Annotated in this window: 222 protein-coding genes and 1 riboswitch (2 of these 223 cut by a window edge); of the genes, 130 read left to right on the top strand and 92 right to left on the bottom strand. The window is 71.4% G+C overall.

Annotated elements, in window-relative coordinates:
- Positions 1–58, bottom strand: partial view of an MFS transporter gene (locus FVE25_RS09655; protein WP_157246071.1) — the beginning only. It extends 1,160 nt beyond the left edge of the window; 58 of the gene's 1,218 nt are visible here — the first part of the coding sequence; its start codon is at positions 56–58; its stop codon lies off the left edge, out of view.
- Between the two features lie 351 nt (positions 59–409).
- On the opposite strand from FVE25_RS09655, the gene FVE25_RS09650 reads away from it, so the two are divergent.
- Positions 410–1,810: a sugar porter family MFS transporter gene (locus tag FVE25_RS09650; RefSeq protein WP_157246070.1), complete on the top strand. Its 1,401-nt coding sequence runs from the start codon at positions 410–412 to the stop codon at positions 1,808–1,810.
- Between the two features lie 10 nt (positions 1,811–1,820).
- Positions 1,821–2,345, top strand: coding sequence for a G/U mismatch-specific DNA glycosylase (mug, locus tag FVE25_RS09645; RefSeq protein ID WP_219825408.1), 525 nt, complete (start codon positions 1,821–1,823; stop codon positions 2,343–2,345).
- On the opposite strand, the gene FVE25_RS09640 is transcribed toward mug, so the two are convergent.
- The 3 genes from FVE25_RS09640 to FVE25_RS09630 all read right to left on the bottom strand — a co-directional run bounded on the left by FVE25_RS09640 (position 2,337) and on the right by FVE25_RS09630 (position 4,172).
- A complete protein-coding gene (locus tag FVE25_RS09640) occupies positions 2,337–2,861 on the bottom strand; it encodes a DUF1707 SHOCT-like domain-containing protein (protein ID WP_157246069.1) in 525 nt (174 codons plus the stop codon). The genes mug and FVE25_RS09640 overlap by 9 nt on opposite strands.
- Positions 2,862–2,866: 5 nt before the next feature.
- Positions 2,867–3,592: a PadR family transcriptional regulator gene (locus FVE25_RS09635; protein WP_157246068.1), complete on the bottom strand. Its 726-nt coding sequence runs from the start codon at positions 3,590–3,592 to the stop codon at positions 2,867–2,869.
- Positions 3,593–3,659: 67 nt separating this feature from the next.
- Positions 3,660–4,172, bottom strand: a complete 513-nt coding sequence (locus tag FVE25_RS09630) for a CGNR zinc finger domain-containing protein (protein WP_157246067.1) — start codon at positions 4,170–4,172, stop codon at positions 3,660–3,662.
- Between the two features lie 60 nt (positions 4,173–4,232).
- Here FVE25_RS09630 and FVE25_RS09625 point away from each other — a divergent pair, with 60 nt between their 5' ends.
- Entirely contained in the window at positions 4,233–5,486 is a 1,254-nt protein-coding gene (locus tag FVE25_RS09625) for an MFS transporter (protein ID WP_157246066.1), read from the top strand.
- An 83-nt stretch (positions 5,487–5,569) separates the two neighbouring features.
- Here the strand turns inward: FVE25_RS09625 and FVE25_RS09620 are convergent, their stop codons facing one another.
- Positions 5,570–7,507, bottom strand: coding sequence for a ricin-type beta-trefoil lectin domain protein (locus tag FVE25_RS09620; RefSeq protein ID WP_157246065.1), 1,938 nt, complete (start codon positions 7,505–7,507; stop codon positions 5,570–5,572).
- A 171-nt stretch (positions 7,508–7,678) separates the two neighbouring features.
- Here FVE25_RS09620 and FVE25_RS09615 point away from each other — a divergent pair, with 171 nt between their 5' ends.
- Both FVE25_RS09615 and acnA read left to right on the top strand, forming a co-directional pair.
- Entirely contained in the window at positions 7,679–8,407 is a 729-nt protein-coding gene (locus FVE25_RS09615; RefSeq protein ID WP_157246064.1) for a metal-dependent hydrolase, read from the top strand.
- Positions 8,408–8,566: 159 nt separating this feature from the next.
- Positions 8,567–11,278, top strand: coding sequence for an aconitate hydratase AcnA (acnA, locus tag FVE25_RS09610; protein WP_157246063.1), 2,712 nt, complete (start codon positions 8,567–8,569; stop codon positions 11,276–11,278).
- 91 nt (positions 11,279–11,369) lie between these two features.
- On the opposite strand, the gene FVE25_RS09605 is transcribed toward acnA, so the two are convergent.
- Complete coding sequence (locus FVE25_RS09605) at positions 11,370–12,104, bottom strand: neutral zinc metallopeptidase (RefSeq protein ID WP_246266846.1); 735 nt, start codon at positions 12,102–12,104, stop codon at positions 11,370–11,372.
- Positions 12,105–12,207: 103 nt separating this feature from the next.
- On the opposite strand from FVE25_RS09605, the gene FVE25_RS09600 reads away from it, so the two are divergent.
- Positions 12,208–12,933 (top strand): sulfite exporter TauE/SafE family protein, encoded by a 726-nt coding sequence (locus FVE25_RS09600; RefSeq protein ID WP_157246061.1) that lies wholly within the window; start codon positions 12,208–12,210, stop codon positions 12,931–12,933.
- 137 nt (positions 12,934–13,070) lie between these two features.
- Here the strand turns inward: FVE25_RS09600 and FVE25_RS53755 are convergent, their stop codons facing one another.
- Together FVE25_RS53755 and FVE25_RS09590 are read right to left on the bottom strand one after the other, a co-directional pair.
- The gene (locus FVE25_RS53755) at positions 13,071–14,444 is read right to left on the bottom strand and encodes a DUF5685 family protein (RefSeq protein WP_219825407.1); all 1,374 of its coding nucleotides are present in this window, start codon (positions 14,442–14,444) and stop codon (positions 13,071–13,073) included.
- Between the two features lie 70 nt (positions 14,445–14,514).
- The gene (locus tag FVE25_RS09590) at positions 14,515–14,925 is read right to left on the bottom strand and encodes a nuclear transport factor 2 family protein (RefSeq protein ID WP_219825406.1); all 411 of its coding nucleotides are present in this window, start codon (positions 14,923–14,925) and stop codon (positions 14,515–14,517) included.
- A 208-nt stretch (positions 14,926–15,133) separates the two neighbouring features.
- Between FVE25_RS09590 and FVE25_RS09585 the strand changes: the two genes are divergently transcribed.
- Positions 15,134–15,388 (top strand): hypothetical protein, encoded by a 255-nt coding sequence (locus FVE25_RS09585; protein WP_157246060.1) that lies wholly within the window; start codon positions 15,134–15,136, stop codon positions 15,386–15,388.
- Here the strand turns inward: FVE25_RS09585 and FVE25_RS09580 are convergent.
- Both FVE25_RS09580 and FVE25_RS09575 read right to left on the bottom strand, forming a co-directional pair.
- Positions 15,385–17,091: an ADP-ribosyltransferase gene (locus FVE25_RS09580; RefSeq protein ID WP_157246059.1), complete on the bottom strand. Its 1,707-nt coding sequence runs from the start codon at positions 17,089–17,091 to the stop codon at positions 15,385–15,387. The genes FVE25_RS09585 and FVE25_RS09580 overlap by 4 nt on opposite strands.
- 20 nt (positions 17,092–17,111) lie before the next feature.
- Entirely contained in the window at positions 17,112–17,351 is a 240-nt protein-coding gene (locus FVE25_RS09575) for a hypothetical protein (RefSeq protein WP_157246058.1), read from the bottom strand.
- A gap of 263 nt (positions 17,352–17,614) precedes the next feature.
- Here FVE25_RS09575 and FVE25_RS09570 point away from each other — a divergent pair, with 263 nt between their 5' ends.
- The 4 genes from FVE25_RS09570 to FVE25_RS09555 are packed head-to-tail and all read left to right on the top strand — an operon-like array spanning position 17,615 to position 22,011.
- Positions 17,615–18,733, top strand: a complete 1,119-nt coding sequence (locus FVE25_RS09570; RefSeq protein ID WP_157246057.1) for a sugar ABC transporter substrate-binding protein — start codon at positions 17,615–17,617, stop codon at positions 18,731–18,733.
- Between the two features lie 55 nt (positions 18,734–18,788).
- The gene (locus FVE25_RS09565) at positions 18,789–19,544 is read left to right on the top strand and encodes an ATP-binding cassette domain-containing protein (RefSeq protein ID WP_157246056.1); all 756 of its coding nucleotides are present in this window, start codon (positions 18,789–18,791) and stop codon (positions 19,542–19,544) included.
- Positions 19,541–20,803 (top strand): sugar ABC transporter permease, encoded by a 1,263-nt coding sequence (locus FVE25_RS09560; RefSeq protein ID WP_157246055.1) that lies wholly within the window; start codon positions 19,541–19,543, stop codon positions 20,801–20,803. The genes FVE25_RS09565 and FVE25_RS09560 overlap by 4 nt, the downstream gene beginning before the upstream one ends.
- Complete coding sequence (locus FVE25_RS09555) at positions 20,803–22,011, top strand: ROK family transcriptional regulator (protein ID WP_157246054.1); 1,209 nt, start codon at positions 20,803–20,805, stop codon at positions 22,009–22,011. Before FVE25_RS09560 ends, FVE25_RS09555 begins: the two co-directional genes overlap by 1 nt.
- Here the strand turns inward: FVE25_RS09555 and FVE25_RS09550 are convergent.
- On the bottom strand, positions 22,008–22,358 hold the full coding sequence (locus FVE25_RS09550; protein ID WP_246266842.1) for a MarR family winged helix-turn-helix transcriptional regulator: 351 nt from the start codon (positions 22,356–22,358) through the stop codon (positions 22,008–22,010). The genes FVE25_RS09555 and FVE25_RS09550 overlap by 4 nt on opposite strands.
- 27 nt (positions 22,359–22,385) lie before the next feature.
- Between FVE25_RS09550 and FVE25_RS09545 the strand changes: the two genes are divergently transcribed.
- The gene (locus FVE25_RS09545) at positions 22,386–23,237 is read left to right on the top strand and encodes a haloalkane dehalogenase (RefSeq protein ID WP_157246052.1); all 852 of its coding nucleotides are present in this window, start codon (positions 22,386–22,388) and stop codon (positions 23,235–23,237) included.
- 87 nt (positions 23,238–23,324) lie between these two features.
- Positions 23,325–24,461 (top strand): serine hydrolase domain-containing protein, encoded by a 1,137-nt coding sequence (locus tag FVE25_RS09540; protein WP_157246051.1) that lies wholly within the window; start codon positions 23,325–23,327, stop codon positions 24,459–24,461.
- A gap of 4 nt (positions 24,462–24,465) precedes the next feature.
- Here the strand turns inward: FVE25_RS09540 and FVE25_RS09535 are convergent, their stop codons facing one another.
- From FVE25_RS09535 to FVE25_RS09520, 4 genes are all read right to left on the bottom strand, one after another.
- Positions 24,466–25,248, bottom strand: coding sequence for a neutral zinc metallopeptidase (locus FVE25_RS09535; protein ID WP_157246050.1), 783 nt, complete (start codon positions 25,246–25,248; stop codon positions 24,466–24,468).
- Positions 25,249–25,289: 41 nt separating this feature from the next.
- Complete coding sequence (locus tag FVE25_RS09530; RefSeq protein WP_157246049.1) at positions 25,290–26,030, bottom strand: neutral zinc metallopeptidase; 741 nt, start codon at positions 26,028–26,030, stop codon at positions 25,290–25,292.
- A gap of 68 nt (positions 26,031–26,098) precedes the next feature.
- On the bottom strand, positions 26,099–26,866 hold the full coding sequence (locus tag FVE25_RS09525; RefSeq protein WP_157246048.1) for a neutral zinc metallopeptidase: 768 nt from the start codon (positions 26,864–26,866) through the stop codon (positions 26,099–26,101).
- 104 nt (positions 26,867–26,970) lie between these two features.
- Positions 26,971–27,765 carry a neutral zinc metallopeptidase gene (locus tag FVE25_RS09520; protein ID WP_246266840.1) on the bottom strand — a complete coding sequence of 265 codons (795 nt, stop codon included), beginning with the start codon at positions 27,763–27,765 and terminating at the stop codon, positions 26,971–26,973.
- A 192-nt stretch (positions 27,766–27,957) separates the two neighbouring features.
- Between FVE25_RS09520 and dxs the strand changes: the two genes are divergently transcribed.
- Entirely contained in the window at positions 27,958–29,850 is a 1,893-nt protein-coding gene (gene dxs / locus FVE25_RS09515; RefSeq protein ID WP_246266838.1) for a 1-deoxy-D-xylulose-5-phosphate synthase, read from the top strand.
- Here dxs and FVE25_RS09510 read toward each other — a convergent pair.
- Complete coding sequence (locus FVE25_RS09510; protein ID WP_157246046.1) at positions 29,792–30,448, bottom strand: DedA family protein; 657 nt, start codon at positions 30,446–30,448, stop codon at positions 29,792–29,794. The genes dxs and FVE25_RS09510 overlap by 59 nt on opposite strands.
- 131 nt (positions 30,449–30,579) lie before the next feature.
- Between FVE25_RS09510 and FVE25_RS09505 the strand changes: the two genes are divergently transcribed.
- The 3 genes from FVE25_RS09505 (at position 30,580) to FVE25_RS09500 (ending at position 34,233) form a co-directional block, all read left to right on the top strand.
- The gene (locus FVE25_RS09505; protein WP_281367834.1) at positions 30,580–32,052 is read left to right on the top strand and encodes an amino acid permease; all 1,473 of its coding nucleotides are present in this window, start codon (positions 30,580–30,582) and stop codon (positions 32,050–32,052) included.
- A gap of 94 nt (positions 32,053–32,146) precedes the next feature.
- Positions 32,147–32,623, top strand: a complete 477-nt coding sequence (locus FVE25_RS55030; protein ID WP_246266836.1) for a hypothetical protein — start codon at positions 32,147–32,149, stop codon at positions 32,621–32,623.
- Positions 32,620–34,233: a DUF5110 domain-containing protein gene (locus FVE25_RS09500; protein WP_343046133.1), complete on the top strand. Its 1,614-nt coding sequence runs from the start codon at positions 32,620–32,622 to the stop codon at positions 34,231–34,233. The genes FVE25_RS55030 and FVE25_RS09500 overlap by 4 nt, the downstream gene beginning before the upstream one ends.
- Here FVE25_RS09500 and FVE25_RS09495 read toward each other — a convergent pair.
- On the bottom strand, positions 34,205–35,287 hold the full coding sequence (locus tag FVE25_RS09495) for a retropepsin-like aspartic protease (protein ID WP_157246044.1): 1,083 nt from the start codon (positions 35,285–35,287) through the stop codon (positions 34,205–34,207). The genes FVE25_RS09500 and FVE25_RS09495 overlap by 29 nt on opposite strands.
- 47 nt (positions 35,288–35,334) lie before the next feature.
- On the opposite strand from FVE25_RS09495, the gene FVE25_RS54345 reads away from it, so the two are divergent.
- Complete coding sequence (locus tag FVE25_RS54345) at positions 35,335–35,943, top strand: TetR/AcrR family transcriptional regulator (protein ID WP_219825404.1); 609 nt, start codon at positions 35,335–35,337, stop codon at positions 35,941–35,943.
- Here the strand turns inward: FVE25_RS54345 and FVE25_RS09485 are convergent.
- From FVE25_RS09485 to FVE25_RS09465, 5 genes are read right to left on the bottom strand one after another with little or no spacing between them, the layout of a single operon-like run.
- A complete protein-coding gene (locus FVE25_RS09485) occupies positions 35,931–36,320 on the bottom strand; it encodes an SSI family serine proteinase inhibitor (RefSeq protein ID WP_157246043.1) in 390 nt (129 codons plus the stop codon). The genes FVE25_RS54345 and FVE25_RS09485 overlap by 13 nt on opposite strands.
- 27 nt (positions 36,321–36,347) lie before the next feature.
- Complete coding sequence (locus tag FVE25_RS09480) at positions 36,348–38,417, bottom strand: 3-hydroxyacyl-CoA dehydrogenase NAD-binding domain-containing protein (protein WP_246266834.1); 2,070 nt, start codon at positions 38,415–38,417, stop codon at positions 36,348–36,350.
- Positions 38,414–39,571 carry a thiolase family protein gene (locus FVE25_RS09475; protein WP_425489485.1) on the bottom strand — a complete coding sequence of 386 codons (1,158 nt, stop codon included), beginning with the start codon at positions 39,569–39,571 and terminating at the stop codon, positions 38,414–38,416. Before FVE25_RS09475 ends, FVE25_RS09480 begins: the two co-directional genes overlap by 4 nt.
- 60 nt (positions 39,572–39,631) lie before the next feature.
- Positions 39,632–40,438 (bottom strand): hypothetical protein, encoded by an 807-nt coding sequence (locus FVE25_RS09470; protein WP_157246041.1) that lies wholly within the window; start codon positions 40,436–40,438, stop codon positions 39,632–39,634.
- Between the two features lie 45 nt (positions 40,439–40,483).
- Complete coding sequence (locus FVE25_RS09465) at positions 40,484–40,795, bottom strand: ArsR/SmtB family transcription factor (RefSeq protein WP_343046132.1); 312 nt, start codon at positions 40,793–40,795, stop codon at positions 40,484–40,486.
- Positions 40,796–40,887: 92 nt separating this feature from the next.
- Between FVE25_RS09465 and FVE25_RS09460 the strand changes: the two genes are divergently transcribed.
- From FVE25_RS09460 to FVE25_RS09440, 5 genes are all read left to right on the top strand, one after another.
- Positions 40,888–42,324: an FAD-dependent monooxygenase gene (locus tag FVE25_RS09460; RefSeq protein WP_281367833.1), complete on the top strand. Its 1,437-nt coding sequence runs from the start codon at positions 40,888–40,890 to the stop codon at positions 42,322–42,324.
- Positions 42,325–42,471: 147 nt separating this feature from the next.
- Positions 42,472–43,650, top strand: coding sequence for a hypothetical protein (locus tag FVE25_RS09455; RefSeq protein ID WP_157246038.1), 1,179 nt, complete (start codon positions 42,472–42,474; stop codon positions 43,648–43,650).
- Positions 43,651–44,031: 381 nt separating this feature from the next.
- Complete coding sequence (locus tag FVE25_RS09450; protein WP_157246037.1) at positions 44,032–45,021, top strand: LacI family DNA-binding transcriptional regulator; 990 nt, start codon at positions 44,032–44,034, stop codon at positions 45,019–45,021.
- A gap of 24 nt (positions 45,022–45,045) precedes the next feature.
- Positions 45,046–45,819: a sugar phosphate isomerase/epimerase family protein gene (locus tag FVE25_RS09445; protein ID WP_157246036.1), complete on the top strand. Its 774-nt coding sequence runs from the start codon at positions 45,046–45,048 to the stop codon at positions 45,817–45,819.
- 66 nt (positions 45,820–45,885) lie between these two features.
- Positions 45,886–46,779, top strand: coding sequence for an alkaline phosphatase family protein (locus tag FVE25_RS09440; protein ID WP_219825403.1), 894 nt, complete (start codon positions 45,886–45,888; stop codon positions 46,777–46,779).
- Here FVE25_RS09440 and FVE25_RS09435 read toward each other — a convergent pair.
- Positions 46,730–47,422 (bottom strand): hypothetical protein, encoded by a 693-nt coding sequence (locus FVE25_RS09435; RefSeq protein ID WP_157246034.1) that lies wholly within the window; start codon positions 47,420–47,422, stop codon positions 46,730–46,732. The two genes, FVE25_RS09440 and FVE25_RS09435, sit on opposite strands and share 50 nt — an antisense overlap.
- 108 nt (positions 47,423–47,530) lie before the next feature.
- On the opposite strand from FVE25_RS09435, the gene FVE25_RS09430 reads away from it, so the two are divergent.
- Positions 47,531–50,218 (top strand): PEP/pyruvate-binding domain-containing protein, encoded by a 2,688-nt coding sequence (locus FVE25_RS09430; protein WP_157246033.1) that lies wholly within the window; start codon positions 47,531–47,533, stop codon positions 50,216–50,218.
- On the opposite strand, the gene FVE25_RS09425 is transcribed toward FVE25_RS09430, so the two are convergent.
- The 3 genes from FVE25_RS09425 to FVE25_RS09415 are packed head-to-tail and all read right to left on the bottom strand — an operon-like array spanning position 50,197 to position 53,404.
- Complete coding sequence (locus tag FVE25_RS09425; RefSeq protein ID WP_157246032.1) at positions 50,197–51,087, bottom strand: sugar phosphate isomerase/epimerase family protein; 891 nt, start codon at positions 51,085–51,087, stop codon at positions 50,197–50,199. The genes FVE25_RS09430 and FVE25_RS09425 overlap by 22 nt on opposite strands.
- On the bottom strand, positions 51,084–52,274 hold the full coding sequence (locus tag FVE25_RS09420; protein WP_157246031.1) for a dihydrodipicolinate synthase family protein: 1,191 nt from the start codon (positions 52,272–52,274) through the stop codon (positions 51,084–51,086). The genes FVE25_RS09425 and FVE25_RS09420 overlap by 4 nt, the downstream gene beginning before the upstream one ends.
- A complete protein-coding gene (locus tag FVE25_RS09415; RefSeq protein WP_157246030.1) occupies positions 52,271–53,404 on the bottom strand; it encodes a Gfo/Idh/MocA family protein in 1,134 nt (377 codons plus the stop codon). Before FVE25_RS09415 ends, FVE25_RS09420 begins: the two co-directional genes overlap by 4 nt.
- Positions 53,405–53,496: 92 nt before the next feature.
- Here FVE25_RS09415 and FVE25_RS09410 point away from each other — a divergent pair, with 92 nt between their 5' ends.
- From FVE25_RS09410 to FVE25_RS09395, 4 genes are all read left to right on the top strand, one after another.
- Entirely contained in the window at positions 53,497–53,832 is a 336-nt protein-coding gene (locus FVE25_RS09410; RefSeq protein WP_157246029.1) for a PadR family transcriptional regulator, read from the top strand.
- The gene (locus FVE25_RS09405; RefSeq protein ID WP_157246028.1) at positions 53,829–54,776 is read left to right on the top strand and encodes a hypothetical protein; all 948 of its coding nucleotides are present in this window, start codon (positions 53,829–53,831) and stop codon (positions 54,774–54,776) included. Before FVE25_RS09410 ends, FVE25_RS09405 begins: the two co-directional genes overlap by 4 nt.
- Positions 54,773–55,738, top strand: a complete 966-nt coding sequence (locus tag FVE25_RS09400) for an NAD(P)-dependent alcohol dehydrogenase (RefSeq protein WP_157246027.1) — start codon at positions 54,773–54,775, stop codon at positions 55,736–55,738. The genes FVE25_RS09405 and FVE25_RS09400 overlap by 4 nt, the downstream gene beginning before the upstream one ends.
- Positions 55,739–55,800: 62 nt before the next feature.
- On the top strand, positions 55,801–56,619 hold the full coding sequence (locus FVE25_RS09395) for an alpha/beta fold hydrolase (RefSeq protein ID WP_157246026.1): 819 nt from the start codon (positions 55,801–55,803) through the stop codon (positions 56,617–56,619).
- A gap of 326 nt (positions 56,620–56,945) precedes the next feature.
- On the opposite strand, the gene FVE25_RS09390 is transcribed toward FVE25_RS09395, so the two are convergent.
- From FVE25_RS09390 to FVE25_RS09380, 3 genes are read right to left on the bottom strand one after another with little or no spacing between them, the layout of a single operon-like run.
- Positions 56,946–57,581 carry a LysE family translocator gene (locus tag FVE25_RS09390; protein ID WP_157246025.1) on the bottom strand — a complete coding sequence of 212 codons (636 nt, stop codon included), beginning with the start codon at positions 57,579–57,581 and terminating at the stop codon, positions 56,946–56,948.
- A gap of 37 nt (positions 57,582–57,618) precedes the next feature.
- On the bottom strand, positions 57,619–58,845 hold the full coding sequence (locus tag FVE25_RS09385) for a ribonuclease D (protein WP_157246024.1): 1,227 nt from the start codon (positions 58,843–58,845) through the stop codon (positions 57,619–57,621).
- Entirely contained in the window at positions 58,842–59,435 is a 594-nt protein-coding gene (locus FVE25_RS09380; protein ID WP_157246023.1) for a DUF3000 domain-containing protein, read from the bottom strand. The genes FVE25_RS09385 and FVE25_RS09380 overlap by 4 nt, the downstream gene beginning before the upstream one ends.
- A 457-nt stretch (positions 59,436–59,892) precedes the next feature.
- On the opposite strand from FVE25_RS09380, the gene hemE reads away from it, so the two are divergent.
- Entirely contained in the window at positions 59,893–60,909 is a 1,017-nt protein-coding gene (hemE, locus tag FVE25_RS09375; RefSeq protein WP_157246022.1) for a uroporphyrinogen decarboxylase, read from the top strand.
- Here hemE and FVE25_RS09370 read toward each other — a convergent pair.
- Entirely contained in the window at positions 60,906–61,859 is a 954-nt protein-coding gene (locus FVE25_RS09370) for a DUF4349 domain-containing protein (RefSeq protein ID WP_157246021.1), read from the bottom strand. The genes hemE and FVE25_RS09370 overlap by 4 nt on opposite strands.
- 99 nt (positions 61,860–61,958) lie before the next feature.
- Here FVE25_RS09370 and hemG point away from each other — a divergent pair, with 99 nt between their 5' ends.
- The 3 genes from hemG to FVE25_RS09355 all read left to right on the top strand — a co-directional run bounded on the left by hemG (position 61,959) and on the right by FVE25_RS09355 (position 65,003).
- Entirely contained in the window at positions 61,959–63,359 is a 1,401-nt protein-coding gene (gene hemG, locus FVE25_RS09365) for a protoporphyrinogen oxidase (protein WP_246266832.1), read from the top strand.
- A complete protein-coding gene (hemQ, locus tag FVE25_RS09360) occupies positions 63,352–64,059 on the top strand; it encodes a hydrogen peroxide-dependent heme synthase (protein ID WP_157246020.1) in 708 nt (235 codons plus the stop codon). The genes hemG and hemQ overlap by 8 nt, the downstream gene beginning before the upstream one ends.
- A gap of 575 nt (positions 64,060–64,634) precedes the next feature.
- Entirely contained in the window at positions 64,635–65,003 is a 369-nt protein-coding gene (locus FVE25_RS09355; protein WP_157246019.1) for a hypothetical protein, read from the top strand.
- Between the two features lie 193 nt (positions 65,004–65,196).
- Here FVE25_RS09355 and msrB read toward each other — a convergent pair whose 3' ends face one another.
- Positions 65,197–65,598, bottom strand: a complete 402-nt coding sequence (gene msrB, locus FVE25_RS09350) for a peptide-methionine (R)-S-oxide reductase MsrB (RefSeq protein ID WP_157246018.1) — start codon at positions 65,596–65,598, stop codon at positions 65,197–65,199.
- A 368-nt stretch (positions 65,599–65,966) separates the two neighbouring features.
- On the opposite strand from msrB, the gene ligD reads away from it, so the two are divergent.
- The 3 genes from ligD (at position 65,967) to FVE25_RS09335 (ending at position 68,594) form a co-directional block, all read left to right on the top strand.
- A complete protein-coding gene (gene ligD, locus FVE25_RS09345; RefSeq protein WP_157246017.1) occupies positions 65,967–66,983 on the top strand; it encodes a non-homologous end-joining DNA ligase in 1,017 nt (338 codons plus the stop codon).
- A 399-nt stretch (positions 66,984–67,382) separates the two neighbouring features.
- Entirely contained in the window at positions 67,383–67,922 is a 540-nt protein-coding gene (locus FVE25_RS09340; protein ID WP_157246016.1) for a hypothetical protein, read from the top strand.
- Positions 67,923–68,594, top strand: a complete 672-nt coding sequence (locus tag FVE25_RS09335; protein ID WP_157246015.1) for a class F sortase — start codon at positions 67,923–67,925, stop codon at positions 68,592–68,594.
- Here FVE25_RS09335 and FVE25_RS09330 read toward each other — a convergent pair.
- The 4 genes from FVE25_RS09330 to FVE25_RS09315 are packed head-to-tail and all read right to left on the bottom strand — an operon-like array spanning position 68,573 to position 74,467.
- A complete protein-coding gene (locus tag FVE25_RS09330) occupies positions 68,573–70,381 on the bottom strand; it encodes a polysaccharide lyase family 8 super-sandwich domain-containing protein (RefSeq protein ID WP_157246014.1) in 1,809 nt (602 codons plus the stop codon). The genes FVE25_RS09335 and FVE25_RS09330 overlap by 22 nt on opposite strands.
- A 21-nt stretch (positions 70,382–70,402) precedes the next feature.
- Complete coding sequence (locus FVE25_RS09325) at positions 70,403–72,376, bottom strand: acyl-CoA dehydrogenase family protein (RefSeq protein WP_157246013.1); 1,974 nt, start codon at positions 72,374–72,376, stop codon at positions 70,403–70,405.
- Between the two features lie 10 nt (positions 72,377–72,386).
- Positions 72,387–73,025, bottom strand: coding sequence for a Rossmann-fold NAD(P)-binding domain-containing protein (locus FVE25_RS09320; RefSeq protein ID WP_157246012.1), 639 nt, complete (start codon positions 73,023–73,025; stop codon positions 72,387–72,389).
- Positions 73,022–74,467 (bottom strand): aldehyde dehydrogenase family protein, encoded by a 1,446-nt coding sequence (locus FVE25_RS09315; protein WP_425489481.1) that lies wholly within the window; start codon positions 74,465–74,467, stop codon positions 73,022–73,024. Before FVE25_RS09315 ends, FVE25_RS09320 begins: the two co-directional genes overlap by 4 nt.
- A 37-nt stretch (positions 74,468–74,504) precedes the next feature.
- Between FVE25_RS09315 and pgeF the strand changes: the two genes are divergently transcribed.
- On the top strand, positions 74,505–75,212 hold the full coding sequence (gene pgeF, locus FVE25_RS09310; RefSeq protein ID WP_425489480.1) for a peptidoglycan editing factor PgeF: 708 nt from the start codon (positions 74,505–74,507) through the stop codon (positions 75,210–75,212).
- Between the two features lie 3 nt (positions 75,213–75,215).
- Here pgeF and FVE25_RS09305 read toward each other — a convergent pair whose 3' ends face one another.
- The 3 genes from FVE25_RS09305 to FVE25_RS09295 are packed head-to-tail and all read right to left on the bottom strand — an operon-like array spanning position 75,216 to position 77,421.
- Positions 75,216–75,566 (bottom strand): hypothetical protein, encoded by a 351-nt coding sequence (locus tag FVE25_RS09305; RefSeq protein WP_157246009.1) that lies wholly within the window; start codon positions 75,564–75,566, stop codon positions 75,216–75,218.
- Positions 75,567–75,593: 27 nt separating this feature from the next.
- The gene (locus FVE25_RS09300) at positions 75,594–76,724 is read right to left on the bottom strand and encodes an ATP-dependent DNA ligase (RefSeq protein ID WP_157246008.1); all 1,131 of its coding nucleotides are present in this window, start codon (positions 76,722–76,724) and stop codon (positions 75,594–75,596) included.
- A 4-nt stretch (positions 76,725–76,728) separates the two neighbouring features.
- Entirely contained in the window at positions 76,729–77,421 is a 693-nt protein-coding gene (locus FVE25_RS09295; protein ID WP_157246007.1) for a pyrimidine reductase family protein, read from the bottom strand.
- A 154-nt stretch (positions 77,422–77,575) separates the two neighbouring features.
- Here FVE25_RS09295 and FVE25_RS09290 point away from each other — a divergent pair, with 154 nt between their 5' ends.
- Entirely contained in the window at positions 77,576–77,992 is a 417-nt protein-coding gene (locus tag FVE25_RS09290; RefSeq protein WP_157246006.1) for a hypothetical protein, read from the top strand.
- 135 nt (positions 77,993–78,127) lie between these two features.
- On the opposite strand, the gene glgX is transcribed toward FVE25_RS09290, so the two are convergent.
- Entirely contained in the window at positions 78,128–80,251 is a 2,124-nt protein-coding gene (gene glgX / locus FVE25_RS09285; RefSeq protein ID WP_157246005.1) for a glycogen debranching protein GlgX, read from the bottom strand.
- A gap of 33 nt (positions 80,252–80,284) precedes the next feature.
- Complete coding sequence (locus FVE25_RS09280; RefSeq protein ID WP_157246004.1) at positions 80,285–80,710, bottom strand: OsmC family protein; 426 nt, start codon at positions 80,708–80,710, stop codon at positions 80,285–80,287.
- 123 nt (positions 80,711–80,833) lie between these two features.
- Between FVE25_RS09280 and FVE25_RS09275 the strand changes: the two genes are divergently transcribed.
- The 5 genes from FVE25_RS09275 to FVE25_RS09255 all read left to right on the top strand — a co-directional run bounded on the left by FVE25_RS09275 (position 80,834) and on the right by FVE25_RS09255 (position 84,675).
- Positions 80,834–81,343 carry an RNA polymerase sigma factor gene (locus tag FVE25_RS09275; RefSeq protein ID WP_157246003.1) on the top strand — a complete coding sequence of 170 codons (510 nt, stop codon included), beginning with the start codon at positions 80,834–80,836 and terminating at the stop codon, positions 81,341–81,343.
- On the top strand, positions 81,343–82,311 hold the full coding sequence (locus FVE25_RS09270; RefSeq protein ID WP_157246002.1) for a hypothetical protein: 969 nt from the start codon (positions 81,343–81,345) through the stop codon (positions 82,309–82,311). The genes FVE25_RS09275 and FVE25_RS09270 overlap by 1 nt, the downstream gene beginning before the upstream one ends.
- 91 nt (positions 82,312–82,402) lie before the next feature.
- Positions 82,403–82,996, top strand: a complete 594-nt coding sequence (locus FVE25_RS09265) for a hypothetical protein (protein WP_157246001.1) — start codon at positions 82,403–82,405, stop codon at positions 82,994–82,996.
- Positions 82,997–83,233: 237 nt separating this feature from the next.
- The gene (locus FVE25_RS09260) at positions 83,234–83,785 is read left to right on the top strand and encodes a sigma-70 family RNA polymerase sigma factor (RefSeq protein ID WP_219825402.1); all 552 of its coding nucleotides are present in this window, start codon (positions 83,234–83,236) and stop codon (positions 83,783–83,785) included.
- Positions 83,785–84,675 (top strand): maleylpyruvate isomerase family mycothiol-dependent enzyme, encoded by an 891-nt coding sequence (locus FVE25_RS09255; RefSeq protein WP_157245999.1) that lies wholly within the window; start codon positions 83,785–83,787, stop codon positions 84,673–84,675. The genes FVE25_RS09260 and FVE25_RS09255 overlap by 1 nt, the downstream gene beginning before the upstream one ends.
- Here FVE25_RS09255 and FVE25_RS09250 read toward each other — a convergent pair whose 3' ends face one another.
- On the bottom strand, positions 84,676–86,019 hold the full coding sequence (locus FVE25_RS09250) for an ankyrin repeat domain-containing protein (RefSeq protein WP_246266830.1): 1,344 nt from the start codon (positions 86,017–86,019) through the stop codon (positions 84,676–84,678). It abuts the gene before it with no gap.
- Positions 86,020–86,152: 133 nt separating this feature from the next.
- On the opposite strand from FVE25_RS09250, the gene FVE25_RS09245 reads away from it, so the two are divergent.
- Positions 86,153–86,800: a DUF1707 SHOCT-like domain-containing protein gene (locus tag FVE25_RS09245; protein WP_157245998.1), complete on the top strand. Its 648-nt coding sequence runs from the start codon at positions 86,153–86,155 to the stop codon at positions 86,798–86,800.
- Between the two features lie 143 nt (positions 86,801–86,943).
- Here the strand turns inward: FVE25_RS09245 and FVE25_RS09240 are convergent, their stop codons facing one another.
- The 5 genes from FVE25_RS09240 to FVE25_RS56965 form a co-directional block, all read right to left on the bottom strand.
- Complete coding sequence (locus FVE25_RS09240) at positions 86,944–87,831, bottom strand: sirohydrochlorin chelatase (RefSeq protein WP_157245997.1); 888 nt, start codon at positions 87,829–87,831, stop codon at positions 86,944–86,946.
- On the bottom strand, positions 87,813–88,541 hold the full coding sequence (locus tag FVE25_RS09235; protein WP_157245996.1) for a phosphoadenylyl-sulfate reductase: 729 nt from the start codon (positions 88,539–88,541) through the stop codon (positions 87,813–87,815). Before FVE25_RS09235 ends, FVE25_RS09240 begins: the two co-directional genes overlap by 19 nt.
- On the bottom strand, positions 88,538–88,681 hold the full coding sequence (locus FVE25_RS09230) for an Insertion element protein (protein WP_157245995.1): 144 nt from the start codon (positions 88,679–88,681) through the stop codon (positions 88,538–88,540). Before FVE25_RS09230 ends, FVE25_RS09235 begins: the two co-directional genes overlap by 4 nt.
- The gene (locus FVE25_RS09225) at positions 88,678–90,351 is read right to left on the bottom strand and encodes a nitrite/sulfite reductase (RefSeq protein ID WP_157245994.1); all 1,674 of its coding nucleotides are present in this window, start codon (positions 90,349–90,351) and stop codon (positions 88,678–88,680) included. Before FVE25_RS09225 ends, FVE25_RS09230 begins: the two co-directional genes overlap by 4 nt.
- Positions 90,352–90,467: 116 nt before the next feature.
- Positions 90,468–90,551, bottom strand: coding sequence for a putative leader peptide (locus FVE25_RS56965; protein ID WP_311132608.1), 84 nt, complete (start codon positions 90,549–90,551; stop codon positions 90,468–90,470).
- Between the two features lie 251 nt (positions 90,552–90,802).
- Between FVE25_RS56965 and FVE25_RS09220 the strand changes: the two genes are divergently transcribed.
- The 4 genes from FVE25_RS09220 to FVE25_RS09205 all read left to right on the top strand — a co-directional run bounded on the left by FVE25_RS09220 (position 90,803) and on the right by FVE25_RS09205 (position 94,422).
- A complete protein-coding gene (locus FVE25_RS09220; RefSeq protein ID WP_157245993.1) occupies positions 90,803–91,603 on the top strand; it encodes a TIGR03084 family metal-binding protein in 801 nt (266 codons plus the stop codon).
- A 12-nt stretch (positions 91,604–91,615) separates the two neighbouring features.
- Positions 91,616–91,990, top strand: a complete 375-nt coding sequence (locus FVE25_RS09215; RefSeq protein ID WP_157245992.1) for a YccF domain-containing protein — start codon at positions 91,616–91,618, stop codon at positions 91,988–91,990.
- 58 nt (positions 91,991–92,048) lie between these two features.
- Positions 92,049–93,002 carry a YihY/virulence factor BrkB family protein gene (locus tag FVE25_RS09210; protein ID WP_246266828.1) on the top strand — a complete coding sequence of 318 codons (954 nt, stop codon included), beginning with the start codon at positions 92,049–92,051 and terminating at the stop codon, positions 93,000–93,002.
- Between the two features lie 56 nt (positions 93,003–93,058).
- A riboswitch (ZMP/ZTP riboswitch) is annotated at positions 93,059–93,142 on the top strand.
- A gap of 26 nt (positions 93,143–93,168) precedes the next feature.
- Positions 93,169–94,422 (top strand): serine hydroxymethyltransferase, encoded by a 1,254-nt coding sequence (locus FVE25_RS09205; protein ID WP_157245991.1) that lies wholly within the window; start codon positions 93,169–93,171, stop codon positions 94,420–94,422.
- Between the two features lie 444 nt (positions 94,423–94,866).
- On the opposite strand, the gene FVE25_RS09200 is transcribed toward FVE25_RS09205, so the two are convergent.
- The 3 genes from FVE25_RS09200 to FVE25_RS09190 form a co-directional block, all read right to left on the bottom strand.
- Positions 94,867–96,123, bottom strand: coding sequence for a CHRD domain-containing protein (locus FVE25_RS09200; RefSeq protein ID WP_157245990.1), 1,257 nt, complete (start codon positions 96,121–96,123; stop codon positions 94,867–94,869).
- Positions 96,124–96,259: 136 nt separating this feature from the next.
- Positions 96,260–96,976 (bottom strand): anti-sigma factor family protein, encoded by a 717-nt coding sequence (locus tag FVE25_RS09195; RefSeq protein ID WP_157245989.1) that lies wholly within the window; start codon positions 96,974–96,976, stop codon positions 96,260–96,262.
- Positions 96,973–97,533, bottom strand: a complete 561-nt coding sequence (locus tag FVE25_RS09190; RefSeq protein WP_246266826.1) for a sigma-70 family RNA polymerase sigma factor — start codon at positions 97,531–97,533, stop codon at positions 96,973–96,975. Before FVE25_RS09190 ends, FVE25_RS09195 begins: the two co-directional genes overlap by 4 nt.
- A 388-nt stretch (positions 97,534–97,921) precedes the next feature.
- On the opposite strand from FVE25_RS09190, the gene rsgA reads away from it, so the two are divergent.
- Positions 97,922–98,941, top strand: coding sequence for a ribosome small subunit-dependent GTPase A (gene rsgA, locus FVE25_RS09185; RefSeq protein WP_246266824.1), 1,020 nt, complete (start codon positions 97,922–97,924; stop codon positions 98,939–98,941).
- 48 nt (positions 98,942–98,989) lie between these two features.
- On the opposite strand, the gene FVE25_RS09180 is transcribed toward rsgA, so the two are convergent.
- Genes FVE25_RS09180 through FVE25_RS09170 form a run of 3 tightly spaced genes read right to left on the bottom strand, consistent with a single transcriptional unit; the run spans position 98,990 to position 100,354 of the window.
- Positions 98,990–99,301 carry an antibiotic biosynthesis monooxygenase family protein gene (locus tag FVE25_RS09180; RefSeq protein ID WP_157245987.1) on the bottom strand — a complete coding sequence of 104 codons (312 nt, stop codon included), beginning with the start codon at positions 99,299–99,301 and terminating at the stop codon, positions 98,990–98,992.
- On the bottom strand, positions 99,298–99,624 hold the full coding sequence (locus FVE25_RS09175; RefSeq protein ID WP_157245986.1) for an antibiotic biosynthesis monooxygenase family protein: 327 nt from the start codon (positions 99,622–99,624) through the stop codon (positions 99,298–99,300). Before FVE25_RS09175 ends, FVE25_RS09180 begins: the two co-directional genes overlap by 4 nt.
- A gap of 1 nt (position 99,625) precedes the next feature.
- Positions 99,626–100,354 carry an SDR family NAD(P)-dependent oxidoreductase gene (locus tag FVE25_RS09170; protein WP_157245985.1) on the bottom strand — a complete coding sequence of 243 codons (729 nt, stop codon included), beginning with the start codon at positions 100,352–100,354 and terminating at the stop codon, positions 99,626–99,628.
- 145 nt (positions 100,355–100,499) lie between these two features.
- On the opposite strand from FVE25_RS09170, the gene FVE25_RS09165 reads away from it, so the two are divergent.
- The 22 genes from FVE25_RS09165 (at position 100,500) to FVE25_RS09065 (ending at position 120,888) form a co-directional block, all read left to right on the top strand.
- Positions 100,500–100,868 (top strand): TcmI family type II polyketide cyclase, encoded by a 369-nt coding sequence (locus FVE25_RS09165; protein WP_157245984.1) that lies wholly within the window; start codon positions 100,500–100,502, stop codon positions 100,866–100,868.
- Positions 100,865–101,602 carry an SDR family oxidoreductase gene (locus tag FVE25_RS09160; RefSeq protein ID WP_157245983.1) on the top strand — a complete coding sequence of 246 codons (738 nt, stop codon included), beginning with the start codon at positions 100,865–100,867 and terminating at the stop codon, positions 101,600–101,602. The genes FVE25_RS09165 and FVE25_RS09160 overlap by 4 nt, the downstream gene beginning before the upstream one ends.
- 5 nt (positions 101,603–101,607) lie before the next feature.
- Entirely contained in the window at positions 101,608–102,534 is a 927-nt protein-coding gene (locus tag FVE25_RS09155; RefSeq protein ID WP_219825401.1) for an amidohydrolase family protein, read from the top strand.
- Positions 102,531–102,821, top strand: coding sequence for an antibiotic biosynthesis monooxygenase family protein (locus tag FVE25_RS09150; RefSeq protein WP_157245982.1), 291 nt, complete (start codon positions 102,531–102,533; stop codon positions 102,819–102,821). The genes FVE25_RS09155 and FVE25_RS09150 overlap by 4 nt, the downstream gene beginning before the upstream one ends.
- Before the next feature lie 263 nt (positions 102,822–103,084).
- Positions 103,085–103,846, top strand: coding sequence for a sensor histidine kinase (locus FVE25_RS09145; protein ID WP_181019511.1), 762 nt, complete (start codon positions 103,085–103,087; stop codon positions 103,844–103,846).
- Positions 103,815–104,522 (top strand): response regulator, encoded by a 708-nt coding sequence (locus FVE25_RS09140; RefSeq protein WP_157245980.1) that lies wholly within the window; start codon positions 103,815–103,817, stop codon positions 104,520–104,522. Before FVE25_RS09145 ends, FVE25_RS09140 begins: the two co-directional genes overlap by 32 nt.
- Before the next feature lie 78 nt (positions 104,523–104,600).
- Positions 104,601–106,526: a multicopper oxidase family protein gene (locus tag FVE25_RS09135; RefSeq protein WP_157245979.1), complete on the top strand. Its 1,926-nt coding sequence runs from the start codon at positions 104,601–104,603 to the stop codon at positions 106,524–106,526.
- Entirely contained in the window at positions 106,526–107,206 is a 681-nt protein-coding gene (locus tag FVE25_RS09130; RefSeq protein ID WP_157245978.1) for a sulfotransferase family protein, read from the top strand. Before FVE25_RS09135 ends, FVE25_RS09130 begins: the two co-directional genes overlap by 1 nt.
- A 128-nt stretch (positions 107,207–107,334) precedes the next feature.
- Complete coding sequence (locus FVE25_RS09125; protein ID WP_157245977.1) at positions 107,335–108,069, top strand: response regulator; 735 nt, start codon at positions 107,335–107,337, stop codon at positions 108,067–108,069.
- Between the two features lie 36 nt (positions 108,070–108,105).
- Complete coding sequence (locus tag FVE25_RS09120; RefSeq protein ID WP_157245976.1) at positions 108,106–108,813, top strand: response regulator transcription factor; 708 nt, start codon at positions 108,106–108,108, stop codon at positions 108,811–108,813.
- The gene (locus tag FVE25_RS09115; protein WP_246266822.1) at positions 108,810–110,153 is read left to right on the top strand and encodes a sensor histidine kinase; all 1,344 of its coding nucleotides are present in this window, start codon (positions 108,810–108,812) and stop codon (positions 110,151–110,153) included. Before FVE25_RS09120 ends, FVE25_RS09115 begins: the two co-directional genes overlap by 4 nt.
- 174 nt (positions 110,154–110,327) lie before the next feature.
- Positions 110,328–112,229 (top strand): multicopper oxidase family protein, encoded by a 1,902-nt coding sequence (locus tag FVE25_RS09110; protein WP_219825400.1) that lies wholly within the window; start codon positions 110,328–110,330, stop codon positions 112,227–112,229.
- Positions 112,230–112,314: 85 nt separating this feature from the next.
- Positions 112,315–112,869 carry a hypothetical protein gene (locus tag FVE25_RS09105; protein WP_157245975.1) on the top strand — a complete coding sequence of 185 codons (555 nt, stop codon included), beginning with the start codon at positions 112,315–112,317 and terminating at the stop codon, positions 112,867–112,869.
- The gene (locus FVE25_RS54340) at positions 112,866–113,915 is read left to right on the top strand and encodes a peptidoglycan-binding protein (protein WP_246266820.1); all 1,050 of its coding nucleotides are present in this window, start codon (positions 112,866–112,868) and stop codon (positions 113,913–113,915) included. The genes FVE25_RS09105 and FVE25_RS54340 overlap by 4 nt, the downstream gene beginning before the upstream one ends.
- Positions 113,912–114,595: an ABC transporter ATP-binding protein gene (locus FVE25_RS54335; protein ID WP_246266819.1), complete on the top strand. Its 684-nt coding sequence runs from the start codon at positions 113,912–113,914 to the stop codon at positions 114,593–114,595. The genes FVE25_RS54340 and FVE25_RS54335 overlap by 4 nt, the downstream gene beginning before the upstream one ends.
- Positions 114,592–115,770 carry an ABC transporter permease gene (locus tag FVE25_RS09095; protein ID WP_157245974.1) on the top strand — a complete coding sequence of 393 codons (1,179 nt, stop codon included), beginning with the start codon at positions 114,592–114,594 and terminating at the stop codon, positions 115,768–115,770. The genes FVE25_RS54335 and FVE25_RS09095 overlap by 4 nt, the downstream gene beginning before the upstream one ends.
- Positions 115,771–115,870: 100 nt before the next feature.
- Entirely contained in the window at positions 115,871–116,104 is a 234-nt protein-coding gene (locus FVE25_RS09090) for a phosphopantetheine-binding protein (protein ID WP_157245973.1), read from the top strand.
- The gene (locus tag FVE25_RS56210; RefSeq protein WP_157245972.1) at positions 116,101–116,922 is read left to right on the top strand and encodes a cupin domain-containing protein; all 822 of its coding nucleotides are present in this window, start codon (positions 116,101–116,103) and stop codon (positions 116,920–116,922) included. Before FVE25_RS09090 ends, FVE25_RS56210 begins: the two co-directional genes overlap by 4 nt.
- Positions 116,919–118,184, top strand: coding sequence for a beta-ketoacyl-[acyl-carrier-protein] synthase family protein (locus tag FVE25_RS09080; protein WP_246266817.1), 1,266 nt, complete (start codon positions 116,919–116,921; stop codon positions 118,182–118,184). Before FVE25_RS56210 ends, FVE25_RS09080 begins: the two co-directional genes overlap by 4 nt.
- Positions 118,181–119,413: a beta-ketoacyl synthase N-terminal-like domain-containing protein gene (locus FVE25_RS09075; RefSeq protein ID WP_157245971.1), complete on the top strand. Its 1,233-nt coding sequence runs from the start codon at positions 118,181–118,183 to the stop codon at positions 119,411–119,413. The genes FVE25_RS09080 and FVE25_RS09075 overlap by 4 nt, the downstream gene beginning before the upstream one ends.
- Positions 119,414–119,498: 85 nt before the next feature.
- Positions 119,499–119,990, top strand: a complete 492-nt coding sequence (locus tag FVE25_RS09070) for a trypsin-like peptidase domain-containing protein (RefSeq protein ID WP_157245970.1) — start codon at positions 119,499–119,501, stop codon at positions 119,988–119,990.
- Positions 119,991–120,261: 271 nt separating this feature from the next.
- Positions 120,262–120,888: a phosphoribosyltransferase gene (locus tag FVE25_RS09065; protein ID WP_246266815.1), complete on the top strand. Its 627-nt coding sequence runs from the start codon at positions 120,262–120,264 to the stop codon at positions 120,886–120,888.
- A gap of 32 nt (positions 120,889–120,920) precedes the next feature.
- On the opposite strand, the gene FVE25_RS09060 is transcribed toward FVE25_RS09065, so the two are convergent.
- Positions 120,921–121,427: an ATP-binding protein gene (locus FVE25_RS09060; RefSeq protein ID WP_157245969.1), complete on the bottom strand. Its 507-nt coding sequence runs from the start codon at positions 121,425–121,427 to the stop codon at positions 120,921–120,923.
- A 190-nt stretch (positions 121,428–121,617) separates the two neighbouring features.
- On the opposite strand from FVE25_RS09060, the gene FVE25_RS09055 reads away from it, so the two are divergent.
- From FVE25_RS09055 to cydB (FVE25_RS09040), 4 genes are all read left to right on the top strand, one after another.
- Positions 121,618–122,442: a helix-turn-helix domain-containing protein gene (locus FVE25_RS09055; protein ID WP_181019510.1), complete on the top strand. Its 825-nt coding sequence runs from the start codon at positions 121,618–121,620 to the stop codon at positions 122,440–122,442.
- 110 nt (positions 122,443–122,552) lie between these two features.
- Complete coding sequence (locus FVE25_RS09050) at positions 122,553–122,786, top strand: DUF397 domain-containing protein (RefSeq protein WP_157245967.1); 234 nt, start codon at positions 122,553–122,555, stop codon at positions 122,784–122,786.
- Positions 122,787–122,838: 52 nt separating this feature from the next.
- Positions 122,839–124,218 carry a cytochrome ubiquinol oxidase subunit I gene (locus tag FVE25_RS09045; RefSeq protein WP_157245966.1) on the top strand — a complete coding sequence of 460 codons (1,380 nt, stop codon included), beginning with the start codon at positions 122,839–122,841 and terminating at the stop codon, positions 124,216–124,218.
- Positions 124,219–124,228: 10 nt separating this feature from the next.
- Positions 124,229–125,224, top strand: a complete 996-nt coding sequence (gene cydB, locus FVE25_RS09040) for a cytochrome d ubiquinol oxidase subunit II (RefSeq protein WP_157245965.1) — start codon at positions 124,229–124,231, stop codon at positions 125,222–125,224.
- A gap of 107 nt (positions 125,225–125,331) precedes the next feature.
- Here the strand turns inward: cydB (FVE25_RS09040) and FVE25_RS09035 are convergent, their stop codons facing one another.
- The 4 genes from FVE25_RS09035 to FVE25_RS09020 all read right to left on the bottom strand — a co-directional run bounded on the left by FVE25_RS09035 (position 125,332) and on the right by FVE25_RS09020 (position 128,766).
- On the bottom strand, positions 125,332–125,643 hold the full coding sequence (locus FVE25_RS09035) for a WhiB family transcriptional regulator (protein WP_157245964.1): 312 nt from the start codon (positions 125,641–125,643) through the stop codon (positions 125,332–125,334).
- Positions 125,644–125,744: 101 nt separating this feature from the next.
- Positions 125,745–126,614: a sucrase ferredoxin gene (locus tag FVE25_RS09030; RefSeq protein WP_246266813.1), complete on the bottom strand. Its 870-nt coding sequence runs from the start codon at positions 126,612–126,614 to the stop codon at positions 125,745–125,747.
- A 159-nt stretch (positions 126,615–126,773) separates the two neighbouring features.
- Positions 126,774–128,225 carry a glycerol-3-phosphate dehydrogenase/oxidase gene (locus FVE25_RS09025; protein ID WP_157245962.1) on the bottom strand — a complete coding sequence of 484 codons (1,452 nt, stop codon included), beginning with the start codon at positions 128,223–128,225 and terminating at the stop codon, positions 126,774–126,776.
- A 40-nt stretch (positions 128,226–128,265) separates the two neighbouring features.
- Positions 128,266–128,766 (bottom strand): TetR/AcrR family transcriptional regulator, encoded by a 501-nt coding sequence (locus FVE25_RS09020; protein ID WP_157245961.1) that lies wholly within the window; start codon positions 128,764–128,766, stop codon positions 128,266–128,268.
- A gap of 29 nt (positions 128,767–128,795) precedes the next feature.
- Here FVE25_RS09020 and FVE25_RS09015 point away from each other — a divergent pair, with 29 nt between their 5' ends.
- On the top strand, positions 128,796–130,457 hold the full coding sequence (locus FVE25_RS09015) for an FAD-binding oxidoreductase (protein WP_157246593.1): 1,662 nt from the start codon (positions 128,796–128,798) through the stop codon (positions 130,455–130,457).
- Here FVE25_RS09015 and FVE25_RS09010 read toward each other — a convergent pair.
- The gene (locus FVE25_RS09010; RefSeq protein WP_157245960.1) at positions 130,447–130,713 is read right to left on the bottom strand and encodes a hypothetical protein; all 267 of its coding nucleotides are present in this window, start codon (positions 130,711–130,713) and stop codon (positions 130,447–130,449) included. The two genes, FVE25_RS09015 and FVE25_RS09010, sit on opposite strands and share 11 nt — an antisense overlap.
- A gap of 244 nt (positions 130,714–130,957) precedes the next feature.
- On the opposite strand from FVE25_RS09010, the gene FVE25_RS09005 reads away from it, so the two are divergent.
- Both FVE25_RS09005 and FVE25_RS09000 read left to right on the top strand, forming a co-directional pair.
- Complete coding sequence (locus FVE25_RS09005; RefSeq protein ID WP_157245959.1) at positions 130,958–132,445, top strand: metallophosphoesterase family protein; 1,488 nt, start codon at positions 130,958–130,960, stop codon at positions 132,443–132,445.
- 21 nt (positions 132,446–132,466) lie between these two features.
- A complete protein-coding gene (locus FVE25_RS09000) occupies positions 132,467–134,038 on the top strand; it encodes a bifunctional 3'-5' exonuclease/DNA polymerase (protein ID WP_425489479.1) in 1,572 nt (523 codons plus the stop codon).
- Between the two features lie 67 nt (positions 134,039–134,105).
- On the opposite strand, the gene FVE25_RS08995 is transcribed toward FVE25_RS09000, so the two are convergent.
- Positions 134,106–135,437, bottom strand: coding sequence for an MFS transporter (locus FVE25_RS08995; protein ID WP_246266812.1), 1,332 nt, complete (start codon positions 135,435–135,437; stop codon positions 134,106–134,108).
- A gap of 138 nt (positions 135,438–135,575) precedes the next feature.
- On the opposite strand from FVE25_RS08995, the gene FVE25_RS08990 reads away from it, so the two are divergent.
- Complete coding sequence (locus FVE25_RS08990; protein WP_157245957.1) at positions 135,576–136,559, top strand: hypothetical protein; 984 nt, start codon at positions 135,576–135,578, stop codon at positions 136,557–136,559.
- Positions 136,560–136,595: 36 nt separating this feature from the next.
- Here the strand turns inward: FVE25_RS08990 and FVE25_RS08985 are convergent, their stop codons facing one another.
- Together FVE25_RS08985 and FVE25_RS08980 are read right to left on the bottom strand one after the other, a co-directional pair.
- The gene (locus FVE25_RS08985) at positions 136,596–137,411 is read right to left on the bottom strand and encodes an MOSC domain-containing protein (RefSeq protein WP_157245956.1); all 816 of its coding nucleotides are present in this window, start codon (positions 137,409–137,411) and stop codon (positions 136,596–136,598) included.
- Positions 137,412–137,422: 11 nt separating this feature from the next.
- A complete protein-coding gene (locus FVE25_RS08980) occupies positions 137,423–137,995 on the bottom strand; it encodes a TetR/AcrR family transcriptional regulator (RefSeq protein WP_157245955.1) in 573 nt (190 codons plus the stop codon).
- Between the two features lie 63 nt (positions 137,996–138,058).
- Here FVE25_RS08980 and FVE25_RS08975 point away from each other — a divergent pair, with 63 nt between their 5' ends.
- Positions 138,059–138,829 carry an alpha/beta hydrolase family protein gene (locus FVE25_RS08975; protein WP_157245954.1) on the top strand — a complete coding sequence of 257 codons (771 nt, stop codon included), beginning with the start codon at positions 138,059–138,061 and terminating at the stop codon, positions 138,827–138,829.
- A 3-nt stretch (positions 138,830–138,832) separates the two neighbouring features.
- Here FVE25_RS08975 and FVE25_RS53750 read toward each other — a convergent pair whose 3' ends face one another.
- From FVE25_RS53750 to FVE25_RS08955, 4 genes are all read right to left on the bottom strand, one after another.
- A complete protein-coding gene (locus FVE25_RS53750) occupies positions 138,833–141,106 on the bottom strand; it encodes a serine/threonine protein kinase (protein WP_181019509.1) in 2,274 nt (757 codons plus the stop codon).
- A 167-nt stretch (positions 141,107–141,273) separates the two neighbouring features.
- Positions 141,274–142,662, bottom strand: a complete 1,389-nt coding sequence (locus FVE25_RS08965) for a YlbE family protein (RefSeq protein ID WP_157245953.1) — start codon at positions 142,660–142,662, stop codon at positions 141,274–141,276.
- A complete protein-coding gene (locus tag FVE25_RS08960) occupies positions 142,659–143,972 on the bottom strand; it encodes an AllF/FdrA family protein (protein WP_219825399.1) in 1,314 nt (437 codons plus the stop codon). The genes FVE25_RS08965 and FVE25_RS08960 overlap by 4 nt, the downstream gene beginning before the upstream one ends.
- Entirely contained in the window at positions 143,969–144,892 is a 924-nt protein-coding gene (locus tag FVE25_RS08955; RefSeq protein ID WP_246266811.1) for an oxamate carbamoyltransferase subunit AllH family protein, read from the bottom strand. The genes FVE25_RS08960 and FVE25_RS08955 overlap by 4 nt, the downstream gene beginning before the upstream one ends.
- Positions 144,893–145,022: 130 nt before the next feature.
- Between FVE25_RS08955 and FVE25_RS08950 the strand changes: the two genes are divergently transcribed.
- The 9 genes from FVE25_RS08950 (at position 145,023) to FVE25_RS08910 (ending at position 155,055) form a co-directional block, all read left to right on the top strand.
- Positions 145,023–146,633, top strand: a complete 1,611-nt coding sequence (locus tag FVE25_RS08950; RefSeq protein WP_157245952.1) for a PucR family transcriptional regulator — start codon at positions 145,023–145,025, stop codon at positions 146,631–146,633.
- Between the two features lie 11 nt (positions 146,634–146,644).
- The gene (locus FVE25_RS08945) at positions 146,645–146,854 is read left to right on the top strand and encodes an RNA-binding S4 domain-containing protein (protein ID WP_157245951.1); all 210 of its coding nucleotides are present in this window, start codon (positions 146,645–146,647) and stop codon (positions 146,852–146,854) included.
- An 87-nt stretch (positions 146,855–146,941) separates the two neighbouring features.
- The gene (locus tag FVE25_RS08940) at positions 146,942–148,255 is read left to right on the top strand and encodes a uracil-xanthine permease family protein (protein WP_157245950.1); all 1,314 of its coding nucleotides are present in this window, start codon (positions 146,942–146,944) and stop codon (positions 148,253–148,255) included.
- Between the two features lie 153 nt (positions 148,256–148,408).
- Positions 148,409–149,764 carry a uracil-xanthine permease family protein gene (locus FVE25_RS08935; RefSeq protein WP_157245949.1) on the top strand — a complete coding sequence of 452 codons (1,356 nt, stop codon included), beginning with the start codon at positions 148,409–148,411 and terminating at the stop codon, positions 149,762–149,764.
- Complete coding sequence (locus FVE25_RS08930; RefSeq protein WP_157245948.1) at positions 149,761–150,630, top strand: FAD binding domain-containing protein; 870 nt, start codon at positions 149,761–149,763, stop codon at positions 150,628–150,630. Before FVE25_RS08935 ends, FVE25_RS08930 begins: the two co-directional genes overlap by 4 nt.
- A complete protein-coding gene (locus FVE25_RS08925; protein ID WP_157245947.1) occupies positions 150,627–151,106 on the top strand; it encodes a (2Fe-2S)-binding protein in 480 nt (159 codons plus the stop codon). The genes FVE25_RS08930 and FVE25_RS08925 overlap by 4 nt, the downstream gene beginning before the upstream one ends.
- Positions 151,107–151,207: 101 nt before the next feature.
- On the top strand, positions 151,208–153,559 hold the full coding sequence (cutA, locus tag FVE25_RS08920; RefSeq protein ID WP_157245946.1) for an aerobic carbon-monoxide dehydrogenase large subunit: 2,352 nt from the start codon (positions 151,208–151,210) through the stop codon (positions 153,557–153,559).
- 11 nt (positions 153,560–153,570) lie between these two features.
- Positions 153,571–154,509, top strand: a complete 939-nt coding sequence (locus FVE25_RS08915; protein ID WP_157245945.1) for a leucine-rich repeat domain-containing protein — start codon at positions 153,571–153,573, stop codon at positions 154,507–154,509.
- A 141-nt stretch (positions 154,510–154,650) separates the two neighbouring features.
- A complete protein-coding gene (locus FVE25_RS08910; RefSeq protein ID WP_246266809.1) occupies positions 154,651–155,055 on the top strand; it encodes a hypothetical protein in 405 nt (134 codons plus the stop codon).
- A 41-nt stretch (positions 155,056–155,096) separates the two neighbouring features.
- Here the strand turns inward: FVE25_RS08910 and FVE25_RS08905 are convergent, their stop codons facing one another.
- From FVE25_RS08905 to FVE25_RS08895, 3 genes are all read right to left on the bottom strand, one after another.
- The gene (locus FVE25_RS08905) at positions 155,097–155,930 is read right to left on the bottom strand and encodes a LamG domain-containing protein (protein ID WP_181019508.1); all 834 of its coding nucleotides are present in this window, start codon (positions 155,928–155,930) and stop codon (positions 155,097–155,099) included.
- Between the two features lie 323 nt (positions 155,931–156,253).
- Positions 156,254–157,714 (bottom strand): PQQ-dependent sugar dehydrogenase, encoded by a 1,461-nt coding sequence (locus FVE25_RS08900; protein WP_157245943.1) that lies wholly within the window; start codon positions 157,712–157,714, stop codon positions 156,254–156,256.
- Positions 157,715–157,966: 252 nt separating this feature from the next.
- Positions 157,967–158,743 carry a calcium-binding protein gene (locus FVE25_RS08895; protein ID WP_219825398.1) on the bottom strand — a complete coding sequence of 259 codons (777 nt, stop codon included), beginning with the start codon at positions 158,741–158,743 and terminating at the stop codon, positions 157,967–157,969.
- Between the two features lie 437 nt (positions 158,744–159,180).
- Here FVE25_RS08895 and FVE25_RS08890 point away from each other — a divergent pair, with 437 nt between their 5' ends.
- The gene (locus FVE25_RS08890) at positions 159,181–160,221 is read left to right on the top strand and encodes a PHP domain-containing protein (protein WP_157245941.1); all 1,041 of its coding nucleotides are present in this window, start codon (positions 159,181–159,183) and stop codon (positions 160,219–160,221) included.
- Positions 160,222–160,371: 150 nt separating this feature from the next.
- On the opposite strand, the gene FVE25_RS08885 is transcribed toward FVE25_RS08890, so the two are convergent.
- Positions 160,372–160,821 carry a TetR-like C-terminal domain-containing protein gene (locus FVE25_RS08885; protein ID WP_219825397.1) on the bottom strand — a complete coding sequence of 150 codons (450 nt, stop codon included), beginning with the start codon at positions 160,819–160,821 and terminating at the stop codon, positions 160,372–160,374.
- On the opposite strand from FVE25_RS08885, the gene FVE25_RS08880 reads away from it, so the two are divergent.
- Both FVE25_RS08880 and FVE25_RS08875 read left to right on the top strand, forming a co-directional pair.
- Positions 160,805–161,389, top strand: a complete 585-nt coding sequence (locus tag FVE25_RS08880; RefSeq protein ID WP_181019553.1) for an alpha/beta fold hydrolase — start codon at positions 160,805–160,807, stop codon at positions 161,387–161,389. The genes FVE25_RS08885 and FVE25_RS08880 overlap by 17 nt on opposite strands.
- Positions 161,390–161,689: 300 nt before the next feature.
- Positions 161,690–162,979, top strand: a complete 1,290-nt coding sequence (locus FVE25_RS08875; protein WP_219825396.1) for an FAD-dependent monooxygenase — start codon at positions 161,690–161,692, stop codon at positions 162,977–162,979.
- Positions 162,980–163,386: 407 nt separating this feature from the next.
- Here the strand turns inward: FVE25_RS08875 and FVE25_RS08870 are convergent, their stop codons facing one another.
- Positions 163,387–164,025, bottom strand: coding sequence for a hypothetical protein (locus FVE25_RS08870; RefSeq protein WP_157245938.1), 639 nt, complete (start codon positions 164,023–164,025; stop codon positions 163,387–163,389).
- 482 nt (positions 164,026–164,507) lie between these two features.
- On the bottom strand, positions 164,508–165,539 hold the full coding sequence (locus FVE25_RS08865) for a LacI family DNA-binding transcriptional regulator (RefSeq protein ID WP_157245937.1): 1,032 nt from the start codon (positions 165,537–165,539) through the stop codon (positions 164,508–164,510).
- A gap of 212 nt (positions 165,540–165,751) precedes the next feature.
- Between FVE25_RS08865 and FVE25_RS08860 the strand changes: the two genes are divergently transcribed.
- The 6 genes from FVE25_RS08860 (at position 165,752) to FVE25_RS08835 (ending at position 171,261) form a co-directional block, all read left to right on the top strand.
- Positions 165,752–166,870: an amino acid ABC transporter substrate-binding protein gene (locus tag FVE25_RS08860; RefSeq protein ID WP_219825395.1), complete on the top strand. Its 1,119-nt coding sequence runs from the start codon at positions 165,752–165,754 to the stop codon at positions 166,868–166,870.
- Between the two features lie 484 nt (positions 166,871–167,354).
- Positions 167,355–168,233 carry a branched-chain amino acid ABC transporter permease gene (locus FVE25_RS08855; protein ID WP_181019507.1) on the top strand — a complete coding sequence of 293 codons (879 nt, stop codon included), beginning with the start codon at positions 167,355–167,357 and terminating at the stop codon, positions 168,231–168,233.
- Between the two features lie 28 nt (positions 168,234–168,261).
- Positions 168,262–169,242, top strand: coding sequence for a branched-chain amino acid ABC transporter permease (locus FVE25_RS08850; RefSeq protein WP_219825394.1), 981 nt, complete (start codon positions 168,262–168,264; stop codon positions 169,240–169,242).
- A complete protein-coding gene (locus FVE25_RS08845) occupies positions 169,239–169,967 on the top strand; it encodes an ABC transporter ATP-binding protein (protein ID WP_157245934.1) in 729 nt (242 codons plus the stop codon). The genes FVE25_RS08850 and FVE25_RS08845 overlap by 4 nt, the downstream gene beginning before the upstream one ends.
- Positions 169,960–170,700: an ABC transporter ATP-binding protein gene (locus FVE25_RS08840; RefSeq protein WP_157245933.1), complete on the top strand. Its 741-nt coding sequence runs from the start codon at positions 169,960–169,962 to the stop codon at positions 170,698–170,700. The genes FVE25_RS08845 and FVE25_RS08840 overlap by 8 nt, the downstream gene beginning before the upstream one ends.
- A 12-nt stretch (positions 170,701–170,712) precedes the next feature.
- Positions 170,713–171,261: a hypothetical protein gene (locus FVE25_RS08835; protein ID WP_157245932.1), complete on the top strand. Its 549-nt coding sequence runs from the start codon at positions 170,713–170,715 to the stop codon at positions 171,259–171,261.
- 85 nt (positions 171,262–171,346) lie between these two features.
- Here the strand turns inward: FVE25_RS08835 and cydB (FVE25_RS08830) are convergent, their stop codons facing one another.
- Complete coding sequence (gene cydB, locus FVE25_RS08830; RefSeq protein WP_157245931.1) at positions 171,347–172,231, bottom strand: cytochrome d ubiquinol oxidase subunit II; 885 nt, start codon at positions 172,229–172,231, stop codon at positions 171,347–171,349.
- Positions 172,232–172,241: 10 nt separating this feature from the next.
- Positions 172,242–173,579 (bottom strand): cytochrome ubiquinol oxidase subunit I, encoded by a 1,338-nt coding sequence (locus FVE25_RS08825; RefSeq protein WP_157245930.1) that lies wholly within the window; start codon positions 173,577–173,579, stop codon positions 172,242–172,244.
- Positions 173,580–173,797: 218 nt separating this feature from the next.
- Here FVE25_RS08825 and FVE25_RS08820 point away from each other — a divergent pair, with 218 nt between their 5' ends.
- Positions 173,798–174,043 (top strand): hypothetical protein, encoded by a 246-nt coding sequence (locus tag FVE25_RS08820; protein ID WP_157245929.1) that lies wholly within the window; start codon positions 173,798–173,800, stop codon positions 174,041–174,043.
- On the opposite strand, the gene FVE25_RS08815 is transcribed toward FVE25_RS08820, so the two are convergent.
- Positions 174,025–174,867 (bottom strand): polysaccharide deacetylase family protein, encoded by an 843-nt coding sequence (locus FVE25_RS08815; RefSeq protein WP_157245928.1) that lies wholly within the window; start codon positions 174,865–174,867, stop codon positions 174,025–174,027. The genes FVE25_RS08820 and FVE25_RS08815 overlap by 19 nt on opposite strands.
- A 115-nt stretch (positions 174,868–174,982) precedes the next feature.
- On the opposite strand from FVE25_RS08815, the gene FVE25_RS08810 reads away from it, so the two are divergent.
- From FVE25_RS08810 to FVE25_RS08800, 3 genes are all read left to right on the top strand, one after another.
- Positions 174,983–175,696 carry an SRPBCC family protein gene (locus tag FVE25_RS08810; protein WP_157245927.1) on the top strand — a complete coding sequence of 238 codons (714 nt, stop codon included), beginning with the start codon at positions 174,983–174,985 and terminating at the stop codon, positions 175,694–175,696.
- Between the two features lie 88 nt (positions 175,697–175,784).
- Entirely contained in the window at positions 175,785–176,681 is an 897-nt protein-coding gene (locus tag FVE25_RS08805) for a hypothetical protein (RefSeq protein WP_157245926.1), read from the top strand.
- 40 nt (positions 176,682–176,721) lie between these two features.
- On the top strand, positions 176,722–177,390 hold the full coding sequence (locus tag FVE25_RS08800) for a DsbA family oxidoreductase (RefSeq protein WP_157245925.1): 669 nt from the start codon (positions 176,722–176,724) through the stop codon (positions 177,388–177,390).
- A gap of 6 nt (positions 177,391–177,396) precedes the next feature.
- Here FVE25_RS08800 and FVE25_RS08795 read toward each other — a convergent pair whose 3' ends face one another.
- Positions 177,397–178,041 (bottom strand): thymidine kinase, encoded by a 645-nt coding sequence (locus FVE25_RS08795; protein ID WP_246266808.1) that lies wholly within the window; start codon positions 178,039–178,041, stop codon positions 177,397–177,399.
- Between the two features lie 61 nt (positions 178,042–178,102).
- On the opposite strand from FVE25_RS08795, the gene FVE25_RS08790 reads away from it, so the two are divergent.
- The 7 genes from FVE25_RS08790 (at position 178,103) to FVE25_RS08760 (ending at position 186,263) form a co-directional block, all read left to right on the top strand.
- Entirely contained in the window at positions 178,103–178,486 is a 384-nt protein-coding gene (locus tag FVE25_RS08790; protein WP_157245924.1) for a hypothetical protein, read from the top strand.
- Positions 178,487–178,528: 42 nt separating this feature from the next.
- Positions 178,529–180,559 (top strand): hydantoinase/oxoprolinase family protein, encoded by a 2,031-nt coding sequence (locus FVE25_RS08785; RefSeq protein WP_157245923.1) that lies wholly within the window; start codon positions 178,529–178,531, stop codon positions 180,557–180,559.
- Positions 180,560–180,575: 16 nt separating this feature from the next.
- Entirely contained in the window at positions 180,576–182,387 is a 1,812-nt protein-coding gene (locus FVE25_RS08780; RefSeq protein WP_157245922.1) for a hydantoinase B/oxoprolinase family protein, read from the top strand.
- 45 nt (positions 182,388–182,432) lie between these two features.
- Positions 182,433–183,008, top strand: a complete 576-nt coding sequence (locus FVE25_RS08775; protein ID WP_157245921.1) for a hypothetical protein — start codon at positions 182,433–182,435, stop codon at positions 183,006–183,008.
- Between the two features lie 213 nt (positions 183,009–183,221).
- Complete coding sequence (locus FVE25_RS08770) at positions 183,222–184,115, top strand: Gfo/Idh/MocA family protein (protein ID WP_157245920.1); 894 nt, start codon at positions 183,222–183,224, stop codon at positions 184,113–184,115.
- 52 nt (positions 184,116–184,167) lie between these two features.
- Positions 184,168–185,175, top strand: a complete 1,008-nt coding sequence (locus FVE25_RS08765; protein ID WP_157245919.1) for an NAD-dependent epimerase/dehydratase family protein — start codon at positions 184,168–184,170, stop codon at positions 185,173–185,175.
- 32 nt (positions 185,176–185,207) lie between these two features.
- Complete coding sequence (locus FVE25_RS08760; RefSeq protein WP_219825393.1) at positions 185,208–186,263, top strand: dihydrodipicolinate synthase family protein; 1,056 nt, start codon at positions 185,208–185,210, stop codon at positions 186,261–186,263.
- An 8-nt stretch (positions 186,264–186,271) separates the two neighbouring features.
- Here the strand turns inward: FVE25_RS08760 and FVE25_RS08755 are convergent, their stop codons facing one another.
- On the bottom strand, positions 186,272–187,507 hold the full coding sequence (locus FVE25_RS08755; protein ID WP_246266807.1) for a hypothetical protein: 1,236 nt from the start codon (positions 187,505–187,507) through the stop codon (positions 186,272–186,274).
- A gap of 17 nt (positions 187,508–187,524) precedes the next feature.
- On the opposite strand from FVE25_RS08755, the gene FVE25_RS08750 reads away from it, so the two are divergent.
- From FVE25_RS08750 to FVE25_RS08730, 5 genes are all read left to right on the top strand, one after another.
- Positions 187,525–188,673, top strand: coding sequence for a DegT/DnrJ/EryC1/StrS family aminotransferase (locus FVE25_RS08750; RefSeq protein ID WP_219825392.1), 1,149 nt, complete (start codon positions 187,525–187,527; stop codon positions 188,671–188,673).
- 69 nt (positions 188,674–188,742) lie between these two features.
- A complete protein-coding gene (locus FVE25_RS08745; RefSeq protein WP_157245917.1) occupies positions 188,743–189,993 on the top strand; it encodes an ABC transporter substrate-binding protein in 1,251 nt (416 codons plus the stop codon).
- A 55-nt stretch (positions 189,994–190,048) separates the two neighbouring features.
- Complete coding sequence (locus tag FVE25_RS08740; protein ID WP_157245916.1) at positions 190,049–190,915, top strand: carbohydrate ABC transporter permease; 867 nt, start codon at positions 190,049–190,051, stop codon at positions 190,913–190,915.
- The gene (locus FVE25_RS08735; RefSeq protein WP_157245915.1) at positions 190,912–191,781 is read left to right on the top strand and encodes a carbohydrate ABC transporter permease; all 870 of its coding nucleotides are present in this window, start codon (positions 190,912–190,914) and stop codon (positions 191,779–191,781) included. Before FVE25_RS08740 ends, FVE25_RS08735 begins: the two co-directional genes overlap by 4 nt.
- Before the next feature lie 19 nt (positions 191,782–191,800).
- Positions 191,801–192,682 (top strand): dihydrodipicolinate synthase family protein, encoded by an 882-nt coding sequence (locus FVE25_RS08730; RefSeq protein ID WP_157245914.1) that lies wholly within the window; start codon positions 191,801–191,803, stop codon positions 192,680–192,682.
- On the opposite strand, the gene FVE25_RS08725 is transcribed toward FVE25_RS08730, so the two are convergent.
- The 5 genes from FVE25_RS08725 to FVE25_RS08705 form a co-directional block, all read right to left on the bottom strand.
- Positions 192,672–192,995 (bottom strand): recombinase family protein, encoded by a 324-nt coding sequence (locus FVE25_RS08725; RefSeq protein WP_157245913.1) that lies wholly within the window; start codon positions 192,993–192,995, stop codon positions 192,672–192,674. The genes FVE25_RS08730 and FVE25_RS08725 overlap by 11 nt on opposite strands.
- A 75-nt stretch (positions 192,996–193,070) precedes the next feature.
- Entirely contained in the window at positions 193,071–193,697 is a 627-nt protein-coding gene (locus FVE25_RS08720; protein WP_157245912.1) for a hypothetical protein, read from the bottom strand.
- Between the two features lie 62 nt (positions 193,698–193,759).
- Entirely contained in the window at positions 193,760–194,203 is a 444-nt protein-coding gene (locus tag FVE25_RS08715) for a hypothetical protein (protein WP_157245911.1), read from the bottom strand.
- 208 nt (positions 194,204–194,411) lie between these two features.
- Positions 194,412–195,134 carry an amidohydrolase family protein gene (locus tag FVE25_RS08710; RefSeq protein WP_157245910.1) on the bottom strand — a complete coding sequence of 241 codons (723 nt, stop codon included), beginning with the start codon at positions 195,132–195,134 and terminating at the stop codon, positions 194,412–194,414.
- Positions 195,131–195,952: an amidohydrolase family protein gene (locus FVE25_RS08705; protein WP_181019506.1), complete on the bottom strand. Its 822-nt coding sequence runs from the start codon at positions 195,950–195,952 to the stop codon at positions 195,131–195,133. The genes FVE25_RS08710 and FVE25_RS08705 overlap by 4 nt, the downstream gene beginning before the upstream one ends.
- Positions 195,953–196,046: 94 nt before the next feature.
- On the opposite strand from FVE25_RS08705, the gene FVE25_RS53745 reads away from it, so the two are divergent.
- From FVE25_RS53745 to FVE25_RS08670, 7 genes are all read left to right on the top strand, one after another.
- Entirely contained in the window at positions 196,047–196,736 is a 690-nt protein-coding gene (locus FVE25_RS53745) for a hypothetical protein (protein WP_181019505.1), read from the top strand.
- A gap of 59 nt (positions 196,737–196,795) precedes the next feature.
- On the top strand, positions 196,796–197,464 hold the full coding sequence (locus FVE25_RS08695) for an amidohydrolase family protein (protein WP_157245909.1): 669 nt from the start codon (positions 196,796–196,798) through the stop codon (positions 197,462–197,464).
- Positions 197,461–198,258 carry an amidohydrolase family protein gene (locus FVE25_RS08690; protein WP_246266806.1) on the top strand — a complete coding sequence of 266 codons (798 nt, stop codon included), beginning with the start codon at positions 197,461–197,463 and terminating at the stop codon, positions 198,256–198,258. The genes FVE25_RS08695 and FVE25_RS08690 overlap by 4 nt, the downstream gene beginning before the upstream one ends.
- Positions 198,255–199,418: a DegT/DnrJ/EryC1/StrS family aminotransferase gene (locus tag FVE25_RS08685; RefSeq protein ID WP_157245908.1), complete on the top strand. Its 1,164-nt coding sequence runs from the start codon at positions 198,255–198,257 to the stop codon at positions 199,416–199,418. The genes FVE25_RS08690 and FVE25_RS08685 overlap by 4 nt, the downstream gene beginning before the upstream one ends.
- A 65-nt stretch (positions 199,419–199,483) precedes the next feature.
- On the top strand, positions 199,484–200,161 hold the full coding sequence (locus FVE25_RS08680; RefSeq protein ID WP_157245907.1) for a histidine phosphatase family protein: 678 nt from the start codon (positions 199,484–199,486) through the stop codon (positions 200,159–200,161).
- Positions 200,162–200,244: 83 nt separating this feature from the next.
- Positions 200,245–201,066: a hypothetical protein gene (locus FVE25_RS08675; RefSeq protein WP_157245906.1), complete on the top strand. Its 822-nt coding sequence runs from the start codon at positions 200,245–200,247 to the stop codon at positions 201,064–201,066.
- Positions 201,063–202,664, top strand: coding sequence for a DUF4407 domain-containing protein (locus FVE25_RS08670; RefSeq protein WP_157245905.1), 1,602 nt, complete (start codon positions 201,063–201,065; stop codon positions 202,662–202,664). Before FVE25_RS08675 ends, FVE25_RS08670 begins: the two co-directional genes overlap by 4 nt.
- Before the next feature lie 16 nt (positions 202,665–202,680).
- On the opposite strand, the gene FVE25_RS08665 is transcribed toward FVE25_RS08670, so the two are convergent.
- A complete protein-coding gene (locus FVE25_RS08665) occupies positions 202,681–203,211 on the bottom strand; it encodes a uridine kinase family protein (RefSeq protein WP_157245904.1) in 531 nt (176 codons plus the stop codon).
- 76 nt (positions 203,212–203,287) lie between these two features.
- Between FVE25_RS08665 and FVE25_RS08660 the strand changes: the two genes are divergently transcribed.
- From FVE25_RS08660 to FVE25_RS08640, 5 genes are read left to right on the top strand one after another with little or no spacing between them, the layout of a single operon-like run.
- Complete coding sequence (locus FVE25_RS08660) at positions 203,288–204,445, top strand: CaiB/BaiF CoA transferase family protein (protein ID WP_157245903.1); 1,158 nt, start codon at positions 203,288–203,290, stop codon at positions 204,443–204,445.
- Positions 204,442–205,929, top strand: coding sequence for a carboxyl transferase domain-containing protein (locus tag FVE25_RS08655; protein WP_157245902.1), 1,488 nt, complete (start codon positions 204,442–204,444; stop codon positions 205,927–205,929). Before FVE25_RS08660 ends, FVE25_RS08655 begins: the two co-directional genes overlap by 4 nt.
- Before the next feature lie 53 nt (positions 205,930–205,982).
- A complete protein-coding gene (locus FVE25_RS08650) occupies positions 205,983–206,609 on the top strand; it encodes a TetR/AcrR family transcriptional regulator (protein WP_157245901.1) in 627 nt (208 codons plus the stop codon).
- The gene (locus FVE25_RS08645) at positions 206,606–207,496 is read left to right on the top strand and encodes an ABC transporter ATP-binding protein (RefSeq protein WP_157245900.1); all 891 of its coding nucleotides are present in this window, start codon (positions 206,606–206,608) and stop codon (positions 207,494–207,496) included. Before FVE25_RS08650 ends, FVE25_RS08645 begins: the two co-directional genes overlap by 4 nt.
- Entirely contained in the window at positions 207,493–209,061 is a 1,569-nt protein-coding gene (locus FVE25_RS08640) for an ABC transporter permease (RefSeq protein ID WP_157245899.1), read from the top strand. Before FVE25_RS08645 ends, FVE25_RS08640 begins: the two co-directional genes overlap by 4 nt.
- On the opposite strand, the gene FVE25_RS08635 is transcribed toward FVE25_RS08640, so the two are convergent.
- The 7 genes from FVE25_RS08635 to FVE25_RS08605 all read right to left on the bottom strand — a co-directional run bounded on the left by FVE25_RS08635 (position 209,054) and on the right by FVE25_RS08605 (position 215,911).
- On the bottom strand, positions 209,054–211,024 hold the full coding sequence (locus tag FVE25_RS08635; RefSeq protein WP_157245898.1) for a hypothetical protein: 1,971 nt from the start codon (positions 211,022–211,024) through the stop codon (positions 209,054–209,056). The genes FVE25_RS08640 and FVE25_RS08635 overlap by 8 nt on opposite strands.
- A complete protein-coding gene (locus FVE25_RS08630) occupies positions 211,021–211,533 on the bottom strand; it encodes a sigma-70 family RNA polymerase sigma factor (RefSeq protein ID WP_246266804.1) in 513 nt (170 codons plus the stop codon). Before FVE25_RS08630 ends, FVE25_RS08635 begins: the two co-directional genes overlap by 4 nt.
- 54 nt (positions 211,534–211,587) lie before the next feature.
- A complete protein-coding gene (locus FVE25_RS08625; RefSeq protein ID WP_157245897.1) occupies positions 211,588–211,974 on the bottom strand; it encodes a hypothetical protein in 387 nt (128 codons plus the stop codon).
- A 67-nt stretch (positions 211,975–212,041) separates the two neighbouring features.
- The gene (locus FVE25_RS08620; RefSeq protein WP_246266803.1) at positions 212,042–212,488 is read right to left on the bottom strand and encodes a hypothetical protein; all 447 of its coding nucleotides are present in this window, start codon (positions 212,486–212,488) and stop codon (positions 212,042–212,044) included.
- Positions 212,489–212,497: 9 nt separating this feature from the next.
- Positions 212,498–213,289, bottom strand: a complete 792-nt coding sequence (locus FVE25_RS08615) for a carbon-nitrogen hydrolase family protein (RefSeq protein WP_157245896.1) — start codon at positions 213,287–213,289, stop codon at positions 212,498–212,500.
- A complete protein-coding gene (locus FVE25_RS08610; protein ID WP_157245895.1) occupies positions 213,249–214,169 on the bottom strand; it encodes a DUF418 domain-containing protein in 921 nt (306 codons plus the stop codon). Before FVE25_RS08610 ends, FVE25_RS08615 begins: the two co-directional genes overlap by 41 nt.
- Positions 214,166–215,911 (bottom strand): alpha/beta hydrolase, encoded by a 1,746-nt coding sequence (locus FVE25_RS08605; RefSeq protein WP_157245894.1) that lies wholly within the window; start codon positions 215,909–215,911, stop codon positions 214,166–214,168. Before FVE25_RS08605 ends, FVE25_RS08610 begins: the two co-directional genes overlap by 4 nt.
- Before the next feature lie 25 nt (positions 215,912–215,936).
- Here FVE25_RS08605 and FVE25_RS08600 point away from each other — a divergent pair, with 25 nt between their 5' ends.
- Positions 215,937–217,100, top strand: a complete 1,164-nt coding sequence (locus FVE25_RS08600) for a pyridoxal phosphate-dependent aminotransferase (RefSeq protein WP_157245893.1) — start codon at positions 215,937–215,939, stop codon at positions 217,098–217,100.
- 173 nt (positions 217,101–217,273) lie between these two features.
- Here FVE25_RS08600 and FVE25_RS08595 read toward each other — a convergent pair whose 3' ends face one another.
- Complete coding sequence (locus FVE25_RS08595; protein WP_157245892.1) at positions 217,274–218,218, bottom strand: LysR substrate-binding domain-containing protein; 945 nt, start codon at positions 218,216–218,218, stop codon at positions 217,274–217,276.
- A gap of 91 nt (positions 218,219–218,309) precedes the next feature.
- Here FVE25_RS08595 and FVE25_RS08590 point away from each other — a divergent pair, with 91 nt between their 5' ends.
- Both FVE25_RS08590 and ahpD read left to right on the top strand, forming a co-directional pair.
- Positions 218,310–218,867 carry a peroxiredoxin gene (locus FVE25_RS08590; protein ID WP_181019504.1) on the top strand — a complete coding sequence of 186 codons (558 nt, stop codon included), beginning with the start codon at positions 218,310–218,312 and terminating at the stop codon, positions 218,865–218,867.
- Entirely contained in the window at positions 218,864–219,400 is a 537-nt protein-coding gene (gene ahpD / locus FVE25_RS08585) for an alkylhydroperoxidase, AhpD family (RefSeq protein WP_157245891.1), read from the top strand. The genes FVE25_RS08590 and ahpD overlap by 4 nt, the downstream gene beginning before the upstream one ends.
- A gap of 37 nt (positions 219,401–219,437) precedes the next feature.
- Here the strand turns inward: ahpD and FVE25_RS08580 are convergent, their stop codons facing one another.
- Together FVE25_RS08580 and FVE25_RS08575 are read right to left on the bottom strand one after the other, a co-directional pair.
- Positions 219,438–220,175, bottom strand: a complete 738-nt coding sequence (locus FVE25_RS08580; RefSeq protein WP_157245890.1) for a hypothetical protein — start codon at positions 220,173–220,175, stop codon at positions 219,438–219,440.
- Positions 220,172–220,702, bottom strand: a complete 531-nt coding sequence (locus FVE25_RS08575) for a SigE family RNA polymerase sigma factor (RefSeq protein ID WP_157245889.1) — start codon at positions 220,700–220,702, stop codon at positions 220,172–220,174. The genes FVE25_RS08580 and FVE25_RS08575 overlap by 4 nt, the downstream gene beginning before the upstream one ends.
- A gap of 174 nt (positions 220,703–220,876) precedes the next feature.
- Between FVE25_RS08575 and FVE25_RS08570 the strand changes: the two genes are divergently transcribed.
- Both FVE25_RS08570 and FVE25_RS08565 read left to right on the top strand, forming a co-directional pair.
- Positions 220,877–224,938 carry an outer membrane protein assembly factor BamB family protein gene (locus FVE25_RS08570; RefSeq protein WP_219825391.1) on the top strand — a complete coding sequence of 1,354 codons (4,062 nt, stop codon included), beginning with the start codon at positions 220,877–220,879 and terminating at the stop codon, positions 224,936–224,938.
- Positions 224,935–225,699, top strand: the beginning of a protein-coding gene (locus tag FVE25_RS08565) for a hypothetical protein (RefSeq protein WP_157245888.1). The gene runs 1,257 nt beyond the window's last position; only the first 765 of its 2,022 coding nucleotides appear in the window; its start codon is at positions 224,935–224,937; the stop codon falls past the right edge of the window. The genes FVE25_RS08570 and FVE25_RS08565 overlap by 4 nt, the downstream gene beginning before the upstream one ends.

Raw genomic sequence — 225,699 nt, 5'->3', positions numbered from 1 at the left:
TGAGCTGCGCCAACGCCAGGATGCGGGCAGGCCCGGGAGGTGGGACGATCCGTGACATGTATGCACATTAATGGGCAGACTTAGCCCAGTTGAAGCGCCATTTTCGGGTCAGGTGATTGGGCCAAGTCGGCCCCTGACTGGGTGGGCTCGGACGCGGATCCGCAGTGTGGGGCGAAGGTGTGCGGCCGGCGTGCTGAAGGCGCAGCTTCGTGGTGCGGGCCTCGCGGGGTGACTCGGCGGGTGGGGTTACGGGGTGCGGGCCGTGCGAGGGCGGGTGTGGGCCTTTGAGCGGGGATGCGCGTGGGTATCGCGGGGTGTGGTGGGGGCGGGTGACCTGGGGTTTGAGCGCTGGGATCAAGTTTGCGGAAGGTGAACCGTACAAAGAGTGATCAGTGGGTAGTTCCCGTCCATGGCCACACCGAGTGCGCAGCAGGAGAACCTGGGACACGTCGTCTTCATCACGGCCGCCGCCGCCATCGGCGGTTTCCTGTTCGGTTACGACAGTTCCGTCATCAACGGCGCCGTCACCGGCATCCAGAAGCACTTCGCCGTCGGCTCGGTCGAGACCGGGTTCGTCGTGGCGATCGCGTTGCTCGGCTCGGCCGTGGGGGCGTGGGTCGGTGGCGGGCTGGCCGATCGGTGGGGCAGGACGCGGACGATGCAGGTGGCGGCGGCGTTGTTCGCGATCAGTTCGGTCGGGCAGATGCTGCCGTTCGCGATCTGGGATCTGGCGCTGTGGCGGGTGCTGGCGGGCATGGCGATCGGGATGGCGTCGGTGCTGGGGCCGACGTACATCGCGGAGGTGGCGCCGCCGGCGTACCGGGGGCGGCTGGGGTCGTTCCAGCAGTTGGCGATCGTGCTGGGGATCGCCGTCTCGCAGCTGGTCAACTACGTGGTGGTACGGCTGGCGGGCGGCGATGTGAACAACGCGCTCTGGGGGCTGCAGGCATGGCAGTGGATGCTGGGCGCCTGTTTGGTCCCGGCGTTGCTCTACCTGCTGTTCGCCTCGACGATTCCGGAGTCGCCGCGCTACCTGATCGCCGCGGGCCGGATTCCGGCGGCGCGGAAGGTGCTGGCGGAGGTCGAGGGCGAGGAGCTGGACCTGGACGCCCGGGTGGAGGAGATCCGCCATTCGCTGCGCACCGAGGCCCGGCCGACGATGCGGGATCTGCGCGGCCCGGCGCTGGGGCTGTTGCCGATCGTGTGGATCGGGATTGTCCTGTCGGTGTTCCAGCAGTTCGTCGGCATCAATGTGATCTTCTATTACTCGTCGGTGTTGTGGCAGTCGGTGGGCATCGACCAGAGCAACTCGCTGCTGATCAGCTTCTCCAGCTCGGTGATCAACATCATCGGCACGTTCATCGCGATCGCGCTGGTGGACCGGATCGGGCGGCGTCCGCTGCTGCTGATCGGCTCGGCGGGCATGGCGATCTCGCTGGCGACGGCGTCGTGGGCGTTCAGCGCGGCGGAGAAGGTGAACGGCGTGGTCACGCTGCCGAACCCGCAGGGCACGATCGCGCTCGTCGCGGCGAACGTGTTCGTGTTGTTCTTCGCGCTGTCGTGGGGTGTGGTGGTCTGGGTGCTGCTGGGGGAGATGTTCCCGAACCGGATCCGGGCGGCGGCGCTCGGCGTGGCGGCGGCGGCCCAGTGGATCGCGAACTGGCTGATCACGGTCTCGTTCCCGGCGCTGTCCGAATGGAACCTTCCGGCGACTTACGCGGGTTACGCGATGTTCGCGGTGTTGTCGTTCCTGTTCGTGGCCAGGTGGGTGCGGGAGACCAAGGGGCGCACGCTCGAAGACATGGGCTAGGGTCGCGAGGGTGATCGACGACGTGCTCGGGCCCGGCCTCGAGGTGCTCTTCTGCGGGATCAACCCGGGGCTCATGTCGGAGGCCACCGGCCACCACTTCGCCCGGCCGGGCAACCGGTTCTGGCCCGCGCTGCACCGGTCGGGGTTCACGCCGCGCCTGCTGGCGCCGGCCGAGCAGCATCTGCTGCCGTCCTATGGGCTCGGGATCACCAACATCGTGGCGCGGGCGAGCGCGAAGGCGTCGGAGCTGTCGCGGGCCGAGCTGGTCGAGGGGGGTGTACGGCTGGCCGCGCTGCTGGCCGAGCGGCGGCCCAGGGTGCTGGCGGTGCTCGGGGTGTCGGCGTTCCGGACGGCCTTCGCCGTACCGAAGACCAGGATCGGACCCCAGCCGCAGAAGATCGCGGACACGCGCGTGTGGGTGCTGCCCAACCCGAGCGGGCTGAACGCGCACTTCACCCTCGACGCCATCACCGCGGAGTTCCGCAGGCTGAGGGAGTCACTGGGACCGGGCGGGGAGCCCGGCGCCTCAGCGTAGGGAGCGCCGGATGGCGGCGCGGCGGATGGAGCTGAAGATCATCGCGCCGATCGCGAAGAACAGCACGAACTTCAGTGCGCCGAAGCCGCCCGCGATCATGGCGATGATCGAGATCACGATCAGGAACGGCACGATCGGGCCGGGGCCGTGGTGGTGACGGCGCCGCTCCGGGTGGTGGTGGCGGTTCTTCTGCCACTCGCGGTGCGCCTCGTGCATCTGGCGGTGGGCCGCCCGCAGTTGATGCCGGTGGGCGCGCATCATCTCTTTGTAGGCGTGCCGGTCGTCCCAGACGGGCCCGTCCTTGACCGGGGCCGGCGGTGGCGCGTAGCCGTACCCGTCGGAGGGCAGGTCGGCCGTGATCTCGGTCAGGTCGCGTGCGGTGCGGGCCGCCAGCGTGCGGTCGAGGCGCTCGTCGAGCTCCTCGTGGGTCAGGCGCCCCTGCGCGAAGTGCTCGCGCAGGGATTCCATCGTCCGTTCACGCTCGGCGTCGCCGATCCGGAGGTCATGCGCGTCCACGAACGTTACTCCTCGTCAGGGTCGCCATCAGCCAGGATCTGGTAGAGCTTGCGGCGCGTCTCCGTGAGGACCTTGCGGGCTTCGCGAATCTGCGCCTCACTCCCAGTCTGCAATACCTGCATCATCGCAAACGCTGACTGGCGGGCGATATCCCACAAATCCGCAGTGTTGTCGTCGATGTCTGGCCGCATCTCGTCCCACGGGGCGCGTACCTCGTCGGGGTTCGAGTCGACGTAGGCCCTGCCCTGGTCAGTGAGGCGGAAGGTCTTGCGGCCCTCGCTCTCGTCGGCGACGACCAGGCCCTCGTCGGTGAGCTGCTGGAGCGCCGGGTACACCGCGCCGGGGCTGGGCTTCCAGCCGCCCTCGCTGCGCTCGGCGATCTCCTGGATGATCTGGTAGCCGTTGCGCGGCTCCTCGGCCAGGAGGGCGAGGATGGCGGCGCGCACGTCACCGCGCTTGGCCTTGCGGGGCCGGCCGCCCCAGGCGGCCCAGGCGCCGCGGCCCCCGCTGAAGGGGCCGCCCGGCCCCCACGGGCCGCCGGGACCGAAGCCGAAGGGGCCCGGGCCGCGCCTGCCGCGGCCGCGATGCTCGTGTGGACCGCCGCGCTGGCGGTGGTGGCGCTCGCCGCCGGCCTCGAATGCCTCGGCCAGGTTCCTGACCGCCTCGCGGGCGGCGCGCTTGAACTCGCGCGGGTCGGGCCACGGCCCGCCTGCTGCATGAGTGGAAGACATGTCGAACTCCTATCGTCGAATGCTGTCGATGTTCTAAAGATATATCGACAACATGTCGATAGCAACCCTACGTCATCCGCTGCCGTTCCGCGTGGGCCCGGACTTTGGCCCGGTTGCCGCACACCCGCATCGAGCACCATCGCCGGGTACGGCTGCGCGTGCCGTCCCAGAAAACCCAGGCGCAGGCGTGGTTCGGGCACCTCTTGAGCCGCTGCCACTCGCCGGTCGCGGCCGTGTGCGCCCAGGCCGCGGCGATGACCGCCAGCGGATTCTCGGCCCGCAGCGGCTGCTCGGCGCTGATCCGCACGGTCACCGGCAGGTAGTCGAGCACCTCCTCGGCCTGCGCGATCACCTCCTCGTCCGGCTCCTCGCCGTTGCTGGCCAGAAGGCGCTCCCTGAGCCCGGCGCGCAGCAGCCTGGCCTGGCGCAGGTCGCGCTCGTCCACCTCGGCGGGCAGGCCCGCGCCGGTCAGAAACGCGCGCAGCCCGTCGAGGCCGGCCAGCTGGTCGGTGCCCTCTTCGACGTCGATCGTGTTCGCGAACGCCTCCACGAGGAGGGCCGCGGGAGATGGTTCCGCCATGTCTTCCATCTAAGCACTTAGCTGGTTAAGATCTAACCATCTAAACGGATAGGTGGTTCAATGAGAAACGAAGGAGCCCTGGTCGGGTTCACCGCGATCACCAACCTCGCCGACGGCATCGGCCGGGTCGCGCTGCCGATCGCGGCGATGGGGCTGACCACCTCCCCGGCGCTGATCACCGGGGTGGGCGTCACGCTGACGCTGCCCTGGCTGCTGGTCTCCCTGCACGCCGGCGTCCTGGCCGACCGCGGGGACCGGCGGCGGCTGGCCGTCGTGGCCAACCTCGTCCGCCTCGGCGCGGTCGGCGTCCTTCTGGCCGCCGCGCTGCTCGGCGGGCTCTCCCTCCCCCTGCTGTACGGCGCCGGCCTCACGCTGGGCGTGGCCGAGGTCGTGGCCAGTGCCGCCGTCGGCGCCCTGGTGCCCGCCGCCGTCCCGGCCAGGAGGCTGACCAGGGCCAACTCGTGGATCGCCGGGGCCGAGACGCTCATGAACGAGTTCACCGGGCCCGCACTCGGCGGCCTGCTCGTGGGCATCGGCGTCTCGGTCGCGCTCGGCTCGGCCGCCGCCGGGTTCGCGCTGGGCGCCGTCCTGCTCGCGCTGCTGGCCGGGCGGTTCCGCGCCGAGGGCGCGCCGCGCAAGGGCGAGACCTCGGTCGCCGGGGAGATCCGCGAGGGACTCGCCTTCCTGTGGAACCACCGGCTGCTGCGCACCCTCAACCTGACCATCACCGTGCTCGGCGCGAGCTGGGCCGCCTGGCTGGCGCTGCTGCCGCTCTACGCGATCCGGGAGCTCCGGCTCGACCCGTCGGGGTACGGCCTGCTGATCAGCGCCATCGGCATCGGCGGCCTGACCGGCGCGCTGACCACCGCGCTGATCAACCGGCTGCTCGGGGTGCGCTGGGCGTTGTTCGCCGACCTGATCGGCACGTTCCTCATGGTGTTCGTCCCGGTCGTGCTGCCCAGCGCCTGGGCGGTGGGCGCCGCCGCCTTCCTCGGCGGCATGGGCGGCACGCTGTGGTCGGTCAACTCCCGCACGATCGCGCAGACGATCGTCCCCGACCGCCTGCTCGGCCGTTACACCGCCGCCGGCCGGATGCTCGCCTACGGCGCGATGCCGCTCGCCTCCTTGCTGGCCGGTTTCCTCGCCCAGTTCGCCGGGCTCAAGGTGGCCTTCGCGGTGTTCGCCGCGGCAGCGCTCGTGCTGGTCGTGCCCTTCCTCCGGACCGTCACCCCGGATGCCCTGGCACAGAGTGAGACAGATCACGAAAAACTTGCGGAATCAGGGAACACCGCGGGGATGGCCGCCGTTAACTAGAGCAGACGAGGTCGTTCCGCGTCGGCAGGGCTGGGGGGTGCTGTCGCCGCAGGAAACGACCTCGTCTGCGTTTTCAGAAACTTTCAGTAGATGTCGACGGTCATGAACTTCCACGGATCGGGCCGCCGGCTCTCACCCGGGGACCACGCGCCCGCCCGCTGCAGCGTCACCGGCGTGTTGTCGGCCGTGCCGTTCGCGCCGATCAGCCACGACGGATCCTTGCGCGAGGCGAAGCCGCCGCCCGAGACGTTCCACCGCATCGAGTCGCTGTACTGCCCGATCGCCGCCGAGCAGTTCGCCACCTGGATCGGCTGATCCTGCGCCATCGTCCCGCCCTCGACATCGGCGCACATGCCCGGATCGGCCAGGTTGTGCAGCTGGCCGGAGACGGCGTTGAACGCCCAGAACTGGTCGGCCCGGCCGTCGCAGGAGTACAACAGCAGGTTCGCGCCGCCGCCCGGCGTGCTCCCCGGCACGTCCAGGCACTTTCCGGACAGCTTGAGCTGCTGGTAGACCATCGCGGTCTTCTGCTCCCAGGTGAACACCTGCCGCTGGTCGTTCTGGTCGCAGGCGGCCAGCACCATCCGGTCGCCGAGGGCGCGTGCCGTACCCGGGAAGGTGGCGCACAGCGACGGCGCGTCGGCGGCGTGCAGGCGCGCGCCGTCGAAGGTCCAGCGCTGCGCCGGGCTGCCGTTGCAGTTCCACACCTGTACGGCGGTGCCGGCCACCAGGTTGCCGCCGTTGACGTCGGCGCAGCGGTCCTGGGACAGCTGGGTGTGGAACGCCTTGGTGGCCGGGTCGTACCAGAACGCCTGGTTCCTGGTGGCCTCGCACGGCCAGTTCAGCAGCTTGCGGCCGTTGCGCGAGGAGTTGCCCTCCACGTCCACGCAGGTGCCGGTGGCCGCGTGGCGGAGCTGGCGGAAGTCGGCCAGGCCCGGGTACAGCTTCGGGCTGAGGGAGCCGGCCGGGTTCATGCAGGTGGCCGCGGTGGCGCCGGCGTTGTAGAACTGCCCGAGGCAGGAGCCGAACGCGGCGTGGCCGCGGGTGTTCGGGTGGAAGGACTGCCGGACGGCGTTGGGGTTGAAGAAGTCGCCGTTGACCGCGTGCAGGCCGGTGACCCAGGTGGTGTCCTGGCAGGGTTCGGTGCCGTGGAAGAGCCGGCTGGCGTCCAGGTAGCGGGCGCCGGCCTGCTGGGCGGCGGCGCGGACGCCCTGCTCGAAGATCGGGACGGCCTTGTTGCGGGCGAAGGCGGCGTCGGACAGGTAGGCCAGGCAGCCGCCGTTGTACCAGCCGGGGAAGTTCGGGTTGTCCTCGACGTCCGGGCTGCCGGGGCCCGGGTAGGACATGGCGACGAGCTGGTAGTCGCCGGGCGCGTACCCGGCCTCGGCCATGATCTGCTTGACGTCGGTGAGCGCCTTGGCCACGCGCGGCACGATGAAGTCGACCCGCTGCTGCCAGGTCGGGTCGTGGATGGGCCAGCAGTTGCCCTGGAAGAGCACGCGGCGGGTGACGCACTGGGTCATCGTGGGGCCGAACTGGACGCCGCCCTCGTCGTTGGCCCCGGCCACGACGGTGATCATCTTGATCCGCGTGTTGCGGGCCTTGATGGCCAGGTTGTCGCCCTGGTTGAGCTCCTCGTACTGGTGGGTGCCGCCGATCGTGATGTCGTTGGTCGCCGCGCCGGAACAGGAGAGGTTGTAGGTGACGTCGGCCGGGACGCCGGTCACGTGGATGGCGGCCTTGGTGGAGCGGTGGCACCAGTTGTCCGGGCCGTCGGTGCCGGGTTCGTACAGGGTGCGGTCCACGGCTCCCTCGCCGGAGATCTCGCTGTCGCCGAGCGCGGCAAGGGAGGTCTTGCGCTGGTCGAGGGGGCGGACGGCGTCGTCGCCGTAGAGCTTGACCGCCTCCGCCTTGCGGATGGTCTCCAGGTGCGGGGGGAGGGGCGTGCCGGTTCGTGCCTGGGCTTGGGCCGGTGTGACGAGCACGGTCAGTGCCGCCAGGATGGCCAGGGGTAAGCGCATGGGGGATACCTCCGGCGGTTATGAGTGTTACTCATAAGTAAGCTCAGATTCCGGTAAATGTGAACAGGGCTCATGTGAATCGGGGTGGGCGGACGCCGTAACCCCTCATGACCTCCGGGATACCTCCGTGAGACGGTGGCTTTGCCGTACAGTCTCAAATGTGATCTTCGCATGATGGGGCATTCGCACGCGATGACCGGAGCCATCGCGTGGCTGGGGCTGGCGCCCGCGTTCGCGGCGTTGCCGTTGCTGAACGAGTCGAGCCGGTTCATCGAGACCGGGATCATGGCCAACGCGCTGACGCCGTCCGAGCTCATCGCCGGGGCGATCGTCTGCGCGGGCGCCGCCATGCTGCCCGACCTCGACCACCCGAGCGCCACCATCGCCCAGACCTTCGGCCCCGTGACCTGGGCGCTGTCCAAGTTCGTGGCCTGGATCAGCGGTGGGCACCGGGGGATGACGCACTCGCTGGCGTTCGCGGTGGCGATCGGGTTCGGGGCGCACTGGCTGGCCAGCACCTATCCGATCGGGCGCGACATCATGGTGGTGCTGCTGATCGGGCTGGCGCTGCGGGCCATCGGCATCGGCATTCCGGGGAACAAGGCGGGCTCCGCCATGATCAACATCGGGTTGACGGCGGGGCTCTTCGTCGTGTTCATGTCGCTGGACGTCGGGTACGCGTGGCTGGGGCTGGCCGTGGGGATCGGGAGCTTCACCCACGTGGTGGGCGACTGCATGACGGAGAAGGGCTGCCCGGTGCTGTGGCCGCTGGCGGCGCGGTGGGTGCTGCCGTGGAAGATCGGCATCAAGACGGGCAAGACGTTCGAGCAGAAGATTCTGGCGCCGATTCTGTCGGTGGCGATCATCGGGTTGCTGTTCTGGCGGCTGGCGCCGGTGTGACGCCTGAGCGGTTAACTTGATGTCGAGATACTTTAGGGATATCTTGATGTCGAGATATCCGCCGTCACCAGCGAGTTAGGGTTACCTAACGTCTTGTCCGGTCCCCGGGTGCGGCAGGATTTGAGCTGAGTATTTGGTCCACCGAGGAGGCGATTCACCGTGTCCGCGAACAGCTTCGGCAGCCGTGACACGCTACGCGTCGGCGACGCGTCGTTCGAGATTTTCCGGCTGGACGCCGTCGAGGGCTCGGCACGCCTGCCGTACAGCCTGAAGATCCTGCTGGAGAACCTCCTCCGCACCGAGGACGGCGCCAACATCACCGCCGACCACATCAACGCGCTGGGCGGCTGGGACCCGAAGGCGACGCCGAGTGTGGAGATCCAGTTCACGCCCGCCCGCGTGATCATGCAGGACTTCACCGGCGTCCCCTGTGTCGTCGACCTGGCCACCATGCGCGAGGCCGTACGCGATCTCGGCGGCGACCCCGCGAAGATCAACCCGCTGGCCCCCGCCGAGATGGTCATCGACCACTCCGTGATCGTCGACTACTTCGGGCACCCCGACGCCTTCCAGCGCAACGTCGAGCGCGAGTACGAGCGCAACCGCGAGCGCTACCAGTTCCTGCGCTGGGGTCAGACGGCGTTCGACGAGTTCAAGGTCGTGCCGCCGGGCACCGGCATCGTGCACCAGGTCAACATCGAGCACCTGGCCCGCGTGGTCATGACGCGCGACGGCAAGGCATACCCGGACACCTGCGTCGGCACCGACTCCCACACCACGATGGAGAACGGCATCGGCGTCCTCGGCTGGGGCGTCGGCGGCATCGAGGCCGAGGCGGCCATGCTCGGGCAGCCGATCTCCATGCTCATCCCGCGCGTGGTCGGCTTCAAGCTGAACGGGAAGCTGCCCGCCGGCGCGACCGCCACCGACCTGGTGCTGACGATCACCGAGATCCTGCGCAAGCACGGCGTCGTCGGCAAGTTCGTCGAGTTCTACGGCGAGGGCGTCTCCAGCGTGCCGCTGGCCGACCGGGCCACGATCGGCAACATGAGCCCCGAGTTCGGCTCCACCTGCGCCATCTTCCCGATCGACGGGCAGACCACCGACTACCTGCGCCTGACCGGCCGCTCCGCGGAGCAGATCGCGCTCGTCGAGGCGTACGCCAAGGCCCAGGGCATGTGGCACGACCCGAAGGCCGAGCCGGAGTACTCCGAGTACATCGAGCTCGACCTCGGCACCGTCGTGCCGTCGATCGCCGGGCCGAAGCGGCCGCAGGACCGCATCGCGCTGACCGCCGCCAAGGACACCTGGCGCCACGACGTCTCCAACTTCGTCGCCGACGACGAGGCGGGCAAGGAGAGCTTCCCGGCCTCCGACGCCCCGGCGCAGAACCCCAACGGCCGCCCCCACAAGCCGGTCGCGGTGACGCTCGCCGACGGCACCAGCTTCGAGATCGACCACGGCATCGTCTCCATCGCCGCGATCACGAGCTGCACCAACACCTCCAACCCGTACGTGATGCTGGGCGCCGCGCTGCTGGCCCGCAACGCCGTCGACAAGGGCCTGAACCGCAAGCCGTGGGTCAAGACCTCGCTGGCCCCCGGCTCGCAGGTCGTCACCGGGTACTTCGAGCGGTCGGGGCTGCAGCCGTACCTCGACAAGATCGGCTTCAACCTGGTCGGCTACGGCTGCACCACCTGCATCGGCAACTCCGGCCCGCTCATCCCGGAGATCTCCCAGGCGGTGCAGGACAACGACCTGGCGGTCACCGCGGTGCTGTCCGGCAACCGCAACTTCGAGGGCCGCATCAACCCCGACGTGAAGATGAACTACCTGGCCTCGCCGCCGCTGGTGGTCGCCTACGCGCTCGCGGGCACGATGGACATCGACCTGAACAACGAGCCGCTCGGCGTCGGCGCCGACGGGCAGCCGGTGTTCCTCAAGGACATCTGGCCCTCGCCGGAGGAGGTCGCCGAGGTCGTCAACTCCTCGATCGGCCGCGAGATGTTCGAGCGCGACTACGCCGACGTCTTCAAGGGCGACGACACGTGGCGCTCGCTGCCGATCCCGACGGGCAACACCTTCGAGTGGGACCCGGCCTCGACCTACGTGCGCAAGGCGCCGTACTTCGACGGCATGCCGGTCAAGCCCGAGCCCGTCACGGACATCTCCGGCGCCCGCGTCCTGGTCAAGGTGGGCGACTCCGTCACCACCGACCACATCTCGCCCGCCGGCGCCATCAAGGTCGGCACCCCGGCCGCCCAGTACCTCGACTCGCACGGCGTCGCGGTCAAGGACTTCAACTCGTACGGCTCCCGCCGCGGCAACCACGAGGTCATGATCCGGGGCACGTTCGCCAACATCCGCCTGCGCAACCAGATCGCGCCGGGCACCGAGGGCGGCTACACCCGCGACTTCACCCAGGACGGCGGGCCGGTGTCGTTCATCTACGACGCCTCGGTCAACTACGCCGCCGCCGAGACGCCGCTGGTCGTCCTCGCGGGCAAGGAGTACGGCTCCGGCTCCTCGCGCGACTGGGCGGCCAAGGGCACCGCGCTCCTCGGCGTCCGGGCCGTGATCGCCGAGTCCTACGAGCGCATCCACCGCTCCAACCTCATCGGCATGGGCGTGCTGCCGCTGCAGTACCCCGAGGGCGCCTCGGCCCAGTCCCTGGGGCTCACCGGCGAGGAGACCTTCACGATCACCGGTGTGGAGGCGCTCAACGACGGCGGCATCCCCGAGACGGTCCACGTCAAGGCCGGGGACGTCGAGTTCGACGCGGTCGTCCGCATCGACACGCCGGGTGAGGCCGACTACTACCGGCACGGCGGCATCATGCAGTACGTGCTGCGGTCACTGCTGAACAAGTAGCTCGAGTACGGCGCCGCCGTCCGGTCTGATCCTGATCCGGTACGGCGGCGCCGTCGTGTTGACACGATTTATCGCGATTTTTCGTGCTTTTTCATGACACCCGGGAGGCCGGTGCCGACCAGGTGTCGCACGAGGCGGGCTTGGCGGTGGTGTAGCCGCGGGTCAGCCAGTACACGCGGCTGGCGCCGGTCCCGTGGGTGCGGTAGGTGTCGTCGCCGCTGGCCTTCACCGTTTCCAGGAGCGCGGCCCAATCCTTCGCGGCCCTGGGCAACGACTTCCAGGCGGCGCCCAGGAAGACCCCGGACAGGCAGTCGGCCTGCAGCTCGTAGCGGCGCCCGCGTTCGGCGGTGGCCCGGCCGCGCTCGTAGGCGGCGCGGATCCCGGTCAGCGTCTGCAGGTGGTGCCCGTACTCGTGGGCGGCGACCTTCAGCGGCAACAGGTCGGTGCGGCCTTCGATCCAGTCGCCGGTCAGCGGGAAGACGAGAGTACGGCGGGCGGTGCAGTAGAAGGCGGCGATGCCTTCCGGCCAGGGCAGGCCGCAGATCCGGTCCTGGGGGGCGTCGAAGTAGACGACCTTGGGTTTGCTGAACGGCTTCCGGGCTTTGGCGAAGTGGCCGTTCCACGCCTTGTCCAGACATTTCACCATTGCGCGGAGGTACTCCTGAGGGCGCGCCACCCCACCGGAGATCAGCGCGGGCTCCCGGCAGGACTGGGCGGGCAACGTCCCGGATCCCGCCCACGGATCACGGGGGGCCGGGCTGATCTTCAGTGGCGTGGCGACGACGGCGAGGGCCGAGAGCGCGGCGGCGGTCTTGATGAGGGGCACGCAGACGGATCCTAGGGCCACGGGCATGGTCGGGGGCGTGGTCCTGACGCGCTGTCAGGACCACCGTGTAAGGAGTGAAAGGCCGGATGGTTGACTCTCCGCTATGAACGATCTCCCCCTTGTCCTGATCGTGAGTGGATTGGCGGTCTTCATCGGCGCGATTGTGCAAGGAGGCGTCGGGTTCGGAATGGGGCTGATCGCGGCCCCCGTGGTCACGCTCCTCGACCCGGGCGTCATGCCGGGCGCCATCCAGGTGGTCAACTTCACGCTGCCGCTGTTCACCCTCGCCGCCGAATGGCGCAAAGTGGACTGGCGCGGCCTGGGCTTCGCGATCCTCGGCCGTCTGCCGGGCAGTTTCATCGGCGCGTACGTCGTCGTCTTCGTCTCCGTCCAGACCCTCGGCGTCTTCGTGGGCGTCATGGTGCTGATCGCGGTCGGCCTGACCGCCCGGGCGATCAGCATCCCGCGCAACGGCGCGACCCTCACCGCCGCCGGCTTCATCTCCGGCATCACGGGCACCGCCACCGGCATCGGCGGCCCGCCCATGGGCCTGGTGTACCAGAACGCCAAAGGCCCGCAGATCCGGGCGACACTGGCCATGTTCTTCGTCCTCAGCGCCGGCCAGTCGCTGATTATCCTGGCCTTCGTGGACCGGCTCCCGGCCAGGTCCCTGGGGGTGGGGGCGGCGTTGCTGGTGCCGATGATCGCCGGTTTCGTGGTCTCCGGACCGCTGCGGCGCTACCTGGACGGCGGCAAGGTCCGGGCGGCCATCCTGATCGTGGCGGCAGTCTCGGCACTGGTACTGATCGGCCAGAGCCTCTTGGGCTGACTTCCGGGGGGTACGGCGGGCCGCTGGGGCCACTCTGAAGCCGCAGGGCACTCTGGAGCGGCAGGGCAGTCGGGAGCGGCAGGGCACTCTGGAGCCGCGGGCACTCTGGAGGCTGGGCGGGCACTTCGGAGCCGCGATCACGAGGGGCAGCAGTCGCAGCCCGAGCAGCAGTCGCAGTCGCTGCAGTTCGAGCAGCAGTCACACCCCTGACAGCAGGCGTCGCCGCAGTCCCTGCACCGGCCGCAGCGGGACTCACCGTCCTCGGCCGGTGGCTCGTACAGGCCGCAGGTGCAGCAGGAGAAGGCGGCACAGGCCAGCGAGAACAGCCCGCTGGTTTGATGGGGTTCGTGGTGGGACGGCGAGCCGGGCTCGCCGGGCGACGGCGGGCCGGGCGCCGGAGCCTCAGGGGAGGGCGCACCGGAGGACCGGCCCGCCGTGACGGTGAAGGCCCGGTTGACGGCCCGGGAGGTCTCCTTCACCAGCAGCGCCCCGGCCAGGTCGGGGCGGGAAAGGTCCAGGTCGGCGAAGGCGGCGCGGAGTTCTGACTGCGCCCGGTCGCAGTGCTCGCGGGCGACGGACAGGGATGCGCCGGTGGCCAGCAGCGGGTTGTAGGCGCCGCGCCGCCGGTCGTCGTCGAGGTCCTCGACGGCATCGAGAAGGTGGGCAAGCCGCCCGAACGACCGCCCGGCCCGCTCCAGCGGCTCCCGGTTCCCGGGCCGCCCCGCCAGCACCGCGGTGTGGGCGAACGCCGCGGCCACGGCGTCCTCGGTCGGCGCGGTGAGGAGGGCAAGGCCGGCAGCACCCGAGCTGGCGCTACCGGAGGCCCCGGGACGCACGGCGGCGGAGGAGCGCCCGAGGCGCGCAGCACCGAAGGGAGACTCAGGACGCGCAGTGCCAGTGGGAGACTCAGGACGCGCAGCACCGAAGGGAGACTCAGGGCGGGCAGTGCCAGAGGGAGACTCAAGGCGGGCAGTGCCAGAGGAGGGCTCAAGTCGCGCAGTACCGGAGTGAGACTCGGGGCTCAGAACGGCGGTGGAGCGCTCTAACGCGAGCTGAGCCGCCGCCGCGCCGGTCAGCGGGGCCGGGTCGAAGGCGAGGGCCGAGGCGGAGGCGGTGGCGCGGGCGGACCAGCGGCGAGCCAGCCGCCCGGCGGTCACGGCTACCGGCCGCCGCCGGTAGGGCCCGTCGCCGTCGGCGATGTGGTCGCGGAGTTTCCCGGCGGCCAGGATGAGGGAGACGGTGGCGGCCAGCCGTACCCCTTCCGACTGGACGATGTCGGCGGTCCTGAACCCGCGCAGCGCGCAGGGCGCCGCCGTGCGCCGGCGGGGAGGCGAGGCGGTCTGAGCCTCGGTAAGCACGGATACGAGCAGGGCATCGTAGTTGGTGGCAAGACGGGCGGCCTGCCCATGTTCGTCGCGCAGCGCAACGCAGAGGCCGCAAAGATGCCCCAGCCAGTCCTTGAACATCCCCCCGCACATGCCGTGCCGGCACGGCCGGACAATCCCAAACATCTAACCCCTCATCCGGTACGGCACCGGCCAACCGTAACACTCCGGACCTAGGACAGGGGAGTGGGATATTTCAGTAAATAGCCCGCCAGGTCTGCTCCTCAACCAGCTCCACGCTCCGCCATCCGGCCTCGGTCCGGACCATCTGGTGGTGATACCAGCCACCGCCCTGCAGGACTCCCCGGGCCGCGACAAGCTCCCGGCTGGGCGAGAGCGTGTCGCTGAACGACGCCGACACCTCGGCCAGATCCCCCCGCACGGCAACCCGGCAAGCCCCGATCAGATGCAGCCGCCCGGGCCACTGGGGAAGCACCTCCGCCAGCCATGCCTTGACCTCGGGGAACGTCCCTTTGATCCCGCCGGCCGAGGTGTAGTCGAGCAGGGCCTCAGGCGTGAAAACCTCGTCGAGCAGGTCCCAGGCGCCGCCGTCGATGGCATAGGCGTAGGTGGCGAGGCGGTCGGCGATGGCTAAGCGGTCGTCCATGGGCCACATGGTAGGCGACATGAATCCCGCCCGTTGATCATGGTCTGACAATTCATCCAGAAAGACTCATGCCGTATGCGGAATTGCACGCTCCGCATTTCTATATTTCTGCCATATTCCAGGTGGCCGATATTGCCTCATTGAGCAACTATGCAATACTGATACCGTTAATATCGCCGCCAGCCTCAACGCTCCGCAACCACGCGCGGTGACCAAGGAGCAGCAAGTGCCGGCGACGGAGCGGAACGACGTCTACGAGGAGAACCTCTCCCCACAAGAACGAGACCGATACAACCGGACCCGCTACGGGGAGAGCGCCGCGGAGATGGCCGAATACCAGCGCACCGGGGCCTATCCCAAGGGGCGGGGTCGGAGAACCATTTACACCGTGAGCGGCGCGATACCGGCCAAATTCAAGGGCACGGAAGCGTTCCTAGGACGATTGATCCCCTTGCTGTGCTAGCCGTCGCGGCGCAGCTCGAACTCTGGTGCGTACAGGGCGGGATCCAGTACGTCGCTCGCGGGAACTCCCGCCTTGTAGGCGTCGGCGAGAATGAGGCGTATGCGCACGCCCGCCGGCGCCATGTCCGGCTCGGGATCCTCGATGCGCGTGAAGCCCGCGGCTTTACGGTCGTCGGTCCACACGTGCCCGAGTAGCCGTCCGTCGCGGTCGTGGACGGCGGCCTGCCGTACCGGGCCGGTGGTCTTGAAGCCGTAGGAGTCGCTTCTTGAGACGGAAATAGGGGTGACGTAATCGTAGAAACGGGGATTCGGGGAGTCAGTCATCGTACGAACCCTTCCACCCGGCGTCGGCGTCCATGGACGGTAGGGCGTTCCAGTCGGGCGGCTTGGTCCAGCCCTTCGGCACGACGTCCGCTTCCATGTACCACTGGCCGTCTTTACGGTACACACCGCGCACAAAGTAGGGTGTGCCGCGCGGCAGGAGGATCTCGCGTTCGGCGGGCAGCTTGGTGATGGGTACATGTTCAAGGCGTCGTAGCCCTTGGGGACTCTGAGCAGCACGCGGACATCCCCGTCGAACCCGGCTCTCCGCCCCACGCTGGTGCTCAGGTATCCCGGTTCGGTGATGACGGCGCCTTCCAGCGCTTCCATGTGCGCGGGCGACTCGATGTCGACCCCCACCGCCTCCAGGAACCCTTTGCCCACGCCTCTGTGCAGGACCACGTCGGATGGCAGCTGAGATTTGGCGAGTGCCCGGTCCATCGCGGCGATCTCGGCGGCGACGTCGGGAGACCAGACGACGCCGGGATCGACGGCCTTGGCCCGCAGGCCGGAGTTGATCCGCTGGTAGCCGTTGCCGCCGTAGGACTCCAGTGCGCGCAGTTCCTTCGCGGTGAGGTCCGGAAGGGGCATGTTGTCCCGAGCCCACGCGCGCCCCTCTGCATTGCTGGTGTGCCGTAAGGCGTCGTCCAAATGATGCGGGCTTTTCGACGGGCCGGGGCGGATCACGTTCTTGGCGGCCCTGCCCAGTGCTCCCGCGGCGCGGGTGGTGGCTGAGGCTCCGCTGCTGGTGCCGGCGGTGGTGATAGCTGCCACAAGGTCCGGGATGAGGCGGCCGAACGCCCGCTGGGGATTGGTGGCCCAGGTGTCCCAGTCCAGCGCCGCCTTGGCGAACGCGGCGGGGTTCTGCACGGCGGTGACCAGGGACGTGCCGAGATCGTCCATGCTGCGTTGCCAGCCCATGAAGTCGACGACCGCCCGGGCGGGGGAGAAGTCGACGACCATCTTCCCGAGCCCGGCGACGCTTTCCACGGCGCCCTTGACGTTCTCCGTCACCGGGTCGCCCGAGTTCAGGTTCGGGTCGAAGGTGGCCTGCGCGCGCTGGCCGACGCGGTCCCAGAAGTCGCCGGACGTGGGCAGGACCGCTCCGGGGGCGAGCAGGGATTCATCGACGGAGATGGGCGGCTTGCCCGCGCCGAACAGCTCCGGCCGGGCCAGTTCCATGCGTTCCAGGATGAGCAGGCGCCTGTTGATCTCGGGGCCTTGTGCTCCGGCCCAGGCAGCCGTCCGGCGGATGGCGTCGGCCGAGGCGGTCGGCAACCAGGCGCCGCGCAGGATGTTCCACAGTTCCTCGCCGATGTCCTCCAGCGAGGCTTCGGCCTGGCGAAGTGTGTCCTTCAGGCTGCGGACACCGTCGGGGGCCATGCCCTCCACCTGGCCCACGGTCAGCCTGGGCTGTCCGGCGGCGTGCGGGCCAGGAGCGCCCGGAGTTCCTCCACCGCGGCGGCGCACCCGCCGCTGAGGGCTTGGCGCTGGGCGGCCAGTTCGCCGGCGAAGCGCTGGGCGGCCGGCCCGGTCCAGACGCCTTGAGCCATGAGGCCGGCCGCGCGGTCAAGGGCGGGTCTGGCCTGGTCGGTGAGTTGCTCGACGCGGCGTAAGGCCGTTTCCACTTGCTCCCGGGTCATGGGCGGCTCCTTCGTGCGCGTAGACCAGAGATCTACGCCATTGGACAGCGCGTCCATCGCGACAGCAACCGAATTGCCGGGATTGATGTGAAGTGCCGCGTGAGCTTGCGGGGACATGACCTGGACGAGACGCTGCCTGCCTGCGCCCGCCCACGTGTTTCAGGATTGTTATGTGGAACAACAAACTCCCACCCGCGCGCCCCTTCACAAGAGCTCCCGCGCGGAATACGTTGCCGCAAACAACATTCAGGGAGGTCTGCCAAATGCGCACGTGGATCCTGGGCGCAGCCGCGCTTGTCCTGGGTCTGGCCGCCTGCGGGGGTCAAAGCGGCACGACCACCGGCGCCACGACCGCCACGGACGGCGCCGCCGGCCCCACCGGAGCCGCCGGCAAGCCGGGCAAGGTCGGTGTCATCCTGCCGGACAGCAAGTCGTCGGCCCGCTGGGAGACGGCCGACCGCAAGTACCTGGAGGAGGCGTTCACGGCCGCCGGTGTCCCGTACGACATCCAGAACGCCCAGAACGACAAGAACGCCTTCCAGACCATCGCCGACCAGATGATCACCAACGGCGCCACCGTGCTGATGATCGTCAACCTGGACAGCGGCACCGGCAAGACCGTCATCGACAAGGCCAGGGCGCAGGGTGTGCCCACGATCGACTACGACCGGCTCACGCTCGGCGGCAACGCCGCCTACTACGTCAGCTTCGACAACACCAAGGTCGGCACCCTGCAGGGCGAGGGCCTGACGAAGTGCCTGGCGGAGAAGAAGGCCGGCAAGCCCATCGTCGCCTACCTCAACGGCTCGCCGACCGACAACAACGCGACGTTGTTCAAGGACGGGTACGACGGCGTCCTCAAGCCGAAGTTCGACGGCGGCGAGTTCGTGAAGGGCCCGGAGGAGTCGGTGCCCGAATGGGACAACGCCAAGGCGGCCACGCTGTTCGAGCAGATGCTGACCAGTGAGCCGAAGATCGCGGGCGTGCTGGCCGCCAACGACGGGCTGGGCAACGCCGCGATCACCGTGCTGAAGAAGAACAACCTCAACGGCAAGGTCCCGGTCACCGGCCAGGACGCCACCGTGCAGGGGCTGCAGAACATCCTGGCCGGCGACCAGTGCATGACCGTCTACAAGGCCGTCAAGAAGGAGGCCGACGCCGCCGCCAAGCTCGCGGTCGCGCTGGCCAAGGGGGAGAAGCCCACGGCCGGCGGCTCGGTCAAGGACTCCCAGACAGGTAAGGACGTCCCGGCCGAACTGCTCGACCCGCAGGCCATCACCTTCGACACCGTCAAGGACGTCGTGGCCGACGGGTACGTGAGCAAGGAGGAGCTGTGCACCGGCGAGTACGCCGCCAAGTGCAAGGAAGCCGGAATCAGCTGACCCCTGGGGTACGGCGGGCCACCGCCTGCCGTACCCCGCCCTCAGAGGGAGCCCCATGACGATCCCCCTTCTCGAAGTACGCGGCGTCGACAAGAGTTTCGGCCCCGTCCAAGTCCTGCACGACGTCGCCTTCTCCGCCTACGCGGGTGAGGTCACCGCGCTGGTCGGTGACAACGGCGCCGGCAAGTCCACCCTGGTCAAGTGCGTCGGCGGGATCCATCCCATCGACGCGGGCCAGATCTTCTCCGACGGCCGCGAGGTCCAGATCTCCGGGCCGCGTGACGCCGGCGAGCTGGGCATCGAGATCGTGTACCAGGATCTCGCGCTCTGCGACAACCTCGACATCGTCCAGAACATGTTCCTCGGCCGCGAACGCCGCAGCGGGCTGGTGCTGGACGAGGACACGATGGAGGAGATGGCCGCGCGCACGCTGTCGGGCCTGTCGGTGCGCACGGTCAAGTCCATCCGGCAGCAGGTCTCCAGCCTGTCCGGCGGCCAGCGGCAGACCGTGGCCATCGCCAAGGCGGTGCTGTGGAACTCCCGCGTGGTCATCCTCGACGAGCCCACGGCCGCGCTCGGCGTGGCCCAGACCGCCCAGGTGCTGGAGCTGGTGCGCAGGCTGGCGGACCAGGGCCTGGCGGTGGTGCTCATCTCGCACAACATGAACGACGTGTTCGCCGTCTCCGACCGCATCGCGGCGCTCTATCTCGGCAGGATGGCGGCCCAGGTCCGCACCGCCGACGTGACGCACGCGCAGGTCGTCGAGCTGATCACCGCCGGACGGAGCGGAGAGCTGGGGATCGTGCCATGAGCAAGCTCGTGCAGGACGACGAGGCCGTCGTCGCGGCGGCGCAGGCGCCGTCGATCGGGCACAGCGCCCGCGCCTACGGGGAGCGGGTGCGCGGCGGTGACATGGGCGCGTTGCCGGCGGTCGTCGGGCTGGTCGTGCTGTGCACGGCCTTCGCCGTCGCCCGCCCGACGTCGTTCCTGTCGGCCATCAACTTCGCCAACCTGTTCACGCAGGGCGCCGCGGTCACGCTGATCGCCATGGGCCTGGTCTTCGTGCTGCTGCTCGGCGAGATCGACCTGTCGGCCGGCTTCGCCAGCGGGGTCTGCGCGGCGGTGCTGGCGGTGACGCTCACCGATCTGGGCCAGCCGTGGTACGTGGCGGTGGTGACGGCGATCCTCGCCGGCTCGGTCATCGGGCTGGTCCTCGGCTCGCTGGTGGCCAAGGTGGGCATCCCGTCGTTCGTGGTCACGCTCGCCGCGTTCCTCGCCTTCCAGGGCCTCGTGCTGATCATGCTGGACGAGGGCACGAACATCTCGATCAACGACCCGGTCATCGTCGCCGTCGCCACGAAGAACATGACGCCCGCCCTCGGCTGGGCGCTGTACGCCGGGAGCGTGCTGATCTACGCGGGCGTCCAGCTGATGCGGGCCCGCCGGCGGCGCGGCCGCGGCCTGGTGGCCGATCCGCTGTCGCTGATCGCCGCCCGGGTGGTCACGCTGGCGGTCCTCGCCGGGCTCGCCGTCTACGTGCTCAACCTGGAGCGCAGCCGCAACCCGCTGACGATCTCGCTCACCGGCGTGCCGATCGTGGTGCCGGTCATCCTCGTCCTGCTGGTCGTGTGGACGTTCGTGCTGCGCCGTACCCCCTTCGGGCGGCACGTCTACGCGGTCGGCGGGAACGCGGAGGCGGCCCGCCGGGCCGGCATCGACGTGGACCGGATCAAGATCCTCGCCTTCGTCGTCTGCTCGTCGATGGCGGCGGTCGGCGGCATCGTCGCCGCCTCACGCGCGAACTCCGTCGATCCGAACACCGGCGGCAGCACCGTGCTGCTGTACGCCGTCGGAGCTGCGGTGATCGGCGGGACGAGCCTGTTCGGCGGCAAGGGCCGGGTGCTCGACGCGGTGCTCGGCGGGGCCGTCGTGGCGGTCATCGAAAACGGCATGGGCCTGATGCAGTACGGTGCCAGCGTGAAATACCTGGTCACCGGATCTGTCCTCTTGCTGGCCGCGGGCGTCGACGCGCTGGCGCGCAGGCGGGCGGCCGCAGCGGGTCTGAGGTGATGCGGGCGGGGCCATCCCAGGAGGACATCAGGCGGCACAACCTCGGCACGCTGCTGCGCCATGTCCACCTGGGCGGGCCGCTCTCGCGTGCCGAGCTGACCTCGCGCATGGGCCTGAACCGCAGCACGATCATGGCGCTCACCTCCGACCTGACCGCCGCCGGTCTGGTGCGCGAGGAGCTGCCGCGCGAGACCGGCCGCGCGGGCCGCCCCTCGCTCGTGGTGCGTCCTGAGTCGGCGCGCGTGTACGTCTTCGCCTTCGACGTGGGCCCCGACCGGCTGGCCGTCGCCCGCGTCGGGCTGGGCGGGGTGATTCTCGACAGACGGGAGTCGGTACGGCGGCGCGGCCCGTTCGACCTGCCGGAGCTGACCGGCGAGCTGGCCACCGCGGCCCGCCAGATGCGGCGCAAGGTCCGCCAGGACGCGGTCTGCGTCGGGGCGGGCGCGGCCGTGTCCGGCGGGGTGCGCAAGAGCGACGGCGTGATCAGGTTCGGCCCCAACCTGCACGCCGACGAGGCGCCGTTCGGTGAGGCGCTGGGCAAGCGGCTGGCGTTCGGTTTACCGGTGAGCGTGGGCAACGACGCGAACCTGGCGGCGCTCGCCGAGCACAGCAGGGGCGTCGGCGTCGGCGTGCGTGACCTGGTCTACCTGCACGGCGACGTGGGCGTCGGCGGCGGGATCATCGCCGGCGGGCACCTGCTCGGCGGCCACGACGGGTACGGCGGCGAGGTCGGCCACATGGCGGTCAACCCGCAGGGGCGCGTGTGCGCGTGTGGCGCGCGCGGGTGCCTGGAGGCCGAGGTGGGGGAGCGGGCCCTGCTGGAGGCGGCGGGCCGCCACCCGGAGGAGGGCCACCAGGGGCGTGACGCGGTGCGCGCGGTCGTGGACGCCGCCGACCGGGGGGACATCGTGGCGCAGGAGGCGCTGCGGCAGGTCGGCGACTGGCTGGGGGTGGCCGTGGCCAACCTGGTCAACCTGTTCAACCCGGAGATGGTCGTCTTCGGCGGCATGCTGCGCGAGGTCTATCTGGGCTCGGCGGCGCAGGTCCGCAGCAGGCTGGCGCTCAACGCGCTGGCGCCGCAGCGGGAGAAGCTCAGGCTGCGCACCTCGGCGCTGGCCGACGACGCGACGCTGGTGGGGGCGGCCGAGCTGGCGTTCGCGCACGTGCTGGCCGACCCCCTGGAGACGCTGGCGCGCGCCGGCGGTTAGCGCTCGACCAGGCGGCGCAGCAATCCGGCGAGCTGCTCGCGTTCGGCCGGGGCGAGGGGGGCGAGCGCCTCGTCCTGGAGCTCGGTGACGAGCAGGTCGAGGCGGGCCAGGAAGGCGCGGCCGGACGGGGTGAGCGTGATGACGTTGCGGCGGCGGTCGGCCGGGTCGGCGGCCCGCTCGACGAGCCCGCGCCCGGCCAGCGCGTTGAGGACGGCGACCATGTCGCTGCGGTAGATCCCGGTCCGGCGGCTGAGCTCGGCCTGGCTGGCCGGCCCGCCGTCGTCGAGGGCGACCAGCGTCGCGTAGTGCCATTTGCCGGCCTCGGCCGCGGCCAGCCCCGCGGTCACCACCCGGTCGGCCTGCGCGGACCTCCCATGCCCGTCATCGACGTCCTTGACTCGACCCTGTACTACGAGGACAGCGGCAGCGGCACGCCGTACGTCTTCCTGCACGGCAACCCGGCCTCCTCCCACATGTGGCGCAAGATCCTGCCCGGCGTGGGCGAGGGGCGGCTGCTGGCCCCCGACCTGATCGGCATGGGCCGCTCGGGCAAGCCGGAGATCGGCTACACCTTCGCCGACCACGCCCGCTACCTGGAGGCGTGGTTCGACGCGCTCGGCCTTGACGACGTGGTGCTGGTCGGCCACGACTGGGGCGGCACGCTGGCCTTCGACTGGGCCGCCCGGCACCCGGAGCGGGTGCGCGGCGTGGCGTTCTTCGAGACGATCGTGCGCCCGATGGCGTGGAGCGAACTCGGGCAGGCCCCGCGCGCCCGGGCCGAGACGATGCGCTCGGAGAAGGGCGAGGAACTCGTGCTCGACCGCACGTTCTTCATCGAGACCGCCTACACCGGCGGCGTGCTCAACCCGCTGAGCGCCGGGGAGATGGCGCCGTACCTGGCCCCGTTCCCGACCCGCGAGAGCCGCCGCCCGGTGCTGCAATGGGCCAGGTCGCTGCCGCTGGACGGCGAGCCCGCCGACGTGGCCGAGGCGCTCACCCGCTTCGGCGCCTGGCTCAAGGCCAGCCCGGAGGTGCCCAAGCTGCTGCTGACCTTCGACTCCTCGCCGACGCTGGTCATCACGCCCGCGGTGGCCGAGTGGTGCGCGGACGCCATCGCCGCCCTGGAGATCGTGCACCTCGGCCCGGCCGGCCACCACGCCGCCGAGGACCAGCCGGAGGCCATCGCCGCCGCCATCGCCGCGTGGGCCGCATCCAAAGTTGCCTGAGCGGCGCCGGGGTCATCCGGGGGACGCAGGCGAAGACCGGGCTCAAGACGGATCAGAAGGGCCGATCGCGTCCCTAGCGTGAAGGTCATGCGCAACGCCTATCGAGCAGCCCTCCTCTCCGCGATCATCCTGACCGCCGCCGCCGTTCCCGCGGAGGCGGCGGTCAAGCCCGCATACAGCCAGGCCGACCTGCACAAGGACGTCACCGCCCTCAAGGACCTCGGCGTCGTCGGCGTCCAGGCCCGCGTCGTCACCGGCGGCGGCCGGAACCTCGTCGCGACCGCGGGCACCGCCAAGTACGGGACGAGGAAGCCGGTCCCGGCCAACGGCTACGCCCGCATCGCCAGCACCACCAAGACGTTCGTGGCCACGGTCGTGCTGCAACTGGTGGCCGAAGGCAAGATCTCCCTGGACGACACCGTCGAGGAGATCCTGCCGGGCGTCGTCCAGGGCAACGGCAACGACGGCGGCAAGATCACCGTGCGGATGCTGCTGCAGCACACCAGCGGCCTGTACGACGCCTATCCCGGCTACGGCTCGATCGAGGACATCCTGGCGCACCGCTTCGACCGCTTCACCGAGGCGGAGATCGTCGCCAAGGCGGTCAAGGAGAAGCCGTTGTCCGAGCCGGGCGCCAAGTGGCGTTACAACAACACCGGCTACCTGCTCCTCAGCATGGTCATCGAGAAGGTCACCGGGCGCGCCTGGCACAAGGAGGTCTCCGCGCGCATCAGCCGGCCGCTGGGGCTCGGCCGTACGCTGTGGGCGGGGCGCTCGAACCAGGTGCCCAAGCCGCACGCCCGCGGCTACCTTCTGCTGCCGCCCGCCGCCCCGGTGGACCTCACCGACAAGTTCGACGGCGACGCCGCGGGCGGGCTCATCTCGACCACCGGCGACGTCGGCCGCTTCCTCCGCGCGCTGCTGGGCGGCGAGCTGGTTCCGGCCGCGCAGCTCGCGGAGATGAAGAAGGGCGTGCCCGCCTGGGAGGATACGTGGCCGGGGTCGCGCTACGGGCTCGGCATCAGCTCGCGCCCGCTGTCGTGCGGCGGCGCCTACTGGAACCACGGCGGCGACGACTACGGCTTCAAGACGCGCACCGGCGTGAGCGCCGACGGCAGGCGCAGCGCGGTGGTCGTGATGACCACGCAGATCGGCGACGAGCGGGCGATGAAGCAGGAGAAGCTCGCCGCCGAACTGATCGACCGCGCGCTGTGCGCGAGGTGACGTCCTAGGCGACCAGCGAGACGGGGACGGTCCAGGTGTTGCAGGCCGACGGGTTGCCGGCGGTGAAGCCCTTGCTCAGCCAGTAACGCTGGTTCCGCCCCTTGCCGTGGTCCTTGAGCTTGGTGTTCTCGTCGCCGGAGTCCTGGACGATCTCCATGAGGTAGGCCCAGTCCTCCTCGGTGCGGTCGAGCGACTCCCAGATGCTGCCCATGAAGACGCCCGACAGGCACTCGGCCTGCAGCTCGTACCGGCGCGACTGCTCCAGCTCCTCCTTCTTGTTCCGGTACGGCTCGTAGACGTAGCCGCGCTGGATGCCGGTGATGTTCTGCAGGTGGTGCCCGTACTCGTGGCCGATCGTCTCCATCAGGAACAGGTCACTGGCGTCCTCGATCATCTCCTTGCCGAGGTTGATGGCGTAGCGCTTGGTTTTGTTGCAGTAGGTGCCGGCCTGGTCCTCCCACTTCTCGCCGCAGAAGCGGCTGCCCGTCTTGGTGACGAAGGAGAGGGACGGCCGGCCGAAGCGCAGCCCGGCCTTGGCGAAGTGGTCCGCCCAGGCCCGGTTGAGACAGGCGTGGATCGTGCTCACGTACGCCTTGGCCTCGGCGACGTTCCCCGGGGAGATCGGCTTCTCCGCGCACGCGCTCGGCGCCAGGGGGCCGCTGCGGTACAGCTTGTTCTTGGTCAGGCCGGAGCCCTTGATCGGAAAGGCGGAGGCGGTACCGGTGCCGCCGACGATGACAAGGCCGGCCAGCACCACGGAGATCACTGCATAAAAGGGGAACTTCATGCCGTGAGTGTCTTCTGCGGGGGTTGATAAACGCTAAACATTCACAAAACGCGGGGCTTCGGCGCCGACCACGTGTTGCAGAACCTGGCCGAGGCCCCGCTGTATCCGCGGTTCTGCCAGTAGGCGAGGTTCGCGGGTTTGCCGTGCGTCTTGCTCTCCCCGGCCCTGGTGACCGAATTCAGCCATTCGTCCCAGGTGATGCCCGGGTTGATGGAGTCCAGGGCGGCGCTGTAGAAGGTGCCGGCGAAGCACTCCGCCTGCATCTCCAGGCGGTGGCTGAGGATCGTGCGCCCGGAGCCCGTGGCTCGCCAGTACATGGTGTTCTGGGCGTCCAGGATGCCGGTGAGCTGCTGGACGTGGTGTCCCCACTCGTGCGCCACCGAATGCGCGACGTTCATGCGGAACGGGTCGGTGAGATCCCGCTTCATGATCCGGATCACGACCGTGCGCTGCTGCGGGCAGTACTGCGCGCCGTTGGTGGTGATCCGCCCGCACACCGATCGGCTGCCGGTCGTGATCTGCACCTTCGGCGCCGAGTACGCCAGCCCGGCGGCCTTGAAACGCGTGGCCCAGAACCGGTTGGCACACCGGGCCATGGCCATGTGGAAAGCCTTCAGAGAGGCGGTGTTCCCCCGGTTGATCTCCGGGACCGCGCACGACTGCGGCGACGGGGTGCCGGAGCGGTAGATCTTGTTCTGGGTCAGTACGGCGGGCATCGCGGCGGATGCCGGCCGGGCGGTGGCGGCGCTAGCCGTACCAGAAAGGGCAAGACCCGCGGTCATGCATACAGATGCTGCGATAAGGGGAATACGCACGATCGCGGATCCTAGACCAGTACATGGTGTTCCGGTTAGGCGACGCGGGATTTTGCCGCCGTCCAGGTGTTGCAGGCCGCCGGCGACTCGGCGTCGAAGCCGTGCTTGAGCCACCAGCCGATGTTCTTGGCCTTGCCGTGGGACTTGTAGTCGTAGCCGGCCTCGGCGACCTTCACCACGTACTTGAAGTCGAACTCGCGGCGGCCCAGGGAGTTCCAGACCGAGCCGATGAACGCGCCGGACATGCACTCGGCCTGCAGCTCGACGCGGCGGCTCTCGTCGAAGATGCGGTTCTTGCTCTTGCCCTTGACGGTGTCGACCACCTTGAGCATGCCGGTGAGCTGCTGGATGTGGTGACCGTACTCGTGGGCGAGGACCTGCATCAGGAACAGCTCGAACGACTCCTCCAGGATGCCCTCGTCGAGCAGGAAGGTGATCTTCTTGTTCTTCGTGCAGTAGATGGCCTGCGCGGCCTCGGGGAAGCGGCCGCAGGCGGTGCGCGCGCCCGGTTTGGCGATGACCTCGAAGCCCGGCTTGCTGAAGGGGATGTTCTTCTTGGCCAGCTGCCGGCTCCACGACTCGTTGAGGCAGTCCAGCAGGAACTCGAGGTAAACGCGGGCGTCGTCGAGATTGCCCGTCGTGACCGGCTGCTCGTCGCATTCCTTCAGCTCAAGCGCACCCGTCTTGTAGATCGGGTTGTTGGTCAGCACCGGTGCGTAGGTGGGCGCGGCGGCGTGGGCGGCACCGGTGAACAGCACGCTCGCCAGGGCGCCGGAAATGAGCGCCAAAATGGGGGTACGCATGAGGAGGCACCCTATTTGGAGTTTTGCCGTTGGTAAAGCACATTGCGGCCCGTGCCGCGAAAGGCACGGACCGCAATTGTCGTGATATGTCGGTCAGCTTACGGTCAGGTGACGTAGCGGGGGTGTACCGACCAGGTGTTGCAGGTGCCCACCTGGCCCGAGTTGAAGCCCCTGGTCATCCAGGCGGCCTGCGTGGGGCCCTTGCCGTGGTCGTTCACGCCCCAGGCCTTGTGGCCTTCCTTGCGGAACCAGTCGACCGTGGCGTTCCAGTGGTCGGACGGCACCGGCAGCGTCTCGGCGACGGTGCTCATGAAGATCGCCGAGAAGCACTCGGCCTGCAGCTCGGTCCGCCGCGACAGCAGCAGCCGCGCCGACTGGCCAGCGCGGTTACGCGCCTGCCAGGAGTAGTCGAGGATGCCCGACACCTGCTGGACGTGGTGGCCGTACTCGTGCGCCATCAGCCGGCTGATGCCCACCGGGTACGGGTTCCGCAGGTCCTGCTTGGTGATCAGCATGTACATCGTGCGGTTGACGCCGCAGTAGATGCCCGTGGCGCCCTTGCCCCACGGGCCACAGGGCGTGCGCACCTTCGAGGTGATGATGCGCAGGCGCGGCTTGCTGAACGCCATGCCCGCCTTGCGGAACTGGCTGGCCCAGGAGCGGTTCAGGCAGTTGGTGACATACGCCAGGAAACGCTTGTAGGCGGCCGTGCTGCCGCGCGGCAGGTCGCCCGGGGCGCAGTTCGAGTTCGCCAGCCGCCCGGTCCTGTACAGCGGGCTCGACGTCGCAGCGGCCTTGCCGCGCGGCGCGGCGGCCTGCCGCACCTGCTGCGTGGCACCCTGGGCGGCGACCCCCTGGGCGGCGGCCGCGGGCTTGGCCGCGGCGGTCGCCGTGCCCACGCTCGACAGGGCGAGCACCAGACCGGCGGCAGCGAGTGACGTAAGTGTTCTCTTGGGGAGAGTGTTCATAGTGAGGGAAAGACTAGGTCAAGATCGGACAAAAGTGGGGGGATTTGACGCGATGCAGTCAGCGCCTGGGCCACGAACTAGACTCTTCCGCAGTGGCGAGCACGAGCAGGAGGGGCTGATTCCGTGGGCGGGCTGCTGAGCTCAATCAAGGGACCGGACGACGTCAAGAGGCTCGGAGCGGCGCAGTTGCCGGCGCTCGCGGGGGAGATCCGCGACCTGCTCGTCGACTCGTGCGCCCGCTTCGGCGGGCACCTCGGACCCAACCTCGGTGTGGTGGAGCTCACGATCGCGATCCACCGCGTCTTCGACTCCCCGAGCGACCCGATCATCTGGGACACCGGCCACCAGGCGTACGTGCATAAGCTGCTCACCGGTCGGCTCGCCGGCTTCGACGCGCTCAAGCAGGAAGGCGGCCTGTCCGGCTACCCGAGCCAGGCCGAGTCCGAGCACGACTTCGTGGAGAACTCCCACGCCTCCACCGCGCTGTCCTACGCCGACGGCCTCGGCAAGGCGTTCACGCTCAAGGGCGAACACGAGCGCAGGGTCGTGGCGGTCATCGGCGACGGCGCCCTGACCGGCGGCATGGCCTGGGAGGCGCTCAACAACATCGCCGCGATCAAGGACCTGCCGGTCGTCATCGTGGTCAACGACAACGGCCGCTCCTACTCGCCGACGATCGGCGGGCTGGCCTCCCACCTGTCCTCGCTGCGCGTCAACCGCCGCTACGAGGACATGCTGGAGTTCGTCAAGGACAAGATCGGGAACGTTCCCGTCCTCTACGACGCCCTGCACGGCATCAAGAAGGGCGTCAAGGACGTCCTGGCCCCGCAGGTGATGTTCGAGGACCTCGGCCTGAAGTACGTCGGGCCCATCGACGGCCACGACGAGCAGGCCATGGAGGCCGCGCTGCGCAAGGCCCGCGACTTCGGCGGCCCGGTCATCGTGCACGCCCTCACGCAGAAGGGCCGCGGCTACTCCCCGGCGGAGAACCACGACGAGGACCAGATGCACGGCCCCGGCGCCTTCGACAAGTCGACCGGCCTGGAGAAGCCGAAGCCCCGCATCTGGACCGACGTGTTCAGCGACGAGATGGTCAAGCTCGGCCGCGAGCGCGCCGACGTCGTCGGCATCACCGCCGCCATGCTCCATCCGGTGGGCCTGGCCGCCTTCGCCGAGGCATACCCCGAGCGCATCTACGACGTCGGCATCGCCGAGCAGCACGCCCTGACCAGCGCCGCCGGGCTGGCGCTCGGCGGGATGCACCCGGTCTTCGCCGTCTACGCCACCTTCCTCAACCGCGGCTTCGACCAGCTCCTGATGGACGTCGCCCTGCACAACCTGCCGGTCACCGTGGTGCTCGACCGCGCGGGCGTCACGGGCGACGACGGCGCCAGCCACAACGGCATGTGGGACCTGTCCATCCTGCAGGTCGTCCCCGGCCTGCGGATCGCGGTGCCGCGCGACGGCGAGCGCGTGGTCGAGCTGCTGCGCGAGGCCGTCGCCGTGACCGACGGCCCGACCGTGCTGCGCTACCCCAAGGGCGCGCTGGCCGAGACGATCGAGCCGGTCGGCAGGCTGGGCGAGATGGACCTCCTGCGCATGGCCGACGAGCCCGACGTGCTGCTGGTCGGCGTCGGCCCGATGGCGCACGTGTGCATGGACGCCGCCAAGCTGCTCGACGCCCAGGGCATCACCGCCACGGTCGTCGACCCGCGCTGGGTCAAGCCGCTCGACCCGGCCCTGGTACCCGTCGCGGCCGCGAGCAAGCTGGTGGCCGTCGTCGAGGACAACGGCAAGGTCGGCGGCGTCGGCGACGCGGTCTCCCGGCTGCTGCGCGAGGCCGACGTGGACGTGCCCGTGCGCGGCTACGGCATCCCGCAGCGCTTCCTCGACCACGCCAAGCGCGCCAAGATCCTCGGCCAGATCGGCCTGACCGGCCAGGATCTCGCCCGCGAGATCACCGAGGCGGTCGCGAAGCGCGGCACCCCGATCGAAAGCCCGACCGCCCGCAACTAGCCGCCCCGGAGCCCAGTGCTCTTCGAGCGGCCGCGGTGATCGCCAGCACCACCACGATCACCGCGGCGGCCACGGGCAGCAGCAGCCCGGCGTGCTCGCGCACCGCCCCGCCCGCCAGCGCGCCCAGGCTCACGTAGGTGCTCACCCAGGCGATCGAGCCGAGCACCGCCCACGGCATGAACCTCCGGTACGGCACGCCGACCGCGCCGGCCACCGCCGGGGTCAGCGCGTGCACCACCGGCAGGAAGTAGGCCAGGGCCAGCGCCCACCCGCTGCGCTCGAAGAGCTGTTCCGCCCTGGCCCAGCGTTCCTCGCCGACCCGCCGGCCGAGGCGGCTGTGCCGGAGCCGCCCGCCGTACGCCCGGCCGAGCCAGTGGCCGCCGGAGGCGCCCGCGAAGCACGCCAGCACCCCGGCGGCGATCAGCGCGAGCGCTTCGGGCGGGGAGCCGGCGGTGGTCCCGGCCACCAGCAGCAGGCCGTCGCCGGGGATGACCAGGCCGACGCCGATGGAGGCGTCGAGCGTGAGAAAGGCCAGCATGAGCGGCCAGACCACGCCGAGGTCCTGGCCGGCCAGGCCGTCGAGCAGGTCTGTGAGCATGCCCCCAGCCTGCTCCCGGGGAAGCCGCAGGTCATCGGGGGCGGACCCGGAGCCGACCCTGAGAGGCGGCGGCCACTTGGAGGAGGCCTGACCGCAGGAATGACGTCTGGTTAAACGGGCACTGACTGATCGTGGATATCTTTCGCACCAAGAGTGTCGAGCAGTCGATCCGGGACACCGAGGAGCCTGAGCATCAGCTGAGAAAGCGCCTGACCGCCATCGATCTGACGGTCTTCGGCATCGGCGTGATCGTCGGCACCGGCATCTTCGTGCTGACCGGTCAGGTGGCCAAGCTGACGGCCGGTCCGGCGGTGGCGCTGTCGTTCGTCGTGGCCGCCGTCGTGTGCGGGCTGGCCGCGCTGTGCTACGCCGAGTTCGCCTCGACGATTCCGGTGGCGGGCTCGGCCTACACCTTCTCCTTCGCGACGCTGGGCGAGTTCCCCGCGTGGGTGATCGGCTGGGACCTGATGCTGGAGATGGCGCTGGCCGCGGCGGTGGTGGCGGTCGGCTGGTCGGGGTACTTCGCCTCGCTCATGCAGGCGATCGGCCTGACGCTGCCGGAGTGGATGGCCGGGGAGGCGCCGGTGATCAACGTGCCGGCGATGGTGATCGTGCTCATCCTGACCGCGATCCTGGTGGCCGGGATCAAGCTGTCCTCGCGGGTGAACCTGGTCATCGTGGTGATCAAGGTGGCGGTGATCCTGCTGGTCATCGTGGCGGGGTTGTTCTTCGTCAACGCCGCCAACTACTCGCCGTTCATCCCGGACCCGATCTCCACGCCGGCGGTCGAGGGGCTGAAGGCGCCGCTCATCCAGGTGGTGTTCGGTCTCACTCCGGTGGCCTTCGGCGTGATCGGCGTCTTCTCGGCGGCCGCGATCGTCTTCTTCGCCTTCATCGGCTTCGACATCGTGGCCACGGCCGCGGAGGAGACCGTCGAGCCGCAGCGTGACCTGCCGCGCGGCATCATCGGCTCGCTGGTGATCTGCACCCTGCTGTACGTCGCGGTCTCGCTGGTCGTGGTCGGCATGCAGCCCTACACCCAGCTGAGCACGAAGGCGCCGCTGGCCGACGCCTTCACCGCGGTCGGCCAGAACTGGGCGGCGGTGCTCATCAGCATCGGCGCCATCGCCGGTCTGACCACGGTGGTCATGATCCTCATGCTGGGGCAGAGCCGGGTGTTGTTCGCGATGTGCCGCGACGGGCTGCTGCCGCGCACGCTGTCGAAGGTCCACCCGACGTACGGCACGCCGGCCCGGCTGACGGTCATCATCGGCGTGGTGACGGCGTTGCTGGCCGGGTTCATCTCGCTGGGCGCGCTGGCCGAGCTGGTGAACATCGGCACGCTGTTCGCCTTCGTGGTGGTCTCGATCGGCGTGATCATCCTGCGCAAGACCCGCCCTGACCTGCCGCGTTCCTTCCGGACGCCGCTGGTCCCGCTCGTGCCGATCCTGGCCGCGCTGGCCTGCCTCTACCTGATGCTCAACCTGCCGGTGGAGACGTGGCTGCGTTTCGTGATCTGGATGGTGATCGGCACCGCGCTCTACTTCCTGTACGGCTACCGCCACAGCCGTATGCAACGGCTGGCCCCGAGGGTCAAGCCCTGATAAGTCTTGCCGGAATTTGACGGAGGTGCTTACTGTGTGCGCAGAAATGCGCACACTCTCTCACCCCCGGAGGCAAGCGCATGCGTAGATCCCTGTGCTGGTTAGCCGGCTTGGCCGTGGCCGTGCTGCCCCGGCCGCCAAGGAGCGGTTCTTCGGCGGCGGCATGCAGAACGGGCGCCTCAACCACACCGGCAGGACCGTCTGCTACAACCACTCCAGCCCGACCTACACCGGCGGCAAGAACCCCGACAAATGGGTCACCCCGATGGCCGAGAAGGTCGCCCAGGGCTACGCCGACCACGACATGCCGCGCGGCTGGATGCTGGTCAACGACGGCTACGGCTGCGAGTACACCGACCTGCCGCAGGCCGGGGAGAAGTTGCGCGCCAAGGGCGTCGAGATGGGCCTGTGGACCCAGCGGGCGCTGACCGACCAGGAGTTCGAGGTCAGGACCGCGGGCGCCCGGGTGCGCAAGCTGGACGTGGCCGCACCTACCTCAAGCTGCGCGAGCGGCTGCTGCCCTACCTCTACACCTACGCGGCCGAGGCGCACCGGACCGGGGCGCCGGTGAACCGGGCGCTGGTCGTGGAGTATCCGCAGGACGAGGGCACCTGGCAGGTCAAGGACCAGTTCCTGGCCGGGCGGGACTTCCTGGTGGCGCCGGTGTACACGGCAGGGGAGGTGCGCGACGGCATCTACCTGCCGCCCGGGCGCTGGGTGGACTACTGGAGCGGGCGCGCCTACGACGGGCCGCGCACGCTGAACGGCTACCACGCGCCGCTGGAGCGGCTGCCGCTGTTCGTGCGGGCGGGCGCGATCGTGCCCATGGCCAGGGCGGGGATCAACAACCACCGCGAGATCCGGCCGGAGGACCCGCTGACGCTGGACGTCTACCCGCTGGGCGAGTCCTCCTTCAGCCTGTACGCCGACGACGGGCGCACGCGCGCCTTCGCCGCGGGCGAGTCCGGCCGGCAGGAGTTCACCGTGCGCGCCCCCGGCCGGGGCGTGGGGACCATCGCGGTCACCATCGGGCCCATCACCGGGTCGTACGCGGGCAAGCCGGCGGCCCGGCCGTACGAGCTGGACGTGCACACCGGCAGGGCCCCGGCCCTCGTCCTGTACGGCGGGCGGCCCCTGGCCAAGGTCGGCAAGGCGGAGTATGAGGCGGGGAAGAACGGCTGGTACGCGGACGGGACGCTGGCCCACGTCCGGATCCCGCCGGTCGCGGCCTCGGCCGGGGCGCGGGTCGAACTGGTCGGCGCCGGGGTGGTCGGCGGGCTCTTCCCCCGTGACGGCGACGCGGAGGTCACGGCTCAGGTCCCGCCCCTGCTGTCACCGGGGGGCCGCGTCGAGGTGCCGGTCACGTTCACCAACCGGACCGGGGTGCCGGTCAGGGACGTCTCGCTCGGGGTCGGGGTGCCCGGCGGCTGGCCGGAACCGGCTCCCGCCGCGGCCCGGATCGTCGGGGACGGGGAGAGCGTGACGCGGGCGGTGACGGTCACCGTTCCCCAGGGTGCCACGGCCGGGACGGTCACGCTGATCGCCTCCGCCGCCTACACCGCGCGCGGCGGCGAGCGCACGGTCACCGGGGCGAGGGCGGCCACGGTGCCCCACGGCTCGCCGGCCGCGGCGTTCGGCAACGTGGGCATCAGCGACGACGGCGACACCGCCAAGGGGAACCTCGACGGCGGCGGGTCCAGCTTCTCCCGGCAGCGGCTGGCCGCCGCAGGGCTGACGCCCGGGGCCGCCGTCACCGCCCAGGGCGTCGCCTTCACCTGGCCGGACACCGCCCCCGGGCGGCCGGACAACGTGGCCGCGGCCGGGCAGACCATCGCGGTGCGCGGGCAGGGCGGCGTGCTGGCGTTCCTGGGGACCGGGACCAGCGGATCGGCCGCCGGGCCGCTGACCGTCCACTACGAGGACGGGACCAGCGGGCAGGCGAGCTTGGGCTTCGCCAACTGGTGCTGCCTCGACCCCACCGCGTACGGGTCGAAGGTGGCCTTCTCCCACAAGGGCAAGAACACCGCGAGCGGCCCCAACCAGTTCCCGTCAGTCGATTACCGCGTTTTCTACCAGCAAGCCACGATAAATCCGAATAAAAGGGTGATCGCGGTGACATTGCCAGATAACGCGGCAGTGCATGTGTTCGCGGTCACCGTAGCTCCAGGCGCATCGCGGTGAAGTCGAGCGTCAGCGCGTACGGGCGGAAGAAGGCGTGTGAGACCGCGCCGCCGAGCGGGAAGCGGCGCGAGACCTCGGGAAAGAAGTCCGGCGCGTCCGGGAAGTGAACGCCGGGCAGGTCTTTGCCCGTGGTCCCGTTCACGGTCAGTTCCTCGACCGTGAACGGGACCGCCCGCACCGCGCCGCCGCCGTCCCTGCCGCCCTCGACGAGGTCGTCGCCGAGCCTGATCCCGGCCCGCGCGATGACCTCGGGTGAGGGCACCAGCCCCACGCCGGTGCCGCCGGTGTCGATGAACAGCAGCAGCCGGTGCTCCCGGTTGAGCGTGCCCCAGGTGAGCGCGTAGTGCGTCCCGGCCAGCCAGAAGGGGTACCCGCCGGCGAGGGTCTCGCTTCTGTCCCGCAGGATCAGCCGCCCCGAGGGATAGTCGATCGTGCTCAGGTGACGGTGCAGGATCGCCGACCCCACCGCCCCCTGAACCGGGTGCCCGCCGATCACGGCCCCGGCGAAGTCGAGGGTCCTGATCGGCACGTCGCGCACCTCGAGCTCGCCCATCGCGAACGACTCCAGCCGACCCTGCCCCTCCATCGCCCGCTGCCCGCCCGGATATCCGCGCTCGAGCGCACCGGCGACCTGCGCGCCCGCCCTCTCGGCCAGCGCCCGATCGACGTACACCTCGTGGCCGCCGGTGTCCAGGAAGAACGCCGCGCTCTCGCGGTCGTTCAGCCGCACGGTGATCACCGGGAGCGGGTCCGTGCTCGCGAACGGCACGACGGCCGTGCCCGCCCGTTCCATCCGGTACGGCGGGCGGCCGCGGAACAGGCCGAGCTTGCGTGCGGCGAGGTCGTGCCAGGGAGCCCCGGTGATCTCCGCCAGGCGGCGGTGCCAGTGGGCGGACTCCTCGAAGTCGTCGCGGCGGTAGGCGGCTTCGGCCAGGTCCTCCATCGCCTGCCGATCGCCCGCGCGGGCCGCCGGGGTGAGCAGTTCCACCGCCTCGTCGAGCCGGTTGCGCAGGAGGGCGAGCGTGCCGGGGGAGTGCGTGAGCAGATCGTCCATGAGGTCCCCTCTTTCGGATACCGATCAGTATCCATATACTCATGGGTATGTCAACGGAACGGCTCACCCGGCGGGAACAGCGCGCGCAGAACCGCCTCAACCTGCTCGAAGCCGCAGAAGTGGTGTTCGCCGAACGCGGCATCCAGGGCGCGACCCTGGACGAGGTGGCGGCCGAGGCGGGGCTCACCAAAGGGGCGGTTTATTCGAACTTCGCCGGCAAGGAAGACCTGGTGCTGGCCGTGATGCGGCACCGGATGGGCCAGGAGGCGCAGGCTCAGGCGCAACGGCTCGGCTGCCCGCCCGACCCGGAGCGGCTGGTGGCGGAGTTCGGCGCCCATTGGGCCGAGAGCGTGCGCGAGCAGGAGCGGTACGGCCGAGTGGTGCTGGAGTTCATGGTGCACGCCACCCGGCACCCCTCGGCCCGCGAGGAACTGGTGCGGCTGATGTTCCCGCAGGAGGGGTCGCAGGACCCGCACCCCTTGGCGCCTCCCGGCAGCCTGCTGGCGAGTTTGCCCGCCGACCAGGCGGACGCCGTCCTGAAAGCCCTGGACGTCGGCATGTGGCTGCTGGCCACGCTGGCGCCGGAGCGGTGCCCGCCGGAGCTGTTCGGGACGGCGCTACGCCTGCTGGCTCAGAGGGAGGGTCAGAAGGAGTAGAGGGCGCCGCCCGCCGCCTTCATCAGGCAGGCGTTGTCGAAGGTGCCCATGAAGAAGATCTTCCTGCCCCGCCAGGTGCCCGCGACGCGCACCTTGTGAGGCATGTACTCCTTGGTGCAGATGACGTCGTCCTTGCGCAGCCTGGCGGGCTTGCCCTTCACCTTCCTGAGCAGGTCGCAGGCCACCTTGGGCTTGGGGTGGGTGCCGCCGTCGGGGTCACAGGCCAGGCGGACGGTCTTGGTGCCGCCGTCGGTCTTGATACTGATCTTGAGCGTCCCGCGGGGCCGGAGCTCGGCGGTGGCCGGGAGCGCGGTCCCGGCCACCAGGGCGCCCGACAGTACGGCGAGCGCCATCGTCTTGATAGCTGATCCCTTCACGGGCGTCCACGCTACCGGCCCCGGCGATCATCGCGGGACGGATGCGACTCCCGGCTCCAGGAATCGGGGCGAGGAGATGCCCGCCCTGTCCAGGTACGGCGTGATACCGCCCAGGTGGAACGGCCACCCGGCACCCAGGATCATGCACAGGTCGATGTCCTGGGCGGCCGCCACGACACCCTCGTCCAGCATGATCCGGATCTCCTCGGCGAGGGCCGACAGGACGCGCTGCCGTACCTCCTGCGCGGTGGACGGCGAGGAGCCGCCCGTGAACAGCGCCACGGCCTCGGGGTCGAGGGAGAAGTCCGGCGCGTAGACGCCGGGCTTGCCGGAGGCGACGAGCTTGGCCATGTTCGCGCTGACCCCGAACCGGCCGGGGAAGGCGGCGTGCAGGGTCTCCGACACGTGGTGGCCGACGGCCGGGCCGACGAGCTGCAGCAGGGCGAACGGGCTCATCGGCAGGCCCAGGTCGTCCAGGGAGTGCTCGGCGACCTCCAGCGGGGTGCCCTCGTCCACGGCGGCGATGACCTCGCCCATGAACCGGGTGAGCAGCCGGTTGACCACGAACGCGGGCGCGTCCTTCACCAGCACCGACGACTTCCGCAGCGACCGGCCGACGGCGAAGGCGGTGGCCAGCGTCTCGTCGGAGGTGGCGGCGCCGCGGATGATCTCCAGCAGCGGCATGATCGCGACCGGGTTGAAGAAGTGGAAGCCGACCAGGCGCTCGGGGTGCCTGAGCTCGGCGCCCATCTCGCTCAGCGAGAGCGAGGAGGTGTTGGTGGCCAGCACGCACTCGGCCGAGACGTGCTCCTCGACCTCGGCGAAGACCTTCTTCTTGACCGCCATGTCCTCGAAGACGGCCTCGATGACGAAGTCCGCGTCGGCGAAGGCGTCCTTGGTGAGGGAGCCGGTGACCAGGGCCTTCAGGCGGTTCGCCTGGTCGCCGGAGACGCGGCCCTTCTTCAGCAGCTTGCCGATCTCGGCGTGCACGTAGCCGACGCCCTTGTCGAGGCGCTCCTGGTCGAGGTCGGTCAGCACGACCGGGACCTCCAGGCGGCGGGCGAACAGCAGCGCCATCTGCGAGGCCATGAGCCCGGCGCCGACGACGCCGACCTTGGTGACCTTGCGGGCCAGCGCCTTGTCCGGGGCCCCGGCGGGCTTCTTGGCGCGGCGCTGGACCAGGTCGAAGGAGTACAGCCCGGCGCGCAGCTCGTCGCCCATGAGAAGGTCGGCCAGGGCCTCGTCCTCGGCGGCGAAGCCCTCGTCACGGGTGGCGGTGCGGGCCAGGGAGACGAGGTCGAGGGCGCGGTAGGGGGCGGGGGAGGCGCCGCGCAGCTTCATGTCGAGGAGGAAGCGGGCGTCGTTGACGGCCTTCTCCCAGTCGGCATCCGGATATGTCGCGCGTCCGACCGAAATATCGTCGGAAAGTACCTTCGAGGCCCAGCGGAGTGACTCCTCCAGGAAGTCGGCGGGCTCGAACATCGCGTCGGCCACGCCGTACTCGAACGCCTCGCGGCCCTTGATCATGCGGTTCTGCGACAGCGGGTTCTCGACGATGAGCTTGATCGCCGCCGCCGGGCCGATCAGGCGGGGCAGCAGCTGCGTGCCGCCCCAGCCCGGCACCAGGCCGAGGAAGCACTCGGGCAGCGCCAGCGCGGGCACGCCGGAGGAGATCGTCCGGTACGTACAGTGGAGCGCGATCTCCAGGCCGCCGCCCATGGCCGCGCCGTTCACGAACGCGAACGACGGGACGGGCAGTTCGCCCAGCCTGCGGAAGACGTCGTGGCCGAGCCTGCCGATCTGCAGCGCCTCCTCGCGGGCGCGCACCAGCGCGGCGCCCTTGAGGTCGGCGCCGACGCCGAAGATGAACGGCTTGCCGGTCACGCCCACCGCGGCCAGGTCGGTGCGGGCCTCGATCGCGTCCAGCGCCGCGCCCAGCGCGGTGAGCCCGCCCGGGCCGAACGTGTTGGGCTTGGTGTGGTCGAAGCCGTTGTCCAGCGTGATCAGCGCCATGGTCCCGGCGCCGCCCGGCAGCTCGACGTCACGGACGAGCGCCTTGGTGACGACCTCGTCCTTGAACAGGTCCGTCATGCTCATGCCAGGTTCTCCCAGATCACGGTGCCGCCCATGCCCATGCCGACGCACATGGTGGTGATGCCGTAGCGGACGTCGGGGCGCTCGGCGAACTGCCGGGCGAGCTGCGTCATCAGCCGCACGCCCGAGGAGGCCAGCGGGTGGCCGAAGGCGATGGCCCCGCCGTACGGGTTGACCTTGTCCTCGTCGATGCCGAAGTGGTCGAGGAAGGCCAGCACCTGGACGGCGAACGCCTCGTTGACCTCGAACAGCCCGATGTCGGCGATGTCCAGGCCGGCCAGGCGCAGGGCGCGCTCGGTCGAGGGGATCGGGCCCACGCCCATCACCTCGGGGTCCACGCCGGCGAAGGCGTAGGAGACCAGGCGCATCTTCGCGCTCAGGCCCAGCTCCTCGGCGACGTCGGCCGCGGCCACGATGCAGCCGGTCGCGCCGTCGTTGATGCCCGAGGAGTTGCCCGCGCTGACCCGGCCGTGCGCGCGGAAGGGCGTCTTCAGCGTGGCCAAGGTCTCGACCGTGGTGCCCGGCCGCGGCGCCTCGTCGTGTACGGCCAGGCCCCAGCCCTTGTCCGTGGTCCGGATGGCCGTCTCGACCAGGTCGGGCTGGATCTTGCCGTCGGCGTACGCCTTGGCCGCCTTCTCCTGCGACAGCGCCGCGTAGGCGTCGGCCCGCTCCTTGGTGATCTCCGGGTAGCGGTCGTGGAGGTTCTCCGCGGTCATGCCCATGACCAGGGCGCTGCCGTCCACGAGCTTCTCCGACAGGAAGCGCGGGTTCGGGTCCACGCCCTCACCCATCGGGTGGCGGCCCATGTGCTCGACGCCGCCCGCGATGGCCACGTCGTAGGCGCCGAACGCGATGCCGCCCGCGACCGTGGTGACGGCGGTCATCGCGCCCGCGCACATCCGGTCGATGGCATAGCCCGGCACGCTCTTGGGCAGCCCGGCCAGCACGGCGGCGGAGCGGCCGATGGTCAGGCCCTGGTCGCCGATCTGCGTGGTGGCCGCGATGGCCACCTCGTCGACGCGCTCGGGGGGCAGTTCGGGGTTGCGGCGGATCAGCTCGCGGATGACGCGGACGACCATGTCGTCCGCGCGGGTCTCCGCATACAGTCCCTTCGGCCCTGACCTGCCGAAAGGCGTGCGCACGCCGTCGACGAACACGACGTCACGAGAGGAAGGCACGGATTCGCTCCTCGTTGCTGGACAGCTTCCGCGCCTATGCTACTCGCCGGTAACTAGTCCGCAGACGAGGGCCGTGGCCAGGAGTGCGTAGACCGTCCCGGTATCCGGCTCCCATAGGTGGGCGCGGGCGCCGAGCAGCGCGGTGACCGCCAGCGCGCTGGCTCCCCAGAGCACCGCCGGGCCTCTCGCCGCCCTCGTGGCGCGGAGAAGCGTCCGTCTCATCCGGTACGGCGTGGCGACGGGGAAAGGTTGTGTGGCCTTGCCGGTCCCGGCGGAGCGGCCGGGATCCCAGGGGTCGCCGGGGGAGGGGCCGGCGTGCGCGAGGCGGCCCAGGGCGGACAGGGCGCCTCTGGCCCACCAGGCGGCGAAGAACACCCCGGCGGCGTACCCGGCCAGGGTGAGCGTCTCCACCGCCCCGGTCAGCGTGGCGGCCACGCCGTACAGGCCGGACTCGTGGAACGGTCGCGGCACGGTGTACCCGAGCAGCAGCGTCACCACCCAGCACGCGGCCACGCCGAGGCGGCTCAGCGTTCTCGCCGGCGCTCCGGAGGCGGTGGCGTACAACGCGCGTTCGTGCCGCCGTACCGTGCGCATGCGCGCGCCCCACACCGCCTGCGTGGCCACCAGGGCGGGCAGGGACCCGAGGAAGACCAGCAACGCCAGCACGGCGAGCTGCAGCGTCTCCTCCCGGGTCGCGGCCCGTTCGGCGAGCATCTGAACGGCGGCGGGCAGCGCGATCGAACCGGAGAGCGCGATCAGCGCGACCCGGCGCGCGGCCCGGGCGCGCACGCGCAGCCCGGTCACCACCCGTGCCCCGGGGAAGGGGGAAATCTCGGTCGAAAGCATGCCGTCATGATGCCGTCACCGAACGTGGTCGTGCCGGTGATTGCCCTACGGGGATGGAGCCCTAGATCCTTCGGCGACGACGAGGTCCAGCAGGCCGGGGAAACGTTCGTCGAGGTCCTCGCGGCGCAGGCGGAGGTAGAGCTTGCGGCCCTCGGGGCGCTGGCAGATCACGCCGCTCTCGCGCAGCACCCGCCAGTGGTTGGTGAGGGTGGACTTGGGCACGCCCGGCAGGATCGAGCCGCAGAACTCCTCCTGCCCGGAGGTGGCCAGCCTGCGCACGATCTCGGCGCGCACCGGATGCCCGAGGGCGGCCATCACGTCCACCAGGTCGATCTGGTCGCGCGTCGGATGCAGCATGCGGCTCATTGTACGCAATTTCCGGACAGTGGTTTGACGGTCGAGTTCGTTTGTACGACAATTCGGAACAATTGCACGATGGGATGGCGGACATGTACGACGTGGTGATCGTGGGCGGCGGGCCGGTGGGGATGCTGCTGGCCGGGGAACTCGGTTTGCAGGGAGTCCGGCCGCTGGTGCTGGAACGGCTGGCCGTACCGGCGGCTGAGTCCAAGGCGGGCACCCTGCACGCCCGGACGGCGCAGAGCCTGGATCGGCGCGGGCTGCTGGAGGCCGTGGGGCGCTCCACCTATGGAAGCGTGCGCTTCCACTTCTCGGGGATGTTCGGGCTGGATCTGGGCGCCGTGACGGGGGACGGGCCGAGCATCGTCGGCAGCCCGCAGGCGTGGGCGGAGCAGGTGTTCGCGCGGCGGGCGGCGGCGCTCGGCGCGGAGATCCGGCGGGGGCAGGAGGTCACCGGGATCGAGCAGCGGGACGGCTCCGTGACGGTGATCGCCAACGGCCGGCGCATCGCGGCGAAGTACGTCGTCGGGACGGACGGGGCGCGCAGCGTGGTGCGCAGGTCCGCGGGGATCGGCTTCGCGGGCAGCGGGGCCCGGGTCGCCGCGCTGATGGGCGACGTACGGCTGGCCGACCCGTTCGGGCTGCCCGGCGGCTACCACCGCACGCCACGGGGATGGCTGATCGCCTGGGTCAACCCCGCGGGACACAGCCGGATCACCACCTATGACTTCCGCGCGCCGCACGCCGACCGGGAGGCGCCGGTCACGCCGGCGGAACTGCAGGCGGCGGCCGAGCACATCGCGGGCGTCCCGGTGCCCATGCGGGACGCGCGGAACCTGTCGCGGTACGGCGACGCCGCGCTGCAGGCCGAGACCTACCGGGCGGGGCGCGTGCTGCTGGCCGGGGACGCGGCGCACGTGCACTTCCCGTGGGGCGGCCAAGGGCTGAACACCGGTCTGGAGGACGCGGTCAACCTGGGGTGGAAGCTGGCCGCCGAGGTCAAGGGGGAGGCGTCCGCCGGACTGCTGGACAGCTATCACGCCGAGCGGCATCCAGTGGGGGCGCGGGTGCTGTGGAACGTCCGGGCGCAGACGGCGCTGGCCAACCCGGATCCGTCGGTGGACCCGCTGCGGGAGCTGTTCGCGGAGCTGATGGGGCTGGAGGAGGTCAACGCCTATCTCAGCGGGATGATCAGCGGCGTGGACACGGCCTACGACGTCGGGGTCGCCGGGGCGGGGCGGATGGCGCCCGATCTGCTGCTGAAGACCGCCGGCGGGGAGGTACGGCTGGCGGAGCTGGCACGGGACGGGCGCGGGTTGTTCCTGGATCTCGCCGGCCGGGACGATCTGGTGGCCCGGGTCGAGGGCTGGCCGGTCGAGGTGGTCAGGGCGCGGGCCGATCATGAGGCGGAGGCGCTGCTGGTGCGGCCTGACGGGTATGTGGCGTGGACGTCGCAGGCGGGGGTGAACACGCTGGGTGAAGCGCTGGGACGCTGGTTTAAACATGGGGTAGCCAACGATTTGTGATGATCGTGTGAAATTTCCGGACAAGGGTGGGTGGAGTCTGTTAGGAAGGTCGCGATCCACACCCGGTAGCTAGAGAGGTACACCGTGTCGCGCGACGATAACGACAGGCCATATGAAGATGAGCAGGGGAGGTCGTTAAATCCGGACATGACGGGGGACGTGCTCTCGGACCGATGGGAGACGGACGCCGCGGACACCGACGAGCAGCCGGCCGTCGTCCTCAACGAGACCTACCATCTGCCATCCGACCCGAGCGTGCCGGCCGAGCGCTCGGAGACCTACCACCTGCCTCCCGACCAGGAGGCCGTGGCCGGGGGCGTCTACCTTGACCAGAGCGCCCTCCAGGCCCACGCCGACCAGGCCCGCGCCGGCCTGGACCACGGAGGCGACGCCCTGGAACCGCTGGGCGGCACCCCTGGCGACCAGTTGGTCGCCTCGGCCGCCGACCACGGTCCGGATTTCGGTGTTGACGGCGCTGAGCGTGATGAAGCCTTCGGTGTTGACCGTGACGATGCGTTCGGCGCCGACCGGGACGCGGAGTTCGGCGCTGACCGGAGCGCGGAGTTCGGCGCTGACCGGAGCGCGGAGTTCGGCGTTGGCCGGGACGCGGAGTTCGGCGGTGAGCCGAGCGCCGAGCACGGGACCGAGCGCGGGTTTGACGGCGACGACGACGATCGGGGCTATCTCCCGCTGGACAAGTCCTACGAACGCCTCGGCGACGGCGACGAACCGCGCCGCGGCTTCCTGGGCTCCGGCTGGAGCGGCACGGCGGACCCGGACGCCGGCCAGAAGGAGACGCGCCGCCGTACCAAGGTGCTGGTGCTGGCCGCGGCGGTCGTGGTCGTGGTCGGCGCGGCGGCGGGCTGGATGTTCACCGGCTCCGGCTCGGGCGGCTGCTCGGGTGCCCAGTGCGCCAGCGCGGGCCAGGTGACCACGCCGAGCGACCCGGCGGCCGGCGAAACCGAGGGCCCCTCCGATCAGCCGATCGAGGAAACACCGGAACCCGACGTCTCCGAGACTGTCACCCCGACCCCCACGGTCACCCGCGCCCGCACCGTCCGCACCCCCGCCCCCCGCGTCTCCACGACCCCGACGCGCCTCGGCGAACCCACGACCAAGCCCTCCACCAAGGGCACCCGCGCCCCGCAGAGCGCTCAGCCGGTCACCGAGGACGACGCCGAGCCGCAGCAGTCCCGGCCCAGCGACCAGCCCTCGTCAACGCAGACCAGCCAGGCTCCGGCCCCCCCGCCCACGACCTCCGCCCCGGCCCCGGCGCCGGCGGAGTCCAAGAAGCCGGGCGGCCTCCTCGACTGGCTGTTCGGCTGACACCCACCCCCGGGTTCGTCAACCGGCCCCGGGGTGGGTCACCTCCGGCGAGCAGGACGAAACAGCCGATCGTTTCGTCCCTCGACCCGGTGACCCGGGGAGATCCGGCAGGTTGTCCCACTTAGCCGGTGAGCTGGGCCGTTGCGGTGGGGACCACGTCCGACGTGAGAAGCGACCCCCACGATCGGCGTGAGCCCACGTCGGCGGGTGGGGGCAAGGGGGCTCCGCCGTAAAGGAGGGCCGGAAGGGTGGCTCCGCCGTAAAGGGAGGCCGAAAAGGGTGGCTCCGCCGTAGAAGGAGGCCGGACGCGACGGCGCGGATGTGACGAGCGAGGGGAGGCTGGGGTCTGGCAGACTGGGAAATCGCTTTCCAGGAGGTGTCGTGGTCACCCTCGAAGATGTGGCGAGGCAGGCGGGGGTTTCCCTGGCGACCGCCTCGCGGGTGTTGAACGGGAGCACCCGTCAGGTCGGCGCCGGGCTGCGCGCCCGGGTGGAGCAGGCGGCCGACGAGCTCGGGTACCGGGCCAACATCGCCGCCCAGACGCTGGCCCGGGGCGCCAGCAACGTCATCGGCATCGTCGTGCACGATCTCACGGACCCCTACTTCGCCGCGCTGGCCGACGGCGCCATGCGGGCCGCGGCCGGGGAGCGGCTGCTGGTCATGGTCGGCACCACCCATCGCGATCCCGAGCAGGAGATCGCCTACGTCGCCACGCTCCACGCCCAGCGGGTGCGCGCGGTCCTGCTCGTCGGCTCCCGCACGGACGACGCCGCCACGACCGCCCGCCTGCGCGGGGAACTCGACCGCTATGTCGCCGCCGGCGGCCGCGTGGCCTGCGTCGGCCAGGACCTTCTGGGCATGGCCACCGTCGCCCCCGCCAACCGGGACGGCGCCGCGGCCCTGGCCCGTTCGCTGGCCGCGCTGGGACACACGCGGTTCGCCGTGCTCGCCGGCCCGCCCCAGCTCCTGACCGCCGCGGACCGCTGCGCCGGCTTCGTCGCCGCCTGCGCCGAGCTGGGCCTGCCCGCGCCGCGGGTCGTCCACGGCCCCTTCGACCGCGACGGCGGCTACCGGGCCGCCCAGGACACCGGCGAGGCCACCTGCGTCTTCGCCGTGAACGACGTCATGGCCGTCGGCGCCCTGGCCGCCTACCGCGAGCGGGGGGTGCGGGTGCCGGAGGACGTCTCCGTGGCCGGGTTCGACGACATCGCGACCCTGCGCGACCACGTGCCGGCGCTGACGACGGTCCGCCTGCCCCTGGCCGACATGGGCGCCCGGGCCCTGGAGCTCGCGCTGGCCGCCGGCGACCGGCCGGTCGTCGAACGGGTCCAGGGCGAGGTGGTGCTCCGCGAGAGCGTCCGCCGCCTGTGACACCCATTCCTTCAGGAGGGCACTGTGAACCTGTCCGTCAGCACGCTCGGCATGCCCGGCTACACCCTGGACCGGGCGATCGAGACCGCCGTGCGCCACGACTGCCGGGGGCTGGAGCTGCGCCTGCATCCGGACACCGGGGTGCACGCCGGTCTGTCCGCCGCGGAACGTGTGGCGGTGCGCAAGGCGGTGGAGCAGGCGGGCCGGCAGCTGTCCGCCCTGGCGGGGTATGTGCGTATCTGCGAGCCGGGGCCGGACGAGCCGGTGGTCGAGGCGCTTCTGGCCGACCTCCGGCTGGCCGCCGACCTGGGTGCGCCGGGCGTGCGGGTGTTCCCGCGCGGCGCCGACCCCGCCGTCGGGGCGCGCCGCCTGCAAGCGGTCGCCGGTACGGCGGGCGAACTGGGCCGGCGGGTTCTCGTGGAGACGCATGACCTCATGGCCACCGGCGCCAAGGTCGCCGAACTCCTCGACGCCGCCGCCTGCCCGGACACCACCGGCGCCCTCTGGGACCTCCTCCACCCGTGGCGCCACGGCGAAGCCCCGGCCGACACCCTCTCCGCCCTCGGCTCCCGCCTGGCGTATGTGCAGGTGAAGGATGCGGTGTCGGCCAACGACAGCACGCCGGTGCCCATGGGGTCCGGCTCGGTGCCGCTGGAGGAGTGCGGCGAGCTGCTCCGGGCGGCCGGGTATGACGGGTGGGTCTCGCTGGAGTGGGAGCGCACCTGGTATCCGCAGGTCGCGCCGGTGGAGGAGATCCTGCCGGGCGCCGCCGCGTGGGTGCGGCGGTATTCGGCCTGACGGGCGCGGACGGACGGGGCGTAGGGTGTGCGCGGTGACGGTCGGTTCCGGGCAATGGGGAGTGGCGTGAAGGACAAGGTGCTTGTCGTCGGGATGGACGGCCTGCGGTTCGATCGGTTGCTGGCCATCCGTCCTCCGATGCTGGGGGAACTCCTGGACACCGGGGTGCACGGGACCGGCCTGCTTCCGTACGGCGAGGCGGATGCGGCGGCCACCGGGTTCAAGGGGCAGGTGGTGCCGCTGGGGGAGCGGAGCATCGCTTCCAGGACGGACTCCGGGCCGGGGTGGTCGTCGATCGCGACCGGGGTGTGGCCGGACAAGCATGGCGTCGTGGACAACAGCTTCACCGGCGCAGAGTTCGGGAAATTTCCGGACTTCTTGAGCCGGGCCAAGCGGCTCGACCCGCAGCTCACCACCACCGCCATGTTCTCGTGGGCGGCGCTGGCCGAGCACGGCGCGTTCGGGGCGGACATCGACACCAGGGTCGTGCTGGACGGGTACGCCGTCACCTTCGCCATGGGCGACAAGCAGATCGCCGACGCCGCCGAGCTCCACCTGGCCGAACAGGATCCCGACCTGGCCTTCGTGTACTTCGGCGACACCGACGAGGTGGCCCACCGGCTGGGCCCGCACTGCCCCGAGTACACCGATGCGCTGCTGACCCAGGACGCCTATCTGGCCCGGCTGCTCGCCGCGATCCGCTCGCGGCCCGCGTTCGGGCGGGAGCGGTGGACGGTGCTGGTCACGACCGACCACGGGCACCTGGACCAGGGCGGGCACGGCGGCACCTCGGCCGCGGAACGCACCACGTTCGTCCTGGCCGCCCGCCCGGGCGAGAACCTCGGCGGCCGCGCCCTGCCGGAGGCTGCCCTGGTGGACGTGGCCCCCACGGCACTGGCCCAGCTCGGCCTCACTCCGTCCCCGTCCTGGGGCCTGGACGGCTCGCCTCTGGCCCTGTGACCAGCACGCCCGCCGCCCGGAGCCGGGCGGCGGCGAGCAGGTTGAGTCCCACCACCCAGATCAGCGTCACGACGGCCCACTGCCCCCACTCCAGGCCGCCCATCTGCCCCGAGAGCTGATTGCGGGCCGCGGCGTACAACGTCACCCACCCCTGAACCGGGCGCAACGCCTCGATCCCGCCCAGGAGCCCGTACACGCCAAGCGGCACCACGACGCTGGCGGCGCACGCCACCCACGCGGGCCGCAGCAGCATCCCGAGCCCGGTTCCCAGCAGCCCGGCCCCCACCTGCACCAGCACGCTCCCGAGCACGACCGCCGGTGCCGCCGCCTGCGCGGGATCGGCCCGTACGGCGAGCGCGACCACGCAGAGCACCACCCCGAGCACCCCGGCCACGGCCGACACCACTGCGGCGCCCAGCAGTACGGCCGGCACCCGGGCCCCCACGGCCGTCCGGACCTGCCCGGCCAGCCGGATGGTCAGGAACGGCACCCCCACCGAGATCACCGACTGCGTGAGCAGGACCACCTCCGAAGCGGGCACCACGGCGGCCACCAGCGCCCCGGCCAGGAACGTCAAGACGGCCGCCCACTGCCACCCCCGGGACCCCAAGGCCCGCTTGATCACATCCCATGCCCCGATCATGCGCTCACCTTCCCCGAAATCTCGGGGGAAGACAATTTTCATCATGTGTTGAATTCTGGCGTCCCAAGGGTGAGACTGTGAACGACGGGCGTCTCCCAGGAGGACGGCATGAAAACAGCGCTGGAGTTCCCCGAGATCCACGCCGGCATGCTCGCCGAGGTCGGTGGCAAGGCCGCCAATCTCGGCGAGCTGACCAGGGCCGGGCTGCCGGTGCCGCCCGGCTGGGCGCTGACCACCGAGGCGTATCACCAGGCCGCCGAGCAGGCCGGCCTGCCCGAGGTCATCGAACGCGCGGGCAAGGACCTGGCGAGCCAGGCGCGAGACCGCCTGCTCGGCGCCTCCATCCCGCCCGACGTGGCGGAGCGGATCCGCAAGGCTTATGCGGCTCTGGGGGAGGACGTCCCAGTGGCGGTACGCTCGTCGGCCACGGCAGAGGATCTGCCGTTCGCCAGCTTCGCCGGGCAGCAGGACACGTTCCTCAATGTGGTGGGGCCGGAGGAGGTGCTGCTGGCCGTACGCCGATGCTGGGCCTCGCTCTGGACCGACCGCGCGGTCGCCTACCGCGAGTCCAACGGCATCGACCACGCGGCGGTGCGGATCGCCGTGGTCGTGCAGACGATGGTGGACGCCGAGGTGGCGGGCGTCATGTTCACCGCGAACCCGATCACCGGCCGCCGCCGCGAGGCCGTCATCGACGCCGGCCCCGGCCTGGGCGAGGCGGTCGTGTCCGGCGCGGTGAACCCGGACCGCTTCGTCGCGGACCTCGACTCGGGGGCGATCCGGGAGCGCGCCGCCGGCGACAAGAAGATCGCCATCAGGTCCGTCCCCGGCGGCGGCACCGAGCGCGTCGAGACGACGGCCGGCGGCTTCAGCCTCTCCGACGCCCAGGTGCGCGACCTGGCCAGGCTGGGCGCCCGGGTGGAGGCGCACTACGGCGCCCCTCAGGACACCGAGTGGGCCATCGACGCGCACGGGAAGATCTGGCTCACCCAGGCGCGGCCGATCACCACGCTCTATCCGCTGCCGCCGGCCACCAAGCCGGGGCTGAGGGTGTATTTCTCGGTCAACGTGGCCCAGGGCGTCATGGGCCCGTTCACGCCGATGGGCGCGGCGGGTCTGCGGCTCGTGAGCTCGGGCGCGGCCCGGATGGCCGGCTACCCGCCGGCCGATCCCCTGGACGGCGCCGGTCCGCTCACCGAGGCCGGGCAGCGGCTGTGGATCGACCTGACCACGGCGGCCCGCAGCCGCGTCGGGCGGGCGCTGGTGCCGCGGATCTTCTCGGTGGCCGAGGCACGGTCCGCGGGGCTGTTCACGGCGCTGGCCGACGACCCGCGGCTGTCGGTGATCCATCGCTCGCCCCGGCCGTTCCTGCGCGCGGTACGGCGGGCCGCCCGCCAGATCGGCGCCCCGAGGCGTGTCTGGTGGGCCCTGACCAGGCCGGACCGCGCCCTCGCCTACACGCGGGAGCTCGGTGACCGGCTGAGCAGGGCGGTGGACCCGGCCCCGTCGGCCACGCCGTACGAACGGCTGGAGCACGCCGAGCGCCTGCTGAGCCGGAGCTTCCCGATGATCCTGTCGATCATGCCGATCGTGATGACGGGCTACGGGTTGTTCGCCCTGGCCTCCAGGCTGTCGGGGATCCCGATCTCCGGCATGCAGGACGTGCTGCGCAGCGTCCCGCACAACCCGACCACCGAGATGGACATGGAGCTGTGGCGGCTGGCCACCCGCATCGAGCCGTTCGGCGAGCGCTCGGCGGCCGAGGTGACCGCCCTCTACCAGGCGGGCAAGCTGCCGAAGGCCACGCAGGACGCCATCGCCGCCTTCCTGGCGACGTATGGGCACCGGGGCGTCGCGGAGATCGACCTCGGGGTCAAGCGCTGGTCCGACGACCCCTCCCACATCATCGGCGTGCTGGCCAACTACCTGCGCATGGACGACCGCATGGCCCCGGACGCGCTGTTCGAGCGGGGCGCGGCGGACGCGCGGGCGGCCGTGGAACGGGTGGTGGCCGCCGCGGCGCACAGGGGCCGCCTGCGGGGGACGCTCGCCCGCCGCGCGCTGGACCGCACCCGCCGGTTCGCGGGCCTGCGCGAGCTGCCGAAGTACTACGCGGTGCTGATGCTGGCCGGGGTCCGGCGCAGCATGCTCGTCGTGGGCGAGCACCTGGTGGCCGAGGGCGTGCTCGACGACCCTCAGGACGTCTTCTTCCTCGACTTCCGCGAGGTCGGAAAGGCGCTGGAGACCGGTGAGGGCGGCGAGGTCGTGGCCGGTCGCAAGGCCGTCCACGAGCACGAGTCACGCCGCAGGCACGTGCCCCGGATGCTGCTCTCGGACGGCACCGAGCCCGAGGCGCTATCCACGCCCGCCGCCGACGGGGCCATCACCGGCACCCCGGCCTCGGCGGGCGTGGTGACCGGCCCGGCCCGGGTCGTCATGGACCCGACCGGCGCCCACCTGGAGCCCGGCGAGATCCTGGTCTGCCCGTCCACGGATCCCGGCTGGACGCCGTTGTTCCTGACGGCGGGCGGCCTGGTGATGGAGATGGGCGGCGCCATGTCACACGGCGCGGTCGTGGCCAGGGAGTACGGCATCCCGGCGGTGGTCGGCGTGGCCCACGCCACCGAGCGCATCGCCACCGGCCAGACCGTCACCGTGGACGGCGCCGCCGGGACCGTCACGGTGGACGGGACGGTCACGGTGGACGGGACGGGCATGGTGGACGGGGGGACGGTCGCGGTGGACGGGACGGTCGCCCCGGAGACGGCGGCGGCTCAGGAGACCACGTCGGCGTAGCGGCGCTTCATGGTGGCCACCACGTCGTCGGGGTCGGCGGCCCAGACCTCGGCGTTGAAGATCTCGACCTCGACGTCACCGGTGTACCCGGCGGCCAGGACGGCACGGGTGATCGGCGGGAAGTCGATCACCCCGTCGCCCATCATGCCCCGCCCGAGCAGCACGTCGGCCGGGAGCGGGTGAAGGTAGTCGCAGACCTGGTAGGAGGCGATGCGCTCCCCGGCCCGCGCGATCTGCTCGAACACCTGCGGGTCCCACCACACGTGGAAGGTGTCCACCACCACCCCGACCTGCTCCACCGGGTACGGCAGGGCGAGGTCGATCGCCTGGCCCAGGGTGGAGACGACGGCCCGGTCCGGGCAGTAGAGCGGGTGCAGGGGCTCCAGGGCCAGCCGGACGTTCCGCTCCCCGGCATACGGGGCGAGTACGGCCAGCGCCTCGGCCACCCGCTCGCGGGCCCCGGCCAAATCCCGCGAGAACCCGGCCAGGGGTTCACCCGGCACCACGCCGGGCAGCCCGCCGACCACCAGCACGAGACAGGCGGCGCCCAGCTCGGCGGCCTCGTCGATGGCCCGCCGGTTGTCGTCGAGCGCGGCCCGCGAGGGGCCTCCGGAGGTGGCGCGGGAAGGGGCGCGCGAGGCGGTGCTGGAGGCGGTGCGTGAGGGGGCGCCGGTCAGGAAGCCGCCCCGGCACAGTGAGGACACGCGCAACCCGGCCGCCCGCACGAGCCGGGCGCTGGCGGCCAGCCCCTGCTCGGCGACCTCCTCCCGCCACAACCCGATGGCCTCCAGCCCGTGGCGCACGCATCCGTCCACGGCCTGGGCCACGCTCCAGCGTCGCGTGGTGCGCTGGTTCAGGGACAGGCTCACAGCCCGTTCACCGCCAGCAGGGCGCTCATCCGCCGGACGGCCAGTTCGGGGTCGGACAGCAGCCCGGCCCGGTCGGCCAGCCGGAACACCTCGGCCAGGTGGCTGATCGACCGTGCCGACTGGGCACCGTTGACCATGGTGAAGGCGTCCTGGTGCCCGTTGAGCCAGGCCAGGAAGACGATCCCGGTCTTGTAGTGGTAGGTCGGAGCCTCGAAGATCTTCCGGGAGAGCGGCACCGTCGGCCCGAAGATCTCCTCATAAAGTGCGAAATTTCGGGCCCGAGCCTCCGCGTCCACCGCCGACTCCGCAGCCGACAACGCCCCCAGCGCCGCCGCGGCGGCCGGGGCGATGGCGTCGAAGATGCCCAGCAGCGCATGGCTGCCCGACCTGATCAGCGACGGATAGTTGAAGTCGTCCCCGGTGTAGAGCCGCACCCCCGGGGGCAGGGCGGCGCGCAGCCGTACCTCGTGCTCCTCGTCCAGCAGCGAGACCTTGACGCCCTCGACCATGGCGGCGTTGGCCCGGACGAGCTCCAGGAACGCCTCGGTGGCCAGGCCGACGTCCCGCGAGCCCCAGTATCCGGCCAGCTTCGGGTCGAACATCTCGCCCAGCCAGTGCAGGATCACCGGCCGCCCGGCCACGCCGAACAGCTTGCCGTACACCCGGTGGTAGTCCTCGGGCCCGCGGGCGATCGCGGCGAGCTGGCGCGAGGCCATGACGATCACCCCCGCCCCGGAGGACCGGACGGTCTCGATCTGCTCGGCGTAGGCGTCCGTGACGGCCTGGAGGGTGTCCGCGCCGGGCGCGTGGTCGGTGCCGGCGCCGCAGGCCACCAACTCCTCCGGATCGCCGAAGGCGCGCGCCTCGGCGGCGCTGCGGGCGATCAGCTCGCGCGTGGCCGCCCAGTCCAGCCCCATGTTGCGCTGCGCGGTGTCCATGGCGTCGGCCACGCGCAGCCCGTACGACCACAGATGACGGCGGAACCGCAGCGTGGCGTCCCAGTCCACGGCGGCGGGGGAGCCGGGGGTGTTGTCGCCGAGCGGATCGGCCACGACGTGCGCCGCGGCATAGACCACGCGCGCGCCGGGAGCGGCAGGTGTGTCGGGTTTTCCGGGGGTGGCGGGCCGGTGTGGCCAGGTGACGGGCGGGCGCAGCGTGTACGGCCCGCCCGGCAGGTTGATCTTCACAGGCTCTCCACCGCCATCCTGCGCCCCTCGGCCGAGGAGCGCAGCCCCAGCTCGGCGAGCTGCACCCCGCGGGCCCCGGCCGCGAAGTCGTAGGGGAACGGGGCGTCCTCCAGCACGTGCCGCAGGAACAGCTCCCACTGGATCTTGAACCCGTTGTCGAACTCCGCGTTGTCCGGCACCTCCTGCCAGCCGTCGCGGAAGCGGGCCGTGGCCGGCAGGTCCGGGTTCCACACGGGCTTGGGCGTGGTGGCCCGGTGCTGGATCCGGCAGGTGCGCAGCCCGGCGACGGCGCTGCCGTGCGTGCCGTCCACCTGGAACTCCACGAGCTCGTCACGGTTGACGCGGACCGCCCAGGAGGAGTTGATCTGCGCGATGACGCCGCCTTCGAGCTCGAAGATGCCGTAGGCGGCGTCGTCGGCGGTGGCCGGGTAGGCGTTGCCCTGCTCGTCGTGGCGGGTGGGGATGTGGGTGACGCCCTTGGCGTAGACGGACTTGATCCGGCCGAAGAGGTTCTCCAGCACGTAGTGCCAGTGCGGGAACATGTCGAGGATGATGCCGCCGCCGTCCTCGGCCCGGTAGTTCCAGGAGGGGCGCTGGGCCTCCTGCCAGTCGCCTTCGAAGACCCAGTAGCCGAACTCGCCGCGCACCGACAGGATGCGGCCGAAGAAGCCGCCGTCGATGAGCCGCTTCAGCTTGAGCAGCCCCGGCAGGAAGAGCTTGTCCTGGACGACGCCGTTCTTGACGCCGCGGGCCGTGGCCGCCCGGGCGAGGGCGACCGCTTCCTCCACCGACTCCGCGGTGGGTTTCTCGGCGTAGACGTGCTTGCCGGCGTCGATCGCCGTGAGCACGGCCTTGACCCGGGCCTGGGTGACCTGGGCGTCGAAGTAGACGTCGGCGCGTTCCAGGGCGGCCTCGAGGTCGGTGGTGTAGTCGGTCAGGCCGTGCCGGGCGGCGACGCCGGCGAGTTTGGCCTCGTTGCGGCCGACGAGGATGGGCTCGAGCCTGACCCGGGTGCCGTCGGACAGGGCCAGTCCGCCCTGCTCGTTGATGGCCAGGACGGACCGGACCAGGTGCTGGCGGTAGCCCATCCTGCCGGTGACGCCGTTCATCGCCACGCCGATCGTGCGCATCGAGACCCCTTCTTCGGAAAGCGCTTTCCAGCGAAACTACGGCCGAGGGGTGGGCTCTTGCAATACTGTGTGGCACACAATATCGTGTGGGCATGCCGGACGATGAGCTGCTCGCGACACACCTGCAGGAACTCCGGCGGGGCACGGTCGTGCTCGCCTGCCTGCTCGTCCTGGAGCGGCCGAACTACGGCTACGCCCTGCTCGACCTGCTCGGGCGCAGCGGCTTCGCCGTTGACGCCAACACGCTCTACCCCCTGCTGCGCCGCCTGGAGAAGCAGGGGCTGCTGGTCAGCGACTGGAACACCGACGAGTCCAGGCCGCGCAAGTTCTACCGGACGAGCGAGGAGGGCGTCGCGCTCGCCGAGACGCTCAGCCGCGACTGGTCCGAACTCGACACCGCATTCCGCACCCTGAAAGGCGAGTCATGAGCACCCTCACCGACCGCTACGTGGACGCGGTGCTGCGCCGCGTGCCCTCACACCAGCGGCCCGAGATCGAGCGCGAACTGCGCGCCTCCATCGCCGACGCCCTTGAGGAACACGAGCACAGGGGCGAGCACGAAGGTGGAAGCGAGGGTGAGGGCACCCCCAGGCCCGAGGAGGCTGCCCGAGCCGAGGAGGCCGTCCGGGCTGAGGTCGCCGTGCTCACCGAGCTGGGTGACCCGGCCAAGCTCGCCGCCGGGTACTCCGACGAACCGCTGTGGCTCATCGGGCCGGAGCGCTTCCTCGACTACACCCGGCTGCTGACCGCGCTGCTGGTGAGCGTGGTCCCGGTCGTCGCGCTGGCGGCCGGGCTGCCGGTCGGCCTCCAGGGCGACTGGTGGGGCGCGGTGTGGGACGGCCTGGGCGCCGGGCTGACCGCGTTCGCGCACCTGGTCTGCTGGACCACCCTCGGCTTCGCGATCTTCGAGCGGTTGCCGTTGCCGGGCCGTACCGGATCGAAGGCGTGGACACCCGACGCGCTGCCGAAACGCCCCAGCAGGCGCCTGCGCTTCACCGAACTGGTCCTGGAGACGGTGGCCACGGTGCTGTTCGGGGCGCTGATCCTGATCTCCCCGAGGTTCGGCGTGCTCTCGCCGCAGCTGTGGGAGACGGGCCAGGTCTACGTCTTCCTCGGGCTGGTGGTGGCGGCGCTGGCCTCGTCGTTCGCCAAGTATTACGCGCGCTGGACCGTTCCCGTGGCCGTCGCGGGATCGCTGGCCGGCGTCGCCTCCGCGGTCATGCTCATCTGGCTGGCCGCCAACGACAGGGTGCTGAATCCGGCCGCCGGCCTGCCGGGCTGGATCAACACCGTTCTCATCGTGATCTCCGCGTTCACCATCCTCAACACCGTGATCGACGGGGTCGCCCGCGCAAGAGAGGAACTGCCGTGAAAGCGATCGTCTACAAGGAGTACGGCCCGGCGGACGTCCTGCGCTGCACCGACGTCCCGCGGCCGGAACCGGCCGCCGGCGAGGTGCTGGTGCGCGTCCGCGCGAGCTCGGTCAACTACGGCGACTGGGCGGCCATGCGCGGCTCGCCCGCGCTGATCCGCACCGCGATGGGCCTGCGCCGGCCCAAGGCGGAGATCCTCGGCCGCGATGTGGCCGGCGTCGTCGAGGCCGTCGGCCCCGGCACGAGCCGCCTGAAGCCCGGCGACCGGGTCTGCGGCGAATCCAGCCAGCGAGCCTACGCCGAGTACGTGGCGATGCCCGAGGCGCACCTGGGCGTCATCCCCGACGGCGTCACCTTCGAGCAGGCTGGCACGCTGCCCGTCGCCGGAACCACGGCCATTCAGGCGCTGACGATGGGCGAGGTAGGCGCCGGGACGAAGGTCCTGGTCAACGGGGCCTCTGGCGGCGTGGGCACCTACACCGTGCAACTGGCCAAGGCGTTCGGCGCGCACGTCAGCGCCGTCTGCAGCACCAGGAACGTGGAGCTGGTGCGCTCCCTCGGCGCCGACGAGGTGATCGACTACACCGAGCAGGACTTCGCCGCCACCCGGGAGCGCTACGACGCCGTCCTCGACTACGCCGGCAGCCGCCCGCTGAAGGCCATGCGCCGCATTCTCACCCCTAAGGGGGTGTACGTGGCCTCCACGAGTGCCGGCGGCCCCGTCCTCGGGCCCATACCGAGGCTGCTGGCCACCGTCCTCGGCAACCCCTTCGTGAGCCAGCGGCTGCGGGTGCTGACCACCAGGCGCAGCCCGGCCGACCTGGAAAAACTCACCGCGCTGATCGCCGACGGCAGCATCGCCCCGGTCATCGAACGCGAGCTCCCCCTGAGCGAGGCCGCCACCGCCCTGCGCGCCTTCGAGACCGAGCACGCACAGGGGAAGTTCGTCCTCAAGGTCTAAGGGACGACTCAGACCTGAGTGTGACGCGCGCGATGCCCGCGCTCGCATAAAGTTCCTGAACCATGCGCCGCATCCTGCTGGGCCTCGTGCTCGCCCTGACCGTCGCGGGGGCCGCCCGGCAGCCGGGCCCGCCGCCGCTCGACCTTCCCCCGATCACCGCCGCCGCCCTGGCCGAGCGGTATGCCGTCAACGGCCCCGGGCGTCAGTTCCTCGCCATCGACCGCTCCGGCGACGGGCGGGCGATCGAGGTCGTGGGCGACCTGGCCGCCGCAGCCACGGTGATCGTCTTCGTGCCCGGCACCGGGTACGGCTTGCGCGAGTTCGACGACGGCAGTGCCGCGCCAGGCGGCGCCGCCCGGGCCCTGTACGAACGCGCCCGCGCGCTGGCTCCTGGCACGAGCGTCGCCGTCATCGGCTGGCTCGGATACGACGCGCCCGAGATGACCAACCCGAGCGTCGCCACCACCGTGCCCGCCGACGAGGGCGCCGAGGCGCTCCGCACCCTGGTCGGCGCCCTGCGGGGCAAGGAGCGCATCGCCCTGGTCTGCCACAGCTACGGCTCGGTCGTCTGCGGGCGGGCCGCGCCGGGCCTGCCCGTGGCCGACATCGTCGCCCTGGGCAGCCCCGGCATGGGCGTGCCCGCCCTCGCCGAGCTGCGCACCCCCGCCCGCGTCTGGGCCACGCTGGCCGCCCGCGACGACGTCTTCCGCCCCGGGCTGCTACTCGGCCCGATTGGCTTCGGCGCCGACCCCAACCTTCCCGGTTTCGGCGCCCGCCGGTTCGACGGAGGCTCGGGCGGGCACACGGGCTACCTGCGGCCGGGGCCGGTTCTCGACCGCATCACCACCATCGCGCTGACCGGGGCCATCAGCAGTCCGTGACGGCCTGCCGTACAGGTGTCGTCTGTGGTGGTCTGTCGTGCGTGCGTGGTTGGGGGTTGTTCGTGCGCATGAGGGTGGCGGGTGTGTGTGGTGGTCTGTCGTGCATGCGTGGTTGGGGTTGGTCGTGCACGTGAGGGTGTCGGGTGTGTGTGGTGGCCTGTGGTGCATGCGTAGTGCGTGAGGGCTGGTCGTGCGTGGGGGTGTCGGCGGTGGCCGGCCGTACACCGGTGTGGGGGGCCTGGTCGTGCGTGTGAGGGTTGTCGGGTGTGTGCGGTGGCCGGCCGTGCGCCCGTCGTGTGTGACGGCCGGCCGTACGCTCGAAGGCGTCAGCGGTCCGTGACGGCCAGCCGGACGCCCAGGCCGATGAACAGGCCGCCGGTTGCGATGTCGATGCGGCGGCGGGCGGCGGCGCGGCGGCGGAGCCAGGCGCCGATGCGGCCGGCCAGCACGCCCACGGTCCCGTCCACGACGAACTCCAGCGCGATCATGATGGCGCCCAGGATGGCGAACTGCAGCCACACCTGCCCGAGCGACGGGTCGACGAACTGCGGCAGGAACGCGATCGTGAACGTCACCATCTTGGGGTTGAGGAGGTTGGTGAGAAGGCCGTTGAGGAAGGCACGGCGGCCGGACATCCCGGCGCCCACGGGCGGCAGGTCGTCCTGGCCGCGCCGGGCGTTGCGGATCATCTGGACGCCCAGGTAGATGAGGTAGGCGGCGCCTGCGACGCGGACCACCGTGAACGCGACCGGCACCGCCGCGAACAACGCGGCCAGCCCGGCCGCCGCCACGGCCACGTGGACGGCTTCGCTGACGGCCACGCCCGCGGTGGCCAGCAGCCCGGCCCGCGGGCCGCCGCGCATGCCGCAGCCGAGGACGAACAACATGTCGGGACCCGGCGTGATCATGGCGATCGCGGTGGTCACGGTGAACAGGGCAAGGAGCTGGGCGTCGATAGGCATGCCCGCATCATGACATTTCGCGAAATGCGCGCGTCGGCTAGATCTCGCCCTTGGTCTCCAGCCGATCGAGCGCCTTGGCCAGCGGGTGCGCCGTGAGCGTGATCTGCCACTCCCGCGCCCCCAGCTCGCGCAGCCGCCCGGCCACGGTCACGTCGTCCAGGTCGGCGGGTGGTTCCCAGGTCAGGCGGCGTACCGCGTCCGGCTGCAGGAGGTTCTCGGTCGGCATCCGGTGCTCGTCGGCCAGGGCCGCCACCACCGCCCGCGCCGCCGCCAGCCGCTTGGCCGCGGCCGGATCGCGATCGGCCCAGCGGTTGGCCGGAGGCGGCCCGTCGCCGGGGGAGCTCGGATGGGGCAGGTCGCCGTCGGGCAGCGCCCGCGCCCGGCTCACCGCCGCGAGCCAGTCGGACATGTAGCGCCGGGCGCTGCGGCCGGTGAACGCGGTGATCTCCGTCAGCGCCTTCTTGGTCCGCGGCACCTCCAGCGCGGCCGTCACGATGGCGGCGTCCGGCAGCACCCGGCCCGGGGCCAGGTCCTTCTCGCGGGCGATCGTGTCGCGCATGGTCCACAACTCGCGCACGATGGCCAGCGCCCGCACGTTGCGCACCTTGTGGATGCCGGAGGTGCGCCGCCACGGGTCGGAGCGCGGCGTCGGCGGCGGCGTGGCCAGGATCGCCGCGAACTCCTCCTCCGCCCAGCGCAGCTTGCCGCTCTCCTCGAGCTGCGCGCGCAGCGCGTCCCGCAGCTCGACCAGCACCTCGACGTCGAGCGCCGCGTACCGCAGCCAGTCCTCGGGCAGCGGGCGCGTCGACCAGTCGGCCGCCGAGTGCCCCTTCTCCAGCCGCAACCCGAGCACCGTCTCGACCATCGTGCCCAGGCCGACCCGCTCGTAGCCGAGCAGCCGCCCGGCCAGCTCCGTGTCGAACATCCGGCGCGGCCGGAAGCCGACCTCCGCCAGGCACGCCAGGTCCTGCGAGGCGGCGTGCAGCACGATCTCCTCCTCGGCCACGGCCGCGTCGAGCGCGCTCAGATCGGGGCAGCCCATCGGGTCGATGAGCGCGGTGCCCGCGCCGGACCGGCGCAGCTGGACGAGATAGGCGCGGTTGCCGTAGCGGTAACCGGAGGCGCGCTCGGCGTCGACCGCGACGGGTCCGCTGCCGGCGGCGAACGCCTCGATCGTGCGGGCCAGCCCCGCGGCGTCGGCGATCACCGATGGGATGCCCTCGCGCGGTTCCAGCAGCGGGACGACGGTCTGTTCTTCTGTCACTTCCGAAAGGACTCCGGATCTTCACGGTGACGCGGCAGCGTGGCCACGTCGGGCGGGAGGGGCGGTATCCCCGCCGCCAGGCACATGAGGTCGCACCAGGCGGCGACGTGACCCGAGAGATCTTCCTCCGTCGGGGACCAGGACGCCCTCAGCTCCAGCTCTGTGGTGACCGGGTCTTCCGCTTTGTTGCCGAACCCCTCGGACACGGCCCTTGTCACAGTACCGCCAGCGGCGGAGTAGGCGGCGTGCTGGGCCTCCAACGCTTCGGTCAGCCAGCTCCATGCGACCGGGCCGAGGAGCGGATCGGAGGTGATCTCCGGCTCCATGTCCGCCCGCACGTACGCGACGAGGCGGAAAGGGCCGTCCCAGCCACGCTGGCCGTCCGGGTCGAACAGCAGGATGAGCCGTCCGACCGCGAGTTCGTCGTCGTCGCGGTAGACCGAGGCGCCGATGGCCGCGGAGTAAGGGGCCAGCCGCTGGGGGGCGGGCAGGTCCTCGAGCTCGATCTCGGGCCGCACGTCGGTCAGGCGCAGGCTCTCCGCGGCGCGCACGAACGCGGGCGGAGGCGGCGGCCGGTCACCTGCGGTCATAGCCGAAGCGTAGGTCGAGAGCGGGCGGAAGGGGACCACGGGGGTGCTCATACGTCGTGCTCAAGCCGCTGCCGTCACCAGAGCCCGGGCCGGAGCCGGCAGCTGCGACCCCCCGATGATCACGGCGAGCCCGCAGACGGTGCACGCCCATTCGGGGCACGTGCCCGGCTCATGCCCGTCAAGGCACGGCGGCTGCTCGAACAACCGCTCCGCGGCGCAGTCGGAGCAATGTTCACTGCGGAGGGAACTCCACAACGCGGTCATCGCACGAGGCCTTTCTTGTGATCGTGGCTCTGACGGTGACACGCCTCGCTGACAATTCCCCGCAACGCGCTCGGCGTGTCCCGAAAGTGGTTGCCGAATCGATGCCGCGCGGTGGCTTGGCAGAGTCTTGATCCAGAATTTCCCGCCTCGCTCCGGTGCGCGGACCACCCCGCGGCCGTGGCAGGCTTGGGGGGTGAACCTCGACGACTCAGCCTTCCTGCGCGCGTGCCGCCGGCAGCCGGTGCCGCACACCCCCGTGTGGTACATGCGTCAAGCCGGTAGATCGCTGCCTGAGTATCTCAAGGTGCGCGAAGGCATCCCCATGCTGACCTCGTGCGCGACGCCCGACCTCATCGTCGAGATCACGCTCCAGCCGATCCGCCGCTACGGCGTCGACGCGGCCATCTTCTTCAGCGACATCGTGGTGCCCGTCAAGGCCGTCGGCGTCGACCTCGACATCAAGCCCGGCGTGGGCCCGGTCATCGCCGACCCGATCCGCGACCGCAAGGGCCTGGAGGTCCTGCGCCCGCTGACCCCCGACGACGTCCCCTACGTCACCGAGTCCATCACGGCCCTCGTGGGCGAACTCGGCGCCACCCCGCTCATCGGCTTCGCCGGCGCCCCGTTCACGCTGGCGTCCTACCTGATCGAGGGCGGCCCGTCCAAGAACCACGACCGCACCAAGGCCATGATGTACGGCGAGCCCGCCCTGTGGCACGCGCTCATGGAACGCCTGACCGACATCGTGCTGGAGCACCTGCGCATCCAGATCCGGGCCGGCGCCTCGGCCATCCAGCTGTTCGACTCGTGGGTGGGGGCGGTGGCGCCCGACGACTACCGCGAGTTCATCCTGCCCCACACCCAGCGGATCTTCGCCGGCGTGGCCGAGGTGCCCAGGATCCACTTCGGCGTGGGCACCGGCGAGCTGCTCGGGGTGCTCGGCGAGGCCGGGCCGGACGTGGTCGGCGTCGACTGGCGGGTGCCGCTCGACGAGGCCGCCCGCCGCGTGGGTCCCGGCAAGGCGCTCCAGGGCAACCTCGACCCGGCGATCCTGCTGGCGCCGTGGGAGGTCGTGGAGCGCCGGGCCCTGGACATCCTGCGCCGGGGCCGCGAGGCCGAGGGGCACGTGTTCAACCTCGGCCACGGGGTGCTGCCCAACACCGACCCCGACCAGATCAAGCGGCTCACGGAGCTGGTGCACTCCTTCTAGGGGGAGACTTCCTCGGTCGCGGTGACGGTGACCACCTGTGAGCGGGTACGGCCCCGCCGTACCAGCCAGATCAGCAACGCCACCACGGGCAGGACGATGATCATCCAGGGCAGCACGGCGCCGATGACGGTCACCGTGAGCTTGAGGAAGTCCAGCAGTGCCCGCCAGCCCGCGGCCAGGCCGCCGAGGAAGCCGGGCGGCTCGTCGTCCGGCGGCAGCACGGTGGCGACCGGGCCGACCAGTTGCAGCGTGAGCGTGGCCATGCTGACCTGGCTCGACAGCTCCTTCTGCCGGGCCTGAAGGGATTCCAGCTCGGCCTCGCGGTTCTGGATCTCGCGTTCCACCTGGAGGACCTCGCCGATCTTGGTGGCCTTGCCCAGCAGGGTGCGCAGCGAGGCCAGGGCGCCCTCGGCCGACTTCAGCCGGCTGTTGACGTCGGCGACCTCCACGGTGACGTCCTGGGTGCCCTGGCTCATCGACAGGCGTCTGCCGAGGTCGCGGCCGAGGGCGGTGAGGACCTCCTGGTACCGGGCGGGCGGGATCTTGAACTCCAGCGTGGCCCTGGCCTCCTGCTGGTCGGCGGAGCTGGAGTCCTCCTTGGACACGTGGCCGCCGGCGCCGGTGACGATCGTCTTCGCCTGGTCGGCGGCCCGCGGGACGTCCTGGGCCCGCACGGTCATGCTTCCCGTGTAGATGATCTGGCGGTCCTGCTGGGTCACCTTCACGTCCGAGGTGATCGTGCGGTCCCCGCTGTCGTCGCCGGAGTCCGTGTCGTAAGCCTGTCCCTTGGCGGAGTGACTGGACATGGGCCGCGCCGTCTCCGCCTGCGGGGCTGCCGCCGATCCTCCGGCGGATTCGGACACCGGGGACATGCTCGAGGTCTGGCCGCCCCCGGCGCACCCGGCCAGCAGCACGGCGGCAGCGGCCGCCGTCAACGCCATTCGCTTCATGCCCGTAAGGACGGACCCGGCGCCCGAGCGGTTCTCACGGCGGTGTCTCGATAGGGTCACGCGACCGGGCGGCCGCGGGAGGCGGTAGCGTCAGGAGACGTGGAAGGCAAGCGGGCGCACGTCGTCATCGTCGGAGGCGGGATCTCGGGGCTGGCCGCCGCATGGCATCTGCGGCAGAACGGCGGCGAGCGGATCAAGGTGACCGTGCTGGAGGGCAGCCCGCGCATCGGCGGCAAGCTGCACGCCTCCGAGATCGCGGGCGTCCGGGTGGACGAGGGCGCCGAGGCCATGCTGGCCAGGCGGCCCGAGGGCAAGGAGCTCGCCAAGGCCGTCGGCCTGGGCGACGACCTGGTCACCCCCGGCACCACCTCGGCCTCGATCTACTCGCGCGGTGCGCTGCGGCCCATGCCCAAGGGCCACGTCATGGGCGTGCCCGCCGACCTGGCCGAACTGGCCAAGACGGGGATCATGTCGCCCGGCGGGCTCCTGCGCGTCCCGCTCGACCAGGTGCTGCCCGCCACGCTGGTGCGCACCGACGTCTCCGTCGCCGCCTATATCCGCGCCCGCATGGGCGGGGAGGTCCTCGACCGGCTCGTGGAACCCCTGCTCGGCGGCGTCTACGCCGGGCGCTCCGACATGCTCTCGCTCGAGGCCACGATGCCGTCGATCGCCCTCGCCGCCCGCACCGAGCGATCGCTGCTGGGCGCGGCCCGGGAGATCGTCGAGGAGGCGCCGAAGGAGGCGGGTCCCGTCTTCACCTCCCTGCTGGGCGGAGTCGGCAGCCTGCCCGCGGCCGTGGCCACGGCGTCGGCCGCCTCGGTGCGGACCGGCGTCACGGTCCGCGAGCTCCGCCGTACCCCCGCGGGATGGCAGCTCGTCACCGGCCCGGTGCCGCGGCCCGAGGTGCTGGAGGCGGACGCCGTCATCCTCGCCGTCCCCGCGGCGCCCGCGGCCCGCCTGCTGCGCGACGAGGTGCCGAAGGCCGCGGCCGAGCTGGCCAGGATCGAGTACGCCAGCATGGCCATCGTCACGCTCGCCTACCCGCTGTCCGCCGTGCCGTCGCCGCCTACGGGCAGCGGATACCTCGTGCCGCCGGTCGAGGGCAGGCCGGTGAAGGCCGCCACGTTCAGCTCCGTCAAGTGGCCGCACCTCACCGGCGGCGACCTGCTCATCGTGCGCTGCTCGATCGGACGGCTCGGCGAGGAGCACCTCCTTCAGCGGGACGACTCCGAGCTGGTGGCGCTGGCCATGGCCGAGATGACCGACGTGCTGGGCGTGCGCGGGCTGCCCGCCGACAGCCGGGTCAGCAGGTGGGGCGGCGCGCTGCCCCAGTACAACGTGGGCCACCTCGACCGGGTGGCCAGGGTTCGCGCGGCCGTCGCCGTGCAGCCTGGGCTCGCCGTCTGCGGCGCGGCCTACGACGGGCTCGGGATTCCGGCCTGTATCTCAACGGCTCGTACGGCGGCGGCCAGGATTCTAGGAGAATTGACCCATGACTGAGGACACTGGCGGGCAGAAGCTCAAGGCTCGCGATCTTAACCAGGTGATCCGGTACACGATGTGGTCGGTGTTCAAGGTCACCGAGCCTTCCCCGGGGAACCGCGAAGGGCTGGCCGACGAGGTCAGCGAGCTGCTGGAGCAGGCGGCGGGCAAGGGCGTCGTCACCCGCGGGCTCTACGACGTGGCCGGGTTCCGGGCCGATGCGGACTACATGTTCTGGTGGCACGCGGCCACGCCCGAGGACCTTCAGGACGTCTACTCCCGGTTCCGGCGTACCGGGCTCGGGCGGGGGAGTGAGCCCGTGTGGTCGGCGATGGCGCTGCACCGGCCGGCGGAGTTCAACAAGTCGCACATCCCGGCGTTCCTGGCGGAGGAGGAGCCTCGGGGGTACGTGTGCGTCTATCCGTTCGTGCGGTCGCTGGAGTGGTACCTGCTCGACGACGCGGAGCGGCGGACCATGCTGGCCGAGCACGGGAAGATGGCCCGGGATTATCCGGATGTGCGAGCCAACACGGTGGCGTGTTTCGCGTTGAACGACTTCGAGTGGATGCTGGCGTTCGAGGCCGACGAACTGCATCGGATCGTTGATCTGATGCGGCATCTGCGGGGGGCCAAGGCCCGGGAGCACACGCGGATCGAGATCCCGTTCTACACCGGGGTCCGCAAGCCGGTCGAGGAACTGGTCAACACCCTGCCTTAAGGGTGCCATGCGCCTGTGTGGGGTGTTCCGCTCGCCGGGATGGGTAAGACCCGACTTCTCCATCTAACGGATTTGATCTCCTGGTACTTGCCACAATCGGCAGGGAAATCCCCTGTCGATGAGTGTGTGGGGGCTGAGGGGTGTCACGTTCCAGGAGTTCCCGGCATCGGGGCCGGAGGCGGCGGGCGACATGGGCTGATCGGTTATGGCGGCCGAAGGTCGTCGCGGGCGGGGTCGTCCTGATCCTCGGGGGCGGAGTCCTGGCGGCGGGGTTGGTCATGGGAAGTCCCGGACACGGCGGAACCGGTCCCGGTCAGGCCAGGGGAAGCCTCCCAGGCGGCGGGGCCGGTCCGGCGCCCGGTGCGGTGAAGTCCGGTCAGGCGATGCCGGGCCACGTGGCAAGTACCGAGGCCCGGGGCGTATCGGGTCAGCCGGCCCCAGGTCGGTCAGCCCCAGGTCAGCCGATCTCCGGCCAAGCGGCGCCGGGCCGGCCGTCGCCGGGCCAAGCCGTACCAGGACCCGCGACCCAGGGCGGAGCCGTTATCCCGGGCCAGGCGTCAGGGGCGCCCGCCGAGGTGGCCCCCGCGGAGGGCGACGCGGCCGGATCCAAGGCGGACGGCCCCTCGCGGCACACCGACCAGAAGGCGTCCGCCTACTTCCGCACCAAATGGGCTAAAAACGACAAGGCAAACAACCGCATCAAGGACATCCGCACGATAGGCGGATATCTCCGTATCTACACGGATCTCCCCGAAGAGGCGGGCAACTCACCAACCGCCCTGACCCTGTGCGAACGCGGCCTCGCCTACCTGAAGGAACAGAACGTCACCACCCCCGTGGTCTTCGTCCAGGCCGAGTTCGGGGAGAACGGCAACCCGATCCTGGCCAACATCCTGGGCCCCGCCGACGCCACCTGCCGCGTCACCCATCCCGATCGTGATTGACGCCGTTGAGCCCGGGGGTGCTGCCCGGGGATCGCTCAGCGGATTCGGACACGGGTCTTGTGGCAGACCTCGCATCGCTGGGTGAGGACGCGGCCGATCGCCTCGATCGTCACCCACCGATGACGAAAATGGACAAGGCTCACATAGAATCCCTACCCCCGGTGGGCGGTCGGTACGCGCTGTCGCCGCGCGATCACTCGATGGGTTCGAGCCGGAGCGATACGGAGTTGATGCAGTACCGGTCGTCGGTGGGAGTCGGATATCCCTCTCCGTGGAACACGTGCCCGAGATGCGAGTCGCACCGGGCGCACCGTACTTCCGTGCGAACCATGCCGTGGCTGCGATCCTCGATCAGCGTCACGGCCGACGACTGCGACGGCTCGAAGAAACTGGGCCACCCGCAGTGCGAGTCGAACTTGGCCTCCGACCGGAACAGCTCCGCCCCGCACGCCCGGCAGGAGTAGACGCCCTCGCTCTTGCTGTCGACGTACTCACCGGTGAAGGGCCGCTCGGTGCCGGCCTCGCGGAGCACGTGGAACTCCTCGGGCGAGAGTTGCACCCGCCACTCGGCCTCGCTCTTGACCACCTTGTCCATAGGTCCAGCGTACGAGATCCGGCAAAAAAGAGATCTCCGTTGGGGGAAGCATCCTTTCTGGGGTGAATCTGCGTCTTTATCAGTATGGGGGCGTCATCGCCTCCTGTTATGGGGTGGACCACGTGTCGGGGTCGCCCGTGCGGCACAGCCCACGCCCGTGCTGGCGCCGCCGACGACCGAGAAGGCCGGCCGGGCGACGCGCCAGCGCCCGGAACGGCAGCGGAGACGCGTGGTCTGTGGGCCTGTCCGTCGAGCCCCCGGTCCCGCCACCGGCAGGGCTCCGGACGGCCTCCCCATCGCGCCGCGCGCATTCTCCTTGTACGGCGGGCCCACGCCACCCGACCAAGCGGGAAGGGTAGGTTCGTCCCATGGCATCGCCGTACATAGAGCTCGAAGTCGGGGAACGGACCGTCAAGGTCACCAACCCCGACAAGGTGTACTTCCCGGAGATCGGCGTCACCAAGCGCGAACTGGTCGAGTACTACATCAGCGTGGGCGAAGGCGCCCTGCGCGCGATGAAGGACCGCCCGACGAACCTCAAGCGCCACCCCGACGGCATCCAGACCGACGCCATCTACCAGAAGCGCATGCCCCCCAAACACCCCGACTGGCTTCAGACGGCCACGGTCACCTTCCCCAGCGGCCGCAAGGCCGACTCCCTGCGGGTCACCGAGATCGCCGCGATCGCCTACTGCGCCAACCTGGGCACCGTCGACTTCCACCCCTGGCAGGTCCGCGCCCAGGACGTCGAACACCCCGACGAACTCCGCATCGACCTCGACCCTCAGCCCGGCCTGCCCTTCGACGCCGCCAGGAAGGCCGCGTTCCTGACTCAGGAGGTCCTGGCCGACCTGGGCATGACCGGCTTCGTCAAGACCTCGGGCAACCGCGGCATCCACGTGGCGGTCCGCATCCGGCCGCGCTGGGACTTCATCGAGGTACGGCACGCCGGCATAGCCCTGGCCCGCGCGATAGCCGACCGCGCCCCGGACCTGGTCACCACCGCGTGGTGGAAGGAGGAACGCGGCGACCGCGTCTTCATCGACTTCAACCAGAACGCCCGCGACCGCACGATCGTCAGCGCCTACTCGGTCCGCGCCCGCCAGGACGCCCAGGTCTCCGCCCCTCTGACCTGGGACGAACTCGCCGACGCCGAACCCGCCGACTTCACCCTGCGCACCATGCCCGCCCGCTTCGCCGAGAAGGGCGACGTGCACGCGGCGATCGACGACGAGGCGTACTCCATCGAGGAACTCCTCGACCGCTACGCCAAGGACGACCGCGGCGACATGCCCTACCCGCCCAACTATCCGAAGATGCCCGGCGAGCCCATGCGCGTCCAGCCCAGCAAGGCCAGGGCGAACAAGGAAGAGCAGTCCGGCTGACGTCCTCGCCGATGCCTTCCGCGCCACCCGCCCTGAGTACCGGCTGACCCCGGGGCGATCGACCCAGGCCATCGCGTCCACTGCTCTGTGGAGAAGGCCGTCCACTCGGCTCTCCGTGACGATGGAAAGCGCAACGGCCGCACGGCCAGGTACGCCTGCGGGTCCCTCCTGGCCGTGCGGCGGCCCCTCGCCTGCCCCTCGCCCAGTTTGCGAGACATGCTCGCGTGCGCCACGGTAACTCCGTGTGCGGGCGTGATCCAGGGGTTGTGATGGATCCGGGTAGAGGATTTCCCTACTCGGGTGGAGAATCCTCCTCCGGTGTGAGGTGAAACGGTGTGACTCATTTCACTTCGGTCACATTACTTGACTCTCGGTCCAATAGTTCGCAACGCTCGCGGCATGGCATTAGCGCGACGTGTGGCAGCCGTCGGAGCCGTGGTGGCCTTCGTGGCGGGCGGGGTGAGCATCGCGGCCGGGGTCGGCACGGCGGCCGCGGAGTCCGATGCGGCCACAGCGCTTGCCACCTGCCTGCCGATTCCGCTGATCCCCTGTGAGGAGCCGTCCGGGGCGGCGGAGGATCCCTGGTCGTCCGCGCCGAATCCGGTGGACAGCTGGTCGGGTGGGCCGCAGCCGGAGGAGTCCTGGTCGGAGCCGGCGCCGCAGAAGGAGCCGGAGCATCCCTGGAAGCCGGTCGACGAGGATGAGCGGAAGGTCCCCAGCGGCCATCCGGAGACCGGCGCGGGCGGGCTGGCGCGGGAGAGCGGCGGATGGCCGTTCGCGATCGGTGGTGCGGCGCTGCTGGCCGGCGCGGGGCTGGCGGGGATCGCGGTTTCGGCGCCCGGGGCCCGGGGCGCGACGGCGCGGCGGGACAAGACGGTACCGCGGGACAAGACGGTACGGCGGGACAAGGCGGTACGGCGGGGCGAGGGCGGCGTGTAGGTGGGCCGGAAGCTCCTCCTGGCCGGGGCGGGGGTCGTCTCCGTGGCCGGGGTCGCGCTGATGGGATTTGGGCTCCTCGGCATGATAAATCCGGATAAAAAGGGTGAGGTAGGGACGGCGCGCACCATCCCGACGGGCCGACCGGCGCCCCTGCCCGCCATCCAGGTCCCCCACGGGCGGATCGCCCGGCCCATGAAGGCCGCCCAGCCCACCGCCGTCTACATCCCCTCCATCGGCGTCGCCGCCCCCTTGATGGAACTGGGCCTGGACCCCGGGGGCGCCATCGAGAACCCGCCCCTGAGCCCGCCCAACCTGGCCGGCTGGTACCGCTACGGCCCGGTCCCCGGCCAGCGCGGCGCGGCCGTCATCACCGGCCACCTCGACACCAAGACCGGCCCGGCCGTCTTCGCCCGCCTGAGCAACGTCAAGAAGGGCGACCAGATCCAGGTCCTCAGGGCCGACCGCTCGGTGGCCGTCTTCCTGGTGGACAAGATCGAGCACACCCCGAAGACCGGCTTTCCCACCCGCAAGGTGTACGGCAGGCTGACCTACCCGGGCCTGCGCCTGGTCACCTGCGGCGGCGCGTTCGACGCCAGGGCGGGCAGCTACCGGGAGAACACGATCGTCTACGCCCACCTGGCCGCGCCGTACTATCCGGGCCGGCGCAGCTGAACCGAGGATGCGACGTCGGCGACCCCGCCCGGAGCCAGCGGGCAGGCCGCGATGACCTCGTCCGCGCCGGTCAGCTGGAGCAGGAGCGGCCGCGACACGGTGACCGAGGAGCCGTCCGGCAGCGTGAGGGTGCCGGGCCGGTGGAAGACGGCCTGGGTGACGTCCAGGCCGCTGTGCCGTACCGCCTGGAGGGAGGGGGTGTTGGCCAGGACGGTCACCGGCGACGGATCGGGGGCACGGCCGGGGACGGCGAGGTAGGCGTAGGCGGCGTCGCGGGGGCCGGGGCCGTGGTCGAGCCAGATCTCCAGGACGTCGGCGGCCAGGTCGCGGGGGGACTGGGAGCGGTTGATGTCCGACCAGCGGCCGGTGCGGCGGCCCGCACGGACCGTCGGCGCCGGGCCGTCCAGGACGTGGTAGGCGACGCCGTTGTGCCGGACCGTGCCTGAGTCCACCACGAGCTCGCCCAGGGCGACCTGGTCGATGGTCGTGTGCACCGAGGTGCCGGGGTCGTCGCCGGTGATGCCCGCGCCGAGCGCCACGTACTCCTCCAGGAAGAAGAACCACGCCTTGCGGGCCCGCACGCCGTCCCGGTCGAGGTGCATGGCGCACAGCGCGAGCAGGCCGTCCGACAGGCCGCCGGCGAAGGGGGAGCCGCCGGTGTCCTGGCCGAAGTCGGCGAGGGGCGGCGGCGGGCCCGGGCCGAAGGCGGCGGTGGTGCCGGGCAGGTGGCGCCAGTCCTGGACGGGCCAGAGGTCCGCGTACTCCTCGCCGGTGCGCCACAGGTGGGTGACGCCGTCGCACAGGTGCCGCCCGCGCAGGCCCTCGCCGTTGCCCGCCTCGGACAGGACGGTGCGGGTGGAGGAGGTCTTCACGGCCGCCGACCAGCCTGCCCGGTGGACGGCCAGGTAGTCGGAGTGAGGGAAGTAGCGTGCGCCGGGTCCCGGACCCCGGCCGAACGCGCGGAGTTCGGCGGCGCGCGGCGCCCCGGCGTCGGCCAGCGACCGGGCCGCCGCCTCCAGGACGTGGCCGCGCCGGGCGTTGCCCTCGCGGGTGCTCTCGCGGCCCATGCAGGCGATGTCGTAGCGGCCCGCGTGCAGCATCCAGCGCTGGCCGTCGAGGAAGTAGGCGGCCAGCTCGTCCAGGGGGAGTGCCAGCGGCGTGCCCGCGCTCAGGGCGGCCAGCGCCGCCATGTCCACGGCGAACTCGTGGCCGTAGCCGCCGGAGTAGAGCTGGGGGCCGTGCTGATGGAAGGAGTAGTCCGGCTGGACGCCCTCGCCTGCGCCCGGCGTCAGCAGGGTCGCGGCCCGCCGGAACGCCTCGGCCAGGCCGTCGTCGTCGCCCTCCAGCAGGCAGCGGCGGATGACGACCTCGGCCGCCCACAGCAGGTTCTGCCCGGTCATGCCGGCGAAGGCGGCGCGGCGCAGGATGCGGCACACCGACTCGGCCTGGCCGGCCGGCAGCAGGGGCTGCAGCAGCAGGGCCGCGTCGCCGAGGGCGCGCGGGGCGCCGAGCTGGTCGTACCACCAGTTGGGGCAGCGCGGGTCCAGCCGCAGCCAGGCGTCCAGGGCGCGCAGCGCGGCGTCCGGGCGGTGCACGGCCAGCGCACGCAGCCTGACCAGATGCCGGAACGGCGCCCAGTCGGTCACGTCCAGGTCGGCGTAGTCCACGTCCGCCCAGAGCCCGTCGGCCCCGGGTCCCCCGGCGCCGTCTGCCCCGGGTTCCCCGGCCGGCTCCGCCGCCCGCGCGCGCAGCGCGCCGAGCAGCCGCCGCCGGATCGTCTCGGCCATGACGGTCAGCCTAGGCGGCGCTCACGGATCGCGCGGCAGGCCCAGGGCGCGTTCGGCGATGATGTTGAGCTGGACCTCGGTGGTGCCGCCGCCGATGGTGAAGGCGCGGGTGGTGAGGATCATCCGGTTCCAGTACCGGCTGCCCGGATCCACCGACCAGCAGAACTCCGCGATCGCCTGCGCGTGCCGCATCCCGAGGAGCTTGCGGACGCTGGCCGCGGTGCCCGGGTCGCCGCCAGCCAGGCGGGACAGGGTGACGCGCAGGCCCAGCGCGGAGATGGCCTGGCCTTCCGCCCACAAGCGGCCGGCCCGCTCCCATTGGGCGGTGCGCAGTCCGTCCCGGGCGGTGAGCAGGCGCATCATGTCGGTGTGCTGCGAGCCGGGACCCCAGGAGTCGCCGAGGGCCACGCGCTCGTGGGAGAGCGTGTCGCGGGCCACCTTCCAGCCGCCGCCGATCTCCCCGACGACCAGGTCGTCGGGGACGAAGACGTCGTCGAGGAAGACCTCGTTGAAGATCTCGTCGCCGTTGATCTCCTTGAGCGGCCGTACGGTGATCCCGGGGCCGGCCATGTCGACCAGGAAGTAGGTGATGCCCCGGTGCTTGTCCTGGCCGGTCCTGGCCAGGCAGATGCCCCAGTGGGCGTATTGGGCGAGCGAGGTCCAGATCTTCTGGCCGGTGATCGTCCAGCCGCCCTCGACGCGGGTGGCCTTCGTGGACAGGCTCGCCAGGTCGGATCCGGCGCCGGGCTCGCTGAACAGCTGGCACCACATGATCTCGCCGGTGAACGTCTTCGGCAGGAAACGCTCCTGCTGCTCGCGCGTGCCGTACGCGACGATGGACGGGATGGCCCAGGCGGCGATCCCGAGGTTGGGGCGGGCCAGGTCGCGGAACTCCTGGTGGATGATCACCTGCTCCAGCGGGGTCGCGGCTCGTCCCCACGGCTCGGGCAGGTAGGGCATCATCCAGCCGTCGCGGGCGAGGCGGGCCAGCCTGGTGAGCGGTTCCGCGGCGGACAGCGCGGACGCCTGCGCGCGGATGCGCTCGCGCACCGGCGCCGCCTCCTCGGGCAGGTCGGGCTCCATGGCCCGCCGTACCCCGGTGGCGGCCAGGCGGGCCACCTGCTCGCACCACTCGCCCGGGTCCCCGGCCAGCATGCGGTTGGACAGGGCCCGGCGGTAGTAGCGGTGGGCGTCGTGCTCGAAGGTGTAGCCGATGCCGCCCAGCACCTGGATGGCGTCGGCGGCGCAGCGCACGGCCGCGTCGGGCGCGAGCACCGCCGCCACGCCCACGGCCAGCAGAGTCTCCTGAGCGGACCAGTCCGCGGCGGCGCGGGCGGCGTCCCATACGGCGGCGCGGGCCTGTTCCAGGGCGACCAGCGCGGCGGCGACACGGTGTTTGACCCCTTGGAACTGCCCGATCGGCCGCCCGAACTGCTCGCGGATCTTCGCGTGGGAGGCGGCGGTGTCCACGGCCCACGCGGCCAGGCCGCAGGACTCCGCGCCGAGGAGCACGGCGGCCGCCTCCCGGACGGGCAGCGGGCCGAGCAGCCGGTCGCCGGGCACCCGGGCGGCGCGCACCGTGCACAGGGGGCGGTCGAGGTCGACGCCCTCCAGCGGCGCGGCGGTGACGTCGGCGCGGTCGAGCAGCGCCCAGCCCTCGTCCACGGGCACGAGGAAGAGGTCCGCCTCCGGCGAGCCGAGGGCGGCGCCGGACAGGACGACGGCGGCGGTGAGGGAGCCGTCGGCCAGACCCCGCAGCTGAGGCGCGGGCGAACGGGCCAGGGCGGCGGAGGCGATCATCGTGGGCAGGTGCGGACCGCTCATCCTGGCCCGGCCCAGCTCCTCCAGTGCCACGCAGAGCTCCAGCAGCCCGAACCCCTGCCCGCCCGAGGACTCGGGCAGGTGCAGCCCGAGCACGTCGACGCGCCCGCGCCCGGCCGTCCCGCGCACGGAACCGGCCAGCGCCCGGTGTTCCTCGCTCAGTCCGATGCCCATGCGGCCGACTCTAGAAGCTTGTTCTGTCCCCGGCAAGGTTGATGTCCCCGGTCTCCAGGATCGGCCGCCGGTAGCCGTCCTTCGCGACCCGCAGCATCGCCCGGCCGAGGGTCTCGGTGCTGGTGGCCCGGTTGGGGATCAGCCGCCGCACGATCGGGTACACGGGCGCGGCGGCCACGTACGCCAGCCGGTACCACGCGGTGCGGGAGCGGATGCCGTGCATCGGCTGTATGTAGCCGGGCCGGAAGGAGTAGGCGTCGAACTCCATGGCGATCAGCGCCTGCTCGGTGGCCGACTTGACCCGGGCCCACATGGCACGCCCGTCCGCTCCGGCTCCGGAGACGTAGCAGAACCGGCGCACGGACAGCTTCTCCGCCACCGACAGCGTCAGGTCGTAGGTGACGCGCCGGTAGGCGGCCTCGCTCATGCCCACCGAGGAGACCCCGAGACAGAACAGGCAGGCGTCATAGCCGTCGATCGGCTCCAGCGCGAACAGGTCGGGCACGATCAGCTCGTCCAGCTTCTCGTGCCGCACCCCGCAGGACGCCCTGCCCACCGCCAGCACCCGCGTGACCTCGGCATCCAGCAGGCACTCGCGCAGCGCGCCACGCCCCACCATGCCCGTGGCCCCGAAAAGGATCACCCTCATGTCTGGATGATGGCAGCTTTCTCCCTGGTGTAGGCGAGGACGGCGTCGTGTCCGTATCCGGAGTCCTTCACGCCGCCGAACGGCAGGCCGGGCGGCATCTGGCGGAAGGTGTTCACCCAGACGGTGCCGCTGCGCAGGTCGCGGACGAAGCGGTGGGCGCGGGCCAGGTCGCGGGTCCAGAGCCCGGCGGCCAGGCCGTACCGCGAGTCGTTGGCCAGGGCCAGCGCCTCGTCGTCGGTGTCGAAGGGGAGCGCGACCGCGACCGGGCCGAAGATCTCCTCCTGGCAGATCCGCAGCCCGTTGTCCCGCGTGGTGTAGAGCGTGGGGGAGACCCAGTAGCCGCCGGGCATCGAGGCGACCACGTCGGCGCCGGTCCGGGCGCCGAACACCAGCTCGGCGCCCTCCTTCTCGGCGATCTCCAGGTAGGAGGAGACCCGCTCGTACTGGCCGGCGCTGACGATCGGGCCCATCGTGGTCGCCAGGTCGAGCGGGTCGCCCAGCACGAGGCCCTCGGCGATCCGCGTCACGCGGGCGAGCATGTCATCCCAGATCGAGCGGTGGATGAGGATGCGCGAGCCCGCGACGCAGACCTGGCCGGCGTTGCCCGTGTAGATCGAGTTCACGGTCACGCCCTCGGCCGCCTTGTCCAGGTCGGCGTCGGGGAAGACGATGTTGGGCGACTTGCCGCCCAGCTCGAACGTCAGCGGCTTCACCCCGGCCGCGCGGGTGATCGCCAGGGCCGTCTCGGTGGAGCCGGTCAGGCTGATCTTGGCGACGTCGCGGTGCCGTACCAGTGCCTCGCCGACGTCCTCGCCCATGCCGCTGACGATGTTGAGCACGCCCGGCGGGAGGACGTCGGCCAGGATCTCGCCGAGACGCAGCACCGACGCGGCGGCCTGCTCGGCGGGCTTGACGATCACGGTGTTCCCGGCGGCGAGGGCGAAGGCGGCCTTGGCGGAGAACGTCGAGATCGGGCTGTTCCAGGGGATGATGCAGACCACCACGCCGTACGGCTCCCGCCGCGTCATGCCCAGCGCGCTGGGGCCCAGGATGACCGTGTCGCCCGTCACCGCCTCCAGGCACTGGGCCGCGGCGAGCTGCCACAGGTGGGCCATTCCCGGCAGGTCCCTGTTCAGGGTGTCGCGCAGGATGCGGCCGTTGTCCGTGGTCTCCAGGATGGCCAGTTCCTCGGTGTGCCGGAGGAAGAGCTCGCTGACCTTGCGCAGGAACTGGGCGCGGCCCAGGGCGGGCATGGCCGACCACCTCGGGAGGGCGTTGCGGGCGGCCTCGACGGCGGCCTCGGCGTCGGCCGGGCCGCTCGCGGGGATGCGGGCCCACACCTCTCCGGTGGCCGGGTTGACCGAGTCGAGGGTTCTGCCGTCGGCGGCGGGGACCAGCCTGCCGCCGACGAGGTTGCGGTAGTCAGTCACGTGACCAAGCATATGCTTGGTTGGGATCGGTGACCATAGGATGGTCGCCATGCAGCTCGCTCCCGGCGTCCGTGCCGCCATCACCGACCGCCACGGTGGCGTCAGCGCCCCGCCGTACTCCTCGCGCAACCTCGGCGGGCTGGTCGGCGACGACCCCGGGGCCGTGCGGGCCGACCGGGAGGCGCTCGCGGCCGAGCTGGGCGTGCGGGCGATCGTGTTCATGCGGCAGGTGCACGGGGCCGAGGTCGTGCACGTGAGCGAGCCGTTCGGCGAGGACGCGCCGCCGGTGGACGGGGTGTTCACCGCCGAGCCCCGGCTGGCGCTGGCCGCGCTCGGGGCCGACTGTCCCGCGGTGCTGGTGGCCGATCCGGTCGCGCGCCTGGCCGGCGCGGCGCACTCCGGGCGGCCGGGTACCGAAGCCGGGATCGCGACGGCGCTGGTGGCGGCCATGGCCGGCAAGGGGGCCGAGCCGGCGCGGATGATCGCGCTGGTCGGCCCCGGGGCGTGCGGGAGGTGTTACGAGGTGCCCGAGGACCTGCGGGCGCAGGTCGTGGCCGCGGTGCCGCAGGCGTACTCCACCACCACGTGGGGGACGCCCGCGCTCGACCTGCGGGCCGGGATCGAGGCGCAGCTGCGCGCGGCCGGGGTGGGCGAGGTGCGCCACGACGACCGGTGCACGATCGAGTCCGAGGAGCTCTTCTCGCATCGGCGCGAGCAGGTGGGCGGGCGCTTCGCCGGGCTCATCTGGCTGGAGTGAGCCTCAGCGCCTCCTGCTGCTCATCGACATGTTGAAGGCGACGTTGACCAGGAAGACCCCGCCCCAGACGGCGGCCAGGGCGGCCGGATTGGTCCCCGTGACCATCATGACGATCGTGGCCGCGGTGCCCAGGACCAGCGAGGTGATCGCCAGGCCCAGGCGCATGCCGTCGGCGGCGGTGTTCTGCCTGGCCGCCTGCTTGGAGGTGGGCAGATGGGCCAGGCGTTCGTCGACCCTGCGGTCGATCTCGGCGCTCATCTTCTCCAGGAAGGAGTCGACCACCGCGTCCTCGTAGTCGGGCCCGAGGTCACGGCGTGCCGACACCGCCGCTTTTAACTCATCACCGGTGCTCATAAGTCAAGATATAACGGGTCTAAGCGGTCAGCGCGCAAGGATGTCGTCGAGGTTGTAGTCGACCGGCCTTTCCAGTTGCTCATAAGTGCAGGATTCGGGTGTCCGATCGGGGCGCCAGCGCCGGAACTGGGCCGTGTGCCGGAAGCGGTCTCCCTCCATCGCGTCGTAGGCCACCTCCATCACCAGTTCCGGGCGCAGCGGGATGAACGACAGGTCCTTCTTGGCGTTCCACCGCGAGACCGCGCCGGGCATCCGCTGGCCGCCGCGTGACGGGGTCGCCGCCGGTCCGCCGTCCTGCGCCTGCAGGAGCGCCTGGTCGGCCCACGCGCCCCACGGGTGCTCGCCCAGCTTGGCGAGGTAGGGCCTGAGCTCCTCGACCAGCTCCGCCCGGCGTGCCATCGGGAAGGAGGCGGCCACGCCCACGTGGTGCAGCTTGCCGTCGGGGCCGTGCAGGCCGAGCAGGATCGAGCCGACGATCGGGCCGGTCTTGTGCTCGCGGTATCCGGCCACCACGACGTCGGCGGTGCGCTCGTGCTTGACCTTGAACATGGTGCGCTTGTCGGGGACGTACGGCTGGTCGCCGGGCTTGACGATGATGCCGTCGAGTCCCGCGCCCTCGAACATCTCGAACCACTCGGCGGCCTGCTCGTCGTTCGTGCTCACGGGCGTCAGCCGGATCGATCCGCCTTTCTCGCGAAAAATCCCCTCCAGGCGGGCGCGCCGCTCGGCGAACGGCGTGTCCATCAACGACTCCTCGCCCAGCGCCAGCAGGTCGAAGGCGATGAACGAGGCCGGCGTCGTCTCCGCCAGCATCGTCACCCGCGAGGCCGCCGGATGGATGCGCTGCTGGAGCTGCTCGAAGTCGAGCCGCGTCTCCCGGATCAGCACGATCTCCCCGTCGACCACGCATTTGTCCGGCAGCTCCGCCTTCACCGCCTCGACCAGCTCGGGAAAGTAGCGGGTGAACGGCCGCTCGTTGCGGCTGCCGAGAAAGACCTCGTCGCCGTCGCGGAAGATGATGCAGCGGAAGCCGTCCCACTTCGGCTCGTAGAACAGCGTGCCGTCCTGCTTCGGCATCGCCTTGACCGCCTTGGCCAGCATCGGCGGCACCGGCGGCAGCACCGGCAGATCGAGCTGGATCTCGGTGGGCTCCTCCATCGGCTCACTCCCTCACATAGCGGTTGAACAGCACGCCGTCTTCCTCCAGGACATGGCGCAACGCCAGGCTCACGTGGGCGCCCTCGCCGTTGAGGATGCGCGCGGCCGTCCCGCCCACCAGCAGCGGGCTGACGGTCAGGCACAGCTCGTCGATAAGGCCGGCCGCCGCTAGCTGCGCGTTGAGCCGCGGGCCGCCCTCGCACAGGATCCGCTCGAGCCCCCGCTCGTGCAGCGCTCGTACGGCCAGCGTCATGTCCACCCGATCGCCGCCCGCCACGACCACGTCGGCCCGCCTGGCCGCCTCCGCCCGCCGGTCGGCCGGGGCCGCCTCGCAGGTGATCACGATGGTCCGCGCCTCGGCCTCGGTGAACAGCGGGCTGCCCAGGTCGAGGTCGAGCCGCCGGGTGACGACCGCGATCGGCGGCGGCTCCTGCCGGGACGGCCGGCGTTTGGCCGGGCCGTACCCCTCGGTGCGCACGGTCGCGGCGCCCGCCATGATCACGTCGGCCAGTCCGCGCAGGACCCCGAACACCCGCCGGTCGCCCTTGCTCGACAGGCCCCCGGACAGCCCCTTGAGCCAGGCGGCTCCGTCGGCGCTGGCGACCATGTTGACCCGCAACCACGCCTGACCCTCGGGGTAGGCGTAGGCCGTGGTCAGGTCGGGGCTCTCCTCGATGTCCGGGTGAATGCGACGCACCCCTCTACCTTGGCACACGCCCCTGACACCCCGCCGCCGCCCCGCGAAGAACAACCCGCGCGGGCAGATATAGCGGGATTGGTGGATCTGAAAGACGTACGTGATGACTTGTGCTTAACGTGGCGATAGGGAGTGGGGACTTCAAGGAGGCCCGGTGGGTCTGGTCACTGTGGTGACATGGCTGTTCACGGCAATCGTCGGTATCTACCTGCTCTATCGCTGGCTGTCCGGTGGCGGGCTGCGCCGGCAGTCGGCGAAGGTCACGCGCTTCCCGGTCGCGCTGGTCTTCTCCCACCCGGCGCTGAGCATCGCCGCGCTGGCCTGCTGGGTGGGCCACCTGGTCACCGGCAACCGGGTACTGGCCTGGCTGGCGTTCGCCGTCCTGGTGGGGGCGGCGCTGCTCGGCTTCACGATGTTCACCCGCTGGCTGGGCGGCGGCGGCCGCCACGCCAGGGGCGCGGAACGCCGCCTGCCCCTGCTGGCGGTGCTGCTGCACGGCGCAGCGGGCCTGACCACGTTCGTCCTGGTCCTGCTCACCGCGGCGGTGGCCAGGGGCCAGTGGACCCCTTAGACGCCCTGGTCATGAGGGCTCGTGGAAAGGGGACACCCGGCCGTGTCGGCGGGCGCCCCGTCCGACGTGAGAAGCGACCCCCACGATCGGCGCCCGCCGGCGACGGCGGGTGGCGTGGGGGCGGCCCGCCGTACCTTATGAGGAAGGAGATGGCTGCCGGAGGAGGTGGAGGCTGCGGGCGGTGACGGCAACGAGGGCGGTGGGGCCCCATTGCTCGTCCGGGAAAGGCTCGTCGCGCATCTGCTCGTCGGCGGTGTCGAAGACCGGCTGCCAGTACAGCCCGAACTCGGGGCCCGGCAGCGTGAACGTCATGTCCTCGTGGTGGGCGTTGATGAGCAGCAGGAACGAGTCGTCGGCGATGCGCTCGCCGCGCGGCCCCGGCTCGGTGATGGCCTGGCCGTTGAGGTAGACCATCAGCGACTTGGCGTAGCCGGTGTGCCAGTCGCCGGCGCTCATCTCGGCCCCGGCGGGGGTGAGCCAGACCAGGTCGCGGCCGTTGTCGGGGGTGCGGCCGCGGAAGAAGCGGCGCCGCTGGAAGACGGGGTGCTCGCGGCGCAGCCTGGCCAGCGAGCGGACGAAGTTCAGCAGGTCCTTCTCGGTGTGGACGGCCGCCCAGTCGATCCAGGTGAGCTCGTTGTCCTGGCAGTAGGCGTTGTTGTTGCCGCGCTGGGAGCGGCCGAGCTCGTCGCCGTGGGAGAGCATCGGGACGCCCTGCGACAGGAACAGCGTGGCCAGGAAGTTGCGGCGCTGGCGGTGGCGCAGGCCGACGATCTCGGGGTCCTCGACCGGCCCCTCGGCGCCGCAGTTCCAGGAGCGGTTGTCGTCGGTGCCGTCGCGGTCGTCCTCGCCGTTGGCCAGGTTGTGCTTGCGGTCGTAGGAGACCAGGTCGCCGAGGGTGAAGCCGTCGTGGCAGGTGACGAAGTTGATGGAGGCGACCGGGCGGCGGCCGGAGGTGGCGTAGAGGTCGGCCGAGCCGGTCAGGCGGGAGGCGAACTCGGGCAGGGCGGAGCCGGTCCCGCGCCAGAAGTCGCGCACCGTGTCGCGATATTTCCCGTTCCACTCCGTCCACAAAGGCGGGAAATTTCCGACTTGGTAGCCGCCGGGGCCCACGTCCCACGGCTCCGCGATCAGCTTGACCTGCGAGATCACCGGATCCTGCTGGATCAGGTCGAAGAAGGCGCTCAGCCGGTCCACGTCGTGCAGCTCGCGGGCCAGCGCCGCCGCCAGGTCGAAGCGGAAGCCGTCCACGTGCATGTCCAGCACCCAGTAGCGCAGCGAGTCCATGATCAGCTGCAGCGCGTGCGGCGAGCGCACGTTGAGCGAGTTGCCGGTGCCGGTGTAGTCGAGGTAGTAACGCCGGTCGCCGTCGTGCAGCCGGTAGTAGGCGGCGTTGTCGATCCCCCGGAAGCCCAGCGTGGGCCCCATGTGGTCGCCCTCGGCCGTGTGGTTGTAGACCACGTCCAGGATGACCTCGATGCCCGCCTCGTGCAGCGCCCTGACCATCGCCTTGAACTCCAGCACCTGCTCCCCGCGCGAGCCCGAGCTGGAGTACGGCCCGTGCGGCGCCAGGTAGGCCATGGTGTTGTAGCCCCAGTAGTTCGTCAGCCCGCGCGCCACCAGGAAGTGCTCGGGCACGAAGTGGTGCACCGGCATCAGCTCGACCGCGGTCGCCCCGATCGACAGCAGATGGTCGATGACGGCCGGATGCCCGATCCCGGCATAGGTGCCCCGCTGGTCGGGCGGGACCGCGGGGTGGCGCATCGTGAGCCCCCGCACGTGCGCCTCGTAGATCACGGTCTGGTGGTACGGCGTGCGGGGCGGCCGGTCGTTGCCCCACTCGAAGAACGGGTTGACGACCACGTTCTTCGGCATGTACGGCGCGCTGTCGGCGTCGTTGGACTCGTCGGGGTTGGTGAACCGGTAGGCGAACAGCGCCTCGTTCCAGGTCAGCTCCCCGTCGATGGCCTTGGCGTACGGGTCGAGCAGCAGCTTGGCCGGGTTGCAGCGGTGCCCCTGCGACGGCTCGAACGGGCCGTGGACGCGGTAGCCGTACCGCTGTCCCGGCGCGATGCCGGGCAGGTGGCCGTGCCAGACGAACCCATCCACTTCGGGCAGGTCTACACGTTCTTCGGAGCCGTCCTCCTGAAAAAGGCATAGCTCGATTCGCTCGGCGACCTCGGAGAACACCGAGAAACCGGTGCCCACGCCATCCCAGGTAGCGCCGAGTGGATAAGGTTCGCCCGGCCAGACCTCACGCATGTGACCTGATTGTCGCATGCGATCGCGCACTTGCTAGAGAAGTTCGGCGTTCAGGCTGATCGTCGTGCCGGACAGCGCCTTGCTGACCGGGCAGTTCGCCTTGGCCGTCTCCGCCGCCTCCTGGAACTGCTCGGCCGTGATGCCCGGGACGTTCCCCTTGACGGTGAGCACGATGCCCGTGATGCCCTCACCCGGCTGGAAGGTGACCTCGGCGTGCGTCGTCAGCGACTCCGGCGGGGTCCCGGCGCCGTTGAGGCCGTGGGAGAGCGCCATCGAGAAGCAGGAGGAGTGGGCGGCGGCGATGAGCTCCTCGGGCGAGGTCTTGCCGTTGGCCGACTCCGCCCTCGACGGCCAGGAGACCTCGAAGGTGCCGACGCCTGAGGTGTCCAGGGAGACGGTCCCGGAGCCGTCGAGCAGGGCGCCTTTCCACTGCGTGGTCGCGGTGCGCGTGGTCGCCATGGCGATTGTCCCTTCATCGATTGCCGTTACGGGTCCGAACATATCTTGTATTGCCCCGGTGACCATGAGTGGTCGGTTGTAATCAGAGCGAACGCATCGTAATCCCCGCAGCGGAGGGCCACCGTGACGGAGGACGATGACCGGTATGCCGCGCTCTACCACCGCCACTTCTCCGCCGTCCTGCGCTACGCGGCCCGCCGGGTAGGGCACGACGCGGCGCCCGACGTCGCCGCGCGCACGTTCACCGACGCCTTCCGCCGCCTCGGCCAGGCGCCCGGCGAGCACCGCGCCGAGCGCGTCTGGCTGCTCGGCATCGCCCGCGGCCAGGTCAGCAACGAGTGGCGCGGCCAGCGCAGACGCCAGGCGCTGGCCGACCGGCTGGCCGTGTGGCGCAACCCGATCCCGCCCATGGAGGGCGAGGTGGTCACCCGGCTCGCCTTCCACGAGGCCCTGGCCAGGCTGGCCGGCAAGGACCGGGAGGCGCTGCGCCTCTTCTACTGGGAGGGGCTGAGCGTGGAGGAGGCCGCCACGGTCGCCGGCTGCCGCACCGGCGCCATGGCCACCCGGCTCAGCCGGGCCAGAGCACGCCTGCGCGAGCATCTGCGCACGCTCGGGTTCCAGGAGGGCAGTTGATGGACGAGATCGCACGGCTGATGGCAGGCCACGATCCCGCGCCGCACGAGGTGCCGCCGGACGAGCTGCTGCTGGCCGAGATCCTCGGTACGGCCCGGCCGCGCCGTGGGCCGGGGTTGTCCTGGCGGCTGACGTTCGGGGTGGCGCTGGCCACCGGGCTGGTCATCGTCACGGCCAACGCGATGCCCGCCGGTCGCTCGCCCGGCGTCGGCGTGACCGCCTACTTCCGCTACCCGGGCGCCCCGCTGGCGTTGTGCGGGGAGCCGGGGTCCCGCCCGCGCAGGCTGCCCGAGCCGGGGGGCGGCGCCCGGCGGGCGCTGCTGGAGCTGGCCGCCGCCGCCTCGCTGGCCGCGCCGGCCCCGCCGCACGGCTACCGGCAGGTGACCGTGGCCTCCTCACGGCTGCTGCCGGGCGGGCGGGTGAGCCTCCTGTCGCGGCAGTCGAGCCCCCTCGGGGCACAGGGCCGCCGGGTCAGGACGGAGTCCGGGCTGACCGGTGCGGAGGATCGGCTGGTCCAGTCCGGCGAGGGGCGGGCGGCCGCGCCGTACGGGCCGGTGGTGCTGCCCGCGGACCCCGGCGCGCTGCGCGGCCGGCTCGTGGAGCTGGGGAGCGGCACGACGGAGAGCACCAGGGAGGGCTCGCGGCTGCTCGGCGGGATCGTGGCGGTGAACGCGAGCGAGACGCTGGACGGGCCCCGGACGGCGGCCGTCTGGCGGGTGCTGGCCGCGCGGCCCGGCCTGCACACGCTCGGCCTGGTCACGGACCGGCGCGAGCGCGACGGCGTGGGCATCGCCGTGGACACGGGCGCGGACGAGCGATGGGTGCTCGTCGCCGACCGGGGCAGCGGCGACCTGCTCGGGGTGGAGCGGCTCGCGCTGCGCGACACGGGCGGGCTGGAGGTCACCACGCCGTGCGTGCGCGACTTCTGGACCTTCGTCACCCGGAAGTGGGCCCCCGTGCCGGACTGACCCTCTTCGGCCGTGATCTTTGCGGGAGAGGGGAAATCCTCGGCGCAAAGATTGCGGTAAGGAACCGCAAGGGGCCGGACTTTTACCGGTCATGATGATGACGGCCACCTGGTGTGAACCCCATCCGGAGGACCTTCGCCCCACGCCGCGCGACGGCCGCCGCTGGTGCGGCCCGCTGGAGCCCGTGCTGCGCCGGCTGTGGTCCCCCGAGGACGGGCCGCCGGGCTCCGGGCTCGTCGCCGCCGTGGACGACCTGGCCGCCCTCGAGTACGGCCCCGCCGTACGGCTGGCCGCCGGGCTGGCCATGGTGTGGATCGGCGGCGGGGGGATCGGCTACGTGGTGAAGGATCCCGACGGCGTCACCGGCCGCAGCCTGAGCTTCACCCGGGCGGCCGCGGACCCGCAGGCGCCGTCGGCCGCGCGCACGCTGGCCGCCCACGCGCTGTGCGATCTCGACGGGCTGGCCGGGACGCTGGAGTGGCGGGCGCTCGCCCGGCGCTGCCTGCCGTTGTTCCGCGAGCGTCCGGCGCCCGGGCCACGGGACTGGTGGGCGGAGTCGTTCGCCCTCGGGACCCCCGAGCGCATCGGTGTCCATCTCGGCGGCGACCTGGCCATGGCCGGGACCGTCGCCGCCTATCACCAGCGGATCGTGGCCTCCTATCCGGGCCCGCCCTATCTCCCCTGATCTCCCGCGCGGCGCCCCTCCCCGCGCGGGGCCCGGGCAGGACGCTCCACCCCGGCGCCCTGCCCGGGCACCATCCGTCCCTCCGGCTGTCTGGGGTCACCTGCGCCTCGTGTCCGGCTCGCCGGGGGAATTCGGGGGCATGGTTGGTCATCCGGCTCAACATTTCCGGCGAATAGTGACATGCTCGGGACGCGGCGCACCCGCCGCCTTGGTCCGGATCACGGGAGTGTGGTGCCAGTGGAGGCACCGTTCGACGACCGCCTGCTGCATCAACGGGTGGTCGGCGGCGATGAGTCCGCGCTCGGGGAGGTCTATGACCACCTCTCGTCGCTGATCTTCGGTCTCGCCCTCCGCGTCACCCGGGACCGCGTGATCGCCGAGGACATCACCCAGGAGGTCTTCCTGATCTTCTGGGAGCGGCCCCTGGCCTACGACCCCGACCGGGGCACCCTGCGCGCCTGGCTGGCCACGATCGCGCACCGCCGTGCGGTGGACCACGTGCGCGCCGAGGAAAGGCGCCGCGTCTCGGTGCTGGGCCCTCGGCTGTTCGAGCCCGAACCTGAGAGACTGGAGGAGAGCGTGCTCGCCGCCGACGAGGCCAAGCGGGTACGGCAGGCGGTGACACGTCTTCCCGAAGGACTGCGCGAGGCCATTGAACTCGCCTACTTCGGGGGCCGTACATATCGGCAAGTCGGTGAGGAACTGGGCGTGCCCGAGGGCACGGCCAAGTCACGCATACGGCTGGCGCTGCGGCGCCTGGCCGACGCGCTGGCGGAGGAAGAGGTGTGATGGAGCCCGTAGAGCGTCTGTACCTGGACGCGCTCATGGAGGAGGCGGCCGTGCCCGAGCGGTCGCTCCGGCCACAGCTGCTGGCCGGGGCACGGGCTCGCCGCCGTCCCGCCGCGCCCACCGCACCCTGGGCCGAGCCGTACGCCGGACGGGTGGCCGCCATGGACGCGCTCCTGGCCTCCGCGGTGGACGACGACTGGGCTCGCGAGATCGTCGAAGGCTGGACGCTGCAGGAGCTCGTCGCCCACCTGGCCGCCAAGGACGGCCTGCTGGCCGCCTCGGTCGGCGCACCGGTGCTCGGCCCCGCCCTCGGCGCGACGGACGCGATGGGCCGCACCCACGAGGTCCAGGAGTACGAGCGCGCCCGCAGTCCCGAGCAGACCAGGCGCGACTGGCGGGCGCAGGCCGACGCCCTGTGCCGCCACCTGGCCGGGCTCAGCCCGCAGGGCATGGCCACCGTGGACGGCGTGGACGGCGCGCTCGGCGACCACGTGCTGGCCCGCGGGCTGGAGACGTGGATCCACACCGACGACGCCGCCTCGGTGGCCGGGATCCGGCTGCCGCACCCCGTCGCCGCGCACATCGAGCCGACCGCCGACCTGTGCGCGCGGCTGCTGCCCTGGACGATGCTGCTGTCGGGCATCGACGGCAGCGGCCGGACCCTCCATCTGACGCTGACCGGGCCCGGGGGAGGGGAGTGGATGATGCCCCTGGGCGTGCGGGACGCCGCTCCCGGCGACCCCGACGCCTCGATCACCGCGGACGTGGTCGCGTTCTGCTTCCTGCTGGGCGGCCGGCGCCCGCCCGAGACGTTCCCCGCCGAGCTGTCGGGCGACCTTGACCTGGCCAGGGACGTGCTGCGCACCGCCCCGGCGCTGTCGGGGCCCTGATCAGAGCCTGGCCGCGGCCTCGGTGACCATCTCGCGCTCGTAGGCGTCGTCGCTCTCGGCCAGCACCCGCTTGACGCCCGCGCCGGCCCGAGCGTCGCCCCGGGCGGCCAGGCCGCGGGTGGCCTCGGCGACCGTGCGCAGGTCGGCGTCGTCCAGGCGCAGCGCCAGCGCCTCGCGGATCTCCGGGGTGTCGGCCTCCAGCGAGGACAGCCCGGCGGTGGCCCAGTCGCGGACCTCGGCGTCGTCGTCCCTGGTCATCCCGATCAGCAGGGCCAGGCCCTCGGCGTGGTCCGGCGGCAGGACGTCGGCCAGCGCGATGGGGTCGGTCATCGTGCGCTTGTGGTCGGGGCGGCCGAGGATGTCCAGGACCGCGGGCAGCGCTCTCGGGTCCCCCTGGTGGCCGAGCCCGGCCAGCACCGAGCGCAGCACCTGCGGGTTGCCCTCGGTCGTGGCCATCTTCAGCAGCAGCGGCAGCGTGCGCTCCAGGAACGGCTTCTCGCCGTCCTCGGTGACGCCGAACTGGGCGATGGCGTCCACGCCGAACTCGCGCTCGCGGGCGTCCTCGCTCACGCAGAGCCGCGACAGCGCCTCGTATGCCTCCTCGTCGGCCCGCTTGCCGAGCGAGTCGGCGACGATCCACCAGGTCTCGGCGTCCTCGTCGGTGTCGCGGTGGGACAGGGCGCGGGTGATCAGCTCCGGGATCGGCGTGTAGACCCCGGCGGCGTCCTCCAGCAGCGTGGCGACGGCGGCGTGCCCGCGCTGCGCCTGCACCTGCTCGCTCTGCTCGCCGTCGGCCGAGCGCCCGGCGACGGTGACCAGCTCGGTGCCGTCCTTGGCGAACTGCCTGGCCACGACGTACTCCCAGTCCTCCTGGCCGATCTGGTCCAGCAGGGCGGTCTCCAGGTGCACGCCCACCCAGGTCAGCGCGATGTCGAGGGGGCTGTCGCCGTCGCCGTCGTACTTCTCCGGATTGGCGCCGCCCTCCAGCAGCACCCGGACCGCGCCGAGCGCGCCACGCCGGGCGGCCAGGGTCAGCGGGGTGTCGCCGTCCTCGTTGGGCTCGTCGACCAGCGCGCCCGCCTCGATGAGCGTGCGGGCGGCGTCGGCGTTGCCGTTGGCCGCCGCCCACAGCAGCGCGTGCCAGCCGCCGCTCTCCTTGGCGTTGACGTCGGCGCCGGCCGCCAGCAGCGCCTCGATGACCGCCACCCGGTCCCAGGAGGCGGCCGCGCACAGCGCGAGCCCTTCCTGCCCTGCCTCGTCGGGTCCCGCACCGGCGGCGAGCAGCGCGCCCACGGCCTCGAGATCGCCCTTCAACGCCGCCTGGTACAGCTCTTCCTCACGCATGACAGCGACCCTAGCGCCTGGGCGGGGCGACCAGAGCCCCAGTCACGGGGTGTGTCAGCGGTACGGCGCGGCCCCCCGGGAATCCTCCTCCCGGAGGACTCACCAAAGCCGCGAAACGCGATATGTTGCGATTATGAGTGAACCTGGGGGACTGCGCGCTTCCGACGCAGAGCGCGAGGCTGTCGTCGAGATGCTGCGTGAGGCCTCAGTCGAAGGCAGGCTCACGCTCGTCGAGCTGACCGACCGGACCGAAGCCGCCTACACCGCGACCACCCACGCCGAGCTGGCCCTGCTCACCCAGGACCTGCCCGCCGCCGGCGCCGTCCCCGCGCCCGCCCCCACGCCGCCTTCGCGCACCAAGCGCTGGTTCCTGGCCATCATGGGCGACACCAAGCGGCGCGGGAAGTGGCGTGTCGACCAGGAGCTCGGCGCGGCGGCCGTGATGGGCGACGTGGTGCTCGACCTGCGCGAGGCCGAGGTGCGCACCAACGTCATCGACGTCACCGCCATCGCCGTCATGGGGGATGTCAAGATCATCGTCCCCGACGGGGTCGAGGTGGACGTGGACGGCTTCGCCATCATGGGCGACAGGAAGGTCGACGTCCTGGAGGCGCCCCCGGGCGTGAAGGCGCCGGTCGTGCGGGTGCACGGCTACGCGGTGATGGGCGACGTCAAGGTGTACGGCGACGCCCGGGCCAAGCCGATCAAGCGCGGCTGGGCGGCCTGGCGCGAGCACCTCGGCATCGCCCCGGGCCAGGGGTGGAGCGACTACCGCCACTGATGCGAATCCCGGCCGGGTCCAGCGCGTAGTGAGGGGTGACATCCACCGCGCGGTGAGGACGCCGGATGCGGGATCGCGCAGACTTCGGGCGCCACGCCGGCGAACGATCGGCCGCCGGCGAACGATCGGCCCGGCTGACGGCCTCACGCCACCGGCGCCGCGGCCACCGGGCTGAGCGCCTCGGCGTAACGCTCCAGGACCACGTCCACCAGCTCGGGCGCCGGGCCCAGCACGTCCGCCACGACGTCGGCCCCGCACTCCCGGCGGACCTTGTCGGCGAAGTAGCCCGGCGCCAGCAGGTACGGGGCCACCGCCACCCGCGGGGCGCCCGCCCTCCTGAGGGCGGCCACCGCCTCGGCGGGCGTCGGCCCCGCGGCCGAGGCGTAGGCGGGCGCCGCCTGCCACCAGCCGGCCGTCCGGCCCGGGCCGCCCTCCGACCACAGGCGGGCCAGGTCGGCGATGACCGCGTTGGCCCGGGCGTCGCTCGAGCCCGCGGAGACCAGGACGACGGCGGTGTCCGGGTCGCCGGGCCGTACCCCCGCCTCGGACAGGCGGCGCTCCAGGGCCGTCAGCAGGAGCGGGTGGGGGCCGAGCGTGGCGCCGTAGTGGACGCGCAGGCGCGGGTCGCGGGCACGGGCCTCGTTGAGGGCGGCGGGCAGGTCCACGCGGCTGTGGTATGCCTCGGTGAGCAGCAGCGGCAGCACCACGGCCGAGCGCAGCCCGTGCAGTGCCTGGCCCAGCGTGGGGGCGGCGTGGTCCAGGTAGGCCGTGCGCACCTCCAGGTCGGGGCGGGCCAGCCGTACGTCGTCGAGCAGCGCCTCCACCGTCGCCGCGGCGCGCGGATCCCGCGAGCCGTGGGCCACCGCGACCAGCGGCACCGAGGGGGTGGCGAGGGGTGGGCGCGCCGCGGACAGCGCGCCCACCCCCGCTACCGGGACCTCGCCCCTGCCAGAACGGGGCCCCTCGCCCGCCGGATGCCGCCCGTCGGGCGAAATTTCGGTGAAGGTGGTGGTCAGAGGTGAATGCCGCATTCGGTCTTCCCCAGGCCCGACCAGCGACCGCTGCGCGGGTCCTCGCCCTCGGCCACCTGGCGCGTGCACGGCGCGCAGCCGATCGACGGATAGTTGTCGTAGTGCAGCGGGTTGACCAGCACTCCGTTGTCGGCCATGTAGTTGTCGACGTCCTCCTGCGTCCAGGAGGCGATGGGGTTGACCTTGACCATCTGCCGCCGGGCGTCCCACTCCACGACCTTGGTGCCGGCGCGGGTGGGCGACTCGTCGCGGCGGATGCCGGAGATCCAGGCCAGGTACGGCTCCAGCGCCCGGTTCAGCGGCTCGACCTTGCGCAGGAAGCAGCACAGGTCGGGGTTGCGGCCGAACAGGCGCGGACCGAGGTCGCGCTCCTGCTCCCCGACCGTCCGCGACGGCATCACGTTGATCACGTTGACGTCGTAGACCTGCTGTACGGCGTCGCGGGTGCCGATCGTCTCGGCGAAGTGGTAGCCGGTGTCGATGAACAGCACGTCGATGCCCGGCTTGACCCGGCTGACGAGGTCGATCAGCAGGGCGTCGCTCATCGAGGAGGTCAGCGTGAGCCGGTCCCCGAAGGTGGCCGCGGCCCAGCGGATGATCTCGCGGGCGGAGGCGCCCTCCAGGAAGATGGCGGCGGACTCGACGATGTTCTGCAGGTCGAGCGTGCCGCGTTGACTTCGCAGTCCGACCTCGATGTCGACGAGCGTCATATCTTTACCCCGATTCCCAGGAATTTCAGCTTGAAGGCGCGGGCGCAGGCGCGGCAGTACCAGCCGCCGTCGCCCTCGTAGGGCTCCAGGTCCTCGTCCCCGCAGTACGGGCAGTGGAAGGGGACCGCGCGGGCGCTCATCTGAGGTCCGCCTCGTCGGCCCGCTGCACCCAGTCGGCGAAGCTCTCGCCTTCCTTCTTCTGGGCCTCGTAGTGGGTGACCACCCTTTCGACGTAGTCGGGCAGGTCCTCCGCGGTGGTCTTCAGGCCGCGCACCTTGCGGCCGAAGCCCGGGTTGACGCCGAGCGAGCCGCCCAGGTGGATCTGGAAGCCCTCGACCTGCTCGCCCCTGTCGTTGACGACCAGCTGGCCCTTGAGGCCGATGTCGGCGACCTGGATGCGGGCGCAGGAGTTGGGGCAGCCGTTGACGTTGATGGTCAGCGGTTCCTTGAAGTCCGGCAGGCGGCGTTCCATCTCGTCGATGAGGTGGGCGGCGCTGGCCTTGGTCTCGACGATGGCCAGCTTGCAGTACTCGATCCCGGTGCAGGCCATGGTCTGGCGGCGGAAGGTGGAGGGGTTGACCCGCAGGTCGTTGGCCTCCAGTTCGGCCACGATGCTGTCGACCCGGTCGGGGGCGACGTCGAGGATGACCATCTTCTGCTCGACGGTGGTGCGCACCCGGCCGGAGCCGTGCCGCTCGGCGATGTCGGCGATCAGGTGGAGCTTGTCGCCGTCCAGACGGCCGACCTTGGGCGCGAAGCCGACGTAGAAGTTGCCGTCCTTCTGCGGGTACACGCCGACGTGGTCGCGGCGGGCGCCGCGCGGGGCCTCGGGCGCCGGGCCGTCGGGCAGCGGCTCCTTGAGGTACTCGGTCTCCAGGACCTCGCGGAACTTCTCGACGCCCCAGTCGTTGACGAGGAACTTGATCCGCGCCCGGTGGCGGAGCCGCCGGTACCCGTAGTCACGGAATATCCCGATCACGCCGCCGTAGACGTCGGCGACCTGCTCGGGCCGGACGAACACGCCGATCCGCTTGCCGAACATCGGGTTCGTGGACAGGCCGCCGCCCACCCACAGGTCGTAGCCCTTCTCCCCGCTCGGCAGCCGCACGCCCACGAACGCCACGTCGTTGATCTCGTGCACCGTGCAGTGGGCCGGGCAGCCGCTGATCGCCGACTTGAACTTGCGCGGCAGGTTGGAGTACGCCGGGTCCCCGATGTACTCGTCGTGCACCTCGCGGATCTCGCCGGTGCCGTCCAGCACCTCCTCGGCGTCGATCCCGGCCAGGGGACATCCCATGATCACGCGGGGCGTGTCACCGCACGCCTCGGTGGTGGACAGCCCGACCGCCTCCAGGCGCTCCCAGATGTCGGGGACCGACTCGATCTCCACCCAGTGCAGCTGGATGTTCTGCCGGTCGGTCACGTCGGCGGTGCCCCGCGCGTGCTCGTTGGCGATGTCGGCGATGACCCGAAGCTGCCGGAGGTTGAGCTGACCGCCGTCGATGCGGACGCGCAGCATGAAGTAGCGGTCGTCGAGCTCCTCCGGCTCCAGGATCGCCGTCTTGCCGCCGTCGATGCCGGGCTTGCGCTGGGTGTAGAGGCCGTACCAGCGCATGCGGCCGCGCAGGTCGGCCGGGTCGATGGAGTCGAACCCGAGCTTGGAGTAGATGTCGATGATGCGCTGGCGAACGTTGAGACCGTCGTCGTTCTTCTTGTTCTCTTCGTTCTTGTTGAGGGGTTCGCGGTATCCGAGGGCCCATTGGCCCTCGCCGCGCGGGCGCTTGTGGTGCCGGCTGGCAGGGGTGCTCATTGCGCGTCCTTAGAGTTTGTGGGCGCGCGGCTGGTATTCCTCCTGCCTCACCGTTGAGTGCAGGGGACCCAGAAGAGCTTGTGCGACGCGCGCCGCTGCGAGAGAACAGGCAGGGATTAGCGGGCGTCGCAACAGATGGCACTGCGGACACGCTGGAGGTCGACGTGGCGTCGACCGACGAGCATGGGGTCCGCTGGCATGTTCTAGACGATACCTGGGCGGACGGGGATGTCCAAGATGGGGTCCAGACTCTGGGATGACAATAGGGGTACCCCTATTCACCCCTGACGGGGCCAGTCGAGCTCGGTTTCCTTGGGCTCGGCGACGGGTTGATGCTGGCAGTCGCACCAGGAGCCGCCCCGGCACTCCTCGTGGCGGCGATCCTTGCAGCTTTCGCAGATCACCTTCGACATTGTCGCATTGGAATGTTGTTCGGTTAGAGTGCGGTGCCATGGACCTCATGCGCGAGCTCGTGGCCGACCTGCGTGATGAGACCGCCTCCCTGCAGGCGCTGCTGAGCCCGCTCGAGCCCGCCGGGTGGGAACTGCCCACCCCCGCGGAGGGCTGGGCGATCCGCGACCAGATCAGCCATCTCGCCTACTTCGACGACGCCGCCGTCGGCGCCGCCACCGACCCCGCCGCCTTCCGCGCCGCCGCGGCCGCCCTCACCTCCGCCGACGAGCCGGTCGAGCGGGCGCGCTCGATGGCCCCGGCCGAGGTGCACGCCTGGTTCGGTACGGCACGCGCCGCCCTGCTGACCGCCCTGTCCGGCCTCGACGCCAGGCGGCGCCTGCCGTGGTACGGCCCCGACATGTCGGCCGCCTCCTTCGCCACCGCCCGCCTCATGGAGACGTGGGCCCACGGCCAGGACGTGGCCGACGCCCTCGGCGTCACCCGCGAGCCGGCGGCCAGGCTGCGCCACGTGGCCACGATCGGCGTGCGGGCCCTGCCGTACAGCTTCGTGGTCAGGGGGCTGGCCGTCCCCGAGCGGCCGGTCAGGGTCGAGCTGACGATGCCCGGCGGCCAGGTGTGGACGGCGGGACCGGACGGCGTGCCGGACGTCGTGCGCGGCCCCATGCTGGACTTCTGCCTCCTCGTCACCCAGCGTGCGCACCGCGACGACACCGCGCTGGAGGTCTCCGGCCAGACCGCGGCGGCGTGGACGGCGATCGCCCAGGCGTTCGCCGGTCCTCCGGGTCGGGGCAGGGCGCCCTCGGGGAAGGCCCGGATGCCCCGGCCGGACGCGCGCTGAGATGCTGGATACATGCGGACACTGCTGAACGTCATCTGGCTGATCTTCGCCGGGATCTGGCTGGCGATCGGCTACGCCGTCGCCGGCGTCATCTGCTGCATCCTGATCATCACCATCCCTTTCGGCATCGCCTCGTTCCGGATCGCCGGATACGCGCTGTGGCCGTTCGGCCGCACGGTCGAGCGCGACCCGGACGCCGGGGTGATGTCCACGATCGGCAACGTCATCTGGTGCGTGGTGGCCGGGATCTGGCTGGCCATCGGGCACGTGATCACCTCGATCCCGCTGTTCGTCTCGATCATCGGGATCCCGATGGGCATCGCCAACCTCAAGATGATCCCGGTTTCGCTGCTGCCCCTGGGCGCGCGGATCGTGGACGTCAAGTAGAGGGGATGTACCTGCGCATAAGCTGTCGGGAAGTACTCCCGCGAGAAGCGTTGGTGCCATGACGTCGACCGATGCGCCCACCCGGCGCACCCCTCGCAAGCAGCGCAGGCAGGCCCTGACCAAGGTCAGGACCCACCTGAGCTGGGTGCGCGACACCAAGTCGTGGGCGCTCGTGCGCGCCACGACGAACGCCGGGGTGGACTATCGGGTGACCGGGCTGGCGGGGGAGGCGGCGTTCTTCGCGCTGCTGTCGCTGCCGCCGTTCGTGCTCGGGCTGATCGGCGTGCTGGCCAAGCTGGGCGTCTGGCTGGGCAAGGAGAACGTGGGCAAGGTCGAGCAGTGGGTGCTCGACCAGGCCGGGGTGCTGTTCACCGCGGACGCGGTCGAGAAGGTCGTCAAGCCGCTCATCGCCGACGTGCTCAGCGACGACGCCGGCAAGGTCTCGATCATCTCGCTGGGATTCCTGCTGTCGCTGTGGTCCGGGTCGCGGGCCCTCTACGTCTACGTGGACCTCATCTCGGTCGCCTACGGGCTCGGCGAGGAACGCGGGATCGTGCGCACCCGCCTCATGTCCTTCGGCCTTTACATCGTGGGGCTGGTCATCGGCATCATCGTCATGCCGGTGCTGGTCATCGGGCCCACCCTGCTCAGGGAGACGTTGCCCGCGCAGTACGCGCCGGTGATCGACTTCGCCTACTGGCCGGTGGTCATCGTCGGCTCGGTGCTCTTCCTGAGCGTGCTCTACCACGTGAGCGTGCCGGTGCGGACCCGCTGGTTCCGCGAGCTGCCGGGGGCGATCCTGGCGTTGTTCCTGTGGATCGTCTGCGCGGCCGTGCTGCGGTCGGTGCTGGCCGCGTGGATCTCGCCGGTCTCGATCTACGGCTCGCTGGCGGCGCCGATCGCCGTCCTCCTCTGGCTCTACATCACCGCGCTGGCCGTGCTCATCGGGGCCATCTTGAACGCCGAAGTCGACCGGCTTTGGGGTGACGCCCGAGGAAATATCGGGAGATAGGCGGCGGCTGCCGCGGACCTTCCGCTCACACCGGCCCGAGCGCCTTCCGCTATCGTCTAGGGCGTCGCGACTGGCGCATAAGGTGGGCCTGAACCACCGGGGAGCGGAAGGTGCGGAGGCCGAGCGCCTGGGTCTCCGCGAGGATGTCAACGATGACAGGAGTGCCATGTCTTCTCTCGCTAGCGTCGACCCGCAGATCGCGGAGCTGGTCAAGGCGGAGGAGCGCCGCCAGGCCGACACCGTCAAGCTGATCGCCTCGGAGAACTACGTCTCCAAGGCGGTGCTCGAGGCCACCGGCACGGTTCTGACGAACAAGTACTCCGAAGGCTACGCCGGCAAGCGCTACTACGAGGGCCAGCAGGTCATCGACCAGGTCGAGGCCCTGGCCATCGAGCGGGCCAAGGCGCTGTTCGGCGTCAACCACGCCAACGTCCAGCCGTATTCGGGCTCGCCCGCCAACCTCGCCATCTACCTGGCCTTCCTCCAGCCCGGCGACACCGTCATGGGCATGGGCCTGCCCTTCGGCGGCCACCTGACCCACGGCTGGTCGGTCAGCGCCACCGGCAAGTGGTTCAACCCGGTCCGCTACGGCGTCCGCAAGGACACCGGCCGCGTCGACATGGACGAGGTCCGCGCCCTGGCCCTGGAGCACCGGCCCAAGCTGATCTTCTGCGGCGGCACCGCCATCCCGCGCACCATCGACTTCGAGGCATTCGCCGCCGTCGCCCGCGAGGTGGACGCCGTCCTCGCCGCCGACATCGCCCACATCGCCGGCCTGGTCGCCGGCGGCGCCCACCCCTCGCCCGTGGGCCACGCCGACGTCATCTCCACCACCACCCACAAGACCCTGCGCGGCCCGCGCGGCGCCATGCTCATGGCCACCGCCGACGAGCACGCCACGGCGCTCAACAAGGCCGTCTTCCCCGGCCTGCAGGGCGGCCCGCACAACCACACCACCGCCGCCATCGCCGTGGCCCTGCACGAGGCGAACACCGACGCCTTCAAGGCGTACGCCCACCAGATCGTCGCCAACGCCAAGGCGCTGGCCGAGGAGCTGTCCAGCCGAGGCTTCGACCTCGTGTCCGGCGGCACCGACAACCACCTCATCCTGCTCGACCTCACCCCGAAGGGCATCGGCGGCAAGCCCGCCGCCCAGGCGCTCGACCGGGCCGGCCTGGAGACCAACTACAACGCCGTCCCGTTCGACACCCGCAAGCCCTTCGACCCCTCCGGCATCCGCATCGGCACCCCGTCGGTCACCAGCCGGGGCATGAAGGAGGCCGAGATGCGACAGATCGGCGCCTGGATGGACGAGGTCGTCACCGCCCTGGCCAAGGGCGACGCCGAGGACGTCATCACCCGCGTCCACCACGAGGTCAGCGAACTCACCGCCCAGTTCCCCGCCCCCGGCATTTCCTAGCCCCCGCGGGCGGGCTTCCGTCTCGACGGCCACGCGGGGCTTTCCGTCTCGACGGCGCTGGATTTTGTACGGCGGGGCCGTGCGGGCCACCGCCCGCCGCCTCTGGCTCGCGCCCATCGGTCTCACGGCCGCCGGGCGCGGGCCTTCTCGCCGTTACGGCCGCTTTCTCAGCCGGCCAAGTGGGTCGGCCGACACCTGGAAACGGGCGGCCCGCCGTACCCGCACGAGACATCGGCGCCCGCCGCTCTCGGGGGATGAGCGGCGGGCGCCGGGTCTCCGGAGAGGGCAGGCTCCGGAGACGGGCCGGTTGACCGGGTCTGGGGGACAGGGATCCGGAAACCGGCGGGGAGGGCCGGAAGGCGAGGCTGCGTCGCCTTCGGGCCGAGGGCTGGGGGCCTTGCGGCCTTGCGGGCCTTCGCCGGGTTTGGTCCGGCCGGGCCGGGGTTAGCCGAGGTAGAGGTAGTCGGCGCCGTACGGGACCTGGACGCGGCGGCCGGTCTTGCACGGGCCCGTCGGCGCCACGCCGCCCGTGGTGTTGAGGCGGAGGATCGTGGTGGCGAAGGAGAGCAGGCCGCCGCGCTTGCCGGACTGGGTGGCGTCGAGGACCAGCTCGGGGATGTTGCCCTCGCCGTTCGGGGTCTTGGTGACCAGCTTGCCGCGCACGGCGCTGCCGTCGGGGGTGATCCACTGCGGCGGGCCGTCGAAGGCGTCGGCGAAGTCGTGCGCGATGCCGCGGCGCAGCTTGGCCGTGACGCCGAGCTGGACGAACGCGCCGCCCTTGCACTGGTAGAGCTGGGCGCCCTCGAGGACGTCGGCGGTCATCGCCCGGGGGTGGCCGAACGCGCGGCCGGACAACCGGCCGCGGACCGCGCCGCCGTCGAAGCCGGTGGTGTGCAGGTTGGAGTAGTACGCGCCCGGGTCGGCGGCGATGCGCTTGACGACTCCGCGGGGGACGGGCGCCTCGCCGGCCACGCCGGTCAGGTTCTGCGGCAGCCCCTTGGCGTCGGCGAACAGGTCGGCCACGACGTCGCCGTTCTTGCCCGGCGCGCCCTTGTGGACGTGGCCGTTGGTGGGGGCGTCGACGCCGGTCCAGGTGGCGGTGTAGGCGAGGGCGGCGCCGTTGGGACGCAGCCACCAGGTGGCGGCGCCGTCGTCGTCGCCGCGCCTCTTGCCGTCGCCGGCCTGGACCTCCTGGGCGCCGTCGGCCCTGGACGAGAGGGCGGCCGCGTTGCTGCCGTGCAGGACGCCGTTGAGGTCCACGGGCTTGGCGAGCCTGTGGAACCGGCCGCGGAGCGCGCCCTTGGGGAAGGCGGCGTTGTGGAGGTTGGCGTAGAAGCCGGCGGGATCGGCGGTGAGCTGCTCGACCAGGTCCGCGTCGGCGGTGGCGGTGCCGGTCACGCCGAGCACGCTCTTGGGCAGCGGCCGCTTGAAGAGGTCGAGCTTGACCTCGCCGTTGACGCCCTTGGCGCCGAGGTGGATGTGGGCGGCGGACGGCGCCTCCACCTTGTTCCACCGGATCGCGAACGTCACCTTGCCGCCGCTGATCTTCAGCACCACGGTGGCCCGGCCGTCACCGTCGCCCTTCACGCCCACCTCGTTCGCGCCGCGCAGCCCGGCGGCAAGATAGACGTCGGGCGAGCCGGTGTGCACCGGCGAAAGGGAAGCGGCCAGAATTGCGCCGGAAATGGCGAACGTCAGCATCGTTAACCTCTTTTACTGGGTGATTCTCCCTCGGTACGGCAGGCAGTACGCGCGATCACCACGGAACGGTTCAACGAAGTTTCCAAGAAATTGAAAAAGCCCTCCCACCGCAGGTGAGAGGGCTGGGAAAGCGTATTCAGATATCGACGGTGAGCAGGGTCAAGCCCGTTGACGTGACGACTTCGAAGCGGTCGATCTGGTCCGCGCTCCACGCGCTGCCGCCGTGCATGTAAAGCGGGTTCGGCTGGCCTTCGACGCCATATCCGGGCGGCGGCACGGCCCATCCGGTCATCGATTTGCGCGCGCCGTTCTTGGCGACCGCGATCAGCTCGCACTCCAAAGGTCCTTTGACGCCTTCGAGTTTGAGCGCGGCGTGCGTGCCCCATTTCTTGGACTCGTAGACCACGCCGCCGCGCACGCCGCTCGTGCTCGTGCCCACGGCCGGGGTGCCCTCCTCGTAGAACTGCTCGGCCGGGCCCGCCCCGGGATGGTGCGCTCCCTCGGCTATCGGCTGCGGAGAGGGGCCGAGCCCGGCGCCCACCGCGATGCCGCCCGCCACTAGCGTCACCGCCGCCGCCACGCCGATCACCAGCGTGCCCCGGCGGGTGCGCCGGTCGGCCGCCTTGCGCCGCCTGAGAAGGTCGACGACCCGGGCCTCCCCGGGTTCGTCCGCCACGTCGGGTTCGATCGGGCCCACACCGGTCAGCACGCCCGCCATGCCCGACAACTCGGCCAGCTCCGCCGTACACGCCGGGCAGGTGGCCAGATGCGCCTCGAACGCCCGCTTGTCGTCGGCCTCCAGCAGGCCCAGGGCGTAGGCGCCCACATCGGTGTGCTCCACCCTCGCGCTCACGCCGTCACCCCTCTCTCCTCCAGCGCGACACGCAACGCGCGGATCGCGTAGTAGACCCGGGACTTCGCCGTGCCCACAGGGATCCCCAGCGCTTCGGCGGCGTCGTTGACCGACCTGTCGCGCAGGATCGTCTCGTTGAGAATCTCGCGGTGCGCAGGTGACAACGACTTCAGCGCCTCCGACACGACCACCTGGTGCAGCAGAGTCTCCATCTCGTCGGGGACGGGGACGCTCTCCAGCGGCCCGTCACCTGACTCCTGTGGACGAGCGTCCTTGCGCCGCCGGTCATCGATGACGATACGACGGGCGACCGTGGCGAGCCAGGGCATCAGCGAAGCGGCCTCGCCGTCGAGCTGGTCCGCGCTGCGCCAGGCCCGGATCATGGTCTCCTGCACCACGTCCTCCGCCCACTGCCGATCGCCGCCGACCAGCCGTGCCACGAACGCCAGAAGCGGCCGGTGGTATTCGCGGTAGAGCGCGGTGACCGCGCGCTCGTCCTCGCCCCGCCCGGCCGGGCGCAGATGCCGGACCAGCGTGCGCAGTCCAGGTTTCGGCATGGATACGGCTCCGTCAGCCGACACTGAGGGGTAGGTGCTGAGTCGCATCATGCCCCTTTCCGGTTGGGCCGGCGAAATCCGGCGTCGGCAGAGAGTACGGAGGGCGGCGCGGCGAAGGTTCAACGACGTTGTGAAGTTGCCGTGATCGCCCGCGGCCGCGTACAGTGGCCGGGCGCGCACCGGCGCGCCCAGAGCTGGGAGGTGAGGACGCATGCGGGTTGTTCTGACGAGCCTGTCGTCCATCAGCCTCCGGGTGCTCAGCTGATCGAGTGACCCGGGGATTCCCACATCCTCGAAGGTGTCACCAACCTTGATTTACGATCTTTCTCTGCTCGGCTGGACCGGCTCTCTGGCCGCCGAGCTGCCTGCCGATACCCTTCCGGCCCGCGTGTCGCGCGTCGACCGCGGCGCCGCCGACGTGATCGCGGCCGACGGCCAGCATCAGGTCAAATACGGCGCCCGCGTGCGCCGCGCCTCTGCCGAGGATCCGGTCGCGCTCCCGTGCGTGGGCGACTGGGCCGCGCTGCGCCTGCTCGACGAGGGCCGCTACGAGCTCGACGCGATCCTGCCCAGGCACACCTCGTTCGTCCGGGGCGGCGTCAGCCGTACCTCTCGAGGGGGGTTGTCGAACGACGGGCAAGGACAGGTGCTGGCCGCGAACGTGGACGTCGTCTTCGTGGCCGAGCCGTCCATGCACGCCACCGACTTCGCCGACCTGGCCCGCATCGAGCGGCTCGTCGCGCTGGCCTGGGAGTCCGGCGGCACGCCCGTCGTGCTCATCACCAAGTCCGACCTGTTCGAGGACGGGCTGGACGAGCTGCTGGCCGACGTGCGCACCGCCGCGCCCGGGGTGGACGTGCACGCCGTCTCGTCCCTGCTGGGTGACGGCGTCGAGCTGGTGCGCTCCTACCTGGAGGGCTCCAGGACCGCCGTCGTCCTCGGGCCGTCCGGCGCGGGCAAGTCCACGCTCGTCAACGCCCTGGCCGGCGGCGAGGTCATGGAGACCCAGCTCGTCCGCGCGGGCGACGGCCGCGGCCGCCACACCACCGTGCACCGCGAGCTCATCCCGCTGCCCGGCGGCGGCCTCGTCATCGACACCCCCGGCATCCGCCGGGTCGGCCTGTTCGGCATGACCGACGGGGTCGACCTCGTCTTCTCCGACATCGACGACCTGGCCCGGGCGTGCCGGTTCGGCGACTGCGGGCACGACGAGGAGCCGGGGTGCGCGGTGCTGGCCGCGGTGGAGAGCGGGGAGCTGCCCGAGCGCCGGCTGCTCAGCTGGCGCAAGCTGCAGCGCGAGGCGGCGTGGATGGCCACCCGGACGGACGCCAGGCTGCGCAAGGAACAACAGAACAAGTGGAAGATCATCCACAAGGAGATGCGCCGCTCCGGCCGCAACCGTCCTTGACCGATCCACCCCGAGGGCTGCCCTGCGGCCCTTGGGGCGCCCGGCTCGTCAGTAGGACGCGACCACCTCGAGCAGGAGGAACGGCCGTTCGCGGCGCGGGTCGCGGTAGGGCCGCAGGGGCGCGGTGGCGTCCTTGTGGCCGTTGCCGCGTTCCCAGGTCTCGAACGCCTGCAGGTTCTCCCACTCACTGACCACGACGAAGTCGGCGCCGTCGTGCACGGGACGCCACAGCTCGCTGCCGAGCAGCCCCGGAGTCCCGCGCAGCTGGGTGCTGATCTTGTGGAAGGCGGCGACGACCTGGTGCTCCGCGCCCTCGGGCGCGCGGTACCACAGCAGCACCCGCACCTCGGCCGGGCTCACGCGACCTCCCCGGCGGGCTTGAGCAGGGATCCCACCACGTGCATGGTGGTGATCGTGGCCGACTCCCGGTACGGGTGGAGCAGCGCGCGGTGCTCACCGTGCTCCCAGCTCTCCTCGAACTCGCGAAAGCGCCGCTCGTCCACCCAGTCGCTGCAGATGTAGTAGACGCCCTCCTCGCCGGTGCTGCGCATCAGCCAGTGGCCGAGGTTGGCCGGATGGTCGGTGACCGCGGCGCCCACCGACCGCCAGACCCGCTCGAACTCCTCCTCCATGCCGCTGCGGATGTTCATCGTGAGGATGACGCGGAAGCCGGGACTGGCCATGTCAGGTGCCTCCGTCCACGTTGATGATCTCGCCGGTGACGTAGCTCGCCGCGTCGCCGGCCAGGAAGACGACCACGTTCGCGACCTCCTCCGGCAGCCCCAGCCGGCCGAGGCTGATGATGCGCTTGTACTGGTCGGCGCGCTCGGCGGGCAGCTCGACCGTGTCGATGATCCCGGGAGCCACCACGTTGACCCGGATGCCGAGCGGCCCGAGCTCCTTGCAGAGCGTGCGGGTCAGCCCGGTCAGCGCCGCCTTGGACGCTGTGTAGTGGGCGCGCAGCGGCAGCCCGACCGAGGCCACCCGCGAGCCGACGAAGATCAGGGAGGAGCCCGGGCGCATGAGCGGCAGCGCCCGCTGCGCGACCGTGAAGGCCCCGGTCAGGTTGGTGTCGACGATCCGTCCCCATTCCTCGAGGGTCAGCTCGGCGAAGGGCACGTGGGAGATCACGCCGGCGTTGCACACCACGACGTCCAACCGGCCGAACGTGTTCTCGCACTCGGCGATCAGCCTGGAGACGTCGGCGGGCTCGGCCACGTCCGCCCTCGTCAGGCGGTGCTCGCCGCCGATGGTCTTGAGCTCGTGGGCCAGCGTTTCCACCGCTTCCGATTCGTTCCGGTAGCAGGCCACGGCGCCGGCGCCTGATCTGGCCAGCGCGAGCGTCACCGCCCTGCCGATTCCCCGGGTGCCGCCCGTCACGAGGGCGACCTTGCCGTCCAGTCGGATGTCCATGTCTCCTGCGTATCAGCGCTGTCTACCACCCACGGGACCGCGCCTCCTCCGCGCAGAGGAGGCCGGGATCGGTACCCCGGCAGGAAGACGGCCGAGCCCCGGCGCGTGAGGCTGACGCCGTATCCGACACACAGGGGAGGGTCGCATGCAGCGACTGGCGATCATGTTCAGGATCAAGCCCGGCACCGAGGACAAGGTGCGGGATCTGCTCGCCAACTACGCTCCTCCGGAGCGGGTGGCGGCCGACGGCACGAGGATGCTCAGCACGTCCGTCTTCATGAAGGACGGCATCGTGGTCCGGATGATCGAGATCGAGGGCAGCCTTCCCGCGCTCATGGCCCACGTCTCGCAGGACCCCAGCATCCAGTACGTGGAAAGCGAGCTGGACAAGTACGTGGTGGAGGAGGACCGGCGCGACGCGAGCACTCCCGACGGCGCCCGCGCGTTCTTCATGCGCATGTCCATGGAGCACATCACCACGCGCGTGGCGCCGCGCGAGGGTGCCGAGGCATGAGCGAGGGCGGGTCCTACCTGATCACCGGGGCCACCGGGCCGGTGGCCGAGGCCACGATCGCCCTGCTGGCCAAGCGTGGCGACATGCTGATGCTCACCGGGCGGAACGAGGAGCGGCTGGCCGAGCTCTACCGGATCTACGGCGCTCCCGGCCGGGTCGAGACGCTCGCCGCCGACGTCACGACCGGCGAGGGGGCCCGGGCGGCGGCCCAGGCCACGATCTCTCAGTTCGGCCGGCTCGACGGTTTGATCCACATGGTGGGCGGCTTCCACGCCGGCCCGGTCGCCCTGACCGAGGACGAGGACTACGAGCGGCTGATGCGGGTGAACTTCCTGTCCGCGGTCAAGGCGACGCGGGCCGTACTGCCGCATCTGCGCAGCGGCGGGCGGCTGGTGTTCTTCGGCTCGCCGCTGGCCGCCGAACCGCTGGCCGCTCTCGGCGGATACGCGGCGAGCAAGGCCGCGCTGATCACGTGGATGCGCGCGCTCTCCCACGAGGTGAAGCACCGCGACATCCACGCCAACGCGGTGATCCTGACGATGGCCGACACGCCGCAGGCCAGGAAGGAGCGGCCGCACGTGGACTTCACGCAGACCGTCTCACCCGACCTGGTGGCCAGGGTCGTGGCGTTCCTGACCGGCACGGCCTCCGACGGACTGTACGGCAGCCTGGTGCCGGTGATGGGCCTGTTCGGCTTCAGCAGCGCGCTGGCCGGTCCGGCGAGAGCGGGCTGAGCGGCATGCTCGTCGACGTGCACGGCCATCTGGCCCCGCCCGGTGAGCGGCGCTCCGGCGGCCCGCCGGGGCTGCACGACCCGGAGGCGATGATCGAGGCCAAGCTGGCGCTCGGGATCGACCTGACGATCATCGGCAGCCCGGTCGGGGCGGGCTCCATGCTGCCCGGCACGGGAGCGGCGAACTACCGCCAGGACGCCGCGACCGTACGGGGCCACAACGAGGCGCTCGCCGAGCTGGCCCGGCGCCACCCCGCCCACCTGCGCTGTTACGCCTACCTCGACCCGTTCGGCGGCGAGGCGATGCTGCGGCAGGCGGCCGATCTGCTCGCCGAGCCGGAGTTCGTCGGCCTCATCGTCAACACCAGCGTCGAGGGCCGCTTCCTCAGCTCGCCGGGAGCCGACGACTTCTTCGCCCTCGCCGCGGAAACCGGCGTGCCGGTGCTCCTGCACCCGCCCGCCGAGCCCGTGGGCACGGAGGCGATCCTGGACCTGGGACCGGGCCTGGTCGAGCACCTGGGCAGGCTGAACGACGTCACCATGGGGGTCGCCGCCCTGGTGTGCTCCGGGCGGCTCGAACGCCACCCCGGGCTCCAGCTCATCGCGCCCGGTGGCGGCGCCGCGCTCGCCCTGCTTCCCGAGAAGCTCGACCTGGCCATGGCGCCACGCCCGGGCCGCGGCCACGACGGGCCGGCCCGCCGATGGCTGCCCAGCGACTCGATGCGCCGGCTGCTGGTCGACACCTCCTGCCCCAACGCCGCCCAGCTCCGGGCCAACCTCGAGGTGTTCGGCCCCGGGCAGCTGTTGTTCGGGACCGACGCGCCGCCGCTGATGAGCGAGCTGACGCGCATGGTGGAGCTGGTCTCGGCGGTGGAGGCGGGCGTGCTGTCGGCGAACGCCGCGCGCGTGTTCGGGCTGGGGGTGCGGGCGTGAAGGGGCCCGTCCGCGTCGTGCTGGTCATGACGGTACGGCGGGAGCACACGGAAGAGTTCGAGCGCGCCTGGCGGAAGGCGGCCTCGTGGGTCAGGGGCCAGCCGGGTTGCCTGAGGCAGTCGCTCTGCCGTACGGACGAGGCTTTCGTGCTCTTGTCGGACTGGGCGGACGAGGAGACCTTCCGCCGGTTCGAACGCAGCCCCGAGCAGGATGACATGACGGCCGACCTGCGCGGGTTGCGGGAGTCCTCCCGGATGGAGGTGCAGCGGATCCTGCATCATTACTGATGGCATTCCAGGCTTAATACCGCCTTCTCCTGAAGGTGGTATTAGCCATGTCCGAAACTCGGAATCCTGACATACTGTGTTAACCGTCCAATAGTGCGATTCCTTGTTAAATGCCGAAACTTCTCCTACTGTGGCAGCGTAGATCTTCGGCTTCTGCCGTGAAAGTTCTGCTTTCAGCTGTCAATCGGGGGATTGGCTGGCAGACGCCGCTCGGGGGAAGACAGGGGGTGCCCACGCTGTCGCGGCATCAGTGGACGGCTGTCATGCCGGGGCTCCATCTCGCGGAGCTTCTGCTCGGAATCGTGATCGGGGTGCTGCTCACCTCGGGGGTCTGGCTGGCCAGGCGGCGCGCCGCCGGCAGGGCTCCCACCGGCTCGGCCGAGGCGTTCGAGGAGCGACGGCGCATCGCCAGGGAACTCCACGACGGCATCGGGCACGGGCTGCTCGTCATCGCCATGCACGCCCGGGCGCTGCCCGCGCTCGCACCGCAGACCAGGCCGGTGGCCCAGGCGATCGACGAGACGGTGAGCGACGTCCTGAGCCAGGTCCGCTCGGCCGTCGGAGTGCTGAGGAGCGGCCGGCGCCCGCCGGCGGGGGGCTGGCTCGCGCCGTTGTCGGCGCAGGTCGCCGCGCTGATCTCCAACCTGCCGAGCGGGGCGCCCGCCGTACGGCTGGCCATCAGAGGAGTCGAGCAGCAGCTCGGCGCGCGGGTGGGCGACGTGGCGCTCAGGCTCGTCCAGGAGGCGCTGACCAATGCCTGCAAGCACGGCGGCGACCTGCCCGTGCGCGTCGATCTCGGCTTCGGCGAAAGGCTGGAGGTGAGCGTCACCAGCGGCACCGGCGAACTGGTCGAGCACGTGCCGTCCATGGCGGGTTACGGGCTCAACGGAATGTGCGAGGGAGTGGTCGCGGAGGGCGGCAGATTCGAATGCGGTCCATTAACCGGCGGGGGATTCCTTGTCCGGGCTTCATTACCGATCGGGGAGAAGGTGCATGAAGCGCGTGCGTATAGCGATCGTGGATGACCAGCCGTTGGTGCGGCGGGGTTTGCGGGCGACGTTTGAGGATGCGGCTGATGTGGTGGTGGTGGGTGAGGCGGGTAATGGGGTGGAGGCGGTTCGGGGGGTGGAGTTGTGGCGGCCTGATGTGGTGTTGATGGATATTAATATGCCGCGGATGGATGGGTTGGAGGCGACGCGGCGTTTGTGTGGGGGTGTGGGGCCGCGGGTGGTGATTTTGACGATGTATGACGAGGATGAGTTGTTGTTTGAGGCTTTGCGGGTGGGGGCTTCGGGTTTTGTGTTGAAGGATTCGTCTCCTGAGTTGCTGGTGGAGGCGGTGCGGATGGTGGCGGTGGGGGAGGGTTTGTTGTCGCCGTCGGTGACGCGGCGGTTGATTGCGGAGTTTGCGCGGCGTCCGGTGGTGCCGGTGGGGGTGGTGCCGGGGTTGGCGGGGTTGACGGAGCGGGAGGTGGATGTTTTCCGGTTGCTGGTGCGGGGGTGCCGGAATGAGGATATTGCGCGGTTGCTGGTGTTGGGGGAGTCGACGGTGAAGTCGCATGTGCAGCATCTGTATCAGAAGCTGGGGGTGCGGGATCGGGTGCAGGTCGTGATTTACGCCTACGAAAACGGACTCGTGCAACCCGGCTGCGACGGGGACTTCATCAACGCGGCCCCGGCTTCGTACGGCGGCAGAGCCTGAGATCGTCCAAAGGACGAGCCGGTTTCTCATCACAGTGGTGGAAGACCCGCCGGACAGGTCGTTCCTACCGTGACCGCTGTGGACGATACAGGTGCGAACCAAGAGGGAACGACCAGGCGGCAGCTGCTGCTCACCTCCGCGGCGGGGGTCGCCGCGCTGGGACTGGGGTTAGGCCGGAGCCAGGCGGCGACGGCGACGCGGACCCGCGCGGGCGGGGTGCCGCCGCGAGACCCGCTGCTGGTGCTCGGCAAGTTCGTGGACAGGCTGCCGATCCCGCCGGTGGTACGGCCGCAACGGCGCGGCTCCACCTGGGAGCTGACGATCCGCATGCGGACCGTGCGGCGGAAGCTGCACTCCGAGCTGCCCGCCTCCACCCTGTGGACCTACGAAGGCGCCTTCCCGGGGCCGACCGTCGAGGTCGAGCGGGGCCAGCGGGTCAGGGCGACCTGGGTCAACCAGCTGGAGGGCACGATGCCGATCATCGCGGTGCGGGCCGCGGAGGACGCCATCGGCCGCCCGGGCGAGCCGCCGACCAACTGGCCGGGCAGAGAGAAGACGGAACCGGTCACGGGCGTCGAGCAGATCCCGCCCTGGGCGGCGGTGCACCTGCACGGCGCGCACGTCGGCGCCGGCAACGACGGCTGGGGGGAGAACGTGATCCTGCCCGGCGACGCCCAGCTGTCCGAATATCCCAACACCCAGGCCGGCACGACGCTGTGGTACCACGATCACGCGATGCACCTGACCCGCTGGACGCAGATGGCCGGGCTGGCCGGGATGTACGTCATCCGCGACAAGGAGGAGGCCGCCCTCGGCCTGCCGCGGGGGAAGTACGAGATCCCCCTCATCCTGTGTGACCGGAACTTCGACCTCGACGCGAACAAGAAGCCGACGGGCCAGCTGCTCCACAAAGTGGAGATCGCCAGCCCGATGAAGATCATCGTCCCCTTCGCCGGGCCGTACACGCTGGTCAACGGTGTCATCTGGCCCTACGCCGACGTGGAGGCCCGGTGGTACCGCTTCCGGCTGCTCAACATGTCGAACTCACGGGTCTACCGCCTGGTCGTGCTCGACGAGCAGAACCAGGTCGTGCCGGGCGCGCTCAAGCTGATCGGTACCGACCAGGGGCTGCTCGGCGCGCCCGCGCCGCTGACCGGGCCGCTGGTGCTGTCCCCGGCCGAGCGGGTGGACGTGCTCGTGGACTTCAGGGAACTGGCCGGCAAGACGCTCAAACTCGTGGACACCCGCCCGGGCATCACCCCGGGCCAGCCCGACCTGTCGAACAACATCAACGAGCCGGACGTCATGCAGTTCCGGGTCGCGGGCAAGACCGGAGGCGACCGCTTCGCCCTGCCCGCCACGCTCTCGCCCACGTTCAAGCGGTTCACCCTCGCCGACCTGCCTCCCGGCCACGCAATCCGGTGGATCGTCCTGACCCGGCCGGGCGCCCCCGCCGAGGCGGAGCAGTGGGAGATGACCGAGGTCGACCCCGCCACCGTGACGATCCCCGGCGACGGCATCGTCCAGGTCCAGGGCCCCGACGGGCAGATCAAGACGCTCAAGCGGATCTCCAAGAACTTCAACGACACGGCCAACTTCCTCATCGAGCGCGGCCAATGGGAGGAGTGGCGCTTCCTCGACCTCGGCGGCCCGCCCCACCCCATGCACCTGCACGCCGTCGACTTCCACCCCGTCGCCCGCGACATCTACGACGTCAGCGGCTGGTCCAGGGCCGCGCGGGGGACGACCAAGCCGATCAAGTACCTTCGCCCGGGCGTGCTCGAACCGCACGAACTCGGCCGCAAGGACGTGATCCGGGCGGCGGGCGGCGAGGGCTTCACCGGCGAGCTCATCACCATCGCGGTCCGCTTCGACGCCGTCGGCCGCTTCGTCTACCACTGCCACACCCTTGAGCACGAGGTGCACATGATGCGGCCGTTCGTGGTCATGCCGACCGAGATGATGACCTTCGGCGGGCACCCCGCCGGGCACGGCGGGCACTGATGAAGGTCATCGGCGCCGGCTTCGGGCGTACCGGCACCACCTCGCTGAAGATGGCGCTGGAACGGCTCGGCTACGGACCCTGCTACCACATGTTCGACATCGTCGAGGAGCCCGCCAGGATCGGTACCTGGATCGACGCCGCCGAAGGCCGCCAGGTCGACTGGGACCGGGCCTTCCAGGGCTACGGCAGCGCCGTCGACTTCCCCGTCGCCGCGTTCTGGCGCGAGCTGACCGCCCGCTACCCCGACGCCAAGGTCATCCTCACCGTGCGCGACCCGGACGCCTGGTACGACAGCGCCACCAGGACCATCTTCAAGAAGGCGAGGCGCGCCCGCCGGCTCTCGGGCGGAATCGGCCTCAAGCTGGTCTCGTGGCTGGCCCCGGATCTCGCGGCGTTCGTGAGGATGACCGATACCGCCATCATGCGCAGGGTTTTCGCGGGCAACGTGGCCGACCGGCGCCACGCCCTGGAGGTGTTCGACCGGCACATCAAGGACGTCGTGGCCGAGGTGCCCCAGCAACGTCTCCTGGTCTACGACGTCTCCCAGGGATGGGAGCCGCTGTGCGACTTCCTGGGCGAAGCCGTACCCGGAGAGCCCTTCCCCCGGGGCAACGACGCCCGCACCTTCGAGCAGGAGGAGCGAGAGCGCGTGCGGCGCCTCATCGCCCGGCGGCGCTGACGGGCGGTCGCGTCCCGGCGGCCGGCGCCCGGCCGCCGGGTCGTCTCTGCCAACGGTCAGCCGTCGTTCTGCGACAGGTCAGCTACAGGGCGCAGGGTAGTGCTCGTCCCTAGGGGGAGGAGACGGGCATGATCCGGTTGATGATCGTGGATGACCAGCCGTTGGTGCGGCGGGGTTTGCGGGCGACGTTTGAGGATGCGGCTGATGTGGTGGTGGTGGGTGAGGCGGGTAATGGGGTGGAGGCGGTTCGGGGGGTGGAGTTGTGGCGGCCTGATGTGGTGTTGATGGATATTAATATGCCGCGGATGGATGGGTTGGAGGCGACGCGGCGTTTGTGTGGGGGTGTGGGGCCGCGGGTGGTGATTTTGACGATGTATGACGAGGATGAGTTGTTGTTTGAGGCTTTGCGGGTGGGGGCTTCGGGTTTTGTGTTGAAGGATTCGTCTCCTGAGTTGCTGGTGGAGGCGGTGCGGATGGTGGCGGTGGGGGAGGGTTTGTTGTCGCCGTCGGTGACGCGGCGGTTGATTGCGGAGTTTGCGCGGCGTCCGGTGGTGCCGGTGGGGGTGGTGCCGGGGTTGGCGGGGTTGACGGAGCGGGAGGTGGATGTTTTCCGGTTGCTGGTGCGGGGGTGCCGGAATGAGGATATTGCGCGGTTGCTGGTGTTGGGGGAGTCGACGGTGAAGTCGCATGTGCAGCATCTGTATCAGAAGCTGGGGGTGCGGGATCGGGTGCAGGTCGTGATTTACGCCTACGAGAACGGACTCGTCCAACCCGGCCGCGACGGAGACACCATTGAGGGGACGGCCTCCTCCCCCGCGAAGGGCAGGCCGTTCCCGGGAGACATCCGGCACGCCGCTTCCTAGCGTTTCACGGAGGCGGAGGACAGCAGGGAGTGGAGTGTGGCCGAGACAGCCAAGCAACCGGAGGCGCGCCTGCTCGTCATCGAGGACGAGCCGGACATCCTGGAACTGCTCTCCGCCAGCCTCCGCTTCTCCGGATTCGAGGTGATCGGGTTGTCCCGGGGAGCGAGCGCGATCGAGGCGGCGCTGCGGCACCGGCCCGATCTGATCATCCTGGACGTCATGCTGCCGGACGTCGACGGGTTCAAGGTGATCAAACGGCTGCGCTCCGGCGGCGACCGCACTCCGGTGCTGTTCCTGACCGCCCGCGACTCCGTCGACGACCGCATCACGGGGCTGACGCTCGGCGGCGACGACTACGTGAGCAAGCCGTTCAGCCTGGACGAGGTCGTCGCCAGGATCAGGGCGGTGCTCAGGCGCTTCCACACCGGCGCCACCGCGCCGCAGCCCCGCCTCGCCTTCGCCGACATCGAGCTCGACGACGACAGCCACCAGGTCTGGCGGGGCGGTGAGCCGGTCCAGCTGTCGCCGACCGAGTTCAACCTCCTGCGGTACTTCCTGCTCAACGTCGGCCGGGTGCTGTCCAAGGCACAGATCCTCGAGCACGTGTGGCACTACGACTTCCGCGGCGACGACGGCATCGTGGAGAAGTACGTCTCGGCGCTGCGCAGGAAGGTGGACTGCCGCGAGCCGCGGCTGATCCACACCCTGCGCGGCGTCGGGTACGTGCTCAGGCCGCCCCAGTGAGGAACACCCCGCTGCGGGTCAGGCTCGCCGTCGCCATGGCGCTGCTGGTCACCGTCGCGGCACTGGTGATCGGCGCGGTGAGCGTGCTGGTGGTCAGGAACGGGCTCCTCGACAGGGTCGACGACCAGATCAATCGCGTCACCGAGATCCTGCACAGGGACATGCGCGACGAACGTCCCTCACCCGGAGGCGAGCTGCGCGTCTACGTCCCGAGCGACGTGTCGGTGCTGCAGGTCGACGCCGGCGGCACGGTCGTCGCCCGCTCCAGGAACGCCGACCCGGGCTTCGAGGCGGCCCTGCCCGCGGAGGTTCCCGCGGGACTGTCCACCGTGGACCGCTGGCGGGTGCTGTCGGACGACGGCCTGCTCGTCGCCATGCCCCTCACCGAGGTCGAGGCGACCGTCGCCCAGATGGCGTGGGTCAACCTGGTCGTGGCCCTGACCGTGGTGATCATCGTGGCCGCCGCGGGCGTGATCGTCATCAGGCGGAGCCTGCGGCCGCTGCAGGAGATCGAGCGCACCGCCGCGGTGATCGCCGCGGGAAACCTGTCCCACCGCGTCGAGGGCGAGAACCCCCGCACCGAGGTCGGCCGGCTCGCCCGGGCGCTCAACGGCATGCTGGCGCAGATCGAGTCGGCCTTCCGCGCCCGCGCGGCCTCCGAGGCGTACATGCGGCGCTTCATCGCCGACGCGGGCCACGAACTGCGCACCCCGCTGACCGCCATCCGCGGCTTCGCCGAGCTGTTCCAGCGCCAGCGCGGCGCCGACGAACTGGTCGCGAGGATCGCCAAGGTCGGGGCCAGGATGAGCCTGCTGGTGGAGGACCTTCTCCTGCTGGCCGGACTCGACCAGCGCCGGCCGCTGCGCGGGGACCGGGTGGACCTGCTGGCCGTGGCCGCCGAGGCCGTCCAGGAGGCGTCGCTGCTCGCCCGGGACCGGAAGATCGACCTCGTCGTGAAGGGGGAGAACGCGCCGTTGGTGGCCGGGGACGAGTCGCGGCTGCGCCAGGTCCTCGGCAACCTGCTGAGCAACGCCCTGCGGCACACGCCACCGGGGACGGCGGTGGAGGTGCGGCTGCTGGAGGGACGGCTGGCCGGCGGGGACCCCGCGGTCGTGCTGGAGGTCGCCGACCAGGGACCGGGGCTCACCCCGGAGCAGGCCGAGAGGGTGTTCGAGCGGTTCTACCGCGCCGACCCGGCCCGCTCGCGCGACGAGGGCGGCACCGGGCTCGGGCTGGCGATCGTCGCCGCGCTCGCCGCGGCCCACGGCGGTGACGCGGCGGTCGAGACCGTCCCGGGCGCGGGCGCCACGTTCCGCGTCCGCCTCCCCGCCGCGGACTGACGTACGGCTCCCGCCGAGGACTGACGTACGGCTCCCGCCGAGGACTGACGTACGGCTCCCGCCGAGGACTGACGTACGGCTCCCGCCGCGACGGGGTCTCATCCGAAGGACGAGCCGCATTCTCATCACCGGGGCGGAAGACCGACGAATCCGGAGGTACCTACCGTGGCGCCCGTGGATGAGACAGGTGTGTACCGGCACGGGCCGACCCGGCGGCAGACGCTGGCGGCCGCGGCGCTCGGCCTGACGCTGACCGCCGCGGGGGCGCAACGGGCGGCGGCCGGCGCGGGCGAGCCGCCCAGGGAGCCGGCCCTGGTGCTGACCAAGTTCGCCGACCGGCTGCCGATCCCGCCGCTGATCAGGCCGCGGCCGCGCGGGGACCTGGGCGAACTGACGATCAGGCTGCGCGTGGCCGAGCATCGGCTGCACTCCGAACTGCCGCCCACCCGGCTGTGGACCTACGAGGGCGTCTTCCCCGGCCCGACCATCGAGGTGGAACGCGGCCAGCGCGTCAGGGTCACCTGGGCCAACCAGCTCGCCACCCCGATCCCGGTGGCCTCCGTCGCGGTGTCCGACGCGGGGCTGCCGCCCGACCGGCCGCCGGCGAACTACCCGGGCAGGGACGGCGTCGAGCCGATCGGCGAGGTCGCCGCGCTGCCCGCCTGGGCCGCGGTGCACCTGCACGGGGCCAGGACCGGCGGCGGCAACGACGGCTGGGCGGAGAACGCCGTCTACCCGGGTGACGTCCAGCTGTCGGAGTACCGCAACGACCAGCCCTCGGCCACCCTGTGGTACCACGACCACGCCATGCACCTGACCCGCTTCACCGTCTTCGCCGGGCTGGTGGGCATGTACCTCATCAGGGACAAGGAGGAGGCGGCGCTCCGGCTGCCGAAGGGCGCCCAGGAGATCCCGCTGGTGCTGTGCGACCGCAACTTCGACCTGGGCCGGGACGGCAAGCCCGACGGCAGGCTCCTGCACAAGGTCATCCTGGAACGCGAGGACCCGCCGACGTCCGGCTTCTTCCTGGGCCCCTACAACCTGGTCAACGGCGTCGTGTGGCCGTACCTGAACGTGGAGCCGCGCTGGTACCGCTTCCGGATCCTGAACGCCTCGAACGCGCGCACGTACCGGCTCATGGTGCTGGGCCAGGACGGCAAGCCGATCCCCGGGGCGCTGAAGGTGATCGGCTCGGACAGCGGCCTGCTGGGCGCGCCTGCGCCGGTCGAGGGCGCGCTCACCCTGTCGCCCGCCGAGCGCGCGGACGTGCTCGTGGACTTCACCGGGTTGCGCGGCCAGACGCTCAAGCTGGTCGACACCTATCCGGGCATCACGCCGGGCCTGCCCAACCCGCGCAACGGCATACCCGAGCCGGACATCATGCAGGTCAGGGTCGCCGATGCCACGCCGGGCGGGAAGTTCACGCCGCCCGCCGTACTCTCGCCGTCCTTCAAGCGCCTGACCCCCGCCGACGTGCCCGCCGCCCACGGGCACAGGTGGATCGTCATCCCGCCCTCGGCCACCTTCACCGACCAGCCGAACGACCTGGGCATGTGGGAGATGGCCGAGGTCGATCCCGCCACGGTGACGATCCCGGGCGCGGGGATCATCCAGGTGGAAGGGCCCGACGGCAAGGTCAGGACGCTCAAGCGGGTGGCGGGTGAGTACGCCGACCGCAGCGACTTCGTCATCGGCCGCGGCGGCTGGGAGACGTGGAGCTTCCTCGCGCTGGCGCGTCAGCCGCACCCGATGCACCTGCACATGGTGCGCTTCCAGGCGCTGAGCAGAGGCGTCTACGACCGCAGCGGCTGGAACGAGGAGCTTCGCGGCACCACCAAGCCGATCAGGTTCCTGCGCGAGGGCACGCTCGAAGGGCACGAGCAGGGCTGGAAGGACGTCATCAGGACGCAGGGCACCGAACTGGTCACCGTCGCCGGCCAGTTCGACCAGCTCGGCCGCTACGTCTACCACTGCCACATCCTCGAACACGAGATGCACATGATGCGGCCCTTCGTGGTGATGCCGCCCGAGGTGCTGAAACTCCACCCGCACGGCGGCCACGCGGGAACGCACTGAGCGGCGGATCGTCAGCTTCTTCTCTGCCAGACGGGAAGGGCCCGGTCAGCTTCGGCCGCGAAGGTGAGGGCGGAGGTGATCGAAGATGAGACCGCAATGGTCCATGATCCTGGTCTGCGCCGCCGTCCTGCCGCTCGCGGCCTGCGCCGCCGGTGCGCCGTCGGCCGCGCCCGTGAGCGGTGCGAAGACGCCGGCCGTATCCGCGAGCTCGGGCGCGCCGTCGGCGTCGTCGACCAGCCGCACCGAGGACACCCTGGGCGAGTGGATGACCTGCATGCGGCAGAACGGCGTCCCGGTGGAGGACCCGAGGGACAGCGGCCGGCTCAGCGCCGCCGACACCGGGGTCAGCCAGCAGACGCTGGAGAAGGCCCAGGAGGCGTGCAGGCAGTACGTCCAGCCCGCGACCGGTGACCGGCCGAACGCGAACGACCCGAGCGTGATGGACAAGTACCTGGCCTTCGCCACGTGCATGCGCGACAACGGCGTCGACATGCCCGATCCCAAGGCGGGCCCCAACGGCGAGATCGAGATGAAGCCGAAGACGGCCACCGATTCGCCCCAGTACACGCAGGCGCACCATGCCTGCCAGAGCAAGCTCCCCGGCGGTGGCGAGGGCAGTCCCGGCGGCGGGGCGCGGTGAGCAGGCGGACATGGGTCGCGTTCGCGGCCGTGGCGCTCCTGCTCGGCGCCGGAATCGTGACCGCGGTCCTGGTCACGCCCGGGGGCGGCGCCGCGTCCGGAGGCGGCGCGGTCACGCCGGCTCCGGCCACGGCCGCGGTCGAGCGCGGCGACCTGGTCGACAGCCTGACCGTCAGCGGCACGCTGGGATACGGGCCGGAGAGCCTCGTGGTGAACTCCGCGAGCGGCACGCTCACCGCCTCGCCTGCCGAGGGTTCGCTCGTCCGGCGCGGCGGCGAGCTCTACGAGGTGGATCGCGACCCCGTGATCCTGATGTACGGGCCGAAGCCGATGCACCGCACCCTCGAGCTGGGGGTGGGCGACGGCGCCGACGTGCGCCACCTGGAGAAGAACCTGCGCGCGCTCGGCCACGACCTGACCGTGGACGACCACTTCAGCGTGGCCACCCAGGCGGCGGTACGGGCCTGGCAGGCGGACGCCGGCCTGCCGGTGACCGGTTCGGTGAGCAAGGCCCAGGTCGTGGTCCTGCCCGGCGCCGTGCGCGTCCAGGCTGCGCGGGTCCCGGCCGGGGCACCGGTACGGCCCGGCCAGAGCGTGCTGGCCGTCACCGGTGTGCGGCGGCTGGTGAGCGTCGAGCTCGACGCCGAGCGGCAGAGCCTGGCCGCCAAGGGCGAGCCGGTGCGGGTCAAGCTGCCGGGCGGCGCGGAACTGGCCGGGAAGGTCGGCCAGGTCGGCGCCGTGGCCAAGAAGTCGGGCGACGAGGTGACCGTGGACGTGCGGATCTCGCTGGACGACGCCGGAGACGCCGGTGCGCTGGACCAGGTGCCGGTCAGCGTCGAGCTGCAGAGCGAGGTGCGCCGCGGCGTGCTCTCCGTGCCGATCGAGGCGTTGCTGGCGCTGCGGGAGGGCGGCTACGGAGTGGAGGTGGTCGAGGGCTCGGCCGCGCGGGTGGTGCCGGTCACCGCGGGCATCTTCGCGGGCGGCCGGGTCGAGGTGTCCGGCGGCGGCCTCGCCGCGGGCATGCAGGTGGAGGTGCCCGCCCCGTGACCGCCCCCATCGTTCACCTCGAGAACGTGGTGAAGACCTACAACGGCGTGGTGGCCGCCCTGCGCGGCGTCGACCTGGACATCTTCCCCGGAGAGCTGATGGCGATCGTCGGGCCCTCGGGATCGGGCAAATCAACGCTCCTGCACCTGATGGGCGCGCTGGACCGGCCCACCTCGGGCCGCGTCGTCGTCGCGGGCCACGACGTCGTGAACCTGAGGGACCGTGAGCTGTCGGGGCTGCGCGCCTCGCTGATCGGCTTCGTGTTCCAGCAGTTCCATCTGGCGGCAGGGGTGTCCGCGCTCGACAACGTGGCCGACGGCATGCTCTATGCGGGGGTGCCGCTGCCCGAGCGGCGGGAACGGGCCGCCCGGGCGCTGGAGAGGGTGGGCCTGGCCGCCCGCCTGACCCATCGGCCGCACCAGTTGTCGGGCGGCGAGCAGCAGCGCGTCGCCGTGGCCAGAGCCGTGGTGCGGGAACCGGCGATCCTGTATGCCGACGAGCCGACCGGCAACCTCGACAGCGTCTCGGGCGCCGAGGTGCTCGAGGTGCTCAGGGCGCTCAACGCCGACGGCACCACGATCGTCATCATCACGCACGAACCCACGGTGGCACGGGCCGCCGGCCGCCAGGTGGGCGTCCACGACGGCCGCATCGTCTCCGACGTCAGGAGCCGGTCGTGAGGGCGGCCCGGCTGAGCGTGCGTGACCTGGTCCGCGTCGGTTCGGCGGGCCTGCGGGTACGGCGGGCCAGGGCGGCGCTGGCCGCCCTGGGCATCTCCATCGGCATCGCCACCATGGTCGCGGTCGTGGGCATCTCCGCCTCCAGCCAGGCGGACCTGCTGCGGCAACTCGACGATCTCGGCACCAACATGCTGACCGTCAAGGCGGGCCAGACGCTCCAGGGCGAGGACGCCAAGCTGCCCGAGCTGTCGGTGACCATGGTGAGCAGGATCTCCGACGTCTACGCGGTGGCCGCCACCGGCGACGTGGAGGCCGGCGTCTACCGCACGGACCGGATCCCCGCCGGGGAGACCGCCGGGATCTCGGTCCGCGCCGCGACGCTCGGCCTGCTGGCGACCGTGCAGGGCAGGGTGCGCACGGGGTCCTGGTTCACGGCGGCGAGCGAGCGTTACCCGGTGGTGGTCCTGGGCGCCATCGCCGCGGGCAGGCTCGGCGTCACGGCCGCGGGCACCCAGGTCTGGCTGGGCGGGCGCTGGTTCACCGTCCTGGGCGTGCTGGATCCCGTTCCCCTGGCACCGGGCATCGACCGGGCGGCGCTGGTCGGCTGGACGTGCGCGGAGCGGGTGCTGGCCTTCGACGGCCATCCCACCACCGTCTACGAACGCTCCGCGCCGCAGGCCGTCGAGGCGGTCAGGAGCGTGCTGCCGCGGACGGTGAACCCGGAGAACCCGGAGGAGGTGAGCGTCAGCCGTCCCTCGGACGCGCTGGCCGCGCGCGCGGCCACGGCGGGCGCCTTCACCAACCTGCTCCTCGGGCTGGGCGCCGTCGCCCTGCTGGTCGGCGGCGTGGGCGTGGCCAACACCATGGTCGTGTCCGTCATGGAACGGCGCCGCGAAATCGGGCTGCGGCGGGCGCTCGGCGCCACCAGGGGGCACATCCGCGCCCAGTTCCTCACCGAGTCGCTGCTGCTGTCGGGCCTCGGCGGCACGGCAGGACTGGTGCTCGGCGCGCTGGTGACGCTCGGGTACGCGCTGAGGAACCAGGTGCCGGTCGTGGTGCCGCTCTGGGCGATCGGCGGCGGGCTGGCCGCGGTCGTCGTCATCGGCTCGCTCGCCGGGCTCTACCCGGCCGTCCGGGCGGCCAGGCTCTCCCCGACCGTGGCCCTGGCCGCCTGAGGCCCTCTCCCGGGAGGGGTGTCTCCTCCCGGGGGCGCGGCCGAGTTCTCATCACGGTGGTGGAAGACCGGGCCGAGCCGTCGCTCCTACCGTGTGCCGCATGGCATTCACCGAGGCAGATTTGAGACCCCTACTCCTGGCGGTGGGCCTGGCTCCCGGCCAGGAGGACTACTCGCTGACCTTCGACCAGCTGCAACTGGACTCGCTGGCCAGGGTCGAGCTCGCCACCCGTGTCGAGGACCGGTTCGGGATCGTCCTGGAGGTGGCGGCCGATCAGAGCCCCGCCGACGTGGCCGTGCTCGTCAACGCGGGCCTGGGCGAGGCCGCGTCATGATCGGCCACGTCGACAACGCCGTCGAGATCGAGGCGCCGATCGGCTTCGTCTGGGCGCAGGTCAACGACGTGCGCACCTGGCCGGCGCTCTTCACCGAGTACGCCAAGGTCGAGGTGCTGGAGGAGGAGGACGACTCGGTCGTCTTCTCGCTCACCATGCACCCCGACGAGCAGGGCAGGCAGTGGTCGTGGGTCTCGCGGCGCAGCTGGGACCGTGACACGTGGACGGTGCGGGCCCGCCGGATCGAGACGGGCCCCTTCGAGTTCATGAACATCACCTGGACCTTCGAGGAGGTCGCCGCCGACCGCACGCGCATGCGATGGGTGCAGGACTTCCACATGAAGCAGGACGCGCCCGCGGACACCGCGACGATGACCGAGCACATCAACCGCAACACCCGGGTGCAAATGAAGATCATCAAGGACCGGGTCGAGGGCCGCCGCCGGGCCGTGGTCGGGTTCGCGGACGTGCCGTCCAACACGCGGCGCGGCGGCGACGTGCGCACGCTGGTCTCCCCCGCCACGGTGGGGTCCTCCTCGGGCTTTCTCGGGGCCGTACGGCTGGCGCCCGGCGAGAAGGTCGCCGAGCACTACCACCCCTACTCCGAGGAGTACCTCTTCCTGGTCAGCGGCGAGCTGCGCGTGGACCTCGACGACGAGGCGGTCACGCTGATCGCCGAGCAGTCGCTGCTGGTGCCCAGGAACGTCCGGCACCGCCTGGTCAACGAGGGTGACGGCGAGGCGCTGGCGGTCTTCCAGCTCAGCCCGCTGGCTCCCCGCCCCGACCTGGGCCACGTCGACACCGAGGTGACCACGTGACGACCGGCGGGCGCCGCAGCGTGATCACCGGGATCGGCGTGCTCGCGCCCGGCGGCGGCGGACGCGAGGAGTTCTGGCAGCGCGTCACCGGCGGCAAGCCGGCGATCCGGCGGATCACGGCCTTCGACCCGGCCCCCTTCCGCTCCCAGATCGCCGCGGAATGCGACTTCGACCCCGCCCGCCACGGCCTGACCCCGCAGGAGATCAGGCGGCTGGACAGGTTCGTGCTCATGGCCCTGGCCTGCGCCGACGAGGCGTTCGCCGACAGCGGCCTGGACATGGCCGACCCCGAGCGGATGGGCGTCTCGCTCGGGACGGCGGTGGGCTCCACCATCCGGCTGGAGGAGGAGTACGTGGTCGCCAGCAACGGGGGCCGCGACTGGATGGTCGACGCCAGCCACGTCGCGCCCTTCCTCTACCACGCGCTGGTGCCGTCGAGCGCGGCCACCGAGCTGGCCGTGCGCTTCCACGCGCAGGGCCCTGCCGCGGTGATCTCCACCGGCTGCACCTCGGGCATCGACGCCGTGGGACACGCCCACGCGCTGATCCAGGACGGCGAGGCCGACGTCGTCATCGCCGGGGCCTCCGACGCGCCCATCTCCCCGATCACCGTGGCCTGCTTCGACGCGATCAAGGCGACCAGCCCGCACAACGAGGACCCCGAGCGGGCCTCGCGCCCCTTCGACGCCGACCGGCAGGGCTTCGTCCTCGGCGAGGGCGCGGCGGTGATGATCGTGGAGGAGCTCGAGCACGCGCTGGCCCGTGACGCGCGGGTGTACTGCGAGATCACCGGTTTCGCGGCCAGGGCCAACGCCTTCCACATGACCGGTTTGCGCGCCGACGGCTTCGAACTGGGAGAGGCGATCATGGACGCGATGGACCAGGCCAGGCTGCCGCCGGAATCCCTCGGCTACATCAGCGCCCACGGCTCCGGCACCAAGCAGAACGACCGGCACGAGACCGCCGCCTACAAGCGGGCGCTGGGCCTGGCCGCCTACGGCATCCCGGTCAGCTCCATCAAGTCCGTCATCGGCCACTCGCTCGGCGCCATCGGCTCGATCGAGACGGCGGCGTGCGCGCTGGCCATCGAACGCGCCGTGGTCCCGCCCACGGCCAACCTGACCACCCGCGATCCGGAGTGCGACCTCGACTACACGCCGATCACGGCCCGCGAGGTGACCGTGCACCACGCGCTGTCGGCGGGCAGCGGGTTCGGCGGCTTCCAGTCCGCGATGGTCCTGTCCCGCCTGGACGCGACGTGAGCCATCGGGCGGTGATCACCGGGATCGGCGTCGTGGCCCCGACCGGGCTGGGCGTGCGCGCGCACTGGGAGAACGGGTTGGCCGGCCGCTCCGGCATCAGGCCGCTGGCCGGCGGCGCCGAGTTGCCGGTGAAGGTGGCCGGCCAGGTGGCGGCCTTCGACGAGAGCGAGCACGTCGAGCACCGCCTCGTGGTCCAGACCGACAGGTGGACCTGGATGGCGCTGGCCGCCACCGAGCTGGCGCTGGCCGACGCGCGGCTCGACCCGCTGCAGGAGTTCCCGTTCCACCTGTCGGTGATCACCTCGAGCTCCTCGGGCGGCAACGCCTTCGGCCAGCGGGAGATCGAGGCGCTGTACCGCTCGGGGCCGCGAGCGGTCAGCGCCTATCAGTCGATCGGCTGGTTCTACGCCGCGAGCAGCGGCCAGATCTCGATCCGCCACCGGGTGAAGGGGGCCTGCGGCGTGATCGTGTCCGAAGGGGCCGGGGGCATCGACGCGCTCGCCCAGGCCGCCAGGCTCATCCGGCGCGGCGGCCAGGCGGTGATCGCCGGTGGCACCGAGGCGCCGCTCTCGCCGTACGCGATCGTCTGCCAGGCCGGGCAGCCCACGCTCAGCGGCGAGCACGACCCCGCCCGCGCCTACCGGCCGTTCGCGCCCGACGCCGGGGGCTTCGTCCCGGGGGAGGGCGGCGCCATGCTGGTGGTCGAGGAATGGCACCGCGCCCACATGCGCCCCGCCGCCACCGTGTACGCCGAGATCGCCGGCACGGCCGCCACCCACGACGCGCGTCACCACACCGCGCCGCCGGCGGACGGCCGGCAGCTCGCCCGCGCCGCCCGTGAGGCGCTGGCCAGAGCGGGGTGCGGCGCCGGCGACGTGGACGCGGTCTTCGCCGACGGCGCGGGCGACCCGGCCGGCGACGGCGCGGAGGCCGCGGCCCTCGCCGAGGTGTTCGCCGGCAGGAGCGTGCCGGTCACCGTACCCAAGACCATGACCGGCAGGCTCAGCTCCGGCGGCGCCGCGCTCGACGTGGCCTGGGCCGCGCTCGCGCTCCATCACGGCGTGCTGCCGCCCACCGTGAACGTGCCGGCCGCGCCCAAGGGCCTGGACCTGGTCACCGAACCCCGGCGGCTGCCCGGCATGCGGACGGTCCTGGTGCTGGCCCGCGGCGCGGGCGGCTTCAACGCCGCCGCGGTGCTGCGCGCCCCTGACCGCAGGGCGCGGCCCTGAGTCACATTCTCCGGTCAGGCAGGCGTCAGTGCGGCGGCAGGCAGAAGCCGGAGAGTGTCCCCATGAGCCACGCGAGGGAGGCTTCATGTCCAGCGACGATCGTGACCGCGACAGCGGCATCGTCTACACCTTCTACCCGGACCGGGGCGTATGGCAGGCCGGCCGGCCGGAACCTGAACCGCCTCCGGGGCGGCGATCACGCGCGTCCGCGGTCCTCGTGATCGCGGGCCTCGTCATGGGGGCGGCGCTGGCCGGCGGCGTGCTGCGGGACCAGCAGTGGAAGGACGTCCCGCGGACGATGACGCTGTCCACGCGCCTGGCGGGCGCGCCCTCCAGCCCGGACGACGCGGGACGGCCGGACCTCGTCTCGGTCATCGTCGCCGAACGCGTCGCCGGGTCGGGGGTCGTCTACGACTCCGGGGGGCTCGTGCTGACCACCACGCAGGTGGTCAAGGACGCCTCGGGGGAGGTGACGATCAGGCTCGGCGACGGCACCACCACCGCCGCCCGCGTGGTCGCCACGGACGCGACCTCGGGCATCGTGGTGCTCAGACCCGCCGCCCCCGAGGTGTGCTGATGGCGGTCGTTCCGGTGCGGCCTTCAGTTTCACCGCGAAGCCGCTCTCGGGCCTTGAAGGTACGGCGAAGCCAGCGTAACGCCACCCGCCGACGTGGGCCGGCGCAGGTCGGCGGGGTCGCTTCTCACGTCGGACGGGCTGAGCGCCGTCACGGCCCTTTGTCAGCCTGCCGAGGCGCCCCACCCGGATGCCCGGCAACCGGGCTTGGGGTGCCTAAGGAGCGTTGGGTGGTTTGGGCGGTGGTCGTGCGGAGGGCGGGTAGGTATCGGGTGTGGGGTACCTGTTCGCGGATCGGGCCGAGGCGGGGGAGTTGCTTGCCGAGCGGCTGTTGTTCGCCCGGGATCCGGTGGTGCTCGCGTTGCCCCGTGGCGGTGTGGCCGTGGGGGAGCCGGTGGCCCGAAGGCTGGGCGGGGGGCTGGACGTGCTGGTGACCCGGAAGATCGGGTATCCGCCTGCCCCGGAGCTCGGGGTGGGGGCGATCGCCGAGGGCGGGGAGCCCGTCTTCGACCTCGAGTTGCTGCGCAAGCTGGGGATGACGGCGGAGTCGGTGGCGTGGGTCGTGGAGCGGGAGCGGGCGGAGCTGGCCCGCAGGGTCGCCGTCTACCGGGGGGAGCGTGCGCTGCCGGATCTCACCGGGCGCGAGGTGATCGTGGTCGACGACGGCCTGGCGACCGGGGGGACGGCGCGGGCGGCGTTGCGGGTGGTGGCGGGCCGGGAGCCGGGCAGGGTGACGCTGGCCGTACCGGTGGGGGCGCGGGAGACGGTCAGGGCGCTGCGGGCGGAGGCCGACGAGGTGGTGGTGCTGGCCACTCCGGTGGATTTCCGGGCGGTGGGCCAGTGGTACGAGCGCTTCGGGCAGTTGAGTGACGCGGATGTGCTGCGGTTGCTCGGGCGTTGAGTCATGCCTGGTTCCGAGGTGGGCTCAAGGGCTCATGGGCCGGTCATGGCCATGCAGGCCCAGACGAACTTGTTGGGGCCGGGGGGCGTGATCCAGCCCCAGGCTCTGGTCAGGCCCTCGACCAGCGCCAGGCCGCGGCCGAACTCGGCGAAGACGCCGGGGGCGGCGGGCACGGGCGCGGTCCGGCTGTAGTCGCTGACCACGCAGGCCAGGTCGCCTGCGTGGGCCAGGAGGCGGAGGTGCAGGGCGCCGCCGCCGTGGCGCATGGCGTTGGTGACGAGCTCGGAGACCACGAGCTGGGCGTCGAAGGAGATCTCCGGTGCGTGCCATTCCCGAAGGGTGCGTTCGACGAAACGGCGTGCCACGGCCACGGACGCGGGCTCGAAGGCGCTGAGCTCGTGGAAATGGTAAAGCGCTTCACGTCCCCCGGGGCGCCCGCCGAGCAGTACGGCGGCCAGCCACGGAGGTGGCACGGGGCCCGTGGCGGCTCGCGGGCGCGCGTCGAACGTCGTCATCATGCCCCCGATCTGGTGATCCATTGCCCATCTTTACCGGGTGCGCTTACAGATGCAAGACTTTTCGTGTTTTACGGATGCAATCCGCAAATGCACGTGCAGATGATCTGTGAGGGTATGTCAGATCCGTGGGACACTGGGTGCGGTCGAGAATCGGGGGCCCTGAGTGAGTGCGCAGTGGAACCTCCTGTCCCAGGGGCAGGGGACTCCAACGGTGCTGCGCATCCTTCTCGGCACTCAGCTGCGCAACCTGCGTACCGCCAAGGGCATCAGCCGCGAGGACGCCGGTTACGCCATCCGCGCGTCCCACGCCAAGATCTCCCGGCTGGAGCTCGGCCAGGTCAGTTTCAAGCAGCGCGACGTGGCGGACCTGCTCACGCTGTACGGCGTGACCGACGAGGCCGAGCGGGCGCCGCTGCTGGAGCTGGCCAAGCAGGCCAACGCCCCGGGCTGGTGGCACAAGTACGCCGACCTGCTGCCCTCCTGGTTCGAGGTCTACATCGGGCTGGAGGGCGCCGCCTCGATCATCCGCACGTACGAGAACCAGTTCGTGCCCGGCCTGCTCCAGGTCCCCGCCTATGCCCGGGCGGTCATCATGCTCGCCCACGACCAGGACGACCAGGAGGGGATCGACCGGCGGGTGAGCCTGCGCACCGCCCGGCAGCGGCGCCTGGACACCGATCCGCGGCTGACGTTGTGGGCGGTGATCGACGAGGCGGTGCTGCGCCGTACCCTCGGTGGGCCGGAGGTGATGCGGGCGCAGGTCGAGCACCTGCTGGAGGTCACCGCGCAGACGAACGTCACCCTGCAGGTGATGCCGTTCGACCGGGGCGGTCACGCGGCGGCCGGCGGGCCGTTCAGCATCCTGCGCTTCCCCGAGCGCGAGCTGCCCGACGTGGTGTACATGGAGCAGCTGACCAGCGCCCTCTATCTCGACAAGCCGCCGGAGACCGAGCACTACGTGAAGGTCATGGACCGGCTCAGCGTCCAGGCGGACTCGCCGTCGGCGACCAGGCGGTTCCTGGAGAGCCTCCGGTGAGGTGTGATCCTCGCCATACCCGTCATTTTGGTCATCCCGTATATAGAAATCAGCACGCTCCCGTATTGTGCGGCATGCACGTGCATCTGAAAGCACGCCAAGGAGTGTCCATGCCCGAGTTCCGCAACGGAACGTCCGCGAGTAACCTGCCTGTCCGATGGCGCAAGAGCCGGCGCAGCAACCCCAGTGGGAACTGCGTGGAGGTGGCGGCCCTGCCGACCGGTGAGATCGCCATGCGCAACTCCCGTTTCCCCGATGATCCCGCGCTGATCTACACACAGGCGGAAATCGCCGCCTTCGTGCTCGGTGCGAAGGATGGGGAGTTCGACGATCTTATCGCCTGATATTAGGCGAGTCATGACATAACGCTTTCGGTCACTTACTTACAGTGACTTTATGGACGCGCTGGATCTGGCACGGTGGCAGTTCGGTGTCACCACGGTGTACCACTTCCTGTTCGTGCCGATCACCATAGGCATGTCACTGCTGGTGGCGATCTTGCACACCGCGTGGGTACGCACCGGCAAGGGCTCGTACCTGCGGGCCACCAAGTTCTTCGGGAAGCTCTTCCTGATCAACTTCGCCATGGGCGTGGTGACCGGGATCGTGCAGGAGTTCCAGTTCGGCATGAACTGGAGCTCCTACTCCCGCTTCGTCGGTGACATCTTCGGCGCGCCGCTGGCCATCGAGGCGCTGCTGGCGTTCTTCCTGGAGTCCACCTTCCTCGGACTGTGGATCTTCGGCTGGGACCGGCTGCCCAAGAAGCTCCACCTGGCCTGCATCTGGCTGGTCGCGATCGGGACCGTGATGTCGGCCTACTTCATCCTGGCCGCCAACTCGTTCATGCAGTGGCCGGTCGGCTACAAGCCGGCCGGCGGCCGCGCGGAGCTGACCGACTTCGGCGCGGTCCTCACCAACAAGGTCGTGCTGGCCACGTTCCCGCACACGATTTTCGCCGCCTGGCTGTCGGGCGGCGTGGTCCTGCTGGCCGTCTCCGCCTGGCACCTGGCCAGGAAGCGTGACGTGGACGTCTTCCGCCCCACGCTCAAGCTCGGCCTGTGGACCACCCTGATCGCGTTCGTGCTGGTCTTCTTCTCCGGCGACACGCTCGGCAAGATCATGACCCAGACGCAGCCGATGAAGATGGCCGCCGCCGAGGCACTCTACGAGACCGCCCAGCCCGCCCCCTTCTCGCTGTTCACGATCGGCACGCTCGACGGCAAGACGCCCCTGTACCAGCTCGAGATCCCCGGCGCGCTGTCGTACCTGGCCACCGGCTCCTTCGACGGCGAGGTCAAGGGCATCAACGACCTTCAGGCCCAGTACGAGCGGGAGTTCGGCCCCGGCGACTACCGCCCCTACATCCCGATCACCTACTGGGGCTTCCGCCTGATGATCGGCTGCGGCGGCCTGGCCGCCCTCATCGCGCTCGTCCTGCTCTGGCTGACGAGAAAGGGCCGCCTGCCGGAGCCGCGCTGGCTGTGGCGGGTGGCCGCCTGGTCGGTGGTGCTGCCGGTCCTGGCGCACAGCTTCGGCTGGATCTTCACCGAAATGGGCCGCCAGCCGTGGCTCGTCTTCACCCGGATGAAGACCGCGGCGGGGGTCTCGCCCGCGGTCGGCGCGGGGACCGTCCTCACCTCGCTGATCGTCTTCACGCTCCTGTACGGCGCGCTGGCCGTGGTCGAGCTGAGCCTCATGATCAAGTACGGCAGGCAGCCCCCGCCACCTCTGAAGGACGAACCGGACGACGACGGCAAACTGGCCTTCGCCTACTGAGGAGTGCCCCATGACGCTGAACGACGTCTGGTTCGCGGCCATCGCCGTGCTGTGGGTCGGCTACTTCGTCCTGGAGGGCTTCGACTTCGGCGTCGGCATGCTGCTGCCCGTCCTGGCCAAGGACGGGACCGAACGGCGCGTGATGATCAACACGATCGGGCCGGTCTGGGACGGCAACGAGGTGTGGCTGCTGACCGCCGGGGGCGCGACGTTCGCCGCCTTCCCCGAGTGGTACGCGAGCCTGTTCAGCGGCTTCTACCTGCCGCTGCTCATCATCCTGGTGGCGCTCATCCTGCGCGGGGTGGCCTTCGAGTACCGGGCCAAGCGGGACTCGGCGCGCTGGAAGGCGAACTGGGACCGCTGCATCGTGTTCGGCTCGGTCGTGCCGGCGCTGCTGTGGGGCGTGGCGTTCGCCAACATCGTGCGCGGGGTGAAGCTGGACGCCCGGCACGAGTACGCCGGGACGTTCTGGGACCTGCTCAACCCGTATGCGCTGCTCGGCGGGCTGGTGACGCTGACGTTGTTCCTCACCCACGGCGCGATCTTCCTGTCGCTGAAGACGACGGGGGAGATCCGGGGCCGGGCCAGGGCGGTGGCCTCCCGCGTGGGCGTGCTGGCCGCGGCGCTGGCCGTGCTGTTCCTGGGCTGGACGCAGTTCCAGGGCGGGAGCTGGGTGACCGCGGTGCCGGCCGTGGCAGCCGCGCTGGCGTTTCTGGCCGGGCTCGGCGCGATCGCCAGGGGACGCGAGGGCTGGGCGTTCACGCTGTCGGCGGTGGCCATCGGCGTGGCGGTGATCAGCTTGTTCGCGGTGCTCTACCCGGACGTCCTGCCCTCGACGCTCGATCCGGCCAACAGCCTGACGGTGACGAACGCCGCCGCCACGCCGAAGACGCTCGGCATCATGACCTGGGTCGCGGTGATCTTCCTGCCGCTGGTGCTGCTCTACCAGAGCTGGACGTACTGGGTGTTCCGCCGCAGGATCGGCGTCCGTGACATTCCTGCTTGATCAGGCAGTTGTCCCGACCGGGTTCGCGGGAGCGCGCAAGGCGGGCGCGCTCCGCTCATCGGAACAACTGCGTGATCACGCGGGAACTTGTGGTGCCGGTGGTGAAGTCAGGCGGCGGAGATGCCGGCGCTGGCCGCGCGGCGCATGCGACGGCGGCGCTCGCTGGCCCGCTCGTCCTCGTTGAGACCGCCCCACGTGCCGTACTTCTCCGGACGGGACAGCGCGTAGTCGAGGCACTCGTTGCGGACGGGGCAGCCGCCGCAGATCGCCTTGGCCTTCCGCTCGCGTACGTCACGCTCGGGCTGCCGCTCCCCATCGGGGCCGAAGAAGAGCACGAGGTCCTCACCCCGGCACGCGGCATCATCCTGCCATCCCCAGCTGGGGCGCGGGCGGGCGAGCTGCCGACGTACCTGAGACATGAGAAAACCACCTTCGTGAGAGGTATTTCAGTAATTGAGCCGCATTGGACGCTTTCGGCGTCACTGTTCCAACGCAAGGGTTGGCCGTGATGTTCCCGTGATCAGGTAAGGGCGGGCGTGGCGTACCGCACAGGCGTGAGCCTGTCCAGCGAGACCAGCCGGTAGGTGGTGATCGTCTCGGCGCAAGCCGTACCACACGGTGTTTGGAACACCGATGGCTCAACCACAACCTGGAACCGGACGTCTCCGACGCGCACAATGGCTTCGGTGACGTCGCCGTCCGACCTGGCGGATTCCACGGCCACTCCGCCTAGGCGGCACTCTCCCGTATGGGCTCGGGCGAAGTGCTCCACGGCTTGCAGTGGCTCAGGGATGCCTGCGCGTCCCCGGAAACGGTCGAGAATCACCTCGCCGGACCGGTACGCGTTCGCTGCTGCGAGCGCAGCAGCCTGAGACATGCTGCCGTAGAAAATTCCGTGTGGCAAGCACACGAGGTTGGCGGCGTAGCGATCGCCGCCAACGTGTGACGTTTCCCACACTCTGTCCGGCAAAAAATCTGCCAGGCCGCGAGCGAGGGGTAGTCCAATGCGGGCGCAGCACGCATTGCGCTTGGCGTGCGTGCAGACCAGAAATACCGGCTCGTCTTCAAGTATGCAGGACTCCGGGACCACTCCGGCCACCAGAGCGTCGAGGTCAAGATCGTCGGGACCTGCGACGACTCCCCTGGCCAGCCAGGGTTTGTCGCCGATCGCGTACCCGAGTAGCACACGGATCCCCTGGTCCTGCGGCCGGGTCCGCCTTCCGGGGCGGCGGATCAGCTGGGGCCGGATCCCTCTGTCAAGGGCCCGGCGGACAAGTTCCGAGATTTTTTCCGGAAGGGTGCCGTCGTCGATGTGCGAGGGCCATGGGCCGGAGTGCTCGATGAGCAGCCAGAGTCGCGCGCCCACGGTCGCGCTGGCGAAGGTGGGCACGCCGCCGGTGTGGCACCCCGCTGGATGATCACAACCCCTGGCCACGTTTCGTCCTCCCCGACAGCGATTTAGGTAAGACTAACCTAACGCGGTTGCGGGAGTGATCGCGGGGGCAGACACGCCGAAGAAAAGGATCTCCATACCCAGAAATCTGAGGCGTCAACCCCTCAGCACGTCACGGGCCATCGGCAGCGCCGCCTCGCGATCCGCGGCCACCAGCCCGATGCGCGTGCGGCGGTCCAGGAGGTCGCTCTCGTCGAGCGCCCCCTCGTGCTCCACCGCGAAGCGCAGCTCGCCCTTGGTGACGCCCGGACCGGCCGGCTCCGGCTCGGCCTTCGCATAGGCGTGTACGGCCCGGCCGGCGAGCGGCAGGGCCGCGGTCAGGCACGGCCCGGCGGCCAGCCCCGCCAGCCGTACCGCGTGATCGACGGCGTCCTGCGCCATGCGGCGGTAGGTCGTGAGCTTGCCCCCGACCACCGTGATGAACCCGCCCGAGTCGAGCACGGCGTGCCGGCGCGACAGGTCGGCGGTCCGTCCTTCCGCGGCCAGCAGCGGCCTGAGGCCCGCGTAGGCGCCCGCGACCGCGTCACGGGTCACCGGAACGTCCAGAACCGAGTTCAGCACCGCCAGCAACGTCCTGATGTCCGCCTCCGGAGCCTCGGGCACGTCCGGGATCGGGCCGTCCACCGGCTCGTCGGTGAGGCCGACGTAGACGCGGCCGTCGTGCTGGGGGAGGACCAGGGCGAACCTGTTGCTCTCCCCGGGAATCGGGACGTGCAGCCCGGCCCGGAGCCCGGGAAGCTCCTCGGCGCGGAAGACCAGGTGGGTGCCGCGCGAGGGGCGCAGCGTGACCTCGGGGTTCAGGTGCCCCGCCCAGACGCCGGCCGCGTTGATCACCACGCGGGCCCGGATCGAGAACTCCTGGCCGCTCAGCTCGTCGCGGACCCGCGCGCCGGTCGCCGACAGCTCCAGGGCCCGGCACCGGGTCAGGATCCGCGCGCCGTGGGCCGCCGCCGTACGGGCTATGGCCACCACGAGACGGGCGTCGTCCTCCAGCCGCCCGTCCCACGACAGCAGCGCGCCCCGCAGGCCGGCCCCGCGCAGCACCGGCGCGGCCTCGAGCGTCCGGGCGGCCGTCAGCCGCGACGGGCCGGGCAGCAGGCGGCGCGGCGTCCGCGCGGCGGCCCGCAGCCCGTCGCCCAGCCGGTAGCCGGTCATGACCAGCGCCGCCTGCCGCCGGGAGACCGCCGGGGTCAGCGGCAGCAGGTACGGATGCGCCCTGACCAGGTGCGGCGCGGTCCTGGTGAGCAGGATGCCGCGCTCGACGGCGCTCTCGCGGGCCACGCCGACCTGCCCCTTGGCCAGGTAGCGCAGGCCGCCGTGGATCATCTTCGAGCTCCACCGCGAGGTGCCGAACGCCAGGTCGTGGGCGTCGATCGCGGCCACGGACAGGCCGCGCGAGGCGGCGTCCAGCGCGGTGCCAGCACCGGTCGCGCCCAGGCCGACGACCAGGACGTCCACGGTCTCCTCCGCGCTCCTGACCAGCTCGGCGGCCCGGCGGGCGGCGTTCAGCGACGAACCGGACAGGGGACCAGGCGTCGGCCCAGACATCGGACCAGGCGTCGGACCAGGCGTCGGACCAGGCGTCGAACTAGGCAAGGTAGCCCTCCAGAAGGGTCGTGAGCTCGGCGTCGAGCGCGGCGTCGTCGAGCATCGTGGGGCCGGACAGCAGGAACGACTGCGCCACCAGCAGGATCACGCGCGCCTTGGCCCGGTCGCCGACGGCAGGTTCGAGCACGGCCAGGATCGCCTCGTGGGTGGCGCCGGTGCGCTGGAGCAGGTAGGGCAGGAGCAGCTCGGGATCCGCGCCCACGATCTTGCGCAGCAGCGGATGCCCGCGCAGCGCCCGCACCCCCGCCACCACCGCCGCGACCGGATCGCGCACGTCGAGCCCCTCGACCACCCGCACCCACTCGCGCGTCATCAGGTCGCCCACGAGGCTGCGCACGTCCGGCCAGCGCCGGTAGATCGTCATCCGCGACACCCCGGCCCGCCGGGCCACGTCGGTCAGCGTCGTGCGCCGGACCCCGTAGTCCAGCACGCAGTCACGGGCGGCGTCCAGGACCACGTCATTGTGACGAATCGACGTCATGTGTCACAGTGTAGAGCGTGAGTGAACCCATGCTCTGGTCCGGATGGGGCGACCCCGCCAAGGCGCGCGAGCTCCCGGAGACGGTCCGCAAGCTCCTGCACGACCTGCTCGGCGTGCGCGCCCCCGGCGTCCCCGCCGCCACGCTGGAGTCGGTACGGCTGGCGCCGCCACGCCTGCCCGCCGCCGTGCTGGCCGCGCTCGGCGACGTGACCGGGGCCGGTCACGTCTCCACCGCGCACGAGGACCGGGTCCGGCACGCGGGCGGCAAGTCCACCCCCGACCTGCTGCGCATGCGCGCGGGCGACGGCGCCGGGGCACCCGACGCCGTGGTGTCACCCGGCGACCACGACGAGGTGGCCGAGGTACTGCGGGTGTGCGCCGAGGCCCGGGTGGCCGTGGTCCCGTTCGGCGGCGGCACCTCGGTCGTCGGCGCCCTCACCCCCGCTCTCACGCCCGGAGGCGCCCCCTCGGCTGAAGGCGCGCCCGCGCCTGAAGGCGCCCCCTCGGCCGGAGGCGTCCGCGACACCCGGTTCGCCGGGGTGGTCGCGCTTGACCTGGGGCGCCTCAACCGGCTCCTGGGCGTGGACGCCGAATCGATGATCGCCACCTTCGAGCCGGGCGTGCGCGCGCCCGAGGCCGAGCGGATGCTGGGCGAGCAGGGCCTCACCCTGGGGCACTTCCCGCAGTCCTTCGAGTACGCCACGCTCGGCGGGTTCGCCGCCGCGCGCTCCAGCGGGCAGGCGTCGGCCGGCTACGGCCGCTTCGACGACATGGTCGTCGGCCTGACCCTGGCCACCCCCACCGGGACGCTGGAGCTCGGCCGGGCGCCCAAGTCCGCAGCCGGGCCCGATCTGCGGCAGCTCGTCCTCGGCTCCGAGGGCGCCTTCGGCGTCATCACCGCGCTGCGGCTGCGCGTGCGCAGGGCGCCTGCCGTCAAGGTGTACGAGGGCTGGCGCTTCGCCTCGTTCGCCGAGGGCGGCGCGGCCCTCCGGGCGCTGGCCCAGCACGGCCCGCTGCCCACCGTGCTGCGGCTGTCCGACGAGACCGAGACCATGATCGGCCTGGCCAAGCCCGAGGCGATCGGCGGCGGTGACAGCGGCTGCCTGGTGATCGCCGGATACGAGGGCACCGACGAGGGGCCGGGTGCCGAGGTGACCGGCGTGTCCGCGCGCCGGAGGGCGGCGGGGCGGGTGCTGGCCGGGCTGGGCGGGACACCGCTCGGTGAGGAACCGGGCGAAGCATGGGCTCACGGGCGGTTCTCCGCGCCGTACCTGCGCGACTCGCTGCTGGCCGAGGGCGCTACCGTCGAAACCCTGGAGACCGCCGGCTTCTGGGCCGGCCTGCCCAGGCTCTACGACGCGGTACGGCTGGCGCTGCTGGGCGCCCTCGGCTCGCCGCTGGTCATGTGCCACATCTCGCACGTCTACGAGAGCGGCGCCTCGTTGTACTTCACCGTCGTCACCGCCCAGAAGGGCGACCCGATCGAGCAGTGGGAGCGCGCCAAGGAGGCGGTCAGCGAAGCGATCGTGGCGGCGGGCGGCACCATCTCGCACCACCACGGCGTCGGCCGCGACCACCGCGACGCCTACGCCCGCGAGATCGGCCCCCTCGGGACGGAGATCCTGCGGGCGGTCAAGGAACGCCTGGACCCGGCCGGGATCATGAATCCCGGCGCCCTGGTCACTCCCTGACCTTGTCGGCTTCCGCGATGGCGTCGGCGGCCTCGCCGTACCGATGCAGGGCGTTGAGGATCTCGGCCAGGCAGACCAGCGAGACCACGAGCGGCGCGCCGCCCGTGCCGCGGGCCAGGGCCACCGACTCCTCCGCCAGCGGGAGCGCCTGGGCGGGGCGGCGGCGTAGCAGCAGCAAGGTCGCCGCCGTCCGTAAGGACTTGGCCAGCAGGCAGGAGTGGGCGATCGGGTCGCGGGCGGCCAGAATCCTGCTCATGGCCACCGCCTGCAGGGCGCGTTTCAGCCTTGCCCTGCCCCACCTCGACCGGGTCTGAGCATAGGCGAGAAGTCCCTCGACGGCCTCAGCCCCCACCGTGCCGCGTTGGATTGGATCGTCGAAACCGTTACGGGCCATCCCAGCCCCCCTTGTACGGCTGACCGTTGAGCGTACACCACCCGTGTTCTCAGCGGTACGGAGAGTTCGGGGTGCGATTCCGCAAGATCGCGGCAAAGATAAGGTCATGGTCGAAGCGGCGGCGGAACGAGGAAAGCAGCAGTCATCCCGCGTATCGGAGGAAGGCGCCGGGTGGCGATGCCGGCAGGTCGGCACGTACAAGGATTTACGGCCGGACAACGACACGTTTTCCTGGCTGCATCCGCGGACGTTGTGGCGCTCGCGCAACGAGATTCTCGCCGGGCTCTTCGGCGATCCGTCCGGGAAGGTGCGCGAGCGGTGGGTGGACGCCCAGCACGCCCGCGGGGTCGATCCCGAGCACCGGATCAGCCCTGGTCTGGGGGAGTCCTTCTCCTTCCTGCTGCTGGGGGATCCGGGCGAGGGCGACGCCTCGCAGTACGCGGTGGTGCCCGGAATGCTGAAGATCGGGCAGGACACGGCGTTCGCCGTCATCGCCAGCGACGTCATCTATCCGACCGGTGCGGGCGACGAATACGGGCACAAGTTCTTCCGCCCTTATCAGCGCTATCAGGCGCCGATCTACGCCATTCCCGGAAACCACGACTGGTACGACGGGCTCGGCGGGTTCATGCGGGTCTTCTGCGACGCGCCCCCGTTGCGGCCCGCTCCCGACCGGGGGCTGCGCGGGCTGTTGTGGCGCAAACCCGATCCGATCGACGAGCGGAAGCTGACCGAGGCCAGGAAAATGCGCGGCGCCCCGGCGCAGCAGGCCGTGCAGCCCGCGCCCTATTGGGTGATCGAGAGCGACAGCCTGCTCATCGTCGGCATCGACACCGGGATCAAGGGCGTGATCGACAAACGGCAGACGGAATGGCTGCGCCGTACCTCGCTCGACCCGCGCCCGAAGATCCTCGTGACCGGCAAGCCGATCTACACGCGCAACGACTACAAGCCCTCGCAACTGGAGGGCGGCGGCACCGTCGACGACATCGTGCGTGACCCCGCCCACCGCTACGTCGCCGCGATCGGCGGGGACGTGCACAACTACCAGCGCTATCCCGTGCGCGTGGGCGACCGGGTGATCCAGTACATCGTCGCCGGCGGCGCCGGGGCCTTCATGCACGCCACCCACACCATCCGGCGGGTGGACGTGGCCGGGGTGCACGAGGACGAGTTCAAGTGCTACCCGCTGCGCGGCGACTCGCTGTCGTTCTACAGCCAGCTTTACGCGCGGCGGCTGCGGATGAAGTGGCTCTACCTGACGCCCGCGCAGGCGGCGCGGGTCACCGCCGAGCACATCCGCAACACGCCGGTGCGGCCGATCGACACGGACGTGGTGATCACCCGGCGGATGCGCTGGGCGGCGCGGCTGCTGGGGGCCTGGCAGTGGCCGTTCCGGCTGCCGGTGGACAGGGTCTTCCACCGCTATCTGTCGGAACTGTCGGACTGGGACGAACCGCCGTTCTTCAAGCAGTTCCTCCACCTGGAGGTCACGCCGGGAGAGCTCAAGATCCGCTGCTTCGCCGCCACCGGCTGCCTGCCCGCCGAGCAGGACCCGCCGCTGGAGGACGAGGTGGTCCTCGAATTGTCGTAGTGACCTGGCACTCTGGGAGGCGTGTACGCGCTGATGGCGGGGCAGGAGGTCCATCTCCTGGCCGAAGGGGGCACCCTCGCCCCCGCACGCCTCGACGAGGCCGAACGCGAGCGGCCGCGCTGGGTCTGGGCCGACACGCGCGAGTCCTACCCGCCGCTGGTGGCCGCCGGGCGCCGCGTGGCGCGCTGTCACGACATCACGCTGACCGAGAGCCTCCTGCTCGCCCACGACGGCCGGTACGGCGAAGCCCGCTCGGCCGAGGCCGCCCACGCCAGGCTCCACGGCCTGCCGGTCCCCGACGACGCCGACGGCCCGGCCGCCCGGCAGGACACGCTGTTCGAGCCGGAGCGCCCCAGGCTGGGCCCGGCCGAGCTGGCCGAGGTCCTGCACGACCAGCTGCGCCGCATCGAGGCGCTGCCCGAGCCGGGCCGCTTCCGGCTGCTGGTCGCCGCCGAGTCCGCGGGTGCGCTGGTGGCCGCCGAGATGGCCTGCGACGGCATGCCGTGGCGGCGTGACGTCCACGACGCCCTGCTGACCGACCTGCTCGGCCCGCGCCCGGTGCACGGCATGCGCCCGGCCAAGCTGCAGGCGCTGGCCGACGAGGTGACGGCGGCCTTCGGGCATCCGGTCAACCCCGACTCGGTGCAGCAGCTGGTCAAGGCGTTCAAGGGGGCCGGGCTGGCGATCAGGTCGACCCGGTCTGAGGAGATCAAGCGGCTTGACCATCCGGCCGTCCGGCCGCTGCTCGCCTACAAAGAACTGGCCAGGGTCTACTCCTTCCACGGGTGGACCTGGGCTGACCAGTGGGTGCGCGAGGGCCGCTTCCGCCCCGAGTACGTCGTGGGCGGCGTCGTCTCCGGCCGCTGGGCCACCAGCGGCGGCGGGGCGCTGCAGATCCCCAAGGTGATGCGCAAGGTCGTGGTGGCCGACGACGGCTGGACCCTCATCGTGGCCGACGCCGCCCAGCTCGAACCACGGGTGCTGGCCGCGATGGCCGGCGACGTCGGCCTGGCCGCGGCGGCCGGGGAGATCGACCTGTACTCCGCGCTGGCCACGTCGTTCGGCGGGCAGCGCGAGCAGGCGAAGCTGGCCATGCTCTCGGCCATGTACGGCGGCACCAGCGGCGACGCGCCCAAGCTGCTGGCCGTGATGCGGCAGCGCTTCCCCGACGCCTACCGCTTCGTGGAGGACGCCGCCAAGGCGGGGGAGGACGGCAAGATCGTCCGCTCGTGGCTGGGCCGTACCTCTCCGCCGCCCTCGCCGCGCTGGCGCGAGCTGGTCGCGGGCCCCGACGGCCACCGCGCCGCCCGCGACCGGGGCCGCTTCACCCGCAACTTCGTCGTGCAGGCGACCGCGGCCGAGTGGGCGCTGGCGCTGCTGGCGGTGTTGCGCGGGCGGCTGCCGGAGCCGGCCCGGCTGGTGTTCTTCCAGCACGACGAGGTGATGGTGCACTGCCCGCTCGACCTGGCCGAGCCGGTGACGGCCGCGGTCACCGCCGCGGCGGCCGAGGCGAGCAGGCTGCTGTTCGGGCGGACGCCGGTGCGCTTCCCGATGGAGGCGGTCGCGGTCAGCTGCTACGCGGACGCGAAGTAGGCCGGGCGGCGCTTGGGAGGTCTGGTGGTACGGCGGCGCCGGGGAGGGGTGCGTTCTGGGACGGAGGTCAGGGGGTGCGGCGGGTGGTGGCGAAGAGCCAGATGCCGGCTGCCGTGACCATCACGCCCACGACCAGGCCGAGCACGCCGTAGGAGAGCCCGCCGACGATGGCCCCGGCCACGACGGTGCCGGTGGCGCCGCAGAGGTTCATGACCAGGTCCGAGGCGCCCTGCACCGCCGGGCGGCGCTCGATCGGGACCGACTCGCTGACCAGCGCCGATCCGGCCACCAGGCCGCACGACCAGCCGAGGCCGAGCAGGATGAGCGCGATGGTGATCTGCCAGAGGCTGTGCTCGGCCGTGCCCGCGAGGACGGCGGAGGCCAGCAGCAGCGCCATGCCCAGGATGAGGACCGGCACCCGTCCCGCCTTGTCGGCCAGCCAGCCGACGGCGGGCGAGAGCACGTACATGCCGGCGATGTGCAGGCTGATCACCAGGCCGATGACGTCGAGGCTGGAGCCGTCGTGGTGGAGTTTGACGGGGGTCATCGACATGACCGAGACCATCGCGGTGTGGCTGATCGCGATCATCACGAGCGCGCGCCGGGCCATGGGGATGGCGCGCAGGGTGTGCCAGGCGCCGCGCAGGCTCGTGTCCCGGGCGGACTTGGCGCCTGAGCCCGGGACGTCCCGGGCGGGCGCGGCCGGAGGGTTTCCCGAGGGGCCGGTCAGGGGGTTCTCCGCGGGCGCGGCCAGGGTGCGGGCCAGCTTCAGGGGGTCGGGGCGGAGGCCGGCCACGACGACCAGGAGTGCGAGGCCGAAGGCGAGGGCGGAGAAGGCGAAGGGGCCGGCGTTCTCGACCAGTCCGGCGGAGACGCCGAGGTGGTCGGCGGGCTTGGCGAGGTTGGGGCCGGCCACCGAGCCGACCGTCGCCATCCAGACCACGAGTGACAGGTGCCGGGCGGCGTGGCCTTTGGGGGACAGGTCGGTGGCCGAGTACCTGGCGGCCAGGTTGCCCGCGCTGCCGCCGCCCACGAGCACGAGCCCGGCCAGCAGCAACGGCCACGACCTGATCGTGATCGCCAGCACCGAGACCGCGCAGCCCGCGGTGGCGGCGATGTAGGCCAGGGCCAGTCCGGAGCGGCGGCCGCCGCGGGCGGCGGCCTTGGCGATGGGCAGGGCGAGCAGGGCCGCGCCGAGGACGGTCGCGGTGCCTGCCAGGCCGCTGATGACCGTGGATCCCGAGAGCTGGTCGACGACCACCGAGCTGAGCGCCAGGCCGACCGCGACGCCGACGCCGCCCACGATCTGGGCGATCGAGAGCACGGCCAGCGTGCGCCGCTGGACGTTCCGGACGTCCCTTTGCTGCGAAATTTCGGGCTTTATCGGGGCATCGGTCACCGGTGAAGTGTCGCATATCACCCCAAACATCAGCAGGCCGGGACCATGTGAACACTGTAGCTCGTTGCGAACGGCGATCCCTGTGCGTACAGTGTGCACTGATCATGTACAACGTGCACATCCCGGAAAGGACCTGTCATGACCCCTGAGCATCCACGTGGCGCCCTGGCGAGCGTGCTGCGTCAGTGGCATCGGCCGCTGGTGGTGGCCGCGGGCCTGCTGGCCGTCCTGCTGGCCGTCTCCGTCGTGGGCCTGGTGGCGGACCGGCGCACGCTGCTCGGCGAGCCGATCTGGCTGAAGCCGCTGAAGTTCACCTTCGCCTTCGCCCTCTACACGCTCACCCTGGCCTGGCTGCTCACGTTGCTGACCAGAGCCAGGCGGTTCGGCTGGTGGATGGGCACCGTGATCGCCGCCTGCGCCCTCCTCGACGTCGGCGTCATCACCCTGGCCGCCGCCCGCGGCACCTTCAGCCACTTCAACATCGGGGGCGACCCGCTCTCCAGCTTCACGGCCCAGGTGCTGGTGTACGGCGTGCCGCCGATCCTCGTCTCCAACCTGGTCATCGCCGTCCTGGTGCTCGTCCAGCGCGTCGGCGGCCGGGCCCTGACCACGGCCCTGCGCTACGGGCTGGTCCTGGCCGTCTTCGGCACCTCCGTGCCGTACTGGCTGGCCTTCGTCGGCGGCATCAGACGGCGTACCGTGCTCGACGCCAACGGCGACGAGGTCACCCTGGGGGCCGGCCACGGCATCGGCGACCCCGACGGCGCCGGCATGCCGATCACCAACTGGAGCGCCACCGGCGGCGACCTGCGCGCGCCGCACTTCATCGGCATGCACGGCATCCACGTGCTCCTTCTGCTCACGGTCGTCCTGGGCTTCCTCGCGGCCCGGCACGCCTGGCTGCGCGACGAGCACGTCCGGAGCCGGCTCGTGGCCGTCGGCGGACTCGCCTACTGCGGGCTGAGCGCCCTGACGGCCTGGCAGGCCGCCCGCGGCCAGTCGTTCATGCACCCCGACGGCCTGACGCTCGCGATCTTCGCCGCCGTCGTGCTGGCCGCCGCGGCCGCGGCCGGCGCCGTGGTCACCGCAGCCCGCCGGACGCCCGTCCCCCTCGGCCGGTGAAAGGATCGGGCGGGCCCGCCACCTCGTCCTGACGGCTCACATCGCGACGACCGGATCGCCCACGGACACGCGCCCGGTCGTGTCGGGGATGAGCAGCATGCCGAACCACGTCTTGCCGTCCCACTTGCGGTGCCTGGCCAGGGTGCGGATGGGTTCCTTGCCCTTGGCGTGAGTGGAGTGGTCGATGGTGGTCAGGACGCAGCGGGGGCAGCCCATGGACACGCGGAAGCCGAGGGCGCCGATGCGCACGCGCTTCCACTCGTCCTCGGCGAACGGCTCGGCGACGCCGTCCACGACCACGTTCGGGCGGAAGCGGCCCATGGGCAGCGGGCTGGGCGGGTCCTCGCCGCGTTCGACGGCGCCCTCGGCGATCCAGTCGTTCAGCCGGGCCAGGGAGGAGGTCGAGGTGAGGAGCAGGGGGTAGCCGTCGGCCAGGGAGACGCGGTCCTCCGGGCGGCCGTGGTCCGGGTCGACCGGGCGGCGGGTGGGGTCGTCCAGCCATTTCAGGCGGACGGGGTGCTCGAGCAGGGCCGACAGCCACGTGGCCGCCTCGTCGCCGCAGTCGCGCAGGTCGACGTCGGTGCGCCAGACGGAGACCGTGGTCAGGGCGGTGGCCGGCCGTACGAGCAGGGGGGCGGCGTGCGGGCCGGTGAGCGTCAGGGTGCCGCCGGCGAGCTCGGCGCGGCAGGACAGCAGCTTGGGGAACTCGCGGGCGGTGAGCATCGTGCCGTTCGCGTCGACCACCAGGTAGCGGCGGTCACCGGCCAGGCCCCACGGCTCCACCTGCGCGGAGTCGAGGTCGTGGCCCCGGGTGGACTTGATGGGATAGATGTGAAGCGCGTGCACCCTCATGGGTGCGGATCCTACGCGCCCAGCAGGGCGAGGGCGGCGGCGCGGGCGGCCTCCGCGGGACGGCGGCCGGCCAGGTGGGTGGCGGTCACCGTGGCGCCGCTGATCAGGACGAGCAACTGGGTGGCCAGCGTGCCGGGGTCGGCGGCGCCGGCGTCGGCGGCGATCTCGCGCAGCAGGGCCCGGCGGCTCTCCAGGTGCCGGACCGCGATGGCCCGGGTGGGGGCGTCGTGGTGCTGGGCGGCGGCGTTGAGGATGGCGCAGCCGCGGAACTCGGGGGAGTCGTGCCACTCGATCAGGGCGTCGAAGACGGCTTCCAGCTTGGCGGAGGGGGTGGTGGCCGAGTCGGCCGCGCGCCGGAGCCAGCCGGTGATCCGGGCGCTGCGCTCCTCCAGGACCGCGCGGATCAGGCCCTCCTTCGAGCCGAAATGGCGGTAGAGGGTCTCCTTGGAGGTGCCGGTGGCGGCGCACAACTCGGCCACGCCGACCCCGTCGAGCCCGCGCTCGTAGAGCAGGCCGGTCGCGGTCGCGAGGATGGCGGCCCGGGTACGGGCCGGATCGAGCGTGCTTCCCCTGGCTACTGGCACGAACGTGATGCTACCCGCTAAGGTTCGCATCGTAACGACCGGTTCTATCTTGGTGGAGGAACCATGCGGGCCGAAACCCCGGCGGTGACCATCGACAGCCAGGGGGTGCCCCTGCTCGGGGTGCTGCATCTGCCTGCGGGAGAGGGGCCGCATCCGGTCGTCGTTCTCCTGCACGGCTTCCCGGGCAACGAGCGCAACTTCGACCTCGCCCAGACGCTGCGGAGCGCCGGGTATGCGGCGCTGGTCTTCCACTACCGCGGTTCGTGGGGTGTCGGGGGCGACTGGTCCTGGGGGAACGCGCTGGCCGACGGGTCGGCCGTGCTGCGGGCCGTACGCGGGGAGTTCGGGGCCCGGCACCGGCTGGACCCGCGCAGGGTCGCGCTGGCCGGGCACAGCATGGGCGGGTTCGTGGCGTTGATGACGGCGGCGGCCGAGCCCTCGGTGGCGGCGGTGGCGTCGGTGTCCGGGTACGACTTCGGGGCGGTGGCCGCCGCGCTCGACGAGGCCGGGCGGGCGGAGCTGGCCGGGATCTTCCAGGAGGAGCTGCTGCCGTTGCGGGGCACGAGCGGTCCCGCCCTGGTCGCCGAGATGGTCGCGGCCGGGGCCGCCTGGCGGCTGGACGCCCTCGCCGCGCGGCTGGCCGGGCGGCCGGTGCTGCTCGTCGGATCCGGTCAGGATCCGGTGAGCCCGGCCGCCGTGCACCACCGGCCGCTCGTCACCGCCTACGCCGGCGCCCGGCTGGAACACCACGAGTGGGCCACCGACCACGCGCTCTCCGACCGGCGGACCGACCTGGCCGCGACCCTGCGCGGCTTCCTCGACCGGAGCCTGTGACGGCTAGCCCGCCTTGCGGAACGACTCCAGGAACACCCGGCGCAGCTCGGCCTGGTCGTCCCACTTGAGCTCGGGCATCTCGAAGGTGATCTTGAACGCGGTGGTGTCGTCCATGGTGACGATCCTGGTCAGCGCGTGCATCGGGACGCCGTTGGCCAGCGTGTAGGTGTACTCCCAGTCGGCCGACTTCCAGCCGCGCCAGTCCAGGGCCTGCAGCTGCACCTGGATGTAGCCTTCGACGCCGCCGTTGGACTCCTCCTTCGACAGCTCCGCCACGCCGCCGTCGGCCTGCGGGGCCGTCTGCTGGACGGTGATCTTCATGCCGGAGTCCTTGGGGCCGGTGAAGGTCGCGAGGCCGCTGGCCGGGGCGGCCTTCCACGCCTCCGGCAGCGCGGCGGTGAACCCGGCCGCGGTGTGCTCCTCGAACCCGCCCGGCACCGTGGCCACCGACGGCTCCGGCGCCGCCTGCGCCGACTGCGAGGCGCCCGCGACCTGCTCGGTGGCGGGTGCGCCGCCCGAGGTCAGCAGCCAGATCGCGACCGCGGCGGCGCCCACGCCGGCCAGCGCCACCACGATCGGCCGCGCGGAGGGACGGCGGCCGCGCGCCCCGCCGTCGGCCGGCCGTCTGCGGCTCCTGGTGGTGCGCTCCGCCGGTCTCTCGGTACGGCTCGCGCCCAGGTCCCGCGACAGGCCCCTGGACTGCTCCCGAAGGTCGTCGGCCGAGGCCAGCGGCCAGGGGGCGCTGCGGACGTCGCTGGTCAGGGGGAGAATCGGCTGCGGCCCCGACGCGCCGCCGAACGTCGGCCGCGCGGCCCCCGGCTCCACCCCCGCCGGGCTCCCGAAGTTGTGGCCACCCGAAGGGCTCCGGACCTCGTGGGCCCCCGAGGGACTCCCGAGGGTGTGCCCTCCCGGACGGCTCCGCAGGTCATGCGCTCCCGAAGGGCTGCGCAGGTCGTCGTACGCGCCGGAGGGACTGCGCAGGTCGTGCGCGCCCGAGGGACCGCTCAGATCGTGCGCGCCCGGCGGGTTGCGCAGGTCGTGCCCTCCTGAAGGGCCGCGCAGATCGTGCGGCCCCGACGGGCTCCTCACGTCGTGCGCGCCCGGGGGGCCGGGCCGGCCGGGGAGCGGGCCGGAGTGGCTGGTGAAGGCGTCGAAGTCGCCCGGCGGCCGGGCGATCCGGTCGGTGTTGTGGCTGCCCGACGGGCTGCTCATCCCGTCGTAGGGCAGCACGTACCCGCCGGACGGGCTGTTCAGCGGGTCGTACGGCACGCGTACCGGCCCTGAAGGCGTCTCCACGATGCGCGACGGCATCGGCCCGGACGGCGGCTCCAGCGGAGGGAGAAGCCCGGCGGGCGTCGGATCGGACTGGGTGGGCAGCCCGGGCGCCTCGGGCCCGCGCGGCGGCCGGGAGCCGTGGGCGCGCAGGATCTGCTCCAGCTGCCCGGCGACCTGCGCGGCGGACATCCGGTCGGCCGGGTTCTTGCGCAGCAGGCCCTCGATGACCGGCAGCAGCGCCCCGGCCCGCTGGGGCCTGATGGGCTCGTGGGTGACCACCGCGCCGAGCACGGCGATGGCGTCCGGTCCCTCGTACGGCGGGCGGCCCTCGACGGCCGCGTACAGGGTGGCGCCGAACGACCACAGGTCGGCGGCCTGGGTGATCTGCTGCCCCGACAGCCGCTCGGGCGGGACGTAGGCCGGCGAGCCCATGAGCAGCCCGGTCTGGGTGATGGTGACGTCGCCTTCGATGGCGGCGATGCCGAAGTCGGTCAGCACGACCCGGTCGGCGGTCAGCAGGACGTTGCCCGGTTTGATGTCGCGGTGCAGGATGCCGGCGGCGTGGGCGTGCCGGAGCGCGTCGAGGACCCGGATGCCGATCTCGGCGGCCTGGATGACGGGCAGCGGGCCGCTCTGCCGTACCGCCTGCTCGAGGGACCAGGCGCGGACCAGCTCCATGACGATCCAGGGGCGGCCGTCCTCTTCGACGACGTCGTGGACGGTGACGATGCCGGGGTGGGTGAGGCGGGCGGCCGAGCGGGCCTCGCGCAGCATGCGGCGGTGGGCGACCTGTTTGCCGGCGTGGTCGAGGCCGTAGGGGAGGATGAGCTCCTTGACCGCCACGGCACGGTCGAGCAGCACGTCATGGGCGTGCCACACCATGCCCATGCCGCCGCGCCCGACCGGCGACATCAGGCGGTAGCGCCGGCCGATCAGGCGGCCCTGGCTCTGCGGAACGCTGCCTTCCGCGCCCGGCCCGCTGAGCAAGCGGTCGGCTGACATCTCCCGCCCCCATCTCCAGCCTCATCGGTCACGTGCGTCGCGCGATACTTCTAGATTATGAGGATCGACACGATATAGGCAGTCGATTGACGAACGGAAGTTGAAGCATCATAAATCGTCAAAAAACGTGGCTCGACCTGCGATAATGCGAAACTTTAATCGATCACTTACTCAATTGCAGATCGCTTGGTCAAAGCCTGCAGCGCTTTGGTGAACGCCTCCGCCGGCGGGCTCACCAGCCCCGCGCCGACCTGCCCGGTGCCCGCCACGCGCCCCGCGATCCCGGTGTTGACCACCGGCAGCACGCCCGTCCTCGCGATCAGCGCCACGTCGATCCCCACCGGGGTGCCGCGGAAACCCAATCCCGGGATCTGGAAGGCCGGATGCTCGGCCAGCGTGATCTCGTACATCGAGCGGGTGGCGGCCACCGCGTCGTCCACCTCGCCGCCGACGAAGCGCACGATCGCCGGCGCCGCGGCCATCGCGAAGCCGCCCAGCCCGGCCGTCTCGGTGATCGTCGAGTCGCCGATGTCCGGATTGGCGTCCGCCGGGCCGTACGCGCCGAGATAGAGGCCGTCCGGCACGCCCGCGGGCCCGGTGAACCACCGCGAGCCCAGCCCCGAGACCTGCACGCCGAAGTCGGTGCCGTTGCGCGCCATCGCCACCACCAGCGACGAGCCAGGAATGTCGCGGGCGGCGTCCGTGGCGGCCTTGGCGGCGGCCATGGCCGCGTTGAGGAAGAAGTGGTCGTTGCCGCCGGCGAAGCGCAGCACCTCCGCGGCCCGGCCCGCGGCCGCCTCGACCAGCGCCGGGGCCAGCTCCCGCAGCAGCAGCGAGGTGGCGGCGCGGTTGCGGTTGTGCAGCTCGTCGCCCATCTGCAACGCCTGCGCGATCATCGCACGCAGGTCGATCGGCCCGGTCATGGCCAGCGCCGAGGCCAGCGCCGGGCCGAGCACCTCGCCCATCCAGCGCAGCCGCCGCAGCACCTCGGGGCCGTAGGCTCCGTAGCGCAGCACCTTGCCCAGGCCCTCGTTGAGCGAACAGTAGGCGGTGCCGCCGTGCTCCTCGTCGCGCACCTCGAACATCCACATCGACGGGCTCACCACGCCCGCCATCGGCCCGACCGTCCGGTGGTGGTGGCACGGCTCCAGCGCCACCCGCCCCTCGGCCAGGCCGGCGACCGCCTCCTGCTCGTCGTCGGCCCAGCCCTCCAGCAGCATCGCCCCGATCAGCGCGCCGCGCATCGGCCCCGAGGCCCGCTCCCACGTGATGGGCGGCCCGGCGTGCAGGAACGTCCGCTCCGGCAGGTCCAGGGCCAGCGCCGCCGGCCGTACCCCGATCAGGTGAGGACGGGCGGCGGTCAGGCGGCGCACGGCCAGCTCGTTGGCGGCGGCGCGGCGCGGATCGGCCAGCACGCGCGCCAGCGCGTCCGCGGTGCCCGGCAGCGGCGGCCGCCAGGCGACCGGCGTGCGCGCCACCGCCTGCGCGTCCAGCGCCTCGCCCAGCGGCTCGGCGCCGACCGTGATCACCCGCGGCGGGCCGGACAGAAGGCTCATAGCAGGCTCCTGGCATGCCGGGCGGCTTGGGCGTTGGAGGTGAAGACGGCCGCGCCGGCCTCGCGGAAGGCGGCGGCCTGGCGGTGCAGGTCCTGCGGGTCGCCCTCGGTGCCGACCAGCGCCACCACGACCGTGGCCGGGCAGCGGGCCACGGCGTGCGCGTAGGAGGCGGCCGGATCCGGGTCGGCGCCGTGGCCCAGCACCACGTCCATCAGCACCGCGTCCCCCCGCGGGACGGCGGCCAGCGCCTCCAGCCGCAGTGTCGGATCGATCATGGGATGGGGCCGTCCCCTGGTGTAGGCGTCGTCGCCGTAGTCCGTGAACACACCCGTTCCCGCCACCTCCCGCGCCTCGGCGCACAGCGTGCCGCCCGAGTAGATGCCGTGCAGCACGCCCCCGGTCGCGCTCTTGCCCGACCACGCGGGCCACGACGGCCAGGCGGGAACCGGCCTGCCCAGCTCCTTCAGCACCCGCTCGGCCGCCGCCGTCAGGTCCGTGCCCGCTTCCGCGAACCTCGTCACCCTCGGTACGGCCGGCCGCACCGCCGGCTGTTTGGCGACCAGCACGATCAGCTCCGTGGCCGGATCGTCGTCCAGCATCGCGATGGCCCGCCCGGCCGAGCGTCCGCCGACCTCCGGGGACAGGTCGCGGCCGCCGACGCCCAGGATGTGGCTGACGCCCACCCCGGCCAGGTCCAGCAGGCACGCGATCTGCTGGGCGCCGGTGCCCGAGGCGGCCACGATGCCCACCGGGCCGGGGCGCAGCACGTTCGCGAACCCGAGGCCCACGCCCGCGATCACCGCGGTGCCGCAGTCGGGTCCCATGACCAGCACGCCCTTCTCCGCCGCGCGATCCTTGAGGGCGATCTCCTGCTCCACCGGGACGCCGTCGCTGAACACCATGACCGGCAGGCCCGCCTCGACGGCGTCGGCCGCCTCCGCGAACGCGTGCTCGCCGGGGACGGAGACCAGGACCACGTCGGCCTCGGTACGGCGGGCGGCCGACTGCGTGGTGAGCGGGAGCTGGACCACGGCCGCCGTGCCGCCGCCCTCGTGCGCGGACAGGAGGCGGTCCAGCTCCGCCTCGGCCGGCTCCGGGGCGTCGCCGCGGACCGCCACCAGCAGGTCGGCCGGGTCGGCCGGGGGAATGGCGAAACGCAGGTCGCGGGCCAAATCGAGGTTGAGCGGCGTGGCCATGGCGACCACCGCCACCTCCACGCCCTCCAGGTCGGACAGGGTCTTGCTGATGCGCATGAGGGTGACCGAGTCGCGATAGACACCCTTGCGGACGCTCACCAGGTCCCGGGTCAACGGGCACCACCGCGCAGCAGGGTCTTGCGCCGCCCGTTTCCGCGGCTCGCGGGCGCCGGGGCGGCCAGGGAGCGGACGGCGGCCAGGCCGATCGCGACGCCCTGGGCCAGGTCGGCGCCCGAGGTGTGGCCGAGGCGGTGGAGCCGGGCCAGCGCCGCTTCCAGGAGCTGGCGGCCGGTCAGGGCGCGCAGGACCGCGCTCACCTCGGGGCACGACTCGCCGCGGGCCGCGCAGTGCAGCAACGCCGCCGAGATCGGCGTGGTCCGGGAGCGGGCGTCGTAGGTGACGGTCGCCGCCAGCCAGTCGGCCAGCCACACCGCCCGCTCCACCCCGGCCGCCGTCCCCAGGTGCCGCAGCGTCACCAGCAGCCCGGCCAGGACGTCGTCGCCGCTCGGGGTGAGCCCGGGGCCGAGGCCCACCAGCTGCTCGGCCGCGCTCACGGCGCCGAGCAGCCAGCCCTTCGCGCAGGCGCCGGCCAGCAGGTCCACGGCCGGGTGCCCGGCCAGGCCCGGCTCGGGTCCCGCGTGTCCCGGAGGGCCCGCGGGTCCCGGCGGGAGCGCGGCCAGCCGTACCGGATCGACGCGCCCGAGGGGCGGGGCCGGGTCCCACCAGCGGCGGGCGCGCAGGCGCAGGCGGCCGACCTCGATGACGCCCTCGCCCACCGCCGCCTCGTCACCCATCGTGACGTGTGGCAGGTCGCCGGCGAGCAGCACCGAGTTGGGCAGCCGGGTGGCCGCCCCCGTGATGATCGCGATCACCGACGGCTCCAGGTCGGTGCGCACCTCCAGGTAGATGCCGGCCGGGAAGGCGGCCAGGACGCGGGCGCGGCGGCGAGGCGACTCCAGGACCGGGCGTACGGCGGTGCTGGCCGCTCCGGTCATGTGGGTCCGCGGCCGCCTGGCAGGTGTACTGACCGTCACCGAATCCCCCTTCCGACCATGGACCTGACCGTAGAACGGCCCCACGACACCCCGTACGGAGAAATTTGCCAACAGTGACCCGGAAGGTTGGCTCTTCCTGACAGACCGCTTCTGGGGTCACAATCACCACATGGAGCCCCCCGTCCGCCTCGCCAGCACGGGCACGATCATCCACGGCGTCTCCGTGGGAGAGGTTCTGGGCGTCTCGACGCTCGCCGAGGCCCGCCTGATCGCGGGGGAGAGCGGCCTGGGCCGGATCGTGCAGCGCCTCAACGTGATGGAGGTGCCCGACATCCTGGCCTGGGTCAAGCCGCACGAGCTGCTGCTCACCACCGGCTACCCGCTGCGCAACACCCCGCAGTCCCTCGGCCACCTGGTCGCCGACCTCGACGAGCGCGGCCTGGCCGCCCTCGCCATCAAACTCGGCCGATACGTGGACGAACTGCCGGGGGAGATGGTCGAGCAGGCCGACCGGCTCGGGTTCCCGCTGATCATCCTGCCCAACGACGTCGGCTTCGACGACATCCTCAACCAGGTCCTCACCGACATCCTCAACCGCCAGGCCGCCGTCCTCGCCCGCGCCGAGGAGGCCCACCGGGCGCTGGTCCAGGTCGTCCTGGCCGGTGGCGGGCTCAACGAGGTGACGGCCGAGGTGGGCGCGCTGCTCGACGTGGCCGTGGCCGCCGTGGACGGGGGCGGCCGGGTGCTCGCCTCCGCCGGGCCGCCGGACCACCTGGCCGCGCTGCGCGAGTCGGCCGCGCGTGAGGGCCCGCCGCCCGGCTCACTCGACGGCTCCGGTACGGCCGGCCGTACCTTCGCCGCGGTCCCCGTGGTCGCGGGCGGTCACCACCACGGCCGGATCATCGCCTACAGCCCGGCCGGCGCCATCCGCGACAGCGACATCGGCATCCTCGAGCGCACCGCCACCGTCGCCGCCCTGGTCGTCACCCGGCAGGAGGCGGTCAACGCGGTGGAGAGCAAGTACCGCGCCGACTTCCTGAGGGACGTCCTGACCGGCCGGGCGGGCTCCGCCGAGCGGGTGGGCGCCCGTGCCCGCGCCTTCGGCTGGGACCTCGAGCGCCCGGTCACGGTCCTGGTGGCCGAGCTCGACCCCGACGGCGACGAACGCAGCGCCCAGGACCGCCTGGTCAACGGCTGGACCGCGGCCGTGCGCCGGCACGACCCGCGCGGCGCGGTGGCCGGGTTCTCCCACGAGGTCGTGGCGGTGGTGGACGCCGGCCTGGACGCCGCGAGGGTGGCCAAGGACGCCGCCGCGGCGCTGGCCGACGCGCTCCCGGCCACGTTCTCGACCGGCACCTCCCGGCGCTGCACGGCCCCGGCCACGCTGCCCGAGGCGTACGCCCAGGCGCTGAAGGCGGCGCGGGTGGGCCGCCAGCTCCACGGCCCCGGCGCGGTCGCGCACTTCGACCAGCTGGGGGTGTACCGGCTGCTGTCGCTGGTCAACGACACCGAGGAACTGCACGCGTTCGTCCGCGAGACCCTGGGCCCGCTGGCCGGCGACGACGACGCCGAGAACGGTGACCTGCGCCGCACGCTGCAGGTCCTGCTGGAGACCAACCTGAACGTCGCCGAGACCGCCCGCAGGCTGCACTTCCACTACAACACCCTGCGCTACCGCATCGGCAAGCTGGAACGCATGCTCGGCAACTTCACCGAGGACCACCACCTGCGCCTCAACCTGACGCTGGCCCTGCACGTGCTGCGGATGCGGGGCATCTAAGCTGTGCCGTTGTGGACCTGGACTTCGAGCTGAACTCTGACTTCATCCCGCTGTGCGACCTGCTGAAGTACTGCGGCATCACCGAGACGGGCGGGCTGGCCAAGCACCTGATCGCCGAGGGCATGGTCAAGGTGGACGGCGAGGTCGAGTTGCGCAAGACCTGCAAGATCCGCTCGGGCCAGGTGGTCACGGGCGACGGCTTCTCCATCCACGTGACCTGATGACACCGCGTGTCACTCCTGCCTCTATTGTGCTCTCCGACATCAAATAGGAGACATCTCCGCTGGTAAGAGGCAAGGGCAGGCACGATGGCATTCGGGTGGAAGCTGCACGGCGACGGGAAGCATCTCGCGCCAGGGGAGGTGGTCAAGCCCGGCGAGCGGCTGTCGTGGCCGCGGATGATCGGGTTCGGCGCGCAGCACGTCATCGCGATGTTCGGCGCGACGTTCGTCTTTCCGCTGGTCATGGGGCTGGACGCGAACCTGGCCGTGATGATGTCCGGCGTCGCGACGATCCTGTTCCTGCTGATCGTCCAGGGGAAGGTGCCCAGCTACGTGGGCTCCAGCGCCTCGTTCGTGGGCGCGGTCGTGGCGATCCGGGCCGCCGGCGGCGACAGCGCCACGGTCACGGGGGCGCTGCTGGTGGTCGGCGTCGTGCTGGCGCTGGCGGGGCTGGCCATTCACCGGCTGGGCGTGGGCGTCATCCATCGCGTCTTCCCGCCGATCGTCACCGGCGGCGTGGTCATGCTCATCGGGTTCGGCATGGCCTACGTGGCCGCGGACGTCTACTGGCCGCAGGACCCCTGGGTGGCCCTGCTGACGATGGCCGCCTCCTTCGTGTTCATCGGGATCTTCCGCGGCTTCCTCGGCCGCATCGGCGTGCTGCTGGGCCTGGTGTTCGGCTTCATGCTGTCGTGGGCCTGGGACCTGATCGGCGGGCCGATCACCGCGCCCGGCGGCGACGGCAAGGTCACCGAGCACCTGCGGATCAACCTGGACGCGGTCGCGCGGGCCGACTGGATCGGGCTGCCCGAACTGCACGGGCCGGTCTTCGAGGTGTCGGCGGTGCTCGTCTGCCTCCCGGTGGTGATCGCGCTCATCGCCGAGAACGTCGGCCACGTCAAGGCGGTCGGCGAGATGACCGGCGCGGACGTCGACAGGTACATGGGCCGCGCGGTCATGGCCGACGGCGTCGGCACCGTGGTCGCCACCTCCGTCGGCGGCTCGGCCACCACCACCTACGCCGAGAACATCGGCGTCATGGCCGCCACCCGCGTCTACTCCACCGCCGCCTACTACATCGCCGCGGTCATCGCGATCCTGTTCGGCCTGTGCCCGAAGTTCGGCGCCCTGGTCGCGGCGATCCCGGGCGGCGTGCTGGGCGGGGTGACCACGATCCTCTACGGCATGATCGGCCTGCTCGGCGCCAAGATCTGGATCGAGAACAAGGTCAACCTGGCCGACCCGGCCAACATGGTCCCGGTGGGCGCCGGGATCATCTGCGCCATCGGCCCGGTCGCCTTCCCCATCACCGGCACCTTCTCCCTCGGCGGCATCACGCTGGGCACGATCGTCCTGCTCCTCGGCTACCACGTGCTGCGGGCCGTACGCCGGGCGATGTGACAACCACTACTGGTCACGAGCGCAGCTTTGGCAGATCATGACGGTGTAGGGCAGCGAGATCCGGCCTAATGTGCCCGATCAAGCGAGAAAACCGCCGCGGAGGAGCCTGCGGGGCGGCCACCGAACCGACGGCCCAGTGGAAGAGGGGCTCTCATGGTTTCAGGTTGGACCAAACACGGCGACGGCAAACACCTGGCTCCCGGCGAGGTCGTCCGGCCGGACGAACGCCTGTCCTGGCCCCGGATGGCCGGGTTCGGCGCGCAGCACGTGATCGCGATGTTCGGCGCGACCTTCGTCTTCCCGATCGTGATGGGCCTCGATCCGAACGTGGCCATCATGATGTCCGGGGTCGCCACCATCTTGTTCCTGCTGATCGTCAAGGGGAAGGTGCCCAGCTACCTGGGCACCAGCGCCTCGTTCGTGGGCGGCGTCCTGGCGATCCGGGCGCTCATGGGCGGCGACACCCCGGCGGCCGACGCGATCGTCACCGGCGCGATCCTCGTCGCGGGACTCGTGCTGGCCCTGGCGGGGGTGGCCATCCACGTCCTCGGGGTGCAGGTCATCCACCGCATCTTCCCGCCCGTGGTCACCGGCGCGGTCGTCATGCTCATCGGGTTCGGGCTGGCGTTCGTGGTGGCCCGGGTCTACTGGCCGCAGGACCAGTGGATGGCGCTGATCACCATGCTGATCACCTTCGTCGTGATCGTGGCCTTCAAGGGGTTCATCGGGCGGATCGGCATCCTGGTCGGGCTGGTCGCCGGATTCCTGCTGTCGTGGGGCGCGGACCGGATCTTCGGTAACGTCACCGCGCTGAACGCCGCCACCGGCAAGATCGACACCCACCCGCGCGTCGACTTCTCCAAGGTCGCCGGCGCCGACTGGATCGGGCTGCCGAACTTCCAGGGGCCCGACATCCGATTCGGCGCGGTCCTGCTGGTCCTGCCCGCGGTGATCGCCCTGATCGCGGAGAACATCGGGCACGTCAAGGCCGTCGGCGAGATGACCGGGACCGACGTCGACCCCTACGTGGGCCGCGCCGTCGCCGCCGACGGCCTGGCCACCGCCGTCACCAGCGCGGTCGGCGGATCCCCGACCACCACCTACGCCGAGAACATCGGCGTCATGGCCGCCACCCGCGTCTACTCCACCGCCGCCTACTACATCGCCGGCGTGATCGCGATCCTGTTCGGCCTGTGCCCGAAGTTCGGCGCGCTGGTCGCCGCCACGCCGGGCGGCGTGCTGGGCGGGGTCACGGTCATCCTCTATGGCATGATCGGCCTGCTCGGGGCCAAGATCTGGGTGGAGAACCGGGTGGACTTCGCCGACCCGGTGAACATGGTCCCGATCGGCGCGGGCATCATCCTGGCGATCGGGCCGGTCGAGCAGATCATCAGCGAGGAGTTCCGGGTGCAGGGCATCGCGTTCGGCACGATCGTGGTCGTGGGCGGCTACCACCTGCTGAGATGGATCGCCGGCCACCCGTCCGAGATCAGGGAGACGACTGGGTGAAACCTGCCCCGTTCGAGTACCACGCGCCGCGCGACCTGCGGAGCGCCCTGGACGTCCTGGCCGAGGCGGGGCCGGACGGCAAGGTGCTCGCCGGCGGCCAGAGCCTGATCCCCATGCTCAACATGCGCCTGGCCGCCCCGGCGCACCTCGTCGACATCGGCAGGCTGACCGAGCTGGCCACGGTCGAGACCTCGCCGTTCGGGGTGCGGGTGGGCGCTCTCGCCCGGCACGCGCAGGTGTTCGGGTCCGAGGTGGTGGCCGACGTGCAGCCCCTCCTGCGGCAGGCGCTGGCGCTGGTGGCACACCCCGCCGTCCGCAACCGCGGCACCGTCGTGGGCAGCCTGGCGCACGCCGATCCGGCCGCCGAGCTGCCCGCCGTACTGGCTCTTCTCGGGGGTTCGGTACGGCTGGCCGCCCGCGACGGGGAGCGGGAGGTGGAGGCGGAGTCGTTCTTCGTGGGGCCGATGGAGTCCGCCCTGCGGGCCGGTGAACTGGCCGTGTCCGCCTTTTTCCCGGCGTTGGGGGAAAGATGCGGGACGGCGTTCGCCGAGGTCGCCCGCAGGCACGGGGACTATGCCTTGGCCGGGGTGTGCGCGCTGGTCGGGCTGGATGAGGATCTGCGGGTCTCGGTCGCCAAGGTGGCGTGCATCGGGGTGTCGGTGGTGCCGGTGGTCGTCGAGGTGACCGAGTTCTGCGGGCATCGGCCTCCGGCCACGGCGGACTGGGCGTCGGCCGCGCGGGCCGTACAGGATGCCGTGGAACCCGAGGCGGACATTCATGCCACTGCCGAATATCGGCGGCATCTGGTCGGGGTGCTGGCCGGGAGGGCTTTGCGGGAGGCCGCGGCCAGAGGGGAGGGTGGGTGAAGCTGCATGAGATCACGCTGGTCGTGAACGGCGTGGCGCGCAGGGTCGGTGTGCCGGGCAGGCGGCTCCTGTCGGACTGCCTGCGTCATGATCTCGGGTTGACCGGGACGCACGTCGGGTGTGAGCACGGAGTGTGCGGGTGCTGCACCGTGCTGCTGGACGGGGAGCCGGTGCGGTCGTGCCTCACCTTCGCGGTCAGCGTGGATGGGCAGGAGGTCACGACGGTGGAGGGACTGGCGGAGGCTGACGGGCTTTCTCCGGTGCAGCGGGCCTTCGCCGAGTGTCATGGGTTGCAGTGCGGGTTCTGTACTCCTGGGTTCTTGTGCACGGTTACCGCTTTGCTGCGGGAGAATCCGGCGCCTACCGCCGATGAGGTGCTGGAGGGGATTTCCGGGAATCTTTGCCGGTGCACCGGTTATCAGAACATCGCGAAGGCTGTGCATCGGGCTGCGGAGCTGATCGCGGAGGAGTCGTGAAATTTCGGGATATGTCTGGCGCGGGACGCGCCGGACATATCGGGGATGGGGGCTTTCGGGGTCCTCGGGGCGTTCGGAGTTGAGGCGGAGGGGGTTGAGGCGTGGGGACGCGGCTGTTCGGTGAGCCGGTGCGGCGGGTGGAGGACGAACGCCTGCTGACCGGTCAGGGGCGCTACCTTGACGACCTCGGCGGGGATGCGCTGGCCGCCGCCTTCGTCAGGTCGCCGCACGCGCACGCCCGCATCCGGGACATCGACGTCGGCGCCGCCCTGGACGTCGAGGGCCTGGTCGCCGTCTACACCTGGGAGGACCTCCCGGCGGGGGTGGCGGAGCCGCTGCCCCTGCTGATCCCGCATCCGGCGCTCACCCACGGCCGCACCGCCTACCCGCTGGCCAAGGAGGTGGTCCGGCACGTGGGCGAGCCCGTCGTCATGGTCGTCGCCACGGACCGGTACCTGGCCGAGGACGCCTGCGCGCTGATCGAGGTCGGCTACGAGCCGCTCAAGCCGGTCGTCGGCCTGGAGGAGGCGGCGCAGGGCGCGCCGCTCGTGCACGAGGACGTGCCGGGCAACCTGGGCGCCCATCTGGTCCAGGAGGTGACGTCGGCGAGCGGGCTGAGCGCCCGTGAATGCATCGAGACCGCGCCGCACACGCTCGCCTTCCGGCTGGACATCGAGCGCAGCGCCTCCACCCCGCTGGAGGGCCGCGGCGTCTTCGCCCGCTGGGACGGCGGCGACCTGCGCGTGTACTCCAGCACCCAGACCTCCACCAGCGTGCGGATGGCGATCGCGGCCAAGCTCGGGCTGCCGCTGCCCCGGGTCGAGGTGATCGCCCCGGACGTGGGCGGCGGGTTCGGGGTCAAGATCGTGCACCCGTGGCCGGAGGAGATCCTGGTGCCCTGGGCGGCGATGACGCTCGGGCGCGAGATCAAGTGGACCGAGGACCGGCGCGAGCACTTCATCTCCAGCGCGCACGAGCGGGGCCAGGTGCAGTACGTGCGGGCCGGCTTCGACGACGACGGGCGCGTGCTGGGGCTGGAGGTGACGATCCTGCACGACCACGGCGCCTACACGCCCTACGGCATCATCGTGCCGATCATCACCTCCACGCAGCTGCTCGGGCCGTACAAGATCGGCTCCTACCGGGTCGAGTTCAGCTCGATCTACACCAACACCGTGCAGGTCACGCCGTACCGGGGCGCGGGCCGCCCGCAGGGTGTCTTCTGCATGGAACGGACGATGGACAAGATCGCCCAGCATCTCGGCCTCGACCGCGCGGACGTGCGCGCGGCCAACTTCATCGGCCCCGACGAGTTCCCCTACGACCAGCGCATGACGTTCCAGGACGGGCGGCCGCTCGTCTACGACAGCGGCGACTACCCGGAGATGCTCCGCATGATCAAGGAGCTCATCGGCTGGGACTCCTTCGAGCGCACCCCCAACCGGGGAATCGGGCTGGCCTGTTACGTCGAGGGGACCGGCGTCGGCCCCTACGAGGGCGGGCACGTGCAGATCACCTCCGACGGCCGCGTGCACGTCTCCACCGGGCTGACCTCGCAGGGGCAGGGGCACGAGACGGTGTTCGCGCAGATCGCCGCGAGTGAGCTGGGCGTCCCGCTCGAGACGGTGTCCGTGGTCACGGGCGACACCCGCCGGTTCGGGTACGCCGTGGGCACCTTCGCCTCCCGCGCGGCGGTGGTCAGTGGCAACGCCATCGCGCTGGCCTGCAGGAAGGTCCGGGAGAAGGCGCTGCGGATCGCGGCGGAGGCGCTGGAGGCCGATCCCGGCGATCTGGACATCGCCGACGGGATGGTGCACGTGGTGGGGGCGCCGTCGGCGTCGATCCCGCTGGGCACGGTGGCGGTGCTGGCGAATCCGTTGCGGTATTCGTTCGACGCCGAGACGGCCAAGGCGACCCAGTTCTCCACGGCGACGCCCGTCGATCGGCCGCCGGTGGCCGAGGGGGAGGAGCCCGGGCTGGAGGGGCGGGACTTCTACTCGCCGATCCGGTCGACGTTCGCGGCGGGGATGCACGCGGCGATCGTCGAGACGGACCCGGAGACGGCCGAGATCCGGATCGTGCGGTATGCGGTGGTCCATGACTGCGGGCGGCTGATCAATCCGATGATCGTCGAGGGGCAGGTGCACGGCGGGGTCGCCCAGGGGATCGGCGGCGCCCTCTATGAGCGGATGGCCTACGACGAGCACGGTCAGTTGCTGAATGCCTCGTTCATGGACTTTCTCATGCCGTACGCCAGTGAGATCCCGCGGATCGAGACCGCGCATCTGGAGACGCCTTCGCCCCTCAACCCGCTCGGCATCAAGGGGGCCGGGGAGGCGGGCGTGATCCCGGTGTCGGCGGTCATCGCCTCGGCGGTGGAGGACGCCGAGGGGATCGACATCGATCGCATGCCGCTGTCGCCCTCCGATCTGTTCCATCTGCGGGGCGGCTAGGCTGCTCGGCCATGCGGATGGACCTGGCGTGGCGAGGGCTGACGGAGGTGCCGGACCCCACGGGGGTTTCGGCGCTGGTGCTGGACGGGAACTCGCTGGCCGACGTCCCCGATTTGTCGGGATTTAGTGGGTTGCGGGAGTTGCACCTTGACGGGAACCGGCTCACGCGGGTGCCCGACTGCCCGCCGTACCTCGAGGTGCTTTTCCTGTACGGCAACGCCGTCGAGACCGTTCCCGCGTCGTTGCCGGGCGGGCTGCGGCACCTGGCGCTCGGCGGGAACCGGATCAGGGAGGTGCCCGGCGCGGTCTGGAAGCTGACCAGGCTGGAGTCGCTCAACCTCGCCGAGAACGCGATCACCGAGCTCTCGCCTGCCATCGGCGGGCTCGGGGCGTTGCGGATGCTCGATCTCGGGCACAACCGGCTCGGCTCCGTGCCTGCCGAGATCGGGGATCTCGGGCTGACGGACTACCTGTATCTCAGTGACAACGGGCTCACCGAGGTGCCCTCGGCGCTGGGGCGGCTGGATCGGCTGGCGTATCTCAACCTGACCGACAACCGGCTGACCTCGTTGCCGGCGACGATCGGGGACATGGCGGGGCTGGTGGAGCTGAGGGTGTACAACAATCGGCTGGTCTCGCTGCCGTCGTCGGTGGGGAGGTTGTCGCGGTTGCGGGAGTTGCATCTTCAGGGGAATCGGTTGACTTCCTTGCCGGATATGTCGGGTTTGGTGGAGTTGCGGGTGCTGGATCTGCGCAACAACCACCTCCGGGAGTTGCCGTTGCTGCCGGGCCGGTTGACGCATCTCGATCTGCGGAACAACCGGCTGCGGACGTTGCCGGACGCGCTGCCGTACACCCTGGAGAAGCTCGACCTGCGGTGGACCAAGCTGGACGGCGAGCCGCCCGTGCTCGAACGGCTGCGGGCGCGGGGGTGCGTGGTGCTGCGCTGACCCGGCGGGCGGCGTGGTGTTGTCGGGCGGCGTGGTGTTGTCGGGCGGCGCGGTGTTGTCGGGCGTGCGCGTCGCCGGGTCTGACTGAACCGGGGTCGCAAGGCATGCGTATCTCCGCGCATGACGACATTTACGCGTCTGATGGCTTGCGGGCTCTTCGTCGTGCTGGCTGCGGCCTGCTCGCCCGGCGGCGGTGGCGGGTCCGGCGGGTACGTGGCCGCGGCCGGGAACGTCAAGCCCGTGGCGCTCACCGTCGAGCAGCTCGCCGCCAAGGTCGGCTGCCGGCCCAAGATCCAGATCGATGCCGCGGAACTCCGCCAGGGCCACTGCAAGACCCGGGACGGCGAGTTCTTCATCACCACCTTCTCCACCGAGGCCGGCAAGGACGCCTGGATGGACACCGCCCCCGAGTACAACCCGCATCTGGTCGGCTACCTCTGGACCGCGCTGTCCACCCGCAAGGTGCTCGACAAGATCCGGGTACGGCTGAACGGCGACCTCCATCTCAAAGACCACCGGACCAAGACGCCCACCCCGTCACCCTGACGTCCACCGGGCCGGTGTGGCGGCACCGGCCCTGTGGTGGCTCACCTGACCAGGTAGTACTGGGCGAGGATCTGGCCAGGGGTGGCGATCCGGTCAAGGAACATGAGGCTGTCCATCCGGCAGTTGCAGGGATTGTTCTCGCGGGTGTTCTGCGGGTAGCTGCCGCCGATCTTGATCCCGCGCGGGTCGCTGGGCGAGGCCAGATCGGGCTCGGGCGGGCCCTCGACCGTCCAGGGGTCGCCGGTCAGGGTGTAGAAGCCGTCCAGCGGGCGGCCGTTCCTGTACAGGCGCATCGCGGCGGTGTCGTAGTCGAACGTGGCCGCCAGGAACACCCACTCGTTCTGCGGGAGAATCTCCTGCCACGGCCGGCTTGCCGCGAACGTCTGCGAACTGGCCCCGTCCACCCGCCGGCCCAGCGCGACCACGCGCATCTCGCCGTTGACCGTGATCAGCTCCAGCAGCGCCCGCACGTCGTGCCCCTGCGAGGTGCCGCTGAGGATCCCGGCCAGGCCGATCGCGCCGTAGAAGTCGTCCGGATTGGCGGAGTTGGAGTTCGGGCTCGGGTTCTGGCCGGTCATCTTGAACCAGCCCATGATCGTGACGCCGCGCACCCCGTTGAAGGCGCGCAGCGACGGGACGCCGGTGGGGGAGTAGACGCCCGCCTTCCAGTCGTCGTTGCCCGCCGTCGCCGGGCTGACCTGCTGGACCTGGAGTGCGGTACGGCTGCCGCGGTGCGCGCGGTCGGGTACCCGCATGGCGGGGCCGCCGTTGATCAGCGTGAGGCCGGTGCCGGAGCGGCCCTGGTCGCGCTCGGTGGCGGGGTTGGCGGGGTCCGGGTGCTCGAAGTCGTAGTGGGCGATCAGATGACGACGCAACCCAGGCAGAACCACGGGCCACCCCCAGCCCCGGACCCCGATCTGCTCCGCCCCGGCCTGGGCCGCTTCGGGTTGGGCCGCTTCGGGTTGGTCTGCCCCGGCTTGGTCTGCCCCGGCTTGGTCTGCCCCGGCCGGTGCCGCTTCGGCTTCGTCTGCCTTGGGTTGGTGTGCTTCGGTGTTGCCCGCCCGGGCTGGGCTTGCCTTGGCAGGGTCCGCCTCGGCCTGGGCCGCCCCTGTTCTTGCGGGGTCGGCGTTCGCGGTAGCCGTACCGGTGAGGGAGATGGCGAGGAGTAGTGCGGTCAGAGCGGACAGATGTCGAAATTTCATGACCCGAACTCCCACCTCGCCCCGGTGATCTTCCAGATCTTGCCGTTCGCCTTCGACAGCACGTACAGCTCACCGTTGCCGTCGCGGCCGAACCGCAGGTCGACGCGGTTGTGCCCGGCCAGATCCTTCATGGTCACCAGCTGACCGGTCGCCTTGTCGCGCAGCTTCGGCTCGTACATGACCGCGCGGTCCTGGCCCCGGCGCATCCGCGAGGCGTACGTGAACCAGATCCGCCCGTCCACGATGTCGCCGAACACGTACTTCCCGTACAGGAACGGCAGCCGCCAGCCGCGGTAGACCAGGCCGCCAACCACCGCGTGCCCGCTGTCGGCCGTGCACGAGTGACCGGGCGGCGGGTCGTGGTCGTAGGCGGCCACCGGGTAGGTGTAGCCGTATTGGGCGTCGTCCGCCGGAAGCGTGTAGAGCTTGCAGCGATCCTCCTTCTTGAACACGAACGACCCCTCGCGCACGCTCCAGCCGAAGTTGTCGCCCGCGCGCACGTCGTAGATCGCCTCGATCGCGTGCTCGCCGATGTGCCCCAGGAACATGCGGTTCGAGCCGCCCGGATCCCAGGAGAAACGGTGCGGGTCGCGCATGCCGTACGCGTAGATCTCGCCGAGCGCGCCGGGGCGGGAGACGAACGGGTTCGCGGCCGGGATGCCGTACTTGCCGTTCGCGCTGTTGGTCCCGGCCGGGTCGATCCGCAGGACCTTGCCCTGCGGCAGGCCCAGGTCCTGCGGGTAGGTCGTGCTCACGCCGCGCCCGCCGTCACCGGCCGCCACGTACAGCAGGCCGTAGTCGGGGTCGTGCCGCCGGGCCGTCGGGTTGAAGTCGATCTGCTGAATGCCGTGGATGTTGGTGCCGAAGCCGAGGCGCAGGATCTCGCGCCGCGTTCCCTGGAACGTGGCGGCCTTCGGGTCCGTCGCCGTCCACTCGTCGATCACGCCGTGGACGACGGAGTTCGGCTGCGGGGTGAGGTCCGGCGTCTTCGTGGTCAGCGCCGCCCCCGCCTCGGTGTGGACGGTGTAGAACTTCCCGTTCTTCGCGAACTCCGGATGGAACGCCACGAACCCGAAACCGCTCCCCAGGCCCCGCCCGGAGATGAAGTCCGGGGCGAAGGTGGCGCCCACATTCAGGTACTCCTGCCAGACACCCTTGTCACGCAGGTACAACGTGCCGTTGAGATCGTTCACGAACAACCGGCCGGAGCGGTCCGGCACCTGGCCCAGGTAGTTGATCCGGGCCCACCGCACCAGCCGCTGGTCGGTCGGGGCCGGCACCGGCTCCGTCTTCGGGAACTGGGCGAACTCCTCCAGCGTGAGCGTCAGCGCGGAGGGGGTCGGCTTCTCCGGGATCGGATCGTCGAGGGGGACATCGGGTTCGGCCACCGCCGGAGTCGTCACCAGAACGGTCACAAGCAGAGCGGCAGCCAGGGTCCGGAGGGGTTTCACGGTCATGGCATCACCAGAGGGTCGAAAGCGGGCGGAATTCAGTCTCGGGTCCTGTGGGCCCCTTGTTTCGGGTACGGCGGCGCCGGGCGGGAAGCCGGGCGCGGGAGCCTTGATCAGCAGGTGGGTGAAGGGGGCGGAGCTCTGAAGGCAGCTCGGAACTCGGCGTTCTTGACCCGGATGGACCGGGATGAGGGACTGTGGGGGTGGTTGTCGGCCGGGTGAGGCGGCGAAGCTTCCTGGTTGGCCGGGTGGGGTGGATCAGGGGTCTGGGTGGGTGGTGTCGTGGCCGGGGCCGCCGAGGAGCACGTCCGTGCCCCGCGTGCCGTACAGCTGATCGTCGCCCGATCCCCCGTTGATGACGTCGGAGTCCGCTCCGCCGTACAGCGAGTCGTCGCCGCGGCCCCCGGAGAGCACGTCCGTGCCGGCCTCGCCGTAGACCTGGTCGTTTCCGGCGCCGGTGAGCACCACGTCCCTGCCGTCGCCGCCGCAGACGACGTCGTCCCCGCCGAGCCCGGTCAGAAGGTCGTCGCCCGCGAGCCCGGAGATCACGTCGGCCTCGGGCGTGCCGGTGAGCACGTCACGCCCGTCCGTCCCCGTGACCGTGGACGCCGCGCCCGCGCAGACCGGGGTCCCGCGTAGCGTCATGTCCCGCATGCGGCCGATGTTGTCGAACGACCCGAATCCTGCACGCCCTGACCCGAGCGTCCGGTCGGTCGCGGTCATGAGCGGAGTCGTGGCCCCGTCCATGAACACGGCGATCTCCCCGGTGGCCGCGCAGTGCCGTACCCGGACCCGATGCCACTCCGCGTCGGTGACGGCAGGTGGCGCGCCGACCCGGCCGTTCCACTGATGGTCGAGCCTCAGCCGGTCCGCGTTGTTGACGACGAAGATCCCGTTGTGGGGGTAGATGGTGTTGTCCTGCGACAGATGCACGTAGTAGAACTGCGTGTCCGACCGATAGCCGAATACGATGATCACGTCACGGTTGCTGATGCTGGTGGGAGTGTCCAGTCGTACGGTGGCCTCGATCTCCACCGAAGCGAACTCTGGCCCCGCGGTAAGCACCGCGTACTCGAACGGCCGCCGCGGCCCCGGTCGCGCCACGCCCGCCTCCGCCAGAATGACCTGATCTCCCGGGAACCTCCACTTCGACGCTGTCACCGGCGCCCAGTTGCTCTTTGCGTTCACATTGCTGACCACCGCGCTCCCCGGGTCACACGCGGCGTGCCCGGGAGCACCAGCCGGTTCGTCGGCAACACCGGCGCCGGCGGGCACCGGTACTCCGAGCAAACCAGCGATGGCCAGGACCGATAAGCGCACACGAAGGGCCGACATCCGGATCCTCTCGGTCGAGTGATCGACGGTGTATTTAGTAAGCGCTTCCGAAAGCGCTTACGTTAGCCTCCGGCCGAAGCGTAACCCGCCAAAATCGGCTGTCAATCCTTCAACTCACTCACGTAGGGTCGGTGTTCATGACGTTGCCCGCCGACAGCCACGTGCACAGCGAATGGTCCTGGGACGCGCCGCTGGGCTCGATGGAACGCACCTGCGAACAGGCACTGGCGCTGGGCCTACCGGCGATCGCCTTCACCGAACACGTCGACCACACCATCTGGGCCGTCGCCGCCGCCCTCCCCCGAACCGCCCTTACCGGCTCTGACGTGCCTGGATCTGCCGCGCCTCGGGCTGGCGGCCTTGGTCCGGGTGGTCCTGGTCCGGGTGGTCCTGGTCTGGGTGGTCTTGACCCCGGTGACCCCGGTGACCCCGGTCTTGGTTCGGGTGGCCTTGACCCCGGTGGTCTTGGTCCGAGTGGCCTTGATTCGGGTGGTCTTGGCCTGGACGATCACCTTTTCAGCCTGATCACTCCGGACGGCCGCCTGACCCCGCCGCCCTTCGACCCCATCGGCTACCTGGAGGCGATCGAGCGCTGCCGTGACCGCTTCCCCGGCCTGCGGATCCTGAGCGGCATGGAGGTCGGCGAACCCCATTGGCACGCGGCGGCCGTCACGAAGCTGCTCGCCGGCGGGGGCTTCGACCGTGTGCTCGGCTCACTCCACTGCCTGCCGTACGGCGACGGCTTCGCCGAACCCCCGGGCCAGTACGCCCAACGGGACCCGGCCGACGTCGTCCGCGACTACCTGGCCGAGATCGCCAGGCTGGTCACGCAGAGCGACGCGTTCGCCGTGCTGGCCCACATCGACTACCCGCTCCGTTACTGGCCGGAGGAGAAGGCCGGGCCCTTCGACGTCCTGGCGTTCCAGGAGGAGTTCCGCCACGCGCTCCGCACGACCGCCCAGTCGGGCCGGGCACTCGAGATCAACACGTCCATCCCGCTGCACCCGGCCCTGCTGGGGTGGTGGCACGAGGAAGGCGGCCAAGCGGTGACGTTCGGCAGCGACGCCCACGAGCCCGCCCTCCTCGCCCGCCGCTTTCGCGAAGCCGCCGACATGGCCACGGCCCACGGCTTCCGCCCGGGCCGCACGCCGTACGACTTCTGGGGCCGCGAGGACTGAACCGCAGGTCTCGGGAGGGGCGCAGGAGCCCGGCGCGCTGGGGCCGCACGCCGTACGACTTCTGGGGCCGCGAGGACTGAACCGCAGGTCTCGGGAGGGGCACAGGAGCCCGGCGCACTGGTGGGCTCCGGGCCCGAAGAGGCTGGGCGCTCACTGCCGGGGCAGCAGGCCGTTCAGTACGAGGTCGGCCAGGGTATGGGGGAGGCCGTCGTCCAGAGGTTCGCCTGTTATGAGCGCCCGGCTGTGCAGGGGCGCGATGAGTGCTTCGAGAGCCGTGCGGGGATCGGCGCCGGCGGGTATCTCGCCGCGGGCGATGCCGCGTTCGATCATCTCCGCGGCCGCGTCGATGCGCGAGTTCCAGAACGTGGCCCGTGCGTGGGCAATGTCGGGGTCGTCGACGGGGAGCACCGCGACGCGGGCGAGCGCGGCGCCGAGCGGGTCGCCCAGGTAGGCCGCGACCGTGGCGGCGAAGGCGTGCAGGTCTTCGCGCACGGAACCGGAGCCGGGGATGGGGATGTGCCGGTCGCTGGCGGCCAGCATGGCGTCGACCAGGAGGTTCTCCCTGGTGCGCCAGCGCCGGTAGATGGAGGTCTCGTGCACGCCCGGCACCCGGGTCCTGGCCTTCGACCTGGCCGGCACCGGCGAAACCAGCCACATCCCGATGACCCACGACGGCGGCGCCGAGCTCATCGACGGCCTCATCGCCCACGCCCGCACGCTCGGCAACGGCCAGGTCGCCCACTTCGGCCTGTCCATGGGCGGCCACTACTCCGCCACCACCGGCCTGACCGGCTCCGTGGACGCCGCCGTCGACCTCGGCGGTCCCCTCGAAGCCGCCTTCACCGCGGGCCGCTCCTTCGCCCACGGCATGGAGGGCATCGTCGGCAACGCCCTCGGCTTCGACACCGTCCCCAGCCCCGACCAGGTCGCCGCCCGCTTCTCCGCCTTCACCCTGCGCCCCCTGCTCGACCGGGACGCCAACGCCCCGATGCTGGTCGTCAACGGCGCCGACGACGTCCACGTGCCCCAGCACGACACCCTCGTCTTCCGCGGCCGCCGCGACACCCGCGTCGAACTCATCGAAGGCACCGGCCACTGCGCCATCACCAAACTGGGCCAGGTCATGCCGATCATCTACGACTGGCTGAAGCAGGCGCTCAAGATCTGACCTCCGCATCCACGAATTGGTCAAAGCCTGACGTGCAACCAGCCTCAGGCTTTGACCGAGCCGCCTGGTAGATCACCCCCGAGCACATCGGCCGGGTGGTCGGCGATCTGGCTGCGGCAGGTCGCACCTCCTCCGCTCGGCGCGAGTGCTCGGTTGCACCCTGGGGTCCGAACTCGCGTCCAAGACCTGTCGTACCGATGAGTTTCGTGCGGACCCGTGGTCTATACGGCTGGACACACCGACAGCGGTGGGCCTGTGCTGGGAACGTCCCCGCGCGGGAGGAAGCATATGGAGGCAGTGATGAGTGTCGACGACTCCAAGCACGAGCACACCAGCCGTACCGGCGGGCAGGGGAGGCGGGTGAGCGGTCCCAGGGTGCTGGTGGCGGGGGCGAGCATCGCGGGACCCGCGCTGGCCCACTGGCTGCGCCGGTGGGGGGCCGAGGTGACCGTGGTGGAGCGGGCTCCCGAGCTGCGGCCCGGCGGGCAGGCGGTGGACGCGCGCGGGGTCGCCAGGGAGGTCATCGGGCGCATGGGGCTGGACGCGGCGGTGCGCGCGGCGTGCACCGACACCGCCGGCGCGCACACCGTGGACGCGGACGGGCACGTGCTGGAGAGCTTCCGTGCCGACGACGACGGTGGCGACGGGTACATCGCGGACATCGAGATCCTGCGCGGGGACCTGGCCCAGGTGCTCTACCACGACACCCGTGACGGCGTCGAGTACGTCTTCGGCGACCGGATCGCGGGGCTCGCCCAGGACGCGGACGGGGTCGACGTGGTCTTCGCGGGCGGCGACCGGCGCCGCTACGACCTGGTCGTCGGGGCCGACGGGGTGCACTCGGAGCTGCGAGCCATGGTTTTCGGGCCGCATGCGCGGTTCCTGCGCCACCTCGGGCACGTGCTGGCCTTCTACAGCGTTCCCAACGAGTTCGGGCTGGACCAGTGGCTGCTGGAGTACCAGGATCAGGAGTCCGGGCGCTCTGCCCTCCTGCGGCCCATCCAGGACGCCACCCGGGCGATGGCCATGTTCTACTTCGCGGCGGCCGACTTCGCCGTCGACTACCGTGACGTCGCGGCCCAGAAAGTTCTGCTGCGTGAGCGGATGGCGGGCCTGGGCTGGTTGACCCCGGACATCCTCGCGCACCTGGACGACACCCCGGACTTCTACCTCGACCAGGTCGCCCAGGTGGTGATGGACCGCTGGTCGAGTGGACGGGTGGGGCTGCTCGGGGACGCGGCGTTCAGCTCCTCGCCGATGTCGGGGCAGGGTACCGGGCTGGCGCTGGTCGGCGCCTATGTGCTGGCCGGAGAGCTGGCCGCCGCCGGATGGGAGCCCGACGCCGGGTTCGCCCGCTACGAGGCGCGGATGCGCTCGTTCGTCGAGGCCAACCAGGAGATCGGCCGGCTGAACGCCCGCAGCCGCGACGTCCCCGGGCCGGACGCCGAGCCGCGCCCCGATTTCGCCGGCGAATGGTTCGCCGAGCTGGTCGGGCGCGCGATCAACGGCATCGAGCTGCCCGACTACGCGGGGGTACCGGACGCCGCGGCCCCGGCCGGATCGCCGATCACCTCCTCGGCCAAGCCGTAGGCGTCACAGAATGTGTCGAGAGGGACCACACCTCGCGCACGGTGCGGCGGTGCACGCCGTACTTCTTGGGCCAGCGCCCACACCGACAGGCCTTGCAGGCGCGAGTCCCTGCGGATCGCCGCAAGTTGTTCCACCCTGCTCAGTGCCACACCTGCTCCTCGGTGCTCTCGGGCACACCGAGCGTCTCACCGCAACGGCAGGGGTGGGGCCGAGTCTCGCTGAACAGTAACCGCCCGGCTACACAGTGGGCCCACCCTCACTTGTCCTGTGACAGCGAACCTTAAGCAGCGACAGCGAAGTTTGAGCGGTCAGGGCGTCGTCCGGTTGTGGGCATAGGGCCTGTTCAGGCTGCGGCTGGCAGATCCTGCGATTCGTCCCGCTGGCCGGGCCACAGGTGCGTACACGGTCTAGCTCAGGTCGTCGTAAACGTCCCGGGCGACGGCGATGAGGGCCTTCGCCATCTTCTGCTCGCTGAGGCCGGCGCCGTTGTCGGTGGTGGCGGCCTGGTAGTGCCAATAGTGGACCATCAGGGAGGCATTGCCCCAGCTGGAGACGAGCACTCCCGTGGTCATGCTGAGGTTGGTTGCCGCCTCGGTGCCTGCCCTGTAGTAGAGGTGCGCCTTGTCGCCGATCCCGGCGACCGGGCGTTGGCTGGAGCCTGGACCGGAAGTCCCCTGGGCCGCCCTCGTCTGGTTCTCGGCGTAGGTGTCCAGGTTGAGCTTCAGGCCGACCTCGATGACGGCGTGGAACTTGCCCTTGCCGGCGATGTTCGCGGGCTTATAGCGCGGCCACCTCTCGAGGATGGGCTCGCCGTCACCGTTCTGGGTCTGGCGGTTGTCCTGGAGCGTAAGCGAGCAGGTCGTCGTGGGGGCGTACTTGGCGAGGGTCTCTCGGTCGAGGAGCTCGCACCCTTCGGGGACGGTGGTGAACTTCGTGGTCGACTTCGGGGCGGCCTGAGGGGTGCTGGGCGGAGACTCCTTGGTAGCGGCCGTACAGGCGCTCGCGACGAGCATGAGCACCGCTGCCACCAGTAACACGCGTTTCATAACAACCAGACGCTAGTGCCCGTCAAGACTGCCTGCCAACCGGGCCCTGGAGCGGCAGTGTGCGCATGGGTGGAAGGCAACGACGCCCTGACCGCTCAGGCTTCGCTGTCACAGGACACCCGGCCCGCCAGCCGCGGTCCCGCTCGGACCGGACCTGCCTGGCCGGGTGAACGAGCCACGCAGCGGAACCCTAGACACTCGCCGGAGACTTTACCGCCTCGTGAGGTGGACGCAGAGTGCCGCTCGGAAGCTGAGGGCCATTGCCCCAGTACCTCATCCGCTCAACCTTCGACGACAAACGCTCAAGGATGGGTGTCACAGGACATCACTCGCCGAGCGGGGCCAACAACCACTCATAGAACCAGCTGGCCGGCGGGCGGTTGCCACCCCCTTGCCGGTCAAGTGAACCGCTTGCCGTACCACCTGAGATGTCCTTGTGAGGGCGCTGCCCTGCGTGGACGCCCGCCGTACCGTCTGGAGGTCTACTCGCGCGGTGGGGCGGTGCTGGCGCGGGTGATGAGTTCGTGTGGGGTACGGCGGCGCCGCGGGCGGGAGACGGAGGGTTTGAGGACGAGTTCGAGTGCCTGGCGGCCCATGCTGATCATGGGGAGGCGGATGGTGGTGAGGGCGGGGTAGACGTCGGCGGCGGCGGGGATGTCGTCGAAGCCGGCCACCGAGATGTCGCCGGGGACGCGGTGGCCGGAGCCCAGGAGCCAGGACAGAGCGCCCACGGCCATGGGGTCGTTTAGGGCGATTATGGCGGTTATGTGGGGGTGTTGGGCGATCAGGGCGGCTGTGGCGGTGGCGCCGCCCTCTCTGGTGAAGTCACCGGGGATCACCGGGATGGAACCCCAGCTCAGGCCGGCGGCCTTGACGGCCATGCGGAGGCCGGCCAGGCGGTCTTCGACCGTGGTCAGGTTCGGCGGGCCCGACAGGACGCCGATGTGGCGGTGGCCGAGGGTCAGGAGGTGGCGCATCAGGGTGACGCCGCCGCTGAGGTTGTCGGGGAGGACGGCGTCCACGGGGAGGTGGTGGCGGCCGATCACGGCCACTCTGCCGCCGGCGGCGGTGAAGGAGCGGACTTCGGTGGCTATGTCGGTTTCGGTGCTGGGGTCGATGTAGCCGGATCCGGCCAGGACGATGGAATTGACGCGGTGTGCGCGCAGGGCCCGGATGCGGGCGAGTTCGGCGGTCGGGTCGCGTTCGGTCTGGCTGATCAGGGCCATGTAGCCGCGGGTCTCGGTTTCGCGGAGGACGCCTCGGGCTATCTCCGCGAAATAGGGGTCGCCCACGTCGTGGACGATCAGGCCGACGATCGTGGACTGGCCGCCTGCCAGGGCGCGGGCGTGCGTGTTGGGGACGTAGCCGATGCGGGTGGCGACCGCCTGCACGTGCGCGGCCACCACGGCGCTCACCCCCGCCGAGCCGGTCAGGGCGCGTGACGCGGTGGCCAGCGAAACCCCCGCGGCTCTGGCGACGTCGACGAGCCGGGGCGGAGCCGGACGATTGGCCATGGGCGCACGACCCCCTTGTCCGCGGCTGAAACACGTGCCATCGTAACCGAAAGCGCTTACGAAAGCGCTTGCGTACACCGGAGGACCGGGAAATGTCAGATGTGCGCAAGGCAGCATTAGTACTCGCATTATCGAGCTTGGTTATTTCCGCTTGTGCCAAGGCCGAGGATCGGCCCGCCGGCCAGGGCGGCGCCGCTCCCACCTCCGGACCGGTGAAGATCGGTATCTCGCTCCCGCTGACCGGTGACTTCGCCGAACCCGGCAAGGGCATCCAGGAGGGCTACAAGATCTGGGCCGAGCATGTGAACGCCAAGGGCGGCCTGCTCGGGCGCAAGGTCGAACTGATCTTCCGGGACGACGCCTCCGACCCCAACCGCGTCACCTCCGACTACGAGTCCCTCATCACCCAGGACAAGGTGAACCTCGTCTTCGGCCCCTTCTCCTCACGCCTGGTCATACCTGCGGGCAAGGTGGCCGAGTCGTACAACATGGTGTTCGTCGAGCCCGCCGGTGCCGCGAAGGAGGTCTTCGAGCAGGGCTTCAAGAAGCTGTTCTACGCGGCGCCCGCGATCGCCGGCGACCACTACAACTACCTGGCCGACTACATCACCAAACTCCCCCCGGATCAGCGTCCCAAGACCGCCGCCTACGCCAGCCTCGACGACCCGTTCGCGCAGGGCACCGCGTACGGCCTGCGCGACAAACTGGCCGCCGCCGGGATCAAGACGGTGGCCGACGAGGTGTACCCGCCGGAAACCACCGACTTCGCCCCCATCGCCGCCAAGATCGCCGCCGCCAAGCCGGACATCGTCGTCGGCGGCACCCAGTTCGAGGACTCGGTCGGGCTGGTCCGGGCGCTGCAGGAACTCAAGATCCAGCCCAAACTGGCCGCCTTCAGCACCGGCCCCACGCTGCCCGAGTTCCCCGCCGCGGTGAAGGGGGCCGCCGAGCACGTCATCTCCCCGGTCGGCTGGTCGGCCGGTTCCGGCTTCACCGGCAACGACGCCTTGGTCAAGAGCTACAAGGAGATGTTCGGCGGCGAAGCCAACGAGGACGCGGCCAACGGCTACACGGTCGGCCAGGTGGTCGAAGCCGCGGTGAACGCCGTCAAATGCGTCGAACCCACCAAGGACTGCCAGGACAAACTCGCCGACCACCTCCGCCAGTCCACGTTCGACACCGTCGTAGGGCCTCTCTCCTTCGATGACCAGGGGCGTCCCGAGCAGGCGCACATGATCCAGCAGTACGTGAACGGCAAGGTGGAGATCGTCCTGCCCGAGGGCTCGAAGGCGCAGACGGCCAAGCTCGTTTTCCCGAAGAAGGAGTGGTGACCATCCGCGTCCTTTCCGGTAGCTCCCGTCCGGGTACGGCCCGGCCGCCTCGGCCTCGGGGGGCGGGTTTGGGGTGGTGGGGTGATTTGCCGGTCCTTGTGGGGCGGGCGGGTGCGCTGGCTCGGGGTGGAGGGTTGGGTGGTCTGGCGCTCGAGCCAGGCGCGCCCGCCCGGGGTCTGTCGGACCAGGCTCTGTCGGACCAGGGTCTGTCAGGCTGGGGTCTGTCAGGCCAGGCTCTGTTAGGCCGGGGTCGGTCGGACCGGGGTCCGTCGTGCCGGGGTCCGTCGGACTGGGGTCCGTCGTGCCGGGGTCTGTCAGGCCGGGGTCTGTCGGATCAGGGTGGGTCAGACCAGGGTCTGTCGGACCGGGGTCCGTCGTGTCAGGACCGGTCAACCCAGGACCGGCAAACTCCGGACCGGTCAACTCAGATTCGGACGCGGTCAACGCAACCACGGGTGAGGCGGAAAGCCAGGCGGTGGCAGGGATGACGCTGCTTCTCCAGGGACTGGTCCTGGGTGTCCTGACCGGCGGCCTCTACGCCCTCCTGGCCTCCGGGCTCTCCCTCTACTTCGGCGTCATGCGCGTCGTCATGGTCGCCCACCCCGCCTTCCTCTTCCTGGCCGCCTACCTGACCTACACCCTGCACACCACCTTCGGCCTGGACCCGCTGCTGACCATCCCGTTCACCGTGCCGGTCTTCTTCGCCCTGGGCGTGCTGGTGCAGCGGCTGCTCATCGCCCGCCTGGCCGCGGACCAGGTGCAGATGATGTCGGTCCTCCTGACGTTCGGCCTGGCGCTGGCGATCGAGGGTCTCTTGGGCGCGATCTACACGGGTTCGTACAAGTCGGTGACCGTCGGCTACGACACGAGGAGCCTCACGCTGGGTTCGGTCAGCCTGCCGTACGACAAGATCATTGCGTTCGGGGTGGCGGGGCTGACGCTGGGGGTGTTGTTCGGGGTTCTGGTGAAGAGCCGGTTCGGGCAGGCGCTCCGGGCGACGATTCAGCACCGGGAGGCCGCCCGGCTTGTGGGGATCAGGACGGATCGGGTCACCGGGTACGGGTTCGGTGTCGGGCTGGCGACGGCGGCCGTCGGGGGTGGGGTGCTGGCGTTGATCACGCCGTTCTTCCCGGCCTCGCACTGGGCGTGGATCGGCAAGCTCATGGCGATCATCGTCGTGGGCGGGCTGGGCAGCGTGGTCGGGGCGGCGCTGGCGGCTGTGCTGCTGGGCGTGGTCGAGGGGCTGGTGCTGGTCACCGTCGACGCGACCTGGGCAACGCTCATGTTCTACGCCTTCCTCTTCGTCACCCTGCTCCTGCGTCCGCAGGGGTTCTTCGGAGGCCGGCTTGCGCACCGTTTCTAGATTTCTGCAAGGTGTCCGCGCGCCGGTCGTGGCCAGGGTGCTGCTGGTCGTCGGTACGGCGGGCGTCCTGGCCTACCCCTGGCTGGTGCCGAACTACTACCTGGTCTACGCGGGCGTGCTGACGATCATGTACGCGTCCATGGCCACGTCGTGGAACATTCTGGGCGGGTTCACCGGCTACGTCTCGCTGGGCCACTCGGCCTTCTTCGGGCTCGGGGCCTACGGGACAGGGCTGCTGGTGACGAGGGCGGGGGTGCCGTGGGTGGTGGCCCTTCTGGTCTCGGGGCTGCTGGTCACGGTGGCGGCGGCCGTCATCGGCGTGGCGGCGGTCCGGGTGCGCGGGGCGTCGTTCGTGATCGTGTCGATCGCGCTGGTGTCGGTGATGAACCTGCTCGTGCAGGGCTGGCGGTCGCTGACCGGCGGCGCGACCGGCCTTCAGGTGCCGTCGCCGTTCCCCGAACTGTCCCGGGGGCAGACGCATCTGGTGTTCTTCTACATCTTCCTGGCGTTGCTGGCGGCGGTGCTCGGGACGTGGTGGTTCGTGTCGCGGTCGCGGTTCGGCGGCGGGCTCAGGGCGATCCGTGAGGATGAGGACAAGGCGGAGATGCTGGGCGTGCCGACGGCGGCGTTCAAGGTGGCGGCGTTCGCGTTGTCGGCGTTGTTCGTGGCGCTGGCGGGCGGGCTCTACTCCGTGTGGTTCGGCTCGCTCGACCCGATCTTCGTCTTCTCGATCGTCAGCGGCGCCTACATGGTGCTGATGAGCCTGCTGGGCGGGGTGCGGCATCTGTTCGGGCCGCTGCTGGGCGCGCTGATCATCACTCCGGCGGGGGAGTACTTCCTCATCGCGCTGGGGGAGACGCAGATCCACCTCACCGCGACGGGTGTCCTGCTCGTGCTGGTCGTGCTGTTCATGCCGGAGGGCATCGTCCCCAGGGTGGCCGGACGGCCGGAAGGGGCCTCGATCAGGGAGGACAGCGCCGAGCAACGGCTTCAGGAGGTGAAGGGGTGAGCCTCAGGACGGAGGGGCTGGCGAAGGCGTTCGGCGGGGTGACGGCGGTCCGGGACGCCACCGTGGAGATCGCCGACGGGAAGATCAACGGGCTGATCGGGCCGAACGGCTCCGGCAAGACGACCTTCTTCAACCTGGTCACCGGGCTGATCCGGCCGGACGCGGGGCGGGTGCTCTACAAGGGCCGCGAGATCACCGGCTGGTCGCCGCACCGCATCGCGCACGCGGGGCTGGGCCGTACCTTCCAGTTGTGCCGGATATTTCCGCGCATGACGGTGATGGAGAACATGCTGGTGGCGGTCCGCCGTACCCGGCTGCGCGAACTGCTGGCGGGCAGCCGCGACGCGGCGGAGGTCGAGCGCGCCCGCCGCTGGCTGCGGCGCATGGGCATCGAGCACCTGGAACACGCCGAGGCCCGGCATGTGTCGTACGGCCAGCAAAAGCTCCTCGAACTTGCCGCGATCTTCATGGGCGAGCCCGACCTGGTGCTGCTCGACGAACCGGCGGGCGGAGTGAATCCGGCGCTGATCGACCGGATCGTCACGCTCGTCCGGGAGCTGAACGCGGAAGGCCGGACGTTCCTGGTCGTCGAGCACAACATGGACGTGGTCATGGGCATGTGCGACCACGTCGTGGTGTTCGACCGCGGTGGCCCGATCTGCGAGGGAAGTCCGGAGACGGTCCAGAGCGACCCCCGCGTGCTGGAGGCGTACCTAGGTGTCTGAGCCGATCCTCTCCCTCGACGACATCACCGCCGGGTACGGCAGAGCCGCGCTGGTCCTGCGTGGCCTGTCGGTCACGGTCGGGGCCGGGCAGGTCGTCTGCCTGGTGGGGCCGAACGGCGCGGGCAAGTCCACCGTGCTCAAGGTCGCCAGCGGCCTGCTGGCCCCGCGCTCGGGCCGTGTCCTGCTGGCCGGCGAGGACGTCACCCGCCGCTCGCCGCAGGCACTGCTCGAACGCGGCCTCGCTCACGTGCTGCAGGGCCACAGCGTCTTCCGTGAGATGACGGTCGCGGAGAATGTACGGCTGGGCGGCTACTCGGTGCGTGATCCGGCGCGGCTGCGCGAGCGGGTGGCGGCGGTGAAGGAGCTGTTCCCGGTGGTGGGCGAGCGGTGGGGGAGCATCGCCGGGCTGCTCTCGGGCGGGCAGCAGAAGCAGGTGGAGTTCGCTCGCGCGCTGATGCTGGAGCCGAAGGTGGTGTTGCTGGACGAGCCGTCCATGGGCCTGGACCCGAAGACCACCCAGACCGTCTTCGACCAGATCGACCTGATGCGCCGCACCGGGGTGGCCGTGTTGCTGGTCGAGCAGAACGCCCGGCGTGCGCTGGAGATGGCGGATGTGGGGTGCGTCCTCGATCTGGGCACCGTGCACATCTCCGGGCCCGCTCGCGAACTGGCGGCCGATCCGCGGCTCGGGGCGCTGTATCTGGGCGGAACCGCAGCTCGCAGGCAAGCGTGACAGGATGTGCGGATGGCTCCGAAGGACTGGAAGCGCAAAGAGAACTGGCTGGACCAGGACAACCTCATCTATGGCGGGTTCATCGCCATAGGCATTGTTCTGGTGCAGCCGTTTCTCACGGTGAGCGACCTGGACGCCGCGGCGCTCGTCTGCGTGCTGTCCTTCTCGGTGGCCATCCCGCTGCTGGCCGTCCTCACCATGATCAACCAGTTGCGCAAGACCCACCAGTTCCTGGGCTCGACGCCGCTGATCAACTTCGCCAAGGGGCTGGGGCAGGCGGCCTCGGTCGTCGGGGTGGTCGCGGCGTTCTGGCACATGTCGTGGATCGCGGGCGTGGTGCTCCTGGTCAGCGGCGGGTTCGCGGTGATCGCCTATGGCGGGTACTTCGCCATACTGCCGCGGGAGATGGGCGGCGAAGGGATCCAGACCGGCGAGGACGCCATCGACCAGTACGAGGCGGCGCGGGCCGACCCCCACCTGGAGGCCGCCCGCACGGCCGCGCACGAGTGGGCCGCCGCCGAGGCGGAGGCCGCCAAGCGGGAAGGCCCGAAGGCCGACTAGCCGGACCACGCCGAGTGGACCGGCTATATGCCCATAAATCCGGCAAGGCCCCGGCCAGGCACGACCCCGGCCGCGGCTGGCACCCTCAGGTCGCCGGCACGAGTACCCGCTTCCTGAACACCCAGTACGTCCACCCCTGGTACAGCAGGATGAACGGCAGCGTGATCAGCCCGATCCAGGTCATCATCGTCAACGTGTACGGCCCCGACGCTGCCGCCGCCAGCGTCAGCCCGGGCAGTGGCATCGGCGCGAGCTGGAGGAACACCGCGACCGAGGCCAGCACGATCCCCCCGGCCGTGGCCGCGAAGGCCCACCCTTCGCGCGCCCGCCAGATCAGCGCCACCGCGCCGGCCAGGGCGGCCACCGCGGCCAGCGCCGGCGCCGTCATCTCGAGGCGCGCCATGGCCAGCACGCTCACCGGTACGGCAACGGCCGCGACGGCCAGCGCCGCCTTCCGCGCGCGCCGCCGTACCGGGCCGTCGGTCCTGAGCGCGAGGAACACGGCGCCGTGCAGCGCGCACACCGCCAGCGAGAACACCCCGCCGGCCAGCGCGGCGGCGGCGCCGGCGAAGAGCATGTCCGCGAAGACCGCGCCCCAGAGGAACGCCGGCAGCGCGCTCCCCGCCACGATGCCCGCGTCGCACCAGAACGTGTTGTCCACCTTGCCCCGCCACTCCAGCCCCACGCCGCGCACGATCAGCCCGACCAGCACGAGCGCGACCGGCAGGTAGAAGGCGCTGAACATCCCGGCGTACCAGGCGGGGAAGGCGGCGAACATGGCGCCGACGGCGCTGATGAGCCAGACCTCGTTGCCGTCCCAGACGGGCCCGATGGTGTTGAGCGCCTGCCGTTGCTCGGCCGGGCCGCGGGAGACGAAGGGCGCCAGCATCCCGACGCCGAAGTCGAAGCCTTCGAGGACGAAGTAGCCGGTCCACAGGAAAGCGATGATCACGAACCAGAGTTCCATCATGGTCTGCTCCTCAGTACGCCAGCGCCGGTTCGGCCTGGAGCTCGACGCTCGCGGGCTCGTCGAGGCCCTTGCGCACGTGCTTGGTCAGGAGTACGGCCTCGGCCACGGCGAGCCCGCCGTACAGCAGCGTGAAGATCACGAGGGTGGTGGCCACTTCGGCGAGGCTGACGCCGGGTGAGACGCTGGCGGCGGTGAGGAGTTCGCCGGCGACCGTCCAGGGCTGGCGGCCGATCTCGCTGAGCAGCCATCCGGCGGTCACCGCCAGCAGCGGCAGCGGGAGCGCGAGCACCAGCGCCTTGGCGAACCAGTCGGGCAGGGGGCGCTTGCGGCGGGTCAGCCACAGGCCGAGGATCGACAGGCCGACGGTGGCCAGGCCGAAGCCGATCATGACGCGGAACGACCAGAACACGATCGGCTGGTTGGGCCGGTAGTCGCCGGGGCCGAACTGCTGCTCGAAACGTTTTTGCAGATCCTCGGTGCCGGCGACGACGGCGTCCGGGTCGTGGTCCGACAGGAGGCTGAGCAGCTTCGGCACCTCCACGCCGGGAACGATCGAGAACGCGGCGCCGGCGGTGTCGTGCGGCAGCCCTTCGGCGGCGGCCAGCTTCATCGGCTGCTGCTCGTACAGGAGCCTGGCCGACGAGTCGCCGGTGCCGGCGACGACGGCGCCCGCGAGCGCGGTCATGAGCAGGGCCGCGCGGGCGGTGCCGCGCCACATGTCGTCGCGGTCCTTGAGCCAGCGGTAGCCGCAGACGGCCAGGACGAACCCGCCGGCCACGATGAACGCCGAGGCGATCACGTGCGGGACCTGGGCGAGCGCGGTCGAGTTGGTGAGCACGGCCCACAGGTCGGTCATCCTGGCCTTGCCGTTCTCGACGACGTAGCCGACCGGGTTCTTCATCCAGGCGTTGGCGGCCAGGATGAAGTAGGCCGACAGGTTCGAGCCGATGGCCGCGGCCCAGATGGTCGCCAGGTGCACCTTCTTCGGCAGCCGGTCCCAGCCGAAGATCCACAGGCCGAGGAAGGTCGACTCCATGAAGAAGGCCAGCAGCGCCTCCATGGCCAGCGGCGCTCCGAAGACGTCGCCGACGAAGATGGAGTACTCACTCCAGTTCATCCCGAACTGGAACTCCTGCACGATGCCGGTCACCACGCCCATGGCGAAGTTGATCAGGAAGAGCTTCCCGAAGAACTTCGTCAGCCGCAGGTAGTGCTCCTTGCCGGTGCGGTGCCACGCGGTCTGCAGCCCTGCCACGAATATGCCGAGGCCGATGGTCAGCGGTACGAAGAGGAAGTGGTACACGGTGGTGATCCCGAACTGCCAGCGCGCCAGATCTAGTGCGTCCATCGCTCCCTCACGAAACCCTTCACAGCGTCCGTTGCTCTACGGCCTGTAGTGCATCTACTTGTAGTAGTACTACAAGCTGTAGAGCAACGGGAGGCGAGGGCTCTGCGATCTTCCTCACATGCGGAAAAATCCGTACTGCGAACCCGGAAAAATGCGATGAGTTCCCGTGCCCGCCGGGGTCTCAATAGAGACAACGCTCACCGAGAAAGGCGCGGGACATGACCACCACCGAACTGGCCCAGGTGCTCTTCACCACCAGCCTGCAGCCGTCCGAGATCCTGACCTCCGACCGCGTGCGCCGCGTCATCGACGACCGCCTGTGCGCCTGCGGCGGCGACACCACCCAGTGCGCCGCCTACGTGGCGCAGGAGGCCGGCGACCACCCCGAGGCGTTCGCCGCGCGCATGCGCTGGGCCATCAGCATCGTCAACGCCGCCTACGCCGACTACCGGCTGGCCGCCTGAGAGGTGGCCGCCAGGTACGCCTGGAGGTCGCCGAGCTCGTACCCCCGCCGCTTGATCTTGTCGACCAGGATGCGGAAGTCCCTCGCCAGATGGGGACGGAAATGCAGCAAGAGGATGTCACCGGGGCGCAGCCTCTTGTCGGGAACCTGGTAAGCGATCTTGCCGCCGGGCTGTACGGTGGCCGTCCACAACAGGACATCCCGGATGCCGCACGCCTTCGCCGCGGCCAGGGTGTCACTGGTGTAGGTGCCGAACGGCGGCCGGAACAACGCGGGCCGGACGCCGATCCGCCGGGCGATCAGCCGGGAGGCGCCGCAGATCTCCGCCTTCTGGGCGTCGCGGCCGAGCAGACGCAGGTTGGGGTGGGTGAGCGTGTGGTTCTCCACGGCCACCCCCGCCGCGTTCAGCTCACGGAAGTAATCCCACTTGCCGGCGCCCACGAAGCGGCCCACGCCGCCGGCCGGGTCGGGCGTGCCCTTGGCCTCGACGGCGTCGCGCATCGCGAAGGCGGTGATCGGGATGCGCTGCTCGCGCACCTGCCGCACGAAGCCGGGGTCCTGCTCCCAGCCGTCGTCGATGGTCAGGAAGACCACCTTGCGCCGGGTCGGGATCGAACTGATCACCCGCGGGTACGGCCCGGGGATCCTGCCCACCTCCCCGCGGCGGGGCTTGACCCCGGCGGGTTCCGCGGGAGCGCTGCCGGAAGGCGAGGGCGTCGCCCGTTGCGGCGCCGGGGCCGGCGGTGCCGCCTGGCCCGCCGTGCACGCTGTGGTCAGCGCCGCCACCGTCACCGCCGCGCACACACGGCTCGTCCCCCTGGCCATGCCGACCCATCCTGCCAGCTCACCAGCGCGGGTGCGGCGCCTCGACGACGATCACACCGTGTTCTCGGCGTGAGTTGACATGCTGATGGGACGACCGGCTGCCTAAAGTGGCCGTGTGAAGGTCGCAGGCAGTGCCGTGATCGGCATCCAGAGAGATCGTGTGTGGGCCGCGCTCCAGGACCCGGCGGTGCTCGTGCGCACCATCCCGGGCTGCGAGCGCCTGGAGGAGAGCGGGCCGGACACCTATCGCATGACGGTCAACGCCGGCGTGGCCGCCATCAAAGGCGTCTACCACGGCGAAGTGGGGCTTTCCCAGCCGCACGCACCGGAGAGCTTCGTGCTGCGCGCCCGAGGGCAGGGCGCGCCGGGCACGGTCGAGGCCACCGTTCAGGTACGGCTGAGCGAGGTCGATACGGGCACCCGGGTGGACTACGACGCCGAGGCCGTGGTCGGCGGCATGATCGGCGGCGTCGGGCAGCGCATGCTGGGCTCGGTGGCCAAGCGCACCGCGGGCCAGTTCTTCTCGGCGGTGGAGCGGCACCTGCTCAACGGCACAGAAACGACCGCCGGCCTCGCACCGCCCCCGGCCGCCGGTACGTCACCCGCCGCCGCGGGCGCGGCATCCGCTGTCCCCGGTACGGCTCCCGCCGGCTCGGGCGCGGCATCCGCCATCTCCGGTACGGCTGCCGCCGGGGTCTATGAGCGGCCCCCCAGACGGCCCGCCGAGGCCCGGCCCTGGGTGATGCTGGCCTCGTTCGGCATGGGCGCGGGCATCGCGCTGACCGGTGTCGCGATCGGCTGGTTCCTCAGCCGGGCGGCGCGCCGCTGACGCCGGTGCCGGGGGGCGGCCCGCCGTACCCTCTGGGCGGGTCTGGGACCACTCGCGGAAAAGGATCTCCCGGCGTAGCGTTGCAAGTATGCGCCAGGCACATGCTGAAGATGCCAGAACCGAGGCCAGGCGGGTTGTCCGCAACCTGCTCGGCGAGGAGCGCCCGACCGCCGAACTGCTCATCGGCGACGCGGTGCCCGTACTCGGCCATGAGCGCGCCGGCCGCTGTCTGGATCTGGCGCTCGGCGCCTCGCTGACCCGTCGCTCGGCCGAGCTGGCGGCCATCGCCGCGCTGCTCGTCGGTACCCGTGAACTGGGCGAGGAGTGGTGGGCGCGCACCCGCGGCGGCAAGCTGCCCGCCCCCGACGAGGTGCTGCGCACGGCTGTCGCCATCGAGCCCTGGACCGATCTCACCGCGCTGGAGATGATCGCCGCCTGGATCGCCGACGACGCCGCCGACCAGCTCTGGGGCCGTCCGGTCGCCGAGGTGGACCTCAACTCCTGGCAGGCCGAGGACCGCTTCGAGCTGCCCTCCGGCGTCAAGCCCGGCCAGCGGCTCGTGGTGCACTTCGACGCGGGCGGGCGCCTGGACGCGGTGGTGACCCGGCGCCCCGACGACGACCTCGGGTCCAACCTCGACTTCCACTCGCTGCGCTACTCCCGGCCCGCCGAGGCGCAGTGGAGCTGGGGTGTGGCCGCCGGGCTCGGCCCGCACCGGTTGCCCGGCGAGGATCCCGACCCTTACGCCCGCGAGGTGGACAAACGGGCCGTGGGCATTCTGCGCTCGTGGGCGCTGCGGCACGGCGCCGGCCAGGAGCAGCTGGGCGAGCAGTGGCGGACGGTCGGCGACGTGGTCGCCGCCATCGAGCGGGTCGACTGGATGTGGCGCTCGGCCGAGTGGTTCGGCTGGTGGCGCGGGGCGTCGGCGCTGGTGGACGACTCCGGTTACCTGCCGTTCCGGCTGGAGGAGCTGGCCGCGGGGTGATCTGGAATGCCGGGGCGGGAGCCGGTGGTTGTGCTGGTACGTGAAAGTTGAAATCTTTTCCGACGTCGTCTGTCCCTGGTGCTACATCGGGCACACCCGCTTCGCCCGCGCCGCCGAGGCGTTCCGGGCCAAGGGCGGCACCGTGGAGATCACGATGCGCCCCTTCCAGCTCAACCCCGACGCCCCGCTCGAGGGCGAGCCGCTGCTGGGCGCCCTGGAGCGCAAGTTCGGCCCGAACATCGGCCAGATGACCGGGCAGGTCACGGCCGTGGCCGAGCAGGAGGGCCTGGAGCTGAACTTCGACGCGGCCGTCAGCGCCAACACCGCCGAGGCGCACCGCCTCATCGAGGTCGCCACCGCCCAGGGCAAGGGCGAGGAGATGGCGCACCGGCTGTTCCGGGCGCACTTCACCGACGGGCTCAACGTGGGCGACCCGGACGTGCTGGCCAAGCTGGCCGCCGACGCCGGCGTCACGGACGACGGCCAGGGCGGGGCCGAGGTGAGCGAGCACCTGGCGCGGGCCCGGCAGCTCGGGATCTCCGGCGTGCCGCTGTTCCTGTTCGAGGGGCAGTTCGCGGTCTCGGGGGCGCAGCCGTACGAGACGTTCGTGGCGGCGCTGGACGAGGTGGCCGAGCGCACGGGACAGAAGCCGATCACCCTCCTGGCCGCCCCCGCGGACGGCTGCGCCGACGACAGCTGCGCGATCTGAAACGTTTTAAAGCCCGCGCAGGCCCTCGCCCAGGTCGCCCGCGCGGTGATGGCGGCGGCACAGCACCTGATACCGCACCGGGGAGGCGTCCGTGTCGCCGATGACGACCTGCTCACCCATGCGGACCATCACACCCCCCACCACCCGGGCGTTGAGCTGCCCGGGCCGCCCGCACCAGCACAGCACCTCCACCTGCAGCTTGCAGACCTCGTCGGCCAGCTCGAACAACCGCTGGGCCGCCGGGAACATCACCGACCGGAAGTCGGAGGCCAGCCCGAAGGCGTAGACGTCGATGCCGTGCTCGTCCACCAGGTCGGCCAGCTGCTCGATCTGCGCCACGGAGTAGAAGCACGCCTCGTCGCAGATCAGGTAGTCGATGCGGTCGTGGCCGGTGACGAGGGCGACCAGGTCGAGCCCGTCCTCCACCTCGATGGCCTCCTGCCCGAGGCCGATGCGGCTGGTCACCTGCGGCCCGCCGGAGCGGTCGTGCTTGGTGAGCACGAGCCCGCGCCGTCCCTGCCTGCCGTGGTTGTAGTTCAGCTGCAGCGCCAGCGTGGACTTACCACAGTCCATGGGGCCGAAGTAATACTTCAGCACGGCGTCGCGGCCGTTGGCTGAAGGTGCGGCAGACAGAGCAGACGATTCGGTCACGGAGTGCCACCTTAGCGGTTGGCTTATGGGAGATTTGTCCCAGGAGCATCAGGAGGACGCCTTGGTCACAGAGAAACCCGCCGAAAAGCCGCCCGCGCTGGACGCCATGATGACGGCCGACGACATCACCGCCGCCCAGGCGGACGCCGCCCGCTGGCGCTACGGCTTCTTCGTCGTGGTCACCGGCATCATCGCGATTCTGGTCGCCTTCGGGGCCGCCGTCTTCGCGACCCGGGAGTTCGCGGCGCTGTTCGCGGGCGTGGCCGGAGTGGTGGGCACGATCATCGGCGCCTACTTCGGCGTGCAGGCCGGCCAGTCCGGCAAGGCCCGCGTCGAAGCCGAGCTGGCGAAATCCCAGGAAATGGTGGTACGGCTGGCAGCCTACGTGGGCACGCAGAACGCGCCCCGCGTCATCGACGAAGTCCTTGGCAAGCGGCGTACCTGATGGCAATCCGTCTGTTATCCGAGCCCACTACACATGACAAGCATGCGTAGCGTGCGGATCGGCGTCGACACCGGCGGCACGTTCACCGATGTGGTCGCGGTGGACGAGCAGACCGGTGAGGTCGTCACCACGAAGACCCCCTCGACCCCGGCGAACCCGGCAGACGGGTTCATCGCCGGCATCGAGAAGCTCGGCGAGCTCGACGTCGGCTCCGTGGTGCACGGCACCACCGTCGCCACCAACCAGCTCCTGGAAGACCGCATCTCGGGGCTCGGCTTCATCACCACCGAGGGCTTCGAGTTCATCCTGGAGATCGCCCGGCAGAGCGTGCCCGACGGTTACGGCAACTCCTACTTCTGGGTCAAGCCGCCGCGCATCGTCCCGGTGCACCTGGTCAAGACCGTCGGCGGACGCCTGGACCACCTCGGCAACGAGGTGCGGCCGTTCTCCGAGGAGCAGGCGGCCGAGGCCGCGCGCTGGTTCCGCGCCAAGGGCGTCACCGCCGTCGGGGTCTGTTTTCTGCATTCCTACGCCAACCCCGAGCACGAGCGCCGCATGCGCGAGGTGCTGGAACGCGAGCACCCGGAGGCCGTCGTCTCGCTCTCCAGCGACGTGCTGCGGGAGTATCGCGAGTACGAGCGCTCGGTCACCACACTCGTGGACGCCGCCGTCAAACCGGTCATGCGCCGCTACATCGCCAACCTCGCCGACCGGCTCGGCATGCCGTTCTCGGTGATGAAGTCCAACGGCGGCATCCTGTCGGCCCGCGAGGTCGTCCACCAGCCGATCACCACGGTGCTGTCCGGCCCCGCGGCCGGCGCGCTCGGGGCGGCGCTCATCGCCTCGACGGCCGGCCACCCCTCGGTCATCACGCTGGACGGCGGCGGCACCTCCACCGACGTGGCCGTCGTCCTGGACGGCGAGCCCTCGACGACCACCGAGGGCGCCGTCGGCCGCTACCCGTGCAAGATCCCGATGATCGACATCGTCACCGTCGGCGCCGGCGGCGGCTCGATCGCCTGGATCACACCCGAGGGCACGCTCAAGGTAGGACCGAAGAGCGCGGGCGCCGACCCCGGCCCCCTCTGCTACGGCCGCGGCGGCTCCGAGGTGACGGTGACCGACGCCCACGTCTACCTGGGCCGCATCCCGCCGCATCTCCTCGGCGGCGAGATCCCCCTGGACGTCGTCGCCGCCCGCACCGGCATCGAGGAACTCGCCGGCAAGCTCGGCATCAGCCCGGAACGCACCGCCACCGGCATCCTGGAGATCAGCGCGTTCAACCAGAGCAACGCCATCCGCCGCCTGACCGTCAAACGCGGCCTGGACGTGCGCGACTTCCCGCTGGTGACCTTCGGCGGCTCCGGCCCGCTGCTGGCCTGCCGCCTCATCGACATCCTGGGCCTGCCCGCGGTGGTCGTGCCACGGGACCCGGGCAACGTCTCGGCGTTCGGCCTGCTCACGGTGGACGTCAAGAACGACTACGTCCGCACCCACGTGACCCGCTCCCTCGACCTGGACACGGCCGGCCGGATCTTCGCCGAACTCGAGTCCGCCGCCGCGGCCGCCCTGGACCGCGAAGGCTTCGACGACCCCCTCTACGCCCGCAGCGCCGACCTGCGCTACTACGGCCAGGCGTACGAGGTCCGCGTCCCGGCCCCGCCCGGCGAGGTGGACGCGGACTGGCGCGCGGAGGTCGCCGAGCGCTTCCACACGGCCCACGAGAAGCTGTACGGCTACGCCTACCGCGACAACCCTCGGCACACGGTCGAATGGGTCAACCTGCGCGTCTCCGGCATCGGCCCCATCACCCGCCCGGCCATCCGCCGCCTGGGGGCCCCCGCCACGGCACCGGAACCCGGGACGCGAGCCGTGCACTTCGACCATCCCACCCCGGAAACCCCCATCCACCAGCGCGCCGGCCTCGCCCCGGGCACGGTGGTCGAGGGCCCGGCGGTCATCGAGGAGTACGGCTCCACGCTCCCGCTCCACCCCGGCTTCCAAGCCAAGGTGGACGAGTACGGAAATCTGGAGGTGCGCCGGAATGCGGAACGAACCCGACGCGGCGAATGAGGAGGGTGAGTGACCCATGAGCGCAGACCCGATTCTCACCGAGATCGTCGAAGGCACGCTGGCCTCGGTCGAGAAGGAGGTCGAGACCGCGATCGCGCGCACGGCCCGCTCGCCGATGATCCGCGACGCCCACGACTTCCGCGCCGGCATCCACGACCGCAAGCTCAGAAAGCTCACCGGCCGCTCCTACAGCGCCCTCGTCCAGCCGATCGTCCGTGACTTCCCCATCGAAACGATGCACGAGGGCGACGTCTACTTCCACAACGACGTCTACCTCTCCGAAGGCGGCATCGGCCACCTGCCCGACCTGTGCGTCACCGTGCCCGTCTTCCACGAGGGCGAGGTGGTCGCCTTCGTCCAGGCGTTCGGCCACCACGACGACATCGGCGGCGCCGTACCCGGGAGCATGCCCTCGCACGCCCGCAGCGTGTTCGAGGAGGGCCTCATGGTCCCGCCCATCAAACTCTGGGACCAGGGCGTCCCGAACGAGGCCGCCCTGCGCATCATGACCCGCAACTCCCGCATGCCCGACTCGCTCGCCGGCGACCTGGACGCCGAATGCTCCGCCTGCCTCATGGGCGCGCGCCGGCTCGCCGAACTCTTCGAGAGGTACGGCAGAGCCGCCGTCGAGGAGTGCTTCGACGCGATCATCGCCAAGACCACCGAGACCTTCCGCCGGGAACTGCTGGCCAAGGTTCCCGAAGGGGTCTACGTGTGGGAGGACTACGCCGAGCACGACGGCGTCGACGAGCCCCGCCTGCACGCCCAGCGCATCACGCTCACCGTCGACCACACCCGCCCCGCCCCCCTGACCATCGACTTCACCGGCACCTCGCCCCAGGCCAAGGGCCCCATCAACCACGCGGGCGACTACGCCGACGGCGTCTTCCTCAAGAAGTGGCTCGCCCCGATCCTCCGGAACCTCGCCGACACCCCGGAGCGCATGGCCGAACTCGACGTCAACGAGGGCGTGGTCCCGCTCATCGAGATGCGCTTCCCGGACAAGGGCACCCTGCTCACCCCGATCTTCCCCGCCCCGACCAACGCCCGCACCTTCGTCATCCTGCGCCTGCTGGGGGTGCTGGCCGGGGTCCTGGCCAAGGCGACCGGCGGTCGGATGCCGGCCGACCAGGAGACCATCCGCTACACCGGCATCCACGGGCTCGACGCCGACGGCCGGCCGTACCTGATGCGAGAGGTGCTGGGTGGCGGCTCGGGCGGGAGATGGTACGCCGACGGCGAGGACACCATCCACGTCGTGCCCGACAGCCGTAACATCCCGGTCGAGTTCGCCGAGGCGCGATGGCCCTTCCGTGTGGAACGCCTCGCGCTGGCCTGCGACTCGGGCGGGCCGGGGCTGTTCCGCGGCGGGCTCGGCTACGACAAGCACATCAGGATGCTGCGCGACGCCTCGTACATGTCGATCGCCGACCGCTCGATCCTGTCGTGCTGGGGTGTCAACGGAGGGCTGGCCGGGCGGCCGTTCCGCGTCGAGGTGGCGGGCAAGGAGATGGAAGGGCTGGTCGACGACCATCCGGTGCAGGCGGGCGAGGTCATCCGCATCCGCACCACCGGGGGCGGCGGCTGGGGCTCTCCGTACGACCGCGACCCGCGGGCGGTGGCGGCCGACGTGCGCGACGGGAAGGTCTCGATCGCCGGGGCGCTGGGCGACTACGGCGTCGTCCTGGACGGCGACCGCATCGACGAACAGGGCACCGCCGAACTCCGCGCCCGCCTCCGGCCCACAGCGGCGCCCTTCTTCGATCGGGGGCCGGGGTATCCCAAGCTCTCCGGTGGGCGAACCACGGCGGAGGTAGACGAACTGTAAAGTTCTCATTACGGGGAGTAATGGGGATCGCTAGCATGATCCGTCGTGAACGTCCCTTCCCCCTCCACCGCCTATGTGGATGAGTCGATGGTGCTCTCCCACGGTCGATACCTTCTTGTCGCCATGCTTGTGACATCGGATCAGGCCGATGCTCAACGCGACGTGCTTCGGTCGCTTCTGGAGCGTGGGCAGCGCCGCCTGCATTGGCACGACGAGAACGACAAACGCCGCGCTCATCTCATCGAGGTCGTGGCGGGCCTGCGACCGAAGGGTGTCATGGTCGTGGGTATGAATCTCAATCCCAAGAAGCAGGAGAGGGCGCGGCGCAAGTGCATGGGGCACTTGCTGTGGAAGCTCCGCGACTTCGGGATCAGCGACATGCTGATCGAACGCCGTCAGGGTGATCTCGACCGGCTTGACAGGGAGATGATCGCGGCGATGCGAGGTTGCAATGCGATGCCGCCGGGGCTTCGGCCGGACTGGTGTGATCCGGAGAGTGAGCCGCTGCTGTGGTTGCCCGACATCGTCGCGGGTGCGCGAGCGTTGGCGGAGCGAGGGAGCGACAGCTTCTGGCAGCAGGTCGGCCGGGGGATGCGAATCCTGGCGGTAGACACCCGGTAAGTCGCAAGCCCGGGCTTCCGTCGTCCGGCGGTCCACCCGGGCCCACTTCCGTTCCCCCCGCAGGGGGCGGCTAGGCGCATGCCCGGGCTTCCGTCGTCCGGCGGTCCACCCGGGCCCACTTCCAGTCCCTCCCGCAGGAGGGTGGCGATACATCGACTGTACCCGCACGACCACCGTCTGTCACTCGAATAGCCCGATGCCATGATGGCGCCCATGCGTATCGCCCTGGCCGGTCTGGCCACCAGTCACCCCTACACCGACGCCAGAACCCTCACCCACCACGCCCACCTGGCCGTTTGGGAGCCGGACGCGGACCGCCTGGCCAGGTTCGTGCAGGAGCACCCGGAAGCCGAGGTCGCCGGAAGCCTGGGCGAGCTGCTGGCCGGGCGGCCCGACGGGGTGGTGCTGACCGTGCCGAACCCGCAGGTGCCGGCGGCGCTGGCCCACGTGCTGGAGAGCGAGGTGCCGGTGTTCGTGAACAAGCCGGCCGCCGCCTCCCGGGAGCAGCTGGAGGCGCTGGACCGGCTGGACATCGGCGATCGGGTGCTGTCCACGTCGGTGCTGCGGTTCGCGCCGGCCTTCGCCGGGATGCGCGTCGATCCGGGTGAGGTGTTGTCGGTGCGGGCGACCGTACGGCATGACGTGGGGATGTGGGCCGGCGGCTACAACGCCTGGCAGGACACGCCGGGGCAGGGCGGCGGGACGATGGTGACCATGGGCGTCCACGGGGTGGAGCTGCTGGTGGCGCTGCTGGGTCCCGGGGTACGGCTGGCGGGGGCGGCCGGGGCGGTCCGGCACTACGCGGGGCTGCGGTCGGAGGACACCGGGGTGATGGCGCTGCAGTGGGGGAGCGGGGTCACGGGGGTGGTGGAGGTCATCGGGGTGTCCTCCGGTGAGGAGTACACCGTGACGGTGCACCGTCGCGGCGGTGACGAGCACATCGTGATCGAGCCGGGCGCGGACCATCTGCGCGGTCTCGGGTACGAGGGGACGGTCGAGGCGTTTCTCGGCATGGTCGGGGGCGCGCCCAGCCCGGTGCCGTGGGCGCAGACCCGGGCGATCCTCGAGGTGCTGGTTTCGGCGCGGGAGGCGGCCCCCGCCCATTGACAGGGCGAGACTCCGCTAGTTACGGTCTGGACCGTAAATGAGAGGAGTCAGGGTGCGGACGGTATCCGAGCTCGAAGAGCGCCTGGCGCGGCCCAGCGGTGCGCTCGTGGACGATCTGGCCAGGCTCGACGGCGACATCATGATCCTGGGCGCGGGCGGCAAACTCGGGCCCAGCCTGGTCAGGCTGGCGCTCAACGCCACCATGGGCAAGAAGCGGATCGTGGCGGTGTCGAGGTTCTCCGAGCCCGGCCTGGCCGGCGCGCTGACCGCTGAGGGCGCCAGCGTGGTCGCCGCGGACGTGGCCGACGACGCGGCGCTGCGCGAACTGCCCGACGCAGAGAACGTCGTCTTCCTGGTCGGGGCCAAGTTCGGCACCCAGGGCGCCGAGCACGCCACCTGGTTCACCAACTCCTACCTGCCCGGACGGGTGGCCGACCGGTTCCGCGACAGCCGGATCACGGCCCTGTCCACCGGGAACGTCTACCCGCTCGTCCCGGTGACCGGCGGCGGCGCCACCGAGGAGACCGCGCCCGGCCCGGTCGGCGAGTACGCGATGAGCTGCCTCGGGCGCGAGCGCGTCATGGAGCACTTCAGCGACAGGTACGGCACCCGCCTGGCGCTGATCCGGCTCAACTACGCGGTCGAGATGCGCTACGGCGTGCTGGTCGACCTGGCGCAGAAGATCGCCGCCGGGCAGCCGATCGACCTGGCCACCGGGCAGGTCAACGTGGTCTGGCAGGGCTACGCCAACGAGGTGACGCTCCGGTCGCTCCTGCACGCCGACGCGCCGCCGTACCTGCTGAACCTCACCGGGCCCGAGCTGATCTCGGTACGGCAGGCCGCGCAGGCCCTCGGCCGTGCGCTCGGCAGGGAGCCGGTGTTCACCGGCGAGGAGGCGCCCACGGCGCTGCTGTCCAATGCCGGCAGATGCCATCGGACCTTCGGGTATCCGGAGCTGACGCCGGCCGAGCTCATCGAGCACACCGCCCAGTGGGTCGCCGAGGGCGGGCCGCTGCTGGGCAAGCCCACGAAGTTCGAGCGGCGCGACGGCCGGTTCTGATCAGCATGCTCACCGATCAAGGGGGAAGTCACGTGCTCAGCACGGCTCCAGAGGCTCAACCGTCCGCGCGCGACCTGTTCCGGCGCGGCCTGGTCATCCCGGCGCACCCCCTCGCGCTGGACGCCGGCCGTAGGCTCGACGAGCGCCGGCAGCGGGCGCTGACCCGCTACTACGTGGCGGCGGGCGCGGGCGGGCTGGCGGTCGGCGTGCACACGACGCAGTTCGCCCTCCACGGCACGCCGATGCTGGCGCCGGTGCTGGAGCTGGCCGCCGAGACCTCGCGGGCGGCGGGCCGGGAGGTCCTACTGGTCGCCGGGGCCACCGGGCCGACCGGGCAGGCGGTGGCCGAAGCGGAGCTGGCCCGGTCGCTCGGGTACCACATGGTGCTGCTCAGCCCCTACGCCGGACTGGACGAGGACGGGCTGATCGAGCGGGCCGCGGCGGTCGGCGAGGTCCTGCCGGTCATCGGCTTCTACCTGCAGCCGGCGGTCGGCGGGCGCACGCTGTCGCGGGAGTTCTGGACCCGGCTGGCCTCGATCGAGTCGGTGGCCGGGATCAAGGTGGCGCCGTTCGACCGGTACCGGACCCTGGACGTGCTGCACGGGGTGGTCAGGGCGGGGCGGGCCGACGAGGTGGCGCTCTACACCGGCAACGACGACCACATTCTGGCCGACCTCATCACCACCCACCGGGTCGTCGTGGACGGGCGCGAGGTCGAGGTGGAGTTCGTCGGCGGGCTGCTCGGCCAGTGGGCGGTGTGGGTGCGCAAGGCGGTCGGGCTGCTGGAGGAGGCGCGGCGGGCGCGGGGCGGCGACGACGAGGCGGTCCGCAGGCTGCTCAGCCTGGACGGCCACCTGACCGACGCGAACGCCGCCATCTTCGACTCGGCGAACGGCTTCCACGGGTGCATTCCGGGCATCCACGAGATCCTGCGCCGCCAGGGCCTGCTGGCCGGGCGCTGGTGCCTGGATCCCGAGGAGGACCTGTCGCCCGGGCAGCTCGCCGAGATCGACCGGGTGTGGGCGGCTTACCCGTGGCTGCGGGACGACGAGTTCGTGGCCGAGGGCCTGGACCGGTGGCTCTCCTAGAAGCGCCGCTAAAGGGTGAGCTTGTAGAGGGTCAGCGGACGGCCGCTGCTGCCGCTGGTCAGGTTGCCGGTGCGCTCGGCGAGGCCGGCCAGTTCCAGGCGGTGGAGCATGCGGCGGGCGGTGCGCTGCTGGACGGCCAGGCGTTCGGCGATCTCGCGGGTGGTCAGGGGTTCGCCTCCGGCGGCGTCGCGGGCCTCCAGGAGGCGTTCGAGCGTGGGCACCGACAGCCCCACGCGCCGGGCCAGCACGGACAGGTTCTGCTCGCCGGCCGGCGTGCTGGTCACCGACTCCAGCACGATGTCGGTGTCGGCGCGCAGCGACAGCACCGCGGCCACGTCCCCGATCCGCCGCGCGCGGGCCAGCGCCCGCCGGGCCAGGCTCTCCGCCTCGGCGGCGCTGCGCCCGAGGCCGAAGCCGACGCGTACCACCCGGCTGGCCGCGGCGAGCCGCCCCAGCATGGGCAGCCCGGTGAAGCCGCCGGTGGCGTCGTACAACGGGCCGCGGGTGGTCACGAGCAGGTGGGTGCCGCCGCGGAACCCGGCCAGCGTGCCGCCCAGGGCGGTGGCCTCGCGCAGCAGCCCTTCCTCGCCGTCCACCTCGACGAGCCCGAGCGCGATCTGGGCGTCCTCCTGCGCCTGGCCTTCCGCGGTGAGCAGGAGCTGGCGCAGCGCGACGCGCACCGAGTGCACGGACGGCGCCAGCCGCAGCACGTGCATGTCGCCGCGCAGCGCCTCGTGCACCGAGCTGAGGCAGGTGATCACCGGATGCCCCGCCCCGCGCCGGTGGAAGGCGATGGCCTTCTTGGAGGTCATCTCGGGCCGGTAGCCGAGCGTGCGCAGCCGGTCGGTGGGCAGCCCGGCCTCGGTGAAGGTGGCGGTGACGTCGGCCGGCGCGAGCGTGTCGATGGACAGGGTGGTGATGTCCTGTCCGTCGTGCTGCAGCCGGACGAGGGCGCTGAGCAGCGTCGCGCCGGAGTAGTCCACGAACGCGGCGGGCCGCGAGAGCATGTCGGCGTCGCGGGCCAGCATGTAGGGCACGATTCCGGTGAAGAGCCAGCCTTCGACGGCGCCGGCGTGCGCTTCGACGATGGCGGGTGCCTGCGACTCGTGGTCGTAGTCGAGCCGCAGCGTGCTCACGCCGGGCTGCTCCTCGCAGGTGGCCGCGACGTCGTCGACCAGATCGTGCGGGCCGACGACCCCGATGACGATACCCACCCACGCCTCCTTCTCCACTATTACGGTCAAGACCGAAAGGTTAACCTGTGAGTCTCACGTTTCCCAACATGGCCGAATCCGCCGGCCGTACCCTCGGCGAGGAGGAGATCGCGGCGCTGGAGAGGGTGATCCGCTCCGGCATGCTCAGCTCCGTCTGGGGCACGGAGGTGCGCGCGCTCGAAGGCGAGGTCGCGGAGTTGTACGGCTCCCGCCACGCCATCGCGTGCAGTTCCGGCACCGCGGCCCTCCATCTCTCCGTCGTGGCGGCCGCTCCGGACCCCGGTGACGAGATCATCACGACGCCGATCACGGATTTCGGCACGGTGGCCCCCATCTTGGCGCAGAACGCCGTTCCTGTCTTCGCCGACGTGGACCCGGCCACCGGCATTCTCGATCCGCGGGCGGTCGCCAGGCTCATCGGTCCCCGTACCCGGGCCATCATGGTCGTTCATCTCTTCGGCGCCCCGGCTCCGGTGGATGACCTCCGCGCCCTGGCCGACCGGCACGGCCTCACCCTGATCGAGGACTGCGCCCAGGCGTGGCTGACCGAACTGCCCGGCGGGTACGCGGGCACCGCGGGCCACGTCGGCACCCTCAGCCTCCAGCAGTGGAAGCACATCACCTGCGGCGACGGCGGCCTGACCCTCACCGACGACGACGAACTGGCCAGGCGCATGCGCCTGTTCGCGGACAAGGGCTGGGACCGCGCCAAGGGCCGCTCCCATGAGAGCCTCGGGCTCAACTACCGCATGACCGAGCTCCAGGGCGCCGTCGCCCGCGCCCAGCTGGCCAAACTCCCGGGCGTGCTGGCCGATCGGCGCCGCACCGCCGTACAGCTGGTCGAGGCCCTTCGCGGACTGGAGAAGGTACGGCCGGCGCGCCCGGACGGGCACGCGTGGTGGTTGTTCCCGCTCGTCCTGCCCGGCGGCGGGGCGCGCGAGCTGGCGGAGAAGCTGCGGGAGGACGGGATTCCGGCGCGGGCCGGATATCTCAACCAGACCCTCAATCACGCGCCCGTCCTGGAGTCCCCGCTCTACGGGGGATCGCGGTACCCGCTGGAGGGGTACGAGGCCGCCGCCTGTCCCGAGGCGGAGCGCATGGTGGCCGAGACTCTGCTGGTCATCGACTGGAACGAGAACTACACCGGCGAGCACGTGGCCGCCGTCGCCGCGGCGGTCCGTAAGTACTGCGGGTGAGCTCTTGACCCCCTGTTCATCCGGTCGCTAGGTTTCGGTCTAGACCGGTATTAGGAGAAAGGAAGGCCCATGAGGAAGGTAGCGGTAGCCGGCCTCGCGGCCGGCCTGGGAGTCACGCTCGCCGGATGCGGTTCCTCCAGCGGTGGATCGGACGGCAAGAGCACGGTGACGACGTGGGTCTACCCCGTCATCGAGGACCAGGCCAAGAGCAAGGCGTTCTGGGACACGGTCGAGAAGGACTTCGAGGCCGGGAACGCCGGCGTCGACGTCAAGATCGAGCAGCAGCCCTGGGACGGCCGCCAGCAGAAGGTCACGGCCGCCCTGGCCGCCAAGAAGGGCTTCGACCTGGTCCTGCTCGGCCCCGACCAGATCCCCCAGTACGTCAAGCAGGGCACGATCGCCCCGCTCGACGACGCCGTCGCCGCCGAGAAGGGTTCCTTCCGCCCCAACGCGCTCAGCGCGCTCAGCGTCGAGGGCAAGGTGTACGGCGTGCCGATCTACCAGACGATCACGGCCCCCATCTGGAACAAGAAGGCCCTCGACGAGGCCGGCGTCAGCGCGGTGCCGAAGACGTGGGACGAGGTCCTGGCCGCCGCGCCCAAGCTGGCCGCAAAGAAGATCCCGATCTTCATGTACCCCGGCGCCCCCGAGACCTCGCTCAACCTCAGCTTCTACCCGATCCTGTGGTCCAACGGCGGCCAGGTCTTCAGCCCCGACGGCAAGAAGGCCGCCTTCAACGGGCCCGAAGGCGTGAAGTCGCTGCAGTTCCTCCTCGACCTGCAGAAGGCCGGCGGCCTGCCGGGCAACGCGGCGACGCTGACCAACGTCATCGAGGGCAGCCCGCTGGCCCAGGGCAAGGTGGCCATGTACCACGCCGCCGCCCCCATCGGCGCCAAGCAGCTGGCCGCCGCCGTCGGCGCGGAGAACGTGGTCGTCGGCGGCCCGTTCGAGGGCGCCAAGAAGGTCGCCTTCGGCATCCCCGGCGCCCTCGTGCTGGCCGCGCACTCCAAGTCCGCGGAGGCGGCCAAGAAGCTCGCCGCCTACATCGGCTCCGCCGAGGTGGCCGCCCGGCTGTCGGCCGAGTCCGGCTACTTCACCGCGCGCACCGACGCCTCGGCCCCCAGCGCCGACGCCACGGCGAAGGAGTTCGAGAAGTCGCTGGAGTTCGCCTTCCCCGGTGACGCCCACGCCTCCGCCCGGCAGGTCATGACGGTGCTGGCCCCGGAGATCCAGTCCGCGCTGCAGGGGAAGAAGACCGCCCAGCAGGCGCTCGACGACGCCGCCAAGCTGGTCGACGACCAGCTCGCCGCCGCCGGCTGACGTACGCGGGGAGGTCGTGCGCGGCCTCCCCGCCCTTTGCGAAAGGCCTCAACCTGTGCGACACCGGCTGCGCGACCCCGTCACCGGGTTGCTGTACGTCCTGCCGATGCTCGTGCTCTTCGTGATCTTCCGGTTCGTCCCCTCGCTGGGCGCGGCCGGCATGAGCCTGACGGACTACAAGATCAACGGGGAGTGGAGCTTCGTCGGCGTGGAGAACTACGCCAGGCTCCTCGACGACCCCATCTTCATGGGAGCCCTGCGCGTCACGATCGTCTACGTGGCGATCTACGTCCCGCTCACCGTGCTCATCTCCCTGGGCACCGCGCTCCTGCTCAACTCGGTCGTCTTCATGAAGGGGCTGTTCCGGGGCATGCTCTTCCTGCCCTACGTGACCAGCTTCGTCTTCGCCGGAGTGATCTGGCGCTGGATCTACGAGTTCGACGGCCTGATCAACGGGCTGCTCGCCAAGATCGACATGGGGCCGGTCGGGTTCCTGGACGACACCGCGCTGGTACTGCCCTCGCTGGCCACCGTCTCGGTGTGGAAGGGCTTCGGCTACTCCATGCTCATCCTGCTGGCCGGGCTGAAGTCCATCCCGCCCTCCTACCTGGAGGCCGCCCGGGTGGACGGCGCCGGCGCCTGGCAGCGCTTCCGCGCCATCGTGCTGCCGCTGCTGCGCCCCGCGCTCTTCTTCGTCGTGGTCATCGAGACGATCGGCGCCTTCCAGACCTTCGACGTCATCTACGTGATGACCGGCGGCGGACCCTCGCGGGCCAGCTACAACCTCATCTACGCGCTCTACGACCAGGGCTTCGGGAACTTCGACATCGCCTACGCGGCCACGATCGGCATCGTGCTGTTCGTCCTGGTCTTCATCGTCTCGATGATCCAGCGCCGACTGCTCGATCGGAGCACCACATGACGATGACCGAGACCGAACCCGTGGTGGCGGCGCCCGCCCGCAAGGCCCGGACGCCCGGGCGCAGGACCGGCCGCCAGTGGCCGCTCGTCGTCCTGCTCGGGCTCGTCGCCGTGCTCACCGTCAGCCCGTTCCTGCTGATGCTGGTGCTGGCGGTCAGCCCCAAGAACGCCCCCACCGTGCCCCACCAGTGGCCGGACACCCTCACGCTGGACAACCTCGTCACGAACCTGACGTCCTCCGGATTCCTCGGCTGGACCGTCAACTCCTTCGTCTACGCCGCCGTCTCCGTGGTCATCATCCTCCTGACCGCCTCCATGGCCGGCTACGCCTTCGCCAAGAAGCGCTTCCCCGGCCGCGACGCGCTGATGTGGGCGTTCCTGGCGACCATGATGGTGCCCTTCCAGGCCACGCTGATCCCGCTGTACATCCTCGTGTCGAACCTGGACGGCGCGGACACCTTCTGGGGCCTCATCGTGCCCACGCTGGCCAACTCCCAAGCCGTCTTCCTCATGCGGCAGTTCATCCGCGACCTGCCCGACGAGCTCTTCGAGGCCGCCAAGGTGGACGGCGCCCCGGAATGGCGCATCTACCTGCAGATCGTGCTGCCGCTCACCAAGCCGATCCTGGCCACGCTGGGCGTCTTCGTCTTCCTGTGGCACTGGAACGACTTCCTCTGGCCGCTCGTCGCGACCACCGGCGAGGAGATGCGCACGCTGACGGTGGGCCTGTCCACGCTGCGCGGCGAGCAGTTCCCGCAGTCGATGGAGATGGCCGCGGCGGCGATCTCCGTGGTGCCCTGCCTGGCCGTCTTCTTCCTGCTGCAGCGCTACCTCGTCAACAGCATCGCCATGACCGGCCTCAAGTGATCGCCTAGGCTGGGGCGGCATGAGCACGGCAATCGACCCGCGCGCGGCCGCGCTGCGCGACCGCCTGCGCGGCACGCTGGTCGCCGCCGCGGCCACCCCCATGACCGCCTCCGGCGAGGTCGACCTCGACCTGGTCTCCTCCTACTTCGCCGGACTGGTCGCCGACGGCGCGGGCGGGCTGGCGGTTCTCGCACACACCGGACGCGGGCCGTACCTGAGCGACGAGGTGCGCGCGGGCGTGATCGCCCGCGCGGTCGCGCTCGGCGTGCCCGTCGTGGCCGGCATCGGCGGTACGGCCGGCGTCGCGCAGGCCAGGGCGGCGGCCGAGCTGGGGGTGGCGGCGCTCATGCCGTTCCCGTCCACCGGCGACCGCGTGGCCGAGCACCAGGCCGCGTGGGAGGCGACCGGGGTCCCCCTGATCGCCTTCGACCTCTACAGCCTGCCCTGCCCGCCGGACGTGCTGCGCGCGCTCGTGGCGCTGCCCGGCGTGGCCGCGCTGAAGGTGGCGCTGCTGTCCGACGCCATGGCCTGCCAGCGCAGCATCGCCATCGCCCGCGCGGCCGGCCGCCTGGCCGTCACCGGCGAGGACCGCATGTTCGGGCCCTCGCTGCTGTGGGGCGCGGAAGCCGCGCTCGTCGGCCTGGCCGCCGCGCACGTGGGCGTCACCGCCGACGTGCTGCGCGCCTACGCGGGCACGGACCTGCGCGCGTTCGAGGCCGCCTCGGCCCGGCTGGACCGCCTGGCGGCCGCCACCTTCACCGAGCCGATGGAAGGCTACGTGCAGCGCATGCTGTGGCTGGCCGCCGAGGAGGGCCGCATCCCGGCCACGCACGCGCACGACCCGTACGGCCCCGCCCTCGGTGACGTGCCGCTGAGCGCCAAGGACGTCCTCACGTCCTGAGCAGGCGCTGGGCGTTGCGCGTGTGCAGCAGGCGGGAGACGTGCGACGGGTACCACCTGCGGCCGCCGCCCGGGGTGCGGACGCCGTCGCGGTTGAGCTCGTCGCAGATGCCGGCATAGGTGGCGCCCCGCTCGCGCAGCGCAACCACACGGGACAACACCTCCTCGGGACACGACGGCGGGCGGCCCGGCAACCGCTTGACGGGCTCCGCCACCGCGGGGCGCTGGGCGGGACGGGGAATCGGGCGGATGGGCGGCAGCGGTGTGCCCTCCGGACGGGACACCGGGTGGGCCGTGCGCTCCTGGCCGCTCATGGCAGCCGCCGGGAACGACGGTGACGAAACTCGAGCACGGAAGGATCTCCCCAGGCAGGCGGGGAGCGGCGAACGCTACCCGCGGACGGACGACAGGACCGGGACGAGCCCCCGCTGAGTTGGTCCCCTGGTCACATGTGGTCCGGCCGCGATGAGGGCGCCGGGTGGATGCCTTCCCGCGCGGGCGGGGAACGGCACGGCCCGCACGATGCGCCCCTGGCCGAGGAGCGTGCGGGTGAGCCCCACCAGGTGCACCTGCACCCAGTCGGCCGCCCGCTCGATGACGTGGTACAGCCTCGCCGGAAGCCGGCGCAGCATGCGGGCGGTGTCGTTCAGGAGCCGGTCGAGGTCACGGGGCGCGACCTTGGCCTGGTGGATCAGCCAGTGGGCGAAGTCGTCGTCGTCCCCCTCGCGCTCCTTGAGGTATGCGGTGATCCTGGCCAGATTGACCAGGCGCCTGGCCAGGCGGTCATAGGAGTCGGCGATGGGCAACCGGCGGGCGGGCGGCTCCGCCAGGCCCAGCGCTTCCTCGAGAACGCGCTGGTAAACGGACTCACGCATGCGGTGAGCCTCGTGCTCCATCTGCCGTTGCCACGTCTTCATCCGCGCGCGGGCCCGCCGCAGCCGCCATCTCTGGGCGATGCCCAGGATCCCCGTGAGCAGCAGGCGCATCGCCGTACCGCCGCGCAGCCAGGGATGCATGCCCACCTCCGGGGGGATCCGCCTGCTTCGACGGTACAACCTCGTGGCGACGTTTCCGGTAACTACGGCCGGATGGCGATGCTGACCAGGTTGCGGCCCTTCAGCCCGTACAACGCCCGGCTGTCAGGGGCGATGGCGAGCCGGGAACCGCCGCCGAACCAGCCGGCGGCCAGCTTGGCCGTCGAGGTCACCGGGGGCGAGCCGAGGCCCTCCTGGGGGCTGGTGCCAGCTCGGCGGTGGAGTTGAGGCCGCCGGCCAGGTGCCCGCCATGCTGGAGACCCGGTCGCGGTCGGCGAGCTCGGCGGGGAGCGGGTCGCGCTTCTCGCCACGCGGCCCGGCTCCGACATGCCCATGTAGATCGTGCCGTCGGGGGCGGCGGCCATGGTCCAGATGGAGTGGTCGGGGTATTCGGCGAGCTTGACGGTGGCGCCGGTGATCGTGTCGAGCTTGTAGAGGTCGGAGCGGGAGTGGGTGCCGATGTAGACGTCGGTGCCGTGCTTGCACATCGCCCAGATGCCGACGCCGGTGGGGATCTCGGCGTGGACGGTGATCCGGTCCCAGGCGCCGACGACGTTGGGGGACAGGCCGCGCGAGCCCAGGTAGAGGACGTCGCCGACGAACTCCCCGCTGCCCAGAGGGGCGGCGACGGCGGCCGGGCCCGAAACGGCGGCGGGGGATGATGCGCTGGCTCCCTTGGCACGTGCTTGGTACCTGTCACACCGGCAGGTTGAAGAGGGCGGCGGCGTTGCGCCAGGCGAGTTTCTCGGCGACGTCCGGGGCGAGCTGGGCGGCGGCGACGGCGCCGAAGGCGGAGGACGGGTCGATCAGGGTGGAGTCGGTGCCGAACAGGAGGCGGTCGGGGTTCACCGCGGCGGCCACCTCGGCGATCCGGCGGGCGGGCGCGTGTGACCAGCACGGCTCGAGGTAGAGGCGGTCGCAGGAGTTGGCGGCCTCGATGGCGAAGCGGTGGCCGTCGGCGCCCATGTGCCCGGCGATGACCCTGAGGCCGGGGATGTCCAGGCAGGTCCGCGCGAGGTCGAGGACGGTGGCGCCCCAGGTGTGCACGAGCGCGGGCACGCCGTGCGCGGCGACGAGGGCGAGGGCTTCGCGGGTCTGGGGGGAGTCCGCCGGCGATCGGGTGTAGTCGGTGTGGATCTTGACGCCTTTGAAGAGGCCGGTGGGGAGGTACTCCTGAAGATCCCTTTCGGCCTGGGCGAGGCGGCGGGGGTTGATGGTGACATATCCGAAATGGCGGTCGGTGCCGGCCAGCCATTCCGCCAGCGCCCGGTTGCCCGTCGCTGGATCGTAGATCACCGCCTCGGTGGCCGACACGATCGCGTGGCCGATGCCGTAGCGGTCCATCGTGGCGTGGTTGACCCCGGCCACGTCCATCGTGAAGAACCACGGGCCCCAGTGCGCGTGCACGTCGATGATCATCCGAGCAGCCTCCTCGCGTTGCCGCCGGCCACCGCGGCGATCTCCTCCGGCTTCAGGCCGCTGGTCGCCAGCCGCAGCAGCGGGACCAGCGGCTCGTAGTGCGGGGTGCGCGAGCCGTACAGAAGCCGGTCGGGCGGTACGGTCTCCAGCGCGTCGGGGGAGTTGAGCAGGCGGGTCGAGGTGTGAAAGCCCGGTTCGTCGGCGGCCACGACGAGGAAGTCACCCAGATGGTAGAAGTGCGTGTCCAGGAAGACGACCTTGGCTCCCCGCCCGGCGAACGGCTCCCAGAACCTGCGCACGTCCCCGCCCGTGAGCACGGTCAGCCCGAGCGCGGCCGCCCGGCGGGCCACGTGGCGCACCGACGGGAACCCGGCCTCCACGCCCTGTTCGTCGGGGAACAACCGGATCGCCCGCACCCCGAGCGGCACGAGGCGCTCGATCTCCCGCACCGCCCCGAGCGGATCGCGCAGGTCAACGGTCCCGACCGGAACCACCCTCGCGTCTCCGCTTCCGGCAGGGGCCACCGCCTGGTCTCCGCTCCCGGCAGGGGCCACCGTCTGGTCGCCGGTCCCGGCCGGAACCGCCCTGTGGTCTCCGGAGAGCCCGAGCACCTCGTCGTTGCCGGTCTCCATGTCGAACAACGCCGCCCGCAGCGACGCCACCGCACCCGCCCGGATGCCGTGCCCGGCCAGCGTGCCGAGGACCGAGCCGGGGTCGCCGGGCGGCCCGTCGCGGTCGGCGTAGGCGCCGACCAGCACGTCCACGTCCAGGGTCACCGTGAGTTCGCCGATCAGCCCGCGTGCGTCGAACGCCGTCACTGCCGCCTCCATTGACTATTCGCGCTCAGAACATTACGGACTGGGCCAAAATTGAGCAACAGGGTCCCCTCCTTCGCGAAAGAGAGCGTGTGCGATGCGCAGATCCCCTGTGGCCGCGGTCGCCCTGGCGGCGGCGGTTCTCGTCTCACCGCAGCCCGCCGGGGCCGTGGCGTGCGACACCCCGCGGGTCGAGCGGTTCGGCGCCGCCTCGGTGACCGGGGCGATCGTGGGCGCCGCCGTACACGATGGGCGGGCCTATGCGGTCACCCGCGGGCAGAAGCCGCCGGTGCCGGCCGAGATCGACCTGGGCACGCGGCGGGTGACCAGGAGCGTCACGCTGCCCGACGCGCCGGCGGCGGGTGAGGCGGAGGGCGGATGGGCGACGGCGGTGTCCGGCGGGAAGGTGTATGTGGGCACGTACCCGGACGGCCGCGTCTCGGAATACGTTCTGTGGCAGACGGACCCCATCCCCAATTTCCGTACTTTTCAGGACATCAAGGTCCAGGGCAACCAGCTCTCCGCCGTCTACAAGCGCGACTCCGGCACCTGGATCGCCCTCGACCTCACCACCCGCGCCATCACCCGCCAGGGCACGCTCTCGGGGTACGGCGAGCTGACGTGCACCGGGGCCGGGTCTTCACCTCGTCCTTCTTCGGCGGCGGCAACGCCTACCAGCTCGCCCCCGGTTCAAGCAGCTGGCCACCGGCCTCGGCGACGATTGGTACACCAACTCCACTTCGAACCCGGCTCCGGGCACTGGCCGGGCGCGACCTGGCCCGCCTGAACCTCGACCCGGCCTGCCCGCCCTTGACCCTCTCGGCCACGCAGGGTTAGTTTCGGTCTGTGCCGAAATTCGTCACGGACGCCCACCGGCTCATCGGCCCCGTGCCCTTCGACGACCTGCCGGAGGACCCGCTCCCCGACATGGACCGGCTGGGCATCCAGCGCGCCTACGTGACCCACACCCTCAGCCTGTTCTCCGACCCCCACGCCGGGAACGAGGCCCTGCTCGCCCTCGGCGACCCGCGGCTGATCCCCGTCCCGGTCCTGGTGCCCGACTCGGCCGGGCCCGTCCCGTCCCGGACGGCGCCCATGGTCCGCCTGTGCCCGGCCCGGCACCGCTTCGAGCTGACCGGCCCCACCACGCCGCGCTGGCTGGGCCGCCTGCGGACCATCGTGGCGATCGACTACGAGGAGACCTCGCCCGGCCGGCTGTTCGCCCTGGCCAGGCAGGTTCCCGAGCAGAAGATCCTGCTGCTCAACCCCGGCTACCGCCGGCTGCGCACGATCGGCGAGCTGATGGCCGAGATCCCGAACCTCTGGCTGGAGATCGGCACCGTCAACACCCAGCGCGGCGTCGAGTGGCTGGCCGGCCGCTTCGGCGCGGAACGGCTGGTCTTCGGCACCGGCGCGCCCGTGCTCGACGACTGCGGGCCGCGGTTCCTGCTCGACCACCTCGACCTGCCGGAAAAGGACGTCGAGCTGATCGCCGCGGGAGGGAGCCTGCTGTGACGAGCGACCCGCAGGAGCGGCAGCCCGCCACGGCCCCCGCCCTGGCCCCCGCCACGCGCACCCGGGCGGCCGCGCCGATTCTCGACGCGCACGGCCATCTCGGCCCATGGCCCGACTTCCTCATCCCGGACACCTCCGCCGAGGGCATGGTCGAGCTGATGGACCGCCTCGGCATCACCGCCATCGGCATCAGCCACCTGCTCGCCGTCGGCCCCTCGGCCGAGGAGGGCAACCGCCTGGCCTTCGCCGCGGCCGCACGCTTTCCCGGCCGCATCGGCGTCTGGCAGGTCTACAACCCGCACCGCCGTACACCCATGACCACGGAAGGCGTCTGGGGCGTCAAGATCCACCCGGACGTGCACCAGTGCCGCCTCGACGACCGCCGGTACGACCCGGTCTGGGACCTGGGCCTGCCCGTGCTGGCCCACGGCCAGACCGACTCGCCGTGGAGCGACCCCGCGCAGTTCGCCGCCGTCGCCGCCCGCCACCCCGCGGTCCCGCTGCTCATGGGCCACGCCGGGCTCTGGCCGTACGGCTTCGCCCGTGCCGCCGACCTCGTGGCCGGGCACCCGAACCTCTACCTGGAGATCTGCGGCTCGAAGATGACCGGCCGCTGGATCGCCAGGCTCGCCGAACTGGCCGGCGCCGGCCGCGTCGTCTACGGCTCCGACGCCTGCTTCCTCGACCTGCGGATCGGCTACGGCCGGGTCGCCCTGGCCCCGCTCTCCGACGCGGACCGCGCCCTCGTCCAGGGCGGCAACCTCGCCCGCGTGCTGAAAGGACGCCTCGCATGACCCTCGCCCTCCACGGCGGCACCCCGGTCCGCGCCACGCCGTGGCCCGCCTGGCCGCCTCCGCTGGACGACGCCCAGCGCAAGCTCGTCACCGCTGTCCTCGACAGCGGCCTCTGGGGCGCCACGCAGGGCGGCAGCGCCGTCGCCGACCTGACCGCCGCGTTCGCCCGCCGCTCCGGAACCGGGTACGGCGTGGCCGTCGGCAACGCCACCCTGGGCCTGTTCGCCGCGCTGCGCGGGCTGGGCGTAGAGGCGGGCGACGAGGTCATCGTGCCCGCCTACACCTTCGTCGCCTCGGCCACCTCGGTGCTGCTGGCGGGAGCCGTACCCGTGATCGCCGACGTGGACCCCGGCGACCTGCACCTGGCGGCCGGCGCGGTGGAGGCGGCGATCACCGGGCGGACGGCCGCGATCATGCCCGTGCACCTGGCCGGGAGCCCGGCGGACATGGACGCGCTCAACGCGGTGGCCGCCCGGCACGACCTGAAGGTGGTCGAGGACGCGGCCCAGGCGCACGGCGCCACGTACCGGGGCCGTCCGGTCGGCGGTCTCGGCGACGCCGGCGTGTACAGCTTCCAGGCCAGCAAGGCGATGACCGCGGGGGAGGGCGGGCTGGTCGTCTGCCGCGAGGAGGCGGACTACGAGGCGATCTGGTCGGTGTGCAACCTCGGCCGCAAGCTCGGCGGTCAGTGGTACGGTCACCCGTCCGTCGGCTGGAACCTGCGCCTGACCGAGATCCAGGCGGCGCTGCTGCTGCCGTGGCTGGACCGGCTGGAGGCGGAGGTCGCGCGCCGGGAGGCGTTCGCGGCCGAGGTGGAGCGGGGGCTGGCCGCGATCCCGGGCCGCCCGGTGAGCGTGGTCCCGCAGCCGCCGGGCACGACGCGCGACTCGCGGCACCTGCTGATGCTGCGCGTGGGCGTGCCGTTCGACCGGGAGTTCTTCCTGGCCGCGATGGCCGCCGAGGGGGTGCCGCTGGACGGCGGCTACCCGCCGCTGGGCGCCATGTCCGCGCTGACCGAGGCCGGTGCCAGGGCCGAACCCTGCCCGGCCACCGAGGCCGCCTCGCGCGAGGTGGTCTGGATGCGCCAGTCGATGCTCATGGACGACCCCGCCGGCGCCGCGGACCTCGTCGCGGCCCTGGCCAAGGTGCTCCCTTCATGACACCCAGATCTACTTTGTAAAGGGCGGGTCGAGGCGACAACCGGGACCCGTGGCAGCATGGGCTCATGAGCGGACCAACGCGGATCATCGCGGTGCGCCACGGGCAGAGCGAGGCCAACCTGGCCCACGAGCTGTCCGGGGGCCGGCCGCTGGTGTACGACCGGGGTGACCACGAGGTCGCGCTGACCGACCTGGGCAGACGGCAGGCGGCGGCGGTGGGCAGGACGCTGGCCGGACTCGCCGCCGCCGACGCGCCGGAGGTCGTGTGGTGCTCGCCGTACCCGCGGGCGCGCGAGACCTGGGCGGTGGCGCAGCGGGCGTGGGGCGTCGCGGGGCTGCCGCTCACGGTGGACGATCGGCTGCGCGACCGGGAGATGGGCGCGCTGGCCCGCTACAACCGGGCGGCCGTCGTCGAGCGGTTCCCCGAGGAGGTGACCCGGTTCCTGGCCGCGGGGGAGTACTCCTACCGGCCGGCCGGCGGTGAGTCCTTCGGCGACGTCGTGGTACGGCTGCGCGCCTTCCTCGCCGATCTGAGGGAGGCGGCCGACGGGCGGCGCGTGCTGATCGTGGCGCACGACGCGGTGGTGCTGCTCCTGCGGCACGTGTTCGCGGGGACTCCGGACGCGGCGCTGGCGGAGATCCACCGGTTCACGCCGATTCTCAATGCTTCGCTGTCCACGTGGCGTGCGGTGGACGGGCGGATGGAGGTGCAGGCGTTCAACGACGTCACGCACCTGGCGTGACCACCTTCCCCATCTCCCGCGGCTACCTCAAAAGGGGCGTTGGTTATCAAAAGGTGACATATGCTCTGGCATTTGTGGTGAGCATGAAGAGGTCATATCCGATCGTGGAGCAGCGGCGCCTGACCCCGCGCGGCCGCCTGGGCGGGCTGCTCCGGAGGCTCCGGACAGGCGCGCGCGGGGACGGCGCCGACAGGCTCGCGCCGCACGCCCACGAGGCGCTGATCTACACGATCGGCGACCGGCACGTCCACGCCCGCGGCCGCGGTGGCCGCCCGCCCGCCGGGGCCGGCGCCGTCAGCGTCGTGGACCTGAGCAGGGACGCGCAGGTGACGGTCGAACTGCCGGGGGCGGGCGAGGAGCGGGTGGTGGTGACGTTCGCCTGCACGGTCCACGACCCCGTGGCCGTGGTCCGCGACGGGCTGACCGAGATCGGCCCGCACCTGCTCGCCCACCTCGACCACCTGCCTCTGGGCGGCGACGCCCCCGCGGCGCTGGTCAAAGCTCATCTGGCGCTCGTGCCGTTCGAGGCGGCCGGCATGTCGGTGATCGCGACCACGGTACGGCGGGCGCGGGAGGGCGAGGCGGAGGAACGGCCGCGCTGGCGGCACGAGGCAGCCGGCCAGGAGAGCCGGCGGCGCACCTGGGCGGACGCGGTCGCCCTGGCCAGGGAGGTGGACGGGGATCCGCTGGTCGCGATGCTGGCCGGTCACCTCCAGGGCGGCATCGAGCCCGGCGAACTGGTGGCGTACCTGCGCGGGGAGCGCGACCGGGCGCGGGAGGCCGCGCCTGAGCGGGAATCCGGACCGGAGCGGGAGGCCGGGCGGGAGCGGGAAGAGGAACGGTGCCGGACGGACCGGTTCGGGCGCCGCAAGGACGAGAGCACCGACGGGGAGCAGGCTGCGTGACCAACGGGGACGAGCACCACCACACCGGCAGCCGGGCGGACCGGGACGAGCATCACCACACCGGCAGCCAGGCGGACCGGGACGAGCGCCACCACGAGGGTGTCGGGGCGGACCCCGCCCTGCCGTACCACCCGGATGCCCCGACCGACCGGTATCGCGCGTTCGCGCCCGAGGGAGGCGGGGAGGAGACCGCCGACTACCGCGCGTTCAGGGTGGGCGACACCGTGGAGCAGCCACGGCCCGAGTTCGGCCGGCCGGATCCGGAGTTCGGCCGGCCGCGATCTGAGTCCGGCGGGCCAGGTTCGGAGCTGGGCGCGCCGCATCCCGAAGGCGTCCGGGGCATGTCCAGGGGCAGGCGGTGGGAGGTGGCGCGGTGGGTGCGGGTGCTGGCCGGGGTGGACGAGGGGCTGCTGGACCGGGTGCCCGAGGAGCGGCCCCGGTACACGGGCCTCGGCGGTGTGGTGCTGGGGACGGCGGCGGTGGCGTTCGTGTCGATGCTGGCCGCGCTGGTCATGGTGTTCGGCGGCGGGTGGACCCTGCTGGTGGCGGTGCCGCTCGCGGTGTTGTGGGCGATCCTGATCGGGAACTTCGACCGGTGGCTGGTGGCCGGCGGGCACGGGGTGATGGGCTGGACGAAGAAACTCACGATCATGCTTCCCCGGCTGATCGTCGCGACCCTCCTCGGTGTGATCATCGCGGAGCCGGTGGTGCTGGCCGTCTTCGACTCGGCCGTTCAGGAGCAGGTGAAACTGACCCGCTCCACCGCCAACCTCGCCTACGAGGACGCGTTGAAACGATGCAACCCGGCCCCTGACGCCTCGGGCGGCATCCCGGCCGCACCGGCCGGCTGTGCGGCCAAGGCGCTGACGTTGTCGCTGGCAGGAGCGCCCACCGAACGCCTGGCCGAGCGCGACCAGCTCAAACGCCAGCACGACGAGCTCACCGGGAAGGTCGCCGCCGACCGCGCGGAGTTGGCCCGCCGCCAGGATCTGGCCCGCCGCGAGTGCAACGGCACCGGTGGCGCGGGCCTGACCGGCCGGGCCGGCGAGGGCCCCAACTGCGCCCGCAATCGCGCCGAGGCCGACGCGTTCGCCGAGGACAGCAAGCTCGCCGCGAACACGGCCACGCTCGCCTCCCTCAACGACCGCCTCACCCGCCTGAACACCGACCTGGGCGCCTCCAGCACCACCTACGCCAGGGACCTGTCCGCCAAGATCCAGCAGAAGGTGGCGGAACGCCGCGCCCAGCAGGGACACATCGGCCTGCTGGAACGCCTGGAGGCGCTGGGCGTGCTGAAGGACCGGAGTGGGATGCTGTTCGTCGCGATCTGGCTGGTCACGCTCTTCTTCATCGTGATCGACGTGATGCCGGCGCTGGTGAAGTTCCTGTCGCCGACGACGACCTATGACGAGCTGGTGACGCGGCGGCTGGAGGTGCGCCGCCGTATGCAGGAGCGGGCGAACGAGGTGGAGCTGCGCCGGAACATGCTGGCCGCCGACGAGGAACTGCGCACGTTGTCGCGGGCCGATCGCCGGTCGCGGGCCCGCCACGAGGTGGACCTGGATCGCCTGCGCGCGGATCTGGCGGCGCGGCTGTAGCGCCGGTGCGGCGTGCTCAGGTGGTGATGACGAGGTCGGCGCGGGAGCGGGTGGCGTCCTCGGCGAACCACTGCTCCTCGGCCGTGAACCAGGTGCGCCATTCGGGTTCCAGGGCGGCGCCGTCCCTGGTCAGGACGCGTTCCCAGCGGGTTTCCCAGGCGGCCTCCAGCCAGACCCGGAAGGCCAGGAGGTGGTCGGCGTCGCGGCGGGCCGTACCGACGCCCTCGATCACGACGACGGGGGCGGCGGGGACGTCCACCGGGGCGCCGTAGCGGGCCGTCACCCAGTCGTAGCGGCGGAAGCGGCCGGGGCGGCCGCCGGCGAGGGGGTCGAGCACCTGGGAGCGCAGGGCGTGGAACCAGGCGCCCGGCCCCTCCGACCAGGGCACGGGGAAGTCGTCGCTGTGGATCACCTGCGCGTCCAGGGCGGCGCCGAGCCGGTCGGCGAAGGTGGTCTTGCCCGCGCCGGCGGGGCCGTCGACCGCGATCAGGCGGACGGGGCCGCAGGAGGGCGGCAGGGCGCGGATGCGCCGGGCGAGGCTTTGCACCCTGTCGAGGGTAGGGGGCGACAGAACGTACCTGGCAAGCTGAGAATATTGACTTTCCCCGTGTTGGAGGTTGATCTTGCTCGGACCTCTCGGCGACATCGTCGTGCTCGATCTGTCCAGGGCCCTCGCAGGTCCGCACGCGGCGCAGATGCTCGGTGACCTGGGCGCCAAGGTGATCAAGGTGGAGCATCCTGACGGGGGTGACGAGTCGCGGGGCTGGGGGCCGCCATTCGTCGGGCCAGATGCCGACATATCCACGTATTTCCTGGCGGCAAATCGCAACAAGCTCTCCATCGCCATCGACCTCAAGAGCACGGAGGGCAAGGAGCTCACGGAGCGGCTGGTACGGCAGAGCGACGTCCTCATCGAGAACTTCCGCACCGGGGTGCTGGACCGGCTCGGATTCCCCGCGCAGCGGCTGCACGAGCTGAACCCGCGGCTGGTGGTGCTGTCCATCACGGGCTTCGGCCACGACGGCCCGGAGGGCGCGCGGCCGGGGTACGACCAGATCGCCCAGGGCGAGGCGGGCCTCATGTCGCTGACCGGGCCCAGCCCCGAGGAGCCCTACCGGGTCGGGGCCTCCATCGCCGACCTGCTCGCGGGCATCCACGGCGCGTACGGCGTGGCCGCGGCGTTGTTCGAGCGCGAGCGCACGGGCGTGGGCAGGGTCGTGCGCACCTCGCTGCTGGCCGCCGTGACCGGCGTGCACTCCTACCACGGCACCGCCTACACGGTCGCCGGCCAGGTCCCCAGGGCCAACGGCAACCATCACGTGTCCATCGCCCCTTACGGGGCGTTCCGCTGCGGTGACGGCCTGCTCCAGATCGCCGTCGCAAACGACGTCCAATGGCGAAAAGTCGCCACCCTCCTCGGCATAGACCCAGAAATCCCGAAATATCGCACTAACCCCGACCGCTTCCAGCATCGCGGCGACCTCATCGACGACATGGAGAAGACCCTGGCCACCCACACCCGCGCCCACTGGCTGGCCAAGCTCGGCGAGCTGGGCGTCCCGGCCGGGGCGATCCGCTCGCTCGACGAGGTCTACGGATGGGAGCAGACTCGCTCGCAGGGACTCGTCGTCACGGTCGAGCACCCGGTCCTGGGCCGCATCGAGCTGCCCGGCCCGGCCCTGCGCTTCGACGGCCTGCCGCCGGCCGAGCACACGGCCCCGCCCGCGCTGGGCCAGGACGGCGCGGCGGTCCTGGCCTGGCTGGAGGAGCGCGAGCGATGACCGACAGCCGCCCCGACGCACGGGCGCTGATCCACGCGGTCCTGGACGAGGGCTCGTGGCGATCGTGGGACGCGCCGCCGCTCGACCCGGCGCGCCGCGACTCCTCCTACGCCGACGAACTGGCCGCCGCCCGGGCCAAGTCGGGCTACGACGAGTCGGTGGTGACCGGCGAGGGCCTGCTGGAAGGGCGCCGCGTGGCGGTGGTGGCCAGCGAGTTCACCTTCCTGGCCGGGTCGATCGGGGTGGCGGCGGCCGAGCGGATCACCGCGGCCGTCGAGCGGGCCACCGCCGAGAGGCTGCCGCTGCTGGCCGCCCCGGCCTCCGGCGGCACCAGGATGCAGGAGGGCGCGCTGGCCTTCGTGCAGATGGTGAAGGTCACCCAGGCGGTGCAGGCGCACCGGGCGGCCGGCCTGCCGTACCTGGTGTATCTGCGGCATCCGACGACGGGCGGGGTGCTGGCGTCCTGGGGCTCGCTCGGGCACGTGACCGCGGCCCAGCCGGGGGCGCTGATCGGGTTTCTCGGGCCGAGGGTGTTCGAGTCGCTGCACGGCTACCCGTTTCCCGAGGGCGTGCAGGTGTCGGAGAACCTCTACAAGCACGGGCTGGTCGACGCGGTCGTCTCGGCGGAGGCGGCGCGCTCGATCGCGATCCGGGCGCTGAACGTGTTGTGCGCCCCGACCGCGGAGCTGGAGCCGGGGGAGCCGCCGGAGGAGGACCTGCGCCCGGTGGAGGCGTGGGAGGCGATCACGCGCTCGCGCCGCGACGACCGGCCGGGCGTGCGGACCCTGCTGAAGCTGGCCGCCGCCGAGGTGACGCCGCTCAACGGCAGCGGCGAGGGCGAGAACGAGCCGGGGCTGATCCTGGCGCTGGCCAAGTTCGGGGCGGCGCCGGCCGTGGTGCTGGGCCAGGACCGGCGCCGCCAGCGGGTCGGGGCGCCGCTGGGGCCCGCGGGGCTGCGGGTGGCCAGGCGCGGCATGCGGCTGGCCGCGGAGCTGGGGCTGCCGCTGGTCACGGTCATCGACACGGCGGGCGCGGCGTTGTCCAAGGCGGCGGAGGAGGGCGGGCTGGCGGGGGAGATCGCTCGCTGCCTGGCCGACCTGGTCGCGTTGGAGGCGCCGACCGTCTGCCTGCTGATGGGCGAGGGCGCGGGCGGGGCGGCGCTGGCGCTGCTGCCGGCCGACCGGGTGCTGGCCGCGCAGCACGCGTGGTTGTCGCCGCTGCCGCCCGAGGGCGCCTCGGCGATCCTGTATCGCAGCGTGGACTTCGCCCCGGAGATCGCCCAGGCGCAGGGCGTGCGCGCCACCGACCTGCGCAGGAACGGCATCGTGGACCGGGTGGTGCCCGAGATGCCGGACGCCGCCTACGAGCCGCGGGCCTTCGCCGAGCGGGTGGGGCGGGCACTGGAGTACGAGATCGCGAGTGTGTTGCGGCTGAGCCCGCAGGAGCGCAAGGAGGCCAGGAGCGCACGCTATCGCCGACTGTAAAATACTACTGAACATCTGTATGGTCGCCAATACATGTGTATAGCATGGTGGACATGCGACCAGTTTCTGACGAGGATCTGACGGCCCGCGCCCGCATCAGGGACGTCGCCATGGCCCTGTTCGCCCGTCAAGGCGTCAGGGCCACCACGATCCGCGGCATCGCCGAGGCGGCCGGGGTCTCACCCGGCCTGGTCCAGCACCACTTCGGGTCCAAGGACGACCTGCGGGCCGCCTGCGACGAGTATGTCCTGTCCTACATCCGCGCCCAGGTGCAGGCCGGGGTCACCGAGCACAACCTGGAGGACCCCGACTTCATCGAGAACGTCCACCGCACCGCGCCCCCGCTCATGCAGTACCTCGGCCGCGCGCTCGTCGACGGCTCGCCCGGCGCCGCGGCCATGTTCGACGAGCTCGTCAGCGTCACCGAGGAGCACCTGACCAGGAGCGACGACCCGCAGGCCGACCACCGCGCCCGCGCCACCGTGCTGACGGCCATGAAGCTCGGCATCACCGTGCTGCACGAGCACGTCTCCCGCGCGCTCGGCACCGGCCTGTTCACCGCCGACGGCGCCCTGCGCGCCGGCAAGGCCCAGCTCGACCTCATCAAACCGGAATTCCTCGGCCGCGAGCTCTTCGAGCAGGCGCGGACGGGCATCGAGAAGCTCGAGGAACGCCAATGAGCACCGCAGTGCACACCAAGGGCCTGGTCAAGACCTTCGGCCGGGCAAGGGCCCTGGACGGGCTGAACCTCAGCGTCAAGACGGGCGAGGTGCACGGCTTCCTCGGTCCCAACGGCGCGGGCAAGACCACCGCCATCCGCGTCCTGCTCGGCCAGATGCGCGCCGACGGCGGCGAGGCGTCGCTGCTCGGCGGCGACCCGTGGCAGGACGCCACCGAGCTGCACCGCCGCCTGGCCTACGTGCCCGGCGACGTCACCCTGTGGCCGTCGCTGACCGGCGGCGAGGTCGTCGACCTGCTCGGCCGGGTGCGCGGCGGCCTCGACCCCCGGCGCAAGAAGGACCTGCTCGACCGCTTCGAACTCGACCCGCGCAAGCGCTGCCGCACCTATTCCAAGGGCAACCGGCAGAAGGTCGCGCTCGTGGCCGCCTTCGCCTCCGACACCGAGCTGCTCATCCTGGACGAGCCCACCTCCGGCCTCGACCCGCTCATGGAAGCCGTCTTCAACGAGTGCGTCCTGCACGAGAAGCGCCAGGGCCGCACCGTCCTGCTCTCCAGCCACATCCTTTCGGAGGTCGAGACGCTCTGCGACCGCGTGAGCATCATCAGGGCCGGCCGTACCGTCGAGTCGGGCAGCCTGGCCGACCTGCGGCACCTCACCCGCACCTCCGTGAGCGCCGAGCTGATCGGCCCCGCCGCCGGCCTGGCGCGGCTGCCCGGCGTGCACGACCTCACCCTGGACGGCGAGCGGATGCGCTGCCAGGTGGACGCCGACGCGCTCACCGCCGTCCTCGGCGAGCTGGCCGGGGCCGGCGTGCGCACGATCACCACCCAGCCGCCCACGCTGGAGGAGCTGTTCCTGCGCCACTACGAGGGGGCCGCGCGATGACCGGCACGTGGACGCTGATCCGGCTCATCCTGCGCCGCGACCGCCTCCTGCTGCCGCTCTGGATCGTCATCGGCGCCGCCCTCCCGCCGAGCATCGCCGCCAGTACCGCGCGCCTGTACACCGACCAGGCCGGCCGCGAGGTGTTCGCCGCCGCCTCCATGAGCAACCCCGCCCAGCTGGCCATGCGCGGCGTCATCTACGACCCGGGCGTCGGCGGCCTGACCGCCTGGACGCTCGGCTCCTCCACCGCGCTCATCGGCGGCCTGATCAGCATCCTGCTCGTCGTCCGCCACACCCGCGTGGAGGAGGAGACCGGCCGGCGCGAGCTGCTGGCCTCCGGCGTCATCGGCCGGCACGCGCCGCTGACCGCCGCCCTCGCCGTGGTGCTGGCCGCCAACCTGCTGCTCGGCCTGCTCGGCGTGCCCGGCCTGGTCGCCGACGGCCTGGCCGCCGGCTCGTCGCTGCTCTTCGGCCTGTCCACCGCCGCCGCGGGCTGGGCCCTCGCGGCCGTGGCCGCCGTCGCCGCCCAGCTCACCGCCGGTTCCGGTACGGCTCGCGGCCTCGCCGTCGCGACCGGCGGCGCCCTGTTCGCGGTGCGTTCGCTGGCCGACGCCGGCGGCATCGCGTGGCTGGGGTGGCTGTCGCCGTTCGGCTGGGTCCGCCTGACCCGGCCCTACGCCGGTGACCACTGGTGGGTGCTGGCCCTGCCGGTGGCGTTCACCGCGGCGCTGTCGGCGGCGGCGTACGTGCTCTCCGCCCGGCGCGACCTGGCGGGCGGCCTGCTGCCGGCCCGCCCCGGCCCGGCCGAGGGCACGCTGAGCGGCTCGTTCGCCCTGGCCGGACGGCTGCACCGGGGCTCGCTGGCCGGGTTCGCGATCGGTTTCGGCCTGCTCGGCGCCGTGCTCGGCAGCGCCGCCGGCGGCCTGGACGCCCAGCTCGGCGCCCCGGCCTTCCGCCGGCTCGCCGAGACGATCGGCGGCGAAGGGGCGCGCGCCTCCGACGTCTTCTTCAGCTTCGTCACCTACGTGCTGAGCCAGCTCGTGGCGGGGGCCGCGCTGGTGTCGGCGCTGCGCGCCCGCGCCGAGGAGGCGGCCGGACGGGCCGAGCTGCTGCTGTCGGGGCCGGTCGGCAGGCTGCGCTGGGCGCTCGGCCACCTGTTCTACGCCGCCGCAGGACCGGTCCTGCTGCTGGCGGTGCTCGGCGCCATGGCCGGGCTCACCTACGACGGCGACGCGCTGCGGGTGGCCGGCGCCACGCTCGCCTACCTGCCCGCGGTCTGGACCGTGGTCGGCGTGGCGGTGCTGCTGTCCGGGGCGCTGCCGCGGCTGGCGGGCGCGGTCAGCTGGAGCGTGCTGGGGCTGATCCTGGTCGTGGACCTGGTGGCGGAGTTCAAGCTGGCAAGCGGGTTCGTCCTGGAGCTGTCGCCGTTCGTGCACGTGCCCGCGCTGCTGCTGGGCGGGGGCGACCCGGCGGGGGCCCTGCTCGGGCTGACCGTTCTGGCCGTGGGCCTGGCCGCGGCGGGGCTGGCGTTCCTGCGCCGCCGCGACCTGGTGCCCTCTAGCTGAGCCCGGCGTCCTTCCACTCCCACAGCACGCTGCCGTCGGCGGCGTATCCGGTCAACGACAGGTCGGGCCAGTTCAGGCCCTTCTTGGTGACCTCCTCCGGGGTCGGCGCGGCGAACAGCACCACGCCGTGCCCCCACGGGTCGGGGACGGTCCGCGCGGAGACCCGCCCGGTCCTGGAGACGCCCTCCACCCGGGCGGTGCCCGCCAGCGCGAAGCCGTACCACACGCCCTTGGCCTCACTCCACTGGACGGGCCGCTCCTTGCCGATCACGTGCCGCAGGGTCGTGCCGGGGAGGCGGTCGAAGGAGCCCGGCTGCGCCTTGCCGTCCTTCCAGAAGTGCAGGCAGGACGGGGCGGAGATGTGCGCCGACACGCCGCCGGGCAGGGCCTGGCCGGCGCCCTCCGGCCGGTCGGCCTTCCAGCAGCTGCGGTCCATCATCACGATGCGCTCCAGCTCGCGGCCCTTCTCCCGGAAGGCGAACGCGGCGATCTTGGTGCCCCTGGGGTAGCGGACCGCCCACACCGGCGCGGGGCCGCCCTTGACCGGGACGATCGCGGCGGGCAGGCGGGTGCCGTCGGCGGTGACCGCGCTCACGGCCTCGGCCTCGCCGGGCAGCACGCCGTAGCTCAGCTCGGCACCGGGTTCGGGCAGGTAGCTGACGGTCCCGTGCCGCTGGAAGGTGTTGCGGTCGGTCTCGGCGCTCGAGCAGCCCCCTGCCTGGCTGCCGTCCGGTCTGACGCCGCCGGAGGAGCACAGCTCCACTCCTTCGTGGCCCTTCTCGTACCAGACCTGGACGGGGCCCAGGGCGAAGTCCTCCGTGCCGGGCACGGAGGCCAGGGCGCCGATCCGTTTGCCGGAGGGCCGCGCCTCGGGTTGCTCCGGCTCGCTGCGCCAGACCTCGGCACCGCGGCTGTCGAAGGCGGTGATGTCGAGGGAGCCCGCCTCGGCGGTGACATCGGCGGGCTGGGCGAAGACTCCCACGTTCAGCTGCCACGGGTCCGGCCGCGGGGTCAGCGTCAGCGTCTTCCCGCCCACGCTCACCTCGATCCGGACGACGTCGGGGCGGGCCGCCCCGAACACCACCCCGTCCTCGACCTGCAGGTGAACCGGATACTCCTCGCCCCCGCCCGTCCACAGATCCCGCGCCTTGAGCGACAGGCTGCTGACCTCCCTGCCGCCGCGCTCCCAGATCACGGTCAGATCGGTCGCGCCCGGCTGGGTCTCGTTCGGCACCAGATACGGCCGCAGCGTCAGCGCCCCCGGCAGCTCGTACGGCGGGCCGGCCGGCTTGGCCTCCCGGCGCGAGCTCCGCATCTCCCGCGGCATCTCGCCCAGCACCCTCTGCCCGGCGTCCACGAACTCCACCTTGGCGACCTGCTCGGCGGCCGGGAAGCTCACGGTCCAGATGCTCACCGGCGCCCCCGCGACCCGGTGGATCGCTCCCGGGATCCGCCTGCCGTCGCCGGTCACCGCCCTGACCTGGGTGGCCTCCGGCACGACCAGGCCGAAGTCGAGGACCGTCGCCGCGTCCTCGGCCGACAGCGAACCCTCGGCGGTGCCCTCCCCGAGGGCGCTGACACCGCCGCACGAGCCGTAGGGTTCCTGCCCGCGCCGGGCCAGCATGCAGAAGACGGGGTTGCCCATCCTGCCCTTGGCGAACCACAGCCTGGCCTCGACCGGCTCGCTCAGCTCCACCGGGTCACCGAGCGGGGTCAGCTCCGCCATCAGCTGCCGGTAGACGGTGTCGGGATCGTTCGCCGAGTTCCTGCCCAGGCCCCCGTTGAGCAGGACGGGAACGAACAGCGCGATCATGACGACGGGGACGGCGGCCAGCAGCCAGCGGGCCCGCCGCGGCGGCAGCGGGGTGCGCCGGCGGACCTCCAGCCAGGCGGTCTGGCTCGCCTCGAAGGTCTCGGCGCGAGCGTCCAGTGCGGACTTCAGCCGCTCTTCCAGGGGGGTCACACGTCCTCCTTCAAAGCCTTGGCGAGCGCGGCCAGGCCGCGGCTCGCATGGGTTTTCACCGAGCCGGTCGAGACGCCCATGGCCGCGGCGATCTCGCGTTCGGAAAGGTCCAGCCAGTAGCGCAGCACCAGCGCCTCACGCTGGCGGCGCGGCAGCCCGTCCAGGGCGGCCAGCAGCTCGCGGTGCTCCTCCGCGATGAGGACCGCCTGCTCGCCGCTGCGCGCGGGCTCGGGCGGGTCGGGGCGGCGCAGCCGTACCAGGCGCAGGTGGCGCAGCCGGTTGCGGGTCAGGTTGCAGACGATGGCGCGCAGGTAGGCCACGGCGGCCCGGTCGTCACGCAGCCGCCGGGCGTGCAGGCGGGAGAACGCCTCCTGGGCGATGTCCTCGGGGTCGTCGGCGCCGAGCAGCCCGGCCAGCCGTACCAGGGGCTGGTACTGCGCCGCGAACAGCTCGGCGAACGACGGCGGCGCCTCCCGCGGCGGCGCGACCGAGGATGGTTGTCGGATCACGTCCCTAAGACCCGCGAGTGCCGCGGTGGTTGACGCGGGCCGCGGGAGAATTCATCAGGGGACCGGCAGGCGCTCCACGCGGATGGAGAACACCTCTTCGCGGGGCACGACCACTTCGTAGGCGCCGTGGTCGACCATCCAATAGCCCAGGGCCTCGGCCTTCATGCCGCTGTGGCCGGTATAGGCGATGTGCAGGCCGTCCTCGTCCTCGTCGAGCACGATGCAGGGCTCGCCGCCGAAGGCGGCCACCGTGCGCACGAGCACCAGCCACTCGACGTCGGCCCGCTTGACCGTGCGCCGCCAGTAGCCGGAGGAGGCGGCGAACCCGGGCAGCTCCTCCTCGGAGAACAGCACGACCTCGTCGCTGTCGGGCCCGAGGGCGGCGGGGAAGGTGCGCTCCTCGAAGCGGGCGACGAAACCGGAGGTGATGGGCACGCTCATGCGCACTCCTTCGGAGCACGCATGAGCGTGGAGACGCTGTGTCTGATGGGTCGCTCGCTTCGCTCGCTCATGACGCCGGCCGCCAGGTGAGCCCGTCGTAGACGGCGAACGGGCGATCGTGCTCCCCGGTGACGTGCGCGATCTCGGCGCCGGCGGGGATCGGCATCGGCATCGTGTGGAACTGCGGCACCACGTGCTCGCGCGAGGTGGTGAAACCGTTGCCGGCGAAGGGCGGCGTGTCGCTCCAGTCACCGCCCATGTGCGGCCCGTACGGCACGGCGTAGGTGTCGACGTCGCGGGCGTACCAGCGCATGACATACAGCTCGGGCACCTCGGCCGTCAGCTCCGACCCCTCGAAGGACAGGTCGAGCCCGAAGTAGAGCTGACGGGGAGTGGTCAGCCGCGCGCAGTCCTGCACGCGGTAAACATAGCCGGAGATGACCGTGCGTTTGCCCGAGAGGTAGGGCACGAGCAGACGCGGCGGGATCACCTTCTGCATTTGCGTTCTGCTCACGACTCCACTTTACGATCGCTTGACCCCGAGTACCCGATGTTCAAGGCAGGGAAGCGTCGTACGCATCCCCGCGGTCGCCTCGTGATCGACGGTGACCAGCTGGACGCCGGGTGCGGTGCCCAGATCGGCGCGGATCACCCCCAGCGGGTCGACGAGCATGCTGCGGCCGACGCCGAAGCCGTCACCCGACTCGGCCGGGTTGGGCGCCTGGCCGACGGCGGCGGTCCACATGGTGTTCTCCAGCGCGCGGGCGCGCACCAGCGTGATCCAGTGGTCCTCCTTGAGCGGTCCCGAGCCCCACGCGGCGATGATCGCGAACATCTGCGCGCCCTGGTCGACCAGCGCCCGGGCCAGCTCGGGGAAACGCACGTCGTAGCAGGTGATCAGGCCGATCCGCACGCCCGCCAGCTCGGCCACGACGGGCTGCGCGCCGGGGGCGACCAGCTCGGACTCCTGGGAACCGAAGGAGTCGAACAGGTGGATCTTCCGGTAGGCGGCCTGGATCTCGCCGCGGGCGTCGAGGGCGACGGCGGTGTTGTGAACGCGGCCGGGGCCGGGCTCGAAGACGCCGGCGACGACGGCCAGGCCGTGCTCGCGGGCCGCCTCGGCCAGGCCGGTGACGAACGGCCCGTCCAGGGGTTCGGCCAGGTCGGTGATGCGCTTGCCGTAGCGGGTGAGCGTCGCCTCCGGGAAGATCGCCAGGTCGGCGCCTTCGGCTCGGGCCAGGGACTCCTTGACCCGCTGGAGGTTGACGGCTGGATCAGGGGAGACCGGGATCTGACACAGGGCGATGGTGGTCACGGTTCGACTCTAGACGGTTGGGCACCCGCCGATACCAGGTCAGGCAGCGCCAGATCCATTCCAGGGGCCCATACCGATAGCGCAGGAGCCACCGGCGGCTGAAGACGATCTGCGCGGCCACGGTCAGCCCCGCGATGACCAGAACCCACCAGCGGGGCGTGCTCTCGCCGATCAGCGGCGCGGTCAGGAAGATGACGAGCGTGCCGGAGACGTAGTTCGTCAGCGCCAGCCTGCCCAGCGGCTCCAGCACCGCCGACAGCCGGGGCCGCAGGATCAGCAGCAGCCCGGTGCCGTAGGCGGCGGCGCCCGTCACCGCGGCCAGCGTGTAGAAGGCGCCGACCTGGCTGGTGTGCCAGAAGAGCGACGACACCAGCGTGGCCACCGTGCTGACGGCGAAAAACGGCAGCAGCAGCCGCCGGTCCGGCCGGAGCTGGATGAGCGCCATCCCGATGAGGAACAGGCCGGGGATGATCAGCGTCCCGCCGCCCTGCCAGACGCCCCAGCCGAGTCCGGCCAGCCCGAGCAGCAGGACCGGGACCCCGGGCGTCAGGAAGGAGGCGGGCAGCAGGATGGCGGCGCCGAAGGCGGCGTAGTCGGTCAGCACCTCGCCGTCGTAGAAGGTGTGCTGCATCAGGCCGAACGCCAGCAGCACGGCGAGCCTGCGCAGCAGCGCCACCCGGGTGCCGGTGCGCAGGAACAGCACGAACCCGATGCCGAACAGCAACGAGAAGATCGGGTAGAAGCGCCCCTGGAAGGCGGCGAGCATCACCGAGTCCAGCGGCTCCCGGTCGCCCTTCGGCACATGCTGCCAGGTGTTGACCAGCATGATGCCGCCCACCGCGAAGCCGCGGAGCGCGTCGAGCTCTCGGATGCGTGTCATAGGAACCAGGCAAACCACCATATGAGGAACCCGCCGCCGGTGACGAGAGCGACCAGGTGCGGCCACGGGCGCCGGGCCGGTCTGGCCTGGACGGCCCACACCGCCGCCGCCACCGACAGGGCCACCGCGCCGACGGCCAGCCAGCCGTACATCTCGACGTCCTTGGGCACGCCGACGGCCAGCGCGCTCTCGTTGGTGCTGAGCAGGCTGTAGACCGACTGGGCGGTCAGCCCGGCGGCGGCCAGCCCGGTCAGGCCCGCGAACGCGCTGAGCGCCCGGCCGCGCAGCCCGCCGCCGATCAGCTGCACGAGCGCGACCAGCACGAACACCGCCAAAGGTACGGCCAGCCACGGCGCGAGCAGGAGCTGGTACGGCGCGCCGGTGACGGCGAGGGAGCCCGGTTCCAGGCGTTCCAGCCCGGCCCGGCCGGGCACGCACGGCTGGGTCCAGGCGGCCGGGTCGTCCAGGAAGGCGATCATGGTCTGCCGGCCGCAGGGTGTGGCCATGGCCAGGAAGACCGCGTGGCCGACGCCGGCGAACTCCACGAAGTGGGCGTTGGGCAGTTCGGCGGCGGCCGGCTTCTGGGTTCTGGGCGGGGTCGTGGGGTCGAACTGGCCGCCTGCGACCAGGACGGGCGCCTTGACCCGGGATTCGGACCGGGTGGGCCGGGTGGTGGGGAGCTTCCAGGCCGCGCAGACGGCGCGGTCATTGGTCACCGTGAAAAGCCGCGATTTTTCCGGAAATTTCGCCTCATCCTGGCATTGAACGGCGTGATACAGCCCGAACTCATGCGAGGTCAGCGCCGCCCCCACCTGATCGGCCAACGGCCGCAGCGCCTCCGTGCGCCCGCGGGCCAGCGCGTCGATCATCGCCGGGGCCGCCGCCACCACCTCGGCCTCGTGCAACGCCTCGGCCAGCACGGTCGCGATGTCGTCGCCGCTCATCCGCGCCGTGAACGGCTCCCCGAGCAGCGGATCGGTGGTCGGCACCAGGGCCGGGGCGCGGTTGTAGCGCGCCAGCATCGCCTCGAACCGGTCCTTGACCCCCAGCGCCGCCACCGTGTCCTCCAGGTTGCGGTCGGCGTCGCCGTACCAGTCGACGCTCTCCGGCAGATAGGAGTCGAGCAGCACCGCGCGCACCCCCTGCGGGTCGGCCGCCGCCACGTCGGTCATGACCCGCGTGGAGTAGCTGACGCCGAACAGGTTCCACGAGGCGTAGCCGAGCTTCTTCCGCAGCTCGATCACGTCCGCGGCGATCTCCCGCGTGGTGTAGCCGCGCAGGTCGACGCCACGCTCGGCGAGCCTGGCCCGGCACTTGACCGCGCCCTCCGCCACCGCCGCCGCGCCCGCCTCGGGCCGGCGCAGCCGCTCCAGCATCGCCTCGGCGGTCTCGGGGCAGGTCAGCCGGGGCTCGGAATACCTGCCGCCGCGCTGCTCGATCGTCACGATGTCGCGGCCGGGGAACATCTGGCTGAGGAACCCGGTCAGCTGCAACGACGAGGAGGCAGGGCCGCCGCCCATGTAGACGACCGGGTCGGGCTTGCGCGCGGGGCCGGTGGAGCGGTGGACGGCGTAGCCGACCTTGATCGTACGGCCCGGCGCGTCCCTGCGCTCGGGCACCTCCAGGAACCCGCAGGCGGTGTTGGCCGGGACGGAAACGGGGCAGGCGACGGCGGCGGCGGCAGATAGGGGGACGAATGGGGGCACGCTCAGCACGAGCGCGATCACGACCCTGATGATCACAGGTCGAGACTAATAGTCTGGCCGTGTGACGGAACCCCTTGTATCCAGGATGCGCGCCTTCGGCACGACGATCTTCGCCGAGATGAGCGCCCTCGCCGTGCAGACCGGATCGATCAACCTCGGGCAGGGCTTCCCCGACAGCGACGGCCCGGCCGGCATGCTCGCTCGCGCCGTGGACGTGATCGCCGGGGGCGGCAACCAGTACCCGCCCGGCCCCGGCGTGCCCGACCTGCGGCAGGCCGTCAGCGAGCACCGCGCCGCCCACTACGACCTGGCCTACGACCCCAACGGCGAGGTGCTGGTCACCGTGGGGGCCACCGAGGCGATCGCGGCCAGCGTGCTGGCGCTGTGCGAGCCGGGCGACGAGGTGATCGCCTTCGAGCCGTACTACGACTCCTACGCCGCCTCGATCGCGCTGGCCGGCGCCCGCCTGGCCGCGGTCACCCTGCGCCCGGTCGAGGGGCGCTTCACCTTCGACCCCGACGAGCTGCGCGCCGCGGTCACCCCGCGCACGCGCGCCGTCCTCGTCAACTCCCCGCACAACCCGACCGGGACCGTCTTCACCCGCGACGAGCTGGCCGTCATCGCCGAGGTGTGCCAGGAGCACGGGATCATCGCCATCACCGACGAGGTCTACGAGCACCTGACCTTCGACGGCGTCGAGCACATCCCGCTGGCCACCTTCCCCGGCATGCGCGAGCGCACCGTGATGATCTCCTCGGCCGGCAAGACGTTCTCGGTCACCGGGTGGAAGACCGGCTGGGTGTGCGCGCCGCGCCCGCTGGTCACCGCCGTGCAGACCGTCAAGCAGTTCCTGACGTTCACCGCGAGCGCGCCCTGGCAGTTCGCCGTGACGTACGGCCTGCGGCACGAGATGGGATGGGTGGCCGCGATGCGCGCCGGGCTGCAGGACAAACGCGACCGGCTCATGACGGGCCTGGCCTTGGCGGGCTTCGAGGTGCTGAAGCCGGCCGGGACCTACTTCGTGCAGACCGACATCCGGCCGCTCGGCTTCACCGACGGCCTGGAGCTGACCCGCCGGCTGCCGTCGCTGGCCGGGGTGGTGGCCATCCCGACCCAGGTGTTCTACGACCACCCGGAGCGGGGCGCCCCCTTCGTGCGCTTCGCCTTCTGCAAGCACGAGGAGGTCATCGACGAGGCGGTGGACCGGCTCAAACGCCTGGGCTGAGGTCACTCCCGCAGCCCGGCCAGGACCGCGGCGGTCCCGTCCGCCACACGTGCGCGGCACGGCGGCGCAGCTCGGGCACCGCGGCCCCGTCCAGCTCCGCCCGGAGGCGCTCGTCGGTCCACATCGCTAGGAGACGACCTGCACGGGCCGGAGGCGCTCGTCGGTTCACATCGCTAGGAGACGACCTGCACGGGCAGTTTGCGCTGGCGTACGGCGGTGCGGACGGCCTTGGCCAGCTGGGCGTATTCCGCGGCCCTGGCGGAGGAGCCCCGGTAGGCCAGGCCGATCGTCCGCCCCGGCGCGGGTGAGGCGAAGCGGCGCAACGCCAGCCGTACCCTTTTGCCCGTCTCGACCGGGACCGCGGACTCCGGCAGCAGCGTGACGCCGAGACCGCCCGCGACGAGCTGCACGAGCGTGGGCAGGCTGGTGGCGTAGGTGGTGGCGGTGGCGCGGGCGCCGACCTCGCGGCAGACGTCGATGGCCTGCTCGCGCAGGCAGTGCCCCTGGTTGAGCAGCACGATGTCCAGGCCCTTCAGCGCCTCGCGGCGCAGGGGCCCGGAGCCGCCGGCGAGCGGGTGGTCCCCGGGCACGGCCAGCAGGAAGTCCTCGTCGTAGAGCGGCTCCTCGACCAGGCCGGTGACGTCGGTGGGCAGGGCGAGCAGCACCATGTCGAGCCGGCCCTCGCGCACCTCCTCCAGGATCGTCTCGGTCTTGGCCTCGTGCACGGTGAGCCTGAGGTGCGGGAAGCGCCTGGCGAACATGGGCAGCAGCGCGGGCAGCACGTAGGGCGCGACGGTGGGGATGACGCCGAGATGGGCCGGGCCGCTGAAGGGCTCGCGGTTCCTGGCCACCTCGCCCACGAGGTCCCCGACCGCGGCCAGGACGCGTTTGGCGTGTTCGGCGACGCGTTCCCCGGCGGGCGTCAGGAGGACCTTGCGGGTGGTCCGTTCGACGAGCTGCGTGTCCAGAACTTCCTCCAATGCCACGATATTTCCGGACAAGGCGGGTTGGCTGATCCGGAGCGCGGTGGCCGCCTCCCGGAAGTGGAGATGCTCGGCCACCGACAGGAACGCGCGCAGCTGAGCCAGCGTGGGCGTGGGCTCACTGATAGGGAACACCTCTCAGATTGCTCTGACTACTCGATTTCTCGGATCAATGCTACGTGCGGCACGCTTAGCGCTCTGACCACGACGTTTCCGCTAAGGAGATATGCAGTTGCTGACCGTCGGCGACCACTTCCCCGAGTACGAACTCACCGCCTGCGTCGACCTCGACCCCGAGAAGGCGTTCGCGGAGATCAACCACAAGACCTACGAGGGCAAGTGGCGCGTGGTGTTCTTCTGGCCGAAGGACTTCACCTTCGTCTGTCCCACCGAGATCGCCGAGTTCGGCCGGCTCAACGACGAGTTCGCCGACCGTGACGCGCAGGTCCTGGGCGTCTCCGTCGACTCCGAGTTCGTCCACCACGCCTGGCGCAAGGACCACGAGGACCTGCGCGACCTGCCCTTCCCGATGCTGAGCGACATCAAGCGCGAGCTCTCCGCCGACCTCGGCATCCTCGGCGCCGACGGCGTCTCCCAGCGCGCCACCTTCATCGTGGACCCGAACAACGAGATCCAGTTCACGATGGTGACCGCGGGCTCGGTCGGCCGCAACGTCAAGGAGGTCCTGCGGGTCCTCGACGCCCTGCAGTCCGACGAGCTGTGCCCGTGCAACTGGAACAAGGGCGACAAGGGCCTCGACGCGAAGGCGCTGCTCGGCGCATGAGCATCGCCGCGCTGAAGGAAGCCCTCCCGGCCTACGCCAAGGACACCAAGCTCAACCTCGGCTCGGTCACGACCACCTCGTCGCTGACCGACCAGCAGTTGTGGGGCGCGGTGCTGGCCTGCGCCATCGCCACGAAGTCCGGCCGGGTCATCGCCGAGGTCTCCGGAGAGGCCGCCGAGCACCTGCCGGAGGAGGCGTTCACGGCCGCCAAGGCCGCCGCCTCCATCATGGCCATGAACAACGTGTACTACCGGGCCACCCACCTCATCGGCGACGACACCTACGCCACGATGCCGGCCAAGCTCCGCATGAGCGTCATCGGCAACCCGGGCGTGGACAAGGTCGACTTCGAGCTGTGGTGCCTGGCCGTCTCCGCGATCAACGGCTGCGGGCGGTGCCTGGAGTCGCACGAGCAGGTGCTGCGCGGGTCGGGCATGCCCCGCGAGCAGATCCAGGAGGCGCTGCGCGTGGCAGCCGTGCTGGCCGCCACCGCCGCGACGCTGGAGGCGGAGGCGGCGCTCGTCGCCGTCTGACTCCCGCGCCGGACGGGACGCCCCCGGGGCGTCCCGTTCACAGCGGGTGGTGTTCCGCGGTGCCATCCCGGTGGAAACTGGTGATCGACTTCAGCTCGGCAGAGGCGTCGCCTTCCACGGTGAACCAGGGGTTGTGCAGTCCTCTCACCTGGGTGATCGTTCCCTTGACGCTTCCGGTGGACCAATCGCCGGTGATCCGCACCACGTCCGGTGAAACCATCCCCATGGCGAGCCTGCGCCGGTCCAGCCCGGCCACGAGGATGTTGCCGAGGTTGCCGTCGGGGGGAGCCTCCACGCCCGAGGCGACGGGCTCCTTGCCGCCTGAGTCACCGGGCGCGTAGACGAAGAACCAGGTCTCACCGACCGCCGGCGGCGGGAAACCCTTGGGCGCGCGGCCCTCCCACACGCCCGCCCTGATCATCCTGGCCTTCTGCTCGCGCAGCTCGGCGTCGTCGCGCGGCGCCCCCCACACCTCGATGAACAGCCGCCGGCCCGCGACCACGCCCAGCGCGGTCACCTGCGGGTCGTACACGTGCCGCTGCACCGCCGTCGGATTCGCCCGGTCCCAGTTCACGATGGGGCGATCCTCGAAGGCCGCCGTCCCCGCGAACCCGCTCACCACCACGGCCAGCGCCACCCCCGCCAGCACCGCCCGCCGTCGCGCCCTGCGCCGCCGCCCGCCGCGCACCACCGCCTGGTACGGCGCCGCCTCGATCTCGACCTGCTCGGCGGCCTTCTTCAGCAGCAGGGCGACGTCCCGGTTGTCCTGGTTCACTTCACCCCTCCGTTCGCCGCCGTCTCCACCAGGCCCGGGATCGCGCGCAGTTTGGCGATGCCCTTGGCCGCGTTGCTCTTGACCGTCCCGACCGAGCAGCCCATGGCGGCCGCCGCCTGCGTCTCCGTCAGGTCCTCCCAGTAGCGCAGCACCACCGCCTCGCGCTGGCGGGCGGGTAACCCGGCCAGGGCGCGCAGCAGCATCGAGCGGTCCTCGGCCTGCGCCATCGTGTCGCCGTCCGCCACCTGCTCCGGCGTCTCCGCGCGTGCCACGAGGAACTCCCTGAGCCTGCGCCGGTGCCGCCGCGCGTGGACGTTGATCAATATGCGCCGCACGTACGCGTCCGGGTCGTCGGCCGCGGACACCTTGCGCCAGGCCACGTACGCGTGTTCCAGCGCCGACTGCACGAGGTCCTCGGCGGCGTGGCGGTCGCCCGTCAGCAGGTAGGCCGTCCGCAGGAGCCCTGGCCAGCGGCTCGTCACAAACCCGTGGAACTCCTCTTCCCGGGTTTGCTCGCGTCCCCCCATAGAACACCTCCTCACCTACGACGGAGTCCACGAGCGTCCCGGATCGTTGCCTGATGCGCCAGATGAATTCCCGGTGGGGGCGCGGTGAATTATCAAGGGCAGTTGGATAATCACCCTTTCTGTGGCGGGATGCACGTCCATACGCTGCCGGACATGTCTAGACAATTACTGCTATTGAGGCGTGTTGCTGCGCTGCTCTTGGTGGTCATGGCAGGGGTGGGGCTGTGCGCAGGCCCCGCCGCCGCCCACCTCACCCGGCAACACGCCGAACTGGTCGTCGCCACCTCCCAGGGGGTGACCGCCGGCCGGCTGATCGTCCACAAGGACGTCGTCACCCCCGAACGCGCCGGCGCCTGGGCCACCGCCCTGTTGCCCGCCCCCTGCCCGGTCAGCGCCCACGGCGTCGCCGGCGACACCGGAGGCGTGCCCGGCGGCGTGGTCGTGGAACTGGCCTGGTCCTGCGCCGTGGACCGCCTCGACCTGGCGCCCCTGCTGGGCAAGGCCGGGCTGACCGAGGTGATCGCCGAGTTCGACGGCACGACGGCACAGGTGAACGCCGCCGCCCCCTTGCTCGACGCCACCGGGGCACACGCCGCCCGCTGGACCTTCCCCTGGGTGCCGGCCGCCTGGGTGCTGGCCGCACTGCTCCTGGCCGCCCTGTTGATCTCCGGCGGACGGTTCCTGTCCGGCCGTCGTGCCTCGGTACGGCAGGCGGGCTCGGCAGGCTTCGCCTTCGCACGGCAAGCGGGCCCGGCCCGCTTTGCCTTCGTCCGGCAAGCGGGCCCGGCACCCCTCGCCCCGGTGGCACCGCTTGCCCCCGCGGCACCGCTTGCCCCGGCGGCACCGCTTGCCCCCGCGGCGGCGCTTGCCCCGGCGGCGGCGCTTGCCCCCTCGGTGCCGCATGGCACCGTGTGGCAAAGCCGTACCGGTGCCGCGACGCCGGGCCGTACCGGAGACGCGGCCGGTTGGCCGGTGCGTGAGCGCAGGCGGCGCGGTTGGCCCGGCCGGGCGGTCGTCGCGGTCACGGTGTGCCTCACGGTCCTCGCACCACAGGCGGCCATGGCCGACCCGGCGCCCACCCCAGGCGCCCCTTCTGCACCGGACGCGCCCTCCACACGGGACGCCCCCTCCACACCGGGCACCTCTTCCACGCTGGACGCCCCCTCCACACCGGGCACCTCTTCCACGCCGGATGCGCCTTCCACGCCGGGCACGCCCACCCCAGGCACCCCCTCCACGCCGGGCACGCCCACCCCAGGCATCCCCAAGACGGGCGCGCAGGCCGCCGGGACGTTGGAGATCACCACCGTGAACCCGCAGGCCGGCCAGCCCGTGGCGTTCCGGTATGCCACCGACCGGCCCAACGCCCTCAACTGGGTGGGCATCTACGGCCCGGGCGAGAAGCCTGGTGTGGCCTACTCGCGGGTCTGGGTGCGGGCGCCGCAGACCTCGGGGACGGTGTCGATCAGCACCTCGGCGCTGGGCACGGGGTCGTGGACCGCGTACTTCATGTACAACGACGGCTACGAGATGCTCGGCGACCCGGTCACGTTCACGCTGGCCGGTTCGGGGAGTGACACCGTGACCGTCCAGGGGACGGTGTTCAAGGATGTGGACGGGGACGGTATCCGGGACGCGGGCGAGCAAGGCTTCCCCGGCGTCTCGGTGACCGACGGCGCCGCCTGGGCCACGACCGGCGCGGACGGCTCCTACAGCATCGCGATCGACCGCAACCGCCGCGAGACCGACCTGGTCTGGGTCGTCTCGCCGGACGGCTACCAGCCGGTGTTGCGCGAGGACTACATCCCGCGCTTCTTCCGGACCCTGGAGCAGCGGCCGACCGGCCTCGACTTCGCGCTCGCGCCGGTCAAGGCGGCGGCCGATCCGAAGGAGAAGTGGCTGATGGTCTCCGACGTCGAGGTGGGCAACCGCACCGACGCCGAGTACCAGAGCTCCGCCCCGCGCTGGACCGGCCAGGTCAAGGCGATGGCCGAGGTGGACGGCGCCACGATGACCATCTCCACCGGCGACCTGACCGTCACCGACTACGCCGAGGCGGGCCGCCGCCAGGGCGGGTACGACCTGCTCCGCAACGGCCTGCGCGACGGCAAGCTGGGGCACCCGTTCTACCCGGTGATCGGCAACCATGACGTGGGCGGCACCCCGTCCTCGACCGGGTACGGCGGCAGCCTCGAGTACTGGCGGCGCAACGTCGGCCCCGAGTGGTACAGCTTCGACCGCGACGGCCGGCACATCGTCGTGCTGGAGGACAACTACGACACCCGCGGCCTCGGCCCTCAGCTCGAGTGGCTCCGCGAGGACCTGCGCAGGCACGCGACCGGCAAGCAGGTGCTGGTGTTCGCGCACCGGTCGCTGTTCACCCGCTGGGGTCCCGGCGCCGGGATGCAGCCGACCGTGGACGAGCTGGCGAAGTACGACGTGCGGATGTTCGCCGCCGGGCACAACCAGCAGGCCGAGTACAGGAGGGGCGCCTTCGCCCGTTCGGTCGAGGTCAACAACATGGGCATGTACGGCATCGACGGCGCCCGCCCCGACTACAAGGTCCTCGACTTCTCCGGCATCACCGGCGCGGACAAGGGCCACATCGTGGCAGAACGCCGCCAGTTCGGCGTCAACGACGACGTCTCGCTGGTCAGCCCGGCCTCGGGCAGCGTGCACGGCGCCAAGGCGGGCATCCCGTTGGAGGTCTACGCCGAGGACGACGGCCGCACCCCCGCCTCGGCCTCGGTGATCGTGCGGTTCAAGAACGGCAGGGTCGTCTGGAGCCGCGACAAGCTGCGCTTCGGCGCCGAAACCCGGCGGCAGGGCATCGTCAACTGCTACAAGGACGAAGCCTGTCCGCGCTCGCACGTGTCGTGGACGCGGATCAGCGACCGGATCACCGGCCTGCACCCGGGCACGTACACGGCCCAACTGCTCGTAGCCGACACCAAGGGCAGGGCGTTCCCCACGGTGACGACCGAGTTCAGGGTGGCCGCGGGCGGCAAGGTCTCGGCACCGGCTCCGGGACGCGACTGGCTGCGCCAGGGCGGTGACGAGCAGGGCCGCTCGGCCGCCGCCGAGGACCCGGGCAGCGCCCTGGACCTGCGCTGGGCGGCCAGCTCCGGCGAGCAGTTCCACCTGAACGGCGCCGCCGTCTCACGGGGCAGGGTGATCGTCGCCTCGCAGGCGTTCGCCTCGCCGTACAGCATGATGCTCGCCTACGACGCGCGCACCGGAAGGGAGCTGTGGCGCACCTACCTCGACGGCGACGCCGAGTCGTTCCCGGCCGTGCACGGCGGGAAGGTCTATCTGACCACCGGCGTCGGACGCGTCTACGCGCTGGACGAGCGCACCGGCAAGATCGTGTGGGAGACCGTCGACGCCGAGGAGGTCAAGCCGACGACGGTGCGCCGTTACGGCCGGGCCGGCGGACCGGTCAGCGTCTTCGACCTGCCGGACGGCCGCGCGGTGGCCGTCTACCACGAGTGGGACGGCGTGCGCTGCCGCGACGCCCGTACCGGTGAGCGGCTGCCCGGCGGCTTCCAGGCGCCGGTCGGCTGGGGCGAGTTCCACAGCACCGCCGTCCGGAAGCCGGGCACGACCACGGCCTGGCTGCACTCGGGCTCCAGCCAGTCGCTGATCGCGATGGACCTGACCACCTGCAAGCAGGTCTCCAGCGTGGACACCGGCGGCGACATCTACTCGCAGTCCTCGCCGGTGCTCACCGACACGGGCCTGGTGACGACGACGGCCAGCGGCACCCGCGGGCACGCCGCCGACGGCGCGCAGCGCTGGCACGCCAAGCTCGGCACCGCCGCCGTCTGCGAGTACGGCCCGCCGCCTGTGACCAGCCCCGCGGTGTGGGGCCCGACGGCGTACGCGGCAAGTCAGGACGGCATGATCCGCGCCTACTCCACCGACACCGGCAAGGTGATGTGGGAGACGGCCACCGGGTACCTGCCGGGCGAGAGCCCGATGGACGATCCGTGGCGGTCGGGCTCGTCGTGCAAGGCCAACGGCCCCGGCTCACCGGCCATGCACGCGCTGGCCACCCGCACCACCGTGTACGCGGGCACCTGGGACGGGCGCGTCCTCGCCCTGGACCGGGCGACCGGGCGCATCCTGGCCGCGTACGACCTGGGCGGCGGGGTCGCCTCGGCGCTGTCGGTGAGCGGGAACACGCTGTTCGCGCTGACCGACGACGGCTCATTGCACGCGCTGGCGGCTAGATGACCAACGGATTGGCTCGCGTGCTCGCGGTCGCGGGCGTCGCCATGCTGATCTTGCTGGGGGCGGCGGGTCCGGGGTGGGCACACCCCTTCGGCCCGCCGCCCGTGGCGAAGGTCAGCGCATCGGGGGCCGAGGTCGCGATCACCTGGACCGCCGCACCGGACGACGCCGCGGCGCTGTCCGGTACGGCCGGCCACTCCTTGTCCGGATATTTCACGACCCGTCTGGTGGTACGGCAGGCCACCGCCCCCTGCCCCTTGACCGCCATCCACCCCATCCCAGCCCGGGGCGCCGTGGCCCACTACCGCTGCCCGGCCCCCGTAACCGCCCTCACCTTGACCATCACCCTGCTCCACGACGTGAACCCCGCCTACCGCACCGTCTCGGTCACCCCCACCGGCTCCGGCGCCCTCCACACCCACACCACCCCCACCCACACCTTCCCCCTCACCCCCTCGACCGGCCCCACAGGAGACGCGAGACCAGACGCGCCGACCGGGGACGCGCAGCCGGACGCACTGACCGGGGACGCGCGGCCGGACGCGCCGACCGGGGACGCACGGCCGGACGCACCGACCGGGGACGCGCGGCCGGACGCGCCGACCGGGGACGCGCGGCCGGACGCACCGACCGGGGACGCGCGGCCGGACGCGCCGACCGGGGACGCACGGCCGGACGCGCCGACCGGGGACGCACGACCGGACGCACTGACCAGCGGCGAAGGGCCGGACGCGTCCACCGGGGAGGCGGAGTCCCGTTCGCCG

Origin of the sequence: Nonomuraea typhae (assembly GCF_009760925.1) — a bacterium.
In the GTDB taxonomy this organism is placed as follows: Bacteria; Actinomycetota; Actinomycetes; order Streptosporangiales; family Streptosporangiaceae; genus Nonomuraea; species Nonomuraea typhae.
The sequence above is the reverse complement of the archived record's forward strand: the minus strand, read 5'-3'. Positions and strand labels throughout refer to the sequence as shown.

Bases quoted from the DNA above. Each gene is read 5' to 3' on its own strand.
- FVE25_RS09650 (WP_157246070.1), top strand. From the start codon at position 410: ATGGCCACACCGAGTGCGCAGCAGGAGAACCTGGGACACGTCGTCTTC.
- FVE25_RS09635 (WP_157246068.1), bottom strand. From the start codon at position 3,592: ATGTCTTCCACTCATGCAGCAGGCGGGCCGTGGCCCGACCCGCGCGAG.
- FVE25_RS09630 (WP_157246067.1), bottom strand. From the start codon at position 4,172: ATGGCGGAACCATCTCCCGCGGCCCTCCTCGTGGAGGCGTTCGCGAAC.
- FVE25_RS09625 (WP_157246066.1), top strand. From the start codon at position 4,233: ATGAGAAACGAAGGAGCCCTGGTCGGGTTCACCGCGATCACCAACCTC.
- FVE25_RS09620 (WP_157246065.1), bottom strand. From the start codon at position 7,507: ATGCGCTTACCCCTGGCCATCCTGGCGGCACTGACCGTGCTCGTCACA.
- FVE25_RS09615 (WP_157246064.1), top strand. From the start codon at position 7,679: ATGATGGGGCATTCGCACGCGATGACCGGAGCCATCGCGTGGCTGGGG.
- FVE25_RS09600 (WP_157246061.1), top strand. From the start codon at position 12,208: ATGAACGATCTCCCCCTTGTCCTGATCGTGAGTGGATTGGCGGTCTTC.
- FVE25_RS53755 (WP_219825407.1), bottom strand. From the start codon at position 14,444: ATGTTTGGGATTGTCCGGCCGTGCCGGCACGGCATGTGCGGGGGGATG.
- FVE25_RS09590 (WP_219825406.1), bottom strand. From the start codon at position 14,925: ATGGACGACCGCTTAGCCATCGCCGACCGCCTCGCCACCTACGCCTAT.
- FVE25_RS09580 (WP_157246059.1), bottom strand. From the start codon at position 17,091: ATGGCCCCCGACGGTGTCCGCAGCCTGAAGGACACACTTCGCCAGGCC.
- FVE25_RS09575 (WP_157246058.1), bottom strand. From the start codon at position 17,351: ATGACCCGGGAGCAAGTGGAAACGGCCTTACGCCGCGTCGAGCAACTC.
- FVE25_RS09570 (WP_157246057.1), top strand. From the start codon at position 17,615: ATGCGCACGTGGATCCTGGGCGCAGCCGCGCTTGTCCTGGGTCTGGCC.
- FVE25_RS09565 (WP_157246056.1), top strand. From the start codon at position 18,789: ATGACGATCCCCCTTCTCGAAGTACGCGGCGTCGACAAGAGTTTCGGC.
- FVE25_RS09560 (WP_157246055.1), top strand. From the start codon at position 19,541: ATGAGCAAGCTCGTGCAGGACGACGAGGCCGTCGTCGCGGCGGCGCAG.
- FVE25_RS09555 (WP_157246054.1), top strand. From the start codon at position 20,803: ATGCGGGCGGGGCCATCCCAGGAGGACATCAGGCGGCACAACCTCGGC.
- FVE25_RS09545 (WP_157246052.1), top strand. From the start codon at position 22,386: ATGCCCGTCATCGACGTCCTTGACTCGACCCTGTACTACGAGGACAGC.
- FVE25_RS09540 (WP_157246051.1), top strand. From the start codon at position 23,325: ATGCGCAACGCCTATCGAGCAGCCCTCCTCTCCGCGATCATCCTGACC.
- FVE25_RS09535 (WP_157246050.1), bottom strand. From the start codon at position 25,248: ATGAAGTTCCCCTTTTATGCAGTGATCTCCGTGGTGCTGGCCGGCCTT.
- FVE25_RS09530 (WP_157246049.1), bottom strand. From the start codon at position 26,030: ATGACCGCGGGTCTTGCCCTTTCTGGTACGGCTAGCGCCGCCACCGCC.
- FVE25_RS09525 (WP_157246048.1), bottom strand. From the start codon at position 26,866: ATGCGTACCCCCATTTTGGCGCTCATTTCCGGCGCCCTGGCGAGCGTG.
- FVE25_RS09510 (WP_157246046.1), bottom strand. From the start codon at position 30,448: ATGCTCACAGACCTGCTCGACGGCCTGGCCGGCCAGGACCTCGGCGTG.
- FVE25_RS09495 (WP_157246044.1), bottom strand. From the start codon at position 35,287: ATGGACGATCTGCTCACGCACTCCCCCGGCACGCTCGCCCTCCTGCGC.
- FVE25_RS54345 (WP_219825404.1), top strand. From the start codon at position 35,335: ATGTCAACGGAACGGCTCACCCGGCGGGAACAGCGCGCGCAGAACCGC.
- FVE25_RS09480 (WP_246266834.1), bottom strand. From the start codon at position 38,417: ATGAGCATGACGGACCTGTTCAAGGACGAGGTCGTCACCAAGGCGCTC.
- FVE25_RS09470 (WP_157246041.1), bottom strand. From the start codon at position 40,438: ATGCTTTCGACCGAGATTTCCCCCTTCCCCGGGGCACGGGTGGTGACC.
- FVE25_RS09465 (WP_343046132.1), bottom strand. From the start codon at position 40,795: ATGCTGCATCCGACGCGCGACCAGATCGACCTGGTGGACGTGATGGCC.
- FVE25_RS09460 (WP_281367833.1), top strand. From the start codon at position 40,888: ATGTACGACGTGGTGATCGTGGGCGGCGGGCCGGTGGGGATGCTGCTG.
- FVE25_RS09455 (WP_157246038.1), top strand. From the start codon at position 42,472: ATGACGGGGGACGTGCTCTCGGACCGATGGGAGACGGACGCCGCGGAC.
- FVE25_RS09435 (WP_157246034.1), bottom strand. From the start codon at position 47,422: ATGATCGGGGCATGGGATGTGATCAAGCGGGCCTTGGGGTCCCGGGGG.
- FVE25_RS09430 (WP_157246033.1), top strand. From the start codon at position 47,531: ATGAAAACAGCGCTGGAGTTCCCCGAGATCCACGCCGGCATGCTCGCC.
- FVE25_RS09415 (WP_157246030.1), bottom strand. From the start codon at position 53,404: ATGCGCACGATCGGCGTGGCGATGAACGGCGTCACCGGCAGGATGGGC.
- FVE25_RS09410 (WP_157246029.1), top strand. From the start codon at position 53,497: ATGCCGGACGATGAGCTGCTCGCGACACACCTGCAGGAACTCCGGCGG.
- FVE25_RS09405 (WP_157246028.1), top strand. From the start codon at position 53,829: ATGAGCACCCTCACCGACCGCTACGTGGACGCGGTGCTGCGCCGCGTG.
- FVE25_RS09395 (WP_157246026.1), top strand. From the start codon at position 55,801: ATGCGCCGCATCCTGCTGGGCCTCGTGCTCGCCCTGACCGTCGCGGGG.
- FVE25_RS09390 (WP_157246025.1), bottom strand. From the start codon at position 57,581: ATGCCTATCGACGCCCAGCTCCTTGCCCTGTTCACCGTGACCACCGCG.
- FVE25_RS09380 (WP_157246023.1), bottom strand. From the start codon at position 59,435: ATGACCGCAGGTGACCGGCCGCCGCCTCCGCCCGCGTTCGTGCGCGCC.
- FVE25_RS09370 (WP_157246021.1), bottom strand. From the start codon at position 61,859: ATGAAGCGAATGGCGTTGACGGCGGCCGCTGCCGCCGTGCTGCTGGCC.
- hemQ (WP_157246020.1), top strand. From the start codon at position 63,352: ATGACTGAGGACACTGGCGGGCAGAAGCTCAAGGCTCGCGATCTTAAC.
- msrB (WP_157246018.1), bottom strand. From the start codon at position 65,598: ATGGACAAGGTGGTCAAGAGCGAGGCCGAGTGGCGGGTGCAACTCTCG.
- ligD (WP_157246017.1), top strand. From the start codon at position 65,967: ATGGCATCGCCGTACATAGAGCTCGAAGTCGGGGAACGGACCGTCAAG.
- FVE25_RS09340 (WP_157246016.1), top strand. From the start codon at position 67,383: ATGGCATTAGCGCGACGTGTGGCAGCCGTCGGAGCCGTGGTGGCCTTC.
- FVE25_RS09330 (WP_157246014.1), bottom strand. From the start codon at position 70,381: ATGGCCGAGACGATCCGGCGGCGGCTGCTCGGCGCGCTGCGCGCGCGG.
- FVE25_RS09325 (WP_157246013.1), bottom strand. From the start codon at position 72,376: ATGGGCATCGGACTGAGCGAGGAACACCGGGCGCTGGCCGGTTCCGTG.
- FVE25_RS09320 (WP_157246012.1), bottom strand. From the start codon at position 73,025: ATGAGGGTGATCCTTTTCGGGGCCACGGGCATGGTGGGGCGTGGCGCG.
- FVE25_RS09315 (WP_425489481.1), bottom strand. From the start codon at position 74,467: ATGCTTGGTCACGTGACTGACTACCGCAACCTCGTCGGCGGCAGGCTG.
- pgeF (WP_425489480.1), top strand. From the start codon at position 74,505: ATGCAGCTCGCTCCCGGCGTCCGTGCCGCCATCACCGACCGCCACGGT.
- FVE25_RS09305 (WP_157246009.1), bottom strand. From the start codon at position 75,566: ATGAGCACCGGTGATGAGTTAAAAGCGGCGGTGTCGGCACGCCGTGAC.
- FVE25_RS09300 (WP_157246008.1), bottom strand. From the start codon at position 76,724: ATGGAGGAGCCCACCGAGATCCAGCTCGATCTGCCGGTGCTGCCGCCG.
- glgX (WP_157246005.1), bottom strand. From the start codon at position 80,251: ATGCGTGAGGTCTGGCCGGGCGAACCTTATCCACTCGGCGCTACCTGG.
- FVE25_RS09280 (WP_157246004.1), bottom strand. From the start codon at position 80,710: ATGGCGACCACGCGCACCGCGACCACGCAGTGGAAAGGCGCCCTGCTC.
- FVE25_RS09270 (WP_157246002.1), top strand. From the start codon at position 81,343: ATGGACGAGATCGCACGGCTGATGGCAGGCCACGATCCCGCGCCGCAC.
- FVE25_RS09265 (WP_157246001.1), top strand. From the start codon at position 82,403: ATGATGATGACGGCCACCTGGTGTGAACCCCATCCGGAGGACCTTCGC.
- FVE25_RS09255 (WP_157245999.1), top strand. From the start codon at position 83,785: ATGGAGCCCGTAGAGCGTCTGTACCTGGACGCGCTCATGGAGGAGGCG.
- FVE25_RS09250 (WP_246266830.1), bottom strand. From the start codon at position 86,019: ATGCGTGAGGAAGAGCTGTACCAGGCGGCGTTGAAGGGCGATCTCGAG.
- FVE25_RS09245 (WP_157245998.1), top strand. From the start codon at position 86,153: ATGAGTGAACCTGGGGGACTGCGCGCTTCCGACGCAGAGCGCGAGGCT.
- FVE25_RS09240 (WP_157245997.1), bottom strand. From the start codon at position 87,831: ATGCGGCATTCACCTCTGACCACCACCTTCACCGAAATTTCGCCCGAC.
- FVE25_RS09235 (WP_157245996.1), bottom strand. From the start codon at position 88,541: ATGACGCTCGTCGACATCGAGGTCGGACTGCGAAGTCAACGCGGCACG.
- FVE25_RS09230 (WP_157245995.1), bottom strand. From the start codon at position 88,681: ATGAGCGCCCGCGCGGTCCCCTTCCACTGCCCGTACTGCGGGGACGAG.
- FVE25_RS09225 (WP_157245994.1), bottom strand. From the start codon at position 90,351: ATGAGCACCCCTGCCAGCCGGCACCACAAGCGCCCGCGCGGCGAGGGC.
- FVE25_RS56965 (WP_311132608.1), bottom strand. From the start codon at position 90,551: ATGCCAGCGGACCCCATGCTCGTCGGTCGACGCCACGTCGACCTCCAG.
- FVE25_RS09220 (WP_157245993.1), top strand. From the start codon at position 90,803: ATGGACCTCATGCGCGAGCTCGTGGCCGACCTGCGTGATGAGACCGCC.
- FVE25_RS09215 (WP_157245992.1), top strand. From the start codon at position 91,616: ATGCGGACACTGCTGAACGTCATCTGGCTGATCTTCGCCGGGATCTGG.
- FVE25_RS09210 (WP_246266828.1), top strand. From the start codon at position 92,049: ATGACGTCGACCGATGCGCCCACCCGGCGCACCCCTCGCAAGCAGCGC.
- FVE25_RS09205 (WP_157245991.1), top strand. From the start codon at position 93,169: ATGTCTTCTCTCGCTAGCGTCGACCCGCAGATCGCGGAGCTGGTCAAG.
- FVE25_RS09200 (WP_157245990.1), bottom strand. From the start codon at position 96,123: ATGCTGACGTTCGCCATTTCCGGCGCAATTCTGGCCGCTTCCCTTTCG.
- FVE25_RS09190 (WP_246266826.1), bottom strand. From the start codon at position 97,533: ATGCCGAAACCTGGACTGCGCACGCTGGTCCGGCATCTGCGCCCGGCC.
- FVE25_RS09175 (WP_157245986.1), bottom strand. From the start codon at position 99,624: ATGGCCAGTCCCGGCTTCCGCGTCATCCTCACGATGAACATCCGCAGC.
- FVE25_RS09170 (WP_157245985.1), bottom strand. From the start codon at position 100,354: ATGGACATCCGACTGGACGGCAAGGTCGCCCTCGTGACGGGCGGCACC.
- FVE25_RS09165 (WP_157245984.1), top strand. From the start codon at position 100,500: ATGCAGCGACTGGCGATCATGTTCAGGATCAAGCCCGGCACCGAGGAC.
- FVE25_RS09160 (WP_157245983.1), top strand. From the start codon at position 100,865: ATGAGCGAGGGCGGGTCCTACCTGATCACCGGGGCCACCGGGCCGGTG.
- FVE25_RS09155 (WP_219825401.1), top strand. From the start codon at position 101,608: ATGCTCGTCGACGTGCACGGCCATCTGGCCCCGCCCGGTGAGCGGCGC.
- FVE25_RS09145 (WP_181019511.1), top strand. From the start codon at position 103,085: ATGCCGGGGCTCCATCTCGCGGAGCTTCTGCTCGGAATCGTGATCGGG.
- FVE25_RS09140 (WP_157245980.1), top strand. From the start codon at position 103,815: ATGAAGCGCGTGCGTATAGCGATCGTGGATGACCAGCCGTTGGTGCGG.
- FVE25_RS09130 (WP_157245978.1), top strand. From the start codon at position 106,526: ATGAAGGTCATCGGCGCCGGCTTCGGGCGTACCGGCACCACCTCGCTG.
- FVE25_RS09125 (WP_157245977.1), top strand. From the start codon at position 107,335: ATGATCCGGTTGATGATCGTGGATGACCAGCCGTTGGTGCGGCGGGGT.
- FVE25_RS09105 (WP_157245975.1), top strand. From the start codon at position 112,315: ATGAGACCGCAATGGTCCATGATCCTGGTCTGCGCCGCCGTCCTGCCG.
- FVE25_RS09090 (WP_157245973.1), top strand. From the start codon at position 115,871: ATGGCATTCACCGAGGCAGATTTGAGACCCCTACTCCTGGCGGTGGGC.
- FVE25_RS56210 (WP_157245972.1), top strand. From the start codon at position 116,101: ATGATCGGCCACGTCGACAACGCCGTCGAGATCGAGGCGCCGATCGGC.
- FVE25_RS09070 (WP_157245970.1), top strand. From the start codon at position 119,499: ATGTCCAGCGACGATCGTGACCGCGACAGCGGCATCGTCTACACCTTC.
- FVE25_RS09060 (WP_157245969.1), bottom strand. From the start codon at position 121,427: ATGGATCACCAGATCGGGGGCATGATGACGACGTTCGACGCGCGCCCG.
- FVE25_RS09050 (WP_157245967.1), top strand. From the start codon at position 122,553: ATGCCCGAGTTCCGCAACGGAACGTCCGCGAGTAACCTGCCTGTCCGA.
- FVE25_RS09045 (WP_157245966.1), top strand. From the start codon at position 122,839: ATGGACGCGCTGGATCTGGCACGGTGGCAGTTCGGTGTCACCACGGTG.
- cydB (WP_157245965.1), top strand. From the start codon at position 124,229: ATGACGCTGAACGACGTCTGGTTCGCGGCCATCGCCGTGCTGTGGGTC.
- FVE25_RS09035 (WP_157245964.1), bottom strand. From the start codon at position 125,643: ATGTCTCAGGTACGTCGGCAGCTCGCCCGCCCGCGCCCCAGCTGGGGA.
- FVE25_RS09025 (WP_157245962.1), bottom strand. From the start codon at position 128,225: ATGTCTGGGCCGACGCCTGGTCCCCTGTCCGGTTCGTCGCTGAACGCC.
- FVE25_RS09020 (WP_157245961.1), bottom strand. From the start codon at position 128,766: ATGACGTCGATTCGTCACAATGACGTGGTCCTGGACGCCGCCCGTGAC.
- FVE25_RS09015 (WP_157246593.1), top strand. From the start codon at position 128,796: ATGCTCTGGTCCGGATGGGGCGACCCCGCCAAGGCGCGCGAGCTCCCG.
- FVE25_RS09010 (WP_157245960.1), bottom strand. From the start codon at position 130,713: ATGAGCAGGATTCTGGCCGCCCGCGACCCGATCGCCCACTCCTGCCTG.
- FVE25_RS09005 (WP_157245959.1), top strand. From the start codon at position 130,958: ATGGTCGAAGCGGCGGCGGAACGAGGAAAGCAGCAGTCATCCCGCGTA.
- FVE25_RS08990 (WP_157245957.1), top strand. From the start codon at position 135,576: ATGACCCCTGAGCATCCACGTGGCGCCCTGGCGAGCGTGCTGCGTCAG.
- FVE25_RS08985 (WP_157245956.1), bottom strand. From the start codon at position 137,411: ATGAGGGTGCACGCGCTTCACATCTATCCCATCAAGTCCACCCGGGGC.
- FVE25_RS08975 (WP_157245954.1), top strand. From the start codon at position 138,059: ATGCGGGCCGAAACCCCGGCGGTGACCATCGACAGCCAGGGGGTGCCC.
- FVE25_RS53750 (WP_181019509.1), bottom strand. From the start codon at position 141,106: ATGTCAGCCGACCGCTTGCTCAGCGGGCCGGGCGCGGAAGGCAGCGTT.
- FVE25_RS08965 (WP_157245953.1), bottom strand. From the start codon at position 142,662: ATGAGCCTTCTGTCCGGCCCGCCGCGGGTGATCACGGTCGGCGCCGAG.
- FVE25_RS08950 (WP_157245952.1), top strand. From the start codon at position 145,023: ATGGAGCCCCCCGTCCGCCTCGCCAGCACGGGCACGATCATCCACGGC.
- FVE25_RS08940 (WP_157245950.1), top strand. From the start codon at position 146,942: ATGGCATTCGGGTGGAAGCTGCACGGCGACGGGAAGCATCTCGCGCCA.
- FVE25_RS08935 (WP_157245949.1), top strand. From the start codon at position 148,409: ATGGTTTCAGGTTGGACCAAACACGGCGACGGCAAACACCTGGCTCCC.
- FVE25_RS08915 (WP_157245945.1), top strand. From the start codon at position 153,571: ATGCGGATGGACCTGGCGTGGCGAGGGCTGACGGAGGTGCCGGACCCC.
- FVE25_RS08910 (WP_246266809.1), top strand. From the start codon at position 154,651: ATGGCTTGCGGGCTCTTCGTCGTGCTGGCTGCGGCCTGCTCGCCCGGC.
- FVE25_RS08900 (WP_157245943.1), bottom strand. From the start codon at position 157,714: ATGACCGTGAAACCCCTCCGGACCCTGGCTGCCGCTCTGCTTGTGACC.
- FVE25_RS08890 (WP_157245941.1), top strand. From the start codon at position 159,181: ATGACGTTGCCCGCCGACAGCCACGTGCACAGCGAATGGTCCTGGGAC.
- FVE25_RS08880 (WP_181019553.1), top strand. From the start codon at position 160,805: ATGGAGGTCTCGTGCACGCCCGGCACCCGGGTCCTGGCCTTCGACCTG.
- FVE25_RS08875 (WP_219825396.1), top strand. From the start codon at position 161,690: ATGAGTGTCGACGACTCCAAGCACGAGCACACCAGCCGTACCGGCGGG.
- FVE25_RS08870 (WP_157245938.1), bottom strand. From the start codon at position 164,025: ATGAAACGCGTGTTACTGGTGGCAGCGGTGCTCATGCTCGTCGCGAGC.
- FVE25_RS08865 (WP_157245937.1), bottom strand. From the start codon at position 165,539: ATGGCCAATCGTCCGGCTCCGCCCCGGCTCGTCGACGTCGCCAGAGCC.
- FVE25_RS08855 (WP_181019507.1), top strand. From the start codon at position 167,355: ATGACGCTGCTTCTCCAGGGACTGGTCCTGGGTGTCCTGACCGGCGGC.
- FVE25_RS08835 (WP_157245932.1), top strand. From the start codon at position 170,713: ATGGCTCCGAAGGACTGGAAGCGCAAAGAGAACTGGCTGGACCAGGAC.
- cydB (WP_157245931.1), bottom strand. From the start codon at position 172,231: ATGATGGAACTCTGGTTCGTGATCATCGCTTTCCTGTGGACCGGCTAC.
- FVE25_RS08825 (WP_157245930.1), bottom strand. From the start codon at position 173,579: ATGGACGCACTAGATCTGGCGCGCTGGCAGTTCGGGATCACCACCGTG.
- FVE25_RS08820 (WP_157245929.1), top strand. From the start codon at position 173,798: ATGACCACCACCGAACTGGCCCAGGTGCTCTTCACCACCAGCCTGCAG.
- FVE25_RS08815 (WP_157245928.1), bottom strand. From the start codon at position 174,867: ATGGCCAGGGGGACGAGCCGTGTGTGCGCGGCGGTGACGGTGGCGGCG.
- FVE25_RS08805 (WP_157245926.1), top strand. From the start codon at position 175,785: ATGCGCCAGGCACATGCTGAAGATGCCAGAACCGAGGCCAGGCGGGTT.
- FVE25_RS08785 (WP_157245923.1), top strand. From the start codon at position 178,529: ATGCGTAGCGTGCGGATCGGCGTCGACACCGGCGGCACGTTCACCGAT.
- FVE25_RS08780 (WP_157245922.1), top strand. From the start codon at position 180,576: ATGAGCGCAGACCCGATTCTCACCGAGATCGTCGAAGGCACGCTGGCC.
- FVE25_RS08770 (WP_157245920.1), top strand. From the start codon at position 183,222: ATGCGTATCGCCCTGGCCGGTCTGGCCACCAGTCACCCCTACACCGAC.
- FVE25_RS08745 (WP_157245917.1), top strand. From the start codon at position 188,743: ATGAGGAAGGTAGCGGTAGCCGGCCTCGCGGCCGGCCTGGGAGTCACG.
- FVE25_RS08735 (WP_157245915.1), top strand. From the start codon at position 190,912: ATGACGATGACCGAGACCGAACCCGTGGTGGCGGCGCCCGCCCGCAAG.
- FVE25_RS08730 (WP_157245914.1), top strand. From the start codon at position 191,801: ATGAGCACGGCAATCGACCCGCGCGCGGCCGCGCTGCGCGACCGCCTG.
- FVE25_RS08725 (WP_157245913.1), bottom strand. From the start codon at position 192,995: ATGAGCGGCCAGGAGCGCACGGCCCACCCGGTGTCCCGTCCGGAGGGC.
- FVE25_RS08720 (WP_157245912.1), bottom strand. From the start codon at position 193,697: ATGCATCCCTGGCTGCGCGGCGGTACGGCGATGCGCCTGCTGCTCACG.
- FVE25_RS08715 (WP_157245911.1), bottom strand. From the start codon at position 194,203: ATGTGCAAGCACGGCACCGACGTCTACATCGGCACCCACTCCCGCTCC.
- FVE25_RS08710 (WP_157245910.1), bottom strand. From the start codon at position 195,134: ATGATCATCGACGTGCACGCGCACTGGGGCCCGTGGTTCTTCACGATG.
- FVE25_RS53745 (WP_181019505.1), top strand. From the start codon at position 196,047: ATGCGCAGATCCCCTGTGGCCGCGGTCGCCCTGGCGGCGGCGGTTCTC.
- FVE25_RS08685 (WP_157245908.1), top strand. From the start codon at position 198,255: ATGACCCTCGCCCTCCACGGCGGCACCCCGGTCCGCGCCACGCCGTGG.
- FVE25_RS08680 (WP_157245907.1), top strand. From the start codon at position 199,484: ATGAGCGGACCAACGCGGATCATCGCGGTGCGCCACGGGCAGAGCGAG.
- FVE25_RS08675 (WP_157245906.1), top strand. From the start codon at position 200,245: ATGAAGAGGTCATATCCGATCGTGGAGCAGCGGCGCCTGACCCCGCGC.
- FVE25_RS08655 (WP_157245902.1), top strand. From the start codon at position 204,442: ATGACCGACAGCCGCCCCGACGCACGGGCGCTGATCCACGCGGTCCTG.
- FVE25_RS08650 (WP_157245901.1), top strand. From the start codon at position 205,983: ATGCGACCAGTTTCTGACGAGGATCTGACGGCCCGCGCCCGCATCAGG.
- FVE25_RS08645 (WP_157245900.1), top strand. From the start codon at position 206,606: ATGAGCACCGCAGTGCACACCAAGGGCCTGGTCAAGACCTTCGGCCGG.
- FVE25_RS08640 (WP_157245899.1), top strand. From the start codon at position 207,493: ATGACCGGCACGTGGACGCTGATCCGGCTCATCCTGCGCCGCGACCGC.
- FVE25_RS08625 (WP_157245897.1), bottom strand. From the start codon at position 211,974: ATGAGCGTGCCCATCACCTCCGGTTTCGTCGCCCGCTTCGAGGAGCGC.
- FVE25_RS08610 (WP_157245895.1), bottom strand. From the start codon at position 214,169: ATGACACGCATCCGAGAGCTCGACGCGCTCCGCGGCTTCGCGGTGGGC.
- FVE25_RS08590 (WP_181019504.1), top strand. From the start codon at position 218,310: ATGCAGTTGCTGACCGTCGGCGACCACTTCCCCGAGTACGAACTCACC.
- ahpD (WP_157245891.1), top strand. From the start codon at position 218,864: ATGAGCATCGCCGCGCTGAAGGAAGCCCTCCCGGCCTACGCCAAGGAC.
- FVE25_RS08575 (WP_157245889.1), bottom strand. From the start codon at position 220,702: ATGGGGGGACGCGAGCAAACCCGGGAAGAGGAGTTCCACGGGTTTGTG.